The organism is Pseudomonas sp. C9-3, assembly GCF_032392015.1.
In the GTDB taxonomy this organism is placed as follows: Bacteria; Pseudomonadota; Gammaproteobacteria; order Pseudomonadales; family Pseudomonadaceae; genus Pseudomonas; species Pseudomonas nitroreducens.
In genome coordinates this window covers 1,765,193-1,993,010 of the sequence record NZ_CP135919.1, presented here as the reverse complement: position 1 = coordinate 1,993,010, position 227,818 = coordinate 1,765,193, and the positions used below count along the sequence as shown (strand labels likewise).

At 65.5% G+C, this 227,818-nt stretch carries 204 protein-coding genes and 2 pseudogenes (2 of these 206 cut by a window edge); 103 read left to right on the top strand and 103 right to left on the bottom strand.

All coding sequences use genetic code 11. The features are described from left to right. The 4 genes from RS899_RS09065 to RS899_RS09050 all read left to right on the top strand — a co-directional run. Window positions 1-261 carry the 3' portion of a VOC family protein gene (locus tag RS899_RS09065; RefSeq protein ID WP_315809677.1) on the top strand. It extends 162 nt beyond the left edge of the window, so the window shows 261 of its 423 coding nt (coding positions 163-423); its start codon lies beyond the left edge, outside the window; it ends in the stop codon at window positions 259-261. A 117-nt stretch (window positions 262-378) separates the two neighbouring features. Then, on the top strand, window positions 379-1,038 hold the full coding sequence (locus RS899_RS09060) for a C40 family peptidase (RefSeq protein WP_315809676.1): 660 nt from the start codon (window positions 379-381) through the stop codon (window positions 1,036-1,038). Window positions 1,039-1,184: 146 nt separating this feature from the next. Continuing rightward, entirely contained in the window at window positions 1,185-1,778 is a 594-nt protein-coding gene (locus tag RS899_RS09055) for a C40 family peptidase (RefSeq protein ID WP_315809675.1), read from the top strand. 32 nt (window positions 1,779-1,810) lie between these two features. Beyond that, window positions 1,811-2,104: a hypothetical protein gene (locus RS899_RS09050; RefSeq protein ID WP_054908934.1), complete on the top strand. Its 294-nt coding sequence runs from the start codon at window positions 1,811-1,813 to the stop codon at window positions 2,102-2,104. Window positions 2,105-2,111: 7 nt separating this feature from the next. On the opposite strand, the gene RS899_RS09045 is transcribed toward RS899_RS09050, so the two are convergent. The 10 genes from RS899_RS09045 to RS899_RS09000 form a co-directional block, all read right to left on the bottom strand. Then, window positions 2,112-3,569: an efflux transporter outer membrane subunit gene (locus RS899_RS09045; protein WP_409978077.1), complete on the bottom strand. Its 1,458-nt coding sequence runs from the start codon at window positions 3,567-3,569 to the stop codon at window positions 2,112-2,114. A gap of 26 nt (window positions 3,570-3,595) precedes the next feature. Further along, on the bottom strand, window positions 3,596-6,712 hold the full coding sequence (locus tag RS899_RS09040; RefSeq protein WP_054908932.1) for a multidrug efflux RND transporter permease subunit: 3,117 nt from the start codon (window positions 6,710-6,712) through the stop codon (window positions 3,596-3,598). Then, the gene (locus tag RS899_RS09035; RefSeq protein WP_054908931.1) at window positions 6,712-9,834 is read right to left on the bottom strand and encodes an MdtB/MuxB family multidrug efflux RND transporter permease subunit; all 3,123 of its coding nucleotides are present in this window, start codon (window positions 9,832-9,834) and stop codon (window positions 6,712-6,714) included. The genes RS899_RS09040 and RS899_RS09035 overlap by 1 nt, the downstream gene beginning before the upstream one ends. After that, on the bottom strand, window positions 9,831-11,129 hold the full coding sequence (locus RS899_RS09030) for an MdtA/MuxA family multidrug efflux RND transporter periplasmic adaptor subunit (RefSeq protein WP_315809673.1): 1,299 nt from the start codon (window positions 11,127-11,129) through the stop codon (window positions 9,831-9,833). The genes RS899_RS09035 and RS899_RS09030 overlap by 4 nt, the downstream gene beginning before the upstream one ends. A 233-nt stretch (window positions 11,130-11,362) precedes the next feature. After that, the gene (gene tpx, locus RS899_RS09025) at window positions 11,363-11,863 is read right to left on the bottom strand and encodes a thiol peroxidase (protein ID WP_315809672.1); all 501 of its coding nucleotides are present in this window, start codon (window positions 11,861-11,863) and stop codon (window positions 11,363-11,365) included. 142 nt (window positions 11,864-12,005) lie between these two features. Continuing rightward, window positions 12,006-12,326 (bottom strand): hypothetical protein, encoded by a 321-nt coding sequence (locus RS899_RS09020; protein WP_054908929.1) that lies wholly within the window; start codon window positions 12,324-12,326, stop codon window positions 12,006-12,008. A gap of 147 nt (window positions 12,327-12,473) precedes the next feature. Then, the gene (locus RS899_RS09015; protein WP_409978050.1) at window positions 12,474-13,115 is read right to left on the bottom strand and encodes a LysE family transporter; all 642 of its coding nucleotides are present in this window, start codon (window positions 13,113-13,115) and stop codon (window positions 12,474-12,476) included. Window positions 13,116-13,164: 49 nt separating this feature from the next. Continuing rightward, the gene (locus tag RS899_RS09010) at window positions 13,165-13,554 is read right to left on the bottom strand and encodes a VOC family protein (RefSeq protein ID WP_315809670.1); all 390 of its coding nucleotides are present in this window, start codon (window positions 13,552-13,554) and stop codon (window positions 13,165-13,167) included. Between the two features lie 29 nt (window positions 13,555-13,583). Further along, the gene (locus tag RS899_RS09005; RefSeq protein ID WP_054908926.1) at window positions 13,584-14,084 is read right to left on the bottom strand and encodes a VOC family protein; all 501 of its coding nucleotides are present in this window, start codon (window positions 14,082-14,084) and stop codon (window positions 13,584-13,586) included. A gap of 307 nt (window positions 14,085-14,391) precedes the next feature. Beyond that, a complete protein-coding gene (locus RS899_RS09000) occupies window positions 14,392-16,590 on the bottom strand; it encodes an OsmC domain/YcaO domain-containing protein (protein WP_315809669.1) in 2,199 nt (732 codons plus the stop codon). A gap of 267 nt (window positions 16,591-16,857) precedes the next feature. On the opposite strand from RS899_RS09000, the gene RS899_RS08995 reads away from it, so the two are divergent. Next, complete coding sequence (locus RS899_RS08995) at window positions 16,858-17,997, top strand: NAD(P)/FAD-dependent oxidoreductase (RefSeq protein ID WP_409978076.1); 1,140 nt, start codon at window positions 16,858-16,860, stop codon at window positions 17,995-17,997. A 128-nt stretch (window positions 17,998-18,125) separates the two neighbouring features. Continuing rightward, on the top strand, window positions 18,126-18,881 hold the full coding sequence (locus RS899_RS08990; RefSeq protein WP_315809668.1) for a class II aldolase and adducin N-terminal domain-containing protein: 756 nt from the start codon (window positions 18,126-18,128) through the stop codon (window positions 18,879-18,881). A 132-nt stretch (window positions 18,882-19,013) separates the two neighbouring features. Here RS899_RS08990 and RS899_RS08985 read toward each other — a convergent pair whose 3' ends face one another. The 3 genes from RS899_RS08985 to RS899_RS08975 are packed head-to-tail and all read right to left on the bottom strand — an operon-like array spanning window position 19,014 to window position 22,874. Beyond that, window positions 19,014-20,036 (bottom strand): GlxA family transcriptional regulator, encoded by a 1,023-nt coding sequence (locus RS899_RS08985; RefSeq protein WP_315809667.1) that lies wholly within the window; start codon window positions 20,034-20,036, stop codon window positions 19,014-19,016. Window positions 20,037-20,045: 9 nt separating this feature from the next. Beyond that, window positions 20,046-21,704, bottom strand: a complete 1,659-nt coding sequence (locus RS899_RS08980) for a choline dehydrogenase (RefSeq protein WP_315809666.1) — start codon at window positions 21,702-21,704, stop codon at window positions 20,046-20,048. Window positions 21,705-21,707: 3 nt separating this feature from the next. Beyond that, window positions 21,708-22,874 (bottom strand): aromatic ring-hydroxylating dioxygenase subunit alpha, encoded by a 1,167-nt coding sequence (locus RS899_RS08975; protein ID WP_315809665.1) that lies wholly within the window; start codon window positions 22,872-22,874, stop codon window positions 21,708-21,710. A gap of 496 nt (window positions 22,875-23,370) precedes the next feature. Between RS899_RS08975 and RS899_RS08970 the strand changes: the two genes are divergently transcribed. Next, window positions 23,371-24,012, top strand: coding sequence for an HD domain-containing protein (locus RS899_RS08970; RefSeq protein ID WP_054907188.1), 642 nt, complete (start codon window positions 23,371-23,373; stop codon window positions 24,010-24,012). Here the strand turns inward: RS899_RS08970 and RS899_RS08965 are convergent. Further along, window positions 24,009-24,932: a LysR family transcriptional regulator gene (locus RS899_RS08965; RefSeq protein ID WP_054907189.1), complete on the bottom strand. Its 924-nt coding sequence runs from the start codon at window positions 24,930-24,932 to the stop codon at window positions 24,009-24,011. The two genes, RS899_RS08970 and RS899_RS08965, sit on opposite strands and share 4 nt — an antisense overlap. A 140-nt stretch (window positions 24,933-25,072) precedes the next feature. On the opposite strand from RS899_RS08965, the gene RS899_RS08960 reads away from it, so the two are divergent. The 4 genes from RS899_RS08960 (at window position 25,073) to RS899_RS08945 (ending at window position 29,989) form a co-directional block, all read left to right on the top strand. Further along, window positions 25,073-25,831, top strand: a complete 759-nt coding sequence (locus tag RS899_RS08960) for an SDR family NAD(P)-dependent oxidoreductase (RefSeq protein ID WP_315809664.1) — start codon at window positions 25,073-25,075, stop codon at window positions 25,829-25,831. 417 nt (window positions 25,832-26,248) lie between these two features. Further along, a complete protein-coding gene (locus tag RS899_RS08955; RefSeq protein WP_315809663.1) occupies window positions 26,249-26,995 on the top strand; it encodes a gluconate 2-dehydrogenase subunit 3 family protein in 747 nt (248 codons plus the stop codon). A gap of 7 nt (window positions 26,996-27,002) precedes the next feature. Then, complete coding sequence (locus RS899_RS08950; protein WP_315809662.1) at window positions 27,003-28,766, top strand: GMC family oxidoreductase; 1,764 nt, start codon at window positions 27,003-27,005, stop codon at window positions 28,764-28,766. Next, window positions 28,763-29,989 (top strand): cytochrome c, encoded by a 1,227-nt coding sequence (locus tag RS899_RS08945; protein ID WP_315809661.1) that lies wholly within the window; start codon window positions 28,763-28,765, stop codon window positions 29,987-29,989. The genes RS899_RS08950 and RS899_RS08945 overlap by 4 nt, the downstream gene beginning before the upstream one ends. A gap of 191 nt (window positions 29,990-30,180) precedes the next feature. On the opposite strand, the gene RS899_RS08940 is transcribed toward RS899_RS08945, so the two are convergent. Continuing rightward, the gene (locus tag RS899_RS08940) at window positions 30,181-30,501 is read right to left on the bottom strand and encodes a DUF2025 family protein (protein WP_054907194.1); all 321 of its coding nucleotides are present in this window, start codon (window positions 30,499-30,501) and stop codon (window positions 30,181-30,183) included. A gap of 300 nt (window positions 30,502-30,801) precedes the next feature. Between RS899_RS08940 and sfnG the strand changes: the two genes are divergently transcribed. After that, a complete protein-coding gene (gene sfnG / locus RS899_RS08935; protein WP_054907195.1) occupies window positions 30,802-31,896 on the top strand; it encodes a dimethylsulfone monooxygenase SfnG in 1,095 nt (364 codons plus the stop codon). Window positions 31,897-32,053: 157 nt separating this feature from the next. Here the strand turns inward: sfnG and ubiM are convergent, their stop codons facing one another. From ubiM to RS899_RS08895, 8 genes are all read right to left on the bottom strand, one after another. Continuing rightward, complete coding sequence (gene ubiM / locus RS899_RS08930) at window positions 32,054-33,226, bottom strand: 5-demethoxyubiquinol-8 5-hydroxylase UbiM (RefSeq protein ID WP_315809660.1); 1,173 nt, start codon at window positions 33,224-33,226, stop codon at window positions 32,054-32,056. Window positions 33,227-33,336: 110 nt separating this feature from the next. Beyond that, window positions 33,337-34,455, bottom strand: coding sequence for a sigma-54 dependent transcriptional regulator (locus RS899_RS08925; protein ID WP_315809659.1), 1,119 nt, complete (start codon window positions 34,453-34,455; stop codon window positions 33,337-33,339). Further along, the gene (locus RS899_RS08920; RefSeq protein WP_233298770.1) at window positions 34,452-35,636 is read right to left on the bottom strand and encodes an acyl-CoA dehydrogenase family protein; all 1,185 of its coding nucleotides are present in this window, start codon (window positions 35,634-35,636) and stop codon (window positions 34,452-34,454) included. Before RS899_RS08920 ends, RS899_RS08925 begins: the two co-directional genes overlap by 4 nt. Before the next feature lie 65 nt (window positions 35,637-35,701). Then, a complete protein-coding gene (gene ssuD / locus RS899_RS08915) occupies window positions 35,702-36,847 on the bottom strand; it encodes an FMNH2-dependent alkanesulfonate monooxygenase (protein ID WP_315809658.1) in 1,146 nt (381 codons plus the stop codon). Between the two features lie 10 nt (window positions 36,848-36,857). After that, window positions 36,858-37,415 carry an FMN reductase gene (gene msuE / locus RS899_RS08910; RefSeq protein WP_064979607.1) on the bottom strand — a complete coding sequence of 186 codons (558 nt, stop codon included), beginning with the start codon at window positions 37,413-37,415 and terminating at the stop codon, window positions 36,858-36,860. 187 nt (window positions 37,416-37,602) lie between these two features. Further along, entirely contained in the window at window positions 37,603-38,718 is a 1,116-nt protein-coding gene (locus RS899_RS08905) for a saccharopine dehydrogenase family protein (protein WP_315809657.1), read from the bottom strand. A gap of 49 nt (window positions 38,719-38,767) precedes the next feature. Continuing rightward, complete coding sequence (locus RS899_RS08900; RefSeq protein WP_054909541.1) at window positions 38,768-39,169, bottom strand: GFA family protein; 402 nt, start codon at window positions 39,167-39,169, stop codon at window positions 38,768-38,770. A 91-nt stretch (window positions 39,170-39,260) separates the two neighbouring features. After that, on the bottom strand, window positions 39,261-40,382 hold the full coding sequence (locus RS899_RS08895; protein ID WP_315809656.1) for an ATP-NAD kinase family protein: 1,122 nt from the start codon (window positions 40,380-40,382) through the stop codon (window positions 39,261-39,263). A gap of 248 nt (window positions 40,383-40,630) precedes the next feature. Here RS899_RS08895 and RS899_RS08890 point away from each other — a divergent pair, with 248 nt between their 5' ends. Next, window positions 40,631-40,804, top strand: coding sequence for a PA1571 family protein (locus RS899_RS08890; protein ID WP_164488251.1), 174 nt, complete (start codon window positions 40,631-40,633; stop codon window positions 40,802-40,804). Between the two features lie 25 nt (window positions 40,805-40,829). Here the strand turns inward: RS899_RS08890 and pdxB are convergent, their stop codons facing one another. Beyond that, the gene (gene pdxB, locus RS899_RS08885; protein ID WP_315809655.1) at window positions 40,830-41,978 is read right to left on the bottom strand and encodes a 4-phosphoerythronate dehydrogenase PdxB; all 1,149 of its coding nucleotides are present in this window, start codon (window positions 41,976-41,978) and stop codon (window positions 40,830-40,832) included. 265 nt (window positions 41,979-42,243) lie between these two features. Here pdxB and RS899_RS08880 point away from each other — a divergent pair, with 265 nt between their 5' ends. Next, complete coding sequence (locus RS899_RS08880; RefSeq protein ID WP_315809654.1) at window positions 42,244-43,647, top strand: MATE family efflux transporter; 1,404 nt, start codon at window positions 42,244-42,246, stop codon at window positions 43,645-43,647. Window positions 43,648-43,874: 227 nt separating this feature from the next. Here the strand turns inward: RS899_RS08880 and rhtA are convergent, their stop codons facing one another. Further along, window positions 43,875-44,750, bottom strand: a complete 876-nt coding sequence (gene rhtA, locus RS899_RS08875) for a threonine/homoserine exporter RhtA (protein WP_315809653.1) — start codon at window positions 44,748-44,750, stop codon at window positions 43,875-43,877. 52 nt (window positions 44,751-44,802) lie between these two features. Between rhtA and RS899_RS08870 the strand changes: the two genes are divergently transcribed. Further along, window positions 44,803-45,405, top strand: a complete 603-nt coding sequence (locus RS899_RS08870) for a helix-turn-helix domain-containing protein (RefSeq protein WP_054909546.1) — start codon at window positions 44,803-44,805, stop codon at window positions 45,403-45,405. 608 nt (window positions 45,406-46,013) lie between these two features. Here the strand turns inward: RS899_RS08870 and phnX are convergent. Next, window positions 46,014-46,841, bottom strand: coding sequence for a phosphonoacetaldehyde hydrolase (gene phnX, locus RS899_RS08865; protein WP_315809652.1), 828 nt, complete (start codon window positions 46,839-46,841; stop codon window positions 46,014-46,016). 32 nt (window positions 46,842-46,873) lie between these two features. Beyond that, a complete protein-coding gene (locus RS899_RS08860; RefSeq protein ID WP_315809651.1) occupies window positions 46,874-47,989 on the bottom strand; it encodes a 2-aminoethylphosphonate--pyruvate transaminase in 1,116 nt (371 codons plus the stop codon). A gap of 148 nt (window positions 47,990-48,137) precedes the next feature. On the opposite strand from RS899_RS08860, the gene RS899_RS08855 reads away from it, so the two are divergent. Next, window positions 48,138-48,998, top strand: coding sequence for a LysR substrate-binding domain-containing protein (locus tag RS899_RS08855; RefSeq protein ID WP_054909549.1), 861 nt, complete (start codon window positions 48,138-48,140; stop codon window positions 48,996-48,998). 117 nt (window positions 48,999-49,115) lie between these two features. On the opposite strand, the gene RS899_RS08850 is transcribed toward RS899_RS08855, so the two are convergent. Continuing rightward, on the bottom strand, window positions 49,116-49,994 hold the full coding sequence (locus RS899_RS08850) for a LysR substrate-binding domain-containing protein (RefSeq protein ID WP_054909550.1): 879 nt from the start codon (window positions 49,992-49,994) through the stop codon (window positions 49,116-49,118). Window positions 49,995-50,341: 347 nt separating this feature from the next. Here RS899_RS08850 and RS899_RS08845 point away from each other — a divergent pair, with 347 nt between their 5' ends. From RS899_RS08845 to RS899_RS08805, 9 genes are all read left to right on the top strand, one after another. Continuing rightward, window positions 50,342-51,700: an MFS transporter gene (locus tag RS899_RS08845; protein WP_315809650.1), complete on the top strand. Its 1,359-nt coding sequence runs from the start codon at window positions 50,342-50,344 to the stop codon at window positions 51,698-51,700. Between the two features lie 47 nt (window positions 51,701-51,747). Next, window positions 51,748-52,104 carry a RidA family protein gene (locus RS899_RS08840; RefSeq protein ID WP_054909552.1) on the top strand — a complete coding sequence of 119 codons (357 nt, stop codon included), beginning with the start codon at window positions 51,748-51,750 and terminating at the stop codon, window positions 52,102-52,104. 14 nt (window positions 52,105-52,118) lie between these two features. Beyond that, window positions 52,119-53,507, top strand: a complete 1,389-nt coding sequence (locus RS899_RS08835) for an FAD-dependent oxidoreductase (protein WP_315809649.1) — start codon at window positions 52,119-52,121, stop codon at window positions 53,505-53,507. 165 nt (window positions 53,508-53,672) lie between these two features. After that, a complete protein-coding gene (locus RS899_RS08830; RefSeq protein WP_233298789.1) occupies window positions 53,673-54,194 on the top strand; it encodes an RNA polymerase sigma factor in 522 nt (173 codons plus the stop codon). 109 nt (window positions 54,195-54,303) lie between these two features. Then, complete coding sequence (locus tag RS899_RS08825; RefSeq protein ID WP_315809648.1) at window positions 54,304-55,227, top strand: FecR family protein; 924 nt, start codon at window positions 54,304-54,306, stop codon at window positions 55,225-55,227. Window positions 55,228-55,350: 123 nt separating this feature from the next. Beyond that, a complete protein-coding gene (locus RS899_RS08820) occupies window positions 55,351-57,954 on the top strand; it encodes a TonB-dependent receptor (RefSeq protein ID WP_065348211.1) in 2,604 nt (867 codons plus the stop codon). 159 nt (window positions 57,955-58,113) lie between these two features. Continuing rightward, complete coding sequence (locus tag RS899_RS08815; protein WP_233298791.1) at window positions 58,114-58,713, top strand: biliverdin-producing heme oxygenase; 600 nt, start codon at window positions 58,114-58,116, stop codon at window positions 58,711-58,713. Between the two features lie 4 nt (window positions 58,714-58,717). Continuing rightward, window positions 58,718-59,143 carry a YbaN family protein gene (locus tag RS899_RS08810; protein WP_054909611.1) on the top strand — a complete coding sequence of 142 codons (426 nt, stop codon included), beginning with the start codon at window positions 58,718-58,720 and terminating at the stop codon, window positions 59,141-59,143. A gap of 57 nt (window positions 59,144-59,200) precedes the next feature. Continuing rightward, the gene (locus RS899_RS08805) at window positions 59,201-59,569 is read left to right on the top strand and encodes a YajD family HNH nuclease (protein ID WP_054909558.1); all 369 of its coding nucleotides are present in this window, start codon (window positions 59,201-59,203) and stop codon (window positions 59,567-59,569) included. A gap of 107 nt (window positions 59,570-59,676) precedes the next feature. Here the strand turns inward: RS899_RS08805 and RS899_RS08800 are convergent, their stop codons facing one another. Beyond that, window positions 59,677-60,672, bottom strand: coding sequence for an LLM class flavin-dependent oxidoreductase (locus RS899_RS08800; RefSeq protein ID WP_315809647.1), 996 nt, complete (start codon window positions 60,670-60,672; stop codon window positions 59,677-59,679). A gap of 157 nt (window positions 60,673-60,829) precedes the next feature. Here RS899_RS08800 and RS899_RS08795 point away from each other — a divergent pair, with 157 nt between their 5' ends. Beyond that, window positions 60,830-61,189 carry a hypothetical protein gene (locus tag RS899_RS08795; protein ID WP_233298793.1) on the top strand — a complete coding sequence of 120 codons (360 nt, stop codon included), beginning with the start codon at window positions 60,830-60,832 and terminating at the stop codon, window positions 61,187-61,189. A gap of 170 nt (window positions 61,190-61,359) precedes the next feature. Here RS899_RS08795 and RS899_RS08790 read toward each other — a convergent pair whose 3' ends face one another. Together RS899_RS08790 and RS899_RS08785 are read right to left on the bottom strand one after the other, a co-directional pair. Then, window positions 61,360-61,773 (bottom strand): arsenate reductase ArsC, encoded by a 414-nt coding sequence (locus tag RS899_RS08790; RefSeq protein WP_054909560.1) that lies wholly within the window; start codon window positions 61,771-61,773, stop codon window positions 61,360-61,362. Between the two features lie 81 nt (window positions 61,774-61,854). Further along, entirely contained in the window at window positions 61,855-62,346 is a 492-nt protein-coding gene (locus RS899_RS08785; RefSeq protein ID WP_054909561.1) for a DUF1543 domain-containing protein, read from the bottom strand. A gap of 165 nt (window positions 62,347-62,511) precedes the next feature. On the opposite strand from RS899_RS08785, the gene RS899_RS08780 reads away from it, so the two are divergent. Beyond that, window positions 62,512-63,192 (top strand): TetR/AcrR family transcriptional regulator, encoded by a 681-nt coding sequence (locus RS899_RS08780; RefSeq protein WP_054909562.1) that lies wholly within the window; start codon window positions 62,512-62,514, stop codon window positions 63,190-63,192. Between the two features lie 76 nt (window positions 63,193-63,268). Further along, window positions 63,269-63,565, top strand: coding sequence for a hypothetical protein (locus tag RS899_RS08775; RefSeq protein WP_054909563.1), 297 nt, complete (start codon window positions 63,269-63,271; stop codon window positions 63,563-63,565). A gap of 1 nt (window position 63,566) precedes the next feature. On the opposite strand, the gene RS899_RS08770 is transcribed toward RS899_RS08775, so the two are convergent. Together RS899_RS08770 and RS899_RS08765 are read right to left on the bottom strand one after the other, a co-directional pair. Continuing rightward, window positions 63,567-64,709 (bottom strand): DUF1615 domain-containing protein, encoded by a 1,143-nt coding sequence (locus tag RS899_RS08770; protein ID WP_409978049.1) that lies wholly within the window; start codon window positions 64,707-64,709, stop codon window positions 63,567-63,569. Between the two features lie 83 nt (window positions 64,710-64,792). Beyond that, window positions 64,793-65,686 carry a DMT family transporter gene (locus tag RS899_RS08765; RefSeq protein WP_315809646.1) on the bottom strand — a complete coding sequence of 298 codons (894 nt, stop codon included), beginning with the start codon at window positions 65,684-65,686 and terminating at the stop codon, window positions 64,793-64,795. A 130-nt stretch (window positions 65,687-65,816) separates the two neighbouring features. Between RS899_RS08765 and RS899_RS08760 the strand changes: the two genes are divergently transcribed. The 23 genes from RS899_RS08760 (at window position 65,817) to hypE (ending at window position 86,451) form a co-directional block, all read left to right on the top strand. Further along, window positions 65,817-66,254, top strand: coding sequence for an Lrp/AsnC family transcriptional regulator (locus tag RS899_RS08760; RefSeq protein ID WP_054909566.1), 438 nt, complete (start codon window positions 65,817-65,819; stop codon window positions 66,252-66,254). 214 nt (window positions 66,255-66,468) lie between these two features. Further along, complete coding sequence (locus tag RS899_RS08755; RefSeq protein WP_315809645.1) at window positions 66,469-67,935, top strand: sigma-54 dependent transcriptional regulator; 1,467 nt, start codon at window positions 66,469-66,471, stop codon at window positions 67,933-67,935. After that, complete coding sequence (locus tag RS899_RS08750; protein ID WP_315809644.1) at window positions 67,932-68,936, top strand: HupU protein; 1,005 nt, start codon at window positions 67,932-67,934, stop codon at window positions 68,934-68,936. Before RS899_RS08755 ends, RS899_RS08750 begins: the two co-directional genes overlap by 4 nt. 11 nt (window positions 68,937-68,947) lie before the next feature. Next, window positions 68,948-70,405, top strand: coding sequence for a nickel-dependent hydrogenase large subunit (locus tag RS899_RS08745; RefSeq protein ID WP_315809643.1), 1,458 nt, complete (start codon window positions 68,948-68,950; stop codon window positions 70,403-70,405). A gap of 14 nt (window positions 70,406-70,419) precedes the next feature. Beyond that, window positions 70,420-70,869: a nickel-responsive transcriptional regulator NikR gene (gene nikR, locus RS899_RS08740; protein ID WP_233298799.1), complete on the top strand. Its 450-nt coding sequence runs from the start codon at window positions 70,420-70,422 to the stop codon at window positions 70,867-70,869. A gap of 5 nt (window positions 70,870-70,874) precedes the next feature. After that, window positions 70,875-72,191 (top strand): sensor histidine kinase, encoded by a 1,317-nt coding sequence (locus tag RS899_RS08735; RefSeq protein ID WP_315809642.1) that lies wholly within the window; start codon window positions 70,875-70,877, stop codon window positions 72,189-72,191. 155 nt (window positions 72,192-72,346) lie between these two features. Continuing rightward, the gene (locus tag RS899_RS08730) at window positions 72,347-73,375 is read left to right on the top strand and encodes a HoxN/HupN/NixA family nickel/cobalt transporter (protein ID WP_315809641.1); all 1,029 of its coding nucleotides are present in this window, start codon (window positions 72,347-72,349) and stop codon (window positions 73,373-73,375) included. A 371-nt stretch (window positions 73,376-73,746) separates the two neighbouring features. After that, a complete protein-coding gene (locus RS899_RS08725; protein WP_315810416.1) occupies window positions 73,747-74,838 on the top strand; it encodes a hydrogenase small subunit in 1,092 nt (363 codons plus the stop codon). A 23-nt stretch (window positions 74,839-74,861) separates the two neighbouring features. After that, complete coding sequence (locus RS899_RS08720; protein WP_315809640.1) at window positions 74,862-76,718, top strand: nickel-dependent hydrogenase large subunit; 1,857 nt, start codon at window positions 74,862-74,864, stop codon at window positions 76,716-76,718. 59 nt (window positions 76,719-76,777) lie between these two features. Then, a complete protein-coding gene (gene cybH / locus RS899_RS08715) occupies window positions 76,778-77,443 on the top strand; it encodes a Ni/Fe-hydrogenase, b-type cytochrome subunit (protein WP_054909573.1) in 666 nt (221 codons plus the stop codon). Further along, entirely contained in the window at window positions 77,440-78,075 is a 636-nt protein-coding gene (locus RS899_RS08710) for a HyaD/HybD family hydrogenase maturation endopeptidase (RefSeq protein ID WP_233298806.1), read from the top strand. Before cybH ends, RS899_RS08710 begins: the two co-directional genes overlap by 4 nt. A 1-nt stretch (window position 78,076) precedes the next feature. After that, entirely contained in the window at window positions 78,077-78,403 is a 327-nt protein-coding gene (gene hypC / locus RS899_RS08705; RefSeq protein ID WP_315809639.1) for a HypC/HybG/HupF family hydrogenase formation chaperone, read from the top strand. Then, complete coding sequence (locus RS899_RS08700; protein ID WP_315809638.1) at window positions 78,400-78,882, top strand: hydrogenase; 483 nt, start codon at window positions 78,400-78,402, stop codon at window positions 78,880-78,882. Before hypC ends, RS899_RS08700 begins: the two co-directional genes overlap by 4 nt. Next, window positions 78,879-79,760: a hydrogenase expression/formation protein gene (locus RS899_RS08695; protein ID WP_315809637.1), complete on the top strand. Its 882-nt coding sequence runs from the start codon at window positions 78,879-78,881 to the stop codon at window positions 79,758-79,760. Before RS899_RS08700 ends, RS899_RS08695 begins: the two co-directional genes overlap by 4 nt. Further along, entirely contained in the window at window positions 79,757-79,981 is a 225-nt protein-coding gene (locus tag RS899_RS08690; RefSeq protein WP_315809636.1) for a rubredoxin, read from the top strand. The genes RS899_RS08695 and RS899_RS08690 overlap by 4 nt, the downstream gene beginning before the upstream one ends. Further along, window positions 79,974-80,450: a [NiFe]-hydrogenase assembly chaperone HybE gene (hybE, locus tag RS899_RS08685; protein ID WP_315809635.1), complete on the top strand. Its 477-nt coding sequence runs from the start codon at window positions 79,974-79,976 to the stop codon at window positions 80,448-80,450. Before RS899_RS08690 ends, hybE begins: the two co-directional genes overlap by 8 nt. Further along, window positions 80,447-81,529 carry a HoxV gene (locus RS899_RS08680; protein WP_315809634.1) on the top strand — a complete coding sequence of 361 codons (1,083 nt, stop codon included), beginning with the start codon at window positions 80,447-80,449 and terminating at the stop codon, window positions 81,527-81,529. Before hybE ends, RS899_RS08680 begins: the two co-directional genes overlap by 4 nt. Beyond that, window positions 81,522-81,869, top strand: a complete 348-nt coding sequence (locus tag RS899_RS08675; protein WP_054909580.1) for a hydrogenase maturation nickel metallochaperone HypA — start codon at window positions 81,522-81,524, stop codon at window positions 81,867-81,869. The genes RS899_RS08680 and RS899_RS08675 overlap by 8 nt, the downstream gene beginning before the upstream one ends. A gap of 21 nt (window positions 81,870-81,890) precedes the next feature. Further along, a complete protein-coding gene (gene hypB, locus RS899_RS08670) occupies window positions 81,891-82,871 on the top strand; it encodes a hydrogenase nickel incorporation protein HypB (protein ID WP_315809633.1) in 981 nt (326 codons plus the stop codon). Next, window positions 82,864-84,036, top strand: coding sequence for a carbamoyltransferase HypF (locus tag RS899_RS08665; RefSeq protein WP_315809632.1), 1,173 nt, complete (start codon window positions 82,864-82,866; stop codon window positions 84,034-84,036). Before hypB ends, RS899_RS08665 begins: the two co-directional genes overlap by 8 nt. Then, window positions 84,027-84,260, top strand: coding sequence for a HypC/HybG/HupF family hydrogenase formation chaperone (locus tag RS899_RS08660; protein ID WP_233298825.1), 234 nt, complete (start codon window positions 84,027-84,029; stop codon window positions 84,258-84,260). The genes RS899_RS08665 and RS899_RS08660 overlap by 10 nt, the downstream gene beginning before the upstream one ends. Then, window positions 84,257-85,387: a hydrogenase formation protein HypD gene (gene hypD, locus RS899_RS08655; protein ID WP_315809631.1), complete on the top strand. Its 1,131-nt coding sequence runs from the start codon at window positions 84,257-84,259 to the stop codon at window positions 85,385-85,387. Before RS899_RS08660 ends, hypD begins: the two co-directional genes overlap by 4 nt. Window positions 85,388-85,416: 29 nt before the next feature. After that, window positions 85,417-86,451: a hydrogenase expression/formation protein HypE gene (gene hypE, locus RS899_RS08650; RefSeq protein WP_315810415.1), complete on the top strand. Its 1,035-nt coding sequence runs from the start codon at window positions 85,417-85,419 to the stop codon at window positions 86,449-86,451. Window positions 86,452-86,601: 150 nt separating this feature from the next. On the opposite strand, the gene RS899_RS08645 is transcribed toward hypE, so the two are convergent. The 3 genes from RS899_RS08645 to RS899_RS08635 all read right to left on the bottom strand — a co-directional run bounded on the left by RS899_RS08645 (window position 86,602) and on the right by RS899_RS08635 (window position 90,726). Continuing rightward, the gene (locus RS899_RS08645) at window positions 86,602-87,972 is read right to left on the bottom strand and encodes a DUF1329 domain-containing protein (protein ID WP_054909586.1); all 1,371 of its coding nucleotides are present in this window, start codon (window positions 87,970-87,972) and stop codon (window positions 86,602-86,604) included. Between the two features lie 13 nt (window positions 87,973-87,985). Then, window positions 87,986-89,947: a DUF1302 domain-containing protein gene (locus tag RS899_RS08640; protein ID WP_233298829.1), complete on the bottom strand. Its 1,962-nt coding sequence runs from the start codon at window positions 89,945-89,947 to the stop codon at window positions 87,986-87,988. A 305-nt stretch (window positions 89,948-90,252) separates the two neighbouring features. Continuing rightward, window positions 90,253-90,726 (bottom strand): DUF3859 domain-containing protein, encoded by a 474-nt coding sequence (locus tag RS899_RS08635; RefSeq protein WP_315809630.1) that lies wholly within the window; start codon window positions 90,724-90,726, stop codon window positions 90,253-90,255. A gap of 130 nt (window positions 90,727-90,856) precedes the next feature. Between RS899_RS08635 and RS899_RS08630 the strand changes: the two genes are divergently transcribed. The 5 genes from RS899_RS08630 (at window position 90,857) to RS899_RS08610 (ending at window position 97,299) form a co-directional block, all read left to right on the top strand. Further along, the gene (locus RS899_RS08630) at window positions 90,857-91,723 is read left to right on the top strand and encodes a pirin family protein (protein WP_233298830.1); all 867 of its coding nucleotides are present in this window, start codon (window positions 90,857-90,859) and stop codon (window positions 91,721-91,723) included. 147 nt (window positions 91,724-91,870) lie between these two features. Continuing rightward, window positions 91,871-93,124, top strand: coding sequence for a sugar MFS transporter (locus RS899_RS08625; RefSeq protein WP_233298831.1), 1,254 nt, complete (start codon window positions 91,871-91,873; stop codon window positions 93,122-93,124). A 172-nt stretch (window positions 93,125-93,296) separates the two neighbouring features. Further along, complete coding sequence (locus RS899_RS08620) at window positions 93,297-93,788, top strand: (2Fe-2S)-binding protein (RefSeq protein ID WP_315809629.1); 492 nt, start codon at window positions 93,297-93,299, stop codon at window positions 93,786-93,788. Next, window positions 93,785-96,022 (top strand): xanthine dehydrogenase family protein molybdopterin-binding subunit, encoded by a 2,238-nt coding sequence (locus RS899_RS08615; protein WP_315809628.1) that lies wholly within the window; start codon window positions 93,785-93,787, stop codon window positions 96,020-96,022. The genes RS899_RS08620 and RS899_RS08615 overlap by 4 nt, the downstream gene beginning before the upstream one ends. Beyond that, complete coding sequence (locus RS899_RS08610; RefSeq protein ID WP_315809627.1) at window positions 96,019-97,299, top strand: cytochrome c; 1,281 nt, start codon at window positions 96,019-96,021, stop codon at window positions 97,297-97,299. Before RS899_RS08615 ends, RS899_RS08610 begins: the two co-directional genes overlap by 4 nt. A 43-nt stretch (window positions 97,300-97,342) precedes the next feature. Here RS899_RS08610 and RS899_RS08605 read toward each other — a convergent pair whose 3' ends face one another. From RS899_RS08605 to RS899_RS08585, 5 genes are all read right to left on the bottom strand, one after another. Beyond that, on the bottom strand, window positions 97,343-98,074 hold the full coding sequence (locus tag RS899_RS08605; protein ID WP_233298835.1) for a dienelactone hydrolase family protein: 732 nt from the start codon (window positions 98,072-98,074) through the stop codon (window positions 97,343-97,345). Window positions 98,075-98,163: 89 nt separating this feature from the next. Continuing rightward, the gene (htpG, locus tag RS899_RS08600; protein WP_054909595.1) at window positions 98,164-100,068 is read right to left on the bottom strand and encodes a molecular chaperone HtpG; all 1,905 of its coding nucleotides are present in this window, start codon (window positions 100,066-100,068) and stop codon (window positions 98,164-98,166) included. A 119-nt stretch (window positions 100,069-100,187) separates the two neighbouring features. Beyond that, entirely contained in the window at window positions 100,188-101,432 is a 1,245-nt protein-coding gene (locus tag RS899_RS08595; protein WP_315809626.1) for an MFS transporter, read from the bottom strand. Next, window positions 101,433-101,879: a PaaI family thioesterase gene (locus RS899_RS08590; RefSeq protein ID WP_024762426.1), complete on the bottom strand. Its 447-nt coding sequence runs from the start codon at window positions 101,877-101,879 to the stop codon at window positions 101,433-101,435. Then, entirely contained in the window at window positions 101,876-102,349 is a 474-nt protein-coding gene (locus RS899_RS08585; protein WP_024762427.1) for a PaaI family thioesterase, read from the bottom strand. The genes RS899_RS08590 and RS899_RS08585 overlap by 4 nt, the downstream gene beginning before the upstream one ends. A 161-nt stretch (window positions 102,350-102,510) precedes the next feature. Between RS899_RS08585 and RS899_RS08580 the strand changes: the two genes are divergently transcribed. Continuing rightward, window positions 102,511-102,732: a hypothetical protein gene (locus tag RS899_RS08580; protein ID WP_054909597.1), complete on the top strand. Its 222-nt coding sequence runs from the start codon at window positions 102,511-102,513 to the stop codon at window positions 102,730-102,732. Window positions 102,733-102,797: 65 nt separating this feature from the next. Here the strand turns inward: RS899_RS08580 and RS899_RS08575 are convergent, their stop codons facing one another. The 3 genes from RS899_RS08575 to RS899_RS08565 form a co-directional block, all read right to left on the bottom strand. Then, window positions 102,798-103,559: a DUF599 domain-containing protein gene (locus RS899_RS08575; RefSeq protein WP_024762429.1), complete on the bottom strand. Its 762-nt coding sequence runs from the start codon at window positions 103,557-103,559 to the stop codon at window positions 102,798-102,800. Between the two features lie 209 nt (window positions 103,560-103,768). Then, complete coding sequence (locus tag RS899_RS08570; protein ID WP_315809625.1) at window positions 103,769-104,410, bottom strand: DUF1109 domain-containing protein; 642 nt, start codon at window positions 104,408-104,410, stop codon at window positions 103,769-103,771. Further along, window positions 104,397-104,987, bottom strand: coding sequence for a sigma-70 family RNA polymerase sigma factor (locus tag RS899_RS08565; protein ID WP_054909599.1), 591 nt, complete (start codon window positions 104,985-104,987; stop codon window positions 104,397-104,399). Before RS899_RS08565 ends, RS899_RS08570 begins: the two co-directional genes overlap by 14 nt. Window positions 104,988-105,220: 233 nt before the next feature. Here RS899_RS08565 and RS899_RS08560 point away from each other — a divergent pair, with 233 nt between their 5' ends. From RS899_RS08560 to RS899_RS08540, 5 genes are all read left to right on the top strand, one after another. Next, window positions 105,221-105,508 (top strand): DUF2282 domain-containing protein, encoded by a 288-nt coding sequence (locus RS899_RS08560; RefSeq protein ID WP_024762431.1) that lies wholly within the window; start codon window positions 105,221-105,223, stop codon window positions 105,506-105,508. A gap of 16 nt (window positions 105,509-105,524) precedes the next feature. Further along, complete coding sequence (locus tag RS899_RS08555; RefSeq protein ID WP_315809624.1) at window positions 105,525-106,358, top strand: DUF692 domain-containing protein; 834 nt, start codon at window positions 105,525-105,527, stop codon at window positions 106,356-106,358. Further along, the gene (locus RS899_RS08550; RefSeq protein WP_315809623.1) at window positions 106,355-107,110 is read left to right on the top strand and encodes a DNA-binding domain-containing protein; all 756 of its coding nucleotides are present in this window, start codon (window positions 106,355-106,357) and stop codon (window positions 107,108-107,110) included. Before RS899_RS08555 ends, RS899_RS08550 begins: the two co-directional genes overlap by 4 nt. Window positions 107,111-107,120: 10 nt before the next feature. Further along, window positions 107,121-107,588 carry a DoxX family protein gene (locus RS899_RS08545; protein ID WP_315809622.1) on the top strand — a complete coding sequence of 156 codons (468 nt, stop codon included), beginning with the start codon at window positions 107,121-107,123 and terminating at the stop codon, window positions 107,586-107,588. 225 nt (window positions 107,589-107,813) lie between these two features. Then, window positions 107,814-109,037: a chloride channel protein gene (locus RS899_RS08540; RefSeq protein WP_401035575.1), complete on the top strand. Its 1,224-nt coding sequence runs from the start codon at window positions 107,814-107,816 to the stop codon at window positions 109,035-109,037. Window positions 109,038-109,039: 2 nt separating this feature from the next. Here the strand turns inward: RS899_RS08540 and RS899_RS08535 are convergent, their stop codons facing one another. From RS899_RS08535 to RS899_RS08515, 5 genes are all read right to left on the bottom strand, one after another. Then, entirely contained in the window at window positions 109,040-111,013 is a 1,974-nt protein-coding gene (locus RS899_RS08535; protein WP_054907964.1) for a BCCT family transporter, read from the bottom strand. Between the two features lie 146 nt (window positions 111,014-111,159). Further along, window positions 111,160-111,693, bottom strand: a complete 534-nt coding sequence (locus tag RS899_RS08530) for a PqiC family protein (protein WP_315809621.1) — start codon at window positions 111,691-111,693, stop codon at window positions 111,160-111,162. Between the two features lie 24 nt (window positions 111,694-111,717). After that, window positions 111,718-113,358, bottom strand: coding sequence for an intermembrane transport protein PqiB (locus tag RS899_RS08525; protein WP_315809620.1), 1,641 nt, complete (start codon window positions 113,356-113,358; stop codon window positions 111,718-111,720). Continuing rightward, entirely contained in the window at window positions 113,339-113,974 is a 636-nt protein-coding gene (locus RS899_RS08520) for a paraquat-inducible protein A (RefSeq protein ID WP_315809619.1), read from the bottom strand. The genes RS899_RS08525 and RS899_RS08520 overlap by 20 nt, the downstream gene beginning before the upstream one ends. Continuing rightward, on the bottom strand, window positions 113,971-114,567 hold the full coding sequence (locus RS899_RS08515; protein WP_233298851.1) for a paraquat-inducible protein A: 597 nt from the start codon (window positions 114,565-114,567) through the stop codon (window positions 113,971-113,973). The genes RS899_RS08520 and RS899_RS08515 overlap by 4 nt, the downstream gene beginning before the upstream one ends. 249 nt (window positions 114,568-114,816) lie before the next feature. On the opposite strand from RS899_RS08515, the gene aspT reads away from it, so the two are divergent. Then, window positions 114,817-116,505: an aspartate-alanine antiporter gene (gene aspT / locus RS899_RS08510; protein WP_315809618.1), complete on the top strand. Its 1,689-nt coding sequence runs from the start codon at window positions 114,817-114,819 to the stop codon at window positions 116,503-116,505. A 63-nt stretch (window positions 116,506-116,568) separates the two neighbouring features. Next, complete coding sequence (locus RS899_RS08505) at window positions 116,569-117,177, top strand: hypothetical protein (RefSeq protein ID WP_054907958.1); 609 nt, start codon at window positions 116,569-116,571, stop codon at window positions 117,175-117,177. Window positions 117,178-117,198: 21 nt separating this feature from the next. Here the strand turns inward: RS899_RS08505 and RS899_RS08500 are convergent, their stop codons facing one another. The 10 genes and pseudogenes from RS899_RS08500 to RS899_RS08455 form a co-directional block, all read right to left on the bottom strand. Continuing rightward, complete coding sequence (locus RS899_RS08500) at window positions 117,199-119,709, bottom strand: fused MFS/spermidine synthase (RefSeq protein WP_315810414.1); 2,511 nt, start codon at window positions 119,707-119,709, stop codon at window positions 117,199-117,201. Window positions 119,710-119,833: 124 nt separating this feature from the next. After that, window positions 119,834-121,408 (bottom strand): arylsulfatase, encoded by a 1,575-nt coding sequence (locus RS899_RS08495; RefSeq protein ID WP_054907956.1) that lies wholly within the window; start codon window positions 121,406-121,408, stop codon window positions 119,834-119,836. Between the two features lie 108 nt (window positions 121,409-121,516). Continuing rightward, window positions 121,517-122,512: an HAD family hydrolase gene (locus tag RS899_RS08490; protein ID WP_315809617.1), complete on the bottom strand. Its 996-nt coding sequence runs from the start codon at window positions 122,510-122,512 to the stop codon at window positions 121,517-121,519. Between the two features lie 14 nt (window positions 122,513-122,526). Next, window positions 122,527-123,849 (bottom strand): hypothetical protein, encoded by a 1,323-nt coding sequence (locus tag RS899_RS08485; protein WP_315809616.1) that lies wholly within the window; start codon window positions 123,847-123,849, stop codon window positions 122,527-122,529. Beyond that, window positions 123,846-125,420: a VWA domain-containing protein gene (locus tag RS899_RS08480; RefSeq protein ID WP_315809615.1), complete on the bottom strand. Its 1,575-nt coding sequence runs from the start codon at window positions 125,418-125,420 to the stop codon at window positions 123,846-123,848. Before RS899_RS08480 ends, RS899_RS08485 begins: the two co-directional genes overlap by 4 nt. Then, window positions 125,420-126,427, bottom strand: coding sequence for a VWA domain-containing protein (locus tag RS899_RS08475; protein ID WP_315809614.1), 1,008 nt, complete (start codon window positions 126,425-126,427; stop codon window positions 125,420-125,422). Before RS899_RS08475 ends, RS899_RS08480 begins: the two co-directional genes overlap by 1 nt. Beyond that, the gene (locus RS899_RS08470; RefSeq protein ID WP_315809613.1) at window positions 126,414-126,911 is read right to left on the bottom strand and encodes a DUF4381 domain-containing protein; all 498 of its coding nucleotides are present in this window, start codon (window positions 126,909-126,911) and stop codon (window positions 126,414-126,416) included. Before RS899_RS08470 ends, RS899_RS08475 begins: the two co-directional genes overlap by 14 nt. Continuing rightward, on the bottom strand, window positions 126,908-127,849 hold the full coding sequence (locus tag RS899_RS08465) for a DUF58 domain-containing protein (RefSeq protein WP_054907950.1): 942 nt from the start codon (window positions 127,847-127,849) through the stop codon (window positions 126,908-126,910). Before RS899_RS08465 ends, RS899_RS08470 begins: the two co-directional genes overlap by 4 nt. A 14-nt stretch (window positions 127,850-127,863) precedes the next feature. Then, the gene (locus RS899_RS08460; RefSeq protein WP_233298859.1) at window positions 127,864-128,844 is read right to left on the bottom strand and encodes an AAA family ATPase; all 981 of its coding nucleotides are present in this window, start codon (window positions 128,842-128,844) and stop codon (window positions 127,864-127,866) included. Between the two features lie 273 nt (window positions 128,845-129,117). Further along, window positions 129,118-130,612, bottom strand: a pseudogene (locus RS899_RS08455) (arylsulfatase). Window positions 130,613-131,227: 615 nt separating this feature from the next. Here RS899_RS08455 and RS899_RS08450 point away from each other — a divergent pair. Next, window positions 131,228-132,529, top strand: coding sequence for an OmpP1/FadL family transporter (locus RS899_RS08450; protein WP_315809612.1), 1,302 nt, complete (start codon window positions 131,228-131,230; stop codon window positions 132,527-132,529). Between the two features lie 76 nt (window positions 132,530-132,605). Beyond that, the gene (locus tag RS899_RS08445; protein WP_054907946.1) at window positions 132,606-133,271 is read left to right on the top strand and encodes a DUF3313 domain-containing protein; all 666 of its coding nucleotides are present in this window, start codon (window positions 132,606-132,608) and stop codon (window positions 133,269-133,271) included. Between the two features lie 102 nt (window positions 133,272-133,373). On the opposite strand, the gene brnQ is transcribed toward RS899_RS08445, so the two are convergent. The 10 genes from brnQ to sdhC form a co-directional block, all read right to left on the bottom strand. Then, complete coding sequence (brnQ, locus tag RS899_RS08440; protein ID WP_054907945.1) at window positions 133,374-134,687, bottom strand: branched-chain amino acid transport system II carrier protein; 1,314 nt, start codon at window positions 134,685-134,687, stop codon at window positions 133,374-133,376. A gap of 482 nt (window positions 134,688-135,169) precedes the next feature. Continuing rightward, a complete protein-coding gene (gene sucD, locus RS899_RS08435; protein WP_038803160.1) occupies window positions 135,170-136,051 on the bottom strand; it encodes a succinate--CoA ligase subunit alpha in 882 nt (293 codons plus the stop codon). Further along, a complete protein-coding gene (sucC, locus tag RS899_RS08430; protein ID WP_015477516.1) occupies window positions 136,051-137,217 on the bottom strand; it encodes an ADP-forming succinate--CoA ligase subunit beta in 1,167 nt (388 codons plus the stop codon). The genes sucD and sucC overlap by 1 nt, the downstream gene beginning before the upstream one ends. 159 nt (window positions 137,218-137,376) lie before the next feature. Next, window positions 137,377-138,813: a dihydrolipoyl dehydrogenase gene (gene lpdA / locus RS899_RS08425; RefSeq protein WP_054907944.1), complete on the bottom strand. Its 1,437-nt coding sequence runs from the start codon at window positions 138,811-138,813 to the stop codon at window positions 137,377-137,379. Between the two features lie 81 nt (window positions 138,814-138,894). Next, window positions 138,895-140,127, bottom strand: a complete 1,233-nt coding sequence (odhB, locus tag RS899_RS08420) for a 2-oxoglutarate dehydrogenase complex dihydrolipoyllysine-residue succinyltransferase (protein ID WP_054907943.1) — start codon at window positions 140,125-140,127, stop codon at window positions 138,895-138,897. 42 nt (window positions 140,128-140,169) lie between these two features. Then, entirely contained in the window at window positions 140,170-143,001 is a 2,832-nt protein-coding gene (locus tag RS899_RS08415) for a 2-oxoglutarate dehydrogenase E1 component (RefSeq protein WP_315809611.1), read from the bottom strand. A gap of 249 nt (window positions 143,002-143,250) precedes the next feature. Next, complete coding sequence (locus RS899_RS08410) at window positions 143,251-143,958, bottom strand: succinate dehydrogenase iron-sulfur subunit (RefSeq protein WP_024765470.1); 708 nt, start codon at window positions 143,956-143,958, stop codon at window positions 143,251-143,253. A gap of 11 nt (window positions 143,959-143,969) precedes the next feature. Next, entirely contained in the window at window positions 143,970-145,742 is a 1,773-nt protein-coding gene (gene sdhA, locus RS899_RS08405; RefSeq protein ID WP_054907941.1) for a succinate dehydrogenase flavoprotein subunit, read from the bottom strand. 3 nt (window positions 145,743-145,745) lie between these two features. Then, window positions 145,746-146,114 carry a succinate dehydrogenase, hydrophobic membrane anchor protein gene (sdhD, locus tag RS899_RS08400; RefSeq protein WP_024765472.1) on the bottom strand — a complete coding sequence of 123 codons (369 nt, stop codon included), beginning with the start codon at window positions 146,112-146,114 and terminating at the stop codon, window positions 145,746-145,748. After that, entirely contained in the window at window positions 146,108-146,494 is a 387-nt protein-coding gene (sdhC, locus tag RS899_RS08395) for a succinate dehydrogenase, cytochrome b556 subunit (RefSeq protein ID WP_315809610.1), read from the bottom strand. Before sdhC ends, sdhD begins: the two co-directional genes overlap by 7 nt. Before the next feature lie 354 nt (window positions 146,495-146,848). On the opposite strand from sdhC, the gene gltA reads away from it, so the two are divergent. Further along, the gene (gene gltA / locus RS899_RS08390) at window positions 146,849-148,132 is read left to right on the top strand and encodes a citrate synthase (protein WP_045208034.1); all 1,284 of its coding nucleotides are present in this window, start codon (window positions 146,849-146,851) and stop codon (window positions 148,130-148,132) included. 212 nt (window positions 148,133-148,344) lie between these two features. Here the strand turns inward: gltA and RS899_RS08385 are convergent, their stop codons facing one another. The 3 genes from RS899_RS08385 to RS899_RS08375 form a co-directional block, all read right to left on the bottom strand. Continuing rightward, on the bottom strand, window positions 148,345-148,950 hold the full coding sequence (locus tag RS899_RS08385) for an START domain-containing protein (protein ID WP_024765475.1): 606 nt from the start codon (window positions 148,948-148,950) through the stop codon (window positions 148,345-148,347). Window positions 148,951-149,074: 124 nt separating this feature from the next. After that, the gene (locus RS899_RS08380; RefSeq protein ID WP_315809609.1) at window positions 149,075-149,329 is read right to left on the bottom strand and encodes a YkgJ family cysteine cluster protein; all 255 of its coding nucleotides are present in this window, start codon (window positions 149,327-149,329) and stop codon (window positions 149,075-149,077) included. A 25-nt stretch (window positions 149,330-149,354) separates the two neighbouring features. Continuing rightward, entirely contained in the window at window positions 149,355-151,604 is a 2,250-nt protein-coding gene (locus tag RS899_RS08375; protein ID WP_315809608.1) for an alpha-glucosidase, read from the bottom strand. 70 nt (window positions 151,605-151,674) lie between these two features. On the opposite strand from RS899_RS08375, the gene RS899_RS08370 reads away from it, so the two are divergent. After that, complete coding sequence (locus tag RS899_RS08370; protein WP_045208042.1) at window positions 151,675-152,016, top strand: DMT family protein; 342 nt, start codon at window positions 151,675-151,677, stop codon at window positions 152,014-152,016. A gap of 66 nt (window positions 152,017-152,082) precedes the next feature. On the opposite strand, the gene RS899_RS08365 is transcribed toward RS899_RS08370, so the two are convergent. Next, the gene (locus RS899_RS08365; protein ID WP_315809607.1) at window positions 152,083-152,961 is read right to left on the bottom strand and encodes an NAD(P)-dependent oxidoreductase; all 879 of its coding nucleotides are present in this window, start codon (window positions 152,959-152,961) and stop codon (window positions 152,083-152,085) included. 103 nt (window positions 152,962-153,064) lie between these two features. On the opposite strand from RS899_RS08365, the gene RS899_RS08360 reads away from it, so the two are divergent. Beyond that, window positions 153,065-153,616, top strand: a complete 552-nt coding sequence (locus tag RS899_RS08360) for an exonuclease domain-containing protein (protein WP_024765479.1) — start codon at window positions 153,065-153,067, stop codon at window positions 153,614-153,616. Window positions 153,617-153,727: 111 nt separating this feature from the next. Next, entirely contained in the window at window positions 153,728-154,009 is a 282-nt protein-coding gene (locus RS899_RS08355; protein ID WP_024765480.1) for a pyrimidine/purine nucleoside phosphorylase, read from the top strand. A gap of 148 nt (window positions 154,010-154,157) precedes the next feature. On the opposite strand, the gene RS899_RS08350 is transcribed toward RS899_RS08355, so the two are convergent. Both RS899_RS08350 and RS899_RS08345 read right to left on the bottom strand, forming a co-directional pair. Continuing rightward, a complete protein-coding gene (locus RS899_RS08350) occupies window positions 154,158-155,075 on the bottom strand; it encodes a GTP-binding protein (RefSeq protein WP_315809606.1) in 918 nt (305 codons plus the stop codon). Then, on the bottom strand, window positions 155,072-156,820 hold the full coding sequence (locus tag RS899_RS08345; protein ID WP_315809605.1) for an amidohydrolase: 1,749 nt from the start codon (window positions 156,818-156,820) through the stop codon (window positions 155,072-155,074). Before RS899_RS08345 ends, RS899_RS08350 begins: the two co-directional genes overlap by 4 nt. Before the next feature lie 111 nt (window positions 156,821-156,931). Between RS899_RS08345 and RS899_RS08340 the strand changes: the two genes are divergently transcribed. Continuing rightward, window positions 156,932-157,978, top strand: coding sequence for a helix-turn-helix transcriptional regulator (locus RS899_RS08340; RefSeq protein WP_054907934.1), 1,047 nt, complete (start codon window positions 156,932-156,934; stop codon window positions 157,976-157,978). An 89-nt stretch (window positions 157,979-158,067) separates the two neighbouring features. Here the strand turns inward: RS899_RS08340 and RS899_RS08335 are convergent, their stop codons facing one another. Together RS899_RS08335 and RS899_RS08330 are read right to left on the bottom strand one after the other, a co-directional pair. Beyond that, window positions 158,068-158,484, bottom strand: a complete 417-nt coding sequence (locus tag RS899_RS08335; RefSeq protein WP_315809604.1) for a VOC family protein — start codon at window positions 158,482-158,484, stop codon at window positions 158,068-158,070. Window positions 158,485-158,501: 17 nt separating this feature from the next. Beyond that, a complete protein-coding gene (locus RS899_RS08330; protein ID WP_024765485.1) occupies window positions 158,502-158,927 on the bottom strand; it encodes a YciI family protein in 426 nt (141 codons plus the stop codon). Between the two features lie 246 nt (window positions 158,928-159,173). Between RS899_RS08330 and RS899_RS08325 the strand changes: the two genes are divergently transcribed. The 14 genes from RS899_RS08325 (at window position 159,174) to RS899_RS08260 (ending at window position 172,747) form a co-directional block, all read left to right on the top strand. After that, window positions 159,174-159,821 (top strand): hypothetical protein, encoded by a 648-nt coding sequence (locus RS899_RS08325; protein WP_315809603.1) that lies wholly within the window; start codon window positions 159,174-159,176, stop codon window positions 159,819-159,821. Between the two features lie 79 nt (window positions 159,822-159,900). Then, complete coding sequence (locus RS899_RS08320) at window positions 159,901-160,368, top strand: YbaK/EbsC family protein (RefSeq protein ID WP_054907931.1); 468 nt, start codon at window positions 159,901-159,903, stop codon at window positions 160,366-160,368. 309 nt (window positions 160,369-160,677) lie between these two features. Further along, window positions 160,678-161,901: an SfnB family sulfur acquisition oxidoreductase gene (locus RS899_RS08315; RefSeq protein WP_315809602.1), complete on the top strand. Its 1,224-nt coding sequence runs from the start codon at window positions 160,678-160,680 to the stop codon at window positions 161,899-161,901. A 10-nt stretch (window positions 161,902-161,911) separates the two neighbouring features. Continuing rightward, complete coding sequence (locus RS899_RS08310) at window positions 161,912-163,285, top strand: LLM class flavin-dependent oxidoreductase (RefSeq protein WP_315809601.1); 1,374 nt, start codon at window positions 161,912-161,914, stop codon at window positions 163,283-163,285. After that, window positions 163,285-163,950 (top strand): methionine ABC transporter permease, encoded by a 666-nt coding sequence (locus RS899_RS08305; RefSeq protein WP_045208070.1) that lies wholly within the window; start codon window positions 163,285-163,287, stop codon window positions 163,948-163,950. The genes RS899_RS08310 and RS899_RS08305 overlap by 1 nt, the downstream gene beginning before the upstream one ends. Before the next feature lie 128 nt (window positions 163,951-164,078). Then, entirely contained in the window at window positions 164,079-164,849 is a 771-nt protein-coding gene (locus tag RS899_RS08300) for a MetQ/NlpA family ABC transporter substrate-binding protein (protein ID WP_315809600.1), read from the top strand. A 121-nt stretch (window positions 164,850-164,970) separates the two neighbouring features. Continuing rightward, window positions 164,971-166,206 carry an SfnB family sulfur acquisition oxidoreductase gene (locus tag RS899_RS08295; protein WP_315809599.1) on the top strand — a complete coding sequence of 412 codons (1,236 nt, stop codon included), beginning with the start codon at window positions 164,971-164,973 and terminating at the stop codon, window positions 166,204-166,206. Window positions 166,207-166,215: 9 nt separating this feature from the next. Further along, entirely contained in the window at window positions 166,216-167,433 is a 1,218-nt protein-coding gene (locus tag RS899_RS08290; RefSeq protein WP_315809598.1) for an SfnB family sulfur acquisition oxidoreductase, read from the top strand. 115 nt (window positions 167,434-167,548) lie between these two features. Beyond that, a complete protein-coding gene (locus tag RS899_RS08285; protein WP_315809597.1) occupies window positions 167,549-168,946 on the top strand; it encodes an LLM class flavin-dependent oxidoreductase in 1,398 nt (465 codons plus the stop codon). 38 nt (window positions 168,947-168,984) lie between these two features. Then, on the top strand, window positions 168,985-169,782 hold the full coding sequence (locus RS899_RS08280) for a MetQ/NlpA family ABC transporter substrate-binding protein (protein ID WP_315809596.1): 798 nt from the start codon (window positions 168,985-168,987) through the stop codon (window positions 169,780-169,782). 228 nt (window positions 169,783-170,010) lie between these two features. Next, window positions 170,011-171,072, top strand: coding sequence for a methionine ABC transporter ATP-binding protein (locus RS899_RS08275; protein WP_315809595.1), 1,062 nt, complete (start codon window positions 170,011-170,013; stop codon window positions 171,070-171,072). Continuing rightward, window positions 171,065-171,709 carry a methionine ABC transporter permease gene (locus RS899_RS08270; RefSeq protein ID WP_054907922.1) on the top strand — a complete coding sequence of 215 codons (645 nt, stop codon included), beginning with the start codon at window positions 171,065-171,067 and terminating at the stop codon, window positions 171,707-171,709. The genes RS899_RS08275 and RS899_RS08270 overlap by 8 nt, the downstream gene beginning before the upstream one ends. Before the next feature lie 135 nt (window positions 171,710-171,844). Continuing rightward, window positions 171,845-172,354 carry a hypothetical protein gene (locus RS899_RS08265; protein WP_065348198.1) on the top strand — a complete coding sequence of 170 codons (510 nt, stop codon included), beginning with the start codon at window positions 171,845-171,847 and terminating at the stop codon, window positions 172,352-172,354. Between the two features lie 39 nt (window positions 172,355-172,393). Further along, window positions 172,394-172,747, top strand: a complete 354-nt coding sequence (locus RS899_RS08260) for a VOC family protein (RefSeq protein ID WP_315809594.1) — start codon at window positions 172,394-172,396, stop codon at window positions 172,745-172,747. 80 nt (window positions 172,748-172,827) lie between these two features. Here the strand turns inward: RS899_RS08260 and RS899_RS08255 are convergent, their stop codons facing one another. Beyond that, window positions 172,828-173,649, bottom strand: a complete 822-nt coding sequence (locus RS899_RS08255; RefSeq protein WP_054907919.1) for an alpha/beta fold hydrolase — start codon at window positions 173,647-173,649, stop codon at window positions 172,828-172,830. 143 nt (window positions 173,650-173,792) lie between these two features. Next, window positions 173,793-174,692, bottom strand: coding sequence for a LysR family transcriptional regulator (locus tag RS899_RS08250; RefSeq protein ID WP_315809593.1), 900 nt, complete (start codon window positions 174,690-174,692; stop codon window positions 173,793-173,795). A gap of 114 nt (window positions 174,693-174,806) precedes the next feature. Here RS899_RS08250 and RS899_RS08245 point away from each other — a divergent pair, with 114 nt between their 5' ends. Then, window positions 174,807-175,799, top strand: coding sequence for an aldo/keto reductase (locus tag RS899_RS08245; protein WP_315809592.1), 993 nt, complete (start codon window positions 174,807-174,809; stop codon window positions 175,797-175,799). A gap of 67 nt (window positions 175,800-175,866) precedes the next feature. Further along, window positions 175,867-176,334 carry a thermonuclease family protein gene (locus RS899_RS08240; protein WP_315809591.1) on the top strand — a complete coding sequence of 156 codons (468 nt, stop codon included), beginning with the start codon at window positions 175,867-175,869 and terminating at the stop codon, window positions 176,332-176,334. Window positions 176,335-176,340: 6 nt separating this feature from the next. Here the strand turns inward: RS899_RS08240 and RS899_RS08235 are convergent, their stop codons facing one another. The 5 genes from RS899_RS08235 to RS899_RS08215 form a co-directional block, all read right to left on the bottom strand. Beyond that, the gene (locus RS899_RS08235) at window positions 176,341-177,141 is read right to left on the bottom strand and encodes a substrate-binding periplasmic protein (RefSeq protein WP_233298880.1); all 801 of its coding nucleotides are present in this window, start codon (window positions 177,139-177,141) and stop codon (window positions 176,341-176,343) included. 100 nt (window positions 177,142-177,241) lie between these two features. Next, window positions 177,242-179,959 (bottom strand): magnesium-translocating P-type ATPase, encoded by a 2,718-nt coding sequence (gene mgtA, locus RS899_RS08230; protein ID WP_315809590.1) that lies wholly within the window; start codon window positions 179,957-179,959, stop codon window positions 177,242-177,244. Window positions 179,960-180,086: 127 nt separating this feature from the next. Next, complete coding sequence (locus RS899_RS08225; RefSeq protein WP_315810413.1) at window positions 180,087-183,752, bottom strand: translocation/assembly module TamB domain-containing protein; 3,666 nt, start codon at window positions 183,750-183,752, stop codon at window positions 180,087-180,089. Between the two features lie 14 nt (window positions 183,753-183,766). Beyond that, entirely contained in the window at window positions 183,767-185,494 is a 1,728-nt protein-coding gene (locus RS899_RS08220) for an autotransporter assembly complex protein TamA (RefSeq protein WP_054907914.1), read from the bottom strand. 80 nt (window positions 185,495-185,574) lie between these two features. Beyond that, window positions 185,575-186,222, bottom strand: a complete 648-nt coding sequence (locus RS899_RS08215) for a GNAT family N-acetyltransferase (RefSeq protein ID WP_054907913.1) — start codon at window positions 186,220-186,222, stop codon at window positions 185,575-185,577. A 129-nt stretch (window positions 186,223-186,351) separates the two neighbouring features. Between RS899_RS08215 and xthA the strand changes: the two genes are divergently transcribed. Further along, the gene (gene xthA / locus RS899_RS08210; protein ID WP_054907912.1) at window positions 186,352-187,164 is read left to right on the top strand and encodes an exodeoxyribonuclease III; all 813 of its coding nucleotides are present in this window, start codon (window positions 186,352-186,354) and stop codon (window positions 187,162-187,164) included. Window positions 187,165-187,226: 62 nt separating this feature from the next. On the opposite strand, the gene RS899_RS08205 is transcribed toward xthA, so the two are convergent. The 4 genes from RS899_RS08205 to RS899_RS08190 all read right to left on the bottom strand — a co-directional run bounded on the left by RS899_RS08205 (window position 187,227) and on the right by RS899_RS08190 (window position 192,639). Next, window positions 187,227-188,432 (bottom strand): hypothetical protein, encoded by a 1,206-nt coding sequence (locus RS899_RS08205; RefSeq protein WP_315809589.1) that lies wholly within the window; start codon window positions 188,430-188,432, stop codon window positions 187,227-187,229. A 336-nt stretch (window positions 188,433-188,768) separates the two neighbouring features. Beyond that, a complete protein-coding gene (locus RS899_RS08200) occupies window positions 188,769-189,392 on the bottom strand; it encodes a response regulator transcription factor (RefSeq protein WP_054907910.1) in 624 nt (207 codons plus the stop codon). Between the two features lie 232 nt (window positions 189,393-189,624). Further along, window positions 189,625-192,249 carry a hypothetical protein gene (locus tag RS899_RS08195; protein WP_315809588.1) on the bottom strand — a complete coding sequence of 875 codons (2,625 nt, stop codon included), beginning with the start codon at window positions 192,247-192,249 and terminating at the stop codon, window positions 189,625-189,627. A 147-nt stretch (window positions 192,250-192,396) separates the two neighbouring features. Beyond that, on the bottom strand, window positions 192,397-192,639 hold the full coding sequence (locus RS899_RS08190) for a hypothetical protein (protein WP_315809587.1): 243 nt from the start codon (window positions 192,637-192,639) through the stop codon (window positions 192,397-192,399). Window positions 192,640-192,836: 197 nt separating this feature from the next. Here RS899_RS08190 and RS899_RS08185 point away from each other — a divergent pair, with 197 nt between their 5' ends. The 3 genes from RS899_RS08185 to RS899_RS08175 all read left to right on the top strand — a co-directional run bounded on the left by RS899_RS08185 (window position 192,837) and on the right by RS899_RS08175 (window position 195,630). Further along, window positions 192,837-194,219 (top strand): phosphate ABC transporter substrate-binding/OmpA family protein, encoded by a 1,383-nt coding sequence (locus tag RS899_RS08185; protein ID WP_315809586.1) that lies wholly within the window; start codon window positions 192,837-192,839, stop codon window positions 194,217-194,219. A 201-nt stretch (window positions 194,220-194,420) separates the two neighbouring features. Then, window positions 194,421-195,464 carry a TerC family protein gene (locus RS899_RS08180; protein WP_315809585.1) on the top strand — a complete coding sequence of 348 codons (1,044 nt, stop codon included), beginning with the start codon at window positions 194,421-194,423 and terminating at the stop codon, window positions 195,462-195,464. Continuing rightward, window positions 195,430-195,630, top strand: a complete 201-nt coding sequence (locus RS899_RS08175; RefSeq protein ID WP_233298886.1) for a hypothetical protein — start codon at window positions 195,430-195,432, stop codon at window positions 195,628-195,630. The genes RS899_RS08180 and RS899_RS08175 overlap by 35 nt, the downstream gene beginning before the upstream one ends. A 206-nt stretch (window positions 195,631-195,836) precedes the next feature. Here the strand turns inward: RS899_RS08175 and RS899_RS08170 are convergent, their stop codons facing one another. Next, window positions 195,837-197,066, bottom strand: coding sequence for an acyl-CoA dehydrogenase (locus tag RS899_RS08170; protein ID WP_054907905.1), 1,230 nt, complete (start codon window positions 197,064-197,066; stop codon window positions 195,837-195,839). Between the two features lie 165 nt (window positions 197,067-197,231). Between RS899_RS08170 and RS899_RS08165 the strand changes: the two genes are divergently transcribed. Further along, window positions 197,232-198,164 (top strand): LysR family transcriptional regulator, encoded by a 933-nt coding sequence (locus RS899_RS08165; RefSeq protein ID WP_024765514.1) that lies wholly within the window; start codon window positions 197,232-197,234, stop codon window positions 198,162-198,164. Between the two features lie 232 nt (window positions 198,165-198,396). On the opposite strand, the gene RS899_RS08160 is transcribed toward RS899_RS08165, so the two are convergent. The 8 genes and pseudogenes from RS899_RS08160 to RS899_RS08130 form a co-directional block, all read right to left on the bottom strand. Next, window positions 198,397-199,524 (bottom strand): acyl-CoA dehydrogenase family protein, encoded by a 1,128-nt coding sequence (locus tag RS899_RS08160; protein WP_045208133.1) that lies wholly within the window; start codon window positions 199,522-199,524, stop codon window positions 198,397-198,399. 10 nt (window positions 199,525-199,534) lie between these two features. Continuing rightward, a complete protein-coding gene (locus tag RS899_RS08155) occupies window positions 199,535-200,719 on the bottom strand; it encodes an acetyl-CoA C-acyltransferase (RefSeq protein ID WP_315809584.1) in 1,185 nt (394 codons plus the stop codon). Between the two features lie 17 nt (window positions 200,720-200,736). Beyond that, complete coding sequence (locus RS899_RS08150) at window positions 200,737-201,507, bottom strand: 3-hydroxyacyl-CoA dehydrogenase (protein ID WP_233298889.1); 771 nt, start codon at window positions 201,505-201,507, stop codon at window positions 200,737-200,739. A gap of 18 nt (window positions 201,508-201,525) precedes the next feature. Then, complete coding sequence (locus tag RS899_RS08145; protein WP_315809583.1) at window positions 201,526-203,190, bottom strand: acyl-CoA synthetase; 1,665 nt, start codon at window positions 203,188-203,190, stop codon at window positions 201,526-201,528. 239 nt (window positions 203,191-203,429) lie between these two features. Further along, on the bottom strand, window positions 203,430-204,185 hold the full coding sequence (locus RS899_RS30790) for a methyl-accepting chemotaxis protein (protein WP_371914062.1): 756 nt from the start codon (window positions 204,183-204,185) through the stop codon (window positions 203,430-203,432). A 102-nt stretch (window positions 204,186-204,287) separates the two neighbouring features. Next, a pseudogene (locus RS899_RS30785) lies at window positions 204,288-205,406 on the bottom strand (HAMP domain-containing protein); the annotation flags it as partial. A 252-nt stretch (window positions 205,407-205,658) separates the two neighbouring features. Continuing rightward, the gene (locus RS899_RS08135) at window positions 205,659-206,675 is read right to left on the bottom strand and encodes an AraC family transcriptional regulator (protein WP_315809581.1); all 1,017 of its coding nucleotides are present in this window, start codon (window positions 206,673-206,675) and stop codon (window positions 205,659-205,661) included. A gap of 48 nt (window positions 206,676-206,723) precedes the next feature. Continuing rightward, window positions 206,724-208,403, bottom strand: a complete 1,680-nt coding sequence (locus RS899_RS08130; RefSeq protein ID WP_054907898.1) for an AMP-binding protein — start codon at window positions 208,401-208,403, stop codon at window positions 206,724-206,726. Between the two features lie 504 nt (window positions 208,404-208,907). On the opposite strand from RS899_RS08130, the gene pbpG reads away from it, so the two are divergent. From pbpG to RS899_RS08110, 4 genes are all read left to right on the top strand, one after another. Next, complete coding sequence (gene pbpG, locus RS899_RS08125; RefSeq protein WP_315809580.1) at window positions 208,908-209,837, top strand: D-alanyl-D-alanine endopeptidase; 930 nt, start codon at window positions 208,908-208,910, stop codon at window positions 209,835-209,837. Between the two features lie 224 nt (window positions 209,838-210,061). Then, window positions 210,062-210,538: a PaaI family thioesterase gene (locus RS899_RS08120; RefSeq protein ID WP_082450599.1), complete on the top strand. Its 477-nt coding sequence runs from the start codon at window positions 210,062-210,064 to the stop codon at window positions 210,536-210,538. A gap of 21 nt (window positions 210,539-210,559) precedes the next feature. Beyond that, window positions 210,560-211,693 (top strand): thiolase family protein, encoded by a 1,134-nt coding sequence (locus tag RS899_RS08115; protein ID WP_315809579.1) that lies wholly within the window; start codon window positions 210,560-210,562, stop codon window positions 211,691-211,693. Window positions 211,694-211,850: 157 nt separating this feature from the next. After that, complete coding sequence (locus tag RS899_RS08110) at window positions 211,851-212,417, top strand: TetR/AcrR family transcriptional regulator (protein WP_054907895.1); 567 nt, start codon at window positions 211,851-211,853, stop codon at window positions 212,415-212,417. 299 nt (window positions 212,418-212,716) lie between these two features. Here the strand turns inward: RS899_RS08110 and RS899_RS08105 are convergent, their stop codons facing one another. Then, window positions 212,717-213,529, bottom strand: a complete 813-nt coding sequence (locus tag RS899_RS08105) for an SDR family oxidoreductase (protein WP_315809578.1) — start codon at window positions 213,527-213,529, stop codon at window positions 212,717-212,719. 197 nt (window positions 213,530-213,726) lie between these two features. On the opposite strand from RS899_RS08105, the gene RS899_RS30780 reads away from it, so the two are divergent. Then, a complete protein-coding gene (locus RS899_RS30780) occupies window positions 213,727-214,005 on the top strand; it encodes a PSPA7_2676 family Cys-rich small protein (RefSeq protein WP_409978075.1) in 279 nt (92 codons plus the stop codon). Between the two features lie 76 nt (window positions 214,006-214,081). Here the strand turns inward: RS899_RS30780 and peaD are convergent, their stop codons facing one another. The 5 genes from peaD to ccsA all read right to left on the bottom strand — a co-directional run bounded on the left by peaD (window position 214,082) and on the right by ccsA (window position 221,208). Then, the gene (gene peaD / locus RS899_RS08095; protein WP_315809576.1) at window positions 214,082-215,221 is read right to left on the bottom strand and encodes a quinohemoprotein amine dehydrogenase subunit beta; all 1,140 of its coding nucleotides are present in this window, start codon (window positions 215,219-215,221) and stop codon (window positions 214,082-214,084) included. 59 nt (window positions 215,222-215,280) lie between these two features. Then, window positions 215,281-215,604: a quinohemoprotein amine dehydrogenase subunit gamma gene (gene qhpC, locus RS899_RS08090; RefSeq protein WP_015477047.1), complete on the bottom strand. Its 324-nt coding sequence runs from the start codon at window positions 215,602-215,604 to the stop codon at window positions 215,281-215,283. A gap of 1 nt (window position 215,605) precedes the next feature. Beyond that, complete coding sequence (gene peaB, locus RS899_RS08085) at window positions 215,606-217,036, bottom strand: quinohemoprotein amine dehydrogenase maturation protein (RefSeq protein WP_233300357.1); 1,431 nt, start codon at window positions 217,034-217,036, stop codon at window positions 215,606-215,608. 76 nt (window positions 217,037-217,112) lie between these two features. Beyond that, window positions 217,113-218,684 carry a quinohemoprotein amine dehydrogenase subunit alpha gene (gene peaA / locus RS899_RS08080; protein ID WP_233300356.1) on the bottom strand — a complete coding sequence of 524 codons (1,572 nt, stop codon included), beginning with the start codon at window positions 218,682-218,684 and terminating at the stop codon, window positions 217,113-217,115. 340 nt (window positions 218,685-219,024) lie between these two features. Beyond that, window positions 219,025-221,208, bottom strand: a complete 2,184-nt coding sequence (ccsA, locus tag RS899_RS08075) for a cytochrome c biogenesis protein CcsA (RefSeq protein ID WP_315810412.1) — start codon at window positions 221,206-221,208, stop codon at window positions 219,025-219,027. Between the two features lie 490 nt (window positions 221,209-221,698). On the opposite strand from ccsA, the gene RS899_RS08070 reads away from it, so the two are divergent. The 6 genes from RS899_RS08070 to RS899_RS08045 all read left to right on the top strand — a co-directional run. Next, window positions 221,699-223,372: an MFS transporter gene (locus RS899_RS08070; protein ID WP_315809575.1), complete on the top strand. Its 1,674-nt coding sequence runs from the start codon at window positions 221,699-221,701 to the stop codon at window positions 223,370-223,372. Between the two features lie 373 nt (window positions 223,373-223,745). Further along, the gene (locus RS899_RS08065; protein WP_054907889.1) at window positions 223,746-225,239 is read left to right on the top strand and encodes an aldehyde dehydrogenase family protein; all 1,494 of its coding nucleotides are present in this window, start codon (window positions 223,746-223,748) and stop codon (window positions 225,237-225,239) included. 280 nt (window positions 225,240-225,519) lie between these two features. Further along, complete coding sequence (locus RS899_RS08060) at window positions 225,520-226,287, top strand: hypothetical protein (protein ID WP_054907888.1); 768 nt, start codon at window positions 225,520-225,522, stop codon at window positions 226,285-226,287. 28 nt (window positions 226,288-226,315) lie between these two features. After that, window positions 226,316-226,750 carry a hypothetical protein gene (locus RS899_RS08055; protein WP_233300355.1) on the top strand — a complete coding sequence of 145 codons (435 nt, stop codon included), beginning with the start codon at window positions 226,316-226,318 and terminating at the stop codon, window positions 226,748-226,750. Window positions 226,751-226,852: 102 nt separating this feature from the next. After that, the gene (locus tag RS899_RS08050) at window positions 226,853-227,518 is read left to right on the top strand and encodes a response regulator (protein ID WP_054907886.1); all 666 of its coding nucleotides are present in this window, start codon (window positions 226,853-226,855) and stop codon (window positions 227,516-227,518) included. Next, window positions 227,494-227,818, top strand: the start of a protein-coding gene (locus tag RS899_RS08045; RefSeq protein ID WP_315809574.1) for an ATP-binding protein. 1,034 nt of this gene lie beyond the right edge of the window; the window shows 325 of its 1,359 coding nt (coding positions 1-325); the start codon lies at window positions 227,494-227,496; its stop codon lies off the right edge, out of view. The genes RS899_RS08050 and RS899_RS08045 overlap by 25 nt, the downstream gene beginning before the upstream one ends.

Sequence of the window (227,818 nt, the reverse complement as noted above, 5' to 3'; positions counted from 1 at the left end):
ACCGCCAGCCAGGCAGCCGCGCACACCAATGCCGTGGACGGCCACGATGTGCCAGTGCCGCACTTCGGCGTGGTGCTGGACTGGGAAGACTGGGAGCGCCTGGCGCAACGCCTGCGCGAGCACGGCACGCAGTTCGTCATCGAGCCCCACGTGCGCTTCCAGGGGCAGGTGGGCGAACAGGCAACGTTCTTCTTCGACCCTTGCGGCAATGCCCTGGAGTTCAAGTCGTTCAAGGATATCGGTCAGCTGTTCGCTTCTTGACCGTTGGTCAGGCATGGAAATCGCCTTCATGCCATGTGGAAATCTCCTACATAGCACCTGACAGCCAGTTCCTAGGATAACGCCCGTCTCCACTGCATCACCCTGAGGTGACTCGACGTGCGCCCCATCCGCTGGCTTCCGTTTTACCTGTTCTGCACCCTGGGTGCGTCCATCGCCCTGGCAGATGAGTACGACGCCCCGGACTGGCGTCGCTACGAAAACGCCGCCATCGACCGGAGCTTCTCGCCCGCGGGCCACGCTTCGCGCGACGACGAGCAGCGCAGCGTGATCCATCGCCTGCAGCGCAGCGGGGAATTCTCACAGGTGCACCAACGAGGCGCCGCGGCCCTGGCCTCCCGTGCACACGACAGGGGCAGCCGGCAATTCAGCCCGGTAGACACCTCGCGCATCGTCGAGCGCGCCCACGAACTGATCGGCACGCCCTACCGCTGGGGGGGTGAAAGCGAGGAAAACGGCTTCGACTGCAGCGGTCTGCTCGTCTATCTCTACCGCAGCATCGCCAACCGCAAGCTGCCGCGCACCACCCACTCAATGATTGCCCAGCGCCAGAACGAAGTCAGCCGCGACGAACTGCAACCCGGCGATGCGGTGTTCTTCAACCACAACGGCGGCGGCAGCGCCAGCCACGTGGGCCTGTACATCGGCGACGACCGTTTCATCCACGCGCCGCGAACCGGCAAGACCATCCGCATCGACTCGCTGGACAACAGCTACTGGAGCCGCAGCTACACCACCGCGCGACGCTTCAGCGGGTAACGCGTGGCACTGCAGAACCGAGTCACTCAGGATCACCTAATCAGAAAAACCTTACGGCACTTTGCAGTATCCCCACGTTCATCCATTCAGGGAGATTCCTAAGATAGCGCCCCGTTTCGCTTACCAGTCATCTGACGTGCCCCATCATGCGCCCCCTGATTCTCCTGAGCACAGCGCTGCTGTTCGCCCTCTCCTCTCCGCTGGCCTCGGCCCGCGACGCCAAGAGCACGCCAACCCATAAAGCCAGTGCGAAGCTCGTTCACGCCGCGCACAGCAATTTGCCCAATCGCAATGTCGTTCGCCTGCACACGGGAGCCAAACGGCTACCCAGCGCCAGCCCGTACAAGGCCAGGGTGAGCACCAATTCCCGTGTGGTCACCCGTGCCCGCGAACTGATCGGCATGCCCTACCGCTGGGGCGGCACCAGCGTGGCCAGCGGCTTCGACTGCAGCGGCCTGCTGGTCTACCTGTTCCGTACCGAGGCGGACATGCAACTGCCGCGAACCACCGGTGAAATGATCGAGAGTGGCAGCAAGCGGGTCAGCCGTGGCGAGCTCAAACCCGGCGATGCGGTGTTCTTCAACCGCAACGGGCGAGGCGATGTCAACCACGTCGGGTTGTACATCGGCAACAACCTGTTCATCCACGCCCCGAGCACTGGCGAGCGAATCCGCATGGACTCACTGAACAACGACTACTGGGAACGCAGCTTCACCACCGCCCGCCGCTTCAACGGTTGACATTCAATTTCCACCACAGGACCTCCACAACAATGCCCAGCCTGCTGGTCGAAATAGTGCGCTACACCGAAGAGTGCTTTCCGGGATGGGCGGAATGTCGTCTGATCGACGCGTGCGGGCGCGACTGGCGCTTTCTCAAGCCACGGGCGCGCCTGCGTACGCCCGCCCAGGATGATCGTCTCCCGGCCATGGGCCAGATCGACTGCGAAGTGCTGGAGCGCCTGGATGGCACGGCCCTGGTCAGCACCGCCCAACCTCGTGGAATCAAGTCGCTGGATGGGGAAAACCGCTTCCGGATCCCCCTCAGCGCGCTGATCGAAGACTGACGCGGGCTCAGTCCCGCGTCGCCTGCCGTTCCTCGGCGATCTTCGCCGCATCCCAACCGCCGCCGAGCGCGGCGATCAGCTGCACGCTGGCGGTCAGACGGCTGCCGGTCAGGGTCAGCAGCGTCCTTTCGTTGGACAGTGCGCTGGTCTGGGTGGTGACCACGTTGCTGTAGTCGATGGTCCCGGCCTTGTACTGGTTGGTGGTCAGGCGCAGCGCCTCGCGGGCGGAGTCCAGCGCTTCCTGCTGCACGCCACTCTCCTCTTCCAGCACCTTGAGCTGGACCATGTAGTCCTCGACCTCGCGGAAGCTATCCAGCACGGTCTGCCGGTAGTTGGCCACCGTCTGGTCGTAGCTCGCCTCGGCCTGCTCGACCTGGGAGGCGATCAGCCCGCCGTCGAACAGTGTCATGGCGAACTGCGGGCCGATGGACCAGTAGCGGTTGGGCGTCTCGATCCAGTTCTGGAAGCTGCCGCTGCGGTAGCCGCCAGCGGCGGTGAGGGTCAGGTCGGGGAACCAGGCAGCCTTGGCCACGCCGATCTTGGCGTTGGCGGAGATCACCTGGCGCTCGGCCGAGGCCACGTCCGGGCGGCGTTGCAGTATCTCCGACGGCAGCAGCGCCGGCACATTCGGCAAGCTCGGCACCGTATCCACGGCAGCCAGGCTGAACTGCGCCGGCGGCACGCCGACCAGCACGGCAATGGCGTGCTCCAGTTGCGCACGTTGGTATTTCAGGTCGATGGCCTGGGCCTCGGTGCTTTTCAGCTGGGTGCGCGCCTGGGCGACGTCGGCCTTGGTGACGATGCCGGCGTTGTACTGGTTCTCGGTGAGCTTGAGCGAGCGCTGGTAAGCCGTGACCGTGTCGTTGAGCAGCTTGATCTGCTGGTCCATCACGCGCAGTTGCAGGTAGTTCTGGGTCAGCTGCGACTGCAGCGAAAGTCGCGAATTGGCCAGGTCCGCCGCACTGGCGTCCATGCTTGCATTGTCTGCCTCCAACTGGCGACGCAACTTGCCCCACAGGTCCAGCTCCCAGCTCACGCCGAGGCTTGCCGAGTAGCTGTTGCTGATAGAACTGCTGCCGCCGCCACTGCTGACGGTGGAACCGTCCGGCAGCCGCACGCTGCCGCCGCTGCCGGTGCCTTGCCCGGAACGGGTCTTGCCGACGTCTGCGCTGATGGTGGGGAAGAATGATGAGCGCGCTCCCTTGGCCAGCGCCTGGGCCTGGCGGTAGGACGCGACCGACTGCGCCAGCGTCTGGTTGGCGGCGACCAGGCGGGTCTGCAGGTCATTCAACGTGGCATCACCGTACAGCTCCCACCAGGCGCCGTGGTTGAAGCCGTCCTGCGGCTTCGCCAGCTGCCAGCCCTCGCCCTCCTTGAAGCTGGCGGGCACCGTCAGCTCGGGGCGCTGGTAGTCCGGGCCGATGGCGCAACCGGCCAGGGCCACGGCCAGCGCCAGGGCCGCCATCGGAGAAAGAAGGGAACGGGAGCGGATCATACGGGTGTCTCCAGGGCGCCATCGGTGCGCACGCCGCGCTTCTTGTTGACCCAATGGCGCAGGCGGTCGAGGTAGAGGTAGACGACGGGGGTGGTGTAGAGGGTCAGCAACTGACTGCCGATCAGGCCGCCAACGATGGTCATGCCCAGCGGGCGGCGCAGCGCGGCATCGCCGCCGATGCCGAAGATCAGCGGCAGCGCGCCGAGGATGGCTGCCAGGGTGGTCATCATGATCGGCCGGAAGCGCTTCATCGCCGCTTCCAGGATCGCGTCCCGCGGCGACAGGCCGAGGCTGCGCTCGGCGTCGAGGGCGAAGTCGATCATCATGATGGCGTTCTTCTTCACGATGCCGATCAGCAGGATCACCCCGATCAGCGCGATCAGCGACAGCTCGGTGCGGAACAGCATCAGCGTGAGCAGCGCGCCGACGCCTGCCGAGGGCAGCGTCGAGAGGATGGTCAGCGGATGAACATAGCTCTCGTAGAGGATGCCCAGCACGATGTACACCGACACCAGCGCCAGCAGGATCAGCCAGGGCATGTCGTTCTGCGTGTCCTGCACCGCGCCGGCGTTGCCTTCGAAGGTGGCCTGGATTTCCATCGGCAGGTGGATGGGTTCCACCGCCGCCAGGATCGCGTCGCGGGCCGGGCCGATCTGCGCGCCCTGGGCCAGATTGAAGGAGAAGGTGGTCGCGGCGAACTGGCCCTGGTGGTTGACCTCCAGCGGCGCACGGCTCGGCTCGATATGGGTGAAGGCCGACAACGGAATGCGCTCGCCCTCGCTGTTGATCACGTAGACCTGGCGCAGCTCCTCGGGCGTCTCCTGGTACGGCTGGGCGACTTCCATCACCACGTGGTACTGGTTCAGCGGGTTGAAGATGGTCGAAACCTGGCGCTGGCCATAGGAGTTGTTCAGTACCGCATCCACCTCGGCGACGTTCACCCCCAGGCTTGCCGCGCGGTCGCGGTCGATCACCAGGCGGCTCTGCACGCCCTTGTCCTGGGCGTCGCTGCTCACGTCGACGATCTGCGGCACCTTGTTCATCGCTGCCTCGACCTTCGGCGCCCACTCGCGCAGCAGGTTCAGGTCATCGCTGCGCAGGGTGAAGTCGTACTGCGCGTTGCCCTGGCGGCCGCCGATGCGCACGTCCTGGCCGGCGACCAGGAACAGGTTGGCGCCAGGCACCTGCGCCAGCTTCTTGCGCAGCCGGTTGACGATGGTTTCGGCGGAGTCGCGCTCGGTGATGTCCTTGAGGGTGACGAAGAAGGAGCCGGTGTTGCTGGACTGCCACTTGCCGCCGCCGACGAAGCCCACCACGTTCTCCACGCCCGGGTCCTCGGAGAGGATCTTGCGGAACTGCGCCATCTTCTTGTCCAGCGCCTGGAACGAGATGCTCTGGTCGGCCACCGCGAAGCCGCGCAGGCGCCCGGAATCCTGCTGCGGCAGGAAGCCCTTGGGCACCACCACGAACAGGTAGAGGTTCAGCGCGATGCAGCCGAGCATGATCACCACCATCAGCCGCGAATGCTCCAGCGCCCAGCTCAGGCTGGCGCGGTAGCGCTGCATGAAGGCGACGAAGAATCGGTTGCTCTGGCGCTCCACCGAGGCCTTCTTCGGCCCTCGCTCGACAGGCTTGAGCAGGCGCGCACAGAGCATCGGCGTCAGCGTCAGGGAGACCACCAGCGACACCAGGATTGCAGCCGCCAGCGTCACCGAAAACTCGCGGAACAGCCGCCCGGTGATGCCGCCCATGAGCAGCAGCGGGATGAACACCGCCACCAGCGACAGGGTCATCGACAGCACGGTGAAGCTCACTTCCCGTGCGCCGCGGATGGCGGCCTGGATCGGCGGGTCGCCCTCCTCGATGCGCCGGGCGATGTTCTCCACCACGACGATGGCGTCGTCCACCACGAAGCCGGTGGCGATGATCAGCGCCATCAGCGACAGGTTGTTCAGCGAGAAGCCGCACAGGTACATGACCGCGAAGGTCCCCACCAGCGACACCGGTACCGCGAGGCTGGGGATCAGCGTGGCGCGGCCGTTGCGCAGGAACAGGTAGACCACCAGGATCACCAGCACCACGGAGATGATCAGGGTCAGTTCGGCCTCTTCCAGCGAGGAGCGGATCGACGGGCTGCGGTCGTCCATCACCGACAGTTTCACCTGCGGGCCGAGCACATCCTGGATGATCGGCAACTGCTCGTGGATGGCATCGGTGGCTTCGATGATGTTCGCGCCGGGCTGCCGGGTAATGATCAGCAGCACCGCCGGCAGGTCGTCGGAGAAGCCGGCGTTGCGGATGTCCTCCACCGAATCGGTGACCTTGGCGACGTCCTTCAGGCGCACCGCCGCGCCGGTTTCGGCGTTGTAGTGGACGATCAGCGGGGCGTACTCGCTGGCCTTGCGCAGCTGGTCGTTGGAATCCACCTGCCAATGGCGCTCGCCGAACTCCAGCGAGCCCTTGGGCCCGTCGGCGTTGGTGTTGTTGATCGCGTTGCGCACGGTATCCAGCGAGATGCCGTAGTGGCTGAGCTGGTCCGGATTCACATCGACGCGCACTGCCGGCAGCGATGAGCCGCCGATGCTCACCTGGCCCACACCCTTCACCTGCGCGAGCTTGGGCGAGACGATGGTCGAGGCCAGGTCGTACATCTCGCCGCGAGTGTAGGTGTCCGAGGTCAGCGTGAGGATCATGATCGGCATGTCCGACGGGTTCGCCTTGCGGTACGTCGGGTTGTTCGGCATGCCGGTGGGCAGCAGGCTCATCGCCGCGTTGATTGCCGACTGCACCTCGCGCGCCGCGCCGTCGATGTCCTTGGACAGGTCGAACTGCACGATGATGGTGGTGTTGCCCAGGGAGCTGCTGGAGGTCATGTCGGTAACCCCGGCGATGCGTCCCAGGGAGCGCTCCAGCGGCGTCGCCACGGTGGAAGCCATGGTCTCCGGGCTGGCGCCCGGCAAGGTGGCCTGCACCATGATGGTCGGGAAGTCGACGTTGGGCAGCGGCGCTACCGGCAGCAGGCTGAACGACAGCGCGCCGGCCAGCATCAGCGCCAGGGTCAGCAGGCAGGTGGCGACCGGGCGCAGGATGAACAGGCGCGAGAGGCCGCCCATCAGGTGCGCTCCGCCGGGTCGATGCTGTTCACGTCGAGGCCGTGACGGCCACGCCAGGCTGCCCAGCGCGCGGCGAGGCGGTCGAAGTACAGGTAGATCACCGGCGTGGTGAACAGTGTCAGCAGTTGGCTGACCAGCAGGCCGCCGACCATGGTGATGCCCAGCGGCTGGCGCAGTTCGGCGCCAGCGCCGCCGGCGAGCATCAGCGGCAGTGCGCCGAGCAGCGCGGCCATGGTGGTCATCAGGATCGGCCGGAAGCGCAGCAGGCACGCCTGGTAGATCGCTTCATGGGGCGGCTTGCCCTCGTTGCGTTCGGCGTCCAGGGCGAAGTCGATCATCATGATCGCGTTCTTCTTGACGATGCCGATCAGCAGGATGATGCCAATGATCGCGACGATGCCGATGTCCTGGCCCGACAGCATCAGCGCCAGCAGCGCGCCCACGCCCGCCGAGGGCAGCGTGGAAAGGATGGTCACCGGGTGGATGAAGCTCTCGTAGAGGATGCCCAGCACGATGTACATGGTGACGATGGACGCCAGCACCAGCAGCAGGGTGTTGGACAGCGAGGCCTCGAACGCCTGCGCTGCGCCACGGAAGCTGCCCTGCAGGCTGACGGGCATTTCCATCTGCGCCTCGACGTCGCGGATCGCCTGCACCGCCTCACCCAGGGCGACGCCCTTAGCCAGGTTGAAGGAGATGGTCGCCGCCGGGAACTGGGCGATGTGGTTGACCGCCAGCAGGGTGTGGCGCTCCTCCACCTTGGCCAGGCTCGACAGGCGCACCTGGGTGCCGTCGCTGGATGGCACGTAGAGGTTCTCCAGCGACTGCGGGCCGATCTGGAACTCCGGCGCCACTTCCAGCACTACGCGGTACTGCGTGGCCTGGGTGAAGATGGTGGAGATCAGCCGCTGGCCGAAGGCGTTGTACAGCACGCTGTCGATGTTCGACAGGCTCACGCCCAGGCGCGAGGCGGTGTCGCGATCGATGTTGATATAGGCCTGCAGTCCCTTGTCCTGCCAGTCGGTGGCCACGTCGGCCAGCTCCGGCAATTGCTGCAGGCGATCCACCAGGCGTGGCACCCAGTCGGCGAGGACGTCCGGGTCGGCATCCTGCAGGGTGAACTGGTACTGCGTCCGGGCGATGCGGTCCTCAATGGTCAGGTCCTGCACCGGCTGCATGTACAGCTTGATGCCGGTGATCTGGTCCAGTTCCGGCTGCAGGCGGTGGATCACCTCGCTGGCGGTCACGTCGCGGTCGGCGTGGGGCTTGAGGTTGATCAGCAGGCGCCCGGTGTTGAGCGTGGCGTTGGTGCCGTCGACGCCGATGAAGGACGACAGGCTTTCCACCGCCGGGTCCTGCAGCACGATCTTCGCCAGCTCCTGCTGGCGGCCCGCCATGGCCTGGAAGGAAATCGACTGCGGCGCTTCGGCGATGCCCTGGATCACACCGGTGTCCTGGATCGGGAAGAAGCCCTTGGGCATGAAGATATACAGCAGCGCGGTGAGTACCACGGTGGCAATGGCTACCAGCAGGGTCAGCGGCTGGTGACGCAGCACCACACGCAGGGCCGCCGCGTAGCGCTCGATCAGGTTGTCGATGAAGCGCCCGGCGGCGCGGGCGAAGCGCCCTTCCTTCTCCGGCTCGACGTGACGCAGCAGCTTGGCGCTGAGCATCGGCGTCAGGGTCAGGGAAACGAAGCCCGATATGAGAATCGCCACTGCCAGGGTGATGGCGAATTCGCGGAACAATCGGCCGGCCACATCGCCCATGAACAGCAGCGGGATCAGCACGGCGATCAGCGAGAAGGTCAGCGAGATGATGGTGAAGCCGATCTGCTTCGAACCCTTGAGCGCGGCTTCCAGCGGCGGGTCGCCCTGCTCCAGGTAGCGGGCGATGTTCTCCACCATGACGATGGCGTCGTCCACCACGAAGCCGGTGGCGATGGTCAGTGCCATCAGCGTCAGGTTGTTGATCGAGAAGCCGGCCAGGTACATCACGCCGAAGGTGCCGATCAGCGACAGCGGCACGGCGAAGCTGGGGATCAGCGTCGCGGAGATATTGCGCAGGAACAGGAAGGTGACCATCACCACCAGGCAGACGGCGAGGAACAGCTCGAACTGCACGTCCGCCACCGAAGCACGGATGGTCGTGGTGCGGTCGGTCAGCACCGACACTTCGAGGCTGCCAGGCAGGGTTGCCTGCAGTTGCGGGAGCATCTTCTTGATGCTGTCCACCACCTCGATGACGTTGGCGCCCGGCTGGCGCTGGATGTTCAGCACCACGGCCGGCGAGGTGTTGGCCCAGGCAGCCAGGCGCACGTTCTCGGCGTCGTCCTCCACGCTCGCCACGTCACGCACGCGCAGTGGCGAGCCGTTCTTGTAGGCGATGATCAGGTCGCGGTAGGCGTCGGCGGACTTGAGCTGGTCGTTGGCGTCCAGGGTCGAGGAACGGGTCGGGCCGTCGAAGCTGCCCTTGGGGCCGTTGAGGTTGTTGTTGGTGACGGTGGTCTGCAGGTCCTGCAGGCTCAGGCCGGCTGCCGCCAGCGCGCCGGGGTTGGCGCGGATGCGCACGGCGGGGCGCTGGCCGCCGCTGATGCTGACCAGGCCGACGCCGGAAATCTGCGAAATCTTCTGCGCAAGGCGCGTGTCCACGAGGTCCTGGATCTGTGGCAGAGGCATGTCCGGGGACATCACCGCCAGCGTCAGGATCGGCGCATCCGCCGGGTTCACCTTGCTGTACACCGGCTGGTTCGGCAGGTCCTTGGGCAGCAGGCTCTGCGCGGTGTTGATCGCCGCCTGGACTTCCTGCTCGGCCACATCCAGGTTGATCTGCAGGCTGAACTGCAGAGTGATCACCGAAGCACCGCCGGAGCTGGTGGAGGACATCTCGTTGAGGCCGGGAATCTGCCCCAGCTGGTTCTCCAGCGGCGCGGTCACCGAGGAGGTCATGATGTCCGGACTGGCGCCGGGGTAAAGGGTCACCACCTGGATGGTCGGGTAATCCACCTCCGGCAGCGCCGAGATCGGCAGGAACCGGTAGGCGATGATCCCCGACAGCAGGATCGCCACCATCAGGAGCGTGGTGGCGACCGGCCGCAGGATGAACAGGCGGGACGGGTTCATTCGCTCTTACCGCTGTCCTGGACCGGAGTATCCGAGCCGAACGGCTTGGCGGTGGACTTGTCGGCTTCCTCTCCCGCAGCGGCACGGGCCTTCTCGGCAGAGGCGGCGATGGTCATGCGGGTGCCTTCGCGCAGGCGGTCGGTGCCTTCGACGACGACACGGTCACCTTCTTTAAGACCCTCGGTAACCACCACGCGCTCGCTCTCGCTGGTGCCCAGGGTGACCAGTTGGCGCTTGGCCTTGTTCTCCTCGCCCACAAGGTACACGTAGGTGCCGTCGTTGCCGCGCTGCACGGCGTTGGCCGGGATGGTCAGCACGCCCGGCAGGGTCTCGGCGAGCAGGCGCACGTTGACGAACTGGTTGGGGAACAGCTTGTGGTCGTCGTTCTCGAAACCGGCCTTGAGCTTGACCGTGCCGGTGGTGGTGTCGATCTGGTTGTCCAGGGTCTTCAGTACACCGGTAGCGAGGGTCTGGTTCTGGTTGCGGTCCAGCGCTTCCACCGGCACCGGCTTGCCGCTGTAGAGTTCGCGGGCGACGGTGCCCAGTTGCTGCTGGGGCAGGCTGAAGACCACGGAGATCGGCTTGACCTGGGTGATGACCACCAGCGGCGTGGTGTCGCCGGAAGTGACCAGGTTACCCACGTCCACCTGGCGCAGGCCGACGCGGCCGGCGATGGGCGCGCGCACCTGGGTGAATTCGAGGCTGAGCTTGGCGTCGGCGACCTGGCCCTGGTTGGTCTTCAGGGTGCCCTCGTACTGGCGCACCTGGGCTTCCTGGGTGTCCAGGGTCTGCTTGGCGATGGAATCCTCGGCGTACAGGCCCTTGTAGCGGGCAAGGTCGATCTGCGCGTTCTTCAGTTGCGCCTGGTTCTGCAGCAGGGTGCCCTGGGCCTGGTCCAGCGCGGCCTGGAACGGACGCGGGTCGATCACCGCGAGCACATCGCCGGCCTTCACTTCCTGACCTTCCTGGAACGGTACCTTGACCAGTTGGCCGCTGACCCGCGCGCGCACGTTGACGGTGTTGTAGGCGGTCACCGTGCCCAATGCATGGTAGTGAACCGGCAGGTCGCCCTTGACCACCGGCGCGACGCTGACGGTCACCGCCGTACCGCCCTGCCCCGTGGCCATCTGCCCCGGCCCCGGCCGGCCGCCGCGCCCGCCCTGGGCCGCCGGTGCGCCAGTGGAGGTCGAGTGCAGCCACATGATCAGCCCCACCACGGCGGCGAACAGCAGTGCCGTGATAAGCCAGGGGCGCAGTTTGCGGAGTTTGGAGGGCGATCCGTTGCTTGCAGTCATGGGGCTCTGTCTTGTTGAAAAGAGGGCTTCACGCAAAAAAGTGAGAATAGCGAGGCTGAACGATAAGCACAGCCGCGTCGCAGGCAAAGTCTCTTTACCCGCTATTTACCTTTGATTTACTGGGAGTTACGAAAGTCCGGGGCATTGCGACCAGGATTGGCCGGAAGGGTTCCCGACCTGACGGACCGACCCTGGCGGGTCGGCCCGGCTTTCTTACGAAAGCAGCAGCGTCATCAGGCCAGGGCGGCGATGGCAGCGGCGTAGTTCGGCTCGTCGGCGATCTCGCCCACCAGCTCGCTGTGCAGCACCTTGTTCTGCTCGTCCAGCACTACCACGGCGCGGGCAGCCAGGCCGGCCAGCGGGCCGTCGGCGATGGCTACGCCGTAGTTGGCGAGGAACTCGCGGCCACGCAGGGTGGACAGGTTCACCACGTTCTCCAGGCCTTCGGCGCCGCAGAAGCGCGCCTGGGCGAACGGCAGGTCAGCGGAGATGCACAGCACCACGGTATTGGCCAGCTTGCTCGCCTCGGCGTTGAACTTGCGCACGGAGGTGGCGCAGGTCGGGGTGTCGACGCTGGGGAAGATGTTCAGCACCTTGCGCTTGCCGGCGTAGGTTTCCAGGGTGACGTCGGACAGGTTGCCGGCGACCAGCGACAGGGCCGGAGCCTGCTCGCCTTTCTGCGGCAGCTTGCCGTCGACGGATACCGGGGTGCCCTTGAGGGTGACTTGAGCCATTGCTTGGGTCCTTCTGTGAGGGATGGCGGCGCTGGCGGGTTGCCAGCGCCGCAGGAGGATTCGGGGCCGGAGCAGATGCTAGCACGACTTGCCCGAGCGCAATGCTCGGACATGCATCCGGCCACCCCCCCTCAGGCCCGGCTCAAGCGGCAGCCGCTACAGGAGCGCCGGCAGCCGCACCCACGAATGCCTGGTCCTGGAACCCACGCGGCAGGCGCTGGGTGCCAGGCATCGCGGCCAGGCGTTTCTCCCAGAAGCTGCGCCAGTCGTTGTGCACGGCTTCTGCGCGGGCCTTGCGCTGGGCACGGCGCGCGGCGTTGCGTGCATCGCGGCGGGCCTCCTTGTAAACGTCGGTGTTACGGCAGCTCCGGCATTTCACCCGGTTCAGCTCGGTGGTGGATTCCAGGTGCTTGCCCGCGTGCCCGCAAGCCAGGTGGCCTTTGACCTTGTAGTGAGTGACCATCGCAGATTCTCCCTGTCCGGCGAGCGCACCCTCGCCGCTTGGCGGTGCCGCAGTCGGGCGAACGGTGCGTGCCGGTTGACTGTGGCGCTCAGGGAGTTGGACGGGCCGCTACGCACTGAGGTTCGAAATATCTGCCAGCTGCGACCGTCAGTGGGTCGCCACCATCCGCGCGCCGAACAGCAGGTAGCAGCAGCCGGCAAAGCGATCCAGCGCCCGGCGGAAGCGGCGGTAGACGCCCGCCATGCGCTCGCTGGCAAAGACCAGCACCACGCAGCAGTACCAGCTGAACGACAGCGTTACCATCAGCGCGATAGCCATGCCCAGCAATGCAGCCGAGGGCGCAGCCGGCATGGCGGTGGCGAACAGGGTCGCCACGAACAGCGCGGTCTTGGGATTGGTCAGGTTGCCCAGCAGGCCGAGACGGAACGCCGAGAAGGCACTGCGTTCACGGCTGACTTCAGCGAGGCACTCTCCACCCTCGGCCGGCGTCCTGCGCTTGAGCAGCTTGATGCCGAGATAGATCAGGTAGGCGCCGCCGGCCAGCTTGAAGCCCATGTACAGCGCGGGCGCGGCGCTGAACAGCGACTTGATTCCCAGGCCGCCGGCAAGCCCCCAGATCACCGTGCCGCAGGCAACTCCCAGGGCGGCGATGAGTCCATGGCGACGCGAATGCACAGCGGCGATGCGCGCCGTGGTGAAGAAGTTCGGCCCCGGCGTGACCACCGCCACGGCCCACAACAGGGCCACGGAAAGCAGCGGAGCGAAGGTGCTGGCAGCGGTCATGGGCATTCTCGTCGACAGGATGGCAAGTGCGCATTCTAGCGCCCTCGCACGCCGCTCACTCCGGCAGATGACAGACGCAACACAGCTTGTTGCCATCCAGGTCGCGAACATAGGCGCCGTAATAGGTCGGCGAATAGTGCAGACGCAGACCCGGCGGCCCTTCATCGACGCCGCCCAGTTGCATGGCACGAGCATGGAAACTGTCCACCTGATGCCGCGTACGCGCCTCGAAGGCCACCAGGCTGCCATTGCCGGCACTCGCCGCCTGGCCGTCGATGGGCTCGTAGACGCAGAACACCACGTCGCTGTCCGGATGGGCGTAGATCGCCCGCTCCGGCGCATGGCGGTGCGCCTTGAGGGCGATCCCCAGCGGCTCGAGCAGCTTGCTGTAGAAAGCAATGGCCCGCGGCAGGTCGTTGGTGCCGACGGTGATATGGCTGAACATGTCGCGCGCCCTCTTCTTCCGTGCCGGCCTCAATTACCTGCGTGGGCGCGCTCGATGGCGGCCATGTCCAGCTTCTTCATGCCCATCACCGCCTGCAGCGTGCGGCTGGCCTTGGCCTTGTCCGGGTCGGCGACCATGTCGCCGACGTGGCGCGGGCAGATCTGCCAGGACACCCCATAGCGATCCTTCAGCCAGCCGCAGATCTGTGCTTCCACCGGGCCGCCGGCGCCGAGCTTGTCCCAGAAGTGGTCGATCTCCTTCTGGCTGTCGCACATCACCTGCAGCGACAGCGCCTCGGTGAAGTTGAACGCCGGCCCGCCGTTCAGGGCAATGAAGGTCTGGCCGTCGAGTTCGAACTCCACCGTCAGTACCGAGCCGGGCACGCCGCCGTGGCGGTCCTTCTCGGCTTCGGGGTAGTAGGCGGTCTGGACGATCCGCGAGTTGGGGAATATCCCGGTGTAGAACTTGGCCGCTTCCTCGGCCTTGCCGTCGAACCACAGGCAGGGGGTGACGCGTTGCAGGCTGGACATGGTGACTCTCCTGATTCTCGCGCGGTCGGCGTGACCGGCATGCAGCTTGGTCGCCTGGGCGACGACGGAATCGACAAGTCTAGGCGGACTTTCGCGCCTTACCGGACGACCGGTCGGGCGGCATGAGAGTGAGAGACCAGAAACGCGTACCCCTTCTCTGGAAACGCAAAAGGCACCCGAAGGTGCCTTTCATGCACAGTCAGCAGGATGGGTGGAGCGCAGCGATACCCATCCTACAAACACCGCTCGACCATATCCCCGGCAGCGGGCGCCGGAACGAGCGGCATCGGCGGCCTGTTCTGCCGGATCAGCGCGCCACTGCCCTGGCCCGAGCCTGGTGCAGCTTCTTGTAGCTCTCGATCAGGCGCAGGTGCTTGTCCAGGCCTTCGAGCTTCATGCTGGTCGGTGTCAGGCCGTAGAAACGCACGCTGCCGTCCAGCGAACCCAGCACCGCGTCCATGCGCTCGTTGCCGAACATGCGGCGGAAGTTGGCCTCGAAGTCGGCCATCTCCAGTTCCTCGTCCAGCTGAACTTCCAGCGCCGCATTGAGCGTCTGGTAGAACAGCCCGCGCTCGACGGTGTTGTCGTTGTACTGGAGGAACATCTCCACCAGTTCCTTGGCGTTCTCGAAGCGCTTCACCGCGAGGTTGATCAGCAGCTTGAGCTCAAGGATGGTCAGCTGGCCCCAGACCGTGTTGTCGTCGAACTCGATTCCGATCAGCGTGGTGATGTCGGTGTAGTCGTCCACCTCGCAGCTCTCCAGGCGCTTGAGCAGCGACTTGAGGCGGACGACGTTGAGGCTGTGCAGGTTGAGGATGTCGGCGCGGAACGCCAGGGCCTTGTTGGTGTTGTCCCAGATCAGGTCTTCCACCGGGTAGATTTCCGAGTAGCCCGGCACCAGGATGCGGCACGCGGTGGCGCCCAGGTGTTCGTACACGGCCATGTAGACCTCCTTGCCCTGCTCTTCGAGGATGCCGAACAGGGTCTGTGCTTCCTGCACATTGGAGTCGTCGCCGTGGCCGGAGAAGTCCCACTCGACGAACTCGAAATCGGCCTTGGCGCTGAAGAAGCGCCACGACACCACGCCGCTGGAGTCGATGAAGTGCTCGACGAAGTTGTTCGGCTCGGTCACTGCCTGGCTTTCGAAAGTCGGCCGCGGCAGGTCGTTCAGGCCCTCGAAGCTGCGGCCCTGGAGCAGCTCGGTGAGGCTGCGCTCCAGCGCCACTTCCAGGCTGGGGTGCGCGCCGAAGGAGGCGAACACGCCACCGGTGCGCGGGTTCATCAGGGTCACGCACATCACCGGGAACTCGCCGCCCAGGGAGGCGTCCTTGACCAGCACCGGGAAGCCCTGCTCCTCCAGGCCCTTGATACCGGCGAGGATGCCGGGGTACTTGGCCAGCACCTCCTGCGGCACGTCTGGCAGCGCCAGCTCACCTTCGAGGATCTCGCGCTTCACCGCGCGCTCGAAGATCTCCGACAGGCACTGCACCTGCGCCTCGGCCAGGGTGTTGCCGGCGCTCATGCCGTTGGAGAGGTAGAGGTTCTCGATGAGGTTGGACGGGAAGTACACCGTCTCGCCGTCGGACTGGCGCACGAACGGCAGCGAGCAGATGCCGCGCTCGGTGTTGCCCGAGTTGGTGTCGTACAGGTGCGAGCCGCGCAGTTCGCCGTCCGGGTTGTAGACCTCCAGGCAGTACTCGTCGAGGATTTCCTCCGGCAGCGCGTCCTTGGGGCCGGGCTTGAACCAGCGCTCATCGGGGTAATGCACGAACGGCGCGTTGGCGATCTCCTCGCCCCAGAACTGGTCGTTGTAGAAGAAGTTGCAGTTCAGCCGCTCGATGAACTCGCCCAGCGCCGAGGCCAGCGCACTTTCCTTGGTGGCGCCCTTGCCGTTGGTGAAGCACATCGGCGACTGCGCATCGCGGATGTGCAGCGACCAGACGTTGGGCACGATGTTGCGCCAGGAGGCGATCTCGATCTTCATGCCCAGGCCGGCGAGGATTTCCGACATGTTGGCGATGGTCTGTTCCAGCGGCAGGTCCTTGCCCTGGATATAAGTGCTGGCGCCGGCGTCGGTGCTCGGCATCAGCAGCGCCTGGGCGTCGGCGTCGAGGTTTTCCACTTCCTCGATGACGAAGTCCGGGCCGGTCTGCACCACCTTCTTCACCGTGCAGCGGTCGATGGAGCGCAGGATGCCCTGACGGTCCTTCTCGGAGATGTCCGCCGGCAGTTCCACCTGGATCTTGAATATCTGCTTGTAGCGGTTTTCCGGGTCGACGATGTTGTTCTGCGAAAGGCGGATATTGTCCGTGGGAATGTCGCGGGTCTGGCAGTAGAGCTTGACGAAGTAAGCCGCGCACAGCGCCGAGGAAGCCAGGAAGTAGTCGAACGGACCGGGGGCCGAACCGTCGCCCTTGTAGCGGATGGGCTGGTCGGCAATCACCGTGAAGTCGTCGAACTTGGCTTCGAGTCGGAGGTTGTCGAGAAAATTGACCTTGATTTCCATGCGGGCATTACCACGAAAAAGTAGAAAGCGAACTGGCCGGCATTATCCGGACAAAAGCGCCGCGGGGATATCCCGACGTGGTCGGCGCCGGTCGGGAAACCTGGCCCGGCCGGTGATGTGCAGTCGACGCGCGGTCGACTGCCGGCAGCCGGCGCACCCGTGCTTCGGGTAAGATGCGCCGCCTCAAGCGCCCGCTACCCCGTACAGAAGGAAACCATCGTGCTCACATCCCAGGTCATCATCATCGGCGCCGGCGCCGCGGGACTGATGTGCGCCATGAGCGCCGCCGCGCGCGGTCGCCAGGTCCTGCTGATCGACCACGCCAACAAGGCCGGCAAGAAGATACTGATGTCCGGTGGCGGGCGCTGCAACTTCACTAACATGTACTGCGAGCCGGTCAACTTCCTCTCCCAGAATCCGCACTTCTGCAAGTCCGCACTGGCACGTTTCACCCAGTGGGACTTCATCGCCCTGGTGGCCAAGCACGGCGTGCCCTACCACGAGAAGAAGCTCGGCCAGCTGTTCTGCGATAACAAGTCCAGCGACATCCTCGGCCTGCTGCTGGACGAATGCGACCAGGCCGGCGTCGACCTGCGCCTGGACACCTCGGTCACCGAGATCGCCCGCCTCGACGAAGGCGGCTACCAGCTGCAGACCAGCCTCGGCCTCGCTCGCTGCGAATCCCTGGTGATCGCCACCGGCGGCCTGTCCATCCCGACCCTCGGCGCCACCGGCTTCGGCTATCAGATCGCCCGCCAGTTCGGCCACAACGTGCTGCCGACCCGCGCCGGCCTGGTGCCCTTCACCCTCACCGACCCGCAGCTCAAGGCGCTGTGCACGGAGTTGTCCGGCACCTCGGTGGAGGACTGCCGCGTCAGCTGCAACGGCCAGAGCTTCGTCGAGAACATCCTGTTCACCCACCGCGGTCTCAGCGGCCCGGCGATCCTGCAGATTTCCTCCTACTGGCAGCCCGGCGACACCATCAGCATCGACCTGCTGCCGCGTATCGACCTGCCCGTCTGGCTCGCCGAGCAGCAGCGCGAGCGCCCCAACAGCGAGCTGAAGACACTGTTGGGCGAGTTGTTCACCAAGAAGATGGCCGGCCTGCTGGCCGAACAGTGGTTCGTCTCCAAGCCCATGAAGCAGTACACGCCGGCAGAACTCAAAGCCATCGCCGAGTCCCTGGGCAATTGGCAACTGGTGCCGGCCGGCACCGAGGGCTACCGCACGGCGGAAGTCACCCTGGGCGGCGTGGATACCCGCGAGGTGTCGTCCAAGACCCTGGAGTCGCTGAAATCACCCGGCCTGTACTTCGTCGGCGAAGTGCTGGACGTCACCGGCCACCTGGGCGGCTTCAACTTCCAGTGGGCCTGGGCCTCGGGCTACGCGGCGGCGCAGTTCGTCTAGGGCTGGCAGCGCATTCGACGACCGAGCGGCACGCCCGGTCGTTCCGCATCAAGTCCAGCGGCGTTACGCCCCTAGACTCGGAAGCCAGGCCCGGCCAGCCCGGCACGGGCATCGCTCCCGGAGCCGCCATGCCAACGCTTGCCAGCCGCACCCTCGACACCAGTCTGGAACGCCAGGGCCGCATCGACCTCGCCTGCGCCTTCCGCTGGACCGCGCGCCTGAACCTGCACGAGGCCATCGCCAATCACTTCAGCCTGGCGTTGTCCGCCGATGGCCGCGACTTCCTTATCAACCCCTACGGCCGACACTTCTCGCAGGTGCGCGCCAGCGACCTGTTGCGCCTGCACGCCGACGACCCCGAGGCGCTGAATCGCCCGGACGCGCCGGATATCACCGCCTGGGCGCTGCATGGCGCACTGCACCGCAATAACCCGCAGGCACGCTGCATCCTGCATGTGCATTCGAAATACGCCACCGCCCTCGCCTGCCTGGCCGACTCACGGCTGCCGCCGATCGAGCAGAACAGCATGCGCTTCTTCGAGCGGGTGGCCATCGACGAAGGCTTCGACGGCATGGGCCTGGGCGATGAGGCCGAGCGCGTCAGCCGCCTGCTGGGCGACAAGCCGATCCTCCTGATGGGCAACCACGGCGTGCTGGTGGCCGCACCCAGCGTGGCCCAGGCCTTCGATGACCTGTACTACTTCGAGCGCGCCTGCGAGGTCTACCTCACCGCCCTGGCCACCGGCCGCCCGCTGCGCATCGCCAGCGACGAGGTAGCGCGCAAGACCATGCGCCAGTGGCTGGAGTATCCGGGCTTCGCCGAGCGGCATTTCGCGGCGCTGCGGGAGATGCTGATGGAGAGCGAACCCAACTTCGCGGGTTGACACGCATCTGTAGGAGCGAGCTTGCTCGCGAACCACTCGACGGCAGTTCGGTACATCCGGCGGTTCGCGAGCAAGCTCGCTCCTACAAAAGGGCGACCGCTCAGTGCTGGCTATCACGCCCTACGAGAGTCGCTAGTTGTCACGCCCCAGCGGCTGGCGCATCACCGGTGCGGTATAGGTCTGGGTGCGGTCCGCACTGGGCGGGCAACCGAAATGGGCGCGGTAGGCGCGGGAGAAATGCTCCAGCGACCCGAAGCCGGAACTGGCAGCGACCTGCGCCACGCTCAGGCGCGTCTGCTGCAGCAGGCTGTGGGCGCGGCCCAGCCTCAGGACGATGTAGTACTTGAGCGGCGACAACCCCGTGTGCTGCTTGAACTGCCGCTCCAGCTGGCGGCGCGACAGGCCGACACGCTCGGCGATGGCGTCGCATTCCAGCGGTTCTTCCAGCGCCTGTTCCATCAGCGCGATGGCGCGGCGCACCTTACCGCCGTGGGCGTGGGCGTCGCTTTGCCGGCCCTGCAACTGGTGCGCGCCGGGCTCGCGGGTTTCGCCCAGCAACAGGTGCATGGCGATCTCCCGCGACAGGTCGGCGTCCACCCGCTGGGCGATCCAGCCGAGCATCAGGTCGAGGATGGCGCTGGCACCCGCGCAGGTCAGGCGCTGGCGGTCGAGGGTGTAGAGCTGCGCGCGGGCCTGGACCTTCGGGTAACTCTCCTGGAAGCCCTGCAGGTTGTCCCAGTGCACTGCCGCGGGGAAGCCATCCAGCACTCCCGCCGCGGCCAGCAGCTCGGTGCCGGTCTCGATGCCCGCCAGCGTCGCGCCGAACGCTGCCTGGCGGCGCAGCCAGCTTTTCAGCGGGCGATTGCGTGCATGCTTGTGCACGTCGAAGCTGGCAATGACGAAGCAGGCATCCCAACCCCGCTCAGGGTCGATGGCACCGTGCACCGTGCTGGTCAGGCCGTTGCTGGCGGTGACCGGCTCGCCGTCCAGCGACAGCAGCTGCCACTCGAACAGCGCCTCGCCGCCCAGCCAGTTGGCGATCGCCAGCGGCTCGACCACCGCCGCCAACCCCAGGCCAGGGAAAGACGGCAGCAACAGCAAGCCCACGCGCAAAGGCTCGCGGCGGAACCGGGAAGGCGGTGCAACACTGGCCATCGACTCTCCTTAGCGCTGTTGGTGCTGCCACTGCGGATGCAGCCACACCGGGACATTGGCCGCCGGTAGCGGCGGCATTCCCCGGATCATATCGCTGGCCTTCTCGGCGATCATCACCGTCGGCGCATTGGTGTTGCCGCTGACGATGCTCGGCATGATCGACGCATCCACCACACGCAACCCTTGCAGGCCGTGCACGCGCAGCTGCGGATCGACCACTGCCTCGGGATCATTGGCCAACCCCATCTTGCAGGTACCGCTGGCATGGTAGCCGGTCTCGGTCACGCGCCGCGCCCAGGCGTCCAGCTCGGCGTCGCTGTGGGCCAGCGGGCCGGGCGTCAGCTCTTCGCCCGCCAGCCCGCGCATCGACGGCTGGCGCATCAGCTCGCGCACCAGACGGGCGCCGGCGCGCATGTCGGCGCGGTCCTGCTCGGTCTGCAGGTAGTTGAAGAGGATGCGCGGTGCCTGCCGGGGCTCGGCGCTGCGCAGGGTGACGCTGCCCAGGCTGGTGGGCCGCATCAGGTCGATGTGTACCTGGAAGGCGTGGTCCGGCACCGGCGCCACGCTGCCCGGCTGTACCGCCAGCGGCATGAAGGTCAGCTGCAGATCGGGGTGTTCGACACCCGCGCGGGAGCGGATGAAAGCGCCCGCCTCAAAATGATTGCTCGCCGCCAGCCCGTCGTGGGTGGCGAACCAGCGCGCGCCAATCCACCACTTGCCCGGCGCGCGGGTCCAGGGGTAGATCGACACCGGTGCCTTGCAGATGAACTGCACCACACTGTCGGGGTGATCGTTCAGGCGCCGGCCGACGCCGGGCAAGTCGTGCTTCACCGCGATGCCCAACTGGCGCAGTTCGTCCGCCGGGCCGATGCCCGAGAGCAACAACAGATGCGGCGAATTGATCGCCCCCGCCGTCAACAATACTTCGCGGCTTGCATGGGCGGTCAGTGCCTGGCCGTTCTGCTCGTACTCCACCCCCACGGCACGCTCACCTTCGAACAGAATCCGCAGTGCCAATGCCCCCGTGGCAACGGTGACATTACCGCGCCCCAATGCCTCGCTCAGATACCCGCGTGACGTGCTCCAGCGCTTGCCCTGCCGCGTGGTGCGATCAACCCGTCCGAAGCCCTCCTGGCGATGACCGTTGAGATCGCTGCTGCGCCCATAGCCCGCCTCCTCGCCCGCCGCGACGAATGCCGCGCAGAGCGGCGTGTCGATATCACCGGGAGTGACATGCAGGTGCCCGGCCGCGCCGTGGTAATCGTCGGCGCCGCTGGCATGGTTCTCCGAGCGAATGAAGTACGGCAGCACGCGCTGGTAATCCCAGCCTTCGCAGCCCTGCGCCGCCCAGCCGTCATAGTCGCGGGCGTGGCCGCGGATGTAGACCATGCCATTGATCGAGGACGACCCGCCCAGAGTCCGCCCGCGCGGCGTGGCGATCCGCCGGCCATCCAGGTACGGCTCCGGCTCGCTGCTGTAGCTCCAGTTGTAACGTGTGCCACCGACCACGATGCCCACCGCCGAGGGCATGTCGATGGTCCAGCTCTTGTCCGCCGGCCCCGCCTCCAGCAACAGGATGCGCACGGCCGGATCGGCGCCCAGGCGGTTGGCCAGCACACAACCGGCCGAGCCCGCGCCGACGATGACGTAGTCGTAGTCCATGGCCATTCCTCAGAGCTGCGCGCCGTGGATGCCCTGGAACACCAGGCGGTGGAAGTGGTGCACCAGGTGCTCGCTCTCGTTGCTGCGCTCGGCGTCGATCATGTAGCGGCCCTGGTCGTAGCCCATGGAATGCAGGCCCTTCTGCACACTGATGTTCAGGGCGATGTCCTCGGGCCCCAGCTCCTCGTTCATCCAGCGCATGCAGGCCTTGCTCACCTCGGCGGTCTGCTCGTTCGCCGAGTAGTAGCCAAAGCGCAGCAGCGAGCGTTCGGCGTCCAGCGGAATCATGATGAAGGTGCCGAGGAACTCGGAGAACGGGAAGGTGTAGAAGGTGTTGTTCGGCCACATGCCGATGTTGAAGAAGCACTCGTCGGTGTTCAGGTCGCTGCGCAGTTTCACCCCGTAAGCCTCGCCTGCTTCGAGGTTGGCCGGGGCGATGTAGGTCCACCAGTTGTCGCGTTTGGTCAGGCGATAGCCCTTGAAGTCGATCAGCTTGGCGAGGTCGATGTGGCACGGCCCGGAGAGCTTGAAGTGATAGCCCTCGATGGAGTTGTCCATGATCACTTTCCAGTTGGCCGGGACCACGACATCCGCCTCCTCGATCAGACGCATGTCGGCCAGGTTCGGGAACACCCGGTGCATCTCCTCGTCGGCGCCAGGGAACAGCTCGGCCAGTGACGGCGCGTTCGGGTCGAGGTTGAAGTAGAGGAAGCCGCCCAGTTCCTCCAGGCGCACCTGCGGGATGGCGAATTCTTCCTTGTCGAAGTTCTTGATGCGCTCGCAGCGCGGCGCACTGCGCAGCGCGCCATCCATCTCGTAGCACCAGGAGTGGTAGGCGCAGCGCACGATGCCGCCGGTGTTGCCGCGACGCTCCTCCAGCAGGCGGTTGCCGCGGTGTTGGCAGACGTTGTGGAAGGCGCGGATGTTCCCACTGCGGCTGCGGGCGATGACGATGCTCTGGTCGAACAGGTCGCAGACCACGTACTGCCCAACCTCCGCGAACTCGCTCAGGTGCCCGGCGACGTGCCAGGAGCGCAGGAAGATGTTGTCGCGCTCGGCCTTGAACAGTGCTTCGTCGAAGAAATAGCGCGACGGCAGGGTGAAGGCCTGCTCCGGGTCCTGGCGGTCCCAGCCGTCGATGGAAGTACGCAGTTTCAGGCTCTCGATGGACGACATGTTCGACTCTCCTCGGCTTCTTCTGGCGTGGCCGGCTCATGGTCCGGCGGCTCGGTTCGAGGACAAATCTAGGGGCACGCCTGCGGCGGCTCTTGATGAAAAACGACAAGTTTTCTGGAGGATTGATCAAGCGCTCCTGCCTTCGAAGCAGAGCGTGAAGAGAAAACATCGAGCTTCCTGAAACTCTTGTTCGAAGCTCCCTCTCCCCAGTCCTCTCCCTGAAGGGAGAGGGAGCTATTCGTGCCGGCTGACGTATCGGTATGACTCTGCGCCGATCCAGTCCCTCGCCCTTCGGAGCGGGACGCGTAGCCAGGGTTAGGGAGAGGGCAACAGGGGCACCGACACGAGACCATGACACCCCTTGGCAGCAAACGAACGCTGGCTGTCCGGATTCGCTCCCTCGCTCTCGTTGTCCGCGCATGGCCGTGGATCTCCAATGGAACCAACCGCGACGCAGCCCGCGCCGCACCTTGGAAACCCAGCCCCGGAGCCCGCCATGAGCCTCGACCTGAACGGCGTCAAAGTCCCCGACAGCAGCCTCGCCAAGGCCATCACCGAGATGGTCCGCGACAACGCCACCCCGCTGCTCTTCCACCACTCCTCCCGCGTCTATTACTGGGGCGCGCTGACCGGCGCACGCAAGAGCCTGAAGTTCGACGCCGAACTGCTCTACGCCGGCGCGATGTTCCACGACATGGGCCTGATGCCGCGCTATTGCAGCCAGTGCGAACGTTTCGAAGTGGACGGCGCCGACTGCGCCGCCGAATTCCTGCGCAGCCATGGCATCGCCGAAAGCGACATCGACACCGTGTGGACGGCCATCGCCCTGCACACCACGCCGGGCATCCCGCAGCACATGAAGCCGGAGATCGCCCTGGTCACCGCCGGCGTGGAGATGGACGTGCTGGGCATCGCCTATCAGCAGTTCCCCGACGCCCAGCGTGACGCCGTGGTCGCCGCCCACCCGCGCGGCGGGCAGTTCAAGCAGGACATCCTGCAGGCCTTCTACGACGGCATCAAAGCCAAGCCGCAAACCACCTTCGGCAACGTCAAGGCCGACGTGCTGGCCATGAAGGATGCGGACTTCGTGCGCGGCAACTTCTGCGAGGTGATCCTGAATTCCGACTGGGCCAGCTAGGGCCTGGCGATCACGGGCGAACCCAGCACACCGGGCTCGCCCAGCAGCTGCGTCAGCCACTGCATGAAGGCGCGAACCCGCTGCGGCAGACGGCGATGCGCGTAGAGCAGGGAGATTTCCATGGGTGGCAGCGGGATGTGCCCCAGCACCTGCACCAGACGCCCCGCCTCCAGGTCATCCAGCACGCCATGGACCGGCACCTGGATGATCCCCAGCCCACCCATGGCCGCGCTCTCGTAAGCCTCGGCGTTGTTCACCGACAACGCTCCGCCCATCGGTATGTAGCGCACCTCGCCCTGATGCAGGTACTCGAAGCCCGGCGGCCGCGCGCCCAGCACCGTGACGTAGTGGATCAGTTGGTGCCCCGCCAGGTCGTCCAGCGACTGCGGCACGCCGCGCTCGGCAAGGTAGGACGGGCTGGCGCAGGTCACCTGCGGGAACTGCCCGAGGGTGCGCGCCACCACCGACGGATCGTTCACCGCACCGACCCGCACCACGCAATCGAAGCCCTCGCGCACCAGGTCGACTCGGCGGTCGGTGCAGCTCACCTCCAGCTCCAGCGCCGGGTGCCGCGCGAGGAACTCGCCCAGGCGCGGCATTACCAGCTTGCGCGCCATCACCGTCGGCATGTCCACCCGCAGGCGGCCGCCAAGGGCCTCGTCGTCCTGGCGGAACAGGCCCTGCAACTCGTCCAGCTGGGCCAGCATGTCCTTGCTGCGCTCGTAGAGCACCAGCCCGTCCTGGGTTGCGGTGACGCGCCGGGTGGTGCGTTGCAGCAGGCGCGTGCACAGCAGCTCCTCCAGCGCCTGCACGTGCTCGGAGACGGTGGAGCGCGGCAGGCCGAGTTGCTCGCCAGCCTGGGTGAAGCTGGCCAGTTCGGTAACGCGGACGAAGGTACGCAGGAGGTCGGGGCGGATCATGGGCAGGCCTGTTGTTCGCGGATCATTGTTCGCCAATACCGACCAGTATTTCCGATTCTCGCCGGTTTATCACTACTCAATCGAACAATAAGCTATCCCTCAATCCCACCCGCCAGCTACCGCAAACAAGGAGCTTCGCCATGACCCGCAAGATCGCTCTCATCACCGGCGCCAGCCGTGGCCTTGGCCGCAACGCCGCCCTGCACCTCGCCGCCGCGGGCGTCGACATCATCGGCACCTACCGCAGCCAGGCCGACGAAGCCCAGGCCGTCGCCGCCGAGATCGAACAGCACGGCGGCCGCGCCGTGATGCTGCACCTGGACGTAGCGGAGAGCGCCAGCTTTGCCGCCTTTGCCGAGCAGATCCGCGCCACCCTGGGCGAGACGTTTGGCCGCCAGAACTTCGACTTCCTGGTGAACAACGCCGGCATCGGCCTCTACGCCAGCTTCGCCGAGACCAGCGAGGAGATGTTCGACCAACTGATGAACATCCAGCTCAAGGGCCCGTTCTTCCTGACCCAGAAGCTGCTGCCGCTGATTGCCGACGGCGGCCGCATCCTCAATGTCTCCAGCGGCCTGACGCGTTTCTCCCTGCCCGGCTACGCCGCCTACGCGACCATGAAGGGCGCCATGGAGACGCTGACCAAGTACCAGGCGAAAGAATTGGGCGCGCGCGGCATTGCCGTGAACATCCTCGCCCCGGGCGCCATCGAGACCGATTTCGGTGGCGGCCGGGTGCGCGACAACGCCGAGCTGAACAAACAGATCGCCAGCAACACCGCCCTGGGCCGGGTCGGCTTGCCAGACGACATTGGCGCAGTGATCGCCAGCCTGCTCTCCGAGGGCGGCCGCTGGATCAACGGCCAGCGCGTGGAAGCCTCGGGCGGCATGTTCCTCTAACGCCCCTCGCGCCGATTTGCTCTTCGTAGGAGCGAGCTTGCTCGCGAACAGGCCCCACAGTGGGGTGGTTCGCGAGCAAGCTCGCTCCTACAAGCCGCTGCAACCCATCGTCTCCAGATAACCGTTCTATTCCGCGTATTTTCTCGAATTCCGCAATAAACATTTACCGCGAAAATTTCTGCAACATTCTGTTACGGCCTCTAGTCTAAAAACGCGCGTGGAGAAGACGAATCGCAGATTCCGCCTGGGCGAAGGACCCGTTCAGCCGATCTGCACAGCGCCCCGACGGGGCGACTTCGCACCCTCGCTCCGCTCATCCGGCACCTGCCGCGAGCGCAGATCACCGTGAACTGACCTGGCACTACCCGTTCCTGCCACCTCGATAACGAGCGGACGGGTGCTGCCTCAGGAGCCGAAATGACCGAACACCCCAAGGGATTCACCCGGCGTCAGCTGTTGAAGACGTCCGCCGCCTCCCTGGCCGTGGGCGCCGCCGCCAGCACCCAGGCCGCCACCGTGATCGGCACGCCGAAATGGCTGCCCTTCGACCACAACGGCCCGCTGCACTACGACAGCCCCGGCTGGCAGTTCTTCACCACCGAGGAAGCCACCGAGGTGGAGGCCATAGTCGAACAACTGATTCCCGCCGATGACCTGAGCGTCAGCGGCAAGGACGCCGGTTGCGCGGTGTTCATCGACCGCCAGCTGGTGAGCGATTACGGCGACTTCGGCCGCCTGTACATGACCGGGCCCTTCACGCCGGGCACGCCCGCGCAGGCCGACCAGTCGCCACTGGTGCCACGCGAGCGCTATCGCATCGGCCTGGCCGCGCTGGGCAAGTACTGCCAGGGCAAGTTCCAGAAGCCGTTCAGCGCCCTGCCCGGCGAACAGCGCGACCAGGTGCTGGCCGACCTGGAAAAAGGCGCCATCACCCTCGACGGCATCGACGCCAAGGCGTTCTTCCAGCAGGTGCTGGACAACACCATGGAAGGCTTCTTCGCCGACCCTATCTATGGCGGCAATCGCGACATGGTGTCGTGGAAGATGCTCGGCTTCCCCGGCGCGCGCTACGACTACCGCGACTACATCAGCCTGCACAACCAGAAGCTGAATCTCGTGCCGCTCTCCATCGTCGGCAGCTCCGCCTGGACCAAGAAGGGTTAACAACGCCATGGCCAAGAAACTACCTTCCACCGACGTCGTGGTTGTCGGGCTCGGCTGGGCGGGTTCCATCATCGCCCACGAACTGGCCGACGCCGGCCTCGATGTGATCGGCTTCGAACGCGGCCCCTGGCGCGACACCGCCAGCGACTTCAACCTCGCCTCGGCCGCCGACGAACTGCGCTACAACCGCCGCCAGGAACTGATGCTGCGCACCCGGCAGAACACCTGCACGATGCGCAACAAGGAGTCGGAGACCGCCCTGCCGATGCGCGTCTGGGGCTCGTTCCACCCCGGCAACGGCACGGGCGGCGCGGGCAACCACTGGGCCGGTATCACCTTCCGCTTCCAGCCCGAGGAATTCCGCCTGGCCAGCCACCTGAAGGAGCGCTACGGCAAGGAGGTGCCCGAAGAGCTGACCCTGCAGGACTGGGGCACCACCTGGGAGGAAATGGAGCCGCACTACGACGCCTTCGAGCGGCTCGCCGGCGTTTCCGGCAAGGCCGGCAACCTCGGCGGCACCCTCGTCGAAGGCGGCAACCCCTTCGAGGGCGCGCGCTCGCGCGAGTACCCCAACCCGCCCACCGCGCAGACCTACGCCCCGACGCTGTTCGCCGAAGCGGCGCGCAACCTGGGCTACAAACCCTTCCCGGTGCCCTCGGCACTGGCCTCCCAGGGCTACACCAACCAACTGGGCGTGACCATGGGGCCCTGCACCTTCTGCGGTTTCTGCACCAACTACGGCTGCGCCAACTATTCCAAGGCCAGCGCCATCGTCAACGTCCTGCCGGCGCTGATCCGCAAACCCAACTTCACCGCCAGGACCAACTCCGAAGTGCTCAAGGTGACCATGGACAGCACCGGTTCCCGTGCCACCGGTATCGTCTACGTCGACTCCAGCGGAGAGGAATGGGAACAGCCGGCGGACATCGTGGTGGTCGCCGCGTTCATCTTCGAGAACGTGCGGCTGATGCTGCTTTCGAGCGTCGGCGAGCCCTACAACCCGATCGCGAATACCGGCACCACCGGGCGCAACTTCGCCTACCAGACGGCCAACAGCGTCAAGCTGTTCTTCAAGGACAAGAACTTCAATCCCTTCATCGGTGGCGGCGCTATCGGCATGGGCATCGACGAGTTCAACAACGACAACTTCGACCACTCCGGGCTGGGTTTCGTCGGCGGCGGCAGCACCCGCGTGACCCCGATCGGCGCCGCCCCGATCGACTCGCGGCCGGTTCCGCCCGGCACGCCTGCCTGGGGCTCCCAATGGAAGAAAGCCACGGTAGAAAGCTACCTGAGCAACATGTCCATCGGCTGTGAGGCCAGCAGCTACACAACGCGCAGCAACTACCTGTCGCTGGACCCCAACTACAACGACCCCCACGGTCGCCCGCTGCTGCGCATTACCTTCGACTTCCCGGAAAACGACCTGCGGATGGCGCAGTACTGCACCGACAAGGTGGCAGAGATCGCCCGCAGCATGAACCCGCAGCAGATTGTCCCGGCTCCGCGCAAAGGCCCCTGGTCGAATACCTCTTACCAGTCGTCGCACATCGTCGGCGGCTTCATCATGGGCGCCGATCCGAAGAACAGTTCGGTGAACAAGCACCTGCAGGTCTGGGGCGTACCCAACCTGTTCGTGGTGGGCTCCTCGGCCTTCCCGCAGAACCCCGGCTACAACCCTACCGGCACTGTCGGCGCACTGGCCTTCAAGGCCGCCGATGCAATCCGCCGGCTATACCTGAAACGCCCCGGGGAGATGATCAGCGCATGAAGACTCTCCTTCGCATCGGCACCCTCGCCCTGCTGGGCCTGAACCTGCAGCAAGCCAGTGCAGGAACGGGCGCGGACTCCTACAACCTGGTGGAAAAAGGTCGCTATCTCGCCGTCGTCGGCGACTGCACCGCCTGCCACACCCTGCCCGGCGGCGCGCCGTTCGCCGGCGGCGTGGCCATCGAGACACCGTTCGGCAAACTGGTCGGCGCCAACATCACCCCTGACCCGGACACCGGCCTGGGACGCTGGAGCTTCGAGGACTTCCAGGCGGTGATGTCCACCGGTCACAGCCGCGGCGGCAAACGCCTGTACGGCGCCATGCCGTTCACCGCTTACACCAAGGTACACCGCGAGGACAACCGGGCGCTCTGGGCCTACCTGCAGACCTTGCAGCCGGTGCACAACCCGGTGGAAACCAACCAGCTGCCCTTCCCCTTCAGCGTGCGCACCAGCCTGATCGGCTGGAACTGGCTGAACTTCACTCAGGGCGAGTTCGTTCCCAAGCCAGACAAGTCGGCGCAGTGGAACCGTGGTGCCTACCTGGTGGAGGGCCTGGGCCATTGCGGCACCTGCCACACGCCGAAGAACCTGATCGGCGGTGATGACAACGACCGTTTCCTCACCGGTGCCAACCTGCAGGGCTGGGTCGCCCCGGACATCACCGCCAACCCGCACAGCGGCATCGGCCAGTGGAGCACGCAGGACCTGGTGCAGTACCTGAAAACCGGTGCCAACCGCTTCGACATCGCCTCCGGCCCGATGGCCGAAGCGGTGGAGAACTCCACCCAGCACTGGAGCGACGAGGACCTGATGGCGGTCGCCGTGTATCTCAAGGATGGCGCCCCCGGCAAGGCCGCTCCCCCACCCATGGCGGCGGACGACGCCGCCATGGTGGCGGGCAAGGCGATCTACGCGGACCGCTGCTCCGCCTGCCATGTGAGCAACGGCCAGGGCGTGAAGAACCTGTTCCCGACCCTGGCCGCTGCCCCCCTGGTCAACAACGACGACCCCACCTCGCTGATCCGCGTGGTGCTGGCCGGCAGCCGCGCCGGAAGCACCGACGCCGCCCCGACGGCGCCGGCCATGCCCTCGTTCGCCTGGAACCTCGACGACGACAAGGTCGCCAAGGTGCTGACCTACGTGCGCAACACCTGGGGCAACGCGGCGACACCGGTGACCGCCAGCCAGGTGGCGGACCTGCGCAAGGAACTGGCTGAGTAAGGTGCAATGAACGTGGGAGCGGACTCCTTCCGCGATGGTCTCCGCGCGATGCGGACCTATCGCGGATGGAGCCCGCTCCTGCGTATCCGGCTATTTCGTACCCTGCAGGAGCGAGCCCGCGAACCCCTCCCCGGCTTCGCGCAACCCGGCGCTCCCCGCCCCTGCGAACGCCCGGCGCCCAGGCGTGGTGATCACTTCAGCCGACGCTCGGCGGCGATCTCCGGCAGATCAGTGCGGCGCAGATAGGTGAGCAACGCCTCGCTGAGGTTCAGCCTGTCGTGGATATTCTGCTCGGCGAGGATCTGCAGGCACTCTCTGCTCAAGGTCATCACCTCGCCGCTCCTGGGTGCCCAGACGAACTCGCACGCCGGACGGATACTGTCCTCGGCCACGTCCATGCCGAAGGAATCCTCGCTGAAGCGCACGATGTACTTGCCGGTCTTGAGGTTGAAGCCGACGAAGCCGGACAGGCCCTCGGCGGCGTTGCAGATATCGCTGGAAGTGATGGCCATGATGGTGCCCCCTGGATTTCTTCTGTTGTGGATTCGCACGCAGGAGGTCCCCGCTTCTGGGAGCAGGTGAACGGGGAATTCTGACAGCCTTCCCCAAGCCTGCTCAGGGGCCGGTTGTCGCACCCGTCACTGTTGCCTGGCCAACACCTGGCCAGCAGCATTGCTCCCGGCAAAACACCGGCTGCTGTCCCGACGAATCAGCAAGCTGCTGATCAGGCTGGAATTTCCCCCCGTGGCATGGCTTTCGCTCTGATCACGTTGCGGCACCTTCGCCGCCGTACAGCAACGAGGAGTCGCGCCATGAGCCAACCACCGATCCGCTTCGCCTACTGGGTGCCCAACGTCAGTGGCGGCCTGGTCGTCAGCAAGATCGAACAGCGCACCCACTGGGACATCGACTACAACCGCGAACTGGCGCGCATCGCCGAGGACGCCGGGTTCGACTACGCGCTGACACAGATTCGCTTCACCGCCGGCTACGGCGCCGAGAACCAGCACGAGTCCGTCGCTTTCAGCCACGCACTGCTGGGCGCCACGCAAAAGCTCAAGGTGATCGCCGCCATCCTCCCCGGCCCCTGGACGCCCTCGCTGGCCGCCAAGCAGCTGGCGACCATCGACCAGCTCACCGCCGGGCGCATCGCCGTAAACATCGTCAGCGGCTGGTTCAAGGGCGAGTTCCAGGCCATTGGTGAACCCTGGCTGGAACACGATGAGCGCTACCGTCGCTCGGAGGAATTCATTCGCGCCCTGAAAGGCATCTGGACCGAGGACAACTTCACCTTCAAGGGCGACTTCTACCGCTTCCACGACTACACCCTGAAACCCAAGCCGATCCAGCGGCCGCATCCGGAAATCTTCCAGGGCGGCAGCTCACGGGCCGCGCGGGACATGGCCTCGCGCGTCTCCGACTGGTACTTCACCAACGGCAACAGCGTCGAAGGCATCAAGGCCCAGGTGGATGACATCCGCGAGAAGGCCGCCGCCAACGGCCACTCGGTGAAGATCGGGGTGAACGCCTTCGTCATCGCCCGCGACACCGAGGAAGAAGCCCGAGCGGTGCTCGCCGAGATCATCGACAAGGCCGACCCGGAAGCGGTGAATGCCTTCGGCCATGCGGCGAAACAGGCGGGGGCGGCGTCACCGGAAGGCGAAGGCAACTGGGCCAAGTCCAGCTTCGAAGACCTGGTGCAATACAACGACGGCTTCAAGACCAACCTGATCGGCACGCCGCAGCAGATCGCCGAACGCATCGTCGCGCTCAAGGCCGTGGGCGTGGACCTGGTGCTGGCGGGCTTCCTGCACTTCCAGGAAGAGGTGCGCTACTTCGGCGAGAAGGTACTGCCGCTGGTGCGGGAGCTGGAGCAGAAGAAGGCGCGGCAGACCGAGGCAGCCTGAGACATCAGGCTCAGCCGTTCGCGAGCACGCTCGCTCCTACGAAAAGCGCACCGAATATCCCGGCATCCGTAGGAGTGAGCTTGCTCGCGAACGCTTTTGCTCTCTCTGGGCCAGCCCTGCAGGGCTCGTATCGCTGAGGGAGATGCCGAGCCGGCCCTCAGGCCCCCTGCGTCAGGTGCCTGGCGATGGCCGTGCGTAGCGGCGGCAGGTTCTGCGCCAGGCGCAGGCCGGCATTACGCAGCAGGCGCACCGGCGGGCGCGGGTCGGTATACATGCCGACGATCAATCGGGTCGCCTGGTACAGCGGCCAGGTCGCCAGACGGTGGCTCATCGCGTAGCGGCGCAGCGGCCAGGCGCCGCCGATATCACCGCCACGGCGATGGGTCGCGAGGATTTCATTGGCCAGCCGGCGCTGGCTCTGCAGGCCGAAGTTGAAGCCGTGCGCGGTCACCGGATGCATGCCGACGGCGGCATCGCCGATCAGCGCGCTGCGCGGGCCGACGAAGCGGTCGGAGTAGACGCCCACCAGCGGGTAGCTGTGCCGCGGGCCGAGCAGTTCCATCCCGCCCAGTCGGCGGTCGAAGCGGCGTTCCATCTCGTGGGCAAAGGCGTTCTCGTCCATCTCCAGCAACGGCGCCATCTCGCGCTGCGGCAGGGTCAGTACCACCGAGGAGCGGTCGCCGTTGATCGGCAGCAGCGCCAGGGTCTGGCCATAGCCGAACCATTCCCAGGCGACGTTGTGGTGCGGTCTCTCGTGGGCCATGCGGCAGACCATCATGGTCTTGCCGAAGTCTTCCATGTGCGCGCCGATGCCGAGCATCCGCCGCGTCTCGGAGAAGCGACTGTCGGCGGCAACCAGCAGGCGCGCATGCACACGGCTGTCGTCATCCAGCGTCAGGTCCACGCCATTCTGCTCGACACGCAACGAGCGCAGCGCACGCCCGCAGACCAGCGAGACATCCGGGCACTCATGCACTGCATCGAAGGCCGCGCGGCGGATCATCTGGTTCGACACGAAGTAGCCCAGCTGTTCGGCCCCGGCCTGTTCCGCCTCGATGCGCAGGGTGAACAGCGACGGACCGTTGAGCACCTGGGCATCGCGCAGCGGCGAGACTTCCTGCGGGTCGATCCGCGACCACATCCCCAGGCGTTGCAACTCGGCGCGTGAAGCGTGGGTCAGGGCGATCTCCCGGCCATCCTCGGCGGGTTCGGCCACGGCGGCCAGCGGCTGGCGGTCGATCAGCAGGATCGACAGGCCATTGCCCGACAGCGAGCGGGCCAGGCAAAGCCCGGCGGGGCCGGCGCCGACGATGGCGATGTCCACGTGCATGGGTGACTCCTTTCGCTTGGGATGGGCGGTCCCGGAGTCTAGGCTGGCCAGTGGCCGGTTTCGTTGCCGTGGATCAGTTGCCCGCGGCGAATACCTCCAAATAGACAGGCCTAGATCGACAGCCGCACGCCCCGCTCCGGGTCGATCACCGCCGCGCCGCGGCGCTTGTTCACCACCAGTTCGCCGATCTCGATCAGCCGCGTGCGCGTGACGTTGCGGCTCAGGCCCAGCAGATTGGCGGTGTGCACCTGGTTGCAGTGGCAGAAGCGATAAGCCGCGCGCAGCAGTGCATCCTCCACCCGCGCGTGCAGGTTGCCGCCCTGCTCCTCGAACAGGCGCTGGAAGGCCTGCTGGAGAATCTGCTCGGCGCCCAGCGATTCCAGCCGTGGCTCGTCGCTGCGATCGATGCGCAGGTTGGACAGGTGCAGATCCTCCGCGCGCACCACGCCGTCGCGGCAGATGAGCAAGGTGTGGTGGATGACGTTCTCCAGCTCGCGAATGTTCCCCGGCCAGGAATAGCTGCGCAGTTTCTGCGCCGCCTCGGCGCTGAGCTGGCTCTGCCCGTAGCCCAGGCGCCGGCTGTACTCGGCAATGAAGTGGCGGGTCAGCGGGAGGATGTCGCCAGGGCGCTCGCGCAGCGGCGAAAGCTCCAGGCTGACCACGTTGAGCCGGTAGTAGAGGTCCTCGCGGAAGTGCCCGGCGTTGATCGCCTTCTCCAGCTGCACGTTGGTGGCCGCCAGCACCCGCACGTTGATCGGGATGCTCTTGCGCGAACCCAGGCGCACCACTTCGCGCTCCTGCAGGACGCGCAGCAGCTTGACCTGGATCGGCATCGGCAAATCGCCGATCTCATCGAGAAACAGGGTGCCGCCGTTGGCCTCCTCGAACCAGCCGGCCTTGGCCGCCAGCGCACCGGTGAAGGCGCCCTTCTCGTGGCCGAACAGCTCGGCCTCCACCAGGGATTCGGAGAAGGCCCCACAGTTCACCGCCACGAACGGGCCACTGCGCCGCGCGCTGAGGTTATGGATGTGCCGCGCCACCAATTCCTTGCCGGTGCCGGTCTCGCCGATGATCAGCACGCTGGCCTCACTGGGCGCGACCTGTTGCAGGTGGTCGAGCAACGCCTGGGATTTCGGGTCCTCGAACACCTGCGCGGTGGCGCGGATGGAAGTGGCCAGCGCGGGGGACTTGGGCAGGATCAGCAGACCCTCGGGTGTGGTCGCATTCATGAGTAGAAAGTCGGTTGCGGGAGTTGCTGGTTCAGCGCCCAGTCACCCAACTCGCGGACCTTGTAGTCCACCGGGTCATGCAGGGTCTGGGTACGCAGGTTGCGCCAGTAGCGGTCGATGCGCAGCGCGGCATGGGTGGACCGCGCGCCAGTGACCTCGAACAGGCGGTTGCAGATTTCCAGGCCATTGCGCGTGGCCGCGACCTTGGCCGTGGCGATGGCCACGGCCAGCCGGCCGCGCTCTTCGGCATCCAGCGCGGCGCCCTTGTTCCAGGCTTCATCCAGCAGTTGCGCGGCGCGGCGCACCAGCAGGCGGGTGCTTTCCAGGCCGACCCAGAATTCGCCGTAATGGGCGAGCACGTAAGGGTCTTCGCTGACCGTGGCGGCGTTGGAGCGGAACCACGGGCGAGCTTCCTTGAGCGTGTACTGCCGCGCCTCTTCGAACGCACCTTCAGCTATGCCAAGGAACACATGGGTGAAGATCAGTTGCGCGATCAGCGGGCGCAGGCAGGCGAACGGCGTGCTCAGCGGGCCCGGATCGAGCAGCAGCTCGCTCTCCTCCACGCGCACGCGCTCGAAGGTGGCGCTGCCGCTGTCGGTCTGGCGCTGGCCCATGTTGTCCCAGTCGTGGGCGAGGCTGATGCCGCTGCGCGCAGTTGGAATCGCGGCTATCAGCAGCTTGCCGCCCTCACCGTCCAGCGCCGAGGCGATGAGCATTTCCGAATCCAGTGCGCCGGAGCAGAAGCTCTTGCGCCCGGAAAACTCGCGCCAGCCGGCGAAGCTGCGCGACACAGTGCGGGTGTCCAGCGGGTTCAGGGCGTTACCCCAGAACCACTGGTTGCGCGCGGTCAGCTCGAACCACGGCTGCCACTGCTCGGGGCGCGAGAACAGGCGCACGGTGGCCAGCATCAGGTGCTGGAAGCCGAACACATGGGCAATGGAGCTATCGACCACGGCGAACTGCCTGACGATGTCCAGCGTGGTGCTCCAGTCGGCGCCCAGGCCGCCGTACTCGCTGGGGATGATCAGCGACAACAGGCCGCTCTGGCGCAGCGCATCGCGCTCGGCCTTCGGCGTGCCGCCACGGATGTCGCGCTCGGCGGCGGTTTCGGCGAAACCGGCGGCCAGGCGTTGGGCTATTTGCCCGGGTGTCTGTGCGTCGAGACGCGTCTTGGCGTTCACGCTCGCTTCCTCTTTGTTCGATTGAATGCGTACCGGGCTCCTGCCCGGCACGTCATGGGTGGGGCTCAGCCGGCCTTGCGTCCGGGCAGCACGTCATTGGCGATCATTTCGCCGAAGGGCCCGGTAAGGTTGGTCACGCCGCGCCCGGCGAGGCTCGCATAGGGTTCGGGCAGCAACGGGAAGACCAGTTCGGCGAAGCGATACGCCTCTTCCAGGTGCGGGTAGCCGGAGAAGATGAAGCTGTCGATCCCCAGGTCCGCGTACTCCTTGATGCGTTCGGCGACCTGCTGCGGGTCGCCCACCAGCGCGGTGCCGGCACCGCCGCGCACCAGGCCGACGCCGGCCCAGAGATTGGGGTAGATCTCCAGCTGGTCACGCCGGCCGCCGTGCAGCGCGGCCATGCGCCGCTGGCCTTCGGAGTCGAAGCGGGCGAAGGACTTCTGCGCGTTGGCGATGGTCTCGTCGGAGATGTTGGCGATCAGCTTGTCGGCGGCCTGCCAAGCTTCCTCGGCGGTCTCGCGGACGATCACGTGCAGGCGGATACCGAACGTCACAGTGCGGCCCTGCTTCGCGGCTTTCTCACGCACGTCGGCGATCTTCTGCGCGACCGCTTGTGGCGGTTCGCCCCAGGTCAGGTAGACGTCCACCTGCTCGGCGGCGAGGTCGTGGGCCTCGGCTGAGGAGCCACCGAAGTACAACGGCGGATAGGGCTTCTGGATCGGCGGATAGAGCGCCTTGGCGTTCTCCACCTGCAGGTGTTTGCCGGCGAAGTCCACCGATTCGCCCTGCAGCACGCGGCGCCAGATGCGCAGGAATTCGTCGGTGACTTCGTAGCGCTCGGCATGGCTGAGGTGGATGCCGTCGCCACGGTTTTCGTCCGGGTCGCCACCGGTGACCACGTTGATCAGCAGGCGCCCGCCGGACAGGCGATCCAGGGTCGCCGCCATGCGCGCGGAGACGGTCGGCGAGATGATCCCCGGGCGGATCGCCACCAGATAGCGCAGGCGCTCGGTGAGCGGCGCCAGGGCCGAGGCGACTACCCAGGAATCCTCGCAGGAGCGGCCGGTGGGAATCAGCACGCCGTAGTAGCCGAGGGAATCGGCGGCCTGGGCGATCTGCTTGAGATACGGCAGCGACACCGGCCGCGCGCCCTCGCTGGTGCCGAGGAAGTGGCCGTCACCATGGGTGGGCAGGAACCAGAACACGTTCATCGAGGGCTCCTCAGGCGGTCTTGCGCAGTTGCGGGCGGGCGAACAGCGGTGCGGCGCGTTCGGCGGCCAGCTGGATGCGGGCGCGCAGGGTGTCGCTGGTGATCTGGTAGTTGGCGAAGTCCGCCTCGCTGGCGTACACGCCGATGGGCAGAGTGATCGACTGGAAGAAGCTGAACAGCGGGCGCAGCTGGTGGTCGAGAACCAGCGCGTGGCGCTCGCTGCCACCGGTGGCGGCGAGCAGCACCGGGGTGTCGATCAGGGCGTTCATGTCCACCAGGTCGAACAGATGCTTGAGCAGGCCCGGATAGGAACCGCGGTAGACCGGCGAGGCGACGACCAGCAGGTCGGCCGTCTCGATCTCGCGCAGGGTGGCCTCCAGCTCGGCAGAGAGTTCCTGGCGGGACAGCGCGGCGCCCAGCGGGCGGGCGATGTCGGCCAGTTCGATCACTCGGGCGTCTACCGGAAGCTGCTCGCCGAGAGCGTCCAGTACGGCCTGCGTGAGCACCAGGGTGCGCGAGGGGCGATAGGTGCCGCCGGAAACGGCGACCACTTTGATGGGGCTGGTCATGGGTTTTCCCTGTTGACTGTTGCGCTAGGTACAGAAGCCTTGAGCAAGGGCCGTACCAACCCCCGAAAGGGCCGTAACAACAAGGAAATGTGCGATTTCAGGGCACTTGAGCGGGGTTTCCGGGGTAATCCATGTCACTCAGGCAACAGCGTTGCTGATCAACTGTTGCCAGGGCAACACCCGGTGCTCAATGCACGGCCAGCTCGCGCAGGCCGTGAGAGATATCCAGGCCCTCCAGTTCAGCCACGTACTCATCCTTGCTGAGCAGGCCGATACAGGGCGTGGCGCCACGCTGGCGCAGCTGCCCGGCGGCCAGTTTGCGCGCCAGCGCCACCGCGGCCATGCAGGGGATGTTCGGGCCATGGTCGCGCTGCGCGAGCATTTCCCAGCACAGCGCCAGCGGCTTGCCGTCGCCGTCAAGTCCGTGCAGCTGGACGAACATGCCGCTGCGGCCATCGCCCAGCGGCTCCATGGCCACGGCCATGCGGTGCAGGCCGGCGCCCAGTCGCGCAGCATCCTTCACCAGACCGGCGCGCACCAGCCAGGACAGGCCCCAGGTGCCGAACTGGGTGAGTCGCAGGCCCAGGCCGGCGGAGAAACGCACGTCCTGCACGCCGGCATAGCGCTGCGGGAAAAGGTCCAGGTCCGGCACATCGCAATGGGCCAGCCAGCGTTGGCCCAGGGGAGCGGGAAAACGGTGGCGATTGAGCCCCTGCCAGCCGTGCACGTCCTGCCAGCGCCCCTGGCGCCACTGCCGCAACGGCTTGCCGCAGTATCCGAGTACCGCGGACACGGTGGCCTGGCCGGGAATCTTCGCCGAGGAGCTGATGCCATGGTGGATGCTGTCCAGCCGCTGGAAGCGCGGCAGCAGTTCGTCGATCACCGAGGCGGCCAGTGCAGGCACGGAGCTGGCACCGCTGCAGACCAGCACGCCGGCACTGCGCGCGGCGCGGTCGAGTTCATGGATACCGCAGACGAACTGGCGCGCGTCCGCCAGGTCGATGTAATGCGCGCGGGCACCGATGGCGGCACGGGCGACGCGGTAATCCTGCCCCTGGAAGGGACCGGCGGTGGATATCACCAGGTCCACCTTCAGCTCGTTGAGGCGGCCTGCCAGGGTCGGCTGGTTCATGTCCAGGCACACCGCCTCGCCGCCCACCTGCGCGGCCAGTTCATTGGCGCGGCGCTGGTCGCGCCCGCCGACCAGTACGCGGACTCCTTCGATACCGCTCAGACGCCGTACGATCAGGCTGCCGAAGTTGCCGTAGCCACCGAGCACCAGCACGCGAAATTTCCGTTCCATTCCCACTGACCCTGCTACTCCCTGAGTGCTGGCGGCTGCGCCAGCTTATTCATCCTGGTTTTGCACCCTCGTGACGGGGCAGATTGTCCTCCAGCGGCCACCAGCTGGCGCGGGACGCGACGTAATAATGTGCTTCGAGCTTTGTCCGTACCGGCTCGTCCAGGGTTCCCGCACGCACCCGCAAAGTCTCCGGCAAGGCATCGCGGGCGCTGTAGATCGGCGAGCCGCAGGTGCGGCAGAACACGCGCTTCTTATCGGGGGAAGCGCGATACTCGCCCAACTGCGACTCGCCGCTGAGCAGACGGAACGCCGCGCGGTCCACGGGAATGTTGGTGGCGAACGGCCCGCCCTGGGCCTTGCGGCACTGGCTGCAATGGCAGACCTGGACAGGCGCCAGTTCGCCATCGATCTCGAAACGCACTGCGCCGCACAGACAACCGCCCGAATGCATGGCCCTGCTCCCTCGTCCCGTTTTCACGAAGTGCAGGAGTCTAGATCAGCAACGCGGGTAATCACCACCGTGCCTTCGAGCGGTTTCAGCCCTATCTGCCCCAGCCCAGCGGATAGAGCAGTTCTTCCTTGTATCCGGCCCACACGCGCACGGCCGCGGGGAAGCTTGCGTCCAGCTCGGCGTCGCCGCTATCCACCAGCAGCGGCCGGCCTTCGAGAGTGCCGAGCTTGCGCTTGGTGGCGATCACCCGCAGCCGTTCGATGCCAATGGCGCGCAGCACCCGTGGGCTGATCTGCTGGTTGCCACGGCCGAGGATATGCCCCTGGCCACCAATGGCCGTCACCAGCAGGAAGGCCGGGTGGCCGTCCACCAGTTCGAACAACTGCGCCTCGGTGACATCGCGGGCGATCACTTCACCGTTCTCGATCACGTCGACGCCCAGCAGCGTGGTGTCCAGGTGCAGGTCGGCAGCCAGCCCATGCAGCGTCGAGCCGGGGCCGAAGACGTAGCGCACGTCGTTTTCCCAGCTGTCCTCCAGCCAGGCGGCGAGATCGGCCAGCACCAGTTCCTCGGTTTCCATGCCGGCCTGCTTCACGTGCTGCATGAAGTGGCCTTCCTCGGGCACCGTCAGCTCGGCGTACCAGCGCGCGGCGACGCGACCTTCGCGCAGCGCGGCTTCGTCCAGATCGCGCACTTCCCCCTGGGTCAGGCGCACCAGGCCGCCGTCGACCAGCCGCCGCGCCAGTTCCCCGGCGGCACGCGGGCTGATGGCGTAGACGCCGGAATGGATCTTCACCCCGGCGGGAATGCCCAGCACCGGCTGGCCCTCGCGGGCCACTTCGGCCACGTCCCGCGCAGTGCCATCGCCACCGGCGAAGAGGATCAGCGCCACGCCTGCTTCCTGCAGCGCCTGCACGGCGTGACGGGTATCCGCCGCACTGCTCTGCTGCTGTTCCAGCGCGCCGACCAGGCGGTGGCCGAAGCCCATGCTCGCCAGCAGCTCGGCGCCCATGGCGCCGGGAAAAGTGAGGAACTCCAGGCGCTCGCGCACCGGCAACAGATGCTCCAGTGCCACGCGGGTGCGCTCCGCTGCCCGCGGCTGCGCGCCGCGCGCCAGTGCCAGCTCGGCCACCCCGTCACTGCCCTTGAGCGCCGTCGGGCCGCCAATACCGGCCAGCGGATTGATGATCAGCCCTATGCGAATCCTGTCCATACTCAACCTCGAGGGAAACTTCTTCGAACCACCGGCGCAATGCCGGGTCGGACCAGGGAAGCGACGGTTCCACTCACTATAACGACAAGCAAACGACCGGGGACCACGCGATTGGCATGCAATCTGCGAGGGCATTGGTCGTCTGTCTTCGGTGACGGTTCTTCGGCGCTGCCGCGCGCAGCCTCTGTCACCGGGCTTTCATCTGATCTGCCTAGACTGCAACGAACCTGATGTAGAGGAGATTGGCCATGAGCCTGCAAACCCACCGTGAACCCACTCCCCGCCCCGCCCCGCGCAACCCGCAGCAGCCGGTCGGCGGCTCGATCATCGATGCCCAGGGCCGCGAGGTCCCGATCACCGAAGACATGATCCAGCGCGCCTGCCAGGAACTTGACAAGACCTGCGAGCAGCCACGCCGCTGACAGTCGGTGCAGCGGCGCGTCCGCCCTACTCCCCGACCCGGTTGGCGCCCAAGGCGGTCAGCAGGCTTTCCAGGCGCGGCGAATCACCCTGGATGTCCACCCATAGCCCGGTGATCTCGCGCCGCGGCGGGTAATGCTTGCGCAGCGCATCGAAGGCCGCCCGCCGGGTCTTGGTATCGCCTACCAGGCTGCGACGGAAGTTGGCGTCGTCGCTGCGCGGGTCATAAACCGCACGGCAGAGCATCGCCAGTGCCCAGTCGGGGTCGCACTCTTCCTTGAGGCTCAGCTCGGCCAGCCATTGCGCGGGCAACAGGTCGTCGAGATCGACTTCCGGCGCGCGCTGCTGCCAGGCGCAGAACGCCTCGTAGATCTGCGCCGTACCGCGCAGCTTGCCGTCGAGGCTGTAGCCGGCGATGTGCGGCGTCGCGATACGGCAGAGTTCGGCCAGGCGAACATTGACCTCCGGCTCGCCCTCCCAGACATCCAGCGCCACATCGAGATTCGCACCGGATTCCAGGTGAACGCGTAGCGCGGTGTTGTCGACCACGCCGCCGCGGCTGGCATTGATCAGCCAGGTGCCGGGGCGCAGCGCCTTCAGGCGCGCGGCGTCGATCAGGTGGCGGGTCGGGTTGTCGCCGTCGCGGGTCAGCGGCGTGTGCAGGCTGATCACGTCGCACTCGCGCAGCACTTCCTCCAGGCTGCGGAAATCGCCGCCCTCGGCAGCCGCGCGCGGCGGATCGCAGACGCGCACATCCCAGCCCAACCCACGCAGCACATCCACCAGACGACCGCCCACCTGCCCAGCGCCGATCACGCCATAGCGGCGTTCGGCGAGCTTCGCGCCGTGCACGTCGGCCAGCGCCAGCAGGCTGCCCAGCACCCAGTCGACCACGCCACGGGCATTGCAACCCGGCGCACTGGACCAGGCGATACCGGCCTCGGCGAAGTAATCGAGGTCCAGGTGGTCGGTGCCGATGGTGCAGGTGCCGACGAATTTCACCTGGCTGCCCTTGAGCAGCTCGCGGCTGACGTCCGTCACCGAGCGCACCAGCAGCACTTCGGCATCGCCCAGGGCGGTACGGTCGATGCCGCGTCCGGGCAGACGGCGGATATCGCCATGGGCACCGAAGAAGGCTTCGACCAGGGGAATGTTTTCATCGGCAAGGATACGCATGGGCTGACTCCAGAAATCGGCTGCGGGTACTTTACCAGCGCTGCTGCGCGCGGTCCCGCACAGCCATATAGGGCGCATAACCTGGAGCAGGTTATCCGCCGCTCTCCCTTCAAGGCGGATAACGCTGGCGCGTTAAGCGCCCTACGTCAGCGCCGATCCTTCAGCCCTGCGCGCGGTCCCGCGCGGCGCACGCAAGACTTCCTGACTGGCCCGTCAGCCCTTAAACTGGTCGGCTTCCCGCCAATTTCTTTCGCCAAGGAAAGCCGTGACCAGCCTCGCCCAGCCCGTCTCCCGCGGACGGCGCACCGCCACCGAACTCAAGGAACTGCTGACCCTCGCAGCGCCCATCATGATCGCCCAGCTGGCCACTACCGCCATGGGCTTCGTCGATGCGGTGATGGCCGGCAGCGTCGGCCCGCGTGACCTCGCGGCCGTGGCGCTGGGCAACTCGATCTGGATTCCGGTGTTCCTGCTGATGACCGGCACCCTGCTCGCCACCACCGCCAAGGTGGCCCAGCGCTACGGTTCCGGCGATCAGGCCGGGACCGGCCCGCTGGTACGCCAGGCGCTGTGGCTGGCGCTGCTGGTCGGCCCACTGGCGGGCGCGACGCTGTGGCTGCTCTCCGAGCCGGTACTGCGGGCGATGAAGGTCGAGGAAGCGCTGATCGAGCCCAGTTGCTTCTACCTGCGCGGTATCGCCTGCGGCCTGCCGGCGGTGGCGCTGTACCACGTGCTGCGCTGCTACAGCGACGGCCTGGGCCGCACCCGGCCGAGCATGGTGCTGGGCATCTGCGGGCTGATGCTGAACATCCCGATCAACTACGTGCTGATCTACGGCCACCTTGGCTTCCCGGCCCTGGGCGGCCCCGGCTGCGGCTGGGCCACCGGCTCGGTGATGTGGTTCATGCTGCTGGGCATGCTGTTCTGGGTGAACTGGGCCAAGGTCTACCAGCCGAGCCAGTTATTCAGCCACTGGGAACTGCCGCAGCCGAAGGTGATCGGCAGCCTGGTGGCGGTGGGCCTGCCCATCGGCATCGCGGTATTCGCCGAATCCAGCATCTTCTCGGTGATCGCCCTGCTGATCGGCGAGCTCGGCGAGAAGGTTGTCGCCGGGCACCAGGTGGCGCTGAACTTCAGCGCGCTGGTGTTCATGATCCCGTACTCGCTGGCCATGGCCGTGACGGTACGCGTTGGCCAGTCACTGGGCGCCGGGGCCCCGCGCGATGCGCGCTTCGCCGCCGGCGTGGGCATGGGCGCGGCGTTGGCGTACGCCTGCATTTCCGCCAGCGGCATGCTGCTGATGCGCGAGCACATCGCCGGGCTCTACACCCAGGACCCGGAAGTGCTGGCCCTGGCCGCTACGCTGCTGGTGTTCTCGGCGCTGTTCCAGTTCTCCGATGCCGTGCAGGTCACTGCCGCCGGCGCCCTGCGCGGCTACCAAGACACCCGCGCGACCATGATCATGACCCTGTTCGCCTACTGGGGCATCGGCCTGCCGGTGGGCTACAGCCTCGGCCTGGCCCACTGGCTGCAGGAGCCCACCGGCCCGCGCGGCCTGTGGGAAGGCCTGATCGTCGGCCTGACCTGTGCGGCGGTGATGCTGTGCATCCGCCTGTCGCGCAGCGCCAAGCGGCAGATCGTGCTGAACGAGAGGCGCGTGGCTGCCTAACGCCCATGACGCGAAAAAAGCCGCCCAAGGGCGGCTTTTTCATTTGGAAACCCCGCGGGGAAAACACCGCACGAACTGGTCGCCGCGCTGCAAGGACTCTGTAGGAGCGAGCTTGCTCGCGAACGGATTTACCTCAAGCATCGGCGTCAAGCGGTTCGCGAGCAAGCTCGCTCCTACAACAACGAAAAAGCCGCCCGGGGGCGGCTTTTTCGTTTCGTATCCTGGGATCAGTCAGCGACCAGCGCCGGCTTCGGCCGGCTGCTCAGCGTCGTCCCAACGGAGGCCACGATGATGGCGCAGATGGCGATCCACTGGTGCGAAGTCAGTTGCTCGCCGAGGAAGAACAACCCGGACAACGCACCGAACGCCGGCTCGATGCTCATCAGGGTGCCGAAAGTACGTGCAGGCAAACGGGTGAGCGCAACCATTTCCAGGGTGTAGGGCAACGCGCTGGAAAGGATCGCCACGCCCAGCAGAGCCGGGAACAGGCTGACATCGAACAGCGCCATGCCGCTGTGCGCGAGGCCGATCGGCGCTACGCAGATCGCCGCGATAGTGATGCCCAGCGCCGCGCCCTGGGCGCCCAGGTCGTTGCCGGCGCGCTGGCCGAAGATGATGTAGAGCCCCCAGCAGACCCCCGCTCCCAGCGCCAGCGCGGCGCCCTTGGGGTCGATGCCGTTGCCGAAGTCAGCGATCGGCAGCAGCAGGCCGAGACCGACCACCGCGATGGCGATCCACAGGAAGTCGATGGGTTTGCGCGAGTAGAACAGCGCCACCGCCAGCGGCCCGGTGAACTCCAGGGCCACGGCGACACCCAGCGGGATGGTCTGCAGCGCCATATAGAAGGTCAGGTTCATCAGGCCCAGCGTCACGCCATAGATGAACAGCGGCTTGAGCGGCTTGCCGCGCAGGGAGGTGCGCCACGGCCGCAGGATCGCCAGCAGGAGGATGGCGGCGAAGACCAGGCGCATGGAAGTCACGCCTTCCGCGCCGAGCACCGGGAACAGGCTCTTGGCGACGGACGCACCGGTCTGGATCGAGGCCATGGACACGATCAGGATGAGGATGGGAAAGACAGTGGAAAGAAAGCGAGAGCGAGGCATGATGCGGACCAGGACAGGCGTTGCAACGGTGGGAAAATCTTGATTGACTGTTATGCGCAACATAATGCGCAAAAAGGCCAGAATGAGCAATATACTGCCCACCCCTTCTGAACGTCCCAGCGTGCTGGTCCACGTCGCCGATAACGTGAAGACGCACCGTCGTAGCGCCGGTCTCAGCCAGGATGCGCTGGCCAAGGCCTCGGGCGTCAGCCGGCGGATGCTGGTCGGCATCGAGGGAGGCGACAACAACGTCAGCCTCGCAACCCTCGACCGCATCGCCGCCGCGCTGCACGTGACCTTCGCCGACCTGGTACGCCCACCGGCCACCGGCGGCCTGACCCGCGTAGACGCCGTCGCCTGGGGCGGCCAGCAGCCCGACAGCCGCGGCACCCTCCTCGCCAGCACACCTGCCACGCGCCAGGCGGAACTCTGGCACTGGGCACTCGCCCCCGGCGATCGCTACAACGCCGAGCCCGACGCTGAAGGCTGGCATGACATGGCCTATGTCATCGAGGGCCGGCTGACCATTGTCCTCGCCGAGGAGACGGTGGAAGTCGAGGCCGGTGGGTTTCATGTGTTCAAGAGCAACCAGCCGTTTTCCTACCAGAACCATGGGGATGTGCTGGTGCGGTTTGTGCGGAACGTCGTGAACTGAATCCCGCTGACAAGCCGCCCTCTCAGGTCGGCGAGGCAATCACGGACGAAGTCTGCTCCTAGGTCAGGGGAAGTAACGGCTAGGAGTGGGCTTGCTCGCAAGCGCTCTGGAAGAACGCTGAACCACCCTCTCCCCAACCCTCTCCCTGAAGGGAGAGGGAGCTATCCATGCTCACTCTGGCTCTGCTTTGGCTTTGGCTTTGGCTTTGGCTTTGGCTTTGGCTTTGGCTTTGGCTTTGGCTTTGGCTTTGGCTTTGGCTTTGAAGTCTTCCAGAGAAATGTCCGCACACGCCGAATGCCCCGTTCAGGAGGCCTCGTTGGAGCGTAGTTTCAGGGGTTGAGCGACATGGATGTCGCGAGAGCTGCGATGGGCCAGGGACGGCCCTTCGCAGCGTGCCCCTGAAACTTCGTTGCAACGAGGGAATTTTTCGCCTAAGCGAAAAACCGGATGTCCGGGGCAAGCCTTCTTGGTTACTTCTTTGGCGTTTGAAAGAAGTGACTCGCCCGAGGGGGCGAAACCCAATACATCCGAACACGCAAATGCGGCGCAGAAACACCCAACTCCAAAAAAAGGCCCGCATCAAGCGGGCCTTTTGTTGAAGCAATCGATCAGCTGCCCTGCGGCATCTCGCCCCGCGCCAACCGCGCATTGATATCGGCGATCACCGCCGGCAATTCGGCGATGGTGTCGATCAGGTAATGCGGCCGCGAGCCCTCGAACATCTGGCCGATGCGACGGCGTTCCTGCTCAAGCTTTTCCGCCGGCAGCGCCTTGTACTGCTCATAGGTCAGGCCCAGGGCGTTGCCCGAGCAGGTCAGCGCCACAGTCCACATGCCGGCGCTGCGGCCTTCGAGGATGCCCGGCCAGGTGTCGTCGACCTTCACGCAGGCCGCGACATCGTTGATGCCCAGGGCAATCACGTTGGCCAGCGCCTGGGCCGGGTGCGGGCGGCCGTTGGGCACTTCGTCGGTGGCGACCACGTGGTCGGCGACGTAGCCGTTAGTCTTGGCCAGCGCCACGACCTTCTCCATCACCACCGCCGGGTAGCCGGAGCAGGAGCCGATCTTCAGCCCGCCCTTGCGCAGGGTGGCAATGGCTTCCAGCGCGCCGGGAATCAGCGCCGAGTGCTCGGCGATCTTCTCGATCTGCAGCGGCATGAAGCGCTCGTAGATGGCGGTGACGTCATTGTCGCTCGGCACGCGACCGAACTTGGCCTTGTAGCGCTCGGCGATGGCCGGGATGTCGCACAGGGTGCGGATGTGGTCCCACTTGCCCATGCCCATCGGGCCGCGGGCTTCTTCCAGGCTGACCTGCACGCCGAATTCGGCGAAGGCTTCGACGAAGATCTGGGTCGGCGCGAAGGAGCCGAAATCGACCACGGTGCCAGCCCAGTCGAGGATGGCGGCTTGCAGTTGCTTGGGTTGTTCGTAGTTCATGGCATTCAATCCTGTGAGAATTCGGGCGGGCGTCAGATTTCGAAGACTTCCATTTCCTTCAGCGTCTCGGCGATGGCCGCGACGGCGGCGCGCATGCCGCTGCTGTCGACCTGGCCTATGCAGCCGACGCGGAAGGTTTCCACCTGGGTCAGCTTGCCCGGGTAGAGGATGAAGCCCTTCTCGCGCACCCGACCGTAGAACTCGGTGAAGTTGTAACGGCTATCGCGCGGCGCGTGGAAGGTGACGATGATCGGCGCCTGGATCTCGGCCGGCAGGAAGCTGCGCAAGCCCAACCTGGCCATCTCGCTGAGGAGAGTCTGGCAATTGTTTGCGTAACGCTGATGACGGGCCGCAAGGCCACCCTCCTCCTCGTACTGGGTCAGCGCTTCGTGCAGCGCGGCCACCACGTGGGTCGGCGGAGTGAAGCGCCACTGGCCGGTCTTGGCCATGTAGGCCTGCTGGTCCTGCAGGTCCATGGACAGCGAATGGCAGTTGCCGGTGCTGGCGTTCAGCGCGCTGCTGCGGGCAAAGACGAAGCCCATCCCCGGCACGCCTTCCAGGCACTTGCCGGAAGCGGCGATCAGCGCATCGAAGGGCACCTGGCGAGCGTCGATATCGAGGGCGCCAAAGGAGCTCATGGCGTCGATGATCAGGCGCTTGCCGTGGGACTCGATGACCTTGGCGATGCCCTGCAGCGGGTTGAGGATGCCGGTGCTGGTCTCGCAATGGATCAGCGCGACGTGGGTGACGCTGGGGTCTTCAGTGAGCAGGCGATCGACGTCGGCGGCGGTGGTCGGCACGTCTTCTTCGGTTTCGAAGGTGCTGAACTCGCGGCCGATCACCTGGCAGATTTTCGCCAGGCGCTTGCCGTAGGCGCCGTTGATCAGCACCAGCACCTTGCCGTCACGCGGCACCAGGGTGCCCACGGCGGCCTCGACGGAGAAGGTGCCGCTGCCCTGCAGGGGCACGCAGGTGTGGGTCTGCTCGCCGTGGATGATCGCCAGCAGGCGCTTGCACACATCGGCGGTCAGCTCGTTGAAGTCGGTGTCCCACGAACCCCAGTCGACCATCATGGCGCGACGGGTGCGGGGGGACGTGGTCAGCGGACCGGGAGTCAGCAGGATGGGGGCTCGCTCGGCAATGCTCATGCTCGATTCCTCTTTCGTGGGAACGTCGTCAGGGCTGAATTCGGTTGGGCCGGGCGGGTTCGCTGCGGCCTGGGCATAACTTGCCGGCCGGGCTGATATCGTTCAAATTGTTTATCACGATGCACTGCATAAGCCGGACATATACCTCATGAATCTCTTCCAGCTCCGCGCCTTCGACGCCGTCGCCCGCGAACGCAGCTTCACCCGCGCCGCCGAGCGCCTGTTCATCAGCCAGCCGGCCGTGACCGGCCACGTGAAGGCGCTGGAGGAGCACTACCAGGTCAACCTGTTCCGCCGCACCGCGCGAGGCGTGGAGCTGACCGAGGACGGCGTGCGGCTGTCGGCGATCAGCCGCACGCTGTTCGCCCTGGAGGAAGAAGCCGAGGCCATGCTCGACGCCAGCCGCGAGCTGGTGACCGGGCGTATCGAGGTAGCCGCCGACGGCCCGCACCTGGTGATGCCGATGCTTGCCCGGCTGCGCGCGTCCTACCCCGGCATCACCGTCAACCTGCGTCTGGGCAACGCCCAGGAGACTTTGGCCGCGCTGCTCGACGAACACGTCGATATCGCCGTGCTGACCGAAGTGGAGCCGCGCGCCGGGCTGTTCCTGCGCGAGCTGGTGGAGTCACGCATCTGCGCGCTCGTGCCGGCCAGCCATGCCTGGGCCGGGTATGTCGGCGAACTGCCGCTGGCTGAACTGGACCAGCAGATCATGGTGCTGCGCGAGCCCGACTCCATCACTCGCCGGACCTTCGATGCTGCCTGTTCGGCCCAGTCCGTGGCACCGCGCGTGTTGCTGGAATTGGACAGCCGCGAGGCGGTGACCGAGGCGGTCGCGGCGGAGCTGGGGGTGGGCATCGTGTCGTCGATGGAAGTCAGCCCGGACCCACGGGTGAAGGCTATTCCCCTGAGCGGCGAGGGCCTGATGAATCGACACGCCATCGGTTGCCTGGAGCGCCGCCGGGGATTGCGGGTGGTGAGTGCGTTTCTGGAGTTGGCGGAAGCCTGACCTGAGGTTCGACGAGAGGCAGTTCGCGAGCAAGCTCGTTCATAAGAAGAGCGCTCCAGCGTATGCACGGACTGCAGGATCGAGGTGACGCCTGGTTCTTGCTCGCGAATCACCGCCTTACTTCGACGGCAAATCTTCCCTCACCAGATCGAGAAACGTCGCCACGATTCGCCGGGAGCTCTGCTCACGCAGGCACACCAGGGTCTCGCTCATGTGTCGCTCGCAATCGACGATCGGCAACGCCTGGACGCGGTTGTCCGAACCGAACTCCGCCGCCGACACCACCCCCACGCCAATGCCCGCCACGACCGCCTCGCGGGCGGCCTCGCGGCCCTCGACCTCGATCGCCGCGCGCATGCGCAAACCGGCGCGGCGCATTTCCTCCTCCAGCGTCTGGCGGGTGACCGAGCCGTGCTCGCGCAGCACCAACGGCGCGTCGTCGAGGTCGGCCAGATGGATCGACTCGCGGCCCGCCCAGGGATGGCCGCTGGCGACGAAGGCGACTATGGGGTCGCGGCGCAAGGTGAAGGACACCAGGCGTTCGTCCTCCACCGCACGCCCGAGCAGCGCCAGGTCGGCGCGATAGCCGAACAAAGCCTGCAGGGACTCGTCGGTGTTGCCCGTCTCGATGCGTACGCGAATGCCGGGGTGGCGCTGGCAGAACAGCGCCACCTGTGGCAGCAGGTGAACTGCCGCGTCCACCGCCAGCACCAGGCTGCCGGTCTGCAGCGCGCTGGACTCCTGCAACAGCTCCTGGGCCTCGGCCTCGATCACGAACAATCGTTGGGTCACTGCCAGCAGGCGTTCACCCAATTCCGTCAGCCGTACCGAGCGCTTGTTGCGATGGAACAGCAGCACGCCGTAACGCTCTTCCAGCTTGCGAACCTGGTCGGAAACGGCCGGCTGGGTGAGGAACAGGCGCTCCGCGGCGCGAGTGAAGCTGCCGTGCACGGCGACGGCATGGAAGGCTTTGAGCTGGGCGTGGGAAACGGACATGCAGACATTCCTCGCAAACGGCGATCTGACCGCTTTCCCGCCAATCGACGGAAAGCGACTACAGGGTCATACGACCTGGACGCGAAGGTCGCACAGCAACGCACTTAAAAGGAAAACTTATTTTTAAAATTTGATAAATCGATTTCAGTTATTTATTCGGAATTGTTTCTATCGCTTCACCGCCGCTTCCCACGAGTTTTTCGGCGGTATGCAGAACAGCCTCCGTGCTTCTGACCCGCGCCGCCTCGGCGACGCGCAGTGCTCATGCTCCTAGAACAACAAGAACAAGAAAGGCGTTACCTCAACGACTGCCGGCACAGCACACACAACAAGAACGAGGTCAGATCATGCTCAACCCTCACGGCAACGCAGCATCGCGCTCGCCCTTCGCATCGATCCAACGCTGGCGCTGGCAGATCTTCGCCATCACCTGGCTGGCCTACGCGGCCTTCTACTTCACTCGCAAGGCTTTCTCGGTGGCCAAGCTGGGCATCGGCGAGGACCCTACCTTCCACCTCGACAAGGCCATGATGGCCAACCTCGACGCCACCTACCTCGCGGCCTACGCCGTGGGCCAGTTCACCTGGGGGGTGCTCGCCGACCGCTTCGGCCCACGGGTGGTAGTGCTCGGCGGCCTGGTGATTTCCGCCGGTGCGGCCATCGTCATGGGCACCTGGGCGACCCTGCCGGTGTTCGCCACCTGCATGGTCATCCAGGGCCTGGCGCAGTCCACCGGCTGGTCGGGGCTGTGCAAGAACATCGGCAGCTTCTTCGCCACCCACGAACGCGGTCGCATCCTCGGCCTGTGGAGCACCTGCTACGCCTTCGGCGGGCTGGTCGCCTCGCCCTTCGCCGGCTGGTGGGCCTATTCGGTGTTCGGCACCTGGCATGCGGCCTTCTACTCCAGCGCCGCGGTGGTGGGCGGCGTGGCCGTGCTGTTCCTGCTGCTGCAGCGCAATCGCCCGCAGGACGTCGGCCTGCCTCCGCTGGAAGACGAGCCCGAGGCCGTGCGCTACGCCGGTTTCAAGCCCGAGGGGCAGAACCCCGGCATCAGCGAAACCCTGCGCCTGGTGCTGCGCAATCGCACCGTACTGACCCTGGGCCTGGCTTACTTTCTGCTCAAGCCGGCGCGCTACGCGATCCTGCTGTGGGGCCCGGTGATCGTCTATGAGCGCATGCCCGGACTGGGCAAGGTGGGTGCAGCGATCCTGCCGACCTCATTCGAGATCGCCGGCCTGCTCGGGCCGATCCTGATCGGCCTGGCCTCGGACAAGATCTTCGGCGCACGGCGCATGCCGGCCTGCGTGATCAGCCTGATCGCCCTCACCGCCTGCCTGGCACTGTTCGTCCCGGCCATGCAGACCGGCAGCAGCCTGATGGTATTCGCCCTGCTGTTCATGATGGGCCTGACCCTGTACGGACCGGACTCGATGATCAGCGGCTCGGCCGCCATCGACTTCGGTACCGGCAAGGCCGCCGCCACCGCCGCCGGTTTCGTCAATGGTTGCGGCTCGGTCGGCGCGATCCTCGGCGGCCTGCTGCCCGGCTACTTCGACACCTACAGCGTGTTCATCGGCTTCACCGTCGCCGCGCTGGTCTCCGCCGCCATTCTGCTGCCGCACTGGAACAGCCTGCCGGAGGGCGCCACGTCCTCGGCCGCACGCGTCCCGAACCGCTCCGTGAAGGTGCGCATGGCGCGCTCCTGAAGTCCCCGCACAAGGATGTGCCTCCACCTCCGCTACAGGTAGACCCCATGAACATCGAACGCTTCGGCGTGGTGAAACGCCGCGCCGAAATGGTCCTGCACGACCACACGCTCTACATCGGCGGCCAGGTCGCCAGCGATACCAGCGCCGGCATCGAAGCCCAGACGCGGGAAATTCTCCACGGCATCGAGCAGTTGCTGCAGAGCGTCGGCGCCGACCGCACCCACCTGCTGTCGGTGCGCATCCTGCTGGCCGATCGCGCGGACTACGCCGGGCTGAACGCCGTGTGGGACGACTTCTTCCCGCTCGGCCATGCCCCGACCCGCGCCTGCACCCTGGCGCAGCTGATCGACCCCGCCTGGCGCGTGGAGATGATCGCCACCGCCGCCCTGCCCGACCAATGACCACGGAGAACGCCATGCGCCCCTTCTGGCTCGAACAGGCCCTGCTGAGCGATAACGAGCGCGCCGCCGCGCTCGAAGGCGAGACCCGCGCCGACGTCTGCATCGTCGGTGGCGGCTACACCGGTCTGTGGACCGCCATCCTGCTCAAGGAGCAGAACCCGGAACTCGACATCGTCATCGTCGAGGCCGACCTCTGCGGTGCCGGTGCCAGTGGGCGCAACGGCGGCTGCGCGCTGTCCTGGTCGGCGAAGTTCTTCACCCTGGAACGCCTGTTCGGCCTGGCCGAGGCGATCCGCCTGGTGCGCGAGTCGGAGCGGAGCATCCACGCCATCGGCGAATTCTGCGAGCGCTACGGCGTGGATGCCGACTATCGCCTGGACGGCACCCTCTACACCGCCACCAATGCCGCACAGGTGGGCTCCACCGACAGTGTGATCGCCGCGTTGGAGAAGCACGGCATCAACTCCTTCAGCAAGCGCCCGCTGGAAGACGTGCAGCGCATGGCCGGTTCGAGCAAGCACCTGGAAGGCTGGTTCTCCCCGGCTGCCGCCAGCGTGCAGCCGGGCAAGCTGGTGCGCGGCCTGCGCCGGGTGGCGCTGCAATTGGGCGTGCGGCTCTACGAAGGGACGCCAATGACCGGCCTGGACCACGGCCAACCCGCCACCGTCCACACCGCGCGGGGATCGGTCAGCGCCGACCGTGTAGTGCTGGCGATGAACGCCTGGATGGCCCGCGCCTTCCCGCAGTTCGAGCGCAGCGTGGCGATCGTTTCCAGCGACATGGTCATCACCGAACCCCGCCCGGACCTGCTGCGGGAAATCGGCCTGACCTCCGGCGTCACCGTGCTGGATTCGCGCATCTTCGTGCACTACTACCACAACACTCCGGACGGCCGGATTATGCTCGGCAAGGGCGGCAACACCTTCGCCTACGGCGGCCGCATGCTGCCGGTGTTCGATCGCCCCTCGCCCTACCTGGGGCTGCTGCGCGAGAGCCTGGCGGAGTTCTTCCCGGCCTTCGCCGAAGTCCCCATTGCGGCGAGCTGGAACGGTCCCTCGGACCGCTCGGTGACCGGGCTGCCGTTCTTCGGCCAGTTGGGCGACGCGGGCAACGTGTTCTACGGCTTCGGCTACTCCGGCAGCGGCGTCGGGCCGTGCCACATGGGCGGGCAGATTCTCAGTTCGCTGGTCCTCGGGCTGGACAACGAATGGACCCGCTCGCCGCTCACGCAAGGTCCGCTGGGCTTCTTCCCGCCCGAGCCGATCCGCTACGTCGGTTCGTTGATGGTGCGCAACGCCATCCGCCGCAAGGAGCACGCCGAGGACCGCGGCCAGCACCCACGCCGCCTGGATGTGCGCCTGGCGCGCTTCGCTGCCGCCGCAGGCAAGGCCGACAAGGCCTGACGACTTCCCCTCATCTGCCGGCTGAGGGAATGGGCGAGGCGCCCCGTGCGCCTCGCCTTTTTTTCATGGGGCCGAGCAACGCGGAACTACGCTTGGGCTTGTGCCGCGCGCCACAGCTGAATAACATTGATTATCATTTGAAAATTATTCCTGCTGGACGCCCTTGTGAGCACTTCCAACCTCGACGCGGTCTTCCTGGCCCAGCGCCTGCCATTGCTGCGCACGCTCGTACGGATGGTGAAGAACCCGAGCATCGCCGAAGACCTGGTGCAGGAAACCTACCTGCGCGTCGCCCGCACCCTGCTCGAACGCCGCATCGATCACCTGGAACCCTTCCTCTTCCAGACCGGCCGCAACCTTGCCCTGGACCACCTGCGCCACCTGCGCATGCAGTCACGGACCATGCTCGAGGACGTGCCTTTCGATATCGTGCAGGCCGTGCCGGCGCCGGGTTCCAGCGCCGAGGACCAGCTCCACGCGGAAAAACTGCTGGAGCGTCTGGGCTCAACGCTCGAACAGCTCAGCGAACGCCAGCAACGCATCTTCATCCTCAGCCGCCTGCACGGCTGCGGCTATGCGGAAATCGCCGAGCAGCTGGGCGTCTCGCCCAGCACGGTGCAGAAGGAACTGAAACTGATCATGGCGATCTGTGTCGGACTGGTCAGCCGCCTCGAGGAAACGGTATGACGGACTACCGTTCGCCGGCCGATTCGACAACAATGCGCGGCTCACCCTCCCAGGACCGCCCCGAGGATCGCCCCTTGCCCCACGCCGCGCCCCCGCAGACCCGCAGCAGATGGCCGAAGCCCTCGACTGGCTGATCCTCGAGGACGACATGGACGCCGCCACCCGTGCGCGCTTCGAGGCCTGGCTCGCTGCCAGCGAAGGCAATGCGCAGGCGTACCAGCGCGTACGCGCTGCCTGGCAGTCGCCGCTGCTGCCGGTCGCCGCCGCACGCCTGGAACGCAGGCAGGTGCAGGACAAGGTTCGCCCGCTGCGTCGTAATCGACGTTTCCTGAAGCCCCTGGCAAGCGCAGCCGCGTTGGTGCTCGCCATCGGTGTCGTGGTACAGGGCGACCTGCTGACACGGCTGCGGGCGGACCATCTCACCGCTATCGGCGAACGCCAGAAGGTCCAGTTGGCCGATGGCTCCAACGTGCTGCTCAATACCGACACGGCGCTCTCCAGCAAGGTCGATGACCAGCAACGCGTCGCCCGCCTCTACCGCGGCGAAGCCTTCTTTGATGTTGCTCATGACCGCAGCCGCCCGTTCGAGGTGGAGGCCGGGCCGGTGCAGGTCACGGTGCGCGGCACCGCGTTCGCGGTGCGCTACCTGGGCAATGAGGCGGAGGTCAGCGTGCAGCGCGGCGAAGTGGACCTGCGCACGCGCCTGGACGATGCGCGCGTCAGCCTCGGCGCCGGCGACAGCATCCGCGTCGGCCCGCAGGGCTTCGGCGAGCGCCAGCACGGCGCGGAAGCCGAATCCCAGCTGGCCTGGGTGAAAGGCCGCATGGTGTTCGAGAACTGCCCCATGAGCCAGGTTCTGGCCGAGTTGCGCCGCTACTACCCCGGCTGGATCGTCAACACCAACGAGCGCCTGGACAATGTCAGCGTCACCGGCAACTGGCGCCTGGACGACCCGCTGGGCGTGGCGCGTTCGCTGGCGCAGATCACCTCCGCCGAGCTGCACGAATACCCGAAACTGCTGATCCTCAACTGATCGCCCGCCACTGAACTGAAAGTATTTTTACTCGATTCGAAAGGCTCGTTCGTTTAGTCAGAAGCCAATGCAATAGATTCGCATTTACGAATGCGAACAACGACTGACTAAGAGAGCCCTTCGATGACCATTGCTTCTTCGCGTGCCCCTCTGCGCCGGCTGTCCGCGCCGGCCAGCATCTCGCTGCTCGCCCTGTCCATCGGCCTCGCCAGCCTGCCGGCCGCCTCCGCCCTCGCCGCCGAGGCCAGCCAGACCCAGGCCGGCTACAGCTTCGATATCGCTCGCCAGCCCCTGCCGCAGGCGCTGAATGCCTTCAGCGCGGTGACTGGCTGGCAGGTGGGCGTGGCTGGCGATCTGGCCGACGGCGTGGAATCCCCGGGCGTCAGCGGCCGCCTGCCGGCGGAGCGCGCACTGAAGACCCTGCTCGGCGGCACCGGCCTGACCGTCCGCCAGCTCGGCCCGCGCAATGTGGTCCTGGAACGCAACCTCTCCTCCGTCTCCGAGATGCAGCCGCTGACCGTCACCGCCACCCGCCAGGCGCAGAGCGTCACTTCGGTGCCGACCACCGTCAACGTGGTGAGCCGCGAAGAGCTGGACCGCAAGAACGTCAACAGCATCAAGGAACTGGTGCGCGACATGCCCGGCGTCTCCGTCGGCGGCACCGGCAACCGTGCCGGCATCACCGGCTACAACATCCGCGGTATCGACGGCGACCGCGTGCTGACGCAGATCGACGGCGTCGAGATCCCCAACAGCTTCTTCAATGGCCCGTATGCGCAGACCGAGCGCAACTACGTCGACCCGGAGATCGTCAAGCGCGTCGAAGTCCTGCGCGGCCCGGCCTCGGCCCTGTACGGCAGCAACGCCATCGGCGGCGCGGTGAGCTACTTCACCCTCGACCCGGACGACATCATCAAGGACGGCCAGGACGTCGGCGCGCGACTGAAGACCGGCTACAGCTCCGCCGATGACAGCTGGCTGACCTCCGCCACCGTCGCCGGCCGCCTCGATACCTTCGACGGCCTGCTGCACCTGAGCCAGCGCAACGGCCACGAGACCGAGTCCTACGGCAGCACCGGCGGCACCGGCCTGTCGCGCACCGAAGCCAACCCCGAAGACGTGCGTACCACCAACGTGCTGGCCAAGCTGGGCTGGAACTACGCCGAAGGCAGCCGCTTCGGCCTGGTCTACGAGAAGTACAAGGACGACGTCGATACCGACCAGAAAAGCGCCTACGGCGGCCCGTACTTCAACGGCGCGCCGACCATTCCCGATTCCGTGCTGCCCGGCGGCATGTACCAATGGCGTACCGGCAACGACACCATCACCCGCGAGCGCTATGGCCTGGAACACCAGATGCTGCTGGACAGCGCCGTGGCCGATCACCTGAAGTGGACCTTCAACTACCAGATCGCCAAGACCGACCAGAGCACCGACGAGTTCTACTACCCCATCACCCGCCAGGTGCTGCGTACCCGCGAGACCCAGTACAAGGAACGCCAGTGGGTGCTCGACCTGCAGATGGACAAGGCCTTCGCCCTGGGCGACACCGACCACCTGCTGACCTACGGCACCACCCTCAAGCGGCAGAAAGTCACCGGCTACCGCGAAGGCGGCGCCACCTGCCTGGCCGTCAGCCGCACCTGCCCCACCATCGGTGGCCCGAGCACCGTGGCCAGCGACCAACTGGCGCGCAGCAGCGATTTTCCCGATCCGACCATCGACACCTACGCGCTCTTCGCCCAGGACGAAATCCGCTGGAACGACTGGACCTTCCTGCCCGGCCTGCGCTACGACCACACCCGCCTGAAGCCCCACGTCACCGACGAATTCCTCAACACCGTCGACCAGAGCGGAGAAGGCGACGTGAGCAGCGAAAGCAAGACCTGGCACCAGCTCTCGCCCAAGCTCGGCGTGACCTATTCGTTCAACGACAACTACCTGTGGTACGGCCAGTACGCCCAGGGCTTCCGCACCCCGACCGCGAAGGCGCTCTACGGCCGCTTCGACAACCCCACCACCGGTTATCGCGTGGAGCCCAACCCGGACCTGGACCCGGAGCGCAGCCAGAGCTACGAGACCGGCCTGCGCGGCAACTTCGAGGAAGGCTCGTTCGACGTGGCGGTCTTCTATAACAAGTACCGCGACTTCATCAACGAAGACGCCATCACCCCCGGTTACGACGAGCCGACCTTCACCAGCAACAACATCAAGCACGCCATCATCAAGGGCGTGGAAGTGAAGGGCCGCCTGGAGCTGGGCGCCTTCGGCGCACCGCAAGGCCTCTACACCAAAGGCTCGGTGGCCTATGCCTACGGTCGCAACAAGGACACCGGCGAGCCGATCAACAGCGTCAACCCGCTCACCGGCGTGTTCGGCCTGGGCTACGACGAACAGGCTGGCCGCTACGGCGCGCTGCTCGACTGGACCCTGGTCAAGCGCAAGAACCGCGTGGACGACAGCCAGTTCAACGCCCCGGACGGCACCAGCAGCCAGTTCAAGACGCCGGGCTTCGGCATCCTCGACCTGACCGGCTACTACAAGCTGACCGACGACCTGACCCTGAACGCCGGCCTCTACAACCTCACCGACAAGAAGTACTGGCTGTGGGATGACGTGCGCGGCTACGACGGCGTCGGCGAAGCGGCGGTGCTGGCCCCGGCCAACCTCGACCGCCTGACCCAGCCGGGCCGCAACTTTGCGATCAACCTGGTGTGGGATATCTGATCGACAGTGAATCGCAGGCACGGTCGTCAAGTTGATCTCCGCGGCCTGCGATCTTCGCGAGTCACTCCGGCATCACCCATTGAACGCGCGACAATCTTTACGCTTTCCAAACGCTGATTCGTCTCGTCTACAAAGCCCTGTAATTTCAAGGAATTGGACATGACCACCCTGGAACTCCCTGCCCTGCGCTCGCAGCGCCTGAACGCGCTGACCCACGCCCCCCACGAGCGCCTCGACCACGCCGTGAAGGCCCGTGAGCCCTTCTCCAGCCGTGAGCGCTTCGCCCGCTTCGTGGTCGCCCAGTACCTGTTCCAGTCCGAGCTGCAGGCCCTGTACCAGGACGCCGAGCTGGGCAAGATCTTCCCCGACCTGCCGCAGCGCTGCCGCGCCGATCAGGCCCGCCTGGACCTGGCCGACCTGGACACCGAAGTCCCCGCTCCGGTCGCCGGCGCCGTCGACAAGCCGAGCCTGGCCCACGCGCTGGGCTGGCTGTTCGTCTCCGAAGGTTCCAAGCTGGGCGCCGCGTTCCTGATCAAGCGTGTTGCCGCGATGGGCCTGGACGAGAACACCGGCGCACGCCACCTGGGCGAGCCCGAAGGCGGTCGCGCTGAAGGCTGGAAACGCTTCACCCGCACCCTCGACGCCCTGGAGCTCAGCGAAGCCGAAGAGCGTGAAGCCGAAGCCGGTGCCATTGCCGCCTTCGAGCGCTTCGCCCATCTGCTGCAGCACAGCTACGACAGTGCACCCGCCGCCGTCTGAGGCCATCGAGCGCGCGCCCGTCGCAGGAGCGCGCGCCACGCCGTTCGGCCCGGCACGCTCGCGCCTGGCACGGATCGCCTTCGCGCTGCTCGCCTACACCAGCCTGGGCGTGGGCATGGTGGGGCTGGTGGTGCCGGGGCTGCCGACCACCGAGTTCGTGCTGTTGGCCGCCTGGGCTGCCTCGAAGAGTTCGCCGCGGTTGTCCGCCTGGCTGGAGAACCACCGGCTGTTCGGTCCGATCCTGCACAACTGGCGCAATGGCCGCGCCGTTGCCCGCCGCGCCAAGATCAGCGCCAGCCTGGCAATGCTCGCCGCCCTGGCGATCATGCTGATCACCCTGCCCCACGGCATCTGGCTGTACGCCGTGATCCTCGGCATGGCGGTTGGCAATCTGTGGATCTGGTCGCGCCCGGATACACCCAGGCCGTAGCCAGCACGCGGGCGCGGACCTATGCTGGAGGTCCGTTTCCTTACTGCCTCACGAGCCATGAACCAGCCCACCAGCAAAGTCGACGCCGTCCTCGCCGAAGCCCAGCGCCGCCGCGAAACCAGCTACCGCGAAAAGGCCCTGAAGATGTACCCCTGGATCTGCGGTCGCTGCGGCCGTGAATTCAGTGGCGTGCGCCTGCGCGAACTGACCGTCCACCACCGCGACCACAACCACGACAACAATCCCGAAGACGGCTCCAACTGGGAGCTGCTGTGCCTCTATTGCCACGACAACGAGCACCAGCGGCAGGTAGACCTGCATTACCAGAACGGCAATGACGCCGGGAACAAGGGGCCGAAGGTCACCCACAAGGGACTGGCCGGGCTGGCCGACCTGCTGAAGAAGAAGGACGACGGGCAGGCCTGACCGCCGCGCTCTCGTAGGATGGGTGGAGCTTGCGATACCCATCAGCCTCGCGTGATCGATTGCGATGGGTATCGCTTCGCTCCACGCCATCCTACAAAGAACTTCTATCAGCGCAGGCCGGCGACGATCTCCAGCGAACGCAGGCGCAGTTCGTGATCGTAGATGTCGCTGGTGAAGATGATCTCGTCCACGCCCGTCTGCTCCAGCAGGATTTCCAGGCGGCTGCGCACCTTCTCCGGACCACCGATCACCGCCAGACCAAAGAAGTTGCCGACAGCATCCTGCTCATGAGGTAGCCACAGCCCGGCCATGCTCGGCACTGGCGGCTTCTGCTTCAGGCTGTCGCCACGGATCAGCGCCAGTACGCGCTGGAAGGCAGTGGTCGCCAGGTATTCGGCTTCCTCGTCGGTCGGGGCCGCCACCAGCGGTACGCCGATCATGGCGTACGGCTTGTCGAGCACCGCGGAAGGCTGGAAGTTCTCGCGGTAGATGCGCAGCGCGTCGTGCAGGTAGCGCGGTGCGAAGTGCGAGGCGAAGGCGTAGGGCAAACCCTTTTGCGCTGCCAGGTGGGCACTGAACAGACTGGAACCCAGCAGCCAGATCGGCACGTTGGTGCCCTCCCCCGGAATCGCCAGCAGCGACTGCTGCGAGCGACGCGGGCCGAGGAGCATTTCCAGCTCGGCAACCTGTTCGGGGAAATCGGCACCGTCACCCAGGCGGTCGCGGCGCAGCGCGCGCATGGTTGCCTGGTCGGCGCCCGGTGCGCGGCCGAGGCCGAGGTCGATGCGGCCCGGATACAGCGTTTCCAGGGTGCCGAAGTTCTCCGCCACTACCAGCGGCGGATGGTTGGGCAGCATCACGCCGCCGGAGCCGACGCGGATGCGCTCGGTCTTGCCGGCGATGTGGCCGATCAGCACGGCAGTGGCCGAGCTGGCGATGCCGTCCATGTTGTGGTGCTCCGCCAACCAGTAGCGGGTAAAGCCCAGCCGCTCGACGTGCCGGGCAACTTCGACGGCGTTGTGCAACGCTTCGGCAGCAGTGCCCTGGTCGCGCACGGGCACCAGGTCGAGCATGGAGAAGGCAGTTTCTGACAGGGACTTCATAGGCACTCCGATTCGGGTCACACTGGCGCCGCCTGACGCAGCCCGGTGGACATGACTTTGATCGTGACTCTATCGGCGCCCGCCGGGCCTGGCCACTCGTCGGGATCGATAGTATTCATGAGCGCCAGTAATACAGCCCATGACACAAGGATGTCCCATGGTACGCAAGGTCCTGCTCGGCACGTTTGCCTTCCTGCTCATCGCCACGATCGTGGTGCAGGCGATCTATATCGACTATCTGAAGCGCCAGTACCGGGTCAATGTGAGGGGCTTCGCCCATGTGCACGCCATCGAGGTACTGCAAAAGGCTCGCGAATTTGCCGACTTGCGTCCGGTCAACCGAGACGGCTATCGGGCCCTGATCATTGCGCTGGCGATGGAGCAGGGCCAGTTAGAGCGGTGGCAGGCGAAGAGCGGATACGAACTGACAGCTACCCAGCAGGCGTTTCTGTCACGCGTTGCCGAATACCAAAGCCCGAAAGCACCGCCACAGGGCGCCGAACTACTGGCAAGGTGACACGCCCCTGTCACATCCCTCGCGCATAATCGCCCTCGTGCTGAAGGACCAGCACCCCATCTACACGGGCATCCGCCGCCAATCCTCCCCAGGCAACGGCGAATCCTGTGGCCTACGAAGCAAAAAGCCCGCATCCGTGCGGGCTTTTTGCTTTGTCATCGCCAGAAACTTCAGTCGCGGTTCTTCACCATTTCGAAGAGTTTCAGGCGATCGCTGATTTCCTGCAGGGTGTGGCGGAACGGGTCGTGCTGCTCGCTGTGGGCCGGGTCGACGAAATTCCAGACGATCACCTGGCTGGAAGTCGGCAGCTCGTCGCCCTCGTCGCTGGATTTGTCGCACAGGTCGATCAGGTAATCGAAATGCTGGCCGCGGAATTCGTCGATGGCCTTGCTGCGCAGGCCTTCGGTGGAAATCCCCGCGTGCTCCAGCACGCTGCGCGCACGGGGATCGATGGCGGTCGGGTGGATACCCGCGCTGAAAGCTTCGAAGTGTTCGCCGTCGGTATGCCGCAGCAGCGCTTCTGCCATCGGCGAGCGGGCGTCGTTGGCGACGCAGACGAACAGGACTCGGCGTTTCTCGGTCATCTTTACCTCGGCACGGGGCATCGGCTTTGCGCCCCTTATACGTCAGGTTTTATGACAAGGCCGTGTCAGCGCCATGAAGGCTCACAACACGATGTAGTCACTGCGCTGCACGATGCCGCGGCTCTCGCCCTCCACCAGGTGGACATAGCGCCCGCCGACCTGGTCGACGGCAATGCAGTCGTCGACGTCGATCACCGCATCGGTGTGCGCCTTGTCCCAGCTGCGCGGCATGCGGCGCTTGGCGCGCGCCTTGGCGTCGGCGGCGTCGCGGGCGGCCACCAGTACGTACTGGTGCGCCTCGCCGAAGCTGCCCAGCTCGTAGCCACCCAGGTTGACGAAGAACAGCCGCTGCTCGCCTGGCGCCGGCATCGCCTCGCTGAATTCGACGCGATAAGCCTCCACGCCATCCACCTCCAGCCAGGAGTCGATGTGCAGACCTTCCGGGCTGCCGAACCAGGCCTCGCGCAATTGCGCGTAGGTGGATTTCAGGTTGTCGCCAAGGACAAAGGCCACATCGTGAACCTCGATCCGCGCGCGCGGATGGCGTCCCCCCAGCATGACTACGAACAGCATCTCAGACCCTTCCTAGGTTTCAGACTGGCTCTGACAGACTCGTCACACAGCAGGTTCAATCTAATGGCGGATAAATGGCCATCCGCCAGTCAACCTCATGGGTGTGCAAGCGCTATATAGAAAGTTATATTCTGAACCCTCGTTTGATTGCCCCGATGTTTCCCCATGCCCCAGACCGCGCCCACCCCGACGCGCCGCCGTCAGCGCCCCGCCCTCAGCATCCGTGACCGCAATCGCCAGCGCATCCTGCTGGCCGCCGGCGAGGAATTCGCCGAGAAGGGGTTTACCGCCGCCAAGACCCAGGACATCGCCAGCCGCGCCGACCTGCCCAAGTCCAACGTTTATTACTATTTCCAGAGCAAGGAGAATCTCTACCTGCGCCTGCTGGAAAACGTGGTGGATGCCGTGCTGGAAGCCTCCGCCCTGCTGCGCGAGTGTGACGACCCGGCCTGGGCGCTGCCTGCGCACATCCGCGCGCGCCTGTACATCGCCCGGCAGTGGCCGTACGCCTACAAGGTGTTCGCCAGCGAAATGCTCCACGGCGCTCCGCGCCTGCCGCCGGAATGGTTGCAGCGCCTGCGGGCGGAATCGCGTCGCAGCCTGGAGTGCATCGCCGCCTGGATCGACCGTGGCCTGCTCGCCCCGGTGGACCCGCAGCACCTGCTGCTGAGCATCTCCGCCGCCACCCGCACCTACGTCGATTTCGACTGGCAGATCGCGATGATCACCGGCAAGGCACAGCCGGATGCCGATGACTTCGAAGCGGCCGCCGCGACCATCACCCGCCTCGTCCTGCGCGGCACCGAGCCGGAACCGGCAGCGCGCCTGCGGCCCTTGCCGCTCTAGCGCGCCACGACGTCTGCACTAAGCTGTGATTGTCCGCGCGGCCTTGCGCCGTGTCCGCAGCTCTCAGGGAGACGCCATGAAACCGCTACTGATCGCTACGCTGTCGCTGATCGTCGTGCAGCCCGCCTTTGCCGCCATCCCCATGCTCAACTACGACTGCCCCAATGACATCCAGGTCCACACCGACGAGGGCGGCCCGGTGTACATCAACGGCAAGGAAGCCAAGGTCAAGCAGAAGAACGACAAGTACCTCGAGGCCAAGGGCGAAGGCGTGACCATCTCCATCAGCCTCAATGACGATGGCAGCGCCACCGTGTCCTACACCGGGCCGAAAGGCGCCAACGGTATGTGCCAACCCGCCGAGGGCGACTGATTCAGTCCTTCGGCGCACGCCCCAGGCAGCGCTGGTAGCGCTCGTCCACGCGCTGGGCGAACCAGGCGGTGGTGAGCTGGCGGGTGATCTTCGGGCTGTGCAGCGTGATCCCCGGCAGCATCGCCCGCGGCATCGACTTGCCGGCGGAGCGTTCGGCCAGGGCAAATACCTTGGTGTAGAGCTCCGACCGGGTGAACTCCGGCTTGTCGCCCAACTCCAGGTCGCGGCGGATCTCCCGCTCGCTCATGCCCAGCTTCGGCCCCAGGGTGCGCACCGCCTTCTCGGTGCTGCCGGCGTCATAGCTGCCATAGAGGATCACGTCCCCGTCCAGTGCCAGGGTGATGCCGGTGAGATCCGCGACCACGCGCTGGAACGCCGCGTTGCGGCTGGCATACCAGCCGGCGTTGAAGTCGGCGAAACGGTACAACTGACGCGGATAGTTCACCGGATAACCCAGCAGGTGGGCGGTACCGAAGTACATGCCGCCACGGCGACTGAACACTTCGCGGCGGATACTGCCGTCCACCGGGTACGGGTAGCCCTCGGCATGGGCCTGCGCAAACGCGATGCTGACCTGCATCGGCCCACCGGTATGCACCGGGTTAAAGCGGCCGAACAACTGCTGGCCCAGCGGTACGCCGCCGATGAAGTCATCGAAGATCGCGCTCAGTTCCCTCTCGGTCTTCGCGCTCGCCAGGCGCTGGCTGTAGGTGCGGCCATTCGGTGATTTCAGCGCCAGCGCGGTATCGATGAGGAAACCCGGCACATGGACCTTGCTCGCACGCCGGTCGATCTCGGCGCGGGCGATCTTGCCCAGCCCCGGCACAGGCGGGTCGGCCTTGAAGTTGGACTCCTGCTCGGTGATCGCCACCACTGAGCAGAGGTTCTCGGTAGTCGCCGGAATGCGCTGGGTGGTGAAGGCGACCTGGATGTCCTTCGCCCAGCCCTCGCGGTCAGAAGTGCCAGCGGGAATCAGCCTGACCAGCTTGCCGCGCACCTCCTCCGGGGTCGGCTCCGGCACGCTCGGCGCGCGGCTGCCACAGCCGGCCAGCGCCAGCAACGCGGCCACGCCCAGCAGATGAATGTATCGGGATGAAAGCCTTTTCAGGCTGGGTGAATCTGCCGTCAGGGCAGCCGCAGTCATAGTCCGTTCCTTGCTTGAAGTCCGCCTACAGGACCGGTGCGCAGCGGCACAGGTTCCCCGGCATTGTCAGGCAAGCACGGATTTCAGCGCCAGGCCAGGCGCCGCAGGTTCAGGCTCCAGCCGCGCTGCATGCCGGCGGCGGCCAGCAGGATGGCGATCACGCCCAGCCATTGCAGCGGAGTCAGGCGATGGCCGAAGGCGAACCAGTCGACGAAGATCGCTGCGATCGGATAGATGAACGACAGCGCCCCGGTCAGGGCTGTCGGCAGCTTCTGGATCGCGCCGTAGAGCAGCACGTACATGATGCCGGTGTGCACGATGCCCAGGGTCGCCAGGCTGGCCCAGGCCGTGCTCGCCTGGGGCAGCGAGGTCAGGTTGGCCCAGGGAGCGAGCAGGAGAACGCCGGTCAACGCCTGGATCAGCGCGATCAGGTGCGGCGGCACGCCGGTCAGGCGCTTGATGATCAGCGCCGCCACGGCGTACAACGCCGCCGCACCGAGTGCCAGCGCGATCCCGCCCAGGTAGTCGCTACCCACCTGCCCCGCTTCACCGTGCGCGCTGACGATGGCCAGCATGCCGAGGAAGGAAATACCCAGCCAGGCGAGTTTTTGCGCCGTCACCTTCTCGCCGAGGAACAACGCGCCGAGCAACACCAGCAGGAATGGCTGCACGTTGTACACGGCCGTGCCGATGGCGATGGAGGCCCGCGAGTAGGAGCCGAACAGCAGCACCCAATTGCCAACGATGGCCGCGCCGCTGAGCAGCGCCAGGCCGAAGGTGGCGCGGCTGAGAATGCCAGGGCGCAGGAAGCCCATGGCGGCGCAGATCACCAGCAGGGTGGCGGCGCCGAATACGCAGCGCCAGAACACCACGTCCAGCACCGGCTGGCCTGAAACCACCACCAGCCAGCCGATGGTGCCGCAGATCAGCATGGCGCTGATCATTTCCAGGGTGCCGCGTTTGATCCGCTCGTTCATGGTCCACCTCCACTCGTTGGTGATCAGTATGAACAGGTGGATTCGCGCACTCCATCGCCTGACGCAGGCAAATCCCTCCAACGACCTTTACTATCAAGGCCACACTGCGAATTTACCTTCCGAGACCAAGATGACTGATGAAATCGACCAGTTGCTGATCGCCGCACTGATGGAAGACTCGCGCCTGTCCCTCAAGGCCCTCGCCCAGGTCAGCGGCCTCAGCTCCCCCAGTGTGGCTGAACGGCTGCGCAAGCTGGAGGAGCGCCAGGTCATCACCGGCTATACGGTGAACGTCGACCCGCGCGCCTTCGGCTACCAACTGCAGGCCATCGTCCGCGTACGACCGCTACCAGGCAGATTGCAGGAGGTGGAACGGCAGATCCTGGCGATCCCCGAGTTCACCGAGTGCGACAAGGTCACCGGCGAGGATTGCTTCTACGCACGGATGTGCGTCCGCTCCATGGAGCAACTGGACGAGATTCTGGATCACCTCAATGGCTTCGCCGAGACCAATACGGCCATCGTCAAGAAGAGCCCGGTGAAGCGCCGGTTGCCGCCGATGGCGTGAGGCACTACAAACCGCGCGCCAGACAGCCTGCGCTGAACACCAGGCGTTCAGCGCCTAGTGCCGCGCAGGATTGCCGGACCACGACCGGGTAGCGTTACACGGGCGGCGGACTAGTCCAATGGTAGTGTTCCCTTTCGCCTGCCAGCTTCGAATGTCATGATCCGGCGACCGCCGGGTCAACCAGTCCGGCCCTCGTATCGTGACACTGGAATCCATGTCTTCACTCGGCGGCTTTGACTCACATACCCCGACCGTCCTGGTCATCGATGACGAACTGCGCTCCCGCGAAGCCCTCTCACGGGCACTCGACGGCGAGTTCCAGGTGCTGCTTGCCGACTCGGCCGAGCAGGCACGCGAGCTGCTCGAACGCCATCCGGTCGCGGTGATCCTCTGCGATCAACGCATGCCCGGTGTGCAAGGCATCGAATTTCTCAAGGAGGCCCGTGAGCGCTGGCCCGAGGCGGTGCGCATCGTCCTCTCCGGCTACACCGACTCCGAAGACATCATTGCCGGCGTGAACCAGGCCGGCATCTACCAGTACCTGCTCAAGCCCTGGCTGCCCGACCACCTGCTCACCACGGTGCGCAATGCCATGGAAAGCCGCGCCCTGCACAACCACCTGCAGCGCCTGGACGTGGAGTTGCGCGCAGCCACCCCGGTGCTGCGCCGGCGTAACCAGCAGGTGCTGGACAAGGTCCGCAATGCCTTCGACTTCGCCCGCATCGTGCGCGAGCCCGGTAGCCCGCTGGACGCAGTGTGCGAACTGGCCGCGCGCGTGGCGCGCTTCGATCTGTCGGTCCTGTTGCTGGGCGAATCGGGCACCGGCAAGGAGTTGCTGGCCCGCGCCATTCACTACGCCAGCCCGCGCGCGGACAAGGCCTTCATCATGGAGAACTGCGCGGCGCTGCCGGATTCGCTGCTTGAGTCCGAACTCTTCGGGCACAAGCGCGGCGCGTTCACGGGCGCTCACCAGGATCACATCGGGCTGATCCAGCGCGCCCACGGCGGTACCCTTTTCCTTGACGAGATCGGCGATACCTCGCCGGCCTTCCAGGTCAAGTTGCTGCGTGTCCTGCAGGAAGGCGAATTGCGCCCGGTGGGCGCCAGCACGCCGGTGCGCGTGGACGTGCGGGTGATTGCCGCGACACACCGTGACCTGGAAGCCGATGTCCAGGAGGGGCGTTTCCGCAGCGACCTCTATTACCGGCTGGCCGGGGTATCTCTGGGTTTGCCGCCGCTGCGCGAACGCAGTGGCGATCTCATCCCGATCGCCAGCAAACTGCTGGCCGACGCCAGCCAGGAACTCGACCTGCCCGGCCTGCACTTCGCCGACGATGCCCTCGGCAACCTGCTGCACTACCCCTGGCCGGGCAACATCCGCGAGCTGCGCAATGAAATCTACCGCGCCGCCGCCCTGTCCGAAGGTGCGGAAGTCAGCGCCCGGGCATTCTCCCTGAAGGTGCTGCAGGGCCAGGCACCGTGCGCGCGATCCTCTTCCTGCGCGCCTGGCATCCCGGCCGGCACCCTGCAGGAGCAACTCGACGCCATCGAGGCGACGCTGCTCAGGGAAGCGCTGCTGCGCCATCACTGGAACAAGACCCATGCCGCGCGTGAGCTGGGCCTGTCGCGCGTTGGCCTGCGTCAGAAACTGCGCCGCTTCGGCCTGGAGGAAACCCCATGAGCGCGCCTTTTCGCGTTCTCTGGCTGCAGTCCGGCGGTTGCGGCGGCTGCAATATGTCGCTGCTCTGCGCCGATACGCAGGATTTCGCCGGGTTGTGGCGCAACGCCGGGATCGAGTTGCTGTGGCACCCGTCGCTATCGCTGGAAAGCGCTGATGAGGTGCTGTCGATTCTCGATGATTGCCTGAGTGGTCGCACCCACCTGGATGCGCTGTGCATCGAAGGCTCACTGTTGCGCGGCCCCAATGGCAGCGGGCGCTTCCATCTGCTGGCCGGCACCGGCATAGCGATGATCGACTGGGTGCGGCGCCTCGCGGGCATTGCCGACTACACCCTGGGCATCGGCACCTGCGCCGCCTACGGCGGTATCACCGCCGCCGGTAGCAACCCCACCGACGCCTGCGGGCTGCAGTATGACGGCGAGCGCCTCGGCGGCCTGCTGGGCGCCGAGTATCGCTCGCGCAAGGGTCTGCCAGTGATCAATGTCGCCGGCTGCCCCACCCATCCGGGCTGGGTCACCGACACGCTGATGGCCCTGGCCGCCGGGCTGTTCGGCGAGCCTGACCTGGATGCCCTGGGCCGCCCTCGCTTCTATGCAGACCAGTTGGTGCACCACGGCTGCACGCGCAACGAGTTCTATGAGTACAAGGCCAGCGCGGTAAAACCCTCCGACCTCGGCTGCATGATGGAAAACCTCGGCTGCAAGGGCACCCAGGCCCACGGCGACTGCAATAACCGCCTGTGGAACGGCGAAGGCTCCTGCACCCGTGGCGGCTACGCCTGCATCAACTGCACCGCGCCCGGTTTCGAGGAGCCCGGCCACGGTTTCCACCTCACGCCCAAGCGTGCTGGCATCCCCATCGGCCTGCCCACCGACATGCCCAAGGCCTGGTTTGTCGCCTTGGCGGCGCTGTCGAAATCAGCCACTCCGGAACGCGTCCGACAGAACGCCACCGCCGATCATGCACTGATCGCCCCCGTTATCCGCCGGACACGCCGCTAGGGAACACGTCCATGACACGTCTGCTGGTCGGCCCGTTCAATCGCGTCGAAGGCGACCTCGAAGTCCAGTTGGATATCGAGGACGGCCAGGTGCGCTCGGCCCAGGTCAACGCCACCATGTACCGGGGTTTCGAGCAGATCCTGCGCGATCATCCGCCGCTCGATGCGCTGGTCTACGCACCCCGCGTCTGTGGAATCTGCTCGGTTTCCCAGTCGGTCGCCGCTGCGCGAGCGCTGGGTGGATTGGCCGGTGTCCAGCCGCCAGCCAACGGTTTGATCGCCACCAACCTGATGGCCGCGACGGAGAACCTCGCCGATCACCTGAGCCATTTCTACCTGTTCTTCATGCCGGATTTCGTGCGCCCGCTGTATGCCGATCGCCCCTGGTACGCCGATGCGGTGCAGCGCTTCACTCCGCACACCGGCACCCAGCAGCGTGTGGCCCTGGCCGCGCGCAAGCGCTGGCTGGACCTGATCGGTACGCTGGGCGGCAAATGGCCTCACACCGGCTCCATCCATCCGGGTGGCTCCACCCGCGCCATCGACCCGGCGGAGCGTCTGCGCCTGCTGACACGGGTGCGCGAGTTCCGCCAGTTCCTCGAAAGCGAGCTGTACGCAGCGCCGCTGGAACGCATCGCCGGACTCGCTAGCGAAGACCAACTGTGGTCCTGGTACGCCGAAGCACCAGAACAAGGCGATCTGCGCCGCTTCCTGCGCATCGTCCTCGATAGCGGCCTGGAGCACCTCGGCCAGGGGCCCGGCCTGTATCTGTCGTACGGTGCATACCCGCAAGCCGACAGTACGCTCACCTTCGAGCGCGGGCTGTGGGATGCCGCGTCAAGGCAGGTGCGGCCCTTGGCGCTGGAGACGATCAGCGAAGATGCGAGCCACGCCTGGCTGGACGATAGCTCCGGCCCTGTGCACCCGGCCGAAGGCATCACCGAGCCCAGCCTGGACAAGGCCGCCGCCTATACCTGGAACAAAGCCCCACGACTGGCCGGTGCCGTACTGGAGACCGGCGCCCTGGCTCGCCAGTTGATCGATGGCCACCCCCTGCTGCGCGATGCTGAAGGCCGCTGTGGCGGTAGCGTCTATACGCGGTTGCTGGCGCGCCTGGTGGAGTTGGCACGGGTTGTGCCACTCATGGAGGGCTGGTTGCTCGCACTGCGTCCCGGCGAGCCCTATTACCGGGACTGCCAAATGCCGGACAACGGCAGCGCGGTCGGTCTCACCGAAGCCGCACGCGGCGCGCTGGGGCATTGGCTCAAGGTCGAACAAGGGCGGATCGCCAGCTACCAGATCATCGCCCCGACCACCTGGAACTTCTCGCCGCGCGATGCCCAGGGCCGCCCCGGCGCCCTGGAGCGAGCCCTGGAAGGCGCGCCGGTGCGCCCCGGCGAGCAGAACCCGGTGTCGGTGCAACATATCGTGCGCTCGTTCGATCCCTGCATGGTCTGCACCGTGCACTGACCCGGAGTCTCGCCATGCAACGCCTGACCATCTCCCTCGACGATAACCTGGCCGACGCGCTCGATCAGTTGATCCGTTCCCAGGGCTACGGCAATCGCTCCGAGGCGCTGCGTGACATACTGCGCCGCCACATCGAACAGTCGCGCCTGCGCCAGGAGGCTGAGTCGCTGCACTGCGTCGCCAACCTGAGCTACGTCTATGACCATCACGCACGCACCCTCGCCGAACGAGTCATGACCTTGCAGCACGACCATCACGACCTGACCATTGCCAGCCAGCACGTGCATCTGGACCACGATCACTGCCTGGAAAGCCTCATGCTCAAGGGGCCGGTGACGCACGTTCGAGCCTTCGCCGAACGCTTGAGCGCCGAGCGTGGCGTGCGCCATGGGCAGCTGAACCTGATCCCGGTGGCCGCGTCGAACAGCGAACACGCCCACCCGCACCTGCACCCCACGAGCTGATGTCCATGGCCCGCAAACCACCATCGCAGCTGGATGAAGATGCCTGGCTGGAAGTCATCGGCAAGATGGACGAGGTCTACTCGCAGTTGGTTCAGGACGAGATCGAACTGGAGCAGAAGAACGCCGAACTGGAGCAGTCGCAGCAGTTCATCGCCAGCATGCTGGCGTCGATGTCGGACATCCTCCTGGCCTGTGACCCGCAAGGGTTGATCGAGGAGTCCAACCAGTCGCTGCGTAAACTGGTCGGCGGCGACGAACAACGTCTGCTCGGCTGCTCGGTCTACTCGCTGCTCGGTGATGACGCCAGCGTGGAGCGCCTTCGCACTCTGCTCGGCGGCCTGCGCCGCGACAATGCCAGCGCCCGCCTGGAAGTGAACTTCCTCGGCGCCGAGGGTGCGCTGCTGCCGGTGGATCTCAGTTGCACAGTCCGCAGCGGCGCCCACGGACGTTGCCTGGGGCATGTCCTGGTGGGCCGGCCTCTGGGCGAATTGCAGCACGCCTACCGCCAACTGCACGAAGCCCACGAAGCGCTCAAGCGCACCCAGCAGCAACTGCTGCACGCCGAGAAGATGGCGTCGCTGGGGCGCCTGGTAGCCGGCGTGGCCCACGAACTGAACAATCCGATCAGCTTCGTGCTTGCCAACGCCCACGTACTGGGCGGCTATGGAAACCGCTTGCAGGACTACCTGCACGCGGTGCATGAAGAGGCACCCGCCGAGCAGCGCGATGCCATGCGCCGACAACTGCGCATCGACCCGTTGCTGGCCGACCTGCCCTCACTGATCGAGGGCACACTGGAAGGCGCGCAACGCACCGCCGATATTGTCAGCGCGCTCAAGCGTTTCTCCGCGCTGGACCGCGGGCATCCCGGCGAAGCTGCACTCAACGACGTCATCGAGCGCGCCATTCACTGGATCACCCGCGGTACGGCACCGGATCTGGTCGTGCATTGGCGGCCGACTGGCGACGTGCATGTCCACGGCAATGCCGGGCAGTTGCTGCAGGTGCTGATGAACCTCACGCAGAACGCCTACGACGCCGCGCGCGCTGCCGCAGCCGAGCCTCCGCAACTGTGGATCGACCTGGGGCGCGAACCGGGCTGGGCCATTCTCACCCTGCGCGACAACGGCCCCGGCATCGCCGAACAATACCTCAGCCAGGTATTCGAACCCTTCTTCACCACCAAACCTGCCGGCCAGGGCACCGGTCTGGGACTGGCAATCAGCTATGGCATCGTCGAGCGCTGCGGCGGCTCGCTGGAGGCCGGCAATCATCCCGCGGGGGGCGCGATGTTCCGTTTACGTCTGCCAGCACTGGACTGAGTTCGGTGCAAAGCTGCTTTCCACCCTCATGAGCAAACTGCCAACCGACTGACCAGCCACCTTCGCCAATACGCCCACTCCGACGCTGACGAAGGCTTGGCACAGCGCTTGTATGAGCATTTTCCGACTCTTCATACAAGACTGCTGGAGACCCCATGCCGCGCCCGGCCTCGCCCCGTTCGACCATCACCCTGTTCATCGGCCTGATCACGGTCAACCTGCTTGCCTGGACCTGGGCGCTGTTCGCTTTCAGCGACTACCCGATGCTGCTGGGCACTGCGGTCCTTGCGTACAGTTTCGGTCTTCGCCATGCGGTGGATGCAGACCATATCGCCGCCATCGACAACGCCACCCGCAAGCTGATTCAGGAAGGCCAGGCCACGCAAAGCGTCGGTTTGTATTTTTCCCTCGGCCATAGCAGCGTGGTGATTCTCGCCTCGGTGCTGATCGCCCTCAGCGCCGCCAGCCTGCAGGATGAACTCGAAGCCTTCCACGGTATCGGCACACTCATCGGCACCTCGGTTTCGGCAGCCTTCCTGCTGCTGGTAGCGCTGATCAACCTGGTCATTCTGCGCTCGGTCTATCGCGCCTTCCGCCGCGTCTGCCGAGGCGAACGCGTCGGCGAGGCAGAGCTGCAAAGCATGCTCACCGGCAGCGGGCCGATAGCACGCCTGGCACGGCCCCTGTTCCGCCTGATCCGACGCAGCTGGCACCTCTACCCGCTGGGGTTCCTGTTCGGCCTGGGCTTTGATACCGCCACGGAAATCGGCCTGCTCGGCATCGCTGCGAGCCAGGCGGCGCAGAACCTGCCAATGGTCTCGATCCTGGTATTTCCCGCACTGTTTACCGCCGGCATGGCGCTGGTCGACAGCGCCGACAGCGTACTGATGACCGGGGCCTATCGCTGGGCCCAGGTCCGGCCGGCGCGCAAGCTCTACTACAACCTCACCATCACCTCGGCATCCGTACTGGTAGCGCTGCTGGTCGGCGGCATGGAAGCGCTGAACCTGCTGGCAGAGCAACTGGGGCTCGAAGGCGGAGTCTGGGATTTCATCGCCCAGGTGAACGAGCACTTCGGCCTGCTCGGCTACCTGATCATCGGCCTGTTCGTTATCACCTGGCTGCTGTCCTGGGCCTTCTACCGCTACAAGGGCTACGACCGCCTCGACCTGGCGCCGGCCTGAGTACTGAACAGAACATTTCCACCCAAGCCACCAAAGCGATAACGGAATGACCAGTTGGCGTTCGCAGCCATCGCCGTACATCAGCGCAAAACCTGGGAGAACCCTGCCATTGGGGCTCTTTTCGGCCCAGATAAACCGCACGACCAGGCATGCGACCGAATGGCACAGGATTTGAAAAGCCTCCGGTATGTCATTCGACCGCACTACCCCGTCCCCCGTAGCTGATCGCCACCACCGTGTGCAGGCTGCCGAGTCCGTCCGTGATCCGATCACCACGCCGACCTACCGGTCCGGCGCGGCTGTTCCGTGCGCCGCGCCAGAAGCGCGGGTGTATGCCATTCCCAAGAGCAAAAAGAGCCTGGCCGAGGAGAATACAAGTGACCGAAACGTTCTATGAAGTAATGCGCAGGCAAGGCATCTCGCGGCGCAGCTTCATCAAATTCTGCTCGCTGACAGCCACGTCGCTGGGCCTGGGGCCGGCCTTCATGCCACAGATCGCCTGGGCCATGGAGAACAAGCCGCGCACCCCCGTGCTCTGGTTGCATGGCCTTGAGTGCACCTGCTGCTCTGAATCCTTCATCCGCTCCGCGCACCCGCTAGCCAAGGACGTGGTGCTGTCGATGATCTCGCTGGATTATGACGACACCCTGATGGCCTCCGCCGGGCATCAGGCCGAGGCGATCCTCGATGAGGTGATGACCAAGTACAAGGGCAACTACATCCTCGCGGTCGAAGGCAACCCGCCGCTGAACCAGGACGGCATGAGCTGCATCATCGGCGGGAAACCCTTCGTCGAGCAGCTCAAACGCGTCTCCCGCGATGCCAAGGCGATCATTTCCTGGGGTTCCTGCGCCAGTTGGGGGTGCGTACAGGCAGCCAAGCCGAACCCGACCCAGGCCGTACCGATCCACAAGGTGATCACCGACAAGCCGATCATCAAGGTACCGGGCTGCCCGCCCATCGCCGAGGTGATGACCGGGGTGATCACCTACATGCTGACGTTCGACCGCATACCGGAACTGGATCGCCAGGGGCGGCCGAAAATGTTCTACAGCCAGCGCATTCACGACAAGTGCTACCGCCGGCCGAACTTCGACGCCGGCCAGTTCGTCGAGGCCTGGGACGATGACTCCGCGCGCAAGGGCTACTGCCTGTACAAGGTCGGCTGCAAGGGCCCGACCACCTACAACGCCTGCTCCACGGTGCGCTGGAACGGGGGCACCAGCTTCCCGATCCAGTCCGGCCACGGCTGCATCGGTTGCTCGGAAGAAGGTTTCTGGGACAAGGGCTCGTTCTACCAGCACCTGACGGACATCAACGCCTTCGGCGTGGAAGCCAACGCCGACCGGATCGGCCTGGCCGCCGCCGGCACCGTGGGCGCGGCAATCGCCGCCCACGCAGCGGTCTCTGCCATCAAGCGCGCCAGCAATGGCAAGGCGCACACCTCCACGCAAGACGCCTGAGCGCAGTACAGGAAGCCTGATCCATGAGCAACTACTCCACCCAAGGTTTCGATCTGGACAACAGCGGCCGGCGCATCGTCGTCGACCCGGTGACCCGAATCGAGGGCCACCTGCGGGTCGAGGTCAACCTCGATGCCAATAACGTGATCCGCAATGCCGTGTCCACCGGCACCATGTGGCGCGGCCTCGAAGTCATTCTCAAGGGGCGCGACCCGCGCGATGCCTGGGCCTTCGTCGAACGTATCTGCGGCGTGTGCACCGGCTGCCACGCCCTGGCCTCGGTCCGTGCGGTAGAGGATGCGCTGGGCATCCGCATTCCGCCCAACGCCCACCTGATCCGCGAAATGATGGCCAAGACCCTGCAGGTACACGACCATGTCGTGCACTTCTATCACCTGCATGCGCTGGACTGGGTCGATGTGGTATCGGCGCTCAAGGCCGACCCCAAGGCGACTTCGGCGTTGCAGCAACTGGTCTCGCCGGCAAACCCGAAGTCCTCGCCCGGCTATTTCCGCGACGTGCAGAACCGCCTGAAGAAGTTCGTCGAGAGCGGCCAACTCGGGCCGTTCATGAACGGCTACTGGGGCAACCCGGCCTACAAGCTGCCGCCGGAAGCCAATCTGATGGCGGTCACCCACTACCTGGAAGCGCTGGACCTGCAGAAGGAATGGGTGAAGATCCACACCATCTTCGGCGGCAAGAACCCTCATCCCAACTATCTGGTGGGCGGCGTGCCCTGCGCCATCAACATCGATGGCGACCTCGCCGCTGGCGCCCCGCTGAACATGGAGCGATTGAACTTCGTGCGTGCGCGCATCGACGAGGCGCTGGAATTCGTGCGCAACGTCTACGTGCCCGACGTTCTGGCCATCGGCACCCTGTACAAGCAACAGGGCTGGCTGCATGGCGGCGGCCTGTCGGCCAGCAACGTGATGGATTACGGCACCTACGCCAAGATCAACTACGACGACAGCACCAACCAATTGCCCGGTGGCGCCATCCTCAACGGCAACTGGGACGAGATCCTGCCGGTGGACGTGCGCGACCCGGAGCAGGTCCAGGAGTTCGTCACCCACTCCTGGTACCAGTACCCGGACAACGACCAGGGCCTGCACCCCTGGGACGGTATCACCGACCCCCACTACGAGCTGGGCAGCGCCACCAAGGGCAGTCGCACGGCGATCGAGGAAATCGACGAGAGCGCCAAGTATTCCTGGGTGAAGTCACCGCGCTGGCGAGGCCATGCCATGGAAGTCGGCCCGCTTGCCCGCTACATCCTCGGCTATGCCCACGCCCTCAAAGGCAACCCGTATGGCCAGCGGGTCAAGCAGCAACTGGACGACGCGCTGCAGGCGGTCAACCACGACCTGCCTCGCGCCCTGGGCCTGAGCGAAACCGACTACAGCGCCAAGCAACTGCTACCCAGCACCATCGGCCGCACCCTGGCCCGCGCGCTGGAAGCGGAATACTGCGCGGAGATGATGGTCGACGACTGGAACGAGCTGATGGGCAACATCCGCAACGGTGACCGCGCCACCGCCAACGTCGAGAAGTGGGACCCAAAGACCTGGCCTGCCGAGGCCAAGGGCGTGGGCAGCGTCGCCGCTCCGCGCGGTGCGCTCGGCCACTGGATTCGCATCAAGGACGGGCGCATCGAGAACTACCAGTGCGTGGTACCCAGCACCTGGAACAGCAGCCCGCGCGACAGCAAGGGGCAGATCGGCGCCTTCGAAGCGGCGCTGCTGAACACCCCGGTCGCGGTAGCCGACCAACCCGTGGAAATTCTTCGCACGCTGCACTCCTTCGACCCCTGCATGGCCTGCGCAACCCACGTGATGAGCGAGGATGGCGTCGAACTGAGCACGGTCACCGTGCGTTGAGCCACCCAGCAGCCCGCCGCCGGGTGCGTTCGCGCGCCCGGCGCACTTGAGGTGACGACATGTCCGAGCATCACACTGAGTACGTCTACGAAGCGCCCGTGCGCCTGTGGCACTGGATCAACGCCAGCTGCATCCTGGTGCTGGCGGTAACCGGCTACTTCATCGGTTCGCCACTGCCGACCCAGCCGGGAGAAGCCAGCGCCAACTTCCTGATGGGCTATATCCGCTTCGCCCATTTTGCTGCGGCCTACCTGTTCGCCGTCGGCATGATCGGCCGCGCCTACTGGGCTCTGGTCGGCAACCACCATGCCCGCGAGCTGTTCTGGGTTCCGCTCACCAGCAAGGCCTACTGGCGCAGCTTCAGTATCTGGGTGCGCTATTACCTTGCTATGGGGCCGGTGCCGAAACCGATCTTCGGCCACAACCCACTGTCGCGTTTCGCCATGGTGTTCATCTTCCTGCTCACGTCGCTGTTCATGTTGCTGAGCGGCTTTGCCCTGTATGGCGAAGGCACACAGATGGGCTCCTGGCAGGAAAGCCTGTTCGGCTGGATGCTGCCGCTGCTGGGCGGTTCCAGCAATGTGCGCACCCTTCACCACCTGGGCATGTGGCTGATGATCATCTTCATCGTGGCGCATGTGTATGCAGCGGTGCGCGAGGAGATCTACGGTCGCCTGAACCTGATCGGCAGCATCATCACCGGCTACAAGAGCCTGAAAAAATGACTGCAACTCCCTCCCCCGCGCCACGTATCACCGTGCTCGGCATTGGCAACCTGTTGTGGGCTGACGAAGGCTTCGGCGTGCGCTGTGTCGAAGCCCTGCAGCAACGTTACGAGTTCGCCGACAACGTCACCCTGATCGATGGCGGCACCCAGGGCCTGTACCTGATCCAGCACGTGCAGCAGGCTGACTACCTGCTGATCTTCGACGCCGTGGACTACAACATGGCGCCTGGCACCCTGAAGTTTGTCGCTGATGAGGATGTACCGCGCTTTCTCGGCGTGAAGAAGCTCAGCCTGCACCAGACCGGTTTCCAGGAAGTGCTGATGCTCGCCCAACTCACCGGCCACTACCCGAAGCGCGTGCTACTGATGGGCTGTCAGCCAGAACGCATGGACGACTATGGCGGTAGCCTGCGCCCGTGTGTGAAGGCCGCGCTGGAGCTGACCATCGACGCCGCCCACCAGGTGCTCGAAGAATGGGGCGCAGCACCACGCCCGCGCACCACTCCGCTGCCCGAAGACGAAGCAGTGACCCTGCTGCATCTGGACCTGCAGCGCTACGAAAGCGAACGCCCCAGCGAACAGGAAGCCTGCCGCGTCGGTGACGAACGCGTGCTGGCGCGGCGCAGCTGACATGTGCATTGGCCTTCCCATGCACATCCTCAGCGTCCGCCCCGGCGCGGCGCTGTGCAGCGACCGTCATGGCCGGCAGCGCTGGATCGACACCACCCTGGTCGACGCATGCGCCACCGGTGACTGGGTACTGGTGTTCATTGACGCGGCTCGCGAGCTCCTGTCGCCCGACCGCGCCGCGGAAATCGACGCCACCCTGGCCCTGCTTGACGCCGCGCTGCTCGGCGAAGGTGCGGATGGCCCAGCTGCCTTCGCTCTGCCCTCCGCCATGAGCGCCGACCACCTTTCCGGCCTGCTCGGCCAACCGCCATCCAAGGAGTCTCCATGAGCGACCCTGCCGCCCTGCTGGCGCCCCAGCCCGCTATTCCCAAGGTGCCCCCGCTGATCAACCGGCTGGTCGAAGACTTCGCCGCCAGTTGGGTCGGCCTGGACAATCTCGACGCCTGGCTGGCCCTGCCAGGTGAAGCCTTGCTGCTGCTCTGTGGTGACCCGGTGCGCCACCCCGAATGCCTGGACGTGGCGGTGATACTGCCTGAGCTGTGCAAGACCCTCGCCGCACGCCATGACTGCCACCCGCGCCTGGGAGTCGGTCTGCGCGCAGACGAAGCCGCCCTGGCCGAGCGCTTCGCACTGCGCCGTTGGCCGAGCATCATCTGGCTACGCGACGGTGGTTATGTCACCCAGATCGACGGCATGCGCGACTGGGACGCTTATCTGCAGCTGGCCGAGAGCGCCCTTCAGCAAAGCAATGCGCTGATCCCGCTGCGCAGCGAAACCGCACAACCCGCCTCCGGAGGTTGCCAATGAACGGTGCCCCGCCCATGGACCCACACCACTACATCCCCCTCATGGACATCGGCCCCGGCTCACAACCCGAGGACGACGCCACCCTCGAATACATCAACATGCCGCAAGGCATGTACACCCATGCGCTGCCGCTACTTCCCGAGCCGCAGGTGCTGGACGCCGCCCCCGGCGCGCGACAGGTACTGAGCGAAATCCTCCACATGCTCCGCAGCCGGCATGTCGGAGATACCCCACCCAGCCTCGACCTGCGTGCCTATAGCCCGGCCGACCGCGTCTTGCTCGACCAACTGCTGGGCGAAGGTGAAGTCAGCGCGCATATTGGCGGCACCGACGGCGTACGTATCCAGGAATCGATCTTCGCCGGCGTCTGGCGCGTGTTGGGTGCCGGGCTCGACTACATCGACGTAGACGCGGCGCCTGCATTGCTACGCCGCGCCGCGAAGTTCGACATTTCGACAGCCGCGCTCGCGCCAGCGTCGCCGCTGCCGGCTGGCGTGATGAACGCCCCGGCCATACTCACCGAACTGCAGGACCGCACCTTGCACTGGCTCCCCGGGAGCCCGGCGCACATCATCAACCTCAGCCTGCTGCCGCTGTCCGAACAGGACGTGCCGTTCCTCGACCAATGCCTGGGTGAAGGCACCGTGCTGATGCTGGTGCGCGGCTATGGCAACTGCCGCATCAGCAACACCCGCGTACCCAACTGCTGGCGCGTACGTTACTTCAACTCTCAAGACGCGCTGATCCTCGACACCATCGAGGTCACCGACCTGCCCGAAGTGGTAATGGCCGCGCCGGAAGACATTGCCGACTCGCTGGAGCGCTTCGAGGATGTCATCCAGTGGTTCGAGGGCGAGCTTGCAGGATCCGACCAATGAACCAACGTGCAGGCTTCGAAGGCAGCTACCTGGGTGACCGCAGTCGACTGCCCGCCGATGCGCGCCTGGAGTGCAAGATTTGCTGGTGGATCTATGACCCGGCCCAGGGCGACCCGGTATGGCAGATCGCACCGGGCACGCCTTTCGCGCAATTGCCCGCCCACTGGCGCTGCCCCAACTGTGATGGCGACGCAGAGCAATTCATGGTGCTCGATGAGTGATCCGCTGGCTCGCGCCGAAGAACTGGCGCAGCGCTTTCGCGACATAGCCGACTCACGTATGCACGGCCTGCCGCTGCTGAACCCGGCACTGGACGTCGAGGCAATCGGGTTTGCCCCGCAGCATCTCGACACGGCAGACGCTGTCGGCTTGCTTGGCGTGCTCATCACGCCCTGGTGCATGAACCTGATCTGGTTGCCCGACGCGCCCCTGAATGCCGCTGCCAACGGCGCGATCCGCGAGCATGCGCTGGGCGGCGAGCGTTTGAGCTTCATGGCTGCCCAGGACGAGCTTTTCGGCCACTACCAGAGCTGCTCGCTGTTCTCGCCGATGTTCGATTTCATCGATCAGCAACAAGCACGGGATACCGCACGGCAGGTGTTGGCCCTGTTACGCCGTCGGCCGCCCGAGCAACCGGCCAACCCGAGCCGCCGCAGCCTGTTCGGCCGCCTTGCCGGGACAACGCGATGAGCGCGGAGAACGGGGTTGCGAAACTGGCCGGATGGCTGCGCGTGCGTCCCGCGCAGCACCCGGCGCTGCTGGGAGGCCGCCCACCGTTGGCAGGACGGCTACTGCGCGGACAACCGCCGGAAGCGGCAGTGCACCATCTGCCGCTGATCTACAGCCTGTGCGGCCAGGCCCACCGGCTGACCGCCGAGATGGCGCTGCAAGCCGTCCGTCACGGCCTTGCCGCGCCGAGCGAGCAGGCACGCGCGGCGCTGCGCGAGGAAAACATCCGCGAGCACCTGCGGCACGTCCTGCTGGAGTGGCCGCGCCTGCTGGCTGGGCCACTGTCGCAAAATTCACTGCCTTCGCCCCGGCAGGCAGCAGATATCGACAGCTGGTTCGACGGCTCGGCCCGGGACTGGTTACAGAGCTGGCGCACCGACCCGCGCCAGGCGTTGCTGGACTGGAGCCTGCGCGGCCGCCACCCGCTGGCACGCCTGCTGCACGATTGCCGTCGGCGCGCCGAGGCGCTGGTGCTTCCCGTTTACGCATTGCCCAGCGGGCCAACCAGCCTGCAGGAGATCGGCCGTAGCCTGGCCGCCGAGGCGGATTTCCTGCGTCACCCGGAACTCTGCGGCACCCCCCGCGAGACCGGCGCCTGGACCCGAGAGCGCGACGCCCACCCAGAGCGCTACGACAACGCCTGGCTGCGCCTGGGCGCACGCCTGGCAGATCTCGTCGAACTGAGCCAAACGCCCTCTGCGCCACTGGCAATGGGCGGCATGGCGCTGGGCGAGAACCAGGCGCTGGCCTGGAGCGAAACCGCCCGTGGCCTGCTGATCCACCTGCTGCAACTCGAACCTGCCGCGACCGGCTGGCAAATATGTGACTACCGGATACTGGCACCCACCGAGTGGAACCTGCATCCTCGCGGGACGCTGGCACGTGCCTTGGAGGCCTTGCCCGACGATGCCATGGCAGCACGTCAGGCAGAGCTGCTACTGGCGGTATTCGACCCGTGCCTTCCCTACTGCCTGGAGAGCCGTGCGCTCCATCCAGCCGAGCAACTGGCGAACAGTTCAGGAGCGCCGCGCCATGCATGAAGTCAGTCTGGCCGGAGGCATTCTTGCCGCCGTCGAGAACGCCGCGCGCCAGGACCCGTTCCAGCGTGTCAGCCGCCTGCGCCTGGAGGCCGGCAGGCTGGCCGGGGTGGAAGTCGAGGCGCTGCGCTTCGCCCTGCAAGCCATCGCGCCGGGCAGCCTGCTCGAGGGTGCGCAGATCGAGATCGAACAACCCGACGGCCAGGCCTGGTGCCTGGATTGCGCCATCAATGTGCCGCTGGCCCAGCGTGGCGCACCCTGCCCGCACTGCGGCGGCTTCTGGCTGCAACCCAATGCCGGCACCCAATTGCGCATCCTCGACCTGCAGGTCGAGGATCACTGATCCCGCGACAGGAGAAACGCCATGTGCGTCGTCTGCGGCTGCTCCAGCGGCCATTCCCACCACAGCCACTCACCGGCTCCGGCATCCAGTACCGATGCGCCGGGCGATATCGGTGGCGACCTGCACTACGGTCTTGGCACTGCCGGTGTATCGCTGCCCGGCGTGAGCCAGTCGCGCACCATTCAGATCGAGCAGGACGTCCTCGGCGAGAACGACCGCCATGCCGCGCGCAACCGCCAGAGCTTCGATAGTCACGGCCTGCTGGCGTTGAATCTGGTGTCCAGCCCCGGGTCAGGCAAGACCACCCTGCTTTGCGCCACCCTCGACGCCCTGAGGACGAAACGCCCGCGGCTGCCGCTGGCGGTGATCGAAGGTGACCAGCAGACCAGCAACGACGCCGAACGCATCCGCGCCACCGGCGTGCCGGCGATCCAGGTCAATACCGGCAAGGGCTGCCACCTCGATGCGCGGATGGTCGCCGAGGCCTACGCGCGGCTGCCGCTGCACGATGCCATGCACGCACAGGGGCATGGGCATGCCTCATCGCTGTTGGCGCCCGCTACGGGAGGGCTGGACGCCGGCACGCTGCGCCCGTTCAATCCCCGCGCACCAGCGGGCATCCTGTTCATCGAAAACGTCGGCAACCTGGTCTGCCCGGCCCTGTGGGACCTGGGCGAAGCGGCCAAGGTCGTGATTCTTTCGGTCACCGAAGGCGAAGACAAACCGCTGAAGTACCCGGACATGTTCGCCGCCGCCGGCCTGATGCTGCTGACCAAGACTGATTTGCTGCCGCACCTGGACTTCGACGTGCAGCGCTGCCTGGAGTACGCCCATCGGGTCAACCCCGGCCTGCGCGTGATTCAGCTCAGCGCCCGCGACGGCAGTGGCATGCAGGCGTGGCTGGACTGGTTGCTTGGCGGCGCGCGCGATGTCGATGAGCCAACCGCGCGGATTGCTGCGCGGCAAGCCGAGCTGGGGCAACGCAAGGCCCATCATGACTGAACTGACAATCCAGAACCTGCCCGACGCAGCGATCTGGCCACCGGTGCTAGCCTGCGGTGCCTGGCTGAAGAACAGCGCCTGCCTGTTACAAGGGGACCAGGCCATCTGGTCGCCGGTGCACGGCGACCTCGCTGACGCGGACAACTGCCTGGCACTGGAACGCTCACTGGAGCAATTGCTCGCACGAGCCGAGGAAATGCCACGCGTCATCGCCCATGACCTGCATCCTGACTTCCACAGCACCCGGCTGGCGGTCGACACGGCAGCGCACCTGGGCATTCAGGCCCTGGGCGTACAGCACCATCACGCACACATCGCCGCACTGCAGGCCGAACACGGCTTGCAGGGGCCGGCGCTGGGCCTGGCCCTGGACGGCGTGGGCCTGGGCACCGACGGCAACGCCTGGGGTGGTGAACTGCTCTGGATCGACCGCGGAGCCTGGCGCCGCCTCGGCGCGCTGCTGCCGCTGCCCCTGCCGGGAGGCGATATCGCCGCTCGCGAACCATGGCGCCTGCTGGCTGCCGCGCTGCACCTGCTCGGGCGCAGCGAGGAGATCGGCATGCGCCTGGCACCGCTGGTGGGTGCGTCCGCCGCTGCTACCGTGGGCCGGATGCTCGAACGCCAGCTCAACTGCCCGACCAGCAGCGGTGCCGGACGCTGGTTCGACGCCGCCGCCGGTATTCTTGGGCTGAGTGTGCGCCAGGCGTTCGAAGCCGAGGCTGCGATCGCCCTGGAACAGCGCGCCACCCACTTCCTGAGCCAGCACCCAGCACCCAGCGTCACCGGGCTCTGGCAATTGCGCCATGACGGACGGCTGGACCTGCTGCCGCTGCTGGCGCGGCTGTTTGAACTGGCCGATCACGGACGCGCAGACGAAGGCGCCGCCCTCTTCCACATGGCCCTCGCGGCCGCCCTGGCCGACTGGGTAGCGCAGCAGCCCATGCAGCTGCCTGTGCTGCTGGGGGGCGGTTGCTTTGCCAATCGCCTGCTGAGTGCACAATTGAGCAGCTTGCTGTCCCGGCAAGGACGGCACGTATTCAGCGCACAAACCGTTTCCTGCGGCGATGCAGGCCTGGCCCTGGGCCAGGCCTGGGTCGCTGCGCAATGGGCCGACCAGGCCTGTCAGGCGGCGCTGCCGCTGGAGGATATTCCCCCATGTGCCTAGCCATCCCCGCCCGCGTGGTTGAGCTGCGCGACAACGACCAGGCGCTGGTCGATCTCGGCGGCATTCGCAAGGAAATCTCGCTGGCGCTGGTCGACGGCGCACAACTGGGCGACTACGTGATTGTCCACGTCGGCTACGCCCTCGGGCTGATCGACCCGGAGGAAGCACAGCGTACCCTGGAGATGTTCAAGGCGCTTGGCCAGGCCCAGGAGCTGGAGCCATGAAGTACATCGATGAATACCGTGACGGCGAACTCGCCCGGCAGATTGCCGAGCGCATCCGTGCAGCAGCACGGCCCGAGCGGGAATACCGCTTCATGGAGTTCTGCGGCGGACATACCCACGCCATCTCCCGCTATGGCATAAGCGACCTGCTGCCGGCCAATGTGCGGATGATCCACGGCCCCGGCTGCCCGGTCTGCGTGCTGCCCATCGGGCGCATCGATCTCGCCATCCGCCTGGCCCTGGAGCAACAGGTGATCCTCTGCAGCTATGGCGACACCCTGCGCGTGCCGGCATCCAACGGCCTCTCGCTGTTGCGCGCCAAGGCGCGTGGCGCGGACATCCGCATGATCTACTCGCCGCAGGACGCGCTGAAGATCGCCCAGGCCAACCCTGGCCGCGAGGTGGTGTTCTTCGCCGTCGGCTTCGAGACCACCACGCCGCCCACCGCCCTGGTGATCCGCGAGGCCGCGCGGCGCGGGGTGGATAATTTCAGTGTGCTCTGTTGCCACGTACTCACGCCGCCGGCCATCAGCCACATCCTCGACACACCGGTTGACGAAGCGGTACCGCTGGATGGCTTCATCGGGCCGGCCCACGTCAGCGTGGTCATCGGCGCGGCCGCCTACGCCGACTTCGCCCGGCGCTACCACAAGCCGGTGGTGATCGCCGGCTTCGAGCCGCTGGACGTACTGCAGTCGATCCTCATGCTGGTGCAGCAGGTCAACGAAGGTCGCGCCGAGGTGCAGAACGAATTCATCCGCGCCGTCAGCGACGAAGGCAGCCGGCCAATGCAGGCGCTGATGGAGGAGGTTTTCGAGCTGCGTGACTGCTTCGAATGGCGCGGCCTGGGCGAAATGCAAGCCAGCGCGCGGCGCATCCGTCCGGCCTTTGCCCGCCATGACGCCGAAGCACGCTTCGCATTGCGCTACCAGTCGGTATCGGACCACAAGGCCTGCGAGTGCGGGCCAATCCTGCGCGGGCAGAAACGCCCCACCGACTGCCGCCTGTTCGGCACCGTCTGCACGCCGGAGAACCCGATCGGCTCGTGCATGGTTTCCAATGAAGGCGCCTGCGCGGCGCACTATGCCTATGGGCGCTACAAGGACATCGAGGCAATCAGCCTATGACTACCCCCTCCCCCGTGAAGCGCGGCTACGTGCGCCCACTGAACCTGCGCGACGGCCGCATCGAGATGGCCCACGGCTCAGGTGGCCGCGCCTCGGCGCAACTGATCGAGGAAGTCTTCCTGCGCGCCTTCGACAATCCCTGGCTCCGCCAGGGCAACGATGGGGCGACACTGGCTACGGTGTTGGGCGCGGGTGAGCGGCTGGTGATGGCCACCGATGCCCACGTGATCTCGCCGCTGTTCTTCCCCGGAGGCGACATCGGCAGCCTGTCGGTGCACGGCACGCTGAACGACGTGGCCATGAGTGGCGCCCGGCCGCTGTACCTGTCGGCCAGTTTCATCCTCGAGGAAGGCTTCCCGCTTGCCGACCTCAAGCGCATTGCCGACTCCATGGGGCGCGCTGCGCAGGAGGCCGGCGTCGCCATCGTCACTGGCGATACCAAGGTGGTCGAGCGTGGCAAGGGCGATGGAGTGTTCATCAGCACCACCGGGGTCGGCGTGGTGGCCGCCGGCATCGATACCAGCGGCAACCGCGCGCGCCCCGGCGATGTGATCCTCGTATCCGGCTGCATCGGCGAGCACGGTGTGGCGATCCTCTCGCAGCGCGAATCCCTGGAGTTCGAGACACAGATACGGTCCGACAGCGCCGCCCTGCACGGCCTGGTGACGGACATGCTGGAAGCCGTACCGGGCGTACGCGTATTGCGCGACCCCACTCGCGGCGGGCTGGCGACGACGCTCAACGAGATCGCCGGCCAATCCGACGTGGGCATGCTCCTCGATGAAGCCGCCATCCCGGTGCAGCCGCAGGTGGAGGCCGCCTGCGAATTGCTCGGGCTCGATCCGCTGTACGTCGCCAACGAAGGCAAGCTGGTGGCGATCTGCGACGCGCGCGACGCCGACACCCTGCTGCAAGTGATGCACGCCCATCCGCTGGGCGCACAGGCGGCGCGGATCGGCAGCGTCATCGAGGACAGCCACGGCTTCGTGCAGATGCAGACCCGCTTCGGTGGCCGACGCATCGTCGACTGGCTGGCGGGTGAGCAGCTGCCACGGATCTGCTAGCGAAAGCGGCACCACCTCAGCCTGGCGCACCCGCTGGAACGGCCCCGCTTTTGGGGCGCCCTCGGCAGGAAGCAGGACAGGAAGCGGAAGTCCTCGGATACAGGCTTCCAAAACAAAAGGCCCCTTGCGGGGCCTTTGTCGTTTGCGCGCTTAGCGCGATGCCTTGCGACGCAGCGCGGAGGGGCTGAAGTTGGAGTCGTCCGGGGCCGGCTGGCTGAAGTCGGCGGTGCCAGGCTCCTCGTTGTCCAGCCACTGGATGCTGTAGCGGTGGGCCTGGAGGTCATGGAAGGTGTCCAGGGCGGTCCACACCATCGGCTGCTCGTAGAAGCTCTTCAGGTAGGCCAGCGACACGCGCCACAGCTCGCCGCGGCCGTCGTACTGGTCCACTACGGCAGCGCCCCAGCTGTCCTCGTCGAGGTAGAGGGTGCGGCGCGAGTAGATGTGCCGCGCGCCAGGCTTCAGCTTGCCGTCCACTACCCATACGCGGTGCAGTTCGTAGCGGGTGTACTTGGGATTGACGTGGCCCGCGGTGAGCAGGTCCTTGTACTTAACCTCCGGACTGGTGATCTGGTAGTTGTTGTAGGGGATGTAGATTTCCTTCTTGCCCACCAGGGTCCAGTCGTAGCGGTCCGGCGCGCCGTTGTACATGTCGGTATCGTCGGCGGTGCGCAGGCCATCGGAGTCTTCGATGGGGGTGTCGTAGGCCAGCGTCGGAGCGCGGCGCACGCGGCGCTGGCCAGGGTTGTAGCCCCATGCCTGGCGCGGTTCCTTGACTTGGTCAAGGGTCTCCTGGACCAGTGCGCCGTTACCGGCCAGGCGAGCCGGCGCGGTGGTGAAGGTCATGTAGTAGAACAGCGTGTTGCCGAGCTTGTCGTAACTGCCCTTGGGGTCGTAGAAGCGGAACAGCGCCTCGTCCTGGGAGGTCACCAGCGAGTAGGCGCCATTGCGCTGCACGCCAGCCTGGGACGAGCGCCGCACGATGTAGGTGCCACGGTAGCGGGCGATGTGGTTCCACACCGCTTCCACGCCGCTCTGCGGAATCGGGAACGGCACGCCGCCGTACGCGTCGGAGAAACCGTTGCCGCCTTCCACCAGCTTGGCGCTGGTCGCGTTCTTGTAGATGTTGTCGTAGACCCACTGCGGCGCCGAGCCGGTGCGGTGGGTCTCGTAGACCGGCATCTGGTAGGTGTCCGGGTAGGCGTTGAACAGCGCGATCTGCCCCGCGGTCAGGTTGGCCTTGTACTGGTCAAGGTTGGCCTTGGTGATGACGAACTTGGGCTTCTCGCCAGCGAAGGGATCGACGTGGTGCGAGCCCGGCCCCTTGTAGCCGGCGGGTGCCGAGGTCAGGCCACCGCTCCAGGCGGGAATGCTGCCAGCGGCGTTGCCGGCCTTCTCCGCGCCCATGGGCGTCAGGCTGCTCTTCAGCTGGGCGGCCTGGTCGGCCGAGACGGCAGCACGCGCATCGGTGACGGCGAGGGCCGTCAGCGTGGCAAGGACGATCAGGGAACTCTTCTTGTACATGGTCCTCTCCGGATCAGAACGAGTATTTCGCGGTGATCGAGACGTTGTCGCGGTCGCGCATGGAGTTGCTGGAGCCGGCGCCGTAGTAGTTGGTGTACTGGGTGCCGACCTCGAAGGTGTTCAGGTAGCTGGCGTCGATGCCGAGGGTGTAGGCCTTGCGTCCCTCGATGAAGTTGCCGGTGCGATCGGAGTTGCCGCTGAAGTCGTCCTGGTAGACGACGTAGGGCGAAAGCTTCACCCCAGCGTAGACGTCGTTCCAGCTACCGGTGAGCAGCAGGGTGTAGCCATAGCTGTCGCGGCTGATCTGCACGTCGTCGTCGTTGCCGCCGACGTAGGCCTTGTCCTGGGCACCGACGAACTTGCGCTCGGTGCCGTCCCAGGCGGTGTACTTCAGGCTGCTGCCACGGATGTGCTCGGAGGCGAGCTCCGCCACGCCGGTCATGGAGTCGAAGGTCAGGTGTGGGCCGAAGTTGTAGATGGTCGACAGCGAGATGTTGTAGGTCTCGGCGCGTTCATAGTTCTCGAACAGGCTGCCGCGGCACAGCTGCTTGCCCGCCACTTCGGCGCAGGCCTGGCCGGCCGCGACGTTGCCGTCGTAGAGGTTGGTCTGGCCCAGCACGCCCTGGGTCAGCAGGTCGCCGAGCAGGTCGTCGGTGGCGGAAATGCTGATGGGCATGTTCGGCCGGTAGGCGATCTCGCCGGATACCGAGGCATCGCCCAGGGTGGTGTTGAAGCTGAAGCCGTACATGCGGATGTCTTCGACATAGTCACGGCGGGCTTCGGCGTTGCTCGCCATGTCCAGCGTGGCCAGGCCCGGTACGGCCTCGCCCAGGCCCAGCGGGCCGAGCAGACTGTTCAACGCGTCGACATCAACACCCTGGTAGTTGCGCAGATCGACCGCGACCTGCGGCTCCTTGGCGTGGTAGTTGACGAAGTAGAAGCCGAACTCGGTGGAGTTGAGCTCCTCGGCGATGTAGCGGAACGCCACGCCGAACTGACCGTTGTCGCGCGCCTCGATGTCCTTGCCGATGTTGGCCACCTTGAAGGTGCCGGTGTTCGGATCGAGGAAGGCGTTCGGCCCGTGCGGGCCGTTGCCCAGCAGGCCGAGGGAGGCGACCGTCGGGTAGCCGGCCAGCAGCTCCTTGATAAGCGGGTCGGTTTCGGTGGTGTAGGCGGTTTCGCCACCATCGCTGAACAGGTCGGTATCGGAGAAGTAGGTACCGACCGAGTCGAGGCGGGTTTCCTTCCACTTCCACTGGTAGAAGGCTTCCATGGACAGGTCGTCGGTCAGGCCGAGGTTGAAGCTCAGGGCCTCCACCGGCACCAGCACTTCCTTGAGTTCGGAACCCGGCAGGTGGAAGCGTGCGGCGTCGACCGGGTTGATGGTGTTGACCCCGCCACGGTAGAACACGCCCTCGCCCCAGTTCAGTACCTGGCGGCCGACGCGGCCGGTCAGCGGGTGCTCGTCGACATCCCAGCTACCGGACAGGTAGGCATCCAGCAGCTCGGCCTTGCGGCCGGCGATATGGCGGGTGTCGTCGGTGAAGTGGTCGTCCTGCGGGTACGACTGACTGGGACGCTCCACGCCATTGGTGGTGTCATAGTAGTCGTTGCGCTTGTCCATGATCTGCGTGTCGTAATACGCGGTGCCACGCATGAACAGGCCATAGTTCTGGTACTTGGCCGAGAGGTCGGAAGTCAGTTTGAAGACCTGGGAAACCAGGCCGGTATCGAAGTTGCGGTTGCCGTCGTCGGCGTTGATGTCGCTGATGTTGCTCTTGTCGCGGCCCTGCACGCGCCACATGGCGCCGTAGGACAGCGTACTGTCCAGCGAACCGGTGATCTCGTTGTCGGCCAGCTTGAACTCCAGGGCCTGGGCCGAGCCCGCCACCAACAGCGGCAAGAGTCCCATCACCGCCCCCGCCCGCCGCGGCGCCCAGAAAATGGACGAGCGCGCACCCAATCGACTGTTCATAGACAGCATTACCTCCATGGCCAAGATTTATCGCCCCGGTCATTGCGGCCGGCGCTGTTCTTATTCGTTTCTCGGCTGCCGCCAGCCTCGGACAAAACCGGGCCAACGTGCAGTAACACTCCTGCCAGAGCGCTTGCGGGCGCCATGGCCCCCTCTCCTCTTCTGCTTGCACGCTGGAGTTGGGACTATCGTGCAGGCAAAGTAACAAACTGTTTCCCCTCTGCCAATGGAAAGGATGTAATCCATCTCTTTCAACAGGAAAAGAAAAGCCCGGCACATGGCCGGGCTTTTTCTTACAGCGTGACCTACTCGACGGTGAAGGTCTTTTCTGCCAGCAGGCGATCGCCCTGGAACACTATGAAGCGCCACTGGCCCTGCACCACCTCGTGGTTCTCGGTGAACTGGTAGGCCATCACGTCGGTGGGCGCGCCCACGACCAGCTTCTGCACCACTTCGAACTTGTCGTGGCGCTGGCCATCGGGGCTGACCACACCGGGGGTGAAGTACAGCAGCGTCAGCGGAGTATCGCCCTCGACCTTGCCACTGAGCTGGTAGCGCAGGCCGAACTTGGTGCCCAGCTTGGCCGGCACGCGGGTGGTGGACTCGAGCTCCTGCTCGCTGCGCGTCAGCACGCGCTCGCCCGGCTGGTAATCCTTGTAGTTGCTGACGAAGACGCCGTACTCGACCGGGCCGTTGACGCGCACCTCGGCAAAGGCCGTGGATGCGAAAGCGGAAGCCAGGGAGAGAGCCAGGACTGCTGGCAGGCGGGAAATGGGCATGTCGCGCTCCTTGTTGGGGTCCGCGCGAGGCTATGACATCGCCGTGACAGCCTGATGACAGCTTGACGCCTCGCGGGTCGGCACGGCGCCAAGCGTCTATCATGCGTGGATCGGACCACTGGACACCATCATGAGCGACAGCCTGCTAGCCATCCGCCCGCGCGCCGAAGACGTCGAGGGCGTGCCCATCCTGCGGCCCCTGCCGTCCGCACAGCGGCGCAGCATCGGCCCCTTCGTGTTCTTCGACCACATGCTCGAAAGCAGCTTTGCGCCCGAGCATGGCATGGACATCCGCCAGCACCCGCACATCGGCCTGTCCACCCTCACCTACCTGTTCGAGGGCCAGGTGCAGCACAAGGACAGCCTCGGCTCGGACCAGCGGGTACTGCCCGGCGACGTCAGCTGGATGACCGCCGGCCGCGGCGTCGCCCACGTCGAGCGAACCCCCGCCGACCTGCTGCACAGCGGCTCGCGCCTGCACGGCCTGCAGGTCTGGCTGGCTCTGCCGCGCGAGCTCGAAGGTTGCGAGCCCAGCTACAGCCACCACGCCAGCGCCAGCCTGCCGGAAAGCGATCACCTGGGCGTGCGCATCCGCATGATCGCCGGCACCGGCTTCTGCCTCGAGTCACCGGTGCCTGTGCGCTCCAGAACGCTTTACGCCGACCTGCAACTCAGTGCTGGCGCGACCCTGGTGATACCCGACGAACACCCCGAACGGGCGCTCTACCTCATCGAGGGAGAGGCCCTCCTGGACAACGAGCCCGTGTCACCGCACGAGCTGGTGGTGCTGCCCGAAGGTGAAACCTTCACCCTCAGTGCCTGCGGCGACTGCCATGCCGTGATCATCGGCGGCGAGCCGCTGGATGGCCCGCGGCGGATGAACTGGAACTTCGTCGCCAGCGACCCGGCGCTGATCGACAGCGCTCGTGCCCGTTGGGCCGCCCACGACTGGCCAACGGTGCCAGGTGAGCAGGAACGCATCGAGTTGCCGCGCTAGCCATATAGAGAAACCGATCGGAAATCGCCGCCGCGCTGTCGAACACCGACGAATGCTTGAGGACTCGCGCGACGGCCTGCCGTAGCATCGCGCGCCCTGAACCCTTGCCACCGGCAAGCCCGCCACTTCTCGCCCGAGGAGTCCGTGATGGACCAGTCGACCGCCCAACGCCACACCAGCGCCCTCACCGTGCTGACCCTGCTGTTCTTCATGTGGGGCCTGATCACTTCGCTGAACGACATCCTCGTGCCGCACCTCAAGGCCGTCTTCACGCTGTCCTACGTGGAGGCCTCGCTGGTGCAGTTCTGCTTCTTCGGCGCCTACTTCATCATGTCCTTCCCCGCCGGGCGGCTGGTGGAGAAGGTCGGCTACAAGAGCGGGATCATCGTCGGCCTGGCCACCGCCGGCATCGGCTGCCTGCTGTTCTACCCGGCGGCCGGCTCGCAGTCCTACCCGTTCTTCCTCGCCGCGCTGTTCATCCTCGCCTCGGGCATCACCCTGCTGCAGGTCGCGGCCAACCCCTACGTGAATGTGCTCGGCCCCGCCGCCACCGCGGCCAGCCGGCTGAACCTGACCCAGGCATTCAACTCCCTGGGCACCACGGTCGGCCCGCTGGTGGGCTCGGTGACCATCCTCGCCATCGGTGCCGGTGCCGCTTCGCAGATCGGCGGCTCCGCCGCCAGTGAAGCCGACTCGGTGAAGACGCCCTACCTGGTGCTGGCCGGGTTGCTGTTCGCCATCGCCGTGCTGATCGCCCTGTTCCGCCTGCCGAAGATCCACCACGGCGAACCGACCGATGGCGTGGCAGGCCGCCAGTCGATCTTCGCCCACCGCCACCTGATTTTCGGGGTGATCGCGATCTTCTGCTACGTCGGCGCCGAAGTCTCCATCGGCAGCTACCTGGTGAGCCTGATGGGCCAGCCGGACATCGCCGGGCTGCCGGCGGAGCAGGCCGGCAAGTACCTGTCGTTCTACTGGGGTGGCGCCATGGTCGGTCGCTTCATCGGTAGCGCCCTGATGCGCACCATCGCGCCGAATCGCCTGCTGGCCTTCAACGCCGTGGCCATCGCGGTGCTGATCGGCATAGCGCTGACCCTGGGCGGGCACGTGGCGATGTGGGCGCTGATCCTGATCGGCCTGTTCAACTCGATCATGTTCCCGACCATCTTCTCTCTCGCCCTGGAGGGCCTGGGCAACCTCACCAGCAAAGGTTCCGGCCTGCTCTGCATGGCCATCGTCGGCGGCGCGGTGATGCCGCTGGTGCAGGCCTTCTTCGCCGACCGCATCGGCCTGCTGCCCTCCTTCGCAGTCCCGCTGGTGTGCTACCTGTACATCATCTGGTTCGGCGCACGCGGTTATCGTGCCGACCAGTCTGCCAGGGCTCAGGCCGCCAGCGCCTGACGCTGACCTCCGAGGGGCGCCTGGTGTCTGCGCCCCTTTCACCTGATTCCTACAGACCTATCGGCCCGCGCACCCTGGCTGGCGTCAGCTCGCTCCCGAAGACTTCCTTCCTTTTCCCTCCGCCGACCCTCTCCGGCGCAAGGGACCGATTCCCCCGGAAGGAGCACACCCCGTGGCTGACCCCCTCTCGCTGGTCGTCAATGGCCAGCCCAGGCACCTCGCCGTGGCCGCCGATACGCCGCTGCTGTACGTCCTGCGCAACGACCTGCAGCTCAACGGCCCCAAGTTCGGCTGCGGCCTGGGCGAGTGCGGCGCCTGCACCGTCCATATCGACGGCATCGCCACCCGTTCCTGCATCACGCCGGTCTCCGCGGCTGTAGGACGCCAGGTCACCACCCTGGAAGGTCTCGGCACACTGGATGCCCCGCACCCGGTCCAGCAGGCCTTCATCGACGAGCAGGCGGCGCAGTGCGGCTACTGCAGCAACGGCATGATCATGACCAGCGCGGCCCTGCTCGCGCGCAACAGTTCGCCCAGCGACGAGGAGATCCGCCAGGAGCTGGCCTACAACCTGTGCCGCTGCGGTACCCATGTGCAGATCCTCAGTGCCGTACGCAAGGCCGCCGAGCGAATCGGCAACCGCGGCCAGGAAAACCCGGCATGAGCCTGCTCGGCCGCCGTGAGTTCCTGAAGGCCGGCGCGGCCCTGCTGGTCAGCACTCAGCTGCCTCGCCCGTTGCTGGCGCAAGGCGCCGACGGCGTGCTGCCCCTCGACGAGGTCGACAGCTTCATCGCCATCGCCGGCAACGGCACCATCACCGCTGCCTGCGGCCATGTCGACCTCGGCACCGGCATACGCACTGCCCTGACCCAGATAGTCGCCGAGGAGTTGAACGTCGACCTGGAGCAGATCACCCTGCTGCTGGGTGACACCCGCTACACGCCCGACCAGGGGCCGACCATCGCCAGTTCGACCCTCCAGGTCAGCGCCATTCCGCTGCGCCGGGCAGCGGCCGAGGCGCGGGAGTTCCTGATGCAGCGCGCGGCGCAGCACCTCAAGGTGGACATTCGCCAGCTCGACTGCGCCGGCGGGGCAATCTTCGTCAGGGGCAAACCCACGCGCGGCATCGGCTACGGCGAGCTGCTGCGGGGCGAGCGCTTCGAACTGAAGGTCGATGCCAGCGCGCCGCTCAAGGCCCACAGCGATTACCGCGTGGTCGGCCGCTCGGTGCCGCGCCTGGATATTCCGGCCAAGGTCACGGGCGGGCTGACCTACGTACACGACATGCGCCTGCCGGGCATGCTCCACGGCCGCGTGGTGCGCCCGCCCTACACCGGCGTGGATGCCAGCGCACCGCTGGGCAGGAGCCGGGTGGAGGCGGATGAGCAGTCCGTGGCCCACCTGCCCGGCTTTGTCCGGCTGGTAGTGATAGGTGACTTCATTGGCGTGGTAGCCGAGCGCGAAGAGCAGGCGATCCACATTGCCCACCAGTTGAAAGTACGCTGGAAGCACTGGAGCGGCCTGCCACCCCTGGGCCTGGACGAGCTGGAATCCACCCTGCGCGCCCACCCCAAGCAGCCACGCATGCTCCAGGACGACACACAGATGGACGCCGTGCTGGCGCAGCTCCACCGTCCCCTGCAGCGTACTTACGTCTGGCCCTATCAGCAGCACGCCTCCATCGGCCCATCCTGCGCGCTCGCGCATTTCGAGGATGGCCTGATGAAGGTCTGGTCGGGCAGCCAGAATCCCCATGACCTGCGCGCCGACCTGGTGACGTTGCTCGGCATGCAGCCTGAACAGGTCGAGGTCATCCGGATGGAAGCGTCGGGTTGCTATGGCCGCAACTGCGCCGACGACGTGAGCGCCGATGCCGCGCTGCTCGCCCTGGCCGTCGGCCGACCGGTGCGCGTGCAATTGATGCGCGAACAGGAACACGGCTGGGAGCCCAAGGGTTCGGCGCAACTGATCGATGTCCGCGGCGGGCTGGACGAAAACGGCGAAGTGGCGGCCTACGACTTCTCAACCTGCTATCCCTCCAATAACGCGGTCAACCTGGCCCTGCTGCTCACCTCGCGAGTGGACGCCAAGCCGCAGATCGCCCAGATGGGCGACCGCACCGCCGTCCCGCAATACGCCTTCGCGCACATGCGGGTGGTGTGCAACGACGCAGCCCCCATCGTTCGCGCCTCGTGGATGCGCGGCGTATCGGCTCTGCCCAACGTCTTCGCCCATGAGTCCTACATCGACGAACTGGCGCAGATGGCCAGCGCCGACCCCATCGAATTCCGCCTGCGCTACCTGCACGACGAACGTGCCATAGCGCTGATCAACGCGCTGGCCACCGCCGCCCAGTGGCAGCCGCGCGTCTCGCCCAACCCGCGGGCACGCCAGGGCAACCTGCTGGTCGGCCGCGGCTTCGCCTACGCGCGCTACTTCCACAGTGCCTTCCCGGGGTTCGGCGCGGCCTGGGCGGCGTGGATAGTCGACGTCGAGGTCGAGCCGCACACCGGCGCCGTCCGCGTGACCGAGGTCCACGTGGCGCAGGACTGCGGGCAGATGGTGAATCCCGACGGGGTGCGCCACCAGGTCCACGGCAACGTGATCCAGGCCACCAGTCGCGCACTGATGGAGCACGCGACCTTCGACCGCAGCGGTGTCACCAGCCTGGAATGGGGCGGCTACCCGATCCTCGGATTCCCCCAGGTGCCCAGGATCACCGCGCTGCTGCTCGACCGCCCCGGTACACCGCCGCTGGGGGCCGGCGAATCTGCCTCGGTACCCAGCGCAGCCGCCATCGCCAATGCCCTGCACGACGCGACCGGCGTGCGCTTCACCCGCCCGCCGTTCACGCCAGAACGGGTACTGGCCGCCCTGAACGAGAAACAACCCACATGAAAATCCATTCACTGGGCGTCATCGCAGCGCTGGCCGCATCAAGCCTGGTAGCGCTGGCCATTACCTGGAAAGGCAGCATTGCACCAGTCGACCCGCCGGCCGCCGCCAGCTTCGGTGCCGAGTCCATCGCCCGCGGGCAGAAACTGGCGGCCCTGGGCGACTGCGCCGTCTGCCACACCCGCGAAGGTGGCGCCCCGCTGAGCGGTGGCCGCGCCATGGCCACACCGTTCGGCACGCTCTACACCAGCAACCTCACCCCGGACCGCGATACCGGGCTGGGCAGTTGGTCCTTCGAGGCCTTCGAGCGAGCGATGCGCGAAGGTGTCTCGCGGGAGGGCGACTACCTCTACCCGGCCTTCCCCTACACCGCCTTCACCCGTATTGGCGATGAAGACCTGCGCGACCTCTACGCCTACCTGATGAGCCGGCCGCCGGTGCAGGCGCAGCCCAGGGACAACCGCCTGCGCTTCCCCTACAGCCAGCGCAGGCTGATGGCCACCTGGAACCTGCTGTATTTCGACCAGGGCCGCTTCCAGCCTCAGCCGCAGCGCGATGCGGCCTGGAACCGCGGCGCCTATCTGGTGGAGGGGCTGGGCCACTGCAGCGCCTGCCATTCACCGCGCAATGCACTGGGTGCCGAGCGTGCCGGCAAGCAACGCTTCACCGGTACGACAGTGGACGGCTGGCAGGCGCCCCCTCTCGACGGCAGCGGCCAGACGGCGATTCCCTGGACCCAGGCGACGTTGTACGACTATCTGCGCAACGGCTTCTCGCGCTACCACGGCGGCGCCGCCGGCCCGATGGCGCCGGTGGCCGCAGGCCTTGTGCAGCAGCCGGACGCGGACCTGCAAGCCATGGCGCGTTATCTGGCGTCCTTCCTGCCGGAGCAGGCGGGCGACTTCTCGCCGCAGAAGCAGGCCAGCGAGTTGGAAGAGCGCACCTACGGCACCCTGCAACCGGTCAGCGGTACTGGCGCCAGGCTGTTCAATGGCGCCTGCATGGCCTGCCACCATGACGGCGACAGCCCGAAGCTCAATGGCGTGCGGCCGTCACTGGCAGTGAGCAACAAACTCTATGCGGCCACACCGGACAATCTGCTGAGGGTGATCCTGGACGGCATCGGCGAACCCGCCCGACCAGAGCTGGGCTACATGCCGGCAATGCGTCACAGCCTCAACGACGAACAGATCGTCGCGCTGGCGCGTTTCCTGCGGGAGGACTTCGCCGGCCTGCCAGCCTGGCCTGACCTCGAGTTCAAGGTAGCCAAGCTGCGCTGAACCCGACATGGGGGAGCGGCGCAATGCCCTCCCCCGGATGCCGTCAGGCGCCGAAGCGCTCCTCCAGCAGGTCGAACATCGCGGCGAAGGCACGGCGCGCCACCTTGGCGTCGTACTGCATCTTGCCGGGAATCTGCGCGTGCGGGTCGGTGAAGGAATGCGCCGCTCCGCCGTAGCTGGTCAGGGTCCAGTCCACCCCGGCATCGATCATTTCCTTGGCGAAACCGCTGAGCTGCTCGCGCGGCACGAACGGGTCGACAGCGCCGTCGAGCACCAGCACTGCGCCCTGGATGTTCTTCGCATCGGCCGGGTTCGGCGTATCCAGGGTGCCGTGGAAGGACACCGCAGCCGCCAGCGGCGCGCCGTCACGGGCCAGCTCCAGGGAGCAGCAGCCGCCGAAGCAGAAGCCGAAGGTGGCCAGCTTTGCGGTATCCAGCGGGGCCTTGCCGGCCTGCTCCAGCAGGGTCTTCAGCGAAAGCTGCATGCGCTTGCGCAGCAGCGCGCGGTCGTTCTTCAGCGGCATCATGGCGGCGCCGGCCTGTTCCGGGCCATTGGGGCGCACGTCCTTGCCGTAAAGGTCGGCCACCAGCACCACATAGCCGCGCTCGGCGACCTTGCGGGCGATATCCACCGCGCCCTGGCTGACGCCCATCCAGTTCGGCGCCATCAGCAGGCCGGGACGCGGCGCGTTGCTGGCGGCATCGAATACCAGTTGGCCTTCGAAGGACACGCCATCGAGGCTGTAGGCGACAGGTTGCACGCTGATCTGGCTCATTCGGGTAGTCCCCTTTCGCTTGTCGGTGTAGTTGATCGAGTACTGGAAAAACACAAAGCCCGCCGAAGCGGGCTTTGGGCTGGTTCAGCTTAGGCGGAAAGTTCCACCAGCAGCTTGTTCAGGCGGCGCACATAAGCGGCCGGGTCCTTCAGGCTGTCCCCCGCGGCCAGGGCGGCCTGGTCGAAGAGGATGTGGGTCAGTTCGCCGAAGCGGTCTTCGTCGGCTTCCGCGTCGAGCTTCTCGATCAGCGGGTGGGCCGGGTTGAACTCGAAGATCGGCTTGGCTTCCGGCACCTTCTGCCCGCTGGCCTCGAGGATCTGGCGCATCTGCAGGCCCAGGTCCTGCTCGCCGATGGCGAGGATCGCCGGCGAGTCGGTCAGGCGGTGGGAAACACGCACCTCGGCGACTTCATCGCCCAGTGCGGCTTTCAGGCGCTCGGCCAGACCTTCCTTGGCCTTGGCGATCTCTTCCTGGGCCTTCTTGTCCTCTTCCGAGTCCAGGCTGCCCAGGTCCAGGTCGCCGCGTGCGACGTCGACCAGTTGCTTGCCGTCGAATTCCGGCAGGTAGCTCATCAGCCACTCGTCGATGCGGTCGGTGAGCAGCAGCACTTCGATGCCTTTCTTGCGGAAGACTTCCAGGTGCGGGCTGTTCTTCACCTGGGCGAAGCTCTCGCCGGTGAGGTAGTAGATCTTGTCCTGGCCTTCCTTCAGGCGGCCGATGTAGTCGGCCAGGGAAACGCTCTGCTCGCCGCTCTCGTCGCTGGTGGAAGAGAAGCGCAGCAGGCCGGCGATCTTGTCCTTGTTGGCGAAGTCCTCGGCGGGGCCTTCCTTCAGCACCTGGCCGAAGTTCTTCCAGAAGCCCTTGTAGGCCTCGGCGTCGTTGCTGGCGAGTTTTTCCAGCATGTCCAGGGAGCGCTTGGTCAGCGCGGACTTCATCGAATCGACAATGGGGCCGGACTGCAGGATTTCGCGGGAGACGTTCAGCGACAGGTCGTTGGAATCCACCACGCCCTTGATGAAGCGCAGGTACAGCGGCAGGAACTGGTCGGCCTGGTCCATGATGAACACGCGCTGCACGTAGAGCTTCAGGCCACGCGGCGCCTCGCGGTGGTACAGGTCGAACGGCGCGCGGGCCGGGACGTACAGCAGCGAGGTGTACTCGAGCTTGCCCTCGACCTTGTTGTGGCTCCAGGTCAGCGGGTTCTCGAAATCATGGGCGATGTGCTTGTAGAACTCCTGGTATTCCTCGTCCTTCACCTCGGTGCGCGGACGGGTCCACAGGGCGCTGGCACGGTTGACCACTTCCCATTCGGTTTCAGCCGGCTTGTCGGCCTCTTCCCCGTGGTGCTCCTTCGGCAACTCGATGGGCAGCGCGATGTGGTCGGAGTATTTCTTGATGATGTTGCGCAGGCGCCAGCCGTCGGCGAACTCGTCCTCGCCATCCTTCAGGTGCAGGACGATGCGAGTGCCGCGCTCGGCTTTCTCGATGGTGGCAACTTCGAACTCGCCCTCGCCCCTGGACGACCAGTGCACGCCTTCACTGGCCGGTGCACCGGCACGGCGGCTGAACACATCGACCTTGTCGGCGACGATGAAGGCACTGTAGAAGCCCACGCCGAACTGGCCGATCAGGTGGGAATCCTTCTTCTGGTCACCGGAGAGGTTCTTCAGGAAGTCGGCGGTACCGGACTTGGCGATGGTGCCCAGGTGCGCGATGACTTCCTCGCGGCTCATGCCGATGCCGTTGTCTTCGAGGGTGACGGTCTTGGCGTCCTTGTCGAAGCTCACACGGATCTTCAGCTCGGCGCCGCCTTCGAGCAGCTCAGGCTTGGCCAGGGCCTCGAAACGCAGCTTGTCGGCCGCGTCGGAGGCGTTGGAAATCAGTTCGCGAAGGAAGATTTCCTTGTTCGAATACAGGGAGTGAATCATCAGGTGAAGCAGCTGCTTCACTTCGGTCTGGAAGCCCAGTGTTTCTTTTTGAGTCTCCGCGCTCATCGTTTCTCGCTCCGAGGGTGACAAATGCCGCGTCGTGCGGCCGATGTCAGCGAGATGGGGGCTTCCCGAACCAATTCAAGGGGTTGGAGAAAATTCGCCGGCAAATGACCGGCGAACGGTCAGCGCGCCGGCAGTTCGATGTCGGTCACTTCGCTGGGACGCAGCGTGTAGCTCGCCTCGCCCGGGCCATCGATGACCTGGCGGATGACGATGCGGCCGTCGACATCGAGGCCGACGAAGACGCCCTCGGCAACCCGGCCGCGCTCGGTGGTCACACGCATGCTGCGGTTGACGTAGCGCTGCGGTGCGGACAGCAGGCGCTCAATGGCCAGGCGACCGCTTTCCGGCGCCTGCGGCACGGGGGCATTGGATTTCGCCGGCGTGGCAGCCGTAACGGGGGCCGCAGGGACGTTCGACGCCTTCATCCGCGGGTAGCGGTCGTCCCGCACACCCCAGCCACGCGCGGGGGTCTTCTCCAGCGTGACCTGCAGGTCCTGCGGCGCGCCGCCAACTTCGACGGTCAGTGCAACCTCCTGGGAAGCGCGCTGGGTATCCAGGGTGGGCATGCGGGTGATGGCGACATCACGACGCGCAAAGCGGCGCTGCAGGTAGTCCTGCAGTACATAACGCAAGGTATCGCGGGAGTCGAAGCGGGTATCCACCTCGCCATCGCGATAGCGCAGGCGGTCGGTGAAGACTTCGATGGTGCCCGAAAGCGTGGTCTGCATCTGGGCCGGCAGCACCAGGTGGAAGGCGCCTTCCAGGCGGTTGGGAGCCTTTGGCGCCAGGTCCAGGTGCAGGCTGTAGCCACGCTGCAGGCGGACCGCTTCGGGCAGGTCCTGGCCTGGCGCGAGCCAGCTGACTTCGATTTCCGGCAGGCGTCCCTTGTCGTCAGGCAACACGTCCAGCCTGACCGGGCCGCTGACCGGCGCAGCCAGGCGCACCTGGATTTCGCGGTGAGCGTAGAAGTCCTGGCCTTCGCGCAGGCTGAGCACACCGTCGATGAACTCGGCCTGCTCGGGCACGAAGGGCTGGCCATTCAGCTCCCCGCGCAGGTTGATCGCCAGTTCAGGCTTGACGACCGCCTCGGGCTTGAGCCACTCCAGGCGGAGGATGGCCTCCAGGCGCGCACTGTCGCGGCTGGCCAGCATCGTCAGGCCGACCACCAGCGGAATGCAGCCCAGGGCCCCGAGGGCCACGGCGCTGCGGGCCAGGCGCCAGTGAACCAGGACGAACAGCACGGCCAGCGGCGGCAGCAGGCTGGCAAGCCCCCAGAACAGGCTGCGCTCGAAGGCGCGGGCGATCAGCCAGACGTACCCCGCGAGGATCAGCAGCAGGCCGAGCAGGATCAGCAGCGTATCCATTCAGGCGCCATCGACCTTGAAGTGCGCGCGAGCGGTGGCGATGGGTTCGGTGCGAGTGGTCTGCCAGGCGGTGATGGCGACGTTCGCCACCCGTCGGCCCTGGCGCCAGACCTGGCACTGCGCGTAGGTATCGCGGAAGTGCCCGGCGCGCAGGTAGTCAATGGAGAAGTCGATGATCTTGGGCATGTGCGGGATGCCCATGAACATCAGCAGGTGCAGCAGCGCCGAGTGCTCCATGAAACCGGCGATCACCCCGCCATGCAGGGCCGGCAGCGTGGGGTTGCCGATGTTGTCCGGGTTGGCCGGCAGGTGGAAGATCGCATCGTCGCCCAGGCGCAGGCAGCGGATGCCGAGCAGCCGGGCATAGGGGATCGCGTCGATCAGCGGGTCGTAGTCCTTGCTCTCGTGCGCGGCGCGCACCATGGCCTCGATGTTCACCGTGGTCATCCCTGGCCCCCATCGACGTCGCGCTTCACCGAGCCGGCGGATACCGCCTTGCCCATGCGCATGAAGGTCCCGACCACATGGGCGATGGGTTCGCTGGGGTCGTCCTGATAGGCATAGCCACGGGTGAAGATGATGTTCGGGGTGACCCGGTAGCACTCGGCGAACCCGTAGACATCCTTGTGCGGCTGCGCTGGGTGCATGTAGTCGATGCGCAGGTCCAGGGTCGGGCAGATCTCGAACTGCGGCAGCACGCAGACGGTGGAGATGCCGCAGGTGGTGTCCATCAGCGTGGTGATGGCGCCGCCGTGGATCACGCCGGTTTCCGGGTTGCCGACAATGGCCTCGCTGTAGGGAAGCCGCAGGGTCAGGCCGGAGGCGTCCGCCGCATGCGCGCTGATGCCCAGCAACTGGCAGTGGCGCAGCGCCGAAAGGAAGCGTTGGGCGCGCTCCAGGAGTGGGTTTTCGGACATGGGAGGGGTCGACCGATTGACTGCACGGGGCGGCATCATACCCCGGTCGCTGTCAATCCTGCAGTGATGGAATACAGGGGCTTAGGAATATTCGTTGAACTAATTCACACAACACCGGTTCAAAGGGCTAACACCAGGAAAGCCGCACATGGAGGCTCCGCATGAAAAAAACCCTTCCCCTCGCTCTGCTGATCGTTGCAGGTCTGGGCCTTGCCGCCTGCGACAAGAAAGAAGAGCCGAAAGCGCCGCCGGCACCGGCCGCGACCGAGCAGCCGGCGACTCCGGCGCCGACCACTCCGCCGGCACCTGAAGCCTCCCCGGCCACTCCGGCTGCCCCGGCCACCGCGCCGCAGGAGCCCGCTGGCGGCGAGCAGAAGCAGTAATTCGCTTGCGCTGCACAAGACAAGGCCCGCATGTTGCGGGCCTTGTCGTTTCTGCCGTTTGCCGCTCAGCCGCTGGGCGGAATGTCGTTGTCCCGTGGCGCGTCGCCCTGCGGCGTCGGCGTGTAGACCATCACATGGAGCACGCTGGAGTGGAACTCGCGCTGGTACAGCACGCCCACCACACCCGCCGTCACCAGCATGAAGATCCAGGGGTTGATGAACCAGGCCAGCATGGCCAGGCCGAAGTAGTAGGTGCGCAGGCCCTGGTTGAACTGGTGCGCCGCCAGCGACACCACGCGCGCCGCGCGCTCGGCGAAGGATTTGCGCTCCAGCTCGCCGACGTTGCGCTCCCCCACCATGGGCGCCGAACCGATCAGCACCGCCGCGAAGTTGTATTGGCGCATGCACCAGCTGAAGGTGAAGAAGGCATAGACAAACACCACTGCCAGGCACAGCAGCTTCAGCTCTGAAAGCCCGCGGGTGGGCGGCGTCACGAAAGGCAGGTCGGCGAGCACCGAGATCGTGCGCTCGGCCGAGCCCAGCAACGTGAGGATACCCGCCAGAATGATCAGGGTGCTGGAGGCGAAGAACGAGGCGTTGCGCTCCAGGTTGCCGATCACGCTGGCGTCCGCCACGCGGTTGTCGCGCAACAATACGCGGCGCATCCAGTCCTGGCGGTAGAGATGCAGCACGCTGGCCAGGCACGCGGTGTCGCGGGCCTTGGTCTTGGCGTAGCGGGTGTAGCCGATCCAGCAGAAGAGGAACCAGAGGATGGCAAGCAGGTTCCAGAAATACTGGATGTCGAACAGGTCGACGACGTCGGTCATGGATTTCCTTGCGATTCGAGACGAAATGAAGTCGGTACGCAGCCGATAGACGCCAGTTTATCCCGCCAGGACACGCGCCCCTGCACGGGCTTCCCGGTATGTGGCGCACGTCCGGGCGCCGGGTGCCACCGGGCGTTCACATGCCTTCGCAGCCGCACCCGACTGGCGAGGGTCGCCAGCGCCCGGTGAGCGTGTTGCCCGGCACGCCCCTACCAGCGCAACAGGCGCGGCCCCAGGGCCATGCCCAGCAGCGTAGGCAGGAGCATGCCGAGCAGGTACCACACGCCCCAGAAGGGAATGCCCATCTCCGGGCAGTGCAGGCAGTACGCCAGGGTCGAGGTAGCCCCGGCGAGCAGGCCGCCAGCAGCACCGGCCAGGCGCAGCCGGGTAGGCGCCAGCCCACGCAGCGCCCAGAAGACGGCGATGAATGTGGGTATCGAGAGCAGCGCAATGTTCAGCGGGCAGGTGCGCCAGGTCTTGCCCAGTATCAGCCCGGCGCGCGCTTCGGCAGGCACCGCAGCCAGCTCCACCGCGCCCCCCAGCCACACCAGCAGCACCGGCAGCCCGAGCAGTAGCCACGCTGCACCACCCTTCACTCCCGGCCGCGCCAGGCGGCTGTTCAACCCGTACGCGATCAGCGCCAGGCTGCCGGGCAGCGCGACCTTGGCCCAGAACAGCGGAGTCCGCGCGACGTCAGCGAGGTCCGCGCGCACCCCATAGAGCGCGGCCATCAGCAGTATCGCGCCCAGGCCGCCGCCCAGCAGAGCCAGTGCAAAGCGCTTGCCCAGCGCTCGCCGATCGACCGCGCTCTCGCCGGCAGCCAGCAGGTCGATCAGTTCATTGGTCTTCATCGCTTCGCAACCCTCGGATCATGTTCGCCAGGGCCTTCAGCCCGCGGTGGATGCCGACCTTCACGGCGGAACTGGAAAGCCCGGTCAGGCTTGCCGTTTCCTCTACAGACAACCCTTCCAGCTTCACATGGACGATCGGCAGGCGCTGCTTGTCCGGCAACTGCTGCAGCAGTTTGCCCAGATCGCGGCTGGCCTGCGCCGGCTGGTCGTCCTCGGTGGCGAACAGCTCGCCCTCATCGTCGTCCAGCGGATCATGCAACGCCTCGCGACGGGCAAAGGCGCGGAAATGGTCAGCCAGCTTGTAGCGCGCAATCGCCTGCACCCAGGCCGTCAGTGGCTGTTCTGCGCGATAGGTGTGGCGGGCGTTGTGCACGGCCAGCAGGACTTCCTGCACCAGGTCCTCCACCTCGCCGGGGCGCTGCGCCAGACGGCGGCGCAGGAAGGCGCGCAAGTGCGAGCCAAGGGCGGCGAGGAACTCGCGGTAGGCCACCGCGTTACCGGCCATGCCCTGCATCAGCAGTGTCTGAAGGTGCGCTTCGCGCGCGATCAACACATCCTGGCTGGTAGTTCGTTGCATCGACCGTCCTGGTTACAGCGCGCAAGGAAAATCTTCCCGAGTCTGCCCCACGCTTGCTGGCAGATCGCCGGCCCGCAGAAAAAACAGGCAGCTGTTCAATACCTTAGGGCCGCCCCAGGGAAATCTCAAAAAAATCTTCAGGCGGCTGTAACCGGATCACCACTCCCGGCGAACTACTCGACAAGCCGCCGGAAATCTCTGTGCGGCCCCACCACCCAACGGGAGACCGCACCATGAAAAACCTCACCCTCGCCACCGCCGCCCTTGCCCTTGCCGCCCTTGCCGGGAACGCACTGGCCGACGACATGAATACCAAGGCCAGCACGGGCGCGGCCATGGAGAAATGCTACGGCGTGGCACTGGCCGGCAAGAACGACTGCAAGGCCGGCGCTGGCACCACCTGCGCAGGCAGCGCCAAGAAGGACTACGACGGCATGCACTGGAAGAACGTCCCGGCCGGCACCTGCGCCTCGATCAAGACGCCGCACGGCATGGGCTCGCTGACCCCGATGAAGTCCTGAGTGCAGGCTGCCGACCATGAACGTATCGACTCAACCGGGTGCCGGGCTTGGGCTCAAGGCCGAGCACTACACCCAGGCGCTCGACTGCTGCGCGCGAGGGCTCTGGTTCGAAGTGCATCCGGAAAACTACATGGTCGGCGGCCCCCGCCTTGCCTGGCTGGAGCGGATCGCCGAACGGCATCCGCTGTCGCTGCACGGGGTTTCGCTGTCCCTGGCAGCGGACGCCGCCCCCGACGAGGCTCATCTGCTGCGGCTGCGCGCGCTGGTTGAGCGCGTGCAGCCCGTGCTGATCTCCGAGCACCTGGCCTGGTCCACCTGGCGCGGCCGCTATCTGCCGGACCTGCTGCCTTTCCCCCGCAGCCACGCAGCCCTGGCCCGCATCGTCGACAACATCGAGCGTACCCAGCATGCCCTGGGCCGGCGCATCGCTATCGAGAACCCCAGCCACTACCTTCGCCTCGACGGCCACGACTGGGACGAGATCGAATTCCTGACCGAACTGGCGCTGCGCACCGGCTGCGGCCTGCTGCTGGACATCAACAACGTACACGTCAGCGCGCACAATCTCGGCTTCGATGCCAAGCGCTATCTCGACCGATTCCCCGCCGCAGCCATCCTGGAAATCCACCTGGCCGGGCACAGTCACGACGAGCGCGGCGAGCTGCTGATCGACTCCCACGACGCCCCCATCGCCGAACCGGTCTGGGAGCTCTACCAGCACCTGATCCGGCGCATCGGCCCGCGCCCGACGCTGATCGAACGCGACGACCACATCCCCGCCTTCAGCGAACTGCTGGCCGAGCGCGAAATCGCCCAGGCCATCCTCAACCGGGCGGAGGTGGCCGCATGAAGACGTCCCTCGGCAGCTTCCAGGAAGCTTTCGTCGAAGCGCTGTACCAGCGCTCTCCCCCCGGCCTGCAAGGTTTGACCGAGCAGGCCGGCTTCAGCGTCTACCGCAACACCGTGTTCAAGGGCTGCACCGACGCCTTGTGCGACAACTTCCCCAGTGTCGAACGCCTGGTCGGCACTGACTGGCTGCGCGGCGCGGCGGCCATCCACGCACAGCAGACACCGCCGAACGACGCGCGCCTGGTGCTCTACGGCGAAGACTTCGCCGATTTCCTCGACGCCTTCGAACCCGCGCGCGAGTTGCCCTACCTGGCCGACGTGGCGCGCCTCGACCGCTTGTGGCTGGAAGCCTACACCGCGCCACAGGAGCCTGCGCTGCAGTGGTCCGACCTGGCGGGCATGACCGCTTCCGACCTTGCCCCCTGTCACCTGCAACCCCGCGCCAGCGCACGCTGGCGCTGGTTCGACCAACAGCCGATCTACAGCATCTGGCGCTACAACCGCGAAGCGCTGCCATTGCCCGAAGAGCTGCCCTGGCACGCTGAAGGCGCGCTGCTGGTCGGCCATGCCGAGGGCGTCACCTGGCAGGCACTGGACGTGGGCGGTTGCGCTTTCCTCGATGCCTGCGCCAGCGGTCATGACCTCGATCAGGCATCGACCCTGGCGCTCAGGGCGCAAGCCGACCTCGACTTCACGGTGCTGCTGGGCAGCCTGCTCGGCGCCGCCGTGTTCCAACCGCTGAAACTCACCTGAGGAAGCCGCCATGGACATCTCCCGCAGCCACTACCCGGGCGGCGCCCTTCGCCAGCACTGGAACACCATCGCCAGCCGCCTGCAGTCCCTGCTCAGCGACTCTTTGTTGTGCCTGGTAGCGCGCCTGGGGATTGCTTCGATCTTCTTCCTGTCCGGGCGCACCAAGGTCGAGGGCATCCTGACCATCACGCCGAGCACCTACGAACTGTTCCAGACCGAATACGTGCTGCCGCTGGTGCCACCCTATATAGCCGCGCACCTGGCGACCTACGCAGAACACTTCTTCCCGGTCCTGCTGGTGCTGGGCCTGTTCACCCGCCTCTCCGCCCTCGCCCTGCTGGGCATGACCACCGTGATCGAAGTGTTCGTCTACCCCGATGCCTGGCCGACGCACCTGTCCTGGGCCGGCCTGCTCCTGCTGCTGATTGGTCGCGGCGCGGGCGCCTGGTCGCTGGACCGGGCATTGAAGATCGGCTGACGGCATGGCGGCTCTCGTCGACGGTCATCCTGGCTTTCCCGGTTCAGCCGGTAGCGGTCATACTCGGTCTTTCTGGGACGAAACTTCTACCCGCCGATGTCCGACTCTGACCTCCAAGATGAACCCGATGCACGAAGCGTTTCCGCCGCGAGCAAGCGCACGCGGCGACTGCTTCGCTCGCGCTGGCTGAAATGGCGGCAGCACCTCGCGTTCTGGGTCGGCGCCCTGCTGGTGGGGCTGGTAGCCCTGGCTTTTGCGTGGCTGGCGGATCGCTCCTTCGGGTTGTTCCAGCGGATGCTGCAGGTATCGCCGTGGTTGCCGCTGCTGGCGACGCCGCTGGGTTTTGCGCTGCTGGCCTGGATCACCCAGCGCTGGTTCGTGAACTCGAAAGGCAGTGGCATCCCGCAGGTGATTGCCGCGCTGGAATCGCCATCGCGGCGATTCCGTGCACAGGTCCTCGCCCTGCCGGTGGCGCTGGTGCGGATGCTGTTCACCCTCGGCGCCCTGCTGGTCGGTGGCTCGGTCGGCCGTGAGGGACCGACCGTGCACGTGGGTGCCGCGGTGATCTACGCCTTCGGCACGCGCCTGGGCCTCCACGGCCGACGCACCGTGGCGGGGCTGATCCTGGCGGGCGGCGCCGCCGGTATCGCGGCGGCTTTCAATACGCCCCTTGCCGGGGTGGTTTTCGCCATCGAGGAACTGAGCCGCACCTACGAGCAGCGCTTCAGCGGCCTGGTGCTGACCGCCGTGCTGATCGGCGGCGTGGTCACCCTGGGCCTGATGGGGCACTACTCCTACTTTGGCGACATCAGCGGCGGGTTGCCCACCGGCTGGGGCTGGAGCGAAGTGCCCGCCTGCGCGCTGCTGGGCGGCGTGCTCGGCGGGCTCTACGTGAAGCTGGTACTGCCGGCGCAGCACGGCTGGATCGGCCGGATGTGCGCCGTGCGGGAGCGCTTCCCGGTGCGCTTCGCTGCTGTTTGCGGGCTAGCGCTGGCGCTGCTCGGCGTGATTTCCGGCAACCACGTGTTCGGCACCGGCTACGAGGAAACCCGCGCCCTGCTCGACGGCAACCCGGTGACCGACGCCAGCTTCCTGCTCTGGAAGTTCCTCGCCAACGTGGTGTCGTACCTGGCCGGAATCCCTGGCGGCCTGTTCTCGCCCTCATTGAGCGTCGGCGCAGGGTTCGCGCCCGTGCTCTCCCTGCTGCCGGGCGTCAACCCGCAGACCTGCGCGCTGCTCGGCATGGGCGCCTATCTGGCGGGCGTCACGCGCTCGCCATTGACCGCCTCGGTGATCGTGCTGGAGCTTTCCCACAGCCCGGACCTGGCCATTCCCATGCTCGCCGCCACGCTGCTGGCCGCGGCCATTTCCGGCTGGATAGCGCCGGTTTCGCTCTACCATGCCCTGGCCCGGCAGATTCTCGACAAGGTGGCGCCGAACAAGCCCTGAGTTCAGCGCACGACGTGGAGGTAATGCAGGTGCCGCTCGTACTGGTCGAGGATGTCGGAGATCACGTCGTCGCGGTTCCACCCCATCACGTCGTAATCCTGCCCGCCTTCGCGCAGGTGAACCTCGGCGCGGAAGTACTTGCGCGCCTCGGTGCCCTCGTCTTCATCCAGCAGAACGAAGCTGGGGCTGGTGAAGGCCCGCGGGCGGACTTCATAGAGGAAATGGCCCTCCCCCGGCTGCGCCAGCTCCAGGGCCACGCGGCCATCTTCGCGCTCCAGCACCTGCACGTCATGGCCTTGCTTGCGCAACTCGGCGGCCACTTCCTCGCAAGCCGGGCGCACGACCTCGGCAATGAAGCGGGTCACATGGGCGCGTCGGGGGCGCATGGCAATACTCCGCAAGCGCCGCTGCCAACCGCCTTCGTGGTGTGGCGCATGCCGCGGCGCAGGTAGCGACTGGTGGCGCAGGCCGCGTCGCGTGGCATCCAGGTGCAGCGCGCGGAACAGCCCCCAGATGGACGCCAGCAGGATCGCCGAGAACGGCAGCGCACTGGCGATGGTCGCTGTCTGCAGGGCCTTCAGCCCGTTCGCCAGCAGCAATGCCACCGCCACCACGCCAATGCTCACCGACCAGAAGATGCGCTGCCACAACGGCGAGTGGGAGTGCCCCGATGAAGCAAGCATGTCCACCACCAGCGCCCCGGAGTCTGCCGAGGTGACGAAGAACACCACCACCATCAGCACCGCGACCATCGACACCACGCTGGATAGCGGGAAGTGCTCGAGGAAGGCGAACAGCGCCAGGGAACTGTCCTGGTCGACGACCGCCGCCAGGGTGGTCACGCCCTCGTTGAGGATCATGTGGATCGCCGAATCGCCGAACACGGTCATCCACAGCAGGGTGAAGCCGGCCGGGACGAAGAGCACGCCGCAGACGAATTCGCGGATGGTCCGCCCGCGCGAGATGCGCGCGATGAACAGCCCCACGAACGGCGACCAGGACAGCCACCAGCCCCAGTACAGCAGGGTCCAGCCGCCAATCCAGTCGGTCGGCTCGTAGGCATAGAGGTTGAAGGTCTTGTTGACGATGTCCGAGAGGTAGGCACCGGTGTTCTGCACGTAGGTCTGCAGCAGGAACACGGTCGGGCCGAGCAGCAGCACGAACAGCATGAGGATCACCGCCAGCGCCAGGTTCAGCTCGGAAAGGATACGGATGCCCTTGTCCAGGCCGCTGGCCACCGAGAGTGTCGCCAGGGCGCAGGTCGCGGCGATGAGGATGATCTGCACGGTCGCATTCACCGGCAGGCCGAACAGGTGGTGGAAGCCGCTGTTGATCTGCAGCACGCCATAACCCAGTGAGGTGGCGACGCCGAACACCGTGCCGAGGATGGCGAAGATGTCCACTGCATGGCCGATCGGGCCGTAGATGCGCTCGCCGATCAGCGGATACAGCGCCGAGCGCAACGTCAGCGGCAGGCCCTTGCGGAAGCTGAAGTAGGCCAGGATCAGCCCGACGATGGCGTAGATCGCCCAGGCATGCAGGCCCCAGTGGAAGAAGGTGATCTTCATCGCTTCGCGAGCCGCGGTGACCGTCCCCGCCTCGCCCACCGGCGGGCTGGTGAAGTGCATCACCGGTTCGGCTACGCCGAAGAACATCAGGCCGATGCCCATGCCGGCGGAGAACAACATGGCGAACCAGCTGCTGCTGCGATATTCGGGCTCGCTGTGATCAGGTCCGAGCTTGATGTCGCCGTAGCGACTGACCGCGAGGAACACCACGCTGATCAGGATCAGCGCCACCGCGAGGATGTAGAACCAGCTGGCGTTGGTGAAGATCCACTGCTGGATGTGTTCGAACTGCGTCTGGGCCTGGCTCTTGAAGAGTACGGCGTAGAGCACCAGCAGCAGGATCAGCGCCGCGCTGGTATAGAAAACCGGAGGGTTCAGGGTTGTCCTTGGCTTGCCGGATGAGCTCATCGGGAAGGTTTCTCCTGTGCAACGACATCGCGCGCACCAACCTGCAAGCCACGGCGTGCGTGGTGGCACGCCGGTCCAAGGGTATCGCGTTCAGTACTCGTAAAGTATCGATAGGCGCCCGGCCCGGCGCCGTCCGGCCCCAAGCATCAAGGACAACGCGTGGCGCCATTGGCGTTCGCTTGCGCCACCAGTGCGGCGAACTTGCGCACATTGGCCTGGTGCGCGACCACCAGCCCGTCCACGGTATCGTTGGCCGCCGTCTGCAGGCTGCTGCGGCAGGTCAGCGGTTTGTTCGCGCCGGGCCGCTGCAGGCGCCACCGGGCATCGAGCAGCGCGTACTGGCCCGGCACCGAATCGAAGCGCTGCACCTCCACGCGCAGCCGCGCAGCGCCTGGCCCCGGAGCACCGAGCTGGTCCTCCAGGGCATTGCGGAACTCGTCCACCAGGTTGGCGCCCCACCATTCGGTTTCCAGGATCGACAGCCCGCTGCCGCCCTGGCGGACGACAATCTGCGAGCGATCGACCTGCGGCGGCATCTCCACCCGTTCGACGCGTACCTGGCCGCTGGCGGGGCTGCCCGGCTGTGCGGGAACCAGCGTGTGGTAGTGGATCGGAGCGCTGCTGCAGCCCGACAACACGGGGAACAGTGCGGCCAGGAGCAGCATGGGCAGCTTCGGCATCTGAAGTCTCTCCTTGTACGCGAATCAGGGCTGCAGGTTGTCGGCGTTGGCGTTCTTCGGACGACCACGGATCAAGGATTCCGGGTGGCGCCCGAGGTAGTCGGACAGGTCACGCAACGAGCGCGACATGCGGTCCAGCTCATCCAGGGTGTCGCTGAGCTTTTCCCGTTGCGGCGAGTTCTCGCCCAGCGCCGAGTTGGCCGTGGCGAGCGTGGTGCGCACCTCATCGAGCGTCCGGGTGACGCCCGGCAAAGTCTGCGTATTGAACTGCTTGAGGCTGCCCTGCAACTCACGCAGGTTGCCGTCTAGGTTGTTGGCGATGCGCTCCAGCGGCAGCTTGCCGATGCGGTCGACCACCGCCTGCAACTGTTCCTGGAGTTTCGCCAGGCTGCTGGGCACCGTCGGGATGCGCAGCGGCCGCGCGCTGGCATCGAAGGCCACCGGCTTGGCGTCCGGATAGAAGTCCAGCGAGATATACAACTGCCCGGTCAGCAGGTTGCCGCTGCGCGCCTGGGCCCGCATGCCGTGCTCGACGAAGCTGCCGATCACGCGGGTGACGCCGCCCTGGTCGCCCACGCTGCTGTTGAAGACCTTGAGCATCTTCTGGTGCACGGGCCCCAGGCGCTGCGGGTAGATCACCGCATCGACCACCACCGGGAAAATCTGCAGCTTCTCGTCGTAGTCCAGCTGGATGTTGGTGACCTTGCCGAAATCGACACCCATGAACTCCACGGGCGCGCCCACGCTCAGGCCGCGCATCGACTGGTCGAAGCGCAGGCGCAGGTACTGCGGCAGGCCGGTGGGCGGAGCCAGGGCATTGTCGCGGTCGACGTAGAGGTCGAAGGCTTCGTTGTCCTGGGCGGCGGCCGTTTCCTCGCTGCCCTCGGGCGTGCCGAAGGCCAGCCCGCCGACCAGCAGCGCGGACAACGATTCGGTGTTCACCTTCAGGCCGTTGGCGCTGACGTTGACGTCAACGCCACTGGCATTCCAGAACCGGGTGTTCTGGGTCACGAAAGCGTCATTGGGCGACTCGACGAAGATGCCCAGGTCCACGCCCTTGCCATCGCTGCGCAAGGCGTAGGAAGTCACCTGGCCCACCGGAATCTTGCGGTAGTAGATGGGCGAGCCGATATCCAGCGAGCCCAGGTCGTCGGCGCGCAGGACGAAGCTCTTGCCCTTCTCCCCGTAGGTGATCGGCGGCGGCAGCTCCAGGCCGGTGAAGCGCTTCTTCGGCGCACTCGATTCACCGGCGTCGGCACCGATGAAATTGCCCGACAACAGCGTGTCGACGCCGGTCACGCCGCCAGCGCCGATGCGTGGCCGCACGACCCAGAATTTCGCACCCTCGGTGGCGAAGGATTCGGCCTCCTTGTTCAGCTTGACGCTGGCGGTGACGCTCTTCTTGTCCTTGGCCAGCTCGACGCCTTCGACCTCGCCGATCACCACGCTGCGGTACTTCACCTGGGTCTTGTGCGCGACCAGGCCCTCCCCCGTCCGGAAGGAGATCTCGATGGTCGGCCCCTGCTCCATCCAGTTGCGCACGATGAGCGAAGCGCCCACCAGCAGCGCCACGATCGGCACGATCCAGACCAGCGATACATTCCAGCGCCGCGTGCGTACCTGCGGCTGTCCGGGGGCGGCGTGCTTAGGGGTGTCCTGCTCCATCGATCGGATCTCCGTCGTCCCAGATATGTCGTGGATCGAAACTCATGGCGGAAAGCATGGTGAGGACCACCACCATGCCGAAGAACAGGATGCCGGCGCGCGGCTCGATGGTGCCCAGTTCATGCATCTGCACCAGGGCCGCCACCAGCGCGACGACCATCACGTCGAGCATCGACCAGTAGCCGATCAGCTCGACGAAGCGGTACAGCTGCGAACGCTGCCGACGTGCCCAGTTGCTGCGGCGCTGGGCAGTCCAGAGCAGCAGCCCGAGGGAGAAGAACTTGATCGCCGGCACGCCGATACTGGCAATGAAGATGATCAGCGCGATGTCCCAGGCGCCGCTTTCCCAGAACTCCAGCACGCCACCACCGATGGTGCTGTCGATGCCCTGGCCGAGCATCTCGGTATGCATGACCGGCAACAGGTTGGCCGGCACGTAGAAGATCAGCGCCGCCACCAGGTACGCCCAGCCGCGGGTGATGGCATCGGCCTTGCGCAGGTGCAAGGGGGCGCCACAGCGTTGGCAATGATGGCCGCCGCTGCGCGTATCGCAGGCGGCGCCGCAGCCGTGGCAAAGGCACAGGTTCAGGTGAGCGGCGAGCGGGGGCGTATTCATACCCGCTCCCAGAGATCGCGGATGTCCTTGCCGGCGATGTAGATGATCAGCACGCTCAGCGCGGCCATCGCCAGCAGGCCGATACCGGGTATCACATCGAGCAGGCCGGCCAGCTTGATCACCGCGACCATGGTGCCCAGCAGGCAGACCTCCAGCATGCTCCAGGGGCGCAACGACTCCAGCCAGCGCATGCACCCGGCGAAGGCCGGCGCGCGGCGGCCGGCCAGGGCGAAGCCGAGCACCCAGATCAGCAGCGCTACCTGCAGCGCCGGCGCGAGGATGATGGCCAGTGCTGTCACCAGTGCGATGAAGGTGATAGGGCCGCTGCTCAGGATCATCACCGCGTCCCACAGCGTCGCCGAATTGCTCAGGCCCTGCATGCTGATGGTCATCACCGGGTAGCTGTTGGCGAAGGCCAGCAGCACCGCGCCGGTCAGCGCCAGCGCCAGGCGTTGTTGTACTGACAGTGAGTTGTGCCGATGCAGTACCCCGCCGCAGCGCACGCACAGTGCACGCTGGTGTCGCTGCAGCGGCTGGCGTTCGTACACCGCATCGCAGTACTCACAGATGATCAGGTCGCTGGCTGCTGCCATGGGCGCTCTCGTGGTGAGCCGGCGCACGGCGCCGGCCAGGGAAATCGCTATCCACGACGAGAGCCTGGGCACAGGCTCTGGAGCGATCCACATGAAGTCTGCACAAGACTAGTCGAGGATTTTCGATGGTGGGGGTCGCGCGGCGAAATCGCACTAAAGAGAAACTCGTTCCACACTCCACTGCATAACGGCAGCTCGGCATTCACCGTCCATACTGCACGGACGCCACTTCGACAGGGAGCCGCGTCGATGCTCGATTTTTTCCTCCACGCCTTGCGCGCCAACCCCGAGATTGCGGTGTTCCTGGCGATCTCCCTGGGGGTTCTGCTGGGGCGGATACAGATCGGCAGCTTTCACCTGGGCTCGGTCGCCGGCGCGCTGCTGATGGGCCTGCTGATCGGGCAGATCGGCCTGGAAGTGCCCCATGAGCTGAAGTCGGTGTTCTTCGCGCTGTTCATCTATGCCGTCGGTTTCAAGAGCGGCCCGGAGTTCTTCGGCAGCCTCAATCGCGGCACCCTGAAGCTGGTACTGCTTTCCGTGGTGCTCTGCGCCACTGCCCTGGGCGTCATCCTCGGCATGTATCACCTGTTCCACTTCGACGCCGGCTTCACCGCCGGCCTGGGCGCGGGAGCGCTGACCGACACGGCGATCATGGGCACCGCGAGCAGCGCCATTTCCCAGCTGGCCATCGACGATGCCGCCAAGAGCCAGCTCAACAGCCACATGGCGGTGGCCTATGCCATTACCTACCTGTTCGGCACCATCGGCCTGATCGTCTTCGTCGGCAGCATCGCGCCGAAGCTGCTGCGCGTCGACCTGCGCCAGAGCGCGCGCGAGCTGGAACGGGAGCTGGGCATCGAGCGCGAAGAGAACGCCATCAGCATTCCCTACACCCGTATCGTCGTCCGTGCCCATCGTGCCCAGTCGGCGGCAGCGATAGGCCAGCGCATCGCCGATGTCGAGGCGCTGCACGCCGCGCTGAGCGTGGAGCGGGTCATCCGTGGCGGTCAGATTCTCGAGCGCGACCCGCAATTGCGACTGGAGAGCGGCGACATCCTCGGCGTCTACGCCCTGCGCGAAGCCGTGGCCGACCTCAACGACTGGATCGGCCCGGAAATCGACAACCCCGACAGCATGTCCTTCGCCACCCGCGATGCCGACATCGTCCTGACCTCGCCCCGGCTGGCCGGCAAGACCATCCACCAGATCAAGACGCTGCTGGTCGGCGCCGACCGAATGGGCTGCTACATCCGCTCCATCACCCGGCAAGGCCTGGAGCTGCCGCTGCTGCCCGACACCGTGCTGCGCCGTGGCGACGTCATCACCCTGGTCGGCCGTACGGCCAGCGTCGAGGCGCTGGCAGCGCAGATCGGCCGCATCCGGGCGAACAACTACAAGAGCGATATCGCCATCCATACCCTGGGCATGGTCGTGGGGTCGCTGGTCGGCATGCTCTCCACCCACATCGGCATGATTCCGGTGGAACTGGGCATCGGTGGCGGCATGCTGCTCGCCGGCCTGCTGATCGGCTGGTACAACTCGCGGCATCCCGAAGTGGGCGCCCTGCCCCCGGCCGCACAATGGGCCTTCTCGGAGTTCGGGCTGACCGCCTTCGGCGCCGTGGTGGGGCTGCTGGCCGGCCCCGCCGCCATCGCCGCGATCCAGAGCCAGGGCGCGGCGCTGCTGCTCTCCGGCGCCCTGGTGACCATCATCCCGCCGCTGGTGACGCTTTACTTCGGCCGCTACGTCCTGGGGCTGCACCCGATGATCCTGTTCGGCGCCCTGGCCGGCGCGCAGACCGAAGCGGCCTCGATGAACAAGATCATCGAGCAGTCCGGCAGCAATACACCGGTCATTGGCTTCACGGTGTGCTACGCCATTTCCAACGTACTGCTGGCGGTGTGCGGTCCGATCATCGTCGCCGTCACGGCAGGCTGAGCCCGCCATCGATTCACCGGCTGCGTTGCGCTGTCGTCGGCCGGCTTCCCCAAGGAGGTCGAAATGCTGAAGTTCATCCGCACCACCATCGCCGGTGGGCTGCTGTTCATCCTGCCGCTGGTACTGGTGTTCGTCCTGGTCGAGAAGGCCATCCACCTGCTCACGCCGCCGGTACAGAAACTCCTCCCGCTGTTCACCGGTTTCACCGCGCTGGGTGTCACGGAGATCACCCTGGCCTGCATCGTCCTGCTCGCCCTGCTGTGCTTCCTCGCCGGGCTGCTGGCCAGGACCCGCGCAGCCAGCGCGGCGCTGCAGACGCTGGAGGACCGGCTGCTGAGCAACCTGCCGGGCTACCCGCTGCTCAAGGACGCCGCCGCACGTTTCACCGGGATGGATGACGTGGGGGCGGCGAAGGTCGGCCTGGTGAGCGAGGACGTCGGTTTTCGCTTCGCGCTGATCTTCGAGGAGCGCGACGACTGGCTGCTCGTCTACCTGCCGGATGGCGGACCAGCCGGCGGCACCGCCGGTGAAGTACGGATGGTTCCCGCCAGTTCGGTACGGATCACCGATATCCCCTGGCTGCCCCTGCTGGGTTGCCTGCGCCGGGGCGGGCTCGGCGCCCTGGAGCTGGCCGCCCGGCACATGGGCGAGGATGGCAGCCCGCAGCCCTGACGCGGGCCACGCGCCGGGGGCTCAGCGCTCGCCGAGGAACCAGCGGTAGTAGGGGTTGTCGCCGTCCTCCCGGACCACCTGCCGCGCCTCGCGGGCCCAGGCCTGGCGGTCGCCGCGATAGGCGCTCAGGCTCATGTCGTAGAAGCGCCGCAGCCTTGCCCAGTTATCGTCTACCGAGGCGCGAACCGAAGGCACGGCGTTCTCCAGGGGCGGTGCGGTGCGCAGGGCCAGCAACGTCGGCAGGACACGGGCAATTTCCTTCGAGCGAACCCAGGGCGCGTACTCGATGCGCGGCTGGTCGTCGGTCACCGGCGCCGCATCGCCGGCGTACCGCACCAGGCCATCGCGATCGGTCACCCAGGTGGCGAGCAGTGCTTCGACCGAATCGATGCCGACCTCGCTCAAGGCCTGGGCCACGTCGGGCTGCTCGAAGCGCGCGCGGATGCGCGTCACATCCAGGTGCAGGGGCCGCAGCGAGCCAACCAGGAGCATTTCGTGGAACTCGGTCGTCCAGAGCGTGGCATTGGGGAAGACATCGATGAAGCTGCGCACCAGCGAGCGGCTTTCCTCATCGTTCTGCGTCGGCAGCGGCAACCACTGGGCGACTATGCCGTCCTCCTCCAGCCGCGACGCCGCCAGCTCATAGAAGTCCCGCGAGTACAGGTTGACCACCCCGGCAGCCGAGGGCGGTGGCGGTTCGAGCGTGATCATGTCGTAGTGTTCGGCGCTGCGCAGCAGCTCACGCCGACCATCGCGCAGGCGGATATCCAGGCGCGGGTCGTGGATCGCGTCGAAGTTGCCCTTGAAGCGCGGGGCGGCCGCCAGTACCTCGGGCAGCAACTCGGCCACCACCGGGTGCTGCAGGTCGCGATAACGCAGCATCGCGCCTGCGGTAATGCCCGTGCCGAAACCGATGACCAACGCAGAACGCGGCTCGCCGTTATGGATCAGTAGCGGCAACAGCGCTTGCAGTCGCATGTAGCGCAGCGACGGCATGGCATCGCCGGTGTTGGAAACGCCCTGGATGTAGAGACGGCTGAAACGGTTGTCGCCCCGGCCCTGCTCGATCACCGCCACCGTGCCGCCGCGGCCCTCGGCATAGAAGCTGATCTGGCCGTTGCGCGCCCCCGGCATCAGCTGCGCCAGGTGCTGCGCTGGCGTCAGCGCGCCGATGGCCAGCGTCAGGACCGCGACCATGGCGACGCCAATGCGCAGGACCTTGCCCACGCCCTCCCCCCGCCAGACCGCCAGCAGGCCGATGAGCGCAGCCAAAGCTCCGAGGACCGCCAAGGTACGCACCAGGCCGATCCCCGGCACCAGGACGAAACCGGTCAGCATCACGCCGACGATGCCGCCCAGGGTATTGAGCGCCACCACCACGCCCACGTCGCGGCCCACGTGCTGCTGATCCACCGCCAAGCGCAGGGCGATGGGGAACGCGGCCCCCAGCAGGGTGGTCGGCAGGAACACCACGCACAGCGCGGCCACGGCGAAGCGCGCGCACATGCCCGCCAGTTCGCTGCCACCGGCCTGCAGCACCAGCCATTCGGCGCGGGTCTGCAAGCCGACCAGCCAGCTACCCAGCCCGGCGACCTGCAGGATGGCCAGCAACCCGGCCGCTGCGATGAGCAGGCCGAACAGGCCCCAGGGGTCGCGAAGGCGGTCCGCGCGCCGGGCATACAGGGCGCTGCCCAGCACCAGGCCGCAAAGATAGGTGGCCAGTACCACGGCGAAGGCAAAGGTCCGGGTGCTCATGAACTGGACGATGGATTGCGTCCAGACCACCTCGTAACCCAGCGCGACGCCACCCGCCACGCAGTAAAGGGCGATGGCCAGGCGCGCCGCCTTGCTGCGCGGAGCGGCCAGCGATTCACCTGCGATCACTGGCGTGGCGGCCTCGCGCCGCAGCGTCAGCGCGCCTGCGGCAGCAATCAGATTGAACACAGCCGCCGCAAAGGCGCTCGCCAGCACGCCAAGCATCGGCAGGAAGACGAACGCCGCCATCAGCGTACCGGCGATGGCGCCGGCGGTATTGGCAGCGTACAGACCGCCGCCCGTGCGGCCCATCTGCCCGTCGGCGGGCTCCACGGCGCGCACCAGCACCGGCAGCGTGCCGCCCATGAAGAATGCCGGCACGCCCACCAGCACCAACGGCAGCGCCCAGGCCAGGATGCCGAAGGCTTCCTCCAGAAACGCGAAGGCGCTGGCGGCATTGGCCAGCGCCACGGTAGACGCGACGGCCAGCAGCGCCACCAGGACCTCCAGCGCCGCATAGAGTCGCAGCGGCCGCGCCAGCCGATCGGCGAGCCGCCCGAACGCCAGTCCTCCCAGCGCCAGGCCGGCGAAGAAGGCGCTGATCGCCGTGGTCACGGCGTACACCTCCACACCGACCACCAGCGACAACTGCTTCACCCACAGCACCTGGAACACCAGCGCCGCGCCGCCGGAAGCAAACAGCAGCAGAGCCGGCATCCACATGGCCAGCCGGCGCGGAACGCCAACGGCAGCCTGTCTGGCGGGGCGAGCATTCATGGTCGACGAACTGACAGGTGACGGCATCGAGACAACCTTGTCGAACAGAAGAATCCCCGCGACAGCACAGCTGCCGCGGGGATCGAGGTGGGCAATGCCGGAGCGCTGCCCAATGCGTGGATCACTACTTGCTGCCCTGCTTCATCTTCGCTTCGATCTTCGCGTCCACATCCTTGCGAATCTGATCGATGCTGAAGCTGGCCGGGCGCTGGCTCGGCGGGTAATCGACGAACGTCTGCAGGAAGGCTGCGGCCTTGCGAGTGCCCTGGAAGATCAGGTAGTCGTTCTTGGTCAGCCAGTCGTAGTACTGGTCCGACACCACGTCCGCCCGCTCGTAGGGGTCCATCCGCAGGTTGAACAGCTTGGGTACCCGCAGGCAGGTGAACGGCTCGCTCCAGACTTTCAGCCCGCCCGGTGCACGCTGCTCGCACCAGACGATCTTCCAGTCACCGAAGCGCATGCCCACCAGCTCGGCGTCGTCGTTGAAGTAGTAGAACTCGTTTCGCGCACCCTTGTCGGTCTTGCCGGTCAGGTAGTCGAGCTGGTTGTAGCCGTCCAGGTGCACCTTGAAGTTCTTGCCACCGATATCGGCGCCCTTGAGCAGGCGGTCCTTGATGTCGGTGTCACCGATGGCGGCCAACAGCGTCGGGAACCAGTCCAGCCCGGAGAACATCTGGGTGGACACGCTGCCCGGCTTGACGTGGTTCGGCCAGCGGATCATCGCCGGTACACGGTAGGCGCCTTCCCAGTTGGAGTTCTTCTCGTTGCGGAACGGAGTCGTTGCGGCGTCCGGCCAGGACCACTGGTTCGGCCCGTTGTCGGTGGTGTAGATGACGATGGTGTTGTCGGCGATCTTCAGGTCATCCACCGCCTTGAGCAGTTTGCCGACGTCGCCGTCGTGCTCGATCATGCCATCCGCGTACTCGTTGCCCGGCATGCCGCTCTGCCCTTGCATGGACTCGCGCACGTGGGTGAAGGCGTGCATGCGCGTGGTGTTCATCCAGACGAAGAACGGCTTGTCGGCCTTGACCTGCTTGTCGATGAAGTTGATGGCGGCCTGGGTGGTGTCGTCGTCGATGGTCTCCATGCGCTTGCTGTTCAGCGCACCGGTGTCCTCGATCTTGCCGTCGGCGGTGGCCTTGAGCACGCCGCGCGGCGAGGCGGCCTTGACGAAGTCCGGGTCGTCCTTGGGCCAGTACGGGCGCTCGGGCTCTTCCTCGGCGTTGAGGTGGTACAGGTTGCCAAAGAATTCGTCGAAGCCGTGCTTGGTCGGCAGGTACTCGTCCTTGTCGCCCAGGTGGTTCTTGCCGAACTGGCCGGTGGCATAGCCGTGGGCCTTGAGCGCCTGGGCGATGGTGACGTCGCGGTCCTGCAGGCCGACCGGGACGCCCGGCATGCCCACCTTCGACAGCCCGGTACGCAGGATCGACTGCCCGGTGATAAAGGTCGAACGCCCCGCGGTGCAGCTGTTCTCCGCGTAGTAGTCGGTGAACATCATGCCTTCCTTGGCGATACGATCGATGTTCGGCGTCTGGTAGCCGACCACTCCGAACGAATAGGCGCTGATATTGGTCTGGCCGATATCGTCGCCGAAGATCACCAGGATGTTCGGCTTGTCAGCAGCGCTGGCAACCGTACACCCCACTATCGCGGTCGCCGCGAGGGCGAACTGCGATAACCATCTTCCCGTGCGCTTCATTGTTGTCTCTCCATTCCAGTTACTCATCGTTTGCCACGACTGCGTCACTGGAGATACCGACTGCTCGACTGGAGATCCCCGTGCCCCTGCGGTTTTCACTTGTTGGCGTTACTGATCAAACGGGTAGATCCGCTTCCATTCCTTTGCCATGTCCACTACCACCCAGTCCTTGCTCTTCGCCTCATCGAGCGCCTTGTCCAGGCGCCCGACCTTGCTCTCCCGGTCATAGGCCCACTCCCGCCGGGCGTCGGTGTGGTGCACCAGGCCGGCAAAGCGTAGCCCCTTGCCGGTGGTCGTCCACTGCAGCATCTGCAGGTCGCCGTCGGAGTTGCCGAAGGCCAGGATCGGCCGGCGGCCGATGATGCTATCGATGCTCTCCGGCTTGCCGGGGCCGTCATCGTTGTGCACCAGCTTGGGCAGGCGCTGGATCGACAACTTGCCGTCGCGGTCCTCGAAGCGGCTGCCCAGGGTGGTGCCGATCACCTGCTCCGGCGCAATGCCGTAGACCTCTTCGGCGAAGGCGCGCATGAACGCCACTTCGCCACCGGAGACGATGTAGGTCTTGAAGCCGTTGGCCCGCAGGTAGCCCAGCAGCTCCAGCATCGGCTGGAACACCATCTCGGTGTAGGGCCGGTGGCTGCGCGGGTGCTTGGCGCTGGCGAGCCAGCGGCGGGCGTTGGCGATGAAATCTTCGGTGCTCATCCCCGAATGGGTGGCGGCAACTATCTCCAGGATGCCGTTCATGCCGCTGGCGGCGAGGGTCTTCTGGTCGCCTTCGAGCACCGCCTTGAACGGCTGCTTCTGCTTCCACTCCGGATGCTGCGGCGCCTGCCGCTTCACCTCGTCCAGGGCGAAGAGCACCTGGAAGTACATCGGCTGCTCGCTCCACAACGTACCGTCGTTATCGAACACGGCGATGCGCTCGGCCGGCGGCACGAAGTCCTTGCCGCCCTCGTGGGTCACGGCCTCGACGAACTCGATGATCGCCTGCCGCGAGGGCCCTTCGTTCCACGATGGCAACGCGTCCGCCGCCTGAACCAGCAGCGGCAGGCAGAGCAGCAGAAGCATCCAGCGGGCAATCGGTCGCGCGAGGTACGAAGGCATGTCACATCCCTGGATCACGGATTCAAAGGCTTGAGGGCATGGGCCGGCAGGCTCGTCGGCTTGCCGTGGCCCATCTCCCGATGGATTTCCGGCAACGCCTGTATCAGTTGGGCGGGCGCGCTACGCGCCTGCGCATCGGTCCGGCCGTAACGGGCCCTGAGAAACGCTAGCAAAGAATTGCCGGGCCTGACGGAACCATCAGGCACTGCCGTGCTTAATTCACGACATCCGGTTGTCCGCCGCAGCCACAGGTACAGCGCACCAAGCTGCGGCGGGTCGCCCTTGAGCTGGGAGCGAACCTGGCGCCAGGCGTAGCCAGGCGACTCGCGCCATGCCTGGCGGCGGCGTTCGATGGCATTCATCATGCCGGTACGCAACGGCGCGCCCCACGCATGCGCGGCGTAACCCGCGCCCACCAGAACCGCCAGTAACACGGCCAGCAGCAACCAGTGACGGGCGATACGCAATTGGGCATGGCGCCCCAGTTCGCGCAGGTCGTCGCTGATGGAGAAAGGCGCCTTGTAGACGGCCGCAGCCTGGGCCGACAGCTCCAGCGCAGGGACCGAAACAGTACGTTGCTCCCCGCTGTCCGCCGCCCACCAGTGCAACTCGATGGGCGGCAACTGGAAATCACCGGCCTGGCTGACCACGTAGGTGACCGCATCCATGCGCTCACCGCCGCTGCTGCCGCCACGCCCATCGCTCAAGGCCTGCACCGTCGGAGGCTGCACGTAGCGGCGCAGCCCCTTCACCTCGGCGAAGTCCGGCGCGGGGATCAGCATGGCCTGGGCGTTTTCGGCGGTGATGTGCAGGCTGCGGGTCACGCTGTCGCCCACCCGCAGTGGCTCGTGGGAAGCCGTGAGCTGCTGGGTCATCAGCACCTGGCTGGCGACCAGGCGCTGACCGCCTTCGGCAGCAACGCCCGCGGGGGCCTTGGCGGTGAAGTGCAGCGGCTGGCTGGTGATCTTCACCGGACCGCTGCCCTGCCCTGGCTGCACCTGGATATCCAGCGCAGGCAGCGTGAACTCCCCGGCATTCTGCGGGGTGATCTGGTAGCCGTAGCGCAGGCCGAAGAACGGCTTCCCGGCGATCTTCTCGTTGAGGTGGGCAGCCTCGCTGCTCGGCTCGGAGACCACCGCGCCGGCGACCTTCAGCGCGGGCAGTTGCGGCGGCTGGGCGAACCAGGTGTCCACCAGCAGATCGACCTGCAACGTGAGCGTCCCACCGACCAGCACCGAATCGCCCGGCAGCAGCTGGGTACGGACCTTCACCTCCGGCTCGGCGGCCAGCCCCAGCAAAGGCCAGCACAGCAACAGGCAGAGCAGCGCGCGCCTCATGATCCCGCCCCCGTCGCCGCATCCTGCAGCAGGAACTTGCGGCGCAGGAACTGTGCCGGCGAGGTGCTCAGGTTGTTCAGCCACTGCTCGTCCGAGTCGGCCTTGGCGCGTGCGCGGGGCACGCTCTTGCCCTTGCCGGCGGTATTGTCGAAGACCTCCTGGTCGGGCTTCTCGTCGGGCGGGCCGGCTTCCTGCTGGTCTTCGCGGTCCTTCTGCAGGGCCAGCGCCAGGGCGAGGTTGGCGGTGGCGGCTGGAAAGTCCGCCTGGCGCTGCAGCGCCTGACGATAAGCGTCGATGGCCTGATCGAACTTCGACAGGCGCACATAGGTATTGCCCAGGTAGAAGTACGCCTCGGACGAATCCAGCCGGGCGAAACTGCTCAGGGCCAGCGGGTAGTCTGCGGCGCGATACGCGGCCAGTCCCTTCCAGAATGGATCACGGAAATGCGCAGCCGCCTGCGGATAATGGCCGTGTTCGAAAGCCCAGCGCCCCTGCTGGTCCGCCGTAAAAAAGGCATCGGCCAGCGCGCCGGCACGCGCCGGTTCCGGGGCACCACTCAGCCCGACGGCGAGCAACAGTGCGCTCATCCAGTGCACCTTCCAGCCCTTGCGTACACTCACCAGCGCCAGCAGCAGCAACGGCCAGCACAGCCAATAACCGGCATCCTTCCAATGCAGCTGCTGCTCGTCACCCTGGGCGGCCTGGAAGTGTTGCTGGGCGTGCAATTCGATCCAGTCCAGGTCGTCATCTCCCAGGGTCAGGCTGCCCAGCGGCGCATCCGCCGCCTCCGCGAGGCCCTTCAAGGCGTCCGAGTCGAAGCTGGCCAACAAGGGGCGGCCGGCGGCGTCCTGCTGGCCACCGTCGAGCAAGCCGCCATCCTGGCTGCCTACAGCGAGCACCAGCACTTGCAGATCACTGCCGCGCAGGGCTTTGTCGATGGCGTCGAACTGCTGCTGGTCGGCGCCATCGGTCAGCAATACCAGGGTACCCGGCGACTGCTCGGCCGCCAGGAGGCGCTTGGCGATCTCGATGGCACCCAGCGCGTCCTTGCCGCTGCGCTGGATAAGGCCGGGGGACAGCGCCTGCAGGAAGCTGTCGAGCAAGCCGCCATCGTCGGTGGCGGGCAGCACCAGGTGTGCGCTGCCGGCATAGGCGATAAGCGCCGTCGGGCTGCCCGGCCGCCGCACGATGAGGTCGTGGAGCTTGTGCTTCACCGCCTCGATGCGTGACGGCGGAACATCGCTGGCGGCCATGGAGGGCGACAGGTCCACCGCCAGGATCAGCGGCGCACGGTTCTCCAGGAAGGCCGGGCGGTCCTGCTCCCAGGTCGGCCCGGCCGCCGCCACGCCTCCTAGCACCAGTACGGCGCCGAGCAGCTGCACCGGGCGCACACGCTGGCGGTCGGTGGGTGTGATCACCAGGTGCTCCAGCAGATGGGGAGCAATGATGCCGTCCAGGCGGCGGGCCAGATCGTGACGCCGGCTCCACAGCAGCGGCAGCAGCACTCCCGGCAACAGGAGCAGCAACCACCACGGCCGCAGGAAGTGGAAGGCACTGAAGTCGATGTCCATCAGCCCTCCACCTCCCGGCTGCCACGCGAATCGCCTGGCACGGCCAATCGTCCGGCGATGGCCGCCAACAGGTGCGACAGCACCAGCAACGCCAACGCAGCGCCAAGCGGCACCCAGAACAGGTCGCGCTTGGGCTGGTGGCTGAGGGTCTTTACCTGGTGCGGCGTGATCTGGTCCAGCGTCGCGTAGACGGCCTTCAGCGCCTCGCGGTCGCCGGCTCGGAAGTAGCGCCCGCCGGTGCTGTGGGCGATATCCTGCAACGTCTTCAGGTCCACCTTCGACTCGCCGCTGGCCGCGGGGTCGCCAATGCCGATGGTGTGCACTACCACACCGCGCTCATGGGCCATGGCCGCCGCGTGGCTGGGCGTGATGGCGCTGGCAGTGTCGTTGCCGTCGGTGAGCAGGATCAGCACCTTTTCCTGCTCCGGCGCGTCCTTGAGCAGCTTGAGCGTCAGGCCGATGGCGTCGCCCAGGGCGGTGTTCGGCCCCGCCATGCCGATGCCGACTTCGTCCAGCAACATCAGCAGGCTGGCGTGGTCCAGCGTCGGCGGCGCCTGGGCGAAGGCGCCGGTGCCGAAGACGATCAGGCCGATACGGTCATCCTTGCGCTCGCCGATGAAGTCGCGCACCACGCCCTTGACGATGCTCAGGCGGTCCACCCGCTGGCCACCGGCATCGAGGTAATCGTTGGTCTCCATGGACTGCGAGATATCGATGGCCAGCATCAGGTCGCGGATCGGCTGCACCCGCTCGATGGGTTTCTCCACCAATACCGGACGCGCGCACGCCACCAGCACCAGCACCCACACCAGCAGGTTCAGGGGGAGTTGCCAGCGCCCACCGGCGGCTCCGCCGCGGCTGGGTTCCTGCCCCACGGCGCGGCTCATGGCGGCGAAGAACGGCACCCGCAAGGCGCTGCGCGATTCCCGGTAGGCCGGCAGGTAGCGCCAGGCGAGCCAGGGCAACGGCAGCAGGAGCAGCAGCCAGGGCAGGTCAAACTGCCACATGGTGCACCTCGATCCATTCCCGGCAGACCGCCAGCAGGGCCTGCGCCTCCTGCTCGCCCAGTGCCTGGACGCGCTCATCCGGCGCATAGGCCAGCATGGCCAGCCGCTGATCCAGATCGTCCGGCAGCTGCGCCGGGCTGCGGCCTTGCAGATAGCTGCGCCAGGCGCTGCCACCCAGCGCCGCCGTGGCTTCGCCACCGGGCATCGACAGTGCCACACGCTTGAGCAGCGAAGGCAGCTGGCGCAGCGCGGCAAGACGACGTTGCGGGTCCGCCAGGGCCGTACCCAGATCATCCAGGAGCAGCAGCGCCTCGCGCCGATAGCGGTCGCGCCGCCATCGCCGGTAGCGCCATAGCGCCCAAACGGCCAAGGCCGCCACGAGCAGCAGGGCAAGTACCGCCCAGGCCCAGGTCTGCGGCCAGTAGCTGACCAGCGTCGGTGGCGCCGGCAGTTCCTGGAGCTGGTCGATGCGCGGAGTGCTCATCGCGCCAGGCGCCCCAGCTCGCCGCGCAGTTGCTCCAGGCTGTCGCGGCCGCTGCTGAACATCATCAAGGGCACCTGGCTGCGGCGCAGCAGGGTCGCCACGTCCTTCAGGCGGCCGGATAGGAACTCGCCCAGCGGCCGGTGCACCTGCCGCCGGCCAACCTCCAGTTCCACCTGCAGTTCGCCCTGGGTCACGGTCACGCGGCCGCGATCCGGCAGGCGCAGGGCAAGTGGATCGAATACCTGCAAGGCCAGCACGTCGTTATGCGAGCTCAGCTGCCGCAACAGCTGCAGCGTCTGGTCGGTCACGCCGGCAAAGTCGCTGATGATCACCACCAGGCTGTCGTGCCCCGCTACCCCCAGGCATTGGCGCAGCGCCCGGTCGAGCTGGCCGGGTGCATCGTCGTCGCTGCGGGTGGCTTGCAGTGCATGGTTGTGCCGCACGATGGCCGCGCACAGCGCCTCGACTCTGGCCCGGCTGCGCAAGGGGCGGATGTACTCGATCTGGCGGTCGCCGAACACCAGGCCGCCGACCCGGTCACCCGCCTGCAGAGCCATCCAGGCGCCGAGCGCGGCAATCTCCGCAGCGGTCACGGACTTGAAGCTGCGCTTGGAGCCGAAATACATGCTCATGCGCTGGTCCACCAGCAGCAGCGTGGGGCGGTCGCGCTCCTCGGTATAGCTGCGCACGAAGGGCTTGCCGTAGCGCAGCGAGGCGCGCCAGTCCAGATGACGCAGGTCGTCGCCAGGGTTGTACTGGCGCAGTTCGTCAAAGCTCAGCCCCCGGCCGCGCAAGCGCGCCGCGTGGCTGCCGGAAAGGATGCTGGACAACGGTTGCCGCGACAGGAAGCTCAGGCCGCGCACGCGATGTTCCAGCAGCATCAGCTGGTCCAGCGAGGCGTAGACGAAACCATCGGCGACCGGCTGCTGATCCGCCATCGACGCCCTCCTCCTCAGGCAGGAATCGCGACTTTGTCGAGCAGCCGGTCGATCACCTGATCGGCACCGACGCCATCGGCCACCGCGTCATAGGACAGCAGCAGGCGATGACGCAGAACGGGATGCACGACAGCGCGTACATCGTCGGGCGTGACGTAATCATTGCCGGCCATCCAGGCGTGGGCGCGGGAAACGCGGTCCAGGCTGATGCCGCCGCGCGGGCTGGCGCCGACCTTCAACCAGCGGGCCAGGTCGGCGTCATAGTCGGCGGGTCGGCGAGTGGCATGGATGAGGTCGATCAGGTAGCGGTCGATGGCGTCCGAGACATGTACGTCGCCCACTTCCCGGCGCGCCGCGAACACGGCGTCCTGGGCAAGCGGCGTGATCTCCAGCGGCTCGGTGCCGGACTGCTGGCTGCGCTCCTCGGCGCGCACCAGTTGCAATACGCGGGACTCGTCCTCGACCTTGGGATAGTCGATCAGCAGCTTCATCAGGAAGCGGTCCATCTGCGCTTCCGGCAACGGATACGTGCCTTCCTGCTCGATGGGGTTCTGCGTCGCCAGCACCATGAACAGGCCAGGCATCCGATGCGTTTGTCCGGCGACGGTGATCTGGCGCTCTTCCATGGCTTCGAGCAACGCCGCCTGCACCTTGGCCGGCGCGCGGTTGATCTCGTCGGCGAGGATGACGTTGCCGAACAGCGGCCCCGGCTGGAACCTGAGCTGGTTGCCCTGCTCGGTCTGCTGCAGGATCTCGGCACCGGTGATGTCCGACGGCAACAGGTCGGGGGTGAACTGCACGCGGCTCATGCGGGCATCGAGGTGCTTCGACAGCGCCTTGACGGTGCGGGTCTTGGCCAGCCCGGGCAGGCTTTCCAGCAAGACGTGACCGTTGGCCAGCAGGCCCAGCAGGATGTGGCGGACGGTTTCTTCCTGGCCGAGCACCTGCGCCGACACGGCGGCTTCCAGGCCAGCAATCTGTTCACGCGTGGACACGGGGATGATCCTTGTACCGTGGGTTCGGGTTCCTTGCCGATGGCGTGCTGGAATTGCCCTCCAGCCACACTGCCGTGCCACGGCCTGCTGGATAACAGTAGCCCACTGGTAATGCTTCGCTATGGAAGCGGGTTGCCATGATGCGGGCAGGCAAAACCAGGGAGGCTGGCGGCAGCGTGCTGTGCAGTCTCGGCTTCCACCATCGTCAATTCGAGCGTCGCGAGGCCCGCGCAGCAGTGCTGGCGGGCCTCTGGCAGCAGAGCTGGGGAAGTCTCACTGCTCCTGGTAATGCATGAACTTCTCCAGCATCTGGTCCACGGTGAAAGTGGCCGGGCGCTGGCGCGGCGGGTATTCCTTGAACGTGGTGAGGAACTGCTGGACACGGATCATTGCCGGCAAGGCCACCACCGCCACCTTCTTGTCCCACCAGACGTTGTAGCTGTTGGAGTCGGTGTCGGCGCGCTCGAACGGATCGCGCCGCAGGTTGAAGACCTTGGGAATGCGCAGGTCGACGAAGGGATCGCGCCACACGTCGAAGCGCTTCGCCCGCTGCTCGGAGAACACCACCTTCCAGTCACCATCGCGCATGCCGAGCAACTTGCCGTCATCGCTGAAATAGTAGAAGTCGGTGCGCGGACCCTTGTCGCTCTTGCCCTCCAGGTAAGGCAGGAAGTTGTAGCCGTCCAGGTGGACCTTGAACTGCTTCGGCCCGGCCTGGTAACCCTTGAGCAATTGCTCCTTGACGTCGCTCACGCCCGCGGCGGCCATCAGCGTCGGCAGCCAGTCCTGGGCGGACATGATGTCGTTGGACACCTCACCGGCCTTGAAGTGATTCGGCCAGCGCACGATGGCCGGCACCCGGAAGCCACCCTCCCAGTTGGTGTTCTTCTCGCCGCGGAACGGCGTGATGCCCGCATCCGGCCACTGGTTGAAGTGCACGCCGTTGTCGGTGGTGTAGAGCACGATGGTGTTTTCGCTCACGCCCAGGTCGTCGAGCTGCTTCAGCAACTGGCCGACGTGGCCATCGTGTTCGAGCATGCCGTCGTTGTAGAAGTCCTGCCCGGACTTCCCCGCCACCTTGTCGCTGATGTGCGTGTAGTAGTGCATGCGGCTGGAGTTGAACCAGACGAAGAAGGGCTTGTCGGCCTTGACAGCCTTGTCGATGAAGTTCTTCGAGGCTTGCAGGAACTCTTCGTCGATCGTCTCCATGCGCTTGCTGTTGAGCGCGCCCAGGTCCTCGATCTTGCCGTCGGCGGTGCTGTGGATGACACCGCGAGGTGTGGATCATCTTGTCGATGGCCGGGTTCTTCGTCCAGTCGGGATCTTCCGGCCCCTCTTCGGCATTGAGGTGGTAGAGGTTGCCGAAGAACTCGTCGAAACCATGGTTGGTCGGCAGGAACTCGTCGCGGTCGCCCAGGTGGTTCTTGCCGAACTGACCGGTCATGTAGCCCAGCGGCTTGAGCAGCTCTGCCAGCGTCGGGTCTTCCTTCTGGATGCCGATCGGCGAGCCGGGGATTCCGACCTTGGTCAGGCCGGTACGTACCGGGTGCTGGCCAGTGATGAAGGCCGCACGCCCCGCAGTGCAACTCTGCTCACCGTAGTAGTCGGTGAACATCACGCCCTCATTGGCGAGGCGATCTATGTTGGGCGTCTTGTAGCCCATCATTCCGTAACTGTACTTGCTGATGTTGGTGATGCCGATGTCGTCGCCGAAGATGACCAGGATATTCGGCTTGTCCGCAGCCAGTAGCGCTGTCGGCAAGGACATGCTTGCAAGCATGAGCGTGGCGATGCCACACCAGTGAGCCAGACGAGAACCCGATTTCATTGTTGTTATGGCCTTGTTGCAGGGAGTTGGGCTGATTTCGGCGCAGTGCTCAGAATCGGTTGAAGATGTCACCTACGCTGGCCGGAACTCCCCCGTGCTCTGCTGTATCGGCCCTGGGTGTCGGTACATGCCCCTGAATGGCGGCACAGGTCAGACCCACTGTCGCGACAAGGAACAGGCAAGCCAGTAAGCGCATGGCGATCTCCTACATTCGGCACAGGCCGCTGCAGCGTTGTTATTGCCTGCAAGTGTTCGGAAGAACCGCACCTGTTTTCTTGTCTTTTTACGTCAGGATTTTTTCATTTGACGTCAATCCTCGCGCCCTCTTCCGCGCAACCGAGCGCTCGCTCTTAATCCGGTGGGGCCTGGGCCGACTATTAATTTCACTGTGAATTTAAAGTCGGCTTGCACATCGCGTTTGGCTATCTAGGCTGATTTCACAGCCACCCCTCTCGATGGGGAATCGGAACTCGACTCCAGAAAGCATTCGGAGCATTGAGCCGCCACAGGCCTGCACTTGTGGCGGTTGATAACGGTGTGCACTCGGAGCGCCAGATGAACGCGGATCACCTACGAACCAAGCCTGCTTCTGTTTATCTGCTATCGACGGTTTTCCTGGCTTGCCTGAGCAGCCCTGCGCTGGCGGGCGGCATCCTGATCTACGAGGCCGGGCAGGAAGGCAATGGCCTTGCCAACGCCGGCTCCGCTGCGCTGGCCACCGATCCGAGCGTGCTGATGAGCAACCCGGCCGGCATCGCCGAACTCAAGGGCACGCAGATCAGCGCCAACGCCCAGGTGATCCTCGGTGACATCCGCTTCTCCCGTGACAGCAACAACCAGTTCGATGGCAACGAAGGCGGCAACTCCCTGCAATGGCTGCCGGGCTCCAGCCTGTTCATCAGCCACCAGATCGACGACCGCTCGGCCATCGGCTTCGGCATGTACGGCAATTTCGGCCTGGCGCTCGATTACGACGACGACTGGGCCGGCCGCTACTTCACCCAGGAGGCGGCGGTAATCGGCGTGTCCTTCCAGCCAACCCTGGCGCACAAGTTCACCGACGACCTCACCGTGGGCATCGGTCCGCGCTTCGTCTACGGCTACTACCGCACCGAGATGGCCATCAACAACAACCTGCTCGGGCTGGCAGACCGGCCGGACGGCCAGCTGGAATACAAGGACACCGACGTCGGCACCGGGGTCAACCTGGGCCTGCTCTACCACGTGAGCGACCGTACGCAGATCGGCCTCGCCTACACCAGCAAGGTCAAGCTGGAGTTCAAGGACAGCCCGGATGTGCGCAAGGTCAGCAACCCGATCATCAATGCCGCGCTCAATCGCCTGGATGTCGACTCGCTGGAACTGGACATGAACATCCCGCAGACGGCGACCCTGAGCATCGCCCACCAACTCGACCCGCAATGGAAGCTGCTGGGCAGCCTGGGCTGGCAGGACTGGAGCGACTTCGGTCAGATCGGCGTGGAAGTCGACGCCAACACCGGCGGCGTCGACCGCACCGTCGACCGCCAGTACAAGGACACCTGGCACGCCTCCGTCGGCGCGCAGTACCAGGCCAACCCGCGCCTGCGCTGGAGCATGGGCCTGGGCTACGACAGCTCGGCGGTGGACGACAAGGATCGCACCGTCGACAACCCCATGGGCGAGGCCTGGCGCCTGGCGACCGGGGTGAACTACGAGCTGGAAGAGGGCCTCGACCTGCATGTGGCCTACACCCTGGTCTGGATGGGCGACATGGACGACGAGCAGACCAAGTCCCGATCCGGCGAAACCCTCTCCGGTACCTATCGCAATGCCGCCCTGCACATTCTGGGCGGCGGTGCGACCTGGCGGTTCTGACAACCCACGTCAAACGAAGCATTCACGCGACGAAGAACGCGATCCAACACCTGCTGTACCTACAAGGAGCGACTCGATGCACACCAAACTCCTGGCCCTGTGCCTGGCTTCCATCACCCTCGCCGGCTGCGCAAGCAAGTACGTCGAGCCCGAGAAATACTCAGGCTTCCTCAAGGACTACAGCGTCCTCAAGGAAGACAAATCGCCCTCCGGCGCGCCAGTGATGCGCTGGATCAAACCCGGCATCGACGCCAATCAGTTCACCAGTGTGTATGTCGAGCCGAGCCAGCTCTATCCGCAGCCGCAAGCCAGCGAGAAGATTCCGCAGAGCACCCTGGACGGTATTACCAAATACTATGACCAGGCCCTCAAGACGCAATTCTCCAAGGCCCTGCCACTGGCCGAAGGCCCCGGCCCGGGCGTGCTGATCGTGCGCCCGGCGATCACTGCTGTCAGCGCCTCGACCAAGAGCCTGCAGCCTTATGAGGTCATTCCGATCGCCCTGATCGCCGCCGGCGTCAGTACCGCCACCGGCATCCGCGACCAGGACACCAGCATCGCCACCGAAGCCGCCTTCCTCGATGGCAGCAACGGCACGGTAGTCGCCCAGGTGGTACGCAAGGGCGCCGGTACCGAGCTGGAAAACTCCTCCCAGGTCATGACCGCCAACGACGCCAAGGCCCTGCTCGATGGCTGGGCGCGGGACATGGTCAAGTCCTACGAGCAGTTGAAGCGCAAGTAGAACCCGACGAGTCCAGGAAGGACGCCACCAAGCATCTGCTGGAGCAATGAAAAAGGCCGCCTTGTGGGCGGCCTTTTTCATTGGAGGCTCAGTACGGCGTGATCAGGCCATCGCTTCCTGGGGCTTGCCCAGCAGCCGGTCGATCACCACCATCACGGCCAGCATGGCGACCGAGGGGATCAGCCAGGCCAGGCCCTGTTCGGCCAGCGGCAGATGTTCCATCCAGGCCGGCATCCAGGCGTCGAGCTTGGCGCCCTTGAGCGCGTCGATGATGCCGAAGACGAAGGAAATCACCATGACCGGAGCAACGATGCGGGTCTGCGAGCGCCACAGGCTGGCGCAGAAGCTCAGCGCTACCAGCACGATGCACGGCGGGTAGATGGCGGTCAGCACCGGGATGGAGAACTGGATGAGCTTGGTCAGCCCCAGGTTCGACACCAGCAGCGAGAAGCCCGCCAGGATGATCACGAGGCTGCGGTACGACAGCGGCAGGATGCGGCAGAAGTACTCGGCGCAGGCGCAGGTCAGGCCCACGGCAGTGACCAGGCAGGCCAGTGCGATCAGCACGGCGAGGAAAGTACTGCCCAGCGAGCCGAAGGTATGCTGCACGTAGGCGTGCAGGACGGCAGCGCCGTTGGCGGCACCGGCGGCAATCTCATGGCTGCCCGAGCCCAGGCGGAACAGGCTGATGTACACCAGCGCCAGGCCGACACCGGCGATCAGGCCGGCAATGATGGCGTAGCGGGTGATCAGCCGCGGCGAATCCACGCCACGGGAGCGGATCGCGTTGACGATGACGATGCCGAAGACCAGCGCGCCAAGGGTGTCCATGGTCAGGTAGCCATTGACGAAGCCCTGGGAGAACGCCGCGGCCTGGTAGGCCGGCTCAGCAACGCCGATGGGGCCGGCCGGCAGCATGAAGGCGGCGATACCCAGGGCGGCCAGGGCGATGATCTTCAGCGGCGCGAGGAAGCGGCCGACGGTATCCAGCAGCTTGCCCGGATACAGCGAGATCACCAGCACCACCAGGAAGTACACCAGGCTATAGAGGAACAGCGGCAGAGCGCCCTCCCCGGTCAGCGGCGCCAGGCCGACTTCGAAGGAGACGGTGGCAGTACGCGGGGTGGCGAACAGCGGCCCGACCGACAGGTAGCAGACGGCCGCCAGCAACCCACCGGCAACGCGACCGATCGGGTGGCTCAGGGTGTCCATCGCGCCGCCGACTTTTGCCAGCGCGACAACGGTGATCACCGGCAGGCCGACCGCGGTGATCAGGAAGCCCAGCGCTGCCATCCAAACGTGCGGCCCCGACTGCAGGCCCACGATCGGCGGGAAGATGATGTTGCCCGCGCCAACGAACAGCGCGAAGGTCATAAAACCCAATGCCAGGACGTCCTGGCCTTTCAAGACTTTCATGAAGGGAAATACCACAGTGCTTTAGCGGGTTTGTGGTCTCCCAAGGCACGCACGCCGTACGGACGTGACAAAGCCGCATCGAACGGGACTGGCCGACTCACTCGGGGCGAGCCTGCGCATCCTGTGATGCTGCTGTCATCGGTACGGAGAGTTGTTCTTGGAAGTCCGATAGCAGAGGTTTTCCATGGGCTCGTGGCCCGGTTGCTCCTGCATTCTGGTTATCCCGCCATCCTTGACGGTCAGGAATCGCCGTCGCTTCCGGGTAGGAATTGACGGTGAGCGAGCCCTCCCTTGTGGGGAGCGCGACGCTTCATATAGTTGCTAGCCTAACGATCTATTCCGATGAGCTGCACTGACATACGTCAGATCGTCCGCGCAATGATCGGCGATGTCGCCTGAACGACACTTTTCAGACGAGGCAGAAACGACAGAGGCCACCCGAAGGTGGCCTCTGTTGACAAACGGTTAAATAAGCGAGGCGCTTACTTGACCGGCCAGCCGGTCAGCTCGGCCAGGGCCTTGCCGATGTCGGCCAGGGAACGCACGGTTTTCACACCAGCGTCCTGCAGGGCGGCGAACTTCTCGTCCGCAGTGCCCTTGCCGCCGGAGATGATGGCGCCGGCGTGGCCCATGCGCTTGCCGGGCGGTGCGGTGACACCAGCGATGTAGGACACCACCGGCTTGGTCACGTTGGCCTTGATGTAGGCAGCCGCTTCTTCTTCAGCCGAACCACCGATTTCGCCGATCATGACGATGGCTTCGGTTTTCGGGTCTTCCTGGAACAGCTTCAGGATGTCGATGAAGTTGGAGCCCGGGATCGGGTCGCCACCGATGCCCACGCAGGTGGACTGGCCGAAGCCGGCGTCGGTGGTCTGCTTCACGGCTTCGTAGGTCAGGGTGCCGGAACGCGACACGATGCCTACCTTGCCCGGCAGGTGGATGTGACCCGGCATGATGCCGATCTTGCACTCGCCGGGAGTGATCACGCCCGGGCAGTTCGGGCCGATCAGGCGTACGCCCAGCTCGTCGCACTTGACCTTGGCTTCCAGCATGTCGATGGTCGGGATGCCTTCGGTGATGCAGACGATCAGCTTGATGCCGCCGAAGGCCGCTTCCAGGATCGAGTCCTTGCAGAACGGAGCCGGAACGTAGATGACCGACGCGTCAGCGCCGGTAGCTTCCACGGCTTCCTTGACGGTGTTGAACACCGGCAGGCCCAGGTGGGTGGTGCCGCCCTTGCCGGGGGTCACGCCGCCAACCATCTTGGTGCCGTAGGCGATGGCTTGTTCGGAGTGGAAGGTACCCTGCGAGCCGGTGAAGCCCTGGCAGATAACTTTGGTGTCTTTATTGATCAGGACGCTCATTACTTACCCTCCGCGGCCTTGACGACTTGCTGGGCAGCGTCGGTCAGGCTGGTCGCCGCGATGATGTTCAGACCGCTTTCGGCCAGGACCTTGGCGCCGAGGTCGGCGTTGTTGCCTTCCAGACGAACGACAACCGGGATTTTCACGCCGACTTCTTTCACGGCGCCGATGATGCCTTCGGCAATCATGTCGCAGCGAACGATGCCGCCGAAGATGTTCACCAGAACGGCAGCGACGTTGCTGTCGGACAGGATGATCTTGAACGCTTCGGTCACGCGCTCTTTGGTGGCACCGCCGCCAACGTCGAGGAAGTTGGCCGGCTTGCCGCCGTGCAGGTTGACGATGTCCATGGTGCCCATGGCCAGGCCAGCGCCGTTGACCATGCAGCCGATGTTGCCTTCCAGTGCGACGTAGTTCAGTTCCCACTTCTGCGCATGGGCTTCACGAGCGTCGTCCTGGGACGGGTCGTGCATGGCGCGCAGCTTAGGCTGACGGTACATGGCATTGGAGTCGATGTTGATCTTGGCGTCCAGGCAGTGCAGGTTGCCGTCTTTCTTGATCACCAGCGGGTTCACTTCCAGCAGCGCCAGGTCGTAATCCTGGAACAGCTTGGCCAGGCCCACGAAGATGTGGGTGAACTGCTTGATCTGGTCGCCCTTCAGGCCCAGCTGGAAAGCCAGCTCGCGACCCTGGTACGGCTGAGCGCCAACCAGCGGATCGATGGTGGCTTTCAGGATCTTCTCAGGGGTCTCGTGCGCAACTTTCTCGATGTCCACGCCACCTTCGGTGGAGGCCATGAAGACGATGCGACGGCTGGAACGGTCGACAACGGCGCCGAGGTACAGCTCCTTGTCGATGTCGGTGCAGGATTCCACCAGGATCTTGCTGACCGGCTGGCCGTTGGCGTCAGTCTGGTAAGTCACCAGACGCTTGCCCAGCCAGTTGGCGGCGAACGCCTTGGCGTCCTCTTTGCTCTTGACCAGCTTCACACCGCCCGCTTTACCGCGGCCACCGGCGTGTACCTGGGCTTTAACGACCCACTCGGTACCACCGATTTTTTCACAGGCTTCTGCGGCCTCTTCGGGTGTGTCGACGGCGAAGCCCTTGGATACGGGCAGGCCGTACTCAGCGAACAGCTGCTTACCCTGATATTCGTGGAGATTCATGCTTGTCTACCGTTTTCGTCTTGGGTATTGCGCATTCGGCGCGGCGCTCGTGGCGCCACGCCACCTGTGACCGATTCCCCCTCGGGGGAGAAACGATCCGGCGGGTCGGGGGCAGCCCCTCGCAAAAGACTGCCGCCCTCCCCGCCGTGGTCCCGTTCCTTAGCGCTTCTTGCGGTTGGCGATGTGGATGGCGTGGCCATTCACTGCCAGGGCCGCTTCGTGCAGCGCTTCGGACAGAGTCGGGTGGGAGAAGACCATCATGCCCAGGTCTTCGGCACTGGTGCCGAATTCCATGCCGATCGCGCCTTGCTGTACCAGCTCGGCGGCGCTCGGGCCGATCACGTGAACGCCCAGTACGCGGTCGGTCTTGGCATCGGCGATGACCTTGACCAGGCCGGTGGTGTCGTTGGCGGCCATGGCACGGCCGCTGGCGGCGAACGGGAAGGTACCGACGTTGACTTCAACGCCTTCGCCTTTCAGCTGCTGCTCGGTCTTGCCGACCCATGCGATTTCCGGGTGGGTGTAGATCACCGACGGAATCAGGTCGTAGTTCATCTGAGCCTTGTGGCCGGCGATGCGCTCGGCAACCATCACGCCCTCTTCCGAGGCCTTGTGCGCCAGCATGGCGCCGCGGACCACGTCACCGATGGCGTAGACGCCCGGAACGCTGGTCTTGCAGTGGTCGTCGACGTAGATGAAGCCACGCTCATCCAGGGTCACGCCGCTGTCGGCGGCCAGCAGGTCGGTGGTCACCGGGCGACGGCCCACGGCCACGATCAGCTTGTCGAAGGTTTCCTTCTGCTCGCCATTGGCGTCAGTGAAGGTCACGGTGACCTGCTTCTTCTTCACGTCCGAACCGGTGACGCGAGCGCCCAGGCGGATGTTCAGGCCTTGCTTGGTCAGGACCTTCAGGGCTTCCTTGGCGATCTGCTCGTCGGCAGCCGGAAGGAACTTGTCCAGGGCTTCCAGGACGGTGACTTCAGCGCCCAGGCGAGCCCAGACCGAACCCAGCTCCAGGCCGATGACGCCAGCGCCGATTACGCCGAGCTTCTTCGGTACGCTCTGGAATTCCAGGGCGCCGGTGGAGTCGACGATCACGTCTTCGGTCAGCGGGGCCGGCGGGATTTCAACCGGCTTGGAGCCCGAGGCGATGATGATGTTGTCGGCTTCCAGAACCTGGGTCTTGCCGTCCAGGCCGGTCACTTCGACCTGCTTGTTGGCCAGGACCTTGCCGTGGCCTTCGAAGGAGGTCACGCCGTTGGCCTTGAACAGGGTGGCGATGCCGCCGGTCAGGTTCTTCACGATGTTGGCCTTGCGGGCAATCATCGCCGGAACGTCCATCTTCACGCCGCCGGTGGAGATACCGTGGACGTCGAAGCCTTCTTTGGCTTCCTTGTACTTCCAGGAGCTGTCCAGCAGTGCCTTGGACGGGATGCAACCTACGTTCAGGCAGGTACCGCCGAGGGCAACCTTGCCCTCTTTACCGATGTACTTCTCGATGCAAGCGGTCTTCAGGCCGAGCTGGGCGGCACGGATGGCGGCTACATAGCCGCCGGGGCCGGCACCAATCACAACCACGTCGAATTTCTGGCTCATGTCTCAATCCTTATTCCGGTGAAGCGGACGGCCCCTTTCGGGGCCGTCGTGTAGTACGGGGCCGTCGTGTGAATTGACGTATCAGACGTCCAGCAGCAGGCGAGCCGGGTCTTCCAGCAGATCCTTCATGGTGACCAGGAAGCTTACTGCTTCCTTGCCATCGATCATGCGGTGATCGTAGGACAGCGCCAGGTACATCATCGGCAGGATGACCACTTGACCGTTAACGGCCATCGGGCGCTCCTGGATCTTGTGCATGCCGAGGATAGCGGTCTGCGGCGGGTTGACGATCGGAGTCGACAGCAGGGAACCGAATACGCCACCGTTGGAAATGGTGAAAGTACCACCGGTCATGTCTTCGATGGACAGCTTGCCGTCTTTGGCTTTCTTGCCGAAGGTGGCGATGCCGTTCTCGATCTCGGCCAGGCTCATGAACTCGGCGTTACGCAGAACCGGTACGACCAGACCGCGGTCGCTGGAAACTGCCACACCGATGTCCTGGTAGCCGTGGTAGACGATGTCGTTGCCGTCGATCGAGGCGTTGACACCCGGGAAGCGCTTCAGGGCTTCGGTGGCGGCCTTGACGAAGAAGGACATGAAGCCCAGGCGTACGCCGTTGTGCTTCTTCTCGAACAGGTCCTTGTACTTGTTGCGCAGGTCCATGATCGGCTTCATGTTGACTTCGTTGAAGGTAGTCAGCATGGCCATGGAGGACTGGGCTTCGACCAGACGCTCGGCAACCTTGGCGCGCAGGCGGGTCATCGGAACGCGCTTCTCGACGCGGTCGCCAGCGGCGAACACCGGAGCAGCGGCAGCCGGAGCTGCAGCCTTGGCAGCCGGAGCGGCGGCCGGGGCGTTCTTCTTGGCTTCAACGGCAGCGACGACGTCTTCCTTGGTGACGCGACCGCCCTTGCCGGTACCGGCCAGGCTGTTCGGGTCGATGCCGTTCTCTTCGGCCAGCTTGCGGGCAGCCGGCGAGAGGATGTTGTCGTCGCCAGCGGCAGCAGCGGCCGGTGCAGCGGCAGCAGGTGCAGCAGCCGGAGCCGAGGCAGCAGCCGGAGCGGCAGCGGCAGCACCGCCTTCGCTCAGCTTGCCCAGCAGCTCGTTGGAGAGAACGGTGTCGCCTTCGTTCTTGACGATCTCTGCCAGGACGCCGTCAGCCTCGGCCAGTACTTCGATCACGACCTTGTCGGTCTCGATGTCGACGATCAGTTCGTCGCGCTTGACGGCTTCACCGACCTTCTTGTGCCAGGTTGCAACGGTGCCGTCGGCAACCGATTCCGGGAAGGTTGGGGCTTTGATTTCGATAGCCATTATGTGTGTTTCCTTAAATTCGGTATCAACTGCGCGTTGGCGTTAAACGGTGAAGGCGTCCTGCAGCAGTTTTTCCTGCTGCTCGGCGTGCATCGAAGCGTAGCCGCAAGCCGGAGCTGCCGAGCCTTCGCGGCCCGCGTATTCCAGGTTGAGACCTTTCTTGTGCGCGGCGATGACACGACGCATATGGTGCTGCGAGCAGAACCAGGCACCCTGGTTCATCGGCTCTTCCTGACACCAGACGATGTGCTTGAGGTTCTTGTACTGCGACAGCACCTCGGCCAGATCGTCTTCCGGGAAGGGATACAGCTGCTCGAGGCGAACGATCGCGATGTTCTCGAGACCTTCGGCGCGACGCTTCTCCAGCAGGTCGTAGTACACCTTGCCGCTGCACAGCACGATGCGGTCGACTTTCTTCGGATCCAGGCTGTCGATCTCGTTGATCACAGTCTGGAACGAGCCGTCGGCCAGATCTTCCAGGGTCGAGATGGCCAGCTTGTGACGCAGCAGCGACTTCGGAGTCATCACGATCAGCGGCTTGCGCAGCGGACGGATCACCTGACGGCGCAGCATGTGGTAGACCTGCGCCGGGGTAGTCGGCACGCAGACCTGGATGTTCTGCTCGGCGCACAGCTGCAGGTAACGCTCCAGGCGCGCGGAGGAGTGCTCCGGACCCTGGCCTTCGTAACCGTGCGGCAGCAGCATGGTCAGACCACACAGACGTTGCCACTTGGTTTCGCCGCTGGTGATGAACTGGTCGATCACGACCTGCGCACCGTTGGCGAAGTCACCGAACTGGGCTTCCCAGGTCACCAGCGCGTTCGGCATGGTGGTGGCGTAGCCGTATTCGAATGCCAGTACTGCTTCTTCCGAAAGGTAGGAGTCGTACAGGCTGACGCGCGGCTGACCTTCGAACAGGTTGGCCAGCGGGATGTAGACCGAGTCATCCTTCTGGTTGTGCAGCGCCGCATGGCGGTGCGAGAAGGTGCCACGGCCGACGTCCTGACCGGTCATGCGAACCGGGTGACCTTCGAACAGCAGGGTGGCGTAGGCCAGGTTCTCGGCGAAGCCCCAGTTGATGGGCATGCCACCGGCAGCCATCTTCGCGCGGTCTTCGTAGATCTTCTGCACCTGACGCTGCATGACGAAGCCGTCCGGGGTCTCCAGCAGCTTGGCGGAGAGGTCCTGCAGGGTCTTCAGGTCGAAGCGGGTGTCGTGTCGCGCGGTCCAGGCATGGCCCACGTACGGACGCCAGTCGACGAAGAGCTCCTTGTTGGGCTCCTTCACCAGGCTCTTCACCACGTGCTGGCCGTTGTCGAGAGCGTCGCGATATTCGTCGACCTTCTCCTGGGCCTGCTCGGTGGTCTGCACGCCGGCTGCGATCAGCGCGTCGGCATACAGGTCACGGGTGGTGCGCTGCTTGGCGATCTGCTGGTACATCAGCGGCTGGGTGCCGCTCGGCTCGTCGGCCTCGTTGTGGCCGCGACGGCGGTAGCAGACCAGGTCGATGACCACGTCACGCTTGAACTGCATGCGGTAGTCGACGGCCAACTGGGTCACGAACAGGACCGCTTCCGGATCGTCGCCGTTCACATGGAAGATCGGCGCCTGGATCATCTTGGCCACGTCGGTCGCGTACTCGGTGGAACGAGCATCGTCCTGGCGGCTGGTGGTGAAGCCCACCTGGTTGTTGATCACGATGTGGATGGTGCCGCCCGTCTTGTAAGCACGGGTCTGCGACATCTGGAAGGTCTCCATGACCACGCCCTGCCCCGCGAAGGCGGCATCGCCGTGGATGGAGATCGGCACGACCTTGTCACCGGTGCCGTCCTTGCGACGGTCCTGGCGAGCGCGTACCGAACCCTCGACCACCGGGGAAACGATTTCCAGGTGCGAGGGGTTGAACGCCAGGGCGAGGTGGACTTCGCCGCCGGAGGTCATGACGTTGGAAGAGAAGCCCTGGTGGTACTTCACGTCACCGGAGCCCATCTCGACCAGCTTCTTGCCTTCGAACTCGTCGAACAGCTCGCGCGGGTTCTTGCCCAGGGTGTTGACCAGGACGTTCAGACGGCCGCGGTGGGCCATGCCGATGACGATTTCCTTCACACCATAGGAGCCGGAGCGCTGGATGATCTCGTCGACCATCGGGATCAGGCTCTCGCCGCCTTCCAGGCCGAAGCGCTTGGTGCCCGGGTACTTGGTGCCCAGGTACTTTTCCAGGCCTTCGGCAGCGGTCAGGCGCTCGAGCAGGTGGGAGCGGGCGTCGGCGGAGTACGTCGGACGGCCACGGACGCTTTCCAGGCGCTGGGCGAACCAGTGACGCTGCTCGGAGTCGACGATGTGCATGAACTCGGCGCCGATGGTGCTGCAGTAGGTCTGCTTCAGCGCATCGATGATTTCACGCAGGGTCGCTTCTTCCTTGCCGATGTAGAGCTCACCGGTACGGAAAGTAGTGTCGAGGTCTGCAGCGGTGAGCCCGTAATGTTCCAGCGACAGGTCGGAGGGAGCGGTACGCACCCAGAGACCCAGCGGATCGAGCGATGCTGCCTGATGTCCACGCAGACGGTATGCCAGGATCAGGCGCAGGACTTCAACCTGCTTTTTCTCGTGCTCGGTGCTTACGCTGCCAGCGGAAACAGGCGCGGCGCGGCGCTGGTTCTTGGCCAGGAGTACGAAATGATCACGGATAGAGGAATGCGAAACGTCGGGGGCAGGATTGCCGTCGGCAGGAAGCTTCTGGAAGTACGTGCGCCACTCTTCTGGCACAGCGTTCGGGTCGTGCAGGTAGAGCTCGTAGAGCTCTTCGACGTAGGCAGCGTTTCCACCGGATAGATGGGCACTGTTCCACATCCGCTGCATTACGCTTTCGTGCATGCTTGGTCACCCTCGGTAAGGGGACTCCACCTGTGGAACCTCTGGCGCGAAGTCAAACACAGCGACTTCAAGCCACCGATTCCCGCAGATAGTCCGGGTACCAGCCCGGATGCCCCTGCTGGTCATATATACGTTTTCAAAACAGGACCCCCGCTTTGTGGGCTTGGGTCCTAAGGACTGTACCGCCGGACAATGTTCCGGCGGCACAGGTGTCGCTCTTTCATGATCTTTGGGCGCAAGGCCCGCAGATCAAGTGCCGCTCTGCAGCAGCATGTTACGGATGTGACCGATTGCCTTGGTGGGGTTCAGACCCTTCGGGCAAACGTTCACGCAGTTCATGATCCCGCGGCAGCGGAAGACGCTGAACGGGTCATCCAGGCTCGCCAGGCGCGCCTGAGTTTCGGTGTCACGGCTGTCGGCCAGGAAGCGGTAGGCCTGCAGCAGCGCGGCGGGACCCAGGAACTTGTCGGGGTTCCACCAGAACGACGGGCAGGAGGTCGAGCAGCAGGCGCACAGGATGCACTCGTACAGACCGTCCAGCTTTTCGCGCTCTTCCGGGCTCTGCAGACGCTCGATGGCCGGCGCTGCATATTTGTTCTGCAGGAACGGCTTCACGCTCTCGTACTGTTTGTAGAAGATGCGCATATCGACGACCAGGTCACGAATGACCGGCAGGCCCGGCAGCGGACGCAGAACCAGCTTGCCGCCCTTCAGGCCAGCGGCCGACAGGGGGGTGATGCAGGCCAGGCCGTTCTTGCCGTTGATGTTCATACCGTCGGAACCGCACACGCCTTCACGGCAGGAACGACGATAGGAGAAGCCCTCGTCCTGTTCCTTGATCAGCGCCAGCACGTCCAGGACCATGATGTCCTTGCCGTCGGTATCGACCTGGAAGTCCTGCATGTAGGGTGCAGCGTCCTTCTCAGGGTTGTAGCGGTAAACACTCACTTGCAACATGGCGGGCACCCTTAGTAAGTACGAACCTTGGGTTCGAATGCCGGAACAGTTTTCGGCGCGAAGTTGACGGCACGCTTGGCTACACGCTTCTCACCCGGGAAGTACAGGGTGTGGCACAGCCAGTTCTCGTCATCGCGCTCCTCGAAGTCTTCACGGGCATGCGCGCCGCGGGACTCTTTGCGGGCTTCTGCCGCAATCGCAGTGGCTTCGGCCACTTCGAGGAGGTTCTGCAGTTCCAGCGCTTCGATACGCGCCGTGTTGAATGCCTGGCTCTTGTCGTTGATCTTGACGGTGGCGATACGCTCACGCAGATCAGCCAGCTGAGCGATACCTTTCTGCATGTACTCGCCGGTACGGAATACACCGAAGTAGTTCTGCATGCAGGATTGCAGCTCGCGCTTGAGCGGAGCGACTTCTTCGCCGCTGGTGCGCTCGTTCACGCCGTTCAGGCGCTTGAAAGCGGATTCCAGGTCGGACTCGGAAGCCTGGCGGTGCTCGATACCATCCTTGAGCGCCTTCTCCAGGTGCAGGCCGGTGGCACGACCGAACACAACCAGGTCGAGCAGCGAGTTGCCGCCCAGGCGGTTGGCGCCGTGTACCGATACGCAAGCCACTTCGCCTACGGCGAACAGGCCTTCGATGATCTGCTCGTTGCCGTTGGCATCGGTAGTCAGGGCCTGGCCATGGATGTTGGTGGCAACGCCGCCCATCATGTAGTGGCAGGTCGGGATAACCGGGATCGGAGCGACGACCGGGTCGACGTGAGCGAAGGTCTTGGACAGTTCGCAGATGCCGGGCAGGCGGCTGTGCAGGACTTCTTCGCCGAGGTGGTCGAGCTTCAGCAGTACGTGGTCCTTGTTCGGGCCCACGCCGTTGCCGGCGATCACTTCTTTCACCATGGAACGGGCAACCACGTCGCGGCCGGCCAGGTCCTTGGCGTTCGGAGCGTAACGCTCCATGAAACGCTCGCCATGGGCGTTGATCAGGTAGCCGCCTTCACCGCGGCAGCCTTCGGTGACCAGTACACCAGCGCCGGCGATGCCGGTCGGATGGAACTGCCACATCTCGATGTCCTGCACCGGCACACCAGCGCGCAGCGCCATGCCGATACCGTCACCGGTGTTGATCAGGGCGTTGGTGGTGGAGGCGTAGATACGGCCGGCACCGCCAGTGGCCAGGACCACGGCCTTGGAGCGGATATAAACGGTGTCGCCGGTTTCGATGTCGATGGCGATGACGCCAACCACATGACCGTCCTGGTTCTTCACCAGATCGACCGCGTACCACTCATTAAGGAAGGAAGTACCGTTCTTCAGGTTGGCCTGATAAAGGGTGTGCAGCAGGGCGTGACCGGTACGGTCAGCCGCGGCGCAGGTGCGCGCAGCCTGGCCACCCTTGCCGAAGTCCTTGGACTGGCCACCGAACGGACGCTGGTAGATGCGGCCCTGCTCGGTACGGGAGAACGGCAGGCCCATGTGTTCCAGTTCGAACACGGCTTCCGGGCCGACGGAGCACATGTATTCGATAGCGTCCTGGTCACCGATGTAGTCGGAGCCCTTGACGGTGTCGTACATGTGCCAGCGCCAATCGTCGTTCGGGTCGGCCGAAGCGATGGCGCAGGTGATGCCGCCCTGGGCGGATACGGTGTGCGAACGAGTCGGGAAGACCTTGGTCACCACGGCAGTCTTGTGACCACCCTGAGCCAGTTGCAGTGCGGCACGCATGCCGGCGCCGCCGCCACCAACGATGATGGCGTCGAAGGAAAGAGTACGAATGCTAGCCATGGATCAGTTACCCCAGAGAATCTGCACACCCCAGACGAAGAATGCGAACATGGCCATGCCGCATACCGCCTGGACGAGGAAACGCACGACGGTCGCGGACTTGCCCAGCGCCATCGGAGTCAGGTAGTCGGTGGTGATGGTCCACATACCGACCCAGGCGTGCACGCTCAGGGAAACCAGCGTCAACAGGCTGAAGATCTTCATCAGGCTGTGGGAGAACAGACCATGCCACTCGGCGTAGGTGATACCTGGGTGAGCGATCAGGAAGCCCAGCAGGAAGAGAACATAAGCCGCGAGAACGACCGCGGAGACGCGCTGGACCATCCAGTCATAGAGACCCGAACGCGACAAGTTAGTGACGTTAGTTACCATACCCATACCCCCGCCAGAACGATCAGCACCACTGCGACAGCGATGACGATTTTCGAACCACGCTTACCGCCTTCCAGTGTTTCGCCAATACCTACGTCCATGACGAGGTGACGAATACCGGCTACCAGGTGGTACAGCAGCGCAGACAGCAGGCCCCAAATCACAAGCTTGACCAACGGATGGGTCAGACACGCCTTCACCTGCTCGAAGCTGTCTTCGGATGCGAGGGAACGATCCAGTGCGAACAGCAGCACTGCGATGCCCACGAACAGAATGACGCCGGAGATACGGTGGAGAATCGACGTGTAAGCAGTGATAGGGAGTTGGATGGTCCTTAGGTCTAGGTTTACGGGTCGTTTGCTATTCACGGCTTTTTTCACACTGAGAGCCCTTCTATGGATCAGGGCTAGTTGTCGGGAGGTGCACTTGTCAGGTACCCATCACCTTCGGGAGTGACAACCACCAATCAAGCTAGGCCGGACGGCCCTTGGCGGCTGGTCGCCGAGTATAGACAGTTAGGCCCCTAATGACAACGGAAAGACCTCCACCTAAGGACTAATTGCCGCACCCCCATAAAAGGCGTAAACAGGCAAATTTTTCCGGCAAAACAGGGGCTTGGAGGAGCCAAACTTCTCCGATTGTGCAAATTGACATTCGGATTTATCTCTCTATAGTGGTGCGGGCCCTGCGTGGGGGGTCGTACAGATGATTTCAAGCATAAATAGGAGGCCATCATGGCTGACAAAAAAGCGCAGTTGATCATCGAGGGCGCTGCCCCCGTCGAACTGCCTGTCCTCTCCGGCACGCTGGGTCCCGATGTTGTCGACGTGCGGGGCCTGACCTCCACGGGTCACTTCACTTTCGACCCCGGCTTCATGTCCACCGCCTCCTGCGAGTCGAAGATCACCTACATCGATGGTGATAAAGGTGTACTGCTGCATCGCGGCTACCCGATCGAACAGCTCGCCGAGAAGTCCGACTACCTGGAAACCTGCTACCTGTTGCTCAACGGCGAACTGCCCACTGCCGAGCAGAAAGAGAAGTTCGTCGGCACCATCAAGAACCACACCATGGTTCACGAGCAGCTGAAGACCTTCTTCAACGGTTTCCGCCGTGATGCGCACCCGATGGCCGTTATGTGCGGCGTGATCGGTGCCCTCTCCGCCTTCTATCACGACTCCCTGGACATCAATAATCCGAAGCACCGGGAAGTCTCGGCGCATCGTCTGATCGCCAAGATGCCGACCATCGCTGCCATGGTGTACAAGTACTCCAAGGGCGAGCCGATGATGTACCCGCGCAACGACCTGAACTATGCAGAAAACTTCCTGCATATGATGTTCAACACCCCCTGCGAGACCAAGCCGATCAGCCCTGTGCTGGCCAAGGCCATGGACCGCATCTTCATCCTGCACGCCGACCACGAGCAGAACGCCTCCACCTCCACCGTGCGCCTGGCGGGCTCCTCGGGTGCCAACCCGTTCGCCTGTATCGCCTCGGGCATCGCTGCCCTGTGGGGACCGGCTCACGGCGGTGCGAACGAAGCCGTTCTGCGCATGCTGGACGAGATCGGTGACGTATCGAACATCGAGAAGTTCGTGGCCAAGGCCAAGGACAAGAACGATCCGTTCAAGCTGATGGGCTTCGGCCACCGCGTCTACAAGAACTTCGACCCGCGCGCCAAGGTCATGAAGCAGACCTGCGACGAGGTTCTCCAGGAGCTGGGTATCAACGACCCGCAGCTGGAACTGGCCATGAAGCTGGAAGAAATCGCTCGCCACGACCCCTACTTCGTGGAGCGCAACCTCTACCCGAACGTGGACTTCTACTCCGGCATCATCCTGAAGGCCATCGGCATCCCGACCAGCATGTTCACCGTGATCTTCGCCCTGGCACGTACCGTGGGCTGGATCTCGCACTGGCAGGAAATGCTCTCCGGCCCGTACAAGATCGGCCGTCCGCGCCAGCTGTACACCGGCGCCACCCAGCGCGACTTCGTGGACCTCAAGGCCCGCTAAGCGCTACGGCGTAAAAGAAAAGGCCGCCTTCGGGCGGCCTTTTTATTGCCACGGCTTTTCTGTAGGAGCGAGCTTGCTTGCTCGCGAACAGCCCCGCTGCGAGCTTCCCCACCCCTCGGTTCGCGAGCAGGAACTAGGCGTCACCTCGGTCCCGCAAAAGCAAAAAAGCCGCCCAAGGGCGGCCTCTTCACGAAAGGGAACGACAGCGCCGATTACTTCTCGGCAGCGCTGCGCAGGCCCTTCAGGGTATTCATCGGCGCATCGACCACGAAGCTGTTGGCCAGCCAGGACGGGATGCTGCCACCCGGCTCGGTCTGCACCTGGTAAGTCACCTCGGTCACGCCAGCGCCCTTGGGCACCAGCTTCCACTCGCCGATCAGTTTCGGCACGCGGATTTCGCCTTTTTCTTCCGGGATATAGGTCGGCTCGGCCTTGAGATGACGGATCAGGCCGCCGTCGGCGGTCTTCTCGGTGGTCACGTGGATCACCACGTCGCGGCCAGTCACCGGCCAGGGCATGTCGATCTTCGAGTAGGTCCAGGAATTGTCGCCTTCGGTCTTCAGCAGACGCATCTCGGCGCAGGCGTGGATCCACTTGCAGGAGCCGGCCACGTCTTCCTGCAGGGCGTTGATCTTGGCCACATCGGCCTTGATGTCGACGACGCCACGGTAGGCCTTGTACTTGGAGCCTGCGACCGGGCTGAGGAAGACCTTCACACCGTCGTCTTCCTTCTCCAGCTTCCAGTCGTCCGCCAGGGCAGTACCGGCAAAGCCCATCACGGCAGTGGCCAGCAGGGTCATACGCAATACACCACGCATCGTCTTACCTCTCTTTATTCTTGGTCTCGTAGGGTCGGCAATTGCCGGCGCCCTGTCGCAATCCGCGGTCTTGAGCGGATCGGGGCGTCAGTATGGACCGCGAAATCGTGACTTCCAAGTCACATCAGGAGGCGGTGATGCGTTCCCACTCGGTGAGGATCCGCAGGGCCTGTTCATTGCTGCTGCCACAGGCATCGGCGTCCGCATCGAAGGCCGCACAGACCTTTGGACGCCGTGAGTCGCCGAATAGTTTGCACAGATTGCGCTCATCTAGTTGCACGCAGCGCACCCCCGCAGGCTTGCCGTCGGGCATGCCGGGGATGGGCGAGGAAATCGACGGCGCTATGCAGCAGGCGCCACAGCCGATACGGCATTGCATGGTTGATGAACTCTCGACTCGCTGATCATGGGTTGGAGCGCAGCAGCCCCTGCTCGCGCAGCGCCGCCACCAGATGCGCGCCCTCGGCGGAACCGGCACGGTAGAACACCGCCGGCTCGCCAATTGGCGTGGGGACTTCAACTGTCCCGCCGGCAGCCACCTCGAAGGTGCTGCCGCTCCACAGGTGCACCCAGCGTCCCTCGGGCAATGCCACGCTCAGGCGCTGCACGCCGGGCTCCAGCACCGGGGCCACCAGAAATTGGTCGCCGAGCATATAGCTCGTCGGCGTTTCCGCCAAGCTGGCCGGATCAGCGGGAAACTCCAGCCATAGCGGGCGCACCAGCGGCCAGCCATGCTTCGCTGCCTCGTCCATCAGGCGCTGGCGGTAAGGCGCCAGCTCTCGGAACAATGTTGCGAAACGCTGCAGCTGCGCTACTGTGGCCGGCGTGCTGTAGGCCTGCACATTATCATCCGGGCGATTGCCCTCGTGGGTGCGCAGCAGGCTGGTGAAGGCGGAAAACTCCGTCCAGCGCAGCAGCAGTTCCTCGCTGCGGTGGTAGTTCCTGATCGGGCTGCTGATGGTGGTATAGCCGCCGGTGTCGCTGTGATTCAGGCTGAAACCGGAAACGCCACCAGACAGCAATCCCAACAGCGCACTGTGCAGGCCATCGTCGGCATCCCAGGTCACCAGCTGGTCACCCAGCCACAGGCTGGTGGTCAGTCCAGGGCTGCGGCTGTAGGCAGAGCGCATGAAGAACAGCAGCTCGCCTGGCCCCTCCTCGTCAACCAGTTGCCGGTTGAGCTTCGCCCACAGTTCCGGATAGCGGTTGTGCAGCGCCGCGGCCGGCTCACCGGACGCCAGCTTCGCCTCATAGGGCAAGGCCTCGCCGAAGTCCGCCATCCAGCCGGAGAAGCCAGCGCCAAGCATTTCCTTGCGCATCACTTCGCGCAGCCACTCGGCAGCCTGAGGGTTGGTCAGGTCGACCAGCCCGGCGCTGAAGCTGGTGTTCTGCAGCAGCAGCGGCTGCCCCTGGGCGTCCACAGTCAGGTAGCCATGCTCCAGCGCTTCCCGGTAGAGATTGCGGGTCGCCCCGCCCTTCTCCACCGTGTCCACCAGGAAGGGATTTACGTAGGCCAGGCTGCGAATACCCTTGGCCCGCAGCTCGGCATTGAAGGCTGACCAGCCCGGATAGCGCTCCCCATCGAGCACCCAGTTCCACCACAGTTGCTTGCCGAAACTGGTGGTGCGCTGGCCGACCCAGTCCTGCACCCAGACGCCGGCCAGCGGCACCTTCGCCTGCTCCAGCTGATGGACGATGCCACGCACACGCTCAGTGCCGCCCTGCAGCCCGAGGATCGCTCCCTGCTGCGTCCAGGCCGGCAACGGCGGCATGCGCCCGACTACCGAGGTGTGCGCCTCGATCAGTGCCTTGGGACTGCTGCCTTTATAGAAGTGCGCCTTGAGTTTGCCGGCGTGCACTTCCAGCGCCACGCGCTGATCGTCGCGCAGGTCGAAGACCTGGTACTCCGACGCCTCGCTGAAGAAGCCGTGCAGGCGCGAGGTGAGGTAGAAAGGTACTGGCGCGTAGGTGGTCCACCAATCGCCACCGGCGCGGTTGGTCAGGTCGGCTGCCAGCGTGATGGGTTGCAGGCCCCGCCCCACGCCCTGCTCCTGCACCAGGATCGGCAGGCGGCGCCCGCTCAGGTCGAAGCGGGTGAACTGCTCGCCGAAGCCGTGGAACTGCTCGTCCGCCTCCCGCGCCCAAGCCAGATAGAGACGGTTCAGCGCCGGGTCATCCAGGCTCACATCCATCAGCACGCCGCGCTCGCCATCGGCACGCAGTGCAACGCTGTAGAGCACCTGCCGACCATCGTCGCAACCCAGTTTCCCCGAGATCAGCAGCTCATCCGGGCCGCCCCGAACGGCATCCAGCTGTTGCTGGCGACACAGCAAACCACGGTGTTCGTGGACGAACATTGCGCCACGATGCTCCTCGGCCGCGACACGCCCGATGCCGGCGGCGAGAAACCCGCCACGGGTTTGCCACAGCGTCTGCGCGGGGTGCTCGCCCGCCAGCAGCGCGAAGGACGCCCCATCCCACTCCAGGCGGTAGTCACCCAGCTTCCAGCTCTGCCCGGCTGAGACGGCCGGCGCCACCGTCAGCTGCGCCCAGACCGGCCGCTGCTGCCACCACTGCCAGCCTTTCCAGCCGCCGAATGCCAGCACACCCAGCGCCAGCAACACCGCGCCTCCCCGCAACAAGAATCTGATCACTATCCCGCCCCTTGGCTGTCGCGCGGCGCTCCACTAGGCTCAGGCGCAGTCCCTCTCTGGAGCCTCTGCCATGCCGGTCTGGCTGCAAACCGCGTTTCTTCTGTCGCTTTCCAACCTGTTCATGACCTTCGCCTGGTACGGCCACCTGAAAACCCTGAGCAGCAAGCCGTGGATCATCGCGGCGCTGGTCAGTTGGGGCATCGCACTCTTCGAGTATTTATTGCAGGTGCCGGCCAACCGCATCGGCTATACGGTGATGTCGGTGGGGCAACTGAAGATCATGCAGGAGGTCATCACGCTGGCGGTCTTCGTGCCGTTCAGCGTGTACTTCATGCAGCAGCCACTGAAGCTCGACTACTTGTGGGCCGGCTTGTGCCTGCTGGGCGCGGTGTACTTTATCTTCCGCGCCTGAGGCGGGCAGGAGCGGCGCACGACGATCTCTGCGACCGATGGCGCCACCTGCGGGGAATAAAGCGGGTCAGGACTCGGGCGAATCCTGCAGGCGAGTGATCAGGCTGGAAGTATCCCAGCGCCCGCCACCGGCGGCCTGCACCTCGGCGTAGAACTGGTCGACCAGCGCCGTGACCGGCAGTTGCGCGCCGTTGCGGCGGGCCTCATCGAGCACGATCCCCAGGTCCTTGCGCATCCAGTCCACCGCGAAGCCGAAGTCGAAGCGCCCTTCCAGCATGCTCTGGTGGCGGTTCTCCAATTGCCAGGATTGCGCCGCGCCCTTGCTGATCACTTCCATGGCCGCCATGCCGTCGAGGCCGGCGCTCTGGGCGAAGTGCAGCGCCTCCGACAGCCCTTGCAGCAAGCCGCCGACGCAGATCTGGTTGACCATCTTGGTCAACTGGCCGCTACCCACCGGGCCCATGCGCCGCACCATGCGCGCGTAGGTGGCGATCACCGGTTCGGCGCGCGCATAGAGGTCCGCATCGCCGCCAACCATCACCGTCAGCGCACCGTTCTCGGCGCCGGCCTGGCCGCCGGAGACCGGCGCATCAAGGAAGCCCAGCTCGCGCTCCGCCGCCGCCACGGCCAGTTCACGGGCGACCTCAGCCGAAGCGGTGGTGTGGTCCACCAGCACAGCGCCCGGCTGCATCCCGGCCAACGCGCCCTCTTCGCCCAGCACCACGCTGCGCAGGTCATCATCGTTGCCGACGCAGCACATCACGAACTCAACCCACTGCGCGGCCTCGCGCGGAGTGTCCGCCGAACTGCCGCCAAACTGCCTGACCCACTGGGCCGCGCGGCTCGCGGTACGGTTGTAGACGCACACCTCATGCCCTTCGCGCGCCAGATGCCCGGCCATGGGATAGCCCATCACGCCCAGACCGATGAATGCCACTTTCGCCATCTTGATCCCCCTTGTCCTGGTAGCCGGTCAGCCTAGCACAGCGGTTTGCCGGCCCCGCAAACGCCTTCCATACTCGATTCGTACCCAACCACGAGCACCGACTATGCCCCACTGGCTGGTGATCGACCTGGAAGCCACCACCGAGGAAGGCGGCTGGCCGGTCGAGGAAATGGAAATCATCGAGATCGGCGCCAGCCTGGTGGCCGAGGCCGACGGCCGCGAGCTGGATCACTTCCAGCGCTTCGTGCGCCCGCAACGTCGACCGCTGCTGACCGCCTTCTGTCGCGAACTCACCCACATCACCCAGGCCAACGTCGATGCCGCAGCGCCCCTGCATGAGGTCTGGCCGCAATTCGAGCGCTGGCTGGCCCAGCACCGCCCGCGCCTGGCCGGCTGGACCAGCTGGGGCGACTACGACCGCCACCAGCTGGAACTGGAATGGCGTCGCCAGAACCTGGACAGCCACCTGGCCCGTGTTCCTCACGTCAACCTCAAACAGCGCTTCGCCCAGGCCCGCCAGCTCAAGCGGCCGGTGGGCCTGAATGCCGCGCTGCACCTGGCCGGATTGAACTTCCAGGGACAGCCGCACCGCGCCCTGGAGGATGCCCGCAATACTGCCCGCCTGTTGCCGCTGACACTGCCGGTGGCCGGCTGAAAGAAGGCCCCATTCACTGACCGAACGGTCGCCTGCGCCGCTCTAGTGACGGAGCCTGCGCCCTTGGGCATACTGGCGGGCCCTTTTTCACCCCTCTAGCAGGAGAAGCCCATGTTCAAGGTCAACGAGTACTTCGACGGCACCGTCAAATCCATCGCCTTCGACATGACCGCAGGCCCCGCCACTATCGGCGTGATGGCTCCCGGCGAATACGAATTCGGCACCAGCCAGCTGGAGGTGATGCACGTCGTCGCCGGCGCGCTGACCGTCAAGCTGCCGGGCAGCGACAGCTGGGAAACCTTCGAAGGCGGCAGCAACTTCACCGTGCCGGCCAACAGCAAGTTCCAGCTGAAAGTCGCCCAGGACACTGCCTACCTCTGCGAATACCGCTGAGTTCGGCTGTTCCATGAAAAACCGGCCCTGGTGGCCGGTTTTTTATTGGCTGCGAAAAGGCCCGGCGAACTCTCGGTGCTCGGGCGCCCCTCTCCCCCGCCCTATCCCTAAAGGGAGAGGGCAGCCCATGGCACAGAACTCCAGGCAGCTAAGAAAAGCACCCTTGCAGGCCAGCCTCAAGACCAGCCCGCAGTCCCGCATCCTTCTCGGCAATGAACACCAGCCGCGAGCCCTGTGCCGCCTCGGCCGCCGTCGCCGGGCGCAGTTGATAGCGCCCGCCCACAAACTGCAGCCACTGCACATCACCCTGTCCCTTCAGGCGGATCAGCCCCTTGAGCCGCAACAGCCCGCGCGGCAATGTCTCCAGCCAGTGTTTCAGCCGCACGCCATCGAAGCTTTCATCGCCCTGCCAGCTCCAGCTGTCGAACAGGTCGCCATGGTCGACTCCTTCCTGCCCATGCGGCCGGAGCTTGCGTGACGGCTCGCCCAGCAGCAGTTCATCGGGAATCTGCGCCTGGATGGTTTCCAGCACGCGCGCGCCACGGCCGAAGCGCTCGCGCTGGGCGGCCAGCTCATCGGCTTCGAGCAGGTCGCACTTGTTCAGCAGCAGCAGGTCGGCGGCGGCCGCCTGCATGCGTTCCAGCCGCGCATACTCGCCTTCGAGCGGCTCACGACGGGCAGCGTCGACCACGGTCAGCACCGCATCCAGGTGCAGGCGTCGGCGCAGCTTCGGGTAGCCCAGCGTCTGTACGATGCGCTGCGGGTCGGACACCCCGCTGCACTCGATCACCACCTGTTCCAGCGGCGGGTGCATGTTCGCCAACCGTTCCAGCTGCGCCAGCAGGTCGTCCTGCACCGAGCAGCAGATGCAGCCGTTCTCCAGGCTGTACACAGCCTCGGTCTGCTCGGCGATCATCCCGGCGTCGATGTTCAGCTCGCCGAAGTCATTGACGATCACTGCCAGCCGCCGCCCTTCGCAGCGCTCCAGCAGGTTGCGCAGCAGCGTGGTCTTGCCGGCGCCGAGGAAGCCGGCGACCACCGTTACCGGGATGCTCGCGGCGTTCATGCGTTGACGCCTTCGATGCGCGGCGGCTCGCCCTGCCAGACAGCCGCCAGCGGCGTGTCGGCGAACTGGCCGAGACGGTCGTAGACCGGCCGCCCCTCGACGAAGGTCAGCTGCACTTCGGTACGGTGAATGTAGTTGCGTGCCGGCTGCTCGAAGAGGTTGCGATCGAGCACGATGAAGTCCGCCGACTTGCCCGCCTCCAGGCTGCCGGTGAGATGTTCCAGGCCCATGGCGTAGGCGCCGTTGAGGGTCGCCACGCGGATCGCCTGTTCCAGGCTGATCGGCTCGCCAAAGCAGGCAGGGTCGTCGTTCCACGGGTTCTGCCGGGTGACCAGGGTTTCCAGCGCCAGCCAGGGATCGATGGACGCCACTGGCCAGTCGGTGCCGAACACCGCGGTGCCGCCGGCGGCCAGCACGCCCTTGAAGTCGTAGATGCGCTTCAGGCGATCCGGACCGTAGCCGGAGCGCGCCCCGCTGGCGAAAGGCGTCGGGTACCAGGCCGCCGGGGAGAACTCGGCGATCACCTCCAGCTCGCGGAAGCGCTTGAGGTTGCCCGGATGCAGGATGGTGCTGTGCGCGCACTGGTGGCGTACGCCGCTGAAGCCGTTGCGCCGGCGCGCTTCGGCCACCGCGTCGAGGAACACGTCGGACGCCGCATCGCCGGTGCAATGGGCAATCACACGGATGCCGCGGCGATCCATGTCCACCACCATGTCGGTGATGTGCTCCGGGGTCAGGTTCAGCTTGCCGCGCCAGGCGTCCTCGCCCGGCCACGGCGTAATAAGGAAGGAGGAACGCGGTTCGACGGTACCGTCGAAGTGGAATTTCACCGCGTTCGCCGACAACCGTGCGCTGCGGTAGTAGTGGCGTTCGCCGCTGAGCAGTTCCCAGCGGCGGCGCACCGGGAAGATATCGTCCTGCCAGCTGATCGCTGCTTCCACCCGCAGGGTCAGTTGGCCGGCGTCGTCCAGGTGCTTGAGGGCATCCAGGCGGTTCTCGCAGACGTGCACATACTTTGCCGCCGTGACCCCGCGCGAACTCTGGAAGTGCACGCCATCTCGGTAGGCCTGGCGCAGCACCTTGGCCGGAGTCGGCGGCATGGCGGCATGGATCAGCGCGTAGGCGCCGTCGATCATCAGGCCGTTGGGCTCGCCGGTGAACTCGTCACGCTCCAGGTAACCATTGCGCGGATCGGGGGTGTTGGCGTCGATGCGGGCCAGCTCCAGGGCGCGGGAGTTGACCATCATGGTGCCCCACATGCGGTCGAGCAGTGCCACCGGGCGATCCGGCAGGATGCTGTCGAGCCACTCGCGGCCCGGCCTCAGCCCGGCCTCGCGGAAGGTGTAACGCACCCAGTACTGGCCGTAGACCCAGCCATCGCCAGGGTGGCTGTCGGCATAGCCGCGGATCGCTTTCGCCAACTGATCCGGAGTCGGGTCCTCGATGCCGACATCGAGGTCGTCGGCGTAGCGGGGTGCCAGCGCCAGGTCCGGGTGGGTGTGCATGTCGTGCAGGCCGGGCATGCAGAAGGCGCCTTCGAGATCACGCACCAGGGTGTCCGGGCCGATCAGGTGCTCCATGTCCTCGCGCCGGCCTACCGCCAGCAGCCGGCCATCGCGTACGGCCACGGCCTCGGCCCAGGGCTGGGCGGGGTCGAGGGTGTAGAAGCGGCCGTTGTGCATCAGCAGTTCTGCGAAGCGGTCGCTGGGGGAATTGGAGGAGCGGAAGCGGTCCGGAGCGGTCATGGGATGCCCTTGTTGTTCTTGTCCGTGGGGGCAGTATAGGGCTCGACTTTCAGCCAGTGACTAGCACAAAATAACAACTCGCTAGCATTAAACGACAGGTTGACTGCGCGAATGCCCACCGCTTCCTTCGACATCGATTACGCCGCGCGCCAGCTGTTCCGCCATTTCCTCGACGAATGGCGCGCTCGCCCCGCCCTGCCGCCCGTGGCTCCCCTGCTCGGCGGCCTGGGCTTGCCGCCGAGCGGAGAAGCGGCAGCCACCGAGATGAACTTCGCCCGCTACTATCGCCTGCTGCAGCAGGCCGCCGGGTTGCTCGGCCCGAGCGACTTCTACCTGCGCCTGGGCCAGCGCTACAACCTTTATGACCTGGGAGTGATCGGCTACGCGCTGATCAGCGCGGCCAACCTGCGGCGCTCCTGGGACATCTCCCTCGGCCAGCCGTCGAGCCTGATGCCCCACCCGATCCACACCCACCGCGAGGAAGTCGGCGAGCACATCCGCCTGACGCTGCAATTGCCGCCCTTCAGCGAGGTAGAGCGCATCGCCCTCTGCGAGGAATGGCTGAGCAGTACCTGGCGCTGGTTGTGCCAGCGCCTGCCGGACCTGGAACACTGCGCCGACATGCAGTTGCACCTGCCCTACCCGCCGCCGGCCCATGCGGCGCTGTACCAACAGCTATTCCCCGGCCCCTGCCATTTCAATGCCGGCCAGGCCGAGCTGTGGATGCCGAAGGCATTCCATGACCAACCCTTCTCCACCGCCAACCCCTCGGTGAGCCGGCTGTGCCAGGCCCAGGGCGCGGCAACGCTGGCCAGCTTCGAGCGCGGCCCGGCATTGCCCGATGATGTGCGCTACTACCTGCTGCAGAACGCGCGCATCCCGCTGCCGGACCTGGAGCAGACCGCCGCCTGGCTGCGCCTGCCGCCGCATACGCTGCAACGCCGGCTGCGCGAGCACGGGCTGACGTTCAAGGGCATCGTGCTGGAAGTGCGGATGGCGCTGGCCCAGCGTTATCTGCTGGCCAGCCGGATGGCATTGCAGGAGATCGCCTTCCTGCTCGGCTATGAACACGTCACCAGTTTCCACCGGGCATTCCAGCGGTTTACCGGGACGACACCGGAGCGATTCCGCGCCAACGGTGGGAAGGAGCAGCCGTAGGGTGCATAACCTGGAACAGGTTATCCGCCGGCAACACCACGGCGGATAACGCTGGCGCGTTATGCGCCCTACGGATTATCGAGGCGCACTCAGGCTTCTTTCTCGCAATTGATCATCCACGGCACCCCGAAGCGGTCTTCCACCGCGCCGAACAGCTCGGCCCAGAAGGTCTGGTCCAGCGGCATGGTGACCTTGCCACCCTTGCCCAGGGCGTCGAAGAGGCGCCGCGCCTCGGCCTTGCTATCGACATTGAGGGTGATCGACACGCCCTTGATCCCTTCGTACTGGCCGCACTGGGGCGAGGCATCCGAGCCCATCAGCACATGGCCGTCCACCTCCAGGCGGACATGGATGACACGGCTTTTCAGCGCCTCGGGCATGTCCTCGCAGCCCGGCGCATCGGAGAAGCGCATCAGCGCCGGCAGCTCGGCGCGCAGCACCTCGGCGTAATAACGGAAGGCTTCCTCGCAGTTGCCATCAAAGACCAGGTAGGCATTCATCAACATGGCGGTGTCCTCCAGATTCAGGATTTGCTGGCGATTTCGGCGCGCAGGCGTTCTTCCTGCTCGCGCAGTTCCGGGGTGAATTCGGCGCCGAAGTCCTCGGCCTCGAAGATCTGCCGGATTTCGATCTCGGACTCACCATCGAAGGGATTGGGCGAGCGCTTGACCCAGTCGATGCACTCCTGCAACGACGCGGTCTGCATGATCCAGAAGCCGGCGATAAGCTCCTTGGTTTCGGCGAACGGGCCGTCGATCACCTGCCGCGAAGCGCCATCGAAGCGCACCCGCGCGCCCTTGGCGCTGGGGTGCAGCCCTTCGCCCGCCAGCATCACCCCGGCCTTGACCAGTTCTTCGTTGAACGCCCCCATGGCGGCGAGCAGTTCTTCCTTGGGCATCACACCCGCCTCGGAGTCGGCGGTGGCTTTGACGATCACCATGAAACGCATGGGTTTTCTCCTCTTGTCATTCTCTTGTAATTGCCAGCGTGGCGGCCGGTTTCATCCGGTTCCTGACAAATAGTCGAAGGGCAGGACGGCAGATCGACAGGCCGGGAAAATTTTTTTAATGATGCTGGGCGGGCTCTGAGCATAGGCCGGCAGACGAGCGCCAGAGAGCCATATGAGAAATTTCACTATGGACGAACAAAGTCGGCACCATTACAACGTGCCTCCCGCTACCCGTGAATTCGAGACATGCAAGTCCAACTGATCCCGGTCGTCGAGCTGTTCTACCCGGTCGGGTCAGTTCCCACGCCCGCCACAGGCCCCTACTGGGAACATGTGGACAGCTGGCAGGACTACCAGTCACGGAGCCTGCTGGCCAACGGGTTCAGCCCCGGTCTGAAGCCGTATCGAGCAGGCGCGGCCCTCTACCGGCTGGCAGAAATGAGCGAAGAGGACATCGCTCAACTGGCCAGCCTGCACTGCGCCGGGGGGCTGCAGATTTCCGGCGACTGGGAACAGGTGTGCCCGCTGTCAGGCGGCTATGTTCTTCGCCTGGACAACAGCGATCTCTTCTATCCGCAATGTTGCAGCGACCTGCGCGACCTGCAGAGCTGGCGGCAGATCGCCCAGGGGAAAGGCCGATACCTCTACAGTGGCCATCCTTCCCCGGTGATCCGTATCGAGCGAGGCACCATTACCTTCGACTTCAGCGAAGGCGACATGGGCGAAGCCTTTGCTCCGCCACCCGCGCGCTCCTCGGCATCCTTTCCACTGGTTGGTCTGGCAGTAGCCGTACAGACTGCCGAACTCGAACTGCAAACCTTCGCTGTACGCCTGGAGCGGCTGAACGCCGAGCGCCACCTGAACATTCCCAACATCCGGGCCCTGCTCCTCTAAGAGCCACAGTCGGAGGCTGGACAGCCCCGCCGGCACTCCCTAGATTCAGACCTTTTCGCACGACACGGAGCATTGCCCCATGAGCCTGGAATCGGTTCGCGCCTTCTTCGCCGAAAAGGCCCCCGACATCGCCATCATCGAGCTGGAAACCAGTACCGCCACTGTCGCCCTGGCCGCCGAGGCCCACGGCGTCGAGCCGGGCCGCATCGCCAAGACGCTTTCCCTGCGCGTCGGCGAACGCACCGTGCTGGTGGTGGCGCGTGGCGATGCGCGGCTGGACAACCGCAAGCTCAAGGACGCCTTTGGCGGCAAGGCCAAGATGCTCGGCGCCGAGGAAGTCGTGGAGTTGACCGGCCACCCCGTAGGCGGGGTCTGCCCGTTCGGCCTGGCGACGCCGTTGCCGGTGTATTGCGATGTGTCGTTGCAGGCGTTCGATGAGGTACTGCCGGCGGCCGGCGCGGTCCACAGCGCTGTGAGGATCGGGCCGCAGCGCATGGCAGAGCTGGTGGCGGCGGACTGGATCGATGTCTGCCAGGAACTGGCCTGAGATCGGCGCTGCCAGCCTGGTTCGCGAGCAAGCTCGCTCCTACAAGAAATCCATCGGCGCTGAACCGTAGGAGCGCGCTTGCTCGCGAACATCGTCCCCCTACCGACAGAATCCCCGCTGCGCCGTCGCTGTTGCTCCAGCAACACTCGCCCAACACTTTGCTGTTTGCCCAGCGTCTCAACTGTTGGCGAAAAACACCAAACCATTGATTTACAAGACTTTTAAATTCCGGCACAGCTTGTGCAATGACCTGGACAGACAGGCCCGAATACCGGGCCGCTTCATCTGCCCCGAGGTCGCTGTACTGCCATGTCCCAACTCCCCGAATCCGCCCACTACGACATCCGTGAGCCGAACGCCCAGGTAATCGCCTCCGACGCCGAGGCCATCGACGTCGCCCACAAGGTCGCTGCCTTCCTGCTCGAAGGCGCCGCCGAGCGCGACCGCAACCGCGAAGTCCCGCCGGAAGTCGTCGAGCTCTACTCCAACAGCGGCCTGTGGGGTATCACCGTGCCACGCGCCTTTGGCGGCGCCGAGGTGTCCTACGCCACGCTGGCGGAAGTCATCGCCATCATCTCCGCCGCCGACCCGTCGCTGGGGCAGATTCCACAGAACCATTACTGCCTGCTGGAAGACATCCGCCTGCAGGGCAGCGACGAGCAGAAGCACTTCTTCTTCAACCTCGCGCTCAAGGGCAACCGCTTCGCCAACGCGCTGTCGGAAACCGGCGGCAAGACCGTGCAGGACATCCAGACCCGCCTGCGCCGCGACGGCGACCATGTCGTGCTCGACGGTCGCAAGGGCTACTGCACCGGCTCGCTCTACGCCCACTGGCTCGGCGTGCTGGGCCTGGACGAACAGGGCAACGCCCAGCTCGCCTTCGTCCCACGCGGCACGCCGGGGCTGGTGATCGTCGACGACTGGGCGAGCATCGGCCAGCGCACCACCTCCAGCGGCACCGTGCTGGTGGAAGGCCTGCGCGTGCCGGCGTTCAACGTCTTCCCCACCCACCGCTCCTACGACGTGCCGACCCTGGCCGGCCCGTTCGCGCAGATCACCACCGCCGCCATCGACGCCGGCATTGCCCGCGCTGCGCTGCGCGACACCATCGCCTTCGTCCGCGAACAGGCGCGCCCGTGGATCGACGCCGGCGTGGAGAAGGCCAGCGAAGACCCGCTGACCATCATTCAGGTCGGTGAATTGGGCATCCGCATCGAAGCCGCCGACGCCCTGCTGGAGCGCGCCGGCAAGGTGATGGACGCCGCCCGCCCGGCGCCGGACGAAGACAGCGTGGCCCGCGCCTCCGTTGCCGTGGCCAAGGCCAAGGTGCTGACCACCGAAGTCGCCATCGACGCCGCCAACAAGCTGTTCGAGCTGGGCGGCACCCGCTCCACCCTCGCCCGCCACGCCCTCGACCGCCACTGGCGCAACGCCCGCGTGCACACCCTGCACGACCCGGTGCGCTGGAAGTACCACCTCGTCGGCAACTGGCTGCTGAACGACAAGCGCCCGCCGCGCCACGACTGGAACTGAGGCCATCGCCATGAGCAAGCAGATTCGCCTCAACGCCTTCGCCATGAACTGTGTCGGCCACCTCTCGCCCGGCCTCTGGCGCCACCCGCGCGACCAGCAGGCCGCGCGCTACACCGACATCCACTACTGGATCGAACTGGCGAAAACCCTGGAACGCGGCAGGATCGACGGCCTGTTCCTGGCCGACGTGCTAGGCGTCTACGACGTCTACCACGGCAATGCTGACGCCGCGCTGAGCGCCGGCGCCCAGGTGCCGGCCAACGACCCGCTGCAGATCGTCCCGGCCATGGCCGCGGCCACCGAGCACCTGGGCTTCGGCATCACCGCCTCGGTGTCGTTCGAGCACCCGTTCCCGTTCGCCCGGCGCATGTCCACGCTGGATCACCTGACCCGTGGCCGCGCCGGCTGGAACATCGTCACCTCCTACCTCAACAGCGGCGCGCGCAACCTGGGGCTGAAGCAGCAGCTCAACCACCAGCAGCGCTACGCCCTGGCCGCCGAGTACCTGGAGGTCTGCTACAAGCTCTGGGAAGCCAGCTGGGACGATGACGCCGTGGTCGCCGACCGCACGAGCGGCGTCTACGCCGACCCTCGCAAGGTCCACCCCATCGAGCACAAGGGCGAGCACTTCGAGGTGCCCGGCTTCCACCTCAGCCAGCCATCGCCGCAGCGCACGCCGGTGCTGTACCAGGCCGGCGCCTCCAGCCGCGGCAAGGCCTTCGCCGCGGGCAATGCCGAGTGCGTATTCGTCGCCGCGCCGACCAAAAACATCCTCCGCGACCAGGTGGCCGACCTGCGCCGCCTCGCCGTGGAGGCCGGCCGCCAGCCCGGCGACGTGCTGGTGCTCAACCAGCTCACGGTGATCGTCGCGCCGACCGATGCCGAGGCGCTTGCCAAGCTGGAAGACTACCGCCAGTACAGCGACCGCGAAGGCGCCCTGGCGCTGGTCTCCGGCTGGACCGGCATCGACTTCGGCCAGTACGCGCCGGACCAGGTGTTGCGCCACGTACAGAGCGACGCCATCCAGTCTGCGGTGGACGCCTTCAGCGCCGCCGACCCGCAGCGCCAGTGGACCGCCGCCGAGATCGCCGACTACTGCGCCCTGGGCGGCGATGGCCCGCTGCTGGTGGGTTCGCCGCAGACCGTGGCGGATCAGTTGCAGGCCTGGGTCGAGGAAACCGACGTGGACGGTTTCAACCTCTCCAGCCTGGTGGCGCCGGAAACCTTCGTCGACATCGTCGACCTGCTGGTGCCGGAACTACAGGCGCGCGGCCTGTTCAAGCGCGAGTACGAACAGGGCACGCTGCGCAACAAGCTGTTCGGCCAGGGCGACCGCCTCGGCGCTTCGCACCGCGCCGCGAAGCTGCGCAGGGGCCGCGAATGATGGACGGCTGGTTCCGCAACCTCGACTGGCACGACCTCGGCCAGGCCTGCCTGGACACCCTCGCCATGCTCGGCGGCGCGCTGGCCTTCACCGTGCTGCTGGGCCTGCCGCTGGGCGTCCTGCTGTACCTCACCGGCAAGCGCCAGCTGCACGAGAAACCCGGCCTGTACCGCGCCCTGTCGGTGGTGGTGAACATGCTGCGTTCGTTGCCGTTCATCATCCTGCTGATCGTGCTGATCCCGGTCACCACGCTGGTCACCGGCACTTCGCTGGGCGTGCCCGGTGCCATTCCGCCACTGGTGGTGGGCTGCACGCCGTTCTTCGCGCGGCTGGTGGAAACCGCCCTGCGCGAAGTCGACCGCGGCCTGGTGGAAGCCACCCAGGCGATGGGCGCCAGCACCTGGCAGATCATCTGGCACACGCTGCTGCCGGAAGCCCGCACCGGGCTGATCGCTGCCGTCACCGTGACTGCCATCGTGCTGGTGGACTACACGGCGATGTCCGGCGTGATCGGCGGCGGTGGCCTCGGCGACCTGGCCATCCGCTTCGGTTACCAGCGTTTCCAGACCGACGTGATGATCATCACCGTCGCCCTGCTGATCCTGCTGGTGCAGGCCCTGCAGATGAGCGGCGACCGCCTGGTGGCGCGCTACACCCGGCGCTGAATTCCCCGCCCACTCCCTCTCCGGGAGCGGCACCCAGAACACCCGCCGGCAGCCGGGCCCCGCTGCCATCAAGGCCCCACGTCCACACCACGACGGCCCACCCACTGAAGCCCCAAGGAGCAACACCCATGAAAAAGGCCATCGCCATTCTGGCGGCCGTCGTCGCCTTCTCCGCCCACGCGGGGGAGAAACTCGTTGTCGGCGCCACCCCGGTGCCGCACGCGGAAATTCTCGAGTTCGTCAAACCGGAACTGGCCAAGGAAGGCGTCGACCTGGACATCAAGGTCTTCACCGACTTCATCCAGCCCAACCTGCAGCTCGCGCAGAAGAACCTCGACGCCAACTACTACCAGTACCGCCCGTTCCTCGATGACTTCAACAAGACCCGCCACACCGACCTGGTGCCGGTGGTGGGCATCCACATCGAGCCGTTCGGCGCCTACTCCACCAAGTACAAGTCCCTCGCCGAACTGCCCGACGGCGCCAGCGTGGCCATCCCCAACGACCCGGTGAACACCGGTCGCGCCCTGGTGCTGCTGGCCGAGAGCGGCCTGATCAAGCTCAAGGACCCGAGCAACCCGCAGTCCACCGAGCGCGACATCACCGACAACCCCAGGCACCTGAAGATCCGTGAACTGGAAGGCGCCCTGCTGGCCCGCGCGGTGAAGCAGGTCGACCTGGCGTTCATCTTCGCCAACTACGCGCTGGAAGCCGGCATCGACACCAAGAGCGCGCTGATCGTGGAGAAGGGCAAGGACCTCTATGCCGAGTTCCTGGTGGCGCGTCCGGACAACATCCAGGACCCGGGCATCCAGAAGCTGGCCAAGGCGCTGAATTCGCCGGAGGTCCGCCAGTTCATCCTGACCCGCTACAAGGGCGAGATCGCACCGGCGTTCTAAGCGCCCCCGCGTTTGTCCTGTAGGAGCGAGCTTGCTCGCGAACCTTTCGGCCCCGCACCAGGGTTTGTTCGCGAGCAAGCTCGCTCCTACGAAGAGCTGCTCCGTCACCACAGGAAACCGCATGACCAACGAATCCGCACCCAAGGACCTTCGTGACCAGGCGCCCCGGCTACTCCCGGCGCGCCGTATCAGCAACGACGCCCAGGCCATCGAAGCCGCCCACGAAGTGGCCCGCCTGGCGAAACCCGGAGCCGCCGCCCGCGACCGCGAGCGCGCGCTGCCCTGGAGCGAACTGGAACACTTCACCGCCCTCGGCCTCGGCGGCATCAGCATTCCCCGCGAGTACGGCGGCGCGCAGGTTTCCTACGCCACCGTCGCCGACGTCTTCCGCGTAATCTGTGCCGCCGACCCGGCACTGGGGCAGATCCCGCAGAACCAGTTCGGCCTGCTCAACGTCATCGACAGCGTCGCCAGCGAGGCACAGAAGCGCGTGCTGTTCGGCGGCGTGCTCAACGGCCGGCGCATCGGCAATGCCGGGCCCGAGCGCAATACCAGAAACACCCTCGAACTCAAGGCGCGCCTGCTGCGCGATGGAGACAACTTCCGCGTCAGCGGCGAGAAGTTCTACTCCACCGGCGCGCTGTTTGCCCACTGGGTAGCGGTGAAGGCTATCGACGAGGAAGGCCGCGCGGTCATGGGCTTCGTCGAACGCGGCGTGGATGGCCTGAGCATAGTCGACGACTGGTCCGGCTTCGGCCAGCGCACCACCGCCAGCGGCACCGTGCTGCTGGATAACGCACCCGTCGCCGGCTCCCTGGTGATCCACAACGGCCGCCTGGCCGACATCCCGAACATCCAGGGCGCCGTCTCGCAATTGATCCAGGCCGCCATCGACGCCGGCATCGCTGCCAACGCCCTGGAAGACGCCATCGACTTCATCCGCACGCGCACTCGCCCCTTCATCGACGCGAACGTCGAGCAGGCCAGCGACGAGCCGTTCACCCTCTTCGAGATCGGCCGCCTGCAAGTCGAACTGCACGCCGCCGAAGCCCTGCTGGAGCGCGCCGGGCACATCCTCGACGAAGTCAGCGCGCGGCCCATCGACGACGAGTCCGCCGCCCGCGCTTCCATTGCCGTGGCCGAGGCCAAGGTGCTGACCACCGAGATCAGCCTGGCCGCCAGCGAAAAGCTCTTCGAACTGGCCGGCAGCCGCGCCACCCTCGCCGAATTCAACCTCGACCGCCACTGGCGCAACGCCCGCGTGCACACCCTGCACGACCCGGTGCGCTGGAAGGTCCAGGCAGTTGGCGCCTACCACCTCAACGGCGCCCGCCCGGCGCGTCATTCCTGGATCTGAGGAGCGCCGATGAACAGCATCGTTTTGTCCAACCCAGAGCTGGCCAATCCCGTCCATATCATCCGCAGCGACGACGAAGCTCTCGACGTCGCCCGCGCGCTGGCCGCCGACTTCAGCGCAGGCGCCATCGCCCGCGACCGCGAGCGACGCCTACCGTGGGACGAACTCGAGCGCTTCAGCCGCTCCGGCCTGTGGGGCATCACCGTGCCGCGCGAGTATGGCGGCGCGGGCGTTTCCCGCGTCACCGTGGCGCGGGTGATCGCCATCATTTCCGCCGCCGACGGCTCGCTGGGGCAGATTCCGCAGAACCATTTCTACGCCGTCGAACTGCTGCGGGTGAATGGCAACGACGAGCAGAAAGCCCGCCTGTTCGCCGAGGTGCTGGCCGGCGTGCGCTTCGGCAATGCGCTGGCGGAGATCGGCACCCGTACCGCCCACGACCGCACCACGCGCCTCAAGCGCGAGGACGGCCGTCTGCGTATTCACGGCCGCAAGTTCTACTGCACCGGCGCGCTCTACGCGCAGCGCATCCCGACGCTGGTGATCGATGACAATGGCCAGCAGCAGTTCGCCTTCATTCAGCGCGACACTCCGGGCGTCGAGATCATCGACGACTGGTCCGGCTTCGGCCAGCGAACCACCGGCAGCGGCAGCGTGGTGTTCGATGGCGCGCAGGTCAGTGAGGGCGACATTGTCTCGTTCCAGGCTGCCTTCGAGCGCCCGACCACCGTTGGCCCGTACGCGCAGATTCTGCACGCGGCCATCGATGTCGGCATCGCTCGGGGCGCTTATGAAGACACGCTGACCTTCCTGCGCGAGAAGGCACGACCGTGGATCGATTCGGGCGTGGACAAGGCCAGCGATGATCCGCTGGCGATCAACGAGGTGGGACGCCTGGCGATCCGCCTGCATGCCGCCGAAGCGCTGCTGGATCGCTCTGGCCGAGTGCTCGACGCAGCCACCGCCGAGCCGACTGCCGAAAGCGTTGCCGCCGCCTCCATCGCCGTGGCCGAGGCGCGGGCGATCACCACGGAGGTCTCGCTGCTGGCCGGCAGCAAGCTGATCGAACTGGGCGGCAGCCGCGCCAGCCTCGCCGAGCTGGGCCTGGATCGCCACTGGCGCAACGCCCGCGTGCACACCCTGCACGACCCGGCGCGCTGGAAGTATTTCGCGGTGGGCAACTACTACCTCAACGGCAAGCTGCCGCCGCGCCGGGGGACGTTGTGATGCCCCGCGCCCTACCTGCCTTTCGTAGGAGCGAGCTTGCTCGCGAACAGTCCTTGCGCCCGATGGTTCGCGAGCAAGCTCGCTCCTACAGGGCCTCTGCCAGCGAGGATTTCCCATGAGCCAGAAACAGATTCTCCTCAACGCCTTCAGCATGAATTGCGTCGGCCACATCAACCACGGCCTGTGGACTCACCCGCGCGACCGCTTGACAGACTTCAACAAGCTCAGCCACTGGACCGACCTCGCACGCCTGCTGGAGAAGGGCCTGTTCGATGGCCTGTTCCTGGCCGATATCCTCGGCGTCTACGACGTCTACCAGAACGGCATCGAGCTCACCGCGAAAGAAGCCATCCAGCTGCCTGTGAACGACCCGCTGATGTTGGTCTCGGCCATGGCAGGCGTTACGCAAAACCTGGGCTTCGGCGTCACCGCCAACCTCACCTACGAGGCGCCCTACCCGTTCGCCCGGCGGCTTTCCACCCTCGACCATCTGAGCGATGGCCGGGTCGGTTGGAACATCGTCACCGGCTACCTGGAAAGCACCGCCCGCGCCCTGGGCCAGGACCGGCAGATCGACCACGACCGCCGCTACGACCGCGCCGACGAATACCTGGAGGTGCTCTACAAGCTCTGGGAAGGCAGTTGGGAAGACGACGCGGTAATTGCCGACCGCGAGCGCCGCGTCTACGCCCAACCGGGCAAGGTGCACAAGGTCCGCCACCACGGCGAGTTCTTCGACGTCGAGGGCTACCACCTCAGCCAGCCCTCACCGCAGCGCACGCCGCTGCTGTTCCAGGCCGGTGCGTCGAACCGCGGGCTGGCCTTTGCCGCGCGCCACGCCGAGTGCGTGTTCGTCTCCGCGCAGACCCGTGAGGCCACCCGCGTGCTGGTGGACCGCATCCGCCAGGCGGCGGTCGATGCTGGCCGCCGGGCGGACGACATCAAGGTGTTCATGGGCATCAATGTGATCGTCGCACCGACCGAGGCCGAGGCGCGCGACAAGCTCGCCGAGTACCGCCGCTTCGCCAGCGCGGAGGCGGGTCTTGCGCACTTCGCCAGCACCACCGGCATCGACTTCTCGCGCTATGCGCTGGACGAGCCGATCCGCTACGAGAAGACCAACGCCATCGAGTCCGCCACCAAGGCCCTGACCGTCGCCCGCACCGACGCCACCGTGCGCCAGCTGCTCGAGCAACTGGCCCTCGGCGGGCGCTACACCACGCTGGTGGGCAATCCGGTGCAGGTCGCCGATGAGCTGCTGGGCTGGATCAACGATGCCGGGCTCGATGGCTTCAACCTGACCCGTACCGTGGAGCCGGAGAGCTACGCCGACTTCATCGAATGGGTCGTGCCCGAACTGCAGAACCGTGGCGCCTACAAGACCGCCTACGCCGACGGCACCCTGCGGGAAAAACTCTTCGGCGCCGGCCGCGCCCGACTGCCCGCGCGGCACGTCGGTGCGAGCTATCGCCAGGCAACCGCCACTGGAGCGACTCCAGCCTTCTCTCTTTAAAGGCCATCAGGCTCTAAAACCTATAAGGACTCGTTGCCATGCATGCACGCCTCAAACTCACCCTCGGCCTCTCGCTGAGCCTCCTTGCCGCCGGCCTCGCCCAGGCCGCCGACACCCTGCGCCTGGGCACCACCGCCGCCTTCGCGCCGCCGCTGGAAGTGGCGGTGAAGGAAGCCGCCCAGCAAGGGCTGAAGGTCGAACTGGTGGAATTCACCGACTGGAACGCGCCGAACATCACCCTCGACCACGGCGACATCGACGCCAACTACTTCCAGCACACGCCCTTCCTGGAGAACGCCAACCGCGAGGGTGGCCTGCACCTGAAGGCGTTCGCGCCGGGGATCATCAACAACGTCGGCCTGTACTCGACTCGGTACAAGGCCATCGCCGACCTGCCCGAGGGTGCCAAGGTCGCCATCGCCAACGACCCGATCAATGGCGGCCGCGGCCTGCAGCTGCTGCAGAAAGCCGGGCTGCTCAAGCTCAAGGATGGTGTGGGTTACAAGGCGACCCTGGACGACATCGTGGCCAACCCGAAAAACATCCAGATCATCGAGCTGGAGGCCGTGCAGCTGGTGCGCGCGTTGGACGACGTTGACCTCGCCCAGGGCTACCCGCACTACATCCGTCTCGCCGGGACTATCGATCCGAACAGCGCGCTGTTGTTCGACGGCATCGAGAACAAGGAATACGTCATCCAGTTCGTCACCCGCGATGACTACAAGGACCCGGATGGCCGGCTGAAGAAATTCGTCGATCTCTACCAGCATTCGCCGCAGGTCCGCGCCGCGCTGGTCAAGGCCCACGGCTCGCTCTACCAGCCGGGCTGGCAGTAAGCGCCCCAGCGTTTACGTAGCAGCGGACTCCGTCCGCGATAGGTCCGCATCGCGCCCGAGGCCATCGCGGACAGAGTCCGCTCCTACAACGATTGCCGGACTCGCAAGCTTGCTTTCGTAGGGCGCATAACGCGCCAGCGTTATCCGCCGCATAGCAGCCGGCGGATAACCTGTTCCAGGTTATGCGCCCTACGTTCCTTGCCCCACATTTCAGGAACAGGCCCCACCATGGTCAGCTTCAACCGCAACCTCGAACTCGCCACCCAGCACATCGCCCTGCGCGGGCTGGGCAAGACCTACGCCGGCCACCACGGCCCGGTGGAAGCACTGAGCGACATCGAACTCTCCGTCCGCCGTGGCGAAGTGTTCGGCATCATCGGCCGCAGCGGCGCCGGCAAGAGCTCGCTGATCCGCACCCTCAACCGCCTGGAAAATCCCAGCGTCGGCCAGGTGCTGATCGACGGCGAGGACATCGGCGCCTTCGACGCCCAGCAACTGGTCGGCCTGCGCCGCCGCGTCGGCATGATCTTCCAGCACTTCAACCTGATGTCAGCCAAGACGGTGGCGCAGAACATCGCCCTGCCCCTGCGCGTGGCGGGGCTGCCAAAGGCGCGCATCGCCGAGCGGGTGGACGAACTGCTGCAGCTCGTGGGACTGCAAGACAAGCGCCACGCCTACCCGGCGCAACTTTCCGGCGGGCAGAAGCAGCGCGTCGGCATCGCCCGCGCGCTGGTGCACCAGCCGGAAATCCTGCTCTGCGACGAAGCCACCTCGGCCCTGGACCCGGAGAGCACCCAGGCCATCCTCGCGCTGCTGCGCGACATCAACCGCCGCCTCGGCCTGACCATCGTGCTGATCACCCACGAGATGGCAGTGATCCGCGAAATCTGCGACCGCGTGGTGGTGCTAGAACGCGGGCGCATCGTCGAGCAGGGCGATGTCTGGGAAGTCTTCGGCAACCCGCAGCACGAAGTCAGCCGCACCCTGCTCGGCTCGCTGCAGCAGCACCTGCCGCCGGACCTGCTGGCGCGCCTGGAACATCCGTCGGACGACGAAGTCATCCTCGACCTGCACTACACCGGCGTGCGCGAACAGGAACCCGACCTGCTGGCTATCGCCCAGGCCCTGGGCAGCCGCGTCAGCCTGCTGCACGGCGGCATCGAGCGCATCCAGGGCCGCGCCCTCGGCCGCCTGCTGCTGAGCGTTGCCGCCCCCGCCGCCAACGCACCGCAACTGCTCGAACGTGCCCGCGACGTCGCCGATCGCCTGGAGGTGCTCACCCATGCCTGATCGCTTGCTGCAAGGCTTGCTTGATACCTTGCTGATGATCGGCGCGTCCTCGGCCATCGTCCTGCTGGTGGGCATTCCGCTGGCCCTGGTGCTGGTCACCACCGGCCCCGGCGGGATCTTCCAGGCGCGCCTGGTCAACCAGGGCCTGGGCAGCGTGGTCAATGTGCTGCGCTCGATCCCGTTCCTGATCCTGATGGTCGCGCTGATCCCCTTCACCCGCCTGATCGTCGGCACCAGCTACGGCGTATGGGCCGCCGTGGTGCCGCTGACCATCGCTGCTACGCCGTTCTTCGCGCGCATCGCCGAAGTCAGCCTGCGCGAGGTCGACCACGGCCTGATCGAAGCGGCGCAGGCGATGGGCTGCCAACCCCGGCACATCATCTGGAACGTGCTGCTGCCCGAGGCACGCCCAGGCATCGTCGCCGGCTTCACCATCACCCTGGTGACCATGATCAACTCCTCGGCCATGGCCGGCGCCATCGGTGCCGGCGGCCTGGGCGATCTCGCATACCGCTATGGCTACCAGCGCTTCGATACCCAGGTGATGCTGACCGTGATCATCCTGCTGGTGGCGCTGGTGACGCTGATCCAGTTCGGCGGCGACCGTCTGGCGCGCTGGCTCAACAAGCGCCTGTGACGTTCGTCGGCTGAATCCAGCGAAGCCCTACTCCCACGTGGGTTGCGTCTAACCTGACTACACACCCGCCCCTCCGTGCCGCGGCACAGTTCGTGGATGCGTGGCGTCCCTGTGCTCACTGCGGAGGCGTTCGTCATGGCCAACCCCCTTTCCACCCTGGGTATCGTGCATACCGCCATCAGCCTGGTGCCCCTTGTCGCGGGCATCTGGGCGCTCTATCAGGCAGGGCGCATCGACCCCCGCAGTCGTGTCGGCAGGTGGTATGTCTACGGGATGATTCTCGGCGTGCTGACGGCATTCGGACTCTCCAGTACCGGCGGCTTCAACGCGGGGCACGCCATCGGCATCCTCTGCCTGGTCGCCATTGCGGTGGGTAGCTACGCGCAGCGCGTCGGCGCCCTCGGCGGCCTGGGCGAGTACGTGGAAACGGCGGCGATGAGCTTCAGCTTCTTCCTGATGATGATCCCGACGCTCAACGAATCGCTGTCGCGGCTGCCGCCCTCCAACCCCATCGGCCAGGGCCCGGACTCGCCGCCGGTGCAGACTGCCGTGATGATCGCGCTACTGGTGTTCTTCGTTGGCGTGCTCTACCAGTTCTACCGCATCCACCGGCGCCGCATGCCGCCGGCGCGCCCGGCGCACTGAGGGTCTATGCTGGCGGCGTCATCCTTCCGGAGCGCCGCCATGACCGTCCGCCGCATCGTCGCCAACCTCGCCACCGGCAAACCTGCCGAGGTGGCACGCTTCTACCGCGAGTTGTTCGATCTGGAAATCGTGATGGACCATGGCTGGATACTGACGCTCGCCAGCGGCGAGCCGGCCCTGGCGCAGGTCAGCCTGGCCAGCGAAGGCGGCTCCGGCGCACCCGTGCCGGACCTGTCCATCGAAGTGGACAATCTCGATGAGGTCCACCAACGTGCCCTGGCTGCCGGTCACGAGATTCCCTACGCGCTGACCCTCGAACCGTGGGGCGTACGGCGTTTCTTCCTGCGTGACCCGTTAGGGACGCTGCTGAACGTGCTGCAGCACGTCCATTGAAGAGAGGGTTCGCGAGCAAGCTTGCTCTTGCAGGAAGAACACCCAGGCACCTGCAGGAGCGAACTTGCTCGCGAACGGCTTCAGCGATTGAGGAAGCCCAGCAGGTCCTCGTTGACCTGGTCGGCCATGGTCGTGCACATGCCGTGCGGCCCACCCTTGTAGACTTTCAATTCGCCCTTCTGCACCAGTTCCACCGAGCGCCGGCCAGCCGCATCGATGGGCACGATCTGATCGTCATCGCCATGGAGGATCAGCGCCGGCACGTCGATCTTCTTCAGGTCCTCGGTGTAGTCAACCTCGGAAAACTCGTGGATGCACAGGTACTGCCCCAGGTGCCCGCCGGTCATGCCCTGCAGCCAGAAATTGTCGATCACCCCCTGAGACTGCTTCGCGCCGGGCCGGTTGTAGCCGTAGAACGGCACTGCCAGGTCCTTGAAGAATTGCGAGCGGTCCTCCTTCACGCCCTTGCGGATGCCATCGAACACGTCGATCGGCAAGCCACCGGGGTTGGCCGCGGTCTTGAGCATGAGTGGCGGCACCGCGCCGATCAGCACCGCGCCGGACAACCGTTTCGTGCCGTGGCGGCCGATATAGTGCGCCACCTCGCCGCCGCCGGTGGAGTGACCGACCAGGGTTGCGCCCTTGAGGTCCAGTGCATCGATCACCGCCGCCAGGTCATCGGCGTAGGTGTCCATGTCATTGCCGTTGGCCGGCTGGCCCGAACGGCCGTGGCCGCGTCGGTCATGGGCGATGACCCGGTAGCCCTTCTGCACCAGGAACAGCATCTGCGCGTCCCAGGCGTCGGCATTGAGCGGCCAGCCATGGGAGAACACCACCGGCTGACCGCTGCCCCAGTCCTTGTAGAAGATTTCGGTGCCATCTTTCGCTTTCACGATGCTCATTTGGGTCGTTTCCTTCAGGGATTGGTTGAAAAGAAACGCCGCAACTCCGGCGACTGCGAACCGCTCTACGGCGGCCTTGAGCATAGACAGCGCGGTGACGCCGGCAGCAACGGCCGGCGGCTTTCCGACGAGCGTCGGAAGGCTCAGTCGATGCCGGCCTCGAACAGCCTGCCGAGCCAGTCGGAAAACACCCGCAAGCGCCGCGACATCTGCCGCCGCACCGGATACAGCACACTGACCGGCAGCGGCGGCGGCTGCCAATCGCGCAGCACCTCCACCAACTCGCCGCTGGCAAGGCCCTCACGCAGGTGGTAGCGCGGCGCCTGGATCATCCCGAAACCGGCCCGGCAGGCGGCGATGTAGGCATCGGCGTTGTTCACCGTGATCCGGCTGGGCAACCGCTGGGTGCGCAGTTGGCCATCGAAGCGGAACTCCAGGTCGAAGATGCGCCCGCTGGAAGCCGACTGGTAGTTCACCGCGAAGTGCCCTTCGAGCCGCTCCGGGTGCTCGGGCAGCCCGAACTCTTGCGCGTAGGCGCGCCCCACGCAGGTGAGTTGCTCGAGCTCGGCGACACGCCGGCCGACCAGGCTGGAGTCCGGCAGCTCGCCTGCGCGCAGCACGCAGTCCACACCTTCGCGTACCAGGTCCACTTGGCGGTCGTTCAGGCTCAGCTCCAACTCGATCTGCGGGTAGCGCCGGCAGAACTCCGGCAGCGCCGGGATCACCACCAGCCGCCCCAGCGAACTGGGCAGGTCGACCCGCAGCTTGCCGCGCGGGTTATCGGGGGAGTCGGAGAAGCAGTTCTCCGCTTCCTCCAGATCCTCCAGCAGGCGCACGCAGCGCTCGTAATAGGCCTGCCCGTCGGCGGTGACACTGACCTGCCGGGTGGTGCGGCGCAGCAGTTGCACGCCCAGGTGCGTCTCCAATTGCTGGATCAGCTGGGTCACGCTGGCGCGCGGCAGCTGGAGGCTGTCCGCCGCCTTGCCGAAGGCCCTGAGTTCGACGATCCGGGTGTAGACCTGCATGGCCTGCAAGCGGTCCATAACGCGCTCCGATTATTCATCCATGCCGAATAGTTAAACCGTAATCCGCTGGTTTATCCATGCCAGACAAACAACAAGAATGGTCCTGCCCTTTCCTCACCTGGAGAATCCCGCATGAAAACCCGTCGCCTGGGCCCGCAAGGCCCTATCGTCTCTGCCATCGGCCTCGGTTGCATGGGCATGTCCGACTTCTACACCACCGGCAGCGATGAAGCCGAATCCATCGCCACCCTGCACCGCGCGCTGGAACTGGGCGTCACGCTGCTCGACACTGCCGACATCTATGGCCCGCACACCAACGAGGAGTTGCTAGGCCGCGCCCTGAAGGGCAAGCGCGAGCAGGTCTTCCTTGCCACCAAGTTCGGCATCGTGCGCACCCCGGACCAGCCGCAGGTACGCGGCGCCAACGGCAGCCCGGAGTACATCCGCCAGGCCGTGGAAGGCAGCCTGAAGCGCCTGGGCACCGACCACATCGACCTCTACTACCAGCACCGCGTCGACCCGAAGGTACCCATCGAGGAAACCGTCGGTGCCATGGCCGAGCTGGTGAAGGCCGGCAAGGTGCGCTTCCTCGGCCTCAGCGAAGCCTCGGCAGAAACCCTGGAGCGCGCGCACCGGGTCCACCCGATCACCGCGCTGCAGAGCGAGTACTCGCTGTGGACCCGCGACCCGGAGGAGAACGGCGTGCTGGCCGCCTGTGCGCGCCTGGGAGTCGGCTTCGTGCCCTACAGCCCCCTGGGCCGGGGCTTCCTCACCGGCGCGCTGAAGAGCCCGGATGATTTCGCCGAAGACGACTATCGCCGCTCCAGCCCACGCTTCACGGGGGAGAACTTCGCGAAGAACCTGCGATTGGTGGACAAGGTCGCCGAGTTGGCCGCCGCTCGGGGCGTGAAACCCTCGCAACTGGCACTGGCCTGGGTGCTGGCCCAGGGCGAGCATCTCGTGCCCATCCCCGGCACCAAGCAGCGCAAGTACCTGGAAGAGAACGTCGCCGCCGTGGATCTCGCGCTGACCCAGGCTGAACTGCTCGAACTGGACGCGATCTTCCCGGCCGGCGCCGCCGCCGGCGGGCGCTACAGCGAACAGGTGATGGCGCTGATCCAGTAAAAGCTCTGCACCGGGGCTCCGGTGGGCGCTCGCAGCGGTTATGCTGGCAGTGTCCACCGGAGGCTCCATGCGATTCGTTCCCGCCGCACTGCTCGTACTTTCCTTCCTTCCCTTTGCCGCGCACGCGGATGAAGAGTGCCAGGTAACGGCCGTCTTCAGCGGCGACCAGTTGACCTGCCAGCGCGCGGACGGCAACGACACCACCATTCACCTGCGCGGTGTCGCGGCCCCGGAACTGGAACAGCCCTTTGGCCAGCGCTCTCGCGCAGCCCTGGTGCAACTCGCGCTGGGCAAAAGCGCCACCCTCAAGCACGCCGAGCAGCTACCCGACGGCAGCCTGCGCGCGGCGGTGTGGGTCACCCCGGCGGAGTGCCCGAACTGCGGTCATACCCTGGATATCGGCCGCGCCCAGTTGAGCATTGGCCTCGCCCGCTGGAGGCAGAGCGATGCGCAGACGCCCGAGGAAGTCGGCCAGTACCAGTTCGAAGAGCACGAAGCCAAGGCGCGCCGAATCAACCTCTGGCGCAAGCCCTGAGGTCAGTCAATTGCTGACATAGTGCTGCAGGATGCGCCGGTCCTCGCCCTCTTCCACCAGCGTCTTGAGCGTCTGCGCGTAGCGACGGACGAAGTCCTGGTCCTGGGTGCGCTTGCTGAACGCAACCTCCGCCGACTCCGCTGATACCACCACGCCCGTGGGCTCGATGCGCCTCGCCAGGCCCAACTGCTGCAGCTCGTACTGGCCGCTGTGCTCGTCGGCGATGATGCCGTCGATGCGCCCCTTGTCGACCATGTGCCAGAGGTTGCTGCGGCTTGGGTTGAAGAATACCCGCGCGGCATAGTCCGGATCGGCCATCAGTTGGCGGAAGGGTTCGCCGTAGGACACATCGATCTGCGCGCCGAGACGGAAGTCGCTGCCGGCCAGGTCGGAAAGCTGGTGCAGGCTGTCACGCTGGGGCAGGCCGCGCCGGACGAAGAGGATGTTGCGCGACGGCGGCAATACTGCACCGGAGAACCACGCGTAGGCCTCGCGCTCGGGTTTGCGGAAGGCGCCGGGCAGTACGTCGAGGCGGCCCAGTTCCAGCTCCTTCAGCGCCCGCGCCCAGGGCAGCTTGACCATGCGCACCTGGCAACCCAGGCGTTCCAGCACGGCGCGGTTCAGCTCTACGTAGAGGCCACCGACGCTGCCGTCAGGCAACTGCATGCTGAACGGCGGGTCGTCATCCCAGCGCAGTGACTTTTCGCAGGCAGCCAGCGGCACGCTGGCCAGCGCCAGGCCCAGCAGGACCAGGCGCTTGAAGCGCACACGCAGGAGCAACGGCAGGCGAACGGCTCGCGACGGCAATATCTCGACTCACAGCGGGAGAAGACGGACACCTCAGTGTATTGAACCCGATGCCCGCGTGACCAGCGGTGATCGGCTTCGCACGTTGGTCCCGTTTCGCTCACTGCCAGCCGTAGCGCCGGGCGAACCAGCCCTTCACCGCCTGGGTCAGCGCCATGTAGCCCAGCAGGATGGCCGCCAGCCAAGGCCAGTAACCCAGCGGCAGCGCCTCCATGCGGAAGGAGTGCGCCAGCGGCCCCATGGGCAGGAAGATTGCCACCGCGACGATCACCAGGGTCATGCCCAGCAGTGGCCAGGCGGCTCGGCTCTGCAGGAAGGGAATGCGCCGGGTGCGGATCATGTGCACCACCAGCAGTTGCGAGATCAGCCCCTCGACGAACCAGCCGGACTGGAACAGCGTCTGGTGCGCGGGTGAGTTCGCACCGAACACATGCCAGAGCACAAGGAAGGTGGCGATGTCGAAGATCGAGCTGATCGGCCCGAAGAACACCATGAAACGCCCCAGCCCATCCGGGTTCCATTGCTGCGGTTTGCGCAGCAGCTCGTCGTCGACATGGTCGAAGGGAATGGCGATCTGCGACAGGTCGTAGAGCAGGTTCTGCACCAGCAGCTGCAGCGGCAACATCGGCAGGAAGGGAATGAAGGCACTGGCCACCAGCACGCTGAACACGTTGCCGAAGTTGGAGCTGGCGGTCATGCGGATGTACTTGAGCATGTTGGCGAAGGTGCGGCGGCCTTCGATAACGCCCTCCTCCAGGACCATCAGGCTCTTCTCCAGGAGGATCAGGTCGGCGGCTTCCTTGGCGATGTCCACCGCCGAGTCCACCGAGATGCCAATGTCCGCGGTGCGCAGCGCCGGAGCATCGTTGATGCCGTCGCCGAGGAAGCCGACCACGTGGCCGCGCTCGCGCAGCACGCGCACCAGGCGCTCCTTGTGGCTGGGGGTGAGCTTGGCGAACAGCGTGGTGCGCTCGGCCAGTTCGCCCAGCGCAATATCGTCCAGCTCGTCCAGCTGCGGGCCGAGCAGCACACCCTCGACCACCAGGCCCACGTCGCGGCAGACCTTGAGGCTCACCCGGTCGTTGTCGCCGGTCAGCACCTTCACTGCCACGCCGTTCTGTGCCAGCGCACGCAGCGCCGGAGCGGTGGTTTCCTTGGGCGGATCGAGGAAAGCGATGTAGCCGGCCAGGCACAGCCGGCTCTCGTCCGCCACGCCGTAGGTATCGCGGGTCGGCGGCAACTCGCGAGTGGCGACGGCGACCACCCGCAAGCCCTCCTGGTTGAGTTCATCGGCCACCGCGCGAATGCTGTCCAGGCGGGCGCCGGTCAGCGGCTCGATACCCTCGGCGGTTTCCACCGATTCGCACACCGCCAGCACCTCTTCCAGCGCGCCCTTGCAGATCAGCAGGTGGTTGTCCTCGCGTTCGCTGACCACCACCGACATGCGCCGGCGGGCAAAGTCGAAAGGAATCTCGTCGAGCTTGTGGAAGCGGCTGTCCACCTTGAGCGCATGGCGCAGCTCGACGTGTTCCAGCACGGCGACGTCCAGCAGGTTCTTCAGGCCGGTCTGGTAGTGGCTGTTGAGGAAGGCCAGTTGCAGCACGCGGTCCTGCACCTGGCCGAATGCGTCGGTGTGGCGTTCGAGAACGATGCGGTCCTGGGTCAGGGTACCGGTCTTGTCGGTGCAAAGGATGTCCATGGCGCCGAAGTTCTGGATGGCGTCCAGGCGCTTGACGATCACCTTGCGCCGGCTGAGCACCACCGCGCCCTTGGCCAAGGTCGAGGTGACGATCATCGGAAGCATTTCCGGGGTCAGGCCGACGGCGATGGACAGCGCGAACAGCGCGGCCTCCAGCCAGTCGCCCTTGGTGAAACCGTTGATCAGCAGGACCACCGGCGCCATCACCAGCATGAAGCGGATCAGCAGCCAGCTGACGCGGTTCACCCCGGTCTGGAAGGCGGTCGGCGTCGGATCGCTGGCGATCACCCGCTCGGCGAGGGAACCGAAGTAGGTGCGCGTGCCGGTGCCAATCACCACCGCCAGGGCAGAGCCACTGACCACCGTAGTGCCCATGAAGCACAGGCTGTCGCGCTCCAGCGGATTGCCCTGGCGGGCATCGCGCAGCTGGGCGAACTTCTCCACCGGCAGAGATTCGCCGGTCAGTGCAGCCTGGCCGACAAAGAGGTCCTTGGCACTGAGCAGGCGCACGTCCGCCGGCACCATGTCGCCGGCCGACAGCCACAGCACATCGCCGGGCACCAGTTGACGGATCGGCACCTCCACGCGCAGCGCGGGGCCATCGTCCTCGGCGCTGCGGAATACCGTGGCAGTGTTGCTGACCATCGCCTTGAGCTTTTCGGCGGCCCGGTTGGAGCGCTTCTCCTGGATGAAGCGGAGCAACGTGGAAATAGCCACCATGCTGCCGATCACCACGGCGGCCTCGACGTCCTCGGTGAGCCAGGAGATGGTCGCCAGCACGGTGAGCAGCAGGTTGAAGGGATTGCAGTAGCAGTACCACAGGTGCATCCAGGCACCGATGGGCCGGTCCTGGTCAACTTCGTTCAGCCCGTCGCGCTGGCGGCGTTCCTCTGCCTCGGTTTCGCTGAGGCCCTCGCGCCGGCTTTCCAGGCGCTCCAGAACCGAGGCGGACTCCAGCGCGGACCACTCCAGCAGGGTCGAGGCCAGCGCATTGGGCGCCTGACGCCCGACGGCGGAGCCGCGCAGCAGGTCGCGCGCGGCCAGCCGGCGCAATTGACGGGCCGGGAAGCCCTTGTTGATGAATTCGAGCAGGTGGGTCCTGATGAGGTCCAGGCGCATGATGACTCTCCCCTTGTGCGCCACGTCGTCCGGCGGCGGGAGAAGTCTGTGCTGGCTACCTTAAGGGGCCATGAAGGCCGGCAGGACGCGGGAGAAGACAAGTCGGCAGCAACGCTGCCGACTGCACTCAGAAGTCGCGCTTGTAGAAGATGTCCAGCGAACTGGCCAGGCCGCTGGCGGCCTCCAGGTACACCTTCTTGCTCAGCAGGTAGCGCAGCGCGATGGTGTTTGCCGGCTCGAATACGCCCACGCCATACCGCAGGCTGAGACGGTCGGAGAGCTGGCCGCTGGCGACCACGCTGGTGCTGTTGCCGGTGCCCTCGGTGTCCAACTGGAAGTCCTGGATACCCAGCTTCTGCGCCACCTCGCCGGTCAATGGCGCACTGCCCGCCAGGCCGAGCGCCAGGGCAGCTTCGCCCAGCATGTTGCTGTCTTCACCGCTGGACATCGGCCGCCCCAGCACCAGGTAGGACAGCGCCTGCTGCTGGCTCATGGCGGGCTCGGAGAACACCTCGCTGCGCGGCTGCTCGGCATTGCCGGTCAGGCGCAGGCCGGCAACCACGTCGTCGACCTTGCGGATCGCCTCGACATCGAGGAACGGCTGGTCGATAGGCCCGGCGAACAGCAGCCGCGCACGGCGGATGGTCAGCTTCTGACCGTAGGCGCGGTAGCGGCCGTTGTTCAGGCGCAGCTCGCCGCGGGTGTCCATGTTGTCGCCGATGTGCACCTGGCCGGCCAGTTCGGCATTCAGGCCGAAGCCGCTGAAGGTCAGCTTGTCGCTGCCAACCTTGACGTCGATGTCCATGTTCAGCGCCAGGGCGCTCTTGGGTTCCTGCTTCGCGCCGACGATCACGGTGTCGTCGGAGACCTTGACCGTGGACGGCGGCAACTGGCGAATGGTGATGGCGCCGCGCGGCACCTGCACCGAACCGGAAACCGCGAGCTTCTCACCCGCCATCTGCACGCTGAGGTCCGGTTCCACCTCAAGGTTGGCGTAAGGCTCCACGGTGACCGGCAAACGATTGCCGCGCAGCTTCACGTCGACATCCAGGCCACTTGCCCAGGCGATGCGCCCGGACAGGCTGCCGTTGCCGTTCTCGCCCGCCTTCCAGTCACCACTCAGGTCGACCTGCTCGCCGGCGATCCGCGCGGTGACCTGCAGCTGCTCGAAGCGCGTCGGCAGATCGCCACCGGAGATTTCGCTGTCACTCAGGCGCAGTTCGCCGTCCACCCGGGGCGCCAGCAGGCCGCCGGAAATCTGCCCGCTGCCATTGAGATGGCCTTTCAGGGTTTCCACCATGGGCGCGAACGGCCGGGCCAGGGAGATATCCAGGCCATTGAGGCTGAAGGTGCCGTTGACCGGCTTGTTCTTCGGGCGTGGATCGAGCTGGACCTGGGCCTGCAGGCTGCCGAGCTTGTCGCCCTGGAACTGCAGGTTGGTGTCGATGCGCCGTGGCGTCAGGCGACTTTCCAGCTGCAGGCGCTGGTAGGGGAAGTCGACCCATTCCTCCTGCTCCTTGATGCGCAGGGTGCCGTTATTGGCATTGATCAGGATCGAACCGTTCGGCCCGCTACCAGGCAGGTCGAGCTGCACGTCGCCGTCGAGCTTGCCCTTCCAGGCAAAGTCTTCCGGCAGCCAGCGCGCCAGGCTGTCCAGCGGGAACTCGCGCAGGTGCATGCGCAGGCGCGGGTCAGGCATCAGGCGCTGGTCTTCCATGCACAGGCTGGCCGGGCCGGAGGCCCAGCAATGGGCGCCAAGGTTGATGCGCCCGTTCGCCAGACGCTCCAGGCGCGCCGGCTGCTGCAAGCGCCAATCCTGTCCGCCGCTCTGTATATCGCCTTTCGCGAGGCGTCCGCGCCAGTCCTTGCCGTTCCAGTCTCCGTCCAGGCCGAGGTCGAGCACCACCGGCTTGCCTTGCAGGTTCAGCGCAAGCTGCTGGCGCTTGAGATCGCCGCTGCCGTCCAGCTTGAGCACGCCGAAATCCGTATCGCCGCTGCGCAGGCCCTGGGCCGTCAGGTTGACCCGGCCACGCTGGGCGGCATCCAGGGAGGCGGTCAGGTCCAGCGTGCGCAGGCCCTGGTCGGCGTAGGCGACGCGCTGGCCGTCGAGCTTGAGTTGCCCCTGCGGCGCCTGCAGCGTGCCGGCAAGATCGAGCTGACCGCTGACCTTGCCGAACAATTGCGGCCACAACTGGCCCAGGCGATTCAGCGCGATATCCAGGCGGCCGGACAACCGCTGGTCCAGCGCAGCTTGCCCGCTGATGCGGTTATCGCCCAGTTGCAGCGTCAGTCCATCGACCTTCCACGCCTGACCGGCCGCCACGGCATTTGCCTTGAAAATGGCTGGCTGGCCGCGCAAGCGCCCCTGCAGGTCGAGGTTGGCATCAAGGTTCAACGCCTCGCCCTTGAGCGAGCCCTTGCTGCGCAGCGGCCCGCCGAGGCGACCGGGCATCTCCTCCAGCCAGTAGGCCGGGTCGAGGTCAGACAGGTCGAGGGCCGCATCCCAGGTCACCGCGTCGGCGAAGCCGACCTTCAGGTGTCCTTCGGCCTTGCCCTGACCCGCCACCAGTTTCAGCGACGGCAGGAAGACTTCCGAGAGGTTGCCCGACACCGGGCTGGCCAGGGTGAAGTCGCCGGCAGGCCCCTTGAAGGCGCCATCGAAGTTGCCCAGGTAGGCACCCTCGCTGTAGCTCACTTCGGCCTTGAAGGTATGCACGCTCACCGGCGGCTCGTCGATGGCCGGATACAGGCGGCGCCAGGGGAAGTCGAGCCAGTCGAGCTGAGCGTTGGCAGCGAAGGCATCCTTCCAGTCGAGCCGGCCGGTCAGCGCCACGTGCTGGTCCTTGGCGGCACTCAGGTCCAGCGCGGCGATATCCGCGCCCTGGGCGTCGACACGGCCGCGCAGCGTCAGTACCACCGGGCTTTCCTCGGCAGGCAGCACGGCAGCGCCGGCCAGTTGGTAGCCATCCTTGAGATTGCCGCTGGCGTTCAGGCGCAGTTGGTTAAGCGTCAGGGTATCGGGCAGCGAAGCATCCGCCTTGAAGCCGTCGGCAGTCACCAGTGCGGTGGCCGGCAGGTTCTCCTCCAGCGGTTGCAGGTCACCTTCCAGGGTGCCGTTCAGGTAGCCACTGCTCTGCGCCTGCAACTTCAGGTGGCCCATCAGCTCGCCACTGGCCTGCAGTCGCAGGGTCCAGGGTTGCTCGCCCGGCGCCGGCAGGCCGAGACTGCCCTCGGCTTCAAGCGGCCAGCCCTGCGTGGGTTTCAGCAAGCCCTTGAGCGACAGGTTCAGGCCATCGCGGGCGAGCTTTACCGAATCGATATGCAGGCCTTCACGGTCCCAGTGCGCCGCCAGTTCGGCGTCGCGCAGCTGTTCCTGGCCATCCAGCAGGAAGCGGCCAATACGGATATCGCCCAGCTCCAGCGACAGCGGCAGGCTCAGGTCGGGCAGCTCGATTGGGCCGGAGGACTCGCTCGGCTCGCTTGGCGGCAGGGTCAGCAGCACTTCGTTGGCCACCACCTTGTGCAAGCACAGGGTCATGCGCAGCAGGCAGGCGGGCGACCAGTCGATCTGCGGCTGATCGAGCACCAGATGCGTTGCACCATCGCTCCATTCCAAGCGCTTGGCGCTGAAACCTCCGGCGAGGCGACCGTCGAATCCTTCCACGTTCAGGCCCGGCACCCAGCTCAACACCGCACGGCTGCCGGCTGGAGTGCCGAGCAAGGCAGCCACGGCGATAACCAGCAGCAGAATCAGCCCGAGCAGGCCGCCCAGGCTCCAGCGCAGCGCGCGCATCCAGCCCACGCGACTCACAGCTCAGGCCCCATGGAGAAGTGCAGGCGGATGCCGCCGTCCTCGTCCAGGCCGTCGGCGAGGTCCAGGCGCAACGGGCCGACTGGGGAAATCCAGCGGATGCCGATACCAACGCCAGTCTTGATCGAGGGGAAGTCCAGCGAGTTGAAGGAGTTGCCCTGGTCGACGAAGGCGGCGATGCGCCAGCGCTCGGCGACGGGATACTGGTATTCGACGCTGCCGGCGACCATGTAGCGGCCGCCAATGCGGTCGCCATCGGAGTTCTTCGGCGACAGCGTCTGGTAGTCGTAGCCACGCACGCTCTGGTCGCCACCGGCGAAAAAGCGCAGCGACGGCGGGATCGCGCTGTAGTCATTGGTGGCGATGCCGCCGACCTGGATGCGTCCTAGCAAGCGCTGCCCTCCCCAGAAACTGGTCACGCCCTTGGCCATGGCGTTGATGTGCGCCACGTCGGCGTCCGCCAGCAGACCTTCCTTGGCGCCCTTCACTTCGAACTGCAGACGGTAGCCCTTGCCGGGGTCGATCTTGTTGTCGGCTTCGAGGATCGAGTAACCGATCCCCGGCATCAGGAAGCTGCTCAGACCCGAATCGTCACCCAGCTTGTACTCCTCGCGCTGCCAGTTCAGCGAGACGACCCGCTGCCAGCCGCTGTCGAGCTTGTGGTGCCACTCGCCACCGAGCGTGAGCAGCTTGCTCTCGGTGTCCACCAGGTCTTCGTACTGGTAGCCGCTGGTGAAGCGCAGCTTGTCGGTGAGTGGCGGGTCCAGCGGGATCTCGTACCAGGCGCCGACGTTCTGCCGGGGCGCCGAGACTTCCGCCTCGAAGCCCAGGCTATGGCCCTGCGGGTTGACCCAGTGGCGGGTCCAGGTCGCCCGAGCGCGCGGCCCCACGTCCGTCGAGAAGCCGAGGCCAAGCCCCATGGTGCGCGGCTTGCGCGCTTCCAGGTGAACGTGCACCGGCACCACCTCGCCATCAGCATTGGTCGGTGCAGCGTCGACCCGCACGCCATCGAAATAGCCGCTGGATTGCAGAGCCTGGTTGAGATCGGCAATCTGCTCGGAATCGTAGTCGCTGCCTTCCTTGAACGGCACCATGCGCTGCAGCAGGTCCTCGTCGAAGGGGAAATCGCCGGCGAAGTCGACCTTGCCCAGCCGGTAGCGCGGCCCGCTGGCGTAGACCAGCTCGATATCCGCCACACCCGCCTCGGGGTCGATGCGCAACTGCTGCTGGGTGAACTGCCCGCGGAAGAAACCGAAGCGCGAAGCCTGGTTCTGGATCAGCCGCTTGGCGTCCTCGTAGGCGCCGTGGTTGAGCTGCGCGCCAGGCTTCAGGGAATCCCCGCCGGGAACGCGGAAGCTCTTGAGCTTGGCGGCCGGCCCGTCGACTCGCACCGTCACAGTACGCAGGTGAACGGGCTCGCCTGGCCGCACATTGATCCGCAGCGTGGGCACCTTGTCATCGGTCACCCGGCCACGGATCCGCGCCTGGTAGTAACCCAAAGCCTGGGCGGCCTTCTGCGCCTGCTCCACGGCATTGCGCCGGAATCTTTGCAGGGCCGCCTGATCACGCTCGCCAAGGCTGCCCACATAGGCCTCGATATTGGCCTTGAGCGCAGCGTTGGCAGGGGTGACACGAACGTCGAGATGGGCTTCGACCGCCAGCGCCCTCTGCAAGCAGAAGGCCATTACCAGCAGCAGCCCAAGCAATCCTTGGACAACTCTCATGGCGCGAAATGCTAGCACGGGTTTTCCCCGCGATGCCTCACCCTAGAGCGTAGGAAACGTCTGAGCGACTGACCACCGGCCTATCCCGCAGATGCCTTTGCCGCCTCGCGCCCGGCATTCGGATGGAACAGGACATGCTCGCGGATCGGTCCCAGGGCAACCTCACCGAGTTCCTCGTAGCCGTGGCGCCGATAGAACTCCAGGTACCGTGCGTTGCCCGTATCCAGCACCAGCCCTTGCGAGCCACCATCCTCGGCGCACCAGGTATGCAGCGCGTCGAGAAGCTGTTCGCCCAGGTGCTTGCCCTGGAACTCCGGGTGCACGCCAATCAGCGGCAGGATGTGGTATGGCCCCGGCGGCAGGCAGCCAATCACGGCAGCGTGGTAGTCCAGATAGCGCCGGGTGCAGCCCAGGCCGGTGGTCAGCAGCATGCGCATACGCCAGAACCAGCTTTCCGTGACATCCAGGCGACGTTGTGGCGGAACAACCAGCGCCACGCCCACCAGGCGATCGTCGATCAGCAGGCCGATGGCCGGCAACTCCTCGACAAAATGCTGGTTGACCAGCTCACGGACAGTCGCCCGCACACGCTGATCGAAACCGGCTCGGTCGGACTCGAACAGGTAGGCAAAGGTGGGTTCGTGACGATAGGCGTGATAAAGCAGCGAGCGCACTTCACGGCTGTAGCTACCGTCCAGCAGACGGACTTCGGCGAGGGTATCAGGCATGCGGACGCCTCTTCTTGTGAGTTCTTCTTATGGTTATGAGTCCAGCCACAAAACCCTAGCAGCGCCTCGCCGGGGTCGCCAGGGTCCGTCCACCTGGGCTAGCATCGTGCTTTTGCCAGGGCGCCCAGGATGAAAATCGTCTCTTTCAATATCAACGGTTTGCGCGCACGTCCCCACCAGCTCCAGGCGATCATCGAACGCCACCAGCCGGACGTGATCGGCCTGCAGGAAACCAAGGTCGCCGACGAACAGTTCCCCCGCGAGGAAATCGAAGCCCTCGGCTACCACGTGCATTACCACGGGCAGAAAGGCCACTACGGCGTGGCCCTGCTCTCTCGCCAGGAGCCGCTGGAACTGCAGCGCGGCTTCCCCAACGACGGCGAGGAATCCCAGCGCCGCTTCATCTGGGGCACCTTCAAGGACGCCCAGGGCCAGTTGATCACCGTGATGAACGGCTACTTCCCGCAGGGCGAGAGCCGTGATCATCCGGTGAAGTTCCCGGCCAAACAGCGCTTCTACGCCGACCTCCAGGACCTGCTGGAAACCCGCTTCCAGCCCGACCAGCAACTGATCGTGATGGGCGACATCAATATCTCGCCGGAAGACTGCGACATCGGTATTGGCGAAGAGAATCGCAAGCGCTGGCTGAAGACCGGCAAGTGCAGCTTCCTGCCGGAAGAACGCGAATGGTTGGCGCGCCTCAAGGGCTGGGGCCTGGTGGACAGCTTCCGCCTGCAGAACCCGAGCGTGGACGACCGATTCAGCTGGTTCGACTATCGCAGTCGCGGCTTCGAGGACACCCCCAAGCGCGGCCTGCGCATCGACGTCATCCTTGCCTCAGAGGCCCTGCGCGGGCGCATTGCCGATACCGGTGTGGACTACGATATCCGCGGTATGGAAAAGCCCTCGGACCATGCGCCGATCTGGCTACAGCTGAAGTGACACCCTGAATGATAAAGCCCGGCCAGTGCCGGGCCTTATCATTCCTGGGCTCGGCTTCGGGCTCAGGCCTCTTCCGCGCCGGCTCCGACAGTCTTGCTGATAGCGCTATAGGTCGTGTTGAAGCGTACGGTTTCGTTGAATCCCTTGACGATGGCGCCAAAGCGCTCCTTGGCATCGAGCAGTTGCTTGAAGCGATCTGACAGTTCCGCGCCCTGGCGTTGCAGCCCCACCTCGCGGTCATCCAGCTCCTGCACCCGAGCGCGCAACTGATTCAGCTGACGGTCGATACTTTGCTGTTCCTGGCTCAGTACCTCGGCGCGTTTGGTCGTCGCACGATCGCGGCTGTCGACTGTTTCCGCAAGCGTCTGCAGCGCGCTGCTGCGCTCCGCGAGTACAGCAGCATTGTGCTCGGCGATACGCTCGATGCCGTGCTTCTCTTCCTGCAACCGCTGCTCCTGCTGGCTCAGGCGTTCCTCACGCTCAACCAACTGACGCTCACGCTCAAGCGCCGCCAGACGACGCTCCTCGAGCGCCTCGCGCATTTTCACGATCTCCAGCTTCTGCTGCGACAAGCCATGGGCCATACCCGCCAGGGAATCGAGCGTGGACTGCACATCGTGCAGGACGCCGTCGGTTTCAAGGGAGGACGATTGACGCACACTCACAGCAGACTCCACGGACGCCTGGGCATTTGCGACTCCGGAGCCAGCGGGTTGGGCTTGGGCATTCATGGTGGAGGATTCCTCGTTGGAAAAGTGGAAGGCCGGCCGATCGGCGGGCGAAACGATCGCTACGTCAGCCACATTGCATTCGGCGTCATACCTATTTGCCGGCATCTGGAGCGAATCGAGCAGAATGGCGCCAGCTTCGGCTTCATCGACCACCGAGCAGGCAGACGCTTCGTCGGCAGTGATCGCCAAGGGCTCGATTGAACCGGCGCAACCGGGCTCCACAGGGCTCAGCCCCGAGCAGACCGTGGCGAGATCGTCGAGATCCCGCTCCAGGTTTTCGAAAGCCTTCACAGAACGAGGATCAGCGGGCTCCCCAGCCCCAGTCGGAGCGTTGACATGGATCGGGATATACCCCACCGAAACAGCGGGGCGAACCAGGCCTTCAATGGGGGCTGGTTGAGGAGTCAGGAGCCCGGACAGATCCTCCTCGATAGCTGGGGAAAGAAATGCGGTTTCCAGCGCAGACGGCTGAGTGTCGGTCATGACAGACAAGCCCTCTTCCTGATCTCCTTCGTACCGCTTCGCATCTGAAGTCATGAAACGTCCTACCCTGAGGGTAGTCAGCCTCACCGTCCCGGCAGCTCGCTCGACTCTTCGAACAAGGCCAGGAACCTGGTGGTGATGCCGCTTCGAAAGCAGCGGCAATCGGGCCAACTGGATGAGCCGATGGGCTGTCCTGCTCTACGTTGATAGCGTGAGATCAGGACAGGTTGCGGGAAGGATTCTCACAGCCCAACGTCGACGTGGATGTCAGTTAATTCCTGCATAGACGAAGGAAAACTATGCAAGGCCGCCGAATCATTCGACGCATTCCTACGACAATGCGACCACCGGACTCAGGAAGCGGCAGATAGCTCGAGCGAAGCAATGCGTTTAGAGCAGGCCGATCTGCTCGCTTATGCTGAATAGCTCCTCCAGGGTCGTGGCCGACAGTTTCCGCATCAGTTGTCTCCTGTGCTGGCCAATGCTCGCCCCTGACAATGCCAGGACATCCGCCAGTGCCGCGACAGAGCGCCCCCTGCGCAAGCCATAGAGAACAGCCACCAGGTGGGTGGGAAGAGCCAGCGCGGACTCCAGTCTGGGATCACGGTCCAGCGGCAGATGCCCGTGCTCGGGAAATATCTTCCCGCCCGCAAGAACGGCGTCGACAGCTCGGCCGATCAGGGTCGGACGGTCGTCCATCAGCAGAAATCCCGAAACGCCGATGCGAATCGCCCGTTGAATATTCAGGGGCGAACCCAGGCTGGAGCAGACCAGCACCGGTGTAGTGGGCTTGAGTCGACCATCTCGCCGGAGCATGGTGACCAGTTCCATGCCATGAATGTCCGGCAACTCCAGAGTTACCACCAGGAGGTCGCAGTTACTGATATCCAGGCCAATCAAGGCTTGACGTGCAAACTTGAAATGCACATCACACTGATGACCGTGATCCAGCAGAAACCGGCGAAGCGCGATGAAGTCACGCCGCAACGGTTCGATGAGAACTACGCGGGCCATGTTCCTCCTTGCAGCGAAGGCCCTACGGGCTGGGTACGACGTGGCGTATCGACAGAAGATGCCGTCGCAGTCGTTCCCGCAGAATGTCATTGAATGGCTGGGGCACCGGAACTCGTGGCTGTCAAATACGCGTAAACGGACCAATCCCGGTCTCGGCAACGCCCTATGCGACAGCGCACCCACTGCAACAGCATCTCAGCCGGTGGGGCTTCCGCCCCACCGGCCGGACAGGTCACTCGGTAACCGTCTTGGAAATGGCAGACAAGGTGCTGTTGAACTGCACCGTCTCGTTGAAGCTCTTGACGATGGTGCTGAATTTATCCTTGGCGCTCTGCAACTGCTTGAGCCTAACCGCCAGTTCATCGGTCTTGCGCTTGAGTGCGCTTTCACGCTCATCCAACTCGCTCGCACGGCCACGCAGGCTGGCCGACTGCTCATCAATGCGCTGTTGCTCCAGTTGGATGGACTCGGCACGCTTGAGAGTAGTCTTGTCGCGCATATCGACTGTCTGGGCCAATTCCTTGAGTGCTTCGCTGCGCTCAGCCAGCAGGCGATTGTTTTCGGCAGCCATGCGATCCAGATTGGTCTTGGCCTCCTTGAGGTGGTTCTCCAGTTGCTGCAGACGCTCTTCCTTGTCAGCCGCGAGGCGTTCGCGCTCCTGCAACTGGTTGTTCCAGTGCTCCAGCTCTTCCTGCAAGCGGCCGGCGGCCTGCTTCTGCTGGGTCAGCCCCTGGGCCATGCCAGCGAGGGAGTTGAGGGTACTCTGGACGTCGGACAGGACATCTTCCGGATCGGCCTCGAGCTGAGGCACATTCAGCACAGCCGACACCTCCTGCAATTCCACCGAGGTTACTGGGGCAGCCGTTTCCTGCACATCTGCCTCAGCCATCTCATTGTGCACATGGGTCATTTCAGTTTCCTTATGGATAAATATCCCCTGAAGCACCGCCGCCTCAAGGTAGTTGTCAGCCAATGGCTTGGCCTCGACTGCGGGAGCCGCAAGAGACACGGTTGACTGGGTGTATCTCGCCGTCGCGACATCAATCGAACCAATGCCCACAAATTCCGACCTTTCGCCGATGCGGCCTCGCGGCTGGCTGTAGATCTGGTCGTGAGTGGGGTCGGAAACCGCCAGCGTTGCCAGCGCGTCCTCAAGGCTTGCGATGATCGGCTCCAGAGCCACCTCGGCATGAGCAGTGCTGGAATCGGAAACGCCGGGCTCCGCCATCAAGTGTTCGGACTGGCTTCCCGAGGCCAGGGCCTCCTGGAAAATTGAGGTTTCTACCGGCACGTCTCGTTCCGGTTCGAAAAGCTCGGCAGACTCCGCCGCCACCTGCACGGCAGGAGCAGCTTCCTCCTGCGGCTCCAGGTCCACGGCAAGGATGCTGGTCGCCACCTCCGGTTCGAGTGATGCGATTGGTTCCACCACATGGATCAACAGCGGTTCGACATCCATCGCCCCCTCGTGCAGGGAAGCCTGGACATCATCCGGTTCAGGGGACTTTTCCATCTGCTCGACTCTGTGCTCGACGAATTCCTGCTGTTCGAGCTCATTCGGAATATCGGCACTGATCGCCTCAACGACCGGAATCTCGGAAGGCTCGCTCAAATCCTGCAAAGGCAGCAAAAGCTCGAGATGCTCGTCGTCAATCTGCTCAGCAAGATCGACACCCACCGACACCTCTGTCGGCTGGCATTCGAGAGAAGGCTCGTACACTGCGCTCCCTTCGTGGGCAGCGGTTTCGGATTGCTGAGTCCTGACCGGCTCCAGAGTGCCCGGGGCATCTGGCTCGGCCTGCTCGACCGAAGCGAGTAGTACGGTCTCAACAGAAGGGACGCTGGCCGCTTTTTCGGTGTCCTGCCAGACCGGCGTTGCGGTTGGTTCAGACGTCGACGCGACAGGCTCTGCTTCGGTGGACTCGTGTACCGCGGTAATAGCAGGCTGGCGCTCGGTGGCGGCCTCCTGTTCCGGCAGGAGCGGCTTGGGCGGTTCGATTGCTGTCGACTCATCGTCAACGACCTGTTTCGACGCGTCAGCCGCAATGCTCTCGATGCTCTCCACCTCAGTGGAAGCAACCGAATCAGCAAGCTCGATTCCAATTGTTGATTGCATCGAAACCGGCTCTGAGACTGGTGCGGAGTCATCGTCGGCAGCAGACGGCAACTCCGCAGCTTGCAATCCGCCCGTCACGGTGCCTTCGGAACCCTGCGGCGCGACCGGCTCTGCAGCAGTGCCTTCGGCTTGTTGTGCGGGCTCGGCCTCTCCGACCTTTTCACCCTGCTGCACCGTGCTATTCGTGGGATCCAGGAAGTCCGCATCCAGAACTTCTGACGGCACGGCATCCATCGAGGCGCCGCTGAGAATCGCGTCTGCGTCACTGGGCAGGCCATCGAGCAGTTCCTGATCACCGGCGGAACCAGACAGGTCCTCGCTGCCATCAACGGCGGCCCGTTCCTGCTCTCTCTTCAATCGCGACAACCGGGCGAACTGTGCGAAATCCGGAATCATCTCCGAACTCCACTCAAAGGCCAGGTCTGCCAACGCCGAACCGGCCTGCGGCGTCTCTACTGGCGGCGGAGCCTGCTTCGCGACCTCGCTCTGACGGCTACCTGCAGGTTCGGCCTTGCGCCGCTTCAATACCCCGGCCCTTGCCAGCAGGTTCAACCATGACTGCATTTGTTGGGTCGACAGCCTGATGCCCTTGAAGGTCAATTCCCGCGGATACATCACACTCAATGTCCGCCGGCGCCACGGGCGCCCCCAGTGATTGGCGGAAGCGCTGTGTACAGCCAGGGAAATCAGCTTTACAGGATGCTCGGGGCCAACCGGCGTTGGTGCACTACTGGACTGAGTCATGATTCATTTCCGGCGGGGATGTTAAAACCGCGCAAGTTTCGCTTGGCCGGAAAACTGGCGTTATCAGGCAATCCTGATGAGCCGGAAGAATTTTCCCATCACCCGTTCATTGGATCTGCGTTGTTTCCGTCTCGCGACGGCAGGCCATCAACTGCGGGGTAAATCGTGCGACGGTTTCGGAGTGAGGCTGCCTGGCGAGTTCCCGCGCACAGCACCAACCAGGTCGAGTACCGTCGTCAGGACAAACAACGGGGCGACCAGCCACAGCGTCGAAGACGCGCTTTCCAACATCGATTCAGGTGCCACCAGCAAAGTTGCAGCCATCAGCGCCACCAGCAGGATGAGGACCAGCTTCATCAGAAGCGACGAAAAATCGAGAATCTCGTCCATTTTGTTCTCCGGCATGCCCGTACTGAGGGAGCTGTATAGCCCTGCCGGCACGGAGCCGAAATCGGAAACATCCGACAACCCACCAGTCATATCCGAAGGCAGCGACAAACGCTCTGCGCCGCAGCGAAGCGTCATATCGATGCAATGATTCCGACTTAATCTGCCGCGCCAACGATGCCTCAAATGGAAGTTGACCCATGCAGTACAAGTCGAGCCCCAGCGACGCCCAACCCTGGCCCGTGACCATCGCCTGGCTCACCATCGCCTTCATCTGCTACGCATTCCCCTGGTCGGCATTCGCCGCCCTGCCCTCGTCCCAGGGCGGAGAGCCGGTGCTGCGCATCCAGGGTTCCAACACCATCGGCGCACACCTGCTGCCGGAGCTGGTGAAAGGCCTGCTGGCCAGCGAGGGCTACAGCGACGTCACTGCCAAGCCGGGCAAGGCGGAGAACGAACAGCGAATCATCGGTCGCACCCAGGACGGCAAGGAGGCCATCGTCGACCTGGCCGCCCACGGCTCCAGCACTGGCTTCGTCGCCCTGAAGGACAACAGTGCCGAGCTGGCAGCCGCCTCGCGCCCGATCAAGGACGCCGAAGTCGCAGGCCTCTCGGCATCGGGCAACCTGCGCAGCGCCAAGGCCGAACAGGTGATCGGCATCGATGGCCTGGCGATCATCGTCAACGCAGCCAACCCACTGGATGAACTGACCACCGATACGCTGGCGAAGATCTTTTCCGGCGAGGTGAAAACCTGGGAAGAGATTGGCGGGCGCGGCGGTGCCATTCGCCTGTATTCGCGCGACGACAACTCCGGCACCTTCGATACCTTCAAGGAGCTTGTCCTGGCGAGTCACGGCAAGACACTGGCCAGTGGTGTCCAGCGCTTCGAGTCCAGCGACCAGTTGTCCGCCGAAGTGAGCAAGGACCCGCAGGGCATTGGCTTCGTCGGCCTGTCGTCCGTCCAACATGCCAAGGCGCTGCGCATTGCCGACGGCGACTCCCAGGCCATGCCGCCATCGACCACACTGATCGCCACCGAGGACTACCCACTGTCGCGCCGTCTGTTCCTCTACATGAAGCCCGAAGAGCCGAACCGCTGGGCCCGCGCCCTGCTGCAGTTCGCCCAGGGTGACAAGGGCCAGGCCCTGGTCAGCACCAGCGGCTTCGTCGGCCAGCGTGTACAGGCAGTGAAGATGGCACCGCGTGCCAGCATGCCGGAGAACTATCAGGCCCTGGCGCGAGACGCCGAGCGCCTGTCGGTGAACTTCCGTTTCCGCGAAGGCAGCGCAACCCTGGACAACAAGGCACAGCGCGATATCGACCGTCTGCTCGCCTACCTTCAGCAGGCCGGCAAGATGAACAAGCAGGCGGTGCTGGTCGGCTTCGGCGATCCCAAGCAGGACCCGGCGCGCGCCGAACTGCTTTCCAAGCTGCGCGCCATGGCCGTGCGCCGCGAACTGGCCAAGGAAGGCGTGATGTTCCGCGAGATCAGCGGGATGGGTGATGCCCTTCCGGTGGCAGCCAACAGCGATAACGACGGCCGGGTGAAGAATCGCCGCGTCGAAGTCTGGGTCTACTGACCCCTCTGGCGCTCAACTTCTAGACTGTTTGAAGGAAGCTGATCGCCTGGTCTGGAAATGCTGTAGGAACTTGTTACGTTCCTTCGCTTGTCTCTGCCGGGCGCTCTGCTATTTTCCCGCCAGTGACGCCGGGCCCCTCTGACGGTTGCCAACCGCCATGTCGGAGTCACTTTTCGACAACGACACTAAGGGAGGGGCCAAATGACAGCTCTGCACGCCTTTTTGACCGAACCATTCCTCGGAACCGCCACCTGGTTCTGGCTGGCCTTCCTGGCCATCGTGATTCTTCTCCTCGTACTCGACCTGGGCGTCCTGCAACGCGATCACCATGAGATCGGCGTGCGCGAGAGCCTGATGCTTTCCGCCGGCTACTTCGCCTGCGGCCTGGCCTTCGGTGGCTGGGTCTGGTACGAGTTCGGTGCCACCAGCGCGGTGGAGTACTACACCGGTTTCCTCGTCGAACAGTCGCTATCGATGGACAACGTGTTCGTCATGGCGATGATCTTCGGCTTCTTCGGCATCCCTCGCCGTTACCAGCACCAGGTCCTGTTCTGGGGCATCCTTGGCGCCGTCGTCATGCGTGCGCTGATGATCGGCCTGGGTGCCGCGCTGGTGAAAGAGTTCGAGTGGATCATGTATGTGTTCGGCGCCTTCCTGCTGTTCAGCGGCGTGAAGATGCTGTTCGCCAAGCATGACGCCGAACCGGACCTGGCCAACAACCCGGTGCTGAAGTTCCTGCGCAAGCGCATCCGCATGACCGACACCCTTCACGAGCACCACTTCTTCGTGAAGATGCCAGACGCCTCGGGCAAGCTGGTGCGCTACGCCACGCCGCTGTTCCTGGCGCTGATCCTGATCGAACTGGCCGATCTGGTGTTCGCCGTCGACAGCGTGCCGGCGATCTTCGCCATCACCCAGGACCCGTTCATCGTCTACACCTCGAACATCTTCGCCATCCTCGGCCTGCGCGCCCTGTACTTCTCGCTGGCGGCGATGATCCATCGCTTCGTGTACCTCAAGTACGCCCTGGCGCTGGTCCTGGTGTTCATCGGCACGAAGATTTTCCTGCATGGATTCATCGGCAAGGTTCCCGCCGCCCTGTCCCTTGGCGTAACCTTCGGCCTTTTGGCGGGTGGCATACTGCTATCCTTGCTCAAGACGCGCCGGACCAGCGAGGAACCGCTGGAAATCGTCAGCCAGGAGAGGATCCATGCAAGCGCTGGAGGTGAGGATCGAAGCCGTTGAGTTTCGCGGCCGGGCCTATTGGCAGGTCCGTCTCGGTCGTCGCGCGCTGCGCTTTCCCCACGAGGCCGCTGCGCGGGCCTTCGCCGCCCAGTTGCACACGCGGCGGGAATGGTTGATCGAGCAGCGAGCGAAGACCGACGGGCCAGACCCCTCTCCCCTGCAATGAATGAACAAGGCCAGCGCAAGCTGGCCTTGTGCTTTGTGAGTCGGGCCCGACCGGCGCCTGAAAGCGCGGACTTTCTCCGCGACAGGTTTCCGGCAGCTCGGAGCCGGCTTGATGCACATCGCGGACGGAGTCCGCTCCTATGAAAAGCGCCCTGACCCACCAATGAAAAGGCCCGCATCAGCGGGCCTTTTCATTGGGACTAACGATCAGTGGCTACTACGCAGCGCGTCACGCGGCACGTACTTGCCGATCTCGTACTTGCCGATGGCCGCACGGTGCACCTCGTCCGGGCCGTCGGCCAGGCGCAGGGTGCGCTGCATGGCGTACCAGTAGGCCAGGGGGAAGTCGTTGGAGACGCCGGCGCCACCGTGCATCTGGATGGCGCGGTCGATCACCTGCAGGGCGACGTTGGGCGCGACGACCTTGATCTGGGCAATCTCGCTCTGGGCGAACTTGTTGCCGGCCTTGTCCATCATGTATGCGGCATTGAGAGTCAGCAGGCGCGCCTGGTTGATCTCGATGCGCGAGTTGGCGATATGGTCGATGTTGCCACCCAGGCGTGCCAGCGGCTTGCCGAAGGCGGTGCGACTGACGGAGCGCTTGCACATCAGTTCCAGCGCGCGCTCGGCCATGCCGATGGAGCGCATGCAGTGGTGGATGCGGCCTGGGCCGAGGCGACCCTGGGCGATCTCGAAGCCGCGACCTTCGCCGAGCAGGACGTTCTCGTAGGGCACGCGGACGTTCTCGAACAGCACTTCGGCGTGGCCGTGCGGAGCGTCGTCGTAGCCGAATACCGGCAGCGGACGGAGGATCTTCACGCCGGGGGCGTCAGTGGGCACCAGGATCATCGAGTGCTGCTGGTGACGCGGCGCGTCCGGATTGGTCAGGCCCATGAAGATCATGATCTTGCAGCGCGGGTCACAGGCGCCGGAGGTCCACCACTTGCGGCCGTTGATGACCCACTCGTCGCCATCGCGCACGGCGTTGGCCTGCATGTTGGTGGCGTCGGAAGAAGCCACACCCGGCTCGGTCATGGCGAAGGCCGAGCGGATCTCGCCACGCAGCAGCGGCTCCAGCCAGGTGCGCTTGTGCTCTTCGGAGCCGTAGCGCACCAGCACTTCCATGTTGCCGGTGTCGGGAGCTGCACAGTTGAACGGTTCGGAGCCGATCAGCGAGCGCCCCATGATCTCGGCCAGCGGTGCGTATTCCATGTTGGTCAGGCCAGCGCCCAGCTCGGACTCGGGCAGGAACAGGTTCCACAGGCCTTCGGCTTTCGCCTTGGCCTTGAGGTCTTCCATGATTTGCGTGGGCTGCCAGCGGTCACCCTGGGCCACTTGCTCCTCGAACACCTTTTCGGCGGGATAGACGTTGGCTTCCATGAACGCGGTGAGGCGCTCACGCAGATCCTGAACCTTGGCGGAATAAGCGAAATCCATGGGGGCTAACCTTCTGGCGGCGGTTGTTTGTGTGGAGTGATGCTAGAACAGCGGGAAGGATTTACCCAGCCTATTATCCGAATCGATGAACATTCATAACCCATATGGACCTGGGCGCAGGTTCGGGTATGATCGGGCCAAAACAATGACAAGCGGAGCCCTGGAATGAACCTCAGCAAGGTCGATCTGAACCTGTTCATCGTCTTCGACGCGATCTACACCGAAGCCAACCTGACCCGCGCCGGACAAATAGTCGGAATCACCCAGCCCGCCGTCTCCAACGCCCTCGCCCGCCTGCGCGAAACCTTCAACGACCCGCTGTTCGTGCGCACCGCGCAAGGCATGGTGCCCACGCCCATGGCGCAGAATATCATCGGGCCGGTGCGCAACGCGCTGCAGCTTCTTCGCGTGTCAGTGCAGGAAAGCCGTACCTTCACCCCGACCCAGGCGAACAAGACCTATCGCATCAGCATGACCGACCTTACCGAGGCCATCGTCCTGCCGCCGCTGTTCCAGCGCCTGCGCCGCCAGGCACCGAACGTGCACATCGAGAGCTTCCTCTCCAAGCGCCGCGAAACCACCAAGGAGCTGGCCGCCGGACGCCTGGACTTCGCCGTGGACGCGCCGCTGAACACCGACCCGCAGGTGCGCCACGTCAAACTGATGGAAGACCGCTACGTCTGCGCCATGCGCCAGGGCCATGCGCTGGCCAAGGACAAGGTGACGCTGGAGGAATACCTGTCGGTGGCGCACATTCAGATTTCCAGCCGCCGCAGCGGCCTGGGCTACGTCGACTTGTCGCTGGGCAAGATGGGCCTGCAACGCAAGATCGCCCTGCGTTCGCAGCACTACCTGATGGCCTCCACCGTGGTGCAGCAGACCGACATGGTGGTCACCGTGCCCGAGCGCTTCGCCCGCCACCACGGCCTGCACTTCGTCGACCTGCCGGTGAATGACGTGCCCAAGCTGGAAACCCACCTGTACTGGCACGAAAGCACCGACCAGGACCCGGCCAACCGCTGGATGCGCGAGCAGATCATCGAGTTGTGCCAGCAAGTGACGGCACGCGAAGCGCGCGAGGCGGCGGAGCGCGCCTGATACCTGGGGCGATGCCCATTGATGGGTATCGCTTCACTCCACACCATCCTGCGTAGCACATTGCAGAAGCGAGGTTGCTCTCGGACATTGCTCGCCGGTAACTCGACCGTTGGGCGGTTCGCGAGCTCGCTCCTACAGAAAGCAAAGGCGTCAGGTCCGACAAGCCACCTGCAGACCCCGCCCTGCCGAAGTGCCTGTCCAACGAACAGGCCGGGGTCTGCCGGCGAACCCTTTACAGACTCCGCGCGATCACCAGCCGCTGCACGTCGCTGGTGCCTTCGTAGATCTGGCACACGCGCACGTCGCGGTAGATGCGCTCTACCGGGTAATCCTGCAGATAACCGTAACCGCCGAGGGTCTGGATCGCTGCGGAGCAAACGCGCTCGGCCATTTCCGAGGCGAACAGCTTGGCCATGGAGGCCTCGGTCAGGCACGGCAAGCCGGCTTCGCGCAGACTGGCGGCGTGGTGGACCATCTGCCGCGCCACGGCGATCTCGGTGGCCATGTCGCTCAAGCGGAAAGCCACCGCCTGGTGCTGAATGATCGGCTTGCCGAAGGTTTCGCGCTCGTGGGCGTAGTCGCGGGCGTACTCGAACGCGGCGCGGGCCATGCCGACGGCTTGCGAAGCGATGCCGATGCGACCGCCTTCCAGGTTCGCCAGGGCAATGGCGTAGCCCTGCCCCTCCTCGCCCAGCCGGTAGCTGGCGGGGATGCGCACATCGTCGAACGCGATCTGGCAGGTGTCCGAGGCATGCTGGCCGAGCTTGTCCTCGACACGCACCACGCGGTAGCCGGGCGTATCGGTCGGCACGATGAAGGCGCTGATGCCTTTCTTGCCCGCCGCCGCATCGGTCACTGCGAAGACGATCACCACGCCGGCATGGCTGCCGGAGGTGATGAACTGCTTGCTGCCGTTCAGCACGTAATGCTCGCCGTCGCGGCGCGCGCGGGTCTTCAGGAAGCTGGCGTCGGAGCCGGCCTGCGGTTCGGTCAGGGCAAAGGCGCCGATCATTTCGCCACGGGCCAGGGGCACGAGGAACTGGCGCTTCTGCTCGTCGTTGCCGAACTTGGCGATGGGCATGCAGCCCACCGAGTTGTGCACGCTCATGATGGTCGAGCAGGCGCCGTCGCCGGCGGCGATCTCTTCCAGCGCCATGGCGTAGGCCAGGTGGCCGGTCTGCGCACCGCCCCACTCCTCCGCCACCAGCATGCCGAGGAAGCCGAGGTCGGCCATTTCCTTGATCGCTTCCGCGGGGAAACGGTGCTCACGGTCCCAGTCGGCGGCGAAGGGTTTCAGCCGCTCCTGGGCGAATTGTCGGGCAACGTCGCGGATCTGGATGTCTTCTTCACTGGGAATCATGGTCGGCTCCTTACGCCAGGCGCTCGACCGCAATGGCCGTGGCTTCGCCGCCGCCAATGCACACCGAGGCCACACCGCGCTTGAGGTCGTACTGCTTGAGCGCCGACAGCAGGGTCACGATCACCCGCGCGCCAGAGGCACCAATGGGGTGGCCGAGGGCGCAGGCGCCGCCGTGGACGTTGAGCTTGTCGTGGGGAATATCCAGCTCGCGCATGGCGGCCATGGCGACCACGGCGAAGGCTTCGTTGACCTCGAACAGGTCGACATCGCCGATGGCCCAGCCGGTGCGTTGCAGCAGGCGGTTCACCGCGCCCACCGGAGCGGTCGGGAACAGGTTCGGCGCGTCGGCGAAGGACGCGTGGCCACGGATCGCGGCCAGCGGCGTCAGGCCGCGTTTCTCGGCTTCGGACAGACGCATCAGCACCAGCGCGGCGGCGCCGTCGGAGATGGAGCTGGCATTCGCCGCCGTCACGGTACCGCCGTCGCGGAACGCCGGTTTCAGGGTGGGAATCTTGTCCGGGCGCGCCTTGGGCGGCTGTTCGTCCTGGCTGATTTCGCGGGTTTCCTTGCCGGCCTTGACAGTCACCGCGACGATTTCCTCGGCGAAGCGGCCTTCACTCATGGCCTTCTGCGCGCGGGTCAGCGAGGCGATGGCGTAGTCGTCCTGCTGCTGGCGGGTGAAGCCGTATTTCTCGGCGCAGTCCTCGGCGAAGGTGCCCATCAGGCGGCCCTTGTCGTAGGCGTCTTCGAGGCCGTCGAGGAACATGTGGTCAAGCACCTTGCCGTGGCCCATGCGGTAGCCGCTGCGGGCACGCTCCAGCAGGTACGGCGCATTGGACATGCTCTCCATGCCGCCGGCCAAAGCCACGCGGGCGCTGCCGGCGAGGATGGCGTCGTGGGCCATCATCGCGGCCTTCATGCCCGAGCCGCACATCTTGTTCACCGTGGAGCACGGCGTGCCGCGCGCCAGGCCCGCACCCAGCACTGCCTGGCGTGCCGGCGCCTGGCCCTGCCCGGCGGAGAGCACGCAGCCGAGTACCGCTTCGTCCACCTCTTCGGCGCCCAGGCGGGCCCGTTCGACAGCGGCGCGGATCGCGGCCGCGCCGAGGGTGGCGGCGGTGACGTCCTTGAAGTCGCCGAGGAAGCCGCCCATGGGCGTACGGGCGGCGCTGACGATAACGATGGGATCGTTCATGAGCTGTCTCCTCTTGCTTACTTCGCGGCCATGCGGATGGCGCCGTCGAGGCGGATCACTTCGCCGTTGAGCATGCTGTTCTCGATGATGTGCCGGGCCAGCGCGGCGTACTCGTCGGGACGACCGAGGCGCGGCGGGAACGGCACGCTGGCGCCGAGGGAGTCCCGGACTTCCTGGGGCATGGCGGCCATCATCGGCGTCTCGAAGATGCCGGGAGCAATGGTCATCACGCGAATGCCCGAGCGCGCCAGTTCGCGGGCGATCGGCAGGGTCATGCCGACCACGGCGCTCTTGGAGGCGGAATACGCGGCCTGTCCGATCTGCCCGTCGAAGGCCGCCACCGAGGCGGTGTTGATGATGATGCCGCGCTCGCCGCCGGCATCGGGCTGGTTCTGCGCCATGGCTTCAGCGGCCAGGCGCAGCATGTTGAAGGTGCCGATCAGGTTGATGTTGATGGTGCGGGCGAAGCTTTCCAGCCCGTGCACGCCATTGCGCCCGATGACCTTTTCCGCCGGGGCCACGCCCGCGCAGTTGGCCAGCCCATGCAGCGCGCCGAAGGCGTCGAGGGCGAGTTGCACGGCGGCCTTGGCGTCCGCCTCGCTGCACACGTCGGTGCGGATGAAACGCGCATTGGCTTCGCCCAGTTCGGCGGCCTGGGCCGCGCCGGCTTCGGCGTTGATATCGGCCAGCACTACCTTGGCGCCTGCGGACACCAGCAGTTTCGCCGTGGCGGCGCCGAGGCCGGAGCCGCCGCCGGTGATCAGGAATACCTTGTTCTGGATCTGCATGAAGTCTCTCCGCTGTACTTAGTGAGCTGCCGCTTTCTCGGCTGCTTCGCGTTGCCTGGCGATCTCCTGGTTGCGCAGGAGGAAGCGCTGGATCTTGCCGCTGGGGGTCTTGGGCAGTTCGTCGACGAACTCCACTTCCCGCGGGTAGCTGTGCGCCGACAGTCGCTTGCGCACGTACTGTTGTAGTTCCTCGGCCAGCTCCGCGCCCGGCCGGTAGGACGAGCAGAGCACCACGAAGGCTTTCACCAGTTCGGTGCGCTCCGGGTCCGGCTTGCCGATGACCGCCGCCTCGATCACTGCCGGGTGTTCGATCAGCGCGCTTTCCACGTCGAACGGCCCGACGCGGTAGCCGGAGGTGGTGATCAGGTCATCGGCGCGGCCGACGAAGCTGATGCTGCCGTCGGCATTCAGCTCGACGGTATCGCCGCTCAGGTAGTAGTCGCCGACGAAGGACTTGGTCTGCATGCCCTGGTAGCCGGCGAACCACATCAGCGGCGAACGCTTGCGGTCCATGGCGAGGACACCGGGCTGGCCGGCAGGCAGCTCGTTGCCCTGCTCGTCCAGCACCACCACGCGGTGGCCGGGAATGGAGAAGCCGGCAGCGCCCAGGTGCACCGGGTGTTCCAGCTCGTGGTGGTTCGCCAGCACCATGCCCAGCTCGGTCTGGCCGTAATGGTCGTGGATGGTCACGCCCAGCTCGCTGGCGAACCAGCGGATCACTTCCGGGGTCAGCGGCTCGCCGGCGCTGCTTACCGCGCGCAGTCGCCCCTTGAGCGGTTTGGACACTGCCTCGCCGGCGGCGATCAGCAGGCGGTACGCGGTAGGCGAGCCGGCCAGGTTGGTGATGGCGTACTTGCGCACGATGCGACAGGTGCTCTCCACCGTGAACGCGCCTTCGTAGAAGGTGATCGGATGCCCCATGGCCAGCGGCCCGGTAACGCCGTAGTAGAGGCCGTAGGCCCAGCCTGGATCGGCCAGGTTCCAGAACGAATCCTCCTCGCGCAGGCCCACTGCGTCGCGCATGTAGCCAACGAAGGCGACGATGGCTTTGAGCGGCACGGCCAGCGGCTTGGCCAAGCCGGTGGTGCCGGAGGTGAACATCAGCAGGAAGGTGTCTTCGCCGCTGCGCAGGACAGGTTCGAAGTCCGCTGAGTGGCGTTCCAGTTCGGCCCAGAAGCTGTAGTCGCCATGGCGGATGCCCTGCCCCTTCGGTCCGCCAACGGTGACCTGCATAGGCGCGTCGGGGACTTCGTCCAGCTTGCTGCGGTTGGCCCCGTCAGTGACGACCACCTTGCTGCCGGCCAGCTTCACGCGATGCTCAATGGCTTTCGGCCCGAAGGCGGTGAACAGCGGCTGGTAGACCGCGCCCAGGCGCCAGGTGCCGAGCACGGTGATCAGCAGTTCCGGGGTGCGCGGCAGCATGCCGGACACCACATCGCCGGGGCGCACGCCAAGGCTGTGCAGGAAGCTGGCGAAGCGACCTGAGAGTTCTTTCAGTTGAGTGAAGGTGTAGGAGGCGCTGTCGCCGTCCTTGCCCTCCCAGAACAGCGCAATGCGGCCAGGGATGGCGTGGCGGTCGCAGCATTCGACACAGGCGTTGAGGGCGTCGAGGTTGCCGGCCAGGGTGGCATCGGCGGTGGCGCGGTAATCGAATTCGCCAGCAGCGGCGGAATGGGAACGCATCACTTGGGACTCCCGGGTTGTTCTTGTTGGAGTCCCCTGATGTTCCCGCCGTGCGCGAACGCGGGCAATGTCGAAAGCCGCCAATCTGGATGAGCGGATTGGACAGCCCGGCAAGTGCTTTTGTAGGGCGCATAACGCGCCAGCGTTATCCGCCGCTGGTTGAGCGGCGGATAACCTGTTCCAGGTTATTCGCCCTACGGTGTGACCGGCCTGCCTTCCTCAGATGGCAGGCCCGGAACTCAAACACGGAACTGATCCATCAACCCCTGCTGATGGTTCGCCAGCTTGTTCAACGACTGGCTCACCTGCGCCGATTCCTGCGCCTGGCTGGACAGCGATTCGGTCACGTCACGGATTCCCGCCACGTTGCGGTTGATCTCCTCGGCGACCGCGCTCTGTTCCTCGGCGGCGCTGGCGATCTGCAGGTTCATGTCGGTGATCACGCTGACGGCATCGCCGATGCGTTTGAGCGCGGCCACGGCCTGTTCGACCTGGGACACGCTGTCCTGCGCCTGGCGGTGGCTGTTGCTCATTGCGCCGACCACGTCGCGGGTGCCGTTCTGCAGGCCTTCGATGACCTGGCGGATTTCCTCCACCGAATCCTGGGTGCGCTTGGCGAGGTTGCGCACCTCGTCGGCGACCACCGCGAAGCCGCGTCCGGCTTCACCGGCACGGGCTGCTTCGATGGCCGCGTTGAGCGCCAGCAGGTTGGTCTGCTCGGCGATGCCGCGAATGACTTCCAGCACCGAGCCGATCTGCTCGCTGCTCGCCGCCAAACCTTCGACCTGGCTCATGGCGCTACTCATGTCGCTGGCCAGTTCGTCGATCAGGCGGGTGGTGTTATCGATCACGTTGAGACCATCGCGGGTCGCACCATCAGCGCCACGCGCAGCGTCGGCGGCCATGGCGGCGCTATTGGCGACGTCGTGGGCGGTCGCGCTCATCTCCTGCGAGGCGGTGGCGACCTGGTCGACTTCGCGGAACTGCTGCTGCATGCCGGCACTGGTCTGGCTGGCGATTTCCGAGGATTGATCAGCAGTGGCGCGGGCGTCGTGCACCGAGGATTTCACGTCGCGGATGATCGGCTGCAGCTTGTCGAGGAAGCGGTTGAACCAGCCGGCCAGCTCGCCCAGTTCGTCCTTGCCGGCGTAGTCCAGGCGCTTGGTCAGGTCGCCTTCGCCACTGGCGATGTTGCGCAGCATGGCGGCCACACCGAGGATCGGCCGGGTCACGCCGCGTGCGGTGAGCCAGACCAGCAGCAGGCCGACGATGGCGGCGATCAGGCCGAAGATCGTCTGCCACAGCGCGCCGCTGGAGTTGCGCTCATCCAGCTGCTTCTGCAGTTCCAATGCGGGCGCCAGCAGCACCTCCTGCGGTACGTCGAGTACCACGGCCCATGGCTTGGTGGCGTCCGGGATCGGCAGCAGCGGCTCGACCACGCGCAGCTGGCCATCCTTCTCCAGCACCTGCGGGCGACCGCTGGCCTGCAGCGACAGCAGTTCGGCGGCCTGGCCGGGAATAGCCTTCTCCAGCGGCTGGCCGAGCAGCGCTTCGTCGCTGCTGTAGCCGGCGAGCAGGCCCGCCGGGCTGACGATGCTGACGCTGCCGGCACCGTCGTAGAGCTCGCGGTCGCCATCAACGGCCAGTTGCTGCAAGCGGCTGAGGCTGATGTCGATGCCGATCACGGCGATGACCTTGCCCTGGTCCATCAGCGGGAAGGTCACAGTGGTCATCAGCACCTTGGTGCCCGAAGCGCTGTCGAAATACGGGTTGAGCACGCAGGCCTTGCGGGTCTGCAGCGGGCACAGCTGCCAGGTGTTGAACGGGCTGCCGTCGAGCATGGCCGAGGTGTCGCCGATCATGTCCTCGGTCACTGCCAGGCCGGTCATTTCACCGGAAGCTTTCTGCGCCCAGTAGGCACCGAAGCGGCCCTTTTCGTTGCTGCCGGCATCGGGCTGGTCATGGAAGGCGGCGTCCTGGCCATCCAGCGCATCGGGCTCGAAGACCACGTAGAGGCTGAGCAGGTTGGGGTTGCTCTTCAGGCCGTCACGCACCAGCTGATTCAGGTCCTTGCGCACGCTGGCGGCATCCGCGCCATGCCTGGTCGACTGCTCGCGCAGCTGGCTGACCTGGCGGGAAAACTGGTTGCCGAAGTGGTACACGTCGGTGAAGAAGCGCTGGATGATCTCCGCCTGCTGCTCGCTGCGTGCCTGCATCCGCGACTTCGCGGCGTCCTTGAGCATGTCCGCGTTGGCCGCCTTGATCAGCTCGGCGTCATGGTTCATCCGGAACAGCGAGAGGCCGACCAACAGGCAGACGATGCAGAGCAGGCAGAGGCCGGTCAGCAGCGTGATCTTCCACTGGATCGAGAGGCGGGACAGGGGCATGGAGTGGCGTCCTTGGGAGAGAGCGGTTCTGTGTTGTTCTATCGGCCTTTAAGGCGGCTACTTGAGCCAGGCCCTTAAATTTCAGGGCTCCTGGCGAATCAGCGCGCGGTATTGCCCCGGCGTCGACCCGGTCCATTTGCGGAAGGCCTTGTAGAAGGCGCTGGTGTCGGCGAAACCCAGTTCCTCGGCGAGGTCGGCGAAGTTGCCATCGCCGCTGTCCAGCCGGGCAATGGCGAGGTCGCGGCGCAGTTGATCCTTGAGCGCCTGGTAGGACTGCCCTTCGGCCGCCAGCTTGCGGCGCAAAGTCGAGGGCGCCATGTAGAAGTGGCTGGCGAGTGCGTCGAGGTCCGGCCAGCGCTCGAACTTCAGGCTGCGCAGGTAGGCCTTGGTACGCGCGGCGAGGCTCTGCGGATCGCGGTAGCGCACCAGGATGTTGGCCGGCGCGCCACCCAGGAAACGCCGCAGCTCGCGCTCGTCGCGGCGCACCGGCAGCTCCAGCGCTTCGGCATTGAACAGCAGGCGCGACTGGCGGCGGGCGAAACGCAGGTTGTCGCTGAACATCACCCGGTAGTCCTCGATGAAATCCGGCTGCGGGCAGCGCAGTTCGATGGCGAGGATCGGGATGCGCCGCCCCACCAGCCAGCAGGCCAGGCCGTGCAGCATCAGCCACAGGGTGAAGTAGCAGAAGGCACGTGGTGCGGGGCCTTCAGGCTCGTCGAGGGTGATCGAGGCGACGCCGTCCTGGCGCACCAGGCGCGGCGCGAAGTCGTCGAACACCAGCCCCATGAAGCGCAGCGCGGCATTCATCGCCGCCTCCAGGGTCGGCTCGCGGATCGCCGCGGCAGCCATGAAGTTGAAGCTGCCGGACTTCATGCGCCGGGCATTCATGCCGAAGAACTCGTCGTCCATCTCCTTCGCCAGGCGCAGCCAGAGCCGCGCGTAAGCCTGGCTGGAAACCCGCGCGTAAGGCTTGCCGAACAGCTCCGGAGCGATGCCGGCGGCGGCCAATAGCGGCCCGTCGTCGCGGCCGGCGCGACGAAACTCGGCCAGCGCTTCGCTGACCAGGCGGATGGAGATGGTGCCCTTCTCTACGCCCATGGCGCGCCGATGTCAGGGACGCACGCCTGGGCGCAGGGTGTCGAACGCTCAGCCACGCTTGGCGCGCACCTCGTCGATGCTGATTTCGCGCATGCGGAACTTCTGGATCTTGCCGGTCACCGTCATCGGGAACTCGTCGCAGAAGCGGAAGTGACGCGGCACCTTGAAGTGGGCGATGGCGTTCTTGCAGAAGGCGCGCAGCTCGTCCTCGGCGACGCTATGGCCGGGGTGGAACTTGACCCAGGCCACCAGCTCCTCGCCGTACTTCTCGTCGGGGATGCCGATCACCTGCGCGTCGGCCACGGCGTGGTGGGTATAGAGGAACTCTTCGATCTCGCGCGGATAGATGTTCTCGCCGCCGCGAATGATCATGTCCTTGCTGCGCCCGACAATGCGCACGTTGCCCGCCTCGTCCATCTCGGCGAGGTCACCGGTGAGCATCCAGCGCGCCGGGCTGATGGCCTCGGAAGTCGCCTGCGGGTTGTTCCAGTAGCCGAGCATCACGCTGTAGCCACGGGTGCAGAGTTCGCCGATGGTGCCGCGCGGGACGATGCGGCCGTCGGCGTCGATGATCTTGCTTTCCAGGTGCGGCTGGGTGCGACCGACGGTGGTGACGCGGGTTTCCAGGTCGTCTTCCGGGCCGGTCTGCAGGGACACCGGGCTGGTCTCGGTCATGCCGTAGGCGATCTGTACCTCGGCCATGTGCATTTCGTCGATCACGCGACGCATGACTTCAATCGGGCAGGTAGCACCGGCCATGATGCCGGTGCGCAGGCTGGAGAGGTCGAAGTCGTGGCGGGTCGGGTGATCCAGTTCGGCGATGAACATGGTCGGCACGCCGTACAGCGCGGTGGCCTTCTCTTCTGCCACCGCCGCCAGGGTTGCCTCGGGCTCGAAGCTGGGCGCGGGGTAGATCATGGTGGAGCCGTGGGTCAGGCAGCCGAGATTGCCCATCACCATGCCGAAGCAGTGGTACAGCGGCACCGGGATCACCAGGCGGTCGTGCTCGGTGAGGCCGAGGCTGTCGCCGACCATCAGGCCGTTGTTGAGGATGTTGTAGTGGCTGAGCGTGGCGCCCTTGGGGAAACCGGTGGTGCCAGAGGTGTATTGGATGTTGATCGGCTCGTCGAACTGCAGCAGCGCCTGGCGCTCGGCCAGCTCGGCGGCGGACGTGCCACGGCCCAGCGGCTCCAGCTGGCTCCAGCGCAGGAAGCCGGACGGCGCCGTATCGGACAGGCTGATCACCCCGCGCAGCTCCGGCAGGCGGTCGCTGGACAGCTCGCCCGGTCGCCCCTGCCCCAACTCGGGCAGCAGGTCGGCGAGCATGCCGTGGTAATCGGAGGTCTTGAACGCATCGGCGCACACCAGCCAGCGGCAGCCGGACTGCTTGAGCGCGTATTCGAGTTCGCTCACCCGGTAGGCCGGGTTGATGTTGACCAGCACCGCGCCGACCTTGGCGCTGGCGAACTGGGTGACACACCATTGTGCGCAGTTGGGCGCCCAGATGCCCAGTCGGTCGCCGGGACGCAGGCCGAGGGCGAGGAAAGCGCGGGCGATGCCATTGACCACCTCGGCCAGCTCGGCCCAGGTGTAGCGCAGGTTCTGGTGACGCACGACCAGAGCCTCGCGTGCCGCGAAACGCTCTACCGTGGCGTCGAAGGCCGCGCCAACGGTCATGGCCAGCAGGGGTTTGTCCTGGGGGCCGCGGGTGTAACTCAGGTGGTTCATGGCTTTCCCTTGTTGTGCTTGTTCTGGGATCAACGCTGAACGATCGGCTCTGGCAGCGGTGCCAATGCACCGAGAGCCAACCTACCCCGCCGGACTGACTGACCGGTCGCGGGCGACGTGGAATGTTTACGTTAACGTAAAGGTAAACGCAACCCCGACCATCGGCAGAACGATGTTGGCGGGCGCCTCCGCATCATTCAGGATAGCTACTCACAAAGCGTGCCATTCGGCCTGAAAGCCATAGGTGGCGAGGCTTTGAGAAGAGTTTCGGACGTTGGCCTGCCAACCGCTGCGGTTGCATTTCGCAACAGCTCGGCCTGTTAGCTAAGCTACGGCCGCCAGTACCAGTCGTGGCCTTGCCTGGACGATGTCGGCACGTCTCAGGCTGTCGCAAACTGAGACGCCCTGCGCCAGGTGCGCTAGCGCAGGCCTTGCAGTAGAATTCGACGAAAATGCCTACATGGATGTAGACAAATTCCCACTCAACGCTTGCGAATCACATCCATGACTACTCGTCGTTCGATACTGAGCCTGCTGTTTGCCTGCGCCGCTGTTGTCTGTACATCGAACTCCTCTGCTGCCACCCCTAAGGCCGCCTCCCCCAAAGAACTCGTCCTCGCCTCCGGCAGCGCACTGGTGGTCGACCTGGAGAACGGCAAGACCCTCTACTCCAGCAATCCGAACCTGGTGGTGCCCATCGCCTCGGTGACCAAGCTGATGACCGCGATGGTCACCCTGGACGCCAAGCTGCCGATGAACGAGCTGATCCCCGTGGACATCTCCGAGACTGCCGAGATGAAGGGCGTGTTCTCCCGCGTCCACCTGGGCAGCATGATCAGCCGCCAGAACATGCTGCTGCTGGCGCTGATGTCCTCGGAAAACCGCGCCGCCGCCAGCCTCGCCCACAACTACCCGGGCGGCTCCAGGGCCTTCGTCGCGGCCATGAACGCCAAGGCGAAATCCCTCGGCATGACCAGCACTCATTATGTCGAGCCCACCGGCCTGTCGATCCACAACGTTTCCGACGCCAATGACCTGATCCGCCTGGCCAAGGCTGCCTACACCTACCCGCAGATCCGCCAGTTGAGCACCACGGCGACCAGCGATGCGCGCTTCAGCAAGCCCAGCTATTCGCTGAGCTTCTTCAACACCAACCCGCTGGTGCGCAACGGCAAGTGGGACATCCGCCTGACCAAGACCGGCTTCACCAACGACGCCGGCCACTGCCTGGTGATGGTTACCATGATGAACGGCCGCCCGGTCGCCCTGGCCCTGCTCGATGCCTTCGGCAAACGCACCCATGTGGCCGACGCCGGTCGCATCCGCCGCTGGGTCGAAACCGGTGTCGCTTCGCCGGTGCCCGCCGTCGCCCTGCAATACAAGGCTCAGCGCAGCCAGGCACGCGCGGCCAGCATGACCGCCACCGCCGAGTAATGCCCTCCGCGCTGGCGGAGTCCGCTCCGCCAGCGCCCTCTCCTTCCCCCTTTTCCTGTCGTTTCAGCCCTGCTGGATGGCGCTTCCGTCACTTATATGCCGATCAACATTCAATGCTAGTATGATGACCGTAATATTTAATCGAAGTGCTGGAGCCCGCGATGACCGAACTGACACTGACCCGTGAACAGAAGATTGCCGCCTGGGAAGCGGCGGCCGCGCAAATGCGCCAGCGCCTGGCCGAGCCCGGCGTGATTGCCCTGCAGGAACTGCGCGGCAAGACGCCCCAGGAATTCTTCGACGGCATCGGCGCAGGCGAATTGCCCGCCCCGCCGATCAACGCGCTGATCGGCTTCGTCCCGCTGGAATGGAGCCAGGGCCGCTTCATCTTCCAGGGCACCCCGGACATGCGCCACTACAACCCGCTGGGCACCGTGCACGGCGGCTACGCGGCCACGCTGCTGGACTCGGCCATGGGCTGCGCGGTGCACACCATGCTCGAACCGGGCCTGGGCTACACCACCACCGACCTGCGCATCAGCTACATCCGCGCACTGACCCGCGACACCGGACCGATCCGCGCCGAGGGCACGATCGTGCATGTCGGCCGCTCCACCGCCCTGGCCGAAGGCCGTCTCTACGACGTGGACGGCAAGCTCTACGCCACCGGTTCCACCACCTGCCTGATCCTCGGGCGCTGACAGCTGTTCAGGAGACCGACCATGACTTCCGTAGTGATCGCGGGTTATGCCCGCTCCCCGTTCCACTTTGCTAAAAAGGGCGCGCTGATCGACGTACGCCCGGACGACCTGGCCGCGCAGACCGTCAAGGCACTGGTACAGCGCAGCGGCCTGGATGCCAGCCTGATCGAGGACCTGATCATGGGCTGCTCCTACCCCGAGGCCGAACAGGGCATGAACATCGCGCGCATCACCAGCTTCCTCGCCGGACTGCCGGAAACGGTGGCGGGCGCCACGGTGAACCGTTTCTGTGGCTCCTCGATGACCTCCATTCATTTTGCCGCCGGGCAGATCCAACTCGGCGCCGGCGATGCGTTCATCTGCGCCGGCGTGGAATCCATGACCCGCGTACCCATGGGTGGCTTCAACCTGTCGCCCAACCCACGACTGCTGGCCGAATTCCCGCAGGCCTACATGCCCATGGGGCAGACGGCGGAAATCGTCGCCGAGCGCTTCGGCATTTCCCGCGTCGACCAGGAAGCCATGGCGGTGGACTCCCACGCCAAGGCGGCCCGTGCCCGTGAACAAGGGCTGCTGGCGGCGGAAATCGTGTCCATCGACACGCCAAACGGCGTGGTCAACGAGGACGGCTGCATCCGCCCCGGCACCAACCTGGAGGCGCTGGCGCAGCTCAAACCGGCGTTCGGCGGCAGCGTCACTGCGGGTACCGCCTCTCCTCTCACCGATGGCGCAGCGGCCGTGCTGGTGTGCAGCGAAGACTTCGCCCGTGCCCATGGGCTGGACATCCTGGCGCGGGTGAAAGCCGTCGCCGTGGTTGGCTGCCCGCCGGAAATCATGGGCATGGGCCCGCTCTATGCCACCCGCAAGCTGCTCGACCGCGCGGGTCTGCGCATGGCCGACATCGACCTGGTGGAGATCAACGAAGCCTTCTCCAGCCAGGCCCTGGCCTGCCTGCGTGGGCTTGAGCTGGATATCGACCGCGTCAACCTGCACGGCGGCGCCCTGGCCATCGGTCACCCGCTGGGAGCAACCGGCGCGCGCATCACCGGCAAGGCGGCGGCGCTGCTGAAGGAAACCGGCGGGCGTTATGCCATTGCCACCCAGTGCATTGGTGGCGGGCAAGGTGTGGCGACGTTGCTGGAAGCTGTTCGCTGACGGTTACCGAGCGCTTTTGACGTTTGTGGGAGCGAGGGGGACGCCTAGTCCTCGCTCCTGCAACTCCATCCACGCCTCTGCCCTGAATCACCTCCCCTCGCCCACCCTGCGTTAGAATGTCACCCAGCATTCCATGCACCGCAGGAGACACCCGGTCATGCGTTACTCCGAAGACCACAAGGCCCAGACCCGCGAACGCATCATCAACGAGGCGGCGCAGCGCTTCCGCAGCGAAGGCGTCGACGCCACCGGCCTGCAGACGCTGATGAAGGCGCTGGGCCTGACCCACGGCGGCTTTTACGCGCACTTCAAGTCCAAGGACGAGCTGGTGGAAATCGCCCTGCAGCAGGCCGCCGAGCAACTGCGCCCGGTGGTCGACCAGCAGTTCGCCAAGGACGACCCGCTGCCCGGCTTCATCGACCAGTACCTCTCCACCGGCCATCGCAACACGCCGGGCAAGGGCTGCCCGTTGCCGACCATCTCTGCCGAACTGGGCGCCCGAGGGCATGCCAGTGCCACCACGGACGCCATCGTCCAGGCGCGCATCAAAGCCATCGAGCAGGCGCTGCCAACCGAGCATGCCGAGGACGAAAGCGTCGCCCTGCTCGCCACGCTGATTGGCGCGCTGGTGCTGTCGCGCAGCGTGGCGGATACCGAGCTGGCCGAGCGCATCCTGGACAGCACCCGCCGGCACCTCAAGCGGGAGATTGGCGCGGCGGAGTAACTGCTGCGGACACCTGCGAGAGCAACAAGCTATTTCGGAAAATTTGTGCCTGCGCTTTCCCCTCACCCCAACCCTCTCCCCAAGGGAGAGGGAGCTGTCTGTGCCGGCTGACGCCATGATTTCATCCTTCACCGAACGGTCCCCTCTCCCCTTGGGAGAGGGTTAGGGTGAGGGCCAGTCCGAGCGTAGATGCTCAGCCCATGCGCGCCATTACACGCATGGCGCACTCCTACAAAAGCCGCGCATAAAAAAGCCCCGGCGCAAGGCCGGGGCAAGCTTTTCGCCACTCAATTACTCGGTTAGCCCACTGCAACTCCGTAGCGCTGCGCCGGCACGCTGCGCGAGAGGTTCGGCGCCAATTTCAGGCGCGCAGCGGTGAAGGCGTCGAACTCGCCGGCATCCGGCAGCGCCGGCAGGGTTACTACTTCGCCCTGGGCCAGGCCGGCCAGCGCGGCGTCGACCATGTGGTTCACGTCCATCAACATTTCAGGCGGCAGTGCGGAGATATCGGTGCCGGCGCGGTCCCATATTTCGGTGCGGGTGGCGCCCGGCAGCACGGCCTGGATGCGCAGGCCCTGCGGCGCCAGTTCCTGCTGCATGGATTGGCTCAGGTTGAGCACGAAGGCCTTGGTGGCGCTGTAGCTGCCGTTGAACAGCTCCGGCGCCAGGGCCAGCACCGAGGCCACGTTGATGATGGTGCCGCGCCCGCGCCCGCGCCCGGCGAAGGCCTTGGCGGCAGCGCCGGCCAGACGCGCGGTGGCGGTGACGTTCAGCTCGATCATGCTTTCCAGGCGGTCCAGGTCGGTCTCCAGCAGGGTGCCGTTGATGGCGACACCGGCATTGTTCAGCAGCAGGCTGATGCTGCTGTCTTCGGCCAGGCGCGCTTCGACGCGGGCACGATCCTCGCGACGGGTGAGGTCGGCCTTGAGCACATCCACGGAAACGCCGTACTCCTCGCCCAGCCGTGCGGCCAGGGCTTCCAGGCGTTGCTGGTCGCGGGCCACCAGCAGCAGGTCGTAGCCCTGGGCGGCGAAGCGCTGGGCGTAGGTGGCGCCGATGCCGGAGGAAGCACCGGTGATCAGTGCGCGGCCCAGTTCGGATTTGGCATTCATGGTTCTGTCTCCAGTGAGGCGGTTGCCCCGCATGCAAGGTGGGTAGGGCCGATTGGCCGTCTGGAATGTCCGGCCTGATTTAGATTATGGCCGTCATCTGAAGGTGAATATTATGCTTATAATATTAACTGTCAAGGTCCATTCCCTGAGGGTGACGAGTGGTAACCGGCGTGTCGGCAGACCGCACCGCACGGGCCATGAAGGCCGTTGGGCGGTTTAGATTGCCCATTCTAGAGCGCTCGCGAGAACCTCTCGGACGTCTCCACACAAGAACAAGCCGGGAGCCACACCTGCACCTTTCTGCCTGTCTCAACACCGGCGTTGCCGGAGGAGGACACATGCGATTGCGCTGCTTTTTCCTGGGCTGTGTTTGGGATGAAGGGAGTCTGACCGAGGTCGGCCATGTGCCGATGCTGTGCCAGCGCTGTGCGCGCTGCGGGGCGCAGCGGTACCTGAGGCCCGCTCCGGAAATCTGAGCCGGGATTGCGGGCCGGAAACGAAACTGCCCGGAGCACGCAAGTGCTCCGGGCAGTCCGGTACAGCGAAGGTGAATCAGTTGGCCACGAAGGCCTGGCTGGTGGTGATCGCCATGTCGCCGCCGGGCAGCTTCAGATCGCCGATGCGCTCCAGGCTGTCGGCATCGTAGATCGCCACGTCGTTCAGGGTGCCGGTCAGGTACAGCTTGTTGCCGGCCTTGTTGGTCGACAGGCAGTAGTAGGAGTGGTCCAGGTTCGCCGCCTTGACCAGCTTCTGCTCCTTGATGTCGTACTTGGCCAGGCGGTTCAGCACGCCGTAGATGACGTTGCGGTCCTTGGCCGAGCGAATACCGCTGAAGTACACCTCGGTGACCGGGCCGAAATCGACCGTTTCGGTCTTGCCGGTGGCCAGGTCGATGTTGAAGAAGCCGTAGAGGAAATCGGCCGTGGCCATGTCCTGCTTGGCATCCTTGAACTTCGCCGTGGTGTAGAGCAGCGAGAAGTCACGCGGATAGGTCTGCTGGTTCCACACGTAGAGCACATCTGGCGGCGCGTAGTTGGGGCGCTTCCAGTTGCGACTGGGGATGATCACGTCGAACTTGCCGGTCTTCACGTCCACCTTGTAGATGTCCGGGCCCGCCACGTAGAGGGTGCCGTCATCGCCGCTCTGCATGATGGTCAGCTGGCGCGGCGCCGGGAAGGTGCGCACCGGCTTGGCGCCCATGCCGTCGGCCACCGAGTAGACCTGCAGGCGCGGCTGCTGCACTTCGTAGTGTTCGGAGAGGATCAGCGTCGGGTTGGCGATGGCGTAGATCTCCTTGCCGTCGTGGCTGACGGTCATGGAGAACATCGCCCGCGCGTTCTCGCCCGGCTTCTGCGCGATGGTGGCGTGGAACACCGGTTTGCAGTCATCGAGCTGGATGCCGTAGATGTCCGCGTAGTGGTTGCTGAGGATGTAGGCGACCTTGCGATCCGGCGACAGCTGGGTCATGCCCGGGCCATAGGCGCCGGGGATCGCGCAGGTCTTGTAGAGCTTGTCGGTCTGCATGTCGATGACGTGCAGGTTGTTCGGGTAGTTGGTGCTGATCAGGTACTCGTGGCCACTTTCCAGCGCTTTGCCGGTGTCGGCGCCGGCATCGGCGGCGACGGCGACGGCTTGCAGCGCGCAGGCCAGCGAGAGGCCGCCGAGCGCGGCGGCGAATGCTTTTCTGGACATGCAGGTTTTCCTCTTGTTCTTCTGGTCCATGCTCTTTGGGCCGATATTCGTCCGTCCGGTCATTTGTCGTCCGGGAATACGGTGCCGAGGTTGCGCCAGTTCTCGGCCGAGGCCTGGGCATCCTTGTTCCAGTCGGGGTAGGTGCTCATCATGTCCGGCACCTGGGCCGGCCACCAGCAGGGGTCGGAGCAGCCGTAGAGGTCCGCTTCCATCGGCTGGCAGAGCGAGGACACGCCGCCGAACACGTCGACTTCCCAGCCCGGGTCGGTGGTGGCCGCGCAGCCGGCCACGGAGTTCATTGCCACCACGTCCTCGATGCGATCCTCGGCGGCGGCCTGTTCGAGCTTCTGTGCTTTGGTGTTGATCGCTTTCAGATGTTTCATGTCAGTGCGCCTTCCGCGGAGTGATGTGGCGGTCGATGAAGCTGGGGTTGGAAGCCATGATCCGGCTGTAGACCTCGATGCCGAAATCGACCCAGTCCCTCATCAGTTCGCAGTAGTGGTAGGTGGGGTGCGCCGGGTCGCCGTAGCGTGCATAGCTCTCGTGGTAGCAGCCGCCGGAGCAGAGGTTGCGGATGTGGCAGCTGGCGCAGCCGGTGTCGGTACGGTCCAGGCGCTGGGAGAGGAACTCGTTCAGCTCGGCCTGCTTCACCCCTTCATGCACGTTGCCGAAGGTCGGCAGCGAGGAGCCGGTGAAGCGGTGGCACAGGTTCAGCTCGCCCTTGTGGTCCACCGCCAGCATCTTCAGCCCGGCGCCGCACGGCAGGGCCTTCTTCTGCCCTTCGTGGATGTCAGTGATCAGCTGGTGCAGGTTGGAGAAGCCGATGTTGCGCCCTTGCAGCGCCTCATCCAGGTAGCGCCGGCCGAGGGCCTTCATCCCGGCGAAGACCGCCTTCAGCTCGTCCCCGGTGAGGTTGTAGCTGCTGATGTCGCCCGAGGTGACCGGGGCGAAGCCGACTTCGGCAAAACCCATCTCGTTGAACAGGTGGTTCCAGATGGTCTCGACATCGGTGACGCCGGTGGTCAGCGTCACCCGCGCGCCGACCGGCCGCGCGGTGTAGCGCGACAGCAGCATGTCGGCCTTGCGCCGCACCACGTCATAGGTGCCCTGCCCGCCCACGGTGATGCGGTTGCGGTCGTGCACCGTCTTCGGCCCGTCGATGCTGATGGACAGCCCGAAGCGATGGGCATTGAGCCAGTCGACGATTTCCTCGGTGAGCAGCGTGGCGTTGGTGGTCATGACGAAGTCCACCGTCTTGCCCAGTTCGCCGAAACGGCGCTCGCAATACGCGACCATGTGCTCGATCAGCGGGCGGTTGGACAGCGGTTCGCCGCCGAAGAACACCACGGTGTAGCGCTGCTCGTCGGGGGACTCCTGGATCAGCATTTCCACCGAGGCCTCGGCGGTTTCCGCACCCATCTTCTTGCCGGCGGAGGGCTTGTCCAGGTCTTCCTTGTAGCAGTACGTGCAGCTCAGGTTGCAGCCGGTGTTGACGTTCAGCACCACGGTGTTGAGCGCGGTGCGGTCAACCTTCTTGATGCCGATTTCAGGAGTCAGCGGCGAGCCGTCGCTGACCAGCTCCAGCGCGATCAGCTCGCGCAGGGTCTCGTCGATTTCCTCGGCACCGAAGCGTCCGCTAAGACGTTGGGTCAGCTCGTCCGGCGAGCAGGCATGCCCGCGCAGCGCGTCGATGATCCCGCCGGTCAACTCGTCGCTGGCGAACAGCGAGGAGCTGGGGATATGGAACAACAGGCGGTCGGCGTCGACCTGCACTTCGTGCAGGTTGCGTTCGACCAGATTCAAGATGGCGCCCATGGCGACCTCCCGGAACTCTTGGAATGTGCCCGCCCGAAGGCGGGACTCACGCGTTCAGTTCATCCGAGCCCGAGGTTTACGGGATCGGCGGGTTGTTCCAACGCTGCACGGTGACGATCATGTGCCCTTCGCCCTTGTGCGACTGGCCAGCGTCGTCCACCGCGGCAATCACCTTCAGGTTGCCGGCGTTGTTGGTCATCATCTTGCGCGCCGGGTTCGGGCCGGCGTCGCCCGGCGTGAAGATGCCGCTATCGGCGTCCATCACCCCGGCGAACTTCACGTCCTGGTCTTCCTTGGCGCGGTCGTCGAACGGCTCCACCGACCACTGCGCGGGGAACACGCCGATGCGGAACGGTTTGCCGTCGGCACCCTTGCCCCAGGCCTCGGCGTCGAAGCTGCCCTGGACCTTGGGCGTCGAGCCGCCATTGCCGCCGATGCGGGAGATGGAGAACTCCGGCACCACCTTCACTTCGGCGATGTCCTTGTACACCGCGAGGCTGCCACCCTTGGCGCTGCCCACAGCAACATCGCGCTCGCCGACGGCAGCGGAGTCGGCGGCCTTGACCTTGACGGTCACGCGTTCGGGAGTCTCGGAAACCACCGACACCACCTCGACGCCCGGGCCGAACGACGGCTTGCCTTTCAGGCCGCTGCCGATGACGCTCACTTCAGTCTCGGCGCCCGCCTTCAGGTAGGCCGGCTGCACGCCCAGCACGCGGCTGGTGCCGTTCTGCGCGGCGACGAAGTCCAGGCCGCGCTCGTCGTGGGCCTTGTCGAACATGCGGCCCTGCATCTGGCCGTTCAGGGCAGCGAACACCTGGCGCATGGTGACGTCACCGACCTTCACCGCGCCGCGCCATTCGTAACCGTTGTACAGGACCGCGCTGCCATCACCGTTGAACGGCGTGCCGTCGGCGTACTGGCCTTTCACACTGACCTTGAACGCGTCGTCGCCGTCCTTGCTCACCTTCATGCTGCCAGCGACGTCGCCCTTGCCCGGCATGTGCCCGGCGAAGCTCCACTCGCCGGCCAGCGCCTCGGCCTTCGGCCGGTTCTTCTGCCAGTCGCTCCAGGCCTTGTCTTCCAGCGGGAAGCGCTTGGCCAGTTCCGGGACCATCTCCTTCTTCGCCAGGTCGAACCAGTCGCGGTCGCGAGCCAGTGCCTGGTACTCCAGCGATGGCCAGCGACCGAGGTGGAAGTTCACCAGCTTCTCCCACTCCGCCGCCGGGCGACGCTGCAGGGCGATGCGCGCGGCCGAGTGGCAGCGGGCACACATCTGCTCGAAGTTGGTATCGAAGGTCTCGACGGTGTTCAGCCGGCGTTCCAGGGCGTAGCGCACGCCATCGGTCTCGCTCGGCGCCAGGCCCTGCTTGTCGGCGAGAAACTTGACCACCGCGCGACGCTCCTCGTCGGTGATCTTCAGGCCGTACATCACCTGCATGCGGCCGATGCTCATCAGCCAGCCTTCGGGGGTCTTGCGCTGGTGGCTGATGCGGCTGAGGGAGTTGTTGCCTTCGGGCGTGTGGCACGCCTGGCACTTGGCGTTGATGATCGCCTGGCCCTCGGGTGCGGCCTGGGCCGTCTGGTGCAGCGCAAGGGCCAGTGCGGCCAGGGTTCCGGCACCCAGATAGTGCCGAAGTCGTGTCATCTTCAAGGTCAGGCCTCCTCGGTATTCTTGTTGGTTATTGGCGCCCACCGATGGGCTAAGAACCTGCTTACGATCTGCTGCGCGTCGGCATAACTGCGTTGAAATCGATCTCGGGACGCTCATTTACGGCGAGTAAACTCCGCTCCCTCAATCGATTTCGCCTTGTTCTGCTCTAGCTCGCAAGATCGCAAGCAGGTTCCAAGAGCGAGCTCTTCAAAGCGGTTTTGCAGGTTGTGTGCCACTCCTTTGCAAACCCCGCCGAATCAGGCTTCCGGCGGCACTTGCCGGCACGCCCGGCGGGTGGCAGCGGGGTTGCGACGTCACATTTCGCGATTGCTGTCTAACTCTGAGACAGGGCCTGTGAGACACCCTGCGAAGCAGTATGGTCCTGCCTGCGCAAAGTGCCGCCCGCCGGCAGCATCAGGGCGCCGAACAGCATGGTGAGCAGGCCGATCCAGACCAGCGAGAGGAACGGGAAGCGACGGACCACCACGACGCTCTCGATGTCGTCGCCGGGTTGCTTGAGCAGCCTTGCGGAAGCCGGCACCCAGATCTGCAGGTCGCCACTCCAGCCACGGACGATGAAGGGATGCAGCACGTAGCCGCGGTCCGAGGCGAAGCGCGCGTAGTGGTAGTCGAGGATTTCGCAGAGCTGGCGTACCGGGCCCTGGTAGGCCGGCGGGTTGCCGCGGCTGTCCTGGAACAGCGCGTGGCCGGCCAATGTGCGCTCGCCGTCGCGCAACTCGACCTTGGCCACCGCGTGGTAACCGGAGAAATCCGGGCGGCTGGAATCCGGCGAGACGCGCATCTGCATGCCGCCGATCACCGCGTGCCACTGCTCGAACGACGTGCCCGGCGGAATGCTGATCTGCTGGTAGCTGTTCAGCGCGGTGGCGGCCAGCCCGCCCAGCAGCGCAATCACCGCACCGCCGTGCACCAGCGCCAGCCCGCCGCTGTAGCGCAGGTTGCCCAGGCGCCGGCTGCGCCACAGGCTCTGCAGGCCCCACAGCAGGCAACTGCCCATCAGGAAGGCGCCCCCCAGCAGCGCCGCGTCCAGCCAGGGCAGCACCTGCACGATATTCTGCGAAAGCATGCCGTCGCCGTTGTAGCCGCCGCTCAGCCAACCGCCGCGCCAGCCGGTCCAGAGCATCAGGGCGGCCATCAGGGCGGTTGCCAGCAGCGCCAGCCGAGGTCGCCCGCAACGGCGCAGGAAGCTGTAGCCGCCCATCAGGCCGAGGGCCGCCAGCAGCGGCACCACCCAGTGGGCCAGGCCGTAGCCGTTGACGTCCCACTGGTCGAAGGCGCGACGCAGGCTGTCCATCTCGGCGGTAGTGGCCCAGGCAGTGAGAGTCTCGAAGAAGGGTTTCAGCTCGCTCGGCCGCTCCATTCCCAGCCATTCGTAGAGGTGCGCCTGGAGCAGCGCGCCGAGGGCCAGCAGGCCGGTCCCAGCGAACAGGTAGATGGCCACGTCCAGCGTCCAGTCCGAGGCTCCGCGCCGCCGCCCTGCCCCCTTGCGCGTCCGCCATCCGGCCAGCAGATGGAAGGTCGCGAGGGCCAGCAGGATTGCCGCCAACGCCAGGTGGCTGAGCCAGGACGTAGTGCCGATGTAGCGGTGCGAGCTGGCCAGCACCGTGCTGCGGGTCACCGCCATGGCACCGCAGGCCATGGCCGCCGCCAGCAGGCTGAGCGCCGGCAACAGCCGTGCGTAGGAGCCGTCCGCGCGCCAGCGGCGGGCACCGTGAAGCACCGCGCCGAGCAGCGCCCAGATGATGAAGGCCGAGGTCTGCACCGGGTCCCAGTGCCACAGCTGGCCGTAGGTGAAATCCTCCATGGCCCAGGCCATGCCGACGCCGATACCGGCACTGAGGATCAGCCAGGCACGACGGCTGTAGCGCGGCATCACCCAGGCGTAGGCGTGCCCGCCTCGCCCCAGCGCTTCGAGCGCGGCGCCAGCGGGCGCCAGCACCCAGGCGTAGGCGCAGAGAATCAGCGGCGCATGCAACGACATCCAGAACGTCTGCAGGTGCGCGTTCATGCCCTGGCTCGGCTGCGCCGCCAACCAGTCAGCCGGCGTCGCACTGAACGGTCCGAGCCAGGCGGCGGTGGCGGCATACCAGGCAGCGATCAGCGCCATGCCGCGCCCCGCCCAATCGGGCAGCGCGGCGCTTTTCAGGGCGATCGCCATGCAGAAGGTTGCCAGCAGCAACACCGTGCCTTCGTCGCCACCCCAGAGGTTGGAAAACTTCAGGTAGGCCGGCAGCGCCGCGCTGCTGTAGAGCCACGCATAACGCAGCTGGAAGTGATCGGCCACCAGGTGCAACGCCAGCGCCAGGCAGGCGCCACAGAGCGCACCGACGGCAATCGGCCAAGCCAGCCCTCGCCATTCATGGCGGATGGCGCCCAGGGCAATCAGACCCGCCAGCGCCCAGAGCAAAGCGTTGCCCATGCCGGGCAGCAACCACAGCAAAAGGCAGGTCAACGCGGCGGCAAGCAACCCCGCCATCCACGGCAACGACAGATGCATCCTCTTCAAGCCAGGCCTCCTTGTGCAGCGCCGACGCGGCGCTTGGCGAAACCCAGCGCTCTTCACGTTGCGTGCCAGGGGGGAAAAACCCTTGTGAAACAGCAGGCTGCGTTCACGCAGTGGGCAATGCGGCGTGGCAGATCGCGACAGCTGTAGCAGCCTGAGACAGCTCCACCCGTTATAGACGATGGTCTAAAGGCAGAAAGCCATCATCGAATACCGCCCCCGAGAAAGGCGCCAGCCAGACGCGTCACCTCCCACCGCTTGTCCAGAACAGGTGCCAATCCGCGCCAGCCGGGGCTTTGCCGGTGATGGCCAGTGGATATCCGCGGCAGGCCGATTATGCTTCTCATTGACCTTGCGACGTGCCGCAGGGCTGCCTGTATTCAAGCTTCGCGCAATCCGTACGACCTGACATCAGCCCTGGGCTCGAGTGCGGTAACGGTATTGAGGGACTCCGGCCCAACACAACAACAAGACGGAGACGAACATGGCACAGACATACAGCCCGTCCGCGGGCAACGCGCCTTCCACCGGAGTGACGAAGGAGGAGCGCAAGGTCATCTTTGCCTCCTCCCTGGGCACCGTTTTCGAGTGGTACGACTTCTACCTCTACGGCTCCCTGGCGGCGATCATCGCCAAACACTTCTTCGCCGGGGTCAACGAAACCACCGCCTTCATCTTCGCCCTGCTGGCCTTCGCCGCCGGCTTCGCGGTGCGGCCCTTCGGCGCCATCGTGTTCGGCCGCCTGGGCGACATGATCGGGCGCAAGCACACCTTCCTCATCACCATCGTCATCATGGGCGTGTCCACCGCCGTAGTCGGCCTGCTACCGGCCTACTCCACCATCGGCGTCGCTGCGCCGATCATCCTCATCACCCTGCGCCTGCTGCAGGGCCTGGCGCTGGGCGGCGAGTACGGCGGCGCGGCGACCTACGTCGCCGAGCACGCGCCCAAGGGCAAGCGGGGCTTCTTCACCTCGTGGATCCAGACCACCGCGACCCTCGGCCTGTTCCTCTCGCTGCTGGTGATCATGGCCTGCCGCACCGTGCTCAGGACCGAGGCGTTCGAAGCCTGGGGCTGGCGGATTCCGTTCCTGCTGTCGATCCTGCTGCTGATCATCTCGGTGTACATCCGCCTGCAACTCGCCGAGTCGCCGGTGTTCATGAAGATGAAGGAAGAAGGCAAGGCCTCCAAGGCGCCGCTGACCGAGTCCTTCGCTCGCTGGGAGAACCTCAAGGTAGTGATCATGTCGCTGCTCGGCGGCACCGCCGGCCAGGCCGTGGTCTGGTACACCGGGCAGTTCTACGCGCTGTTCTTCCTGCTGCAGACACTGAAGATCGACCCGCAGACTGCCAACCTGCTAATCGCCGGCTCGCTGCTGCTGGGCACACCGTTCTTCGTGTTCTTCGGCAGCCTGTCCGATCGCATCGGCCGCAAGAAGATCATCATGACCGGCTGCATCCTCGCGGCGCTGACCTACTTCCCGATCTTCCACGGGCTGACCCAGTTCGGTAACCCGGACGTGTTCGCCGCCCAGGAAAAGAACCCGGTGACGGTGGTCGCCGACCCGAATGCCTGCGCCTTCCAGTTCGACCCGGTGGGCAAGGCCAAATTCGTCAGCTCCTGCGACATGGCCAAGAGCCTGCTGGCGAAGCGGGCGATTCCCTACGAGAACATCAAGGCTGAAAGCGGTGCGGTGGCCCAGGTGCACATCGGCGACAAGATCATCGCCAGCTTCGAAGGCGCCGGCATGCCCGCGGCGGACTTCAAGGTGCAGTCCGAAGTCTTCACCGCGCAACTGGCCGCCTCGCTGAAGGAAGCCGGCTACCCCGAGAAGGCCGACCCGGCGAAGATCAATCACCTGATGATGCTGGTGCTGCTGACCGTCCTGGTGATCTACGTGACCATGGTCTACGGCCCCATCGCCGCATGGCTGGTGGAGCTGTTCCCGACACGCATCCGCTACACCTCCATGTCGCTGCCCTACCACATCGGCAACGGCTGGTTCGGCGGCTTCCTGCCCACCGTCGCCTTCGCCATGGTGGCGGCCACCGGGGACATCTACTACGGGCTCTGGTACCCCATTGTCATTGCGGTGATGACGGCGATCCTCGGCATCTTCTTCCTGCCCGAAACCAAGGACCGGGATATCACGAACTGATGGGTCGGGCTACGCCGCAGCGCCCCTCTCCCTGAAGGGAGAGGGGACTGGTTCGGCGCGAGTTGACTCTACACCTTCAGCCGGCAACACCATCACAGGAGCACGCCAGCGCGCACTCCCACTCGGACACTCCCTCTCCCTTCAGGGAGAGGGTTGGGGAGAGGGAGCGCCCAGCACCGAGATTCCATCCGCAAACCAGCCGGCACCGTCTCAGCTGCTGTCGCAATGTGCGACAGCAACCCTTCTTCACTGTCGCTAAAAAATCAATTAACTCTTTTAATTTCAATAAGTTAAATTTAAATAACAGCCTTGGCACAGCCGTTGCGATATCCCGCCTCAACGTTCCTGGAACAGACAACAAGAGGCCACCGCAATGCTCGCTTCCCTGCCCATCAAGCCCGAATCCCGCGCCTTCCTGCAGCGCGCCCCGAAGATGCTCATCGGTGCCGACTGGACCTCCGCCAGCGACGGCGCCCTGATGGACCTGCGCAACCCGGCCACCGGCGAAGTGCTCTGCCAGGTGCCGGCCGGCACTCCCGATGACGTCGACCGCGCCGTGCGTGCCGCGCGCCAGGCCTTCGACGATTCCGCCTGGACCCGCACCCGCCCTCGCGAGCGGCAGAACCTGCTGTGGAAGCTCGCCGACCTGATGGAGCGCGACGCCGACCTGCTGGCCGAACTCGAGTGCCTGAACAACGGCAAGAGCGCCGCCGTCGCCCGCGTGATGGACGTGCAACTAGCCATCGACTTCCTGCGCTACATGGCCGGCTACGCCACCAAGATCGAAGGCAGCACCGTCGACGTATCCATGCCGCTGATGCCCGACGGCGACTTCCACGGCTACATTCGCCGCGAAGCCGTCGGCGTGGTCGGCGCCATCGTCGCCTGGAACTTCCCGCTGCTGCTGGCCTGCTGGAAACTCGGCCCGGCGCTGGCCACCGGCTGTTCGGTGGTGCTCAAGCCTGCCGACGAGACACCGCTGTCCGCGCTGAAACTTGCCGAACTCGTCCTCGAAGCAGGCTACCCGGCCGGCGTGTTCAACGTCGTCACCGGCACCGGCATCACCGCGGGCGCCGCCCTCTCCCACCACCCGCTGGTGGACAAGCTGACCTTTACCGGCTCCACGCCGGTGGGCAAGCAGATCGGCAAGGCGGCCATGGACAACATGACCCGCGTGACCCTGGAACTGGGCGGCAAGTCGCCGACCATCGTCATGGCCGACGCCGACCTGGCCACCGCTGCGGCCGGCGCCGCCCAGGCGATCTTCTTCAACCAGGGCCAGGTCTGCTGCGCCGGTTCGCGCCTGTATGTGCAGCGCAAGCACTTCGACAACGTGGTGGCCGACATCGCCGGCATCGCCAACGGCATGAAGCTGGGCAACGGGCTCGACCCGAGCATCGACATGGGCCCGCTGATCTCTGCCAAGCAGCAGAAGCGCGTGTTCGACTACATCGAACTGGGTCGCGACAAGGGCGCCACCATCGCCTGCGGCGGCGAACAGTTCGGCCCCGGCTACTTCGTCAAGCCGACGGTGATCGTCGACGTCGACCAGAAGAACCCGCTGGTGCAGGAAGAGATCTTCGGCCCGGTGCTGGTCGCCATGCCCTTCGACGACATCGAAGACGCCCTGCGCCTGGCCAACGACAGCCCCTACGGCCTCGGCGCGAGCGTCTGGTCCAACGACCTGGCGGCGGTGCACCGCATGGTGCCGCGCATCAAGTCCGGCTCGGTGTGGGTCAACTGCCACAGCGCGCTGGACCCGGCGCTGCCCTTCGGTGGCTACAAGATGTCCGGCCTCGGCCGCGAAATGGGCGCCGCCGCCATCGAGCACTACACCGAGCTGAAGTCGGTGCTGATCCGCCTGTAAGCGACACGAGCCCGGCCGCGAATAACAGGCGTGCTGGCGCGACTGTCTTCTCTCGGGAATTCCGCATCGCGCCGGAGGACACTGCGGACGGCGTCCGCTCCTAAGCAAGCGAAACCGTCTACCTCGTCCGCGCACCCCCTGCGCGGGCCTTGCATCCCTCGGTCGTACCCGCGACCGGGGGATTTTTTTGCGCCGATGATCGTCCTCAGTCCCAGCTAAGTTTCCCGCCGTAGCCTTCTCCTCACGCCGACCCACGGCAGCCAAGGAGATGCACACGCCCATGAACCAGCCAACAACCGCCGCCTGGCTCAACAAAGTCCCTGAGGTCACCCTGGCCTTCTGGGTGATCAAGATCATGTCCACCACGGTGGGCGAAACCTTCGCCGACTTTCTCGCTGTCGATGCCGGGCTGGGCCAGGCCGCCACCAGCATCGGCATGGCCCTGCTGCTGGCGGCCGCGCTGTTCGGCCAGTTCCGCACGCGAGCCTATACGCCCTGGATCTACTGGCTCAGCGTGGTGCTGGTGAGCATCGTCGGCACCCAGATCACCGACCTGCTCACCGATGTCCTCGGGGTCAGCCTCTACCTCAGCACGACGGTGTTCGCGGTGCTGCTGGCGATCAACTTCGCCGCCTGGTACGCGCTGGAGCGCAACCTCTCCATCCAGCAGATCGTCACCCCGCGCCGCGAGCTGTTCTACTGGACGACGGTGCTGTGCACCTTCGCCCTCGGCACCGCGGCCGGCGACCTGGCCACCGAAGCCCTGGGTCTTGGCTTCACGGTGGGCGTGCTGGTCTTCGCCGGGCTGATCGCTGCCACCGCCATCGCCTGGAAGCTGGGCGGCAACACCGTACTGTGCTTCTGGATCGTCTACATCCTCACCCGCCCCTTCGGCGCCTCGCTGGGTGACCTGCTGACCCAGGCCAAGACCTACGGTGGCCTGGGCATGGGCGCCACCTGGACCAGCGCGCTGTTCCTCAGCGTCATCCTGATCCTGGTCGCGGTCGCCCAGTTCAGCAGCAACAGCCAGAAAAGCATCACTCAATAACCCACCCTTCGATCATTCGGGAGCTACCATGCCTCGTCTCCATTCGCTTGTCCGCAAAACTGCCGTCGCCTGTGCCATTGCCCTGATCGGCCTGGCCACGGCCTGCTCAAAATCCACCGACGCCCCGGCGTCCGCTGCCAGCAGCCAGCTCGGTGCCGGCCAGAACACCGTCTCGAAACTGGGCGATCTGTCCGAGTTCCAGAGCATTGCCCAGGATGTCACCGGCCTGGTCAACCAGGGCGACCTGGCGCTTGCCAAGCTGCGTATCAAGGACCTGGAACTGGCGTGGGACGGCGCCGAAGCCGGCCTCAAGCCGCGGGCTGCCGCCGACTGGCACGTGCTCGACGATGCCATCGACCAGTCGCTCTCGGCCTTGCGCGCCAGCAGCCCGCAACAGGCCAACTGCAAGGCAGCGATGGATGCGCTGCTGAAAACCTTCAACAGATTGCAAGGCAAAGCCTGAGCAAAGCGCGCAAAAGCCATCGCGAAAAGCGCACACAGGTGCTTCAATCCCACCGCGGCCTCCTCCTCCGGGAGGCCGCGCCCGTGTACTGCGGAGAAGAACATGCGGGTACTGCTGGTCGAAGACGACACCATGATCGGCGATGCCATCCAGGCCGCGCTCAACGAAGCGGGCTATGCCACCGACTGGGTGCAGGATGGCCTGAGCGCCCTGAGCGCACTCGCCAGCCAGCACTATGACCAGGTACTGCTCGACCTCGGCCTGCCGGGCAAGGATGGGCTCGATGTGCTGGCCAGCCTGCGTGCCCACGACAATCCGGTGCCCTTGCTGATCATTACCGCCCGCGACAGTCTCGATGACCGCCTGCGCGGGCTGGACGGCGGCGCCGACGACTATCTGCTCAAGCCCTTCGAACTGGCCGAACTGCTGGCCCGCATGCGTGCCGTGATGCGCCGCAAGGGAGGCAGTGCCAGCCCCCTGCTGAGCAATGGCGTGGTCTCGCTGGACCCGATCCACAAGCATGCCAGCACCGCCGAGCATGCCGAGGTGGCACTCTCCAACCGCGAGTTCAGCCTCCTGCAGGCGCTGCTGATCCGCCCCGGCGCCATCCTCTCGCGCAGCGAGCTGGAAGATCGCCTGTACGGCTGGGGCAACGAGGTGGAAAGCAATGCCGTCGAATTCCTGATCCACTCGCTGCGACGCAAGCTGGGCAGCCATGTCATCAAGAACGTCAGGGGAATGGGATGGATGGTTTCAAAAGGCGCCTGAACGAGTCGGTACAGCTACGCCTGTCCATCGCCTTGTCGCTGGCCATCCTGGCGGTGGCAATCGTCGCCGGCGTCTTCGCCTTCGCCTCGGCCTTCGATGAAGCGCTGGAAATCCAGGACAACAGCCTGCGCCACGTTGCCGCGCTGTTCGAGCGCCAGCACATGACGCTGCGCTACCCCGAGGAGGTCATTTCCACCAAGGGCGATGACGAGGAATCGCGCATCGTCGTCCAGTACCTGGCCGACGGCAGCAAGGCCCGTGGTGACTCCGACACCACCTTGCCGCTGCCGCTGTCGACCC

Excerpts from the sequence above, each read along its gene's own strand:
- RS899_RS09055 (WP_315809675.1), top strand. The coding sequence starts at position 1,185 with ATGCGCCCCCTGATTCTCCTGAGCACAGCGCTGCTGTTCGCCCTCTCC.
- RS899_RS09050 (WP_054908934.1), top strand. The coding sequence starts at position 1,811 with ATGCCCAGCCTGCTGGTCGAAATAGTGCGCTACACCGAAGAGTGCTTT.
- RS899_RS09045 (WP_409978077.1), bottom strand. The coding sequence starts at position 3,569 with ATGGCGGCCCTGGCGCTGGCCGTGGCCCTGGCCGGTTGCGCCATCGGC.
- RS899_RS09040 (WP_054908932.1), bottom strand. The coding sequence starts at position 6,712 with ATGGGCGGCCTCTCGCGCCTGTTCATCCTGCGCCCGGTCGCCACCTGC.
- RS899_RS09035 (WP_054908931.1), bottom strand. The coding sequence starts at position 9,834 with ATGAACCCGTCCCGCCTGTTCATCCTGCGGCCGGTCGCCACCACGCTC.
- RS899_RS09030 (WP_315809673.1), bottom strand. The coding sequence starts at position 11,129 with ATGACTGCAAGCAACGGATCGCCCTCCAAACTCCGCAAACTGCGCCCC.
- tpx (WP_315809672.1), bottom strand. The coding sequence starts at position 11,863 with ATGGCTCAAGTCACCCTCAAGGGCACCCCGGTATCCGTCGACGGCAAG.
- RS899_RS09020 (WP_054908929.1), bottom strand. The coding sequence starts at position 12,326 with ATGGTCACTCACTACAAGGTCAAAGGCCACCTGGCTTGCGGGCACGCG.
- RS899_RS09015 (WP_409978050.1), bottom strand. The coding sequence starts at position 13,115 with ATGCCCATGACCGCTGCCAGCACCTTCGCTCCGCTGCTTTCCGTGGCC.
- RS899_RS09010 (WP_315809670.1), bottom strand. The coding sequence starts at position 13,554 with ATGTTCAGCCATATCACCGTCGGCACCAACGACCTGCCGCGGGCCATT.
- RS899_RS09005 (WP_054908926.1), bottom strand. The coding sequence starts at position 14,084 with ATGTCCAGCCTGCAACGCGTCACCCCCTGCCTGTGGTTCGACGGCAAG.
- RS899_RS09000 (WP_315809669.1), bottom strand. The coding sequence starts at position 16,590 with ATGGAAATCAAGGTCAATTTTCTCGACAACCTCCGACTCGAAGCCAAG.
- RS899_RS08995 (WP_409978076.1), top strand. The coding sequence starts at position 16,858 with ATGTGCGCCATGAGCGCCGCCGCGCGCGGTCGCCAGGTCCTGCTGATC.
- RS899_RS08990 (WP_315809668.1), top strand. The coding sequence starts at position 18,126 with ATGCCAACGCTTGCCAGCCGCACCCTCGACACCAGTCTGGAACGCCAG.
- RS899_RS08985 (WP_315809667.1), bottom strand. The coding sequence starts at position 20,036 with ATGGCCAGTGTTGCACCGCCTTCCCGGTTCCGCCGCGAGCCTTTGCGC.
- RS899_RS08980 (WP_315809666.1), bottom strand. The coding sequence starts at position 21,704 with ATGGCCATGGACTACGACTACGTCATCGTCGGCGCGGGCTCGGCCGGT.
- RS899_RS08975 (WP_315809665.1), bottom strand. The coding sequence starts at position 22,874 with ATGTCGTCCATCGAGAGCCTGAAACTGCGTACTTCCATCGACGGCTGG.
- RS899_RS08970 (WP_054907188.1), top strand. The coding sequence starts at position 23,371 with ATGAGCCTCGACCTGAACGGCGTCAAAGTCCCCGACAGCAGCCTCGCC.
- RS899_RS08965 (WP_054907189.1), bottom strand. The coding sequence starts at position 24,932 with ATGATCCGCCCCGACCTCCTGCGTACCTTCGTCCGCGTTACCGAACTG.
- RS899_RS08960 (WP_315809664.1), top strand. The coding sequence starts at position 25,073 with ATGACCCGCAAGATCGCTCTCATCACCGGCGCCAGCCGTGGCCTTGGC.
- RS899_RS08955 (WP_315809663.1), top strand. The coding sequence starts at position 26,249 with ATGACCGAACACCCCAAGGGATTCACCCGGCGTCAGCTGTTGAAGACG.
- RS899_RS08950 (WP_315809662.1), top strand. The coding sequence starts at position 27,003 with ATGGCCAAGAAACTACCTTCCACCGACGTCGTGGTTGTCGGGCTCGGC.
- RS899_RS08945 (WP_315809661.1), top strand. The coding sequence starts at position 28,763 with ATGAAGACTCTCCTTCGCATCGGCACCCTCGCCCTGCTGGGCCTGAAC.
- RS899_RS08940 (WP_054907194.1), bottom strand. The coding sequence starts at position 30,501 with ATGGCCATCACTTCCAGCGATATCTGCAACGCCGCCGAGGGCCTGTCC.
- sfnG (WP_054907195.1), top strand. The coding sequence starts at position 30,802 with ATGAGCCAACCACCGATCCGCTTCGCCTACTGGGTGCCCAACGTCAGT.
- ubiM (WP_315809660.1), bottom strand. The coding sequence starts at position 33,226 with ATGCACGTGGACATCGCCATCGTCGGCGCCGGCCCCGCCGGGCTTTGC.
- RS899_RS08925 (WP_315809659.1), bottom strand. The coding sequence starts at position 34,455 with ATGAATGCGACCACACCCGAGGGTCTGCTGATCCTGCCCAAGTCCCCC.
- ssuD (WP_315809658.1), bottom strand. The coding sequence starts at position 36,847 with ATGAACGTGTTCTGGTTCCTGCCCACCCATGGTGACGGCCACTTCCTC.
- msuE (WP_064979607.1), bottom strand. The coding sequence starts at position 37,415 with ATGACCAGCCCCATCAAAGTGGTCGCCGTTTCCGGCGGCACCTATCGC.
- RS899_RS08905 (WP_315809657.1), bottom strand. The coding sequence starts at position 38,718 with ATGGAACGGAAATTTCGCGTGCTGGTGCTCGGTGGCTACGGCAACTTC.
- RS899_RS08900 (WP_054909541.1), bottom strand. The coding sequence starts at position 39,169 with ATGCATTCGGGCGGTTGTCTGTGCGGCGCAGTGCGTTTCGAGATCGAT.
- RS899_RS08895 (WP_315809656.1), bottom strand. The coding sequence starts at position 40,382 with ATGGACAGGATTCGCATAGGGCTGATCATCAATCCGCTGGCCGGTATT.
- RS899_RS08890 (WP_164488251.1), top strand. The coding sequence starts at position 40,631 with ATGAGCCTGCAAACCCACCGTGAACCCACTCCCCGCCCCGCCCCGCGC.
- pdxB (WP_315809655.1), bottom strand. The coding sequence starts at position 41,978 with ATGCGTATCCTTGCCGATGAAAACATTCCCCTGGTCGAAGCCTTCTTC.
- rhtA (WP_315809653.1), bottom strand. The coding sequence starts at position 44,750 with ATGCCTCGCTCTCGCTTTCTTTCCACTGTCTTTCCCATCCTCATCCTG.
- RS899_RS08870 (WP_054909546.1), top strand. The coding sequence starts at position 44,803 with ATGCGCAACATAATGCGCAAAAAGGCCAGAATGAGCAATATACTGCCC.
- phnX (WP_315809652.1), bottom strand. The coding sequence starts at position 46,841 with ATGAACTACGAACAACCCAAGCAACTGCAAGCCGCCATCCTCGACTGG.
- RS899_RS08860 (WP_315809651.1), bottom strand. The coding sequence starts at position 47,989 with ATGAGCATTGCCGAGCGAGCCCCCATCCTGCTGACTCCCGGTCCGCTG.
- RS899_RS08855 (WP_054909549.1), top strand. The coding sequence starts at position 48,138 with ATGAATCTCTTCCAGCTCCGCGCCTTCGACGCCGTCGCCCGCGAACGC.
- RS899_RS08850 (WP_054909550.1), bottom strand. The coding sequence starts at position 49,994 with ATGTCCGTTTCCCACGCCCAGCTCAAAGCCTTCCATGCCGTCGCCGTG.
- RS899_RS08845 (WP_315809650.1), top strand. The coding sequence starts at position 50,342 with ATGCTCAACCCTCACGGCAACGCAGCATCGCGCTCGCCCTTCGCATCG.
- RS899_RS08840 (WP_054909552.1), top strand. The coding sequence starts at position 51,748 with ATGAACATCGAACGCTTCGGCGTGGTGAAACGCCGCGCCGAAATGGTC.
- RS899_RS08835 (WP_315809649.1), top strand. The coding sequence starts at position 52,119 with ATGCGCCCCTTCTGGCTCGAACAGGCCCTGCTGAGCGATAACGAGCGC.
- RS899_RS08825 (WP_315809648.1), top strand. The coding sequence starts at position 54,304 with ATGGCCGAAGCCCTCGACTGGCTGATCCTCGAGGACGACATGGACGCC.
- RS899_RS08820 (WP_065348211.1), top strand. The coding sequence starts at position 55,351 with ATGACCATTGCTTCTTCGCGTGCCCCTCTGCGCCGGCTGTCCGCGCCG.
- RS899_RS08815 (WP_233298791.1), top strand. The coding sequence starts at position 58,114 with ATGACCACCCTGGAACTCCCTGCCCTGCGCTCGCAGCGCCTGAACGCG.
- RS899_RS08805 (WP_054909558.1), top strand. The coding sequence starts at position 59,201 with ATGAACCAGCCCACCAGCAAAGTCGACGCCGTCCTCGCCGAAGCCCAG.
- RS899_RS08800 (WP_315809647.1), bottom strand. The coding sequence starts at position 60,672 with ATGAAGTCCCTGTCAGAAACTGCCTTCTCCATGCTCGACCTGGTGCCC.
- RS899_RS08795 (WP_233298793.1), top strand. The coding sequence starts at position 60,830 with ATGGTACGCAAGGTCCTGCTCGGCACGTTTGCCTTCCTGCTCATCGCC.
- RS899_RS08790 (WP_054909560.1), bottom strand. The coding sequence starts at position 61,773 with ATGACCGAGAAACGCCGAGTCCTGTTCGTCTGCGTCGCCAACGACGCC.
- RS899_RS08785 (WP_054909561.1), bottom strand. The coding sequence starts at position 62,346 with ATGCTGTTCGTAGTCATGCTGGGGGGACGCCATCCGCGCGCGCGGATC.
- RS899_RS08780 (WP_054909562.1), top strand. The coding sequence starts at position 62,512 with ATGCCCCAGACCGCGCCCACCCCGACGCGCCGCCGTCAGCGCCCCGCC.
- RS899_RS08775 (WP_054909563.1), top strand. The coding sequence starts at position 63,269 with ATGAAACCGCTACTGATCGCTACGCTGTCGCTGATCGTCGTGCAGCCC.
- RS899_RS08770 (WP_409978049.1), bottom strand. The coding sequence starts at position 64,709 with ATGACTGCGGCTGCCCTGACGGCAGATTCACCCAGCCTGAAAAGGCTT.
- RS899_RS08765 (WP_315809646.1), bottom strand. The coding sequence starts at position 65,686 with ATGAACGAGCGGATCAAACGCGGCACCCTGGAAATGATCAGCGCCATG.
- RS899_RS08760 (WP_054909566.1), top strand. The coding sequence starts at position 65,817 with ATGACTGATGAAATCGACCAGTTGCTGATCGCCGCACTGATGGAAGAC.
- RS899_RS08755 (WP_315809645.1), top strand. The coding sequence starts at position 66,469 with ATGTCTTCACTCGGCGGCTTTGACTCACATACCCCGACCGTCCTGGTC.
- RS899_RS08750 (WP_315809644.1), top strand. The coding sequence starts at position 67,932 with ATGAGCGCGCCTTTTCGCGTTCTCTGGCTGCAGTCCGGCGGTTGCGGC.
- RS899_RS08745 (WP_315809643.1), top strand. The coding sequence starts at position 68,948 with ATGACACGTCTGCTGGTCGGCCCGTTCAATCGCGTCGAAGGCGACCTC.
- nikR (WP_233298799.1), top strand. The coding sequence starts at position 70,420 with ATGCAACGCCTGACCATCTCCCTCGACGATAACCTGGCCGACGCGCTC.
- RS899_RS08735 (WP_315809642.1), top strand. The coding sequence starts at position 70,875 with ATGGCCCGCAAACCACCATCGCAGCTGGATGAAGATGCCTGGCTGGAA.
- RS899_RS08730 (WP_315809641.1), top strand. The coding sequence starts at position 72,347 with ATGCCGCGCCCGGCCTCGCCCCGTTCGACCATCACCCTGTTCATCGGC.
- RS899_RS08720 (WP_315809640.1), top strand. The coding sequence starts at position 74,862 with ATGAGCAACTACTCCACCCAAGGTTTCGATCTGGACAACAGCGGCCGG.
- cybH (WP_054909573.1), top strand. The coding sequence starts at position 76,778 with ATGTCCGAGCATCACACTGAGTACGTCTACGAAGCGCCCGTGCGCCTG.
- RS899_RS08710 (WP_233298806.1), top strand. The coding sequence starts at position 77,440 with ATGACTGCAACTCCCTCCCCCGCGCCACGTATCACCGTGCTCGGCATT.
- hypC (WP_315809639.1), top strand. The coding sequence starts at position 78,077 with ATGTGCATTGGCCTTCCCATGCACATCCTCAGCGTCCGCCCCGGCGCG.
- RS899_RS08700 (WP_315809638.1), top strand. The coding sequence starts at position 78,400 with ATGAGCGACCCTGCCGCCCTGCTGGCGCCCCAGCCCGCTATTCCCAAG.
- RS899_RS08695 (WP_315809637.1), top strand. The coding sequence starts at position 78,879 with ATGAACGGTGCCCCGCCCATGGACCCACACCACTACATCCCCCTCATG.
- RS899_RS08690 (WP_315809636.1), top strand. The coding sequence starts at position 79,757 with ATGAACCAACGTGCAGGCTTCGAAGGCAGCTACCTGGGTGACCGCAGT.
- hybE (WP_315809635.1), top strand. The coding sequence starts at position 79,974 with ATGAGTGATCCGCTGGCTCGCGCCGAAGAACTGGCGCAGCGCTTTCGC.
- RS899_RS08680 (WP_315809634.1), top strand. The coding sequence starts at position 80,447 with ATGAGCGCGGAGAACGGGGTTGCGAAACTGGCCGGATGGCTGCGCGTG.
- RS899_RS08675 (WP_054909580.1), top strand. The coding sequence starts at position 81,522 with ATGCATGAAGTCAGTCTGGCCGGAGGCATTCTTGCCGCCGTCGAGAAC.
- hypB (WP_315809633.1), top strand. The coding sequence starts at position 81,891 with ATGTGCGTCGTCTGCGGCTGCTCCAGCGGCCATTCCCACCACAGCCAC.
- RS899_RS08665 (WP_315809632.1), top strand. The coding sequence starts at position 82,864 with ATGACTGAACTGACAATCCAGAACCTGCCCGACGCAGCGATCTGGCCA.
- RS899_RS08660 (WP_233298825.1), top strand. The coding sequence starts at position 84,027 with ATGTGCCTAGCCATCCCCGCCCGCGTGGTTGAGCTGCGCGACAACGAC.
- hypD (WP_315809631.1), top strand. The coding sequence starts at position 84,257 with ATGAAGTACATCGATGAATACCGTGACGGCGAACTCGCCCGGCAGATT.
- RS899_RS08645 (WP_054909586.1), bottom strand. The coding sequence starts at position 87,972 with ATGTACAAGAAGAGTTCCCTGATCGTCCTTGCCACGCTGACGGCCCTC.
- RS899_RS08640 (WP_233298829.1), bottom strand. The coding sequence starts at position 89,947 with ATGAACAGTCGATTGGGTGCGCGCTCGTCCATTTTCTGGGCGCCGCGG.
- RS899_RS08635 (WP_315809630.1), bottom strand. The coding sequence starts at position 90,726 with ATGCCCATTTCCCGCCTGCCAGCAGTCCTGGCTCTCTCCCTGGCTTCC.
- RS899_RS08630 (WP_233298830.1), top strand. The coding sequence starts at position 90,857 with ATGAGCGACAGCCTGCTAGCCATCCGCCCGCGCGCCGAAGACGTCGAG.
- RS899_RS08625 (WP_233298831.1), top strand. The coding sequence starts at position 91,871 with ATGGACCAGTCGACCGCCCAACGCCACACCAGCGCCCTCACCGTGCTG.
- RS899_RS08615 (WP_315809628.1), top strand. The coding sequence starts at position 93,785 with ATGAGCCTGCTCGGCCGCCGTGAGTTCCTGAAGGCCGGCGCGGCCCTG.
- RS899_RS08610 (WP_315809627.1), top strand. The coding sequence starts at position 96,019 with ATGAAAATCCATTCACTGGGCGTCATCGCAGCGCTGGCCGCATCAAGC.
- RS899_RS08605 (WP_233298835.1), bottom strand. The coding sequence starts at position 98,074 with ATGAGCCAGATCAGCGTGCAACCTGTCGCCTACAGCCTCGATGGCGTG.
- htpG (WP_054909595.1), bottom strand. The coding sequence starts at position 100,068 with ATGAGCGCGGAGACTCAAAAAGAAACACTGGGCTTCCAGACCGAAGTG.
- RS899_RS08595 (WP_315809626.1), bottom strand. The coding sequence starts at position 101,432 with ATGGATACGCTGCTGATCCTGCTCGGCCTGCTGCTGATCCTCGCGGGG.
- RS899_RS08590 (WP_024762426.1), bottom strand. The coding sequence starts at position 101,879 with ATGACCACGGTGAACATCGAGGCCATGGTGCGCGCCGCGCACGAGAGC.
- RS899_RS08585 (WP_024762427.1), bottom strand. The coding sequence starts at position 102,349 with ATGTCCGAAAACCCACTCCTGGAGCGCGCCCAACGCTTCCTTTCGGCG.
- RS899_RS08580 (WP_054909597.1), top strand. The coding sequence starts at position 102,511 with ATGAAAAAAACCCTTCCCCTCGCTCTGCTGATCGTTGCAGGTCTGGGC.
- RS899_RS08575 (WP_024762429.1), bottom strand. The coding sequence starts at position 103,559 with ATGACCGACGTCGTCGACCTGTTCGACATCCAGTATTTCTGGAACCTG.
- RS899_RS08570 (WP_315809625.1), bottom strand. The coding sequence starts at position 104,410 with ATGAAGACCAATGAACTGATCGACCTGCTGGCTGCCGGCGAGAGCGCG.
- RS899_RS08565 (WP_054909599.1), bottom strand. The coding sequence starts at position 104,987 with ATGCAACGAACTACCAGCCAGGATGTGTTGATCGCGCGCGAAGCGCAC.
- RS899_RS08560 (WP_024762431.1), top strand. The coding sequence starts at position 105,221 with ATGAAAAACCTCACCCTCGCCACCGCCGCCCTTGCCCTTGCCGCCCTT.
- RS899_RS08555 (WP_315809624.1), top strand. The coding sequence starts at position 105,525 with ATGAACGTATCGACTCAACCGGGTGCCGGGCTTGGGCTCAAGGCCGAG.
- RS899_RS08550 (WP_315809623.1), top strand. The coding sequence starts at position 106,355 with ATGAAGACGTCCCTCGGCAGCTTCCAGGAAGCTTTCGTCGAAGCGCTG.
- RS899_RS08545 (WP_315809622.1), top strand. The coding sequence starts at position 107,121 with ATGGACATCTCCCGCAGCCACTACCCGGGCGGCGCCCTTCGCCAGCAC.
- RS899_RS08535 (WP_054907964.1), bottom strand. The coding sequence starts at position 111,013 with ATGAGCTCATCCGGCAAGCCAAGGACAACCCTGAACCCTCCGGTTTTC.
- RS899_RS08530 (WP_315809621.1), bottom strand. The coding sequence starts at position 111,693 with ATGCCGAAGCTGCCCATGCTGCTCCTGGCCGCACTGTTCCCCGTGTTG.
- RS899_RS08525 (WP_315809620.1), bottom strand. The coding sequence starts at position 113,358 with ATGGAGCAGGACACCCCTAAGCACGCCGCCCCCGGACAGCCGCAGGTA.
- RS899_RS08520 (WP_315809619.1), bottom strand. The coding sequence starts at position 113,974 with ATGAATACGCCCCCGCTCGCCGCTCACCTGAACCTGTGCCTTTGCCAC.
- RS899_RS08515 (WP_233298851.1), bottom strand. The coding sequence starts at position 114,567 with ATGGCAGCAGCCAGCGACCTGATCATCTGTGAGTACTGCGATGCGGTG.
- aspT (WP_315809618.1), top strand. The coding sequence starts at position 114,817 with ATGCTCGATTTTTTCCTCCACGCCTTGCGCGCCAACCCCGAGATTGCG.
- RS899_RS08505 (WP_054907958.1), top strand. The coding sequence starts at position 116,569 with ATGCTGAAGTTCATCCGCACCACCATCGCCGGTGGGCTGCTGTTCATC.
- RS899_RS08500 (WP_315810414.1), bottom strand. The coding sequence starts at position 119,709 with ATGAATGCTCGCCCCGCCAGACAGGCTGCCGTTGGCGTTCCGCGCCGG.
- RS899_RS08495 (WP_054907956.1), bottom strand. The coding sequence starts at position 121,408 with ATGAAGCGCACGGGAAGATGGTTATCGCAGTTCGCCCTCGCGGCGACC.
- RS899_RS08490 (WP_315809617.1), bottom strand. The coding sequence starts at position 122,512 with ATGCCTTCGTACCTCGCGCGACCGATTGCCCGCTGGATGCTTCTGCTG.
- RS899_RS08485 (WP_315809616.1), bottom strand. The coding sequence starts at position 123,849 with ATGAGGCGCGCGCTGCTCTGCCTGTTGCTGTGCTGGCCTTTGCTGGGG.
- RS899_RS08480 (WP_315809615.1), bottom strand. The coding sequence starts at position 125,420 with ATGGACATCGACTTCAGTGCCTTCCACTTCCTGCGGCCGTGGTGGTTG.
- RS899_RS08475 (WP_315809614.1), bottom strand. The coding sequence starts at position 126,427 with ATGTGGCAGTTTGACCTGCCCTGGCTGCTGCTCCTGCTGCCGTTGCCC.
- RS899_RS08470 (WP_315809613.1), bottom strand. The coding sequence starts at position 126,911 with ATGAGCACTCCGCGCATCGACCAGCTCCAGGAACTGCCGGCGCCACCG.
- RS899_RS08465 (WP_054907950.1), bottom strand. The coding sequence starts at position 127,849 with ATGGCGGATCAGCAGCCGGTCGCCGATGGTTTCGTCTACGCCTCGCTG.
- RS899_RS08450 (WP_315809612.1), top strand. The coding sequence starts at position 131,228 with ATGAACGCGGATCACCTACGAACCAAGCCTGCTTCTGTTTATCTGCTA.
- RS899_RS08445 (WP_054907946.1), top strand. The coding sequence starts at position 132,606 with ATGCACACCAAACTCCTGGCCCTGTGCCTGGCTTCCATCACCCTCGCC.
- brnQ (WP_054907945.1), bottom strand. The coding sequence starts at position 134,687 with ATGAAAGTCTTGAAAGGCCAGGACGTCCTGGCATTGGGTTTTATGACC.
- sucD (WP_038803160.1), bottom strand. The coding sequence starts at position 136,051 with ATGAGCGTCCTGATCAATAAAGACACCAAAGTTATCTGCCAGGGCTTC.
- sucC (WP_015477516.1), bottom strand. The coding sequence starts at position 137,217 with ATGAATCTCCACGAATATCAGGGTAAGCAGCTGTTCGCTGAGTACGGC.
- lpdA (WP_054907944.1), bottom strand. The coding sequence starts at position 138,813 with ATGAGCCAGAAATTCGACGTGGTTGTGATTGGTGCCGGCCCCGGCGGC.
- odhB (WP_054907943.1), bottom strand. The coding sequence starts at position 140,127 with ATGGCTATCGAAATCAAAGCCCCAACCTTCCCGGAATCGGTTGCCGAC.
- RS899_RS08415 (WP_315809611.1), bottom strand. The coding sequence starts at position 143,001 with ATGCACGAAAGCGTAATGCAGCGGATGTGGAACAGTGCCCATCTATCC.
- RS899_RS08410 (WP_024765470.1), bottom strand. The coding sequence starts at position 143,958 with ATGTTGCAAGTGAGTGTTTACCGCTACAACCCTGAGAAGGACGCTGCA.
- sdhA (WP_054907941.1), bottom strand. The coding sequence starts at position 145,742 with ATGGCTAGCATTCGTACTCTTTCCTTCGACGCCATCATCGTTGGTGGC.
- sdhD (WP_024765472.1), bottom strand. The coding sequence starts at position 146,114 with ATGGTAACTAACGTCACTAACTTGTCGCGTTCGGGTCTCTATGACTGG.
- gltA (WP_045208034.1), top strand. The coding sequence starts at position 146,849 with ATGGCTGACAAAAAAGCGCAGTTGATCATCGAGGGCGCTGCCCCCGTC.
- RS899_RS08385 (WP_024765475.1), bottom strand. The coding sequence starts at position 148,950 with ATGCGTGGTGTATTGCGTATGACCCTGCTGGCCACTGCCGTGATGGGC.
- RS899_RS08380 (WP_315809609.1), bottom strand. The coding sequence starts at position 149,329 with ATGCAATGCCGTATCGGCTGTGGCGCCTGCTGCATAGCGCCGTCGATT.
- RS899_RS08370 (WP_045208042.1), top strand. The coding sequence starts at position 151,675 with ATGCCGGTCTGGCTGCAAACCGCGTTTCTTCTGTCGCTTTCCAACCTG.
- RS899_RS08365 (WP_315809607.1), bottom strand. The coding sequence starts at position 152,961 with ATGGCGAAAGTGGCATTCATCGGTCTGGGCGTGATGGGCTATCCCATG.
- RS899_RS08360 (WP_024765479.1), top strand. The coding sequence starts at position 153,065 with ATGCCCCACTGGCTGGTGATCGACCTGGAAGCCACCACCGAGGAAGGC.
- RS899_RS08355 (WP_024765480.1), top strand. The coding sequence starts at position 153,728 with ATGTTCAAGGTCAACGAGTACTTCGACGGCACCGTCAAATCCATCGCC.
- RS899_RS08350 (WP_315809606.1), bottom strand. The coding sequence starts at position 155,075 with ATGAACGCCGCGAGCATCCCGGTAACGGTGGTCGCCGGCTTCCTCGGC.
- RS899_RS08345 (WP_315809605.1), bottom strand. The coding sequence starts at position 156,820 with ATGACCGCTCCGGACCGCTTCCGCTCCTCCAATTCCCCCAGCGACCGC.
- RS899_RS08340 (WP_054907934.1), top strand. The coding sequence starts at position 156,932 with ATGCCCACCGCTTCCTTCGACATCGATTACGCCGCGCGCCAGCTGTTC.
- RS899_RS08335 (WP_315809604.1), bottom strand. The coding sequence starts at position 158,484 with ATGTTGATGAATGCCTACCTGGTCTTTGATGGCAACTGCGAGGAAGCC.
- RS899_RS08330 (WP_024765485.1), bottom strand. The coding sequence starts at position 158,927 with ATGCGTTTCATGGTGATCGTCAAAGCCACCGCCGACTCCGAGGCGGGT.
- RS899_RS08325 (WP_315809603.1), top strand. The coding sequence starts at position 159,174 with ATGCAAGTCCAACTGATCCCGGTCGTCGAGCTGTTCTACCCGGTCGGG.
- RS899_RS08320 (WP_054907931.1), top strand. The coding sequence starts at position 159,901 with ATGAGCCTGGAATCGGTTCGCGCCTTCTTCGCCGAAAAGGCCCCCGAC.
- RS899_RS08315 (WP_315809602.1), top strand. The coding sequence starts at position 160,678 with ATGTCCCAACTCCCCGAATCCGCCCACTACGACATCCGTGAGCCGAAC.
- RS899_RS08310 (WP_315809601.1), top strand. The coding sequence starts at position 161,912 with ATGAGCAAGCAGATTCGCCTCAACGCCTTCGCCATGAACTGTGTCGGC.
- RS899_RS08305 (WP_045208070.1), top strand. The coding sequence starts at position 163,285 with ATGGACGGCTGGTTCCGCAACCTCGACTGGCACGACCTCGGCCAGGCC.
- RS899_RS08300 (WP_315809600.1), top strand. The coding sequence starts at position 164,079 with ATGAAAAAGGCCATCGCCATTCTGGCGGCCGTCGTCGCCTTCTCCGCC.
- RS899_RS08295 (WP_315809599.1), top strand. The coding sequence starts at position 164,971 with ATGACCAACGAATCCGCACCCAAGGACCTTCGTGACCAGGCGCCCCGG.
- RS899_RS08290 (WP_315809598.1), top strand. The coding sequence starts at position 166,216 with ATGAACAGCATCGTTTTGTCCAACCCAGAGCTGGCCAATCCCGTCCAT.
- RS899_RS08285 (WP_315809597.1), top strand. The coding sequence starts at position 167,549 with ATGAGCCAGAAACAGATTCTCCTCAACGCCTTCAGCATGAATTGCGTC.
- RS899_RS08280 (WP_315809596.1), top strand. The coding sequence starts at position 168,985 with ATGCATGCACGCCTCAAACTCACCCTCGGCCTCTCGCTGAGCCTCCTT.
- RS899_RS08275 (WP_315809595.1), top strand. The coding sequence starts at position 170,011 with ATGGTCAGCTTCAACCGCAACCTCGAACTCGCCACCCAGCACATCGCC.
- RS899_RS08270 (WP_054907922.1), top strand. The coding sequence starts at position 171,065 with ATGCCTGATCGCTTGCTGCAAGGCTTGCTTGATACCTTGCTGATGATC.
- RS899_RS08265 (WP_065348198.1), top strand. The coding sequence starts at position 171,845 with ATGGCCAACCCCCTTTCCACCCTGGGTATCGTGCATACCGCCATCAGC.
- RS899_RS08260 (WP_315809594.1), top strand. The coding sequence starts at position 172,394 with ATGACCGTCCGCCGCATCGTCGCCAACCTCGCCACCGGCAAACCTGCC.
- RS899_RS08255 (WP_054907919.1), bottom strand. The coding sequence starts at position 173,649 with ATGAGCATCGTGAAAGCGAAAGATGGCACCGAAATCTTCTACAAGGAC.
- RS899_RS08250 (WP_315809593.1), bottom strand. The coding sequence starts at position 174,692 with ATGGACCGCTTGCAGGCCATGCAGGTCTACACCCGGATCGTCGAACTC.
- RS899_RS08245 (WP_315809592.1), top strand. The coding sequence starts at position 174,807 with ATGAAAACCCGTCGCCTGGGCCCGCAAGGCCCTATCGTCTCTGCCATC.
- RS899_RS08240 (WP_315809591.1), top strand. The coding sequence starts at position 175,867 with ATGCGATTCGTTCCCGCCGCACTGCTCGTACTTTCCTTCCTTCCCTTT.
- mgtA (WP_315809590.1), bottom strand. The coding sequence starts at position 179,959 with ATGCGCCTGGACCTCATCAGGACCCACCTGCTCGAATTCATCAACAAG.
- RS899_RS08225 (WP_315810413.1), bottom strand. The coding sequence starts at position 183,752 with ATGCGCGCGCTGCGCTGGAGCCTGGGCGGCCTGCTCGGGCTGATTCTG.
- RS899_RS08220 (WP_054907914.1), bottom strand. The coding sequence starts at position 185,494 with ATGAGAGTTGTCCAAGGATTGCTTGGGCTGCTGCTGGTAATGGCCTTC.
- RS899_RS08215 (WP_054907913.1), bottom strand. The coding sequence starts at position 186,222 with ATGCCTGATACCCTCGCCGAAGTCCGTCTGCTGGACGGTAGCTACAGC.
- xthA (WP_054907912.1), top strand. The coding sequence starts at position 186,352 with ATGAAAATCGTCTCTTTCAATATCAACGGTTTGCGCGCACGTCCCCAC.
- RS899_RS08205 (WP_315809589.1), bottom strand. The coding sequence starts at position 188,432 with ATGACTTCAGATGCGAAGCGGTACGAAGGAGATCAGGAAGAGGGCTTG.
- RS899_RS08200 (WP_054907910.1), bottom strand. The coding sequence starts at position 189,392 with ATGGCCCGCGTAGTTCTCATCGAACCGTTGCGGCGTGACTTCATCGCG.
- RS899_RS08195 (WP_315809588.1), bottom strand. The coding sequence starts at position 192,249 with ATGACTCAGTCCAGTAGTGCACCAACGCCGGTTGGCCCCGAGCATCCT.
- RS899_RS08190 (WP_315809587.1), bottom strand. The coding sequence starts at position 192,639 with ATGGACGAGATTCTCGATTTTTCGTCGCTTCTGATGAAGCTGGTCCTC.
- RS899_RS08185 (WP_315809586.1), top strand. The coding sequence starts at position 192,837 with ATGCAGTACAAGTCGAGCCCCAGCGACGCCCAACCCTGGCCCGTGACC.
- RS899_RS08180 (WP_315809585.1), top strand. The coding sequence starts at position 194,421 with ATGACAGCTCTGCACGCCTTTTTGACCGAACCATTCCTCGGAACCGCC.
- RS899_RS08175 (WP_233298886.1), top strand. The coding sequence starts at position 195,430 with ATGCAAGCGCTGGAGGTGAGGATCGAAGCCGTTGAGTTTCGCGGCCGG.
- RS899_RS08170 (WP_054907905.1), bottom strand. The coding sequence starts at position 197,066 with ATGGATTTCGCTTATTCCGCCAAGGTTCAGGATCTGCGTGAGCGCCTC.
- RS899_RS08165 (WP_024765514.1), top strand. The coding sequence starts at position 197,232 with ATGAACCTCAGCAAGGTCGATCTGAACCTGTTCATCGTCTTCGACGCG.
- RS899_RS08160 (WP_045208133.1), bottom strand. The coding sequence starts at position 199,524 with ATGATTCCCAGTGAAGAAGACATCCAGATCCGCGACGTTGCCCGACAA.
- RS899_RS08155 (WP_315809584.1), bottom strand. The coding sequence starts at position 200,719 with ATGAACGATCCCATCGTTATCGTCAGCGCCGCCCGTACGCCCATGGGC.
- RS899_RS08150 (WP_233298889.1), bottom strand. The coding sequence starts at position 201,507 with ATGCAGATCCAGAACAAGGTATTCCTGATCACCGGCGGCGGCTCCGGC.
- RS899_RS08145 (WP_315809583.1), bottom strand. The coding sequence starts at position 203,190 with ATGCGTTCCCATTCCGCCGCTGCTGGCGAATTCGATTACCGCGCCACC.
- RS899_RS30790 (WP_371914062.1), bottom strand. The coding sequence starts at position 204,185 with ATGCAGCAGCAGTTCCGCGAAGTCGACCAGGTCGCCACCGCCTCGCAG.
- RS899_RS08135 (WP_315809581.1), bottom strand. The coding sequence starts at position 206,675 with ATGGGCGTAGAGAAGGGCACCATCTCCATCCGCCTGGTCAGCGAAGCG.
- RS899_RS08130 (WP_054907898.1), bottom strand. The coding sequence starts at position 208,403 with ATGAACCACCTGAGTTACACCCGCGGCCCCCAGGACAAACCCCTGCTG.
- pbpG (WP_315809580.1), top strand. The coding sequence starts at position 208,908 with ATGACTACTCGTCGTTCGATACTGAGCCTGCTGTTTGCCTGCGCCGCT.
- RS899_RS08120 (WP_082450599.1), top strand. The coding sequence starts at position 210,062 with ATGCGCCAGCGCCTGGCCGAGCCCGGCGTGATTGCCCTGCAGGAACTG.
- RS899_RS08115 (WP_315809579.1), top strand. The coding sequence starts at position 210,560 with ATGACTTCCGTAGTGATCGCGGGTTATGCCCGCTCCCCGTTCCACTTT.
- RS899_RS08110 (WP_054907895.1), top strand. The coding sequence starts at position 211,851 with ATGCGTTACTCCGAAGACCACAAGGCCCAGACCCGCGAACGCATCATC.
- RS899_RS08105 (WP_315809578.1), bottom strand. The coding sequence starts at position 213,529 with ATGAATGCCAAATCCGAACTGGGCCGCGCACTGATCACCGGTGCTTCC.
- RS899_RS30780 (WP_409978075.1), top strand. The coding sequence starts at position 213,727 with ATGAAGGCCGTTGGGCGGTTTAGATTGCCCATTCTAGAGCGCTCGCGA.
- peaD (WP_315809576.1), bottom strand. The coding sequence starts at position 215,221 with ATGTCCAGAAAAGCATTCGCCGCCGCGCTCGGCGGCCTCTCGCTGGCC.
- qhpC (WP_015477047.1), bottom strand. The coding sequence starts at position 215,604 with ATGAAACATCTGAAAGCGATCAACACCAAAGCACAGAAGCTCGAACAG.
- peaB (WP_233300357.1), bottom strand. The coding sequence starts at position 217,036 with ATGGGCGCCATCTTGAATCTGGTCGAACGCAACCTGCACGAAGTGCAG.
- peaA (WP_233300356.1), bottom strand. The coding sequence starts at position 218,684 with ATGACACGACTTCGGCACTATCTGGGTGCCGGAACCCTGGCCGCACTG.
- ccsA (WP_315810412.1), bottom strand. The coding sequence starts at position 221,208 with ATGCATCTGTCGTTGCCGTGGATGGCGGGGTTGCTTGCCGCCGCGTTG.
- RS899_RS08070 (WP_315809575.1), top strand. The coding sequence starts at position 221,699 with ATGGCACAGACATACAGCCCGTCCGCGGGCAACGCGCCTTCCACCGGA.
- RS899_RS08065 (WP_054907889.1), top strand. The coding sequence starts at position 223,746 with ATGCTCGCTTCCCTGCCCATCAAGCCCGAATCCCGCGCCTTCCTGCAG.
- RS899_RS08060 (WP_054907888.1), top strand. The coding sequence starts at position 225,520 with ATGAACCAGCCAACAACCGCCGCCTGGCTCAACAAAGTCCCTGAGGTC.
- RS899_RS08055 (WP_233300355.1), top strand. The coding sequence starts at position 226,316 with ATGCCTCGTCTCCATTCGCTTGTCCGCAAAACTGCCGTCGCCTGTGCC.
- RS899_RS08050 (WP_054907886.1), top strand. The coding sequence starts at position 226,853 with ATGCGGGTACTGCTGGTCGAAGACGACACCATGATCGGCGATGCCATC.